This window comes from Lysinibacillus piscis (assembly GCF_026012395.1).
Classification (GTDB): Bacteria; Bacillota; Bacilli; order Bacillales_A; family Planococcaceae; genus Lysinibacillus; species Lysinibacillus piscis.
On sequence record NZ_BRZA01000001.1, the window covers coordinates 1 to 230,686 of the forward strand.

Annotated in this window: 238 protein-coding genes and 1 other RNA gene (1 of these 239 cut by a window edge); 58 read left to right on the plus strand and 181 right to left on the minus strand. The window is 38.8% G+C overall.

The window, feature by feature from the left end; genetic code table 11:
* The 7 genes from OPF91_RS00005 to OPF91_RS00035 all read right to left on the minus strand — a co-directional run.
* Positions 1-387, minus strand: a 387-nt coding sequence (locus tag OPF91_RS00005; RefSeq protein WP_264986610.1) for an Rpn family recombination-promoting nuclease/putative transposase, incomplete at its 3' end; no start/stop codon positions are given.
* 163 nt (positions 388-550) lie between these two features.
* Positions 551-1,456 carry an EamA family transporter RarD gene (rarD, locus tag OPF91_RS00010; protein ID WP_264986611.1) on the minus strand — a complete coding sequence of 302 codons (906 nt, stop codon included), beginning with the start codon at positions 1,454-1,456 and terminating at the stop codon, positions 551-553.
* A 107-nt stretch (positions 1,457-1,563) separates the two neighbouring features.
* Positions 1,564-2,652, minus strand: coding sequence for a toxic anion resistance protein (locus OPF91_RS00015; protein ID WP_264987839.1), 1,089 nt, complete (start codon positions 2,650-2,652; stop codon positions 1,564-1,566).
* Between the two features lie 592 nt (positions 2,653-3,244).
* Positions 3,245-4,486, minus strand: coding sequence for an ABC transporter permease (locus OPF91_RS00020; protein ID WP_264986612.1), 1,242 nt, complete (start codon positions 4,484-4,486; stop codon positions 3,245-3,247).
* A complete protein-coding gene (locus tag OPF91_RS00025; protein WP_264986613.1) occupies positions 4,473-5,378 on the minus strand; it encodes an ABC transporter ATP-binding protein in 906 nt (301 codons plus the stop codon). The genes OPF91_RS00020 and OPF91_RS00025 overlap by 14 nt, the downstream gene beginning before the upstream one ends.
* A gap of 9 nt (positions 5,379-5,387) precedes the next feature.
* Entirely contained in the window at positions 5,388-5,900 is a 513-nt protein-coding gene (locus OPF91_RS00030; RefSeq protein ID WP_264986615.1) for a DUF2812 domain-containing protein, read from the minus strand.
* Complete coding sequence (locus OPF91_RS00035; RefSeq protein ID WP_264986616.1) at positions 5,897-6,214, minus strand: PadR family transcriptional regulator; 318 nt, start codon at positions 6,212-6,214, stop codon at positions 5,897-5,899. The genes OPF91_RS00030 and OPF91_RS00035 overlap by 4 nt, the downstream gene beginning before the upstream one ends.
* A 444-nt stretch (positions 6,215-6,658) precedes the next feature.
* Between OPF91_RS00035 and OPF91_RS00040 the strand changes: the two genes are divergently transcribed.
* Positions 6,659-6,964, plus strand: a complete 306-nt coding sequence (locus OPF91_RS00040; RefSeq protein WP_264986617.1) for an NIPSNAP family protein — start codon at positions 6,659-6,661, stop codon at positions 6,962-6,964.
* Between the two features lie 173 nt (positions 6,965-7,137).
* Here the strand turns inward: OPF91_RS00040 and brnQ are convergent, their stop codons facing one another.
* Positions 7,138-8,475 (minus strand): branched-chain amino acid transport system II carrier protein, encoded by a 1,338-nt coding sequence (gene brnQ, locus OPF91_RS00045; protein ID WP_264986618.1) that lies wholly within the window; start codon positions 8,473-8,475, stop codon positions 7,138-7,140.
* 426 nt (positions 8,476-8,901) lie between these two features.
* The gene (locus OPF91_RS00050; protein WP_264986619.1) at positions 8,902-9,699 is read right to left on the minus strand and encodes a DUF1835 domain-containing protein; all 798 of its coding nucleotides are present in this window, start codon (positions 9,697-9,699) and stop codon (positions 8,902-8,904) included.
* Between the two features lie 497 nt (positions 9,700-10,196).
* Between OPF91_RS00050 and proB the strand changes: the two genes are divergently transcribed.
* From proB to OPF91_RS00065, 3 genes are read left to right on the plus strand one after another with little or no spacing between them, the layout of a single operon-like run.
* The gene (gene proB / locus OPF91_RS00055) at positions 10,197-11,291 is read left to right on the plus strand and encodes a glutamate 5-kinase (RefSeq protein ID WP_264986620.1); all 1,095 of its coding nucleotides are present in this window, start codon (positions 10,197-10,199) and stop codon (positions 11,289-11,291) included.
* 12 nt (positions 11,292-11,303) lie between these two features.
* On the plus strand, positions 11,304-12,554 hold the full coding sequence (locus OPF91_RS00060; RefSeq protein WP_264986621.1) for a glutamate-5-semialdehyde dehydrogenase: 1,251 nt from the start codon (positions 11,304-11,306) through the stop codon (positions 12,552-12,554).
* 10 nt (positions 12,555-12,564) lie between these two features.
* A complete protein-coding gene (locus tag OPF91_RS00065; RefSeq protein ID WP_264986622.1) occupies positions 12,565-13,443 on the plus strand; it encodes a DMT family transporter in 879 nt (292 codons plus the stop codon).
* A 155-nt stretch (positions 13,444-13,598) separates the two neighbouring features.
* Here the strand turns inward: OPF91_RS00065 and OPF91_RS00070 are convergent, their stop codons facing one another.
* The 7 genes from OPF91_RS00070 to OPF91_RS00100 form a co-directional block, all read right to left on the minus strand.
* Positions 13,599-14,723, minus strand: a complete 1,125-nt coding sequence (locus OPF91_RS00070) for a conserved virulence factor C family protein (protein WP_264986623.1) — start codon at positions 14,721-14,723, stop codon at positions 13,599-13,601.
* Positions 14,724-14,738: 15 nt separating this feature from the next.
* Positions 14,739-16,625 carry an ABC-F family ATP-binding cassette domain-containing protein gene (locus tag OPF91_RS00075; RefSeq protein WP_264986624.1) on the minus strand — a complete coding sequence of 629 codons (1,887 nt, stop codon included), beginning with the start codon at positions 16,623-16,625 and terminating at the stop codon, positions 14,739-14,741.
* 170 nt (positions 16,626-16,795) lie between these two features.
* Positions 16,796-17,470 carry a hypothetical protein gene (locus OPF91_RS00080; RefSeq protein WP_264986625.1) on the minus strand — a complete coding sequence of 225 codons (675 nt, stop codon included), beginning with the start codon at positions 17,468-17,470 and terminating at the stop codon, positions 16,796-16,798.
* Positions 17,471-17,749: 279 nt separating this feature from the next.
* Positions 17,750-18,352 (minus strand): HD domain-containing protein, encoded by a 603-nt coding sequence (locus tag OPF91_RS00085; protein ID WP_373877026.1) that lies wholly within the window; start codon positions 18,350-18,352, stop codon positions 17,750-17,752.
* 812 nt (positions 18,353-19,164) lie between these two features.
* Positions 19,165-20,844, minus strand: a complete 1,680-nt coding sequence (locus OPF91_RS00090) for a formate--tetrahydrofolate ligase (protein ID WP_264986626.1) — start codon at positions 20,842-20,844, stop codon at positions 19,165-19,167.
* 250 nt (positions 20,845-21,094) lie between these two features.
* A complete protein-coding gene (locus OPF91_RS00095; RefSeq protein ID WP_264986627.1) occupies positions 21,095-21,478 on the minus strand; it encodes a 3D domain-containing protein in 384 nt (127 codons plus the stop codon).
* Positions 21,479-21,538: 60 nt separating this feature from the next.
* Positions 21,539-21,733, minus strand: coding sequence for a hypothetical protein (locus tag OPF91_RS00100; RefSeq protein WP_264986628.1), 195 nt, complete (start codon positions 21,731-21,733; stop codon positions 21,539-21,541).
* Positions 21,734-21,950: 217 nt separating this feature from the next.
* On the opposite strand from OPF91_RS00100, the gene OPF91_RS00105 reads away from it, so the two are divergent.
* On the plus strand, positions 21,951-22,712 hold the full coding sequence (locus OPF91_RS00105) for a LamG-like jellyroll fold domain-containing protein (RefSeq protein WP_264986629.1): 762 nt from the start codon (positions 21,951-21,953) through the stop codon (positions 22,710-22,712).
* A 237-nt stretch (positions 22,713-22,949) separates the two neighbouring features.
* Complete coding sequence (locus OPF91_RS00110; protein WP_264986630.1) at positions 22,950-23,150, plus strand: cold-shock protein; 201 nt, start codon at positions 22,950-22,952, stop codon at positions 23,148-23,150.
* A gap of 50 nt (positions 23,151-23,200) precedes the next feature.
* Here OPF91_RS00110 and OPF91_RS00115 read toward each other — a convergent pair whose 3' ends face one another.
* Positions 23,201-24,004, minus strand: a complete 804-nt coding sequence (locus OPF91_RS00115) for a VOC family protein (RefSeq protein WP_264986631.1) — start codon at positions 24,002-24,004, stop codon at positions 23,201-23,203.
* A 103-nt stretch (positions 24,005-24,107) separates the two neighbouring features.
* Here OPF91_RS00115 and OPF91_RS00120 point away from each other — a divergent pair, with 103 nt between their 5' ends.
* On the plus strand, positions 24,108-24,596 hold the full coding sequence (locus OPF91_RS00120; protein WP_264986632.1) for a flavin reductase family protein: 489 nt from the start codon (positions 24,108-24,110) through the stop codon (positions 24,594-24,596).
* 30 nt (positions 24,597-24,626) lie between these two features.
* On the opposite strand, the gene OPF91_RS00125 is transcribed toward OPF91_RS00120, so the two are convergent.
* On the minus strand, positions 24,627-24,794 hold the full coding sequence (locus OPF91_RS00125) for a YezD family protein (protein WP_264986633.1): 168 nt from the start codon (positions 24,792-24,794) through the stop codon (positions 24,627-24,629).
* Positions 24,795-25,193: 399 nt separating this feature from the next.
* Between OPF91_RS00125 and OPF91_RS00130 the strand changes: the two genes are divergently transcribed.
* Positions 25,194-25,751 carry a cysteine hydrolase family protein gene (locus OPF91_RS00130; protein WP_264986634.1) on the plus strand — a complete coding sequence of 186 codons (558 nt, stop codon included), beginning with the start codon at positions 25,194-25,196 and terminating at the stop codon, positions 25,749-25,751.
* 128 nt (positions 25,752-25,879) lie between these two features.
* On the opposite strand, the gene OPF91_RS00135 is transcribed toward OPF91_RS00130, so the two are convergent.
* Positions 25,880-26,554, minus strand: a complete 675-nt coding sequence (locus tag OPF91_RS00135) for a phosphopantothenoylcysteine decarboxylase domain-containing protein (RefSeq protein ID WP_264986635.1) — start codon at positions 26,552-26,554, stop codon at positions 25,880-25,882.
* 63 nt (positions 26,555-26,617) lie between these two features.
* A complete protein-coding gene (locus tag OPF91_RS00140) occupies positions 26,618-27,490 on the minus strand; it encodes a LysR family transcriptional regulator (RefSeq protein ID WP_264986636.1) in 873 nt (290 codons plus the stop codon).
* Between the two features lie 103 nt (positions 27,491-27,593).
* Here OPF91_RS00140 and OPF91_RS00145 point away from each other — a divergent pair, with 103 nt between their 5' ends.
* A complete protein-coding gene (locus OPF91_RS00145; protein ID WP_264986637.1) occupies positions 27,594-28,499 on the plus strand; it encodes a DMT family transporter in 906 nt (301 codons plus the stop codon).
* A gap of 72 nt (positions 28,500-28,571) precedes the next feature.
* On the opposite strand, the gene OPF91_RS00150 is transcribed toward OPF91_RS00145, so the two are convergent.
* Positions 28,572-29,003 carry a DUF1801 domain-containing protein gene (locus OPF91_RS00150; protein WP_264986638.1) on the minus strand — a complete coding sequence of 144 codons (432 nt, stop codon included), beginning with the start codon at positions 29,001-29,003 and terminating at the stop codon, positions 28,572-28,574.
* Positions 29,004-29,029: 26 nt separating this feature from the next.
* On the minus strand, positions 29,030-30,223 hold the full coding sequence (locus OPF91_RS00155; protein ID WP_264986639.1) for a winged helix-turn-helix domain-containing protein: 1,194 nt from the start codon (positions 30,221-30,223) through the stop codon (positions 29,030-29,032).
* Positions 30,224-30,549: 326 nt separating this feature from the next.
* Here OPF91_RS00155 and OPF91_RS00160 point away from each other — a divergent pair, with 326 nt between their 5' ends.
* From OPF91_RS00160 to OPF91_RS00170, 3 genes are all read left to right on the plus strand, one after another.
* On the plus strand, positions 30,550-31,593 hold the full coding sequence (locus OPF91_RS00160) for a Fic family protein (RefSeq protein ID WP_264986640.1): 1,044 nt from the start codon (positions 30,550-30,552) through the stop codon (positions 31,591-31,593).
* Positions 31,594-31,672: 79 nt separating this feature from the next.
* Complete coding sequence (gene pepF / locus OPF91_RS00165) at positions 31,673-33,481, plus strand: oligoendopeptidase F (RefSeq protein WP_264986641.1); 1,809 nt, start codon at positions 31,673-31,675, stop codon at positions 33,479-33,481.
* Between the two features lie 215 nt (positions 33,482-33,696).
* A complete protein-coding gene (locus OPF91_RS00170) occupies positions 33,697-34,680 on the plus strand; it encodes an SEC-C domain-containing protein (protein WP_264986642.1) in 984 nt (327 codons plus the stop codon).
* Positions 34,681-34,961: 281 nt separating this feature from the next.
* Here the strand turns inward: OPF91_RS00170 and OPF91_RS00175 are convergent, their stop codons facing one another.
* Complete coding sequence (locus OPF91_RS00175) at positions 34,962-35,153, minus strand: zinc-finger domain-containing protein (protein ID WP_264986643.1); 192 nt, start codon at positions 35,151-35,153, stop codon at positions 34,962-34,964.
* A gap of 407 nt (positions 35,154-35,560) precedes the next feature.
* On the opposite strand from OPF91_RS00175, the gene OPF91_RS00180 reads away from it, so the two are divergent.
* Positions 35,561-36,538, plus strand: a complete 978-nt coding sequence (locus tag OPF91_RS00180) for a dimethylarginine dimethylaminohydrolase family protein (protein WP_264986644.1) — start codon at positions 35,561-35,563, stop codon at positions 36,536-36,538.
* Between the two features lie 72 nt (positions 36,539-36,610).
* On the opposite strand, the gene OPF91_RS00185 is transcribed toward OPF91_RS00180, so the two are convergent.
* Entirely contained in the window at positions 36,611-37,429 is an 819-nt protein-coding gene (locus OPF91_RS00185; protein WP_264986645.1) for a purine-nucleoside phosphorylase, read from the minus strand.
* A 150-nt stretch (positions 37,430-37,579) separates the two neighbouring features.
* On the opposite strand from OPF91_RS00185, the gene OPF91_RS00190 reads away from it, so the two are divergent.
* On the plus strand, positions 37,580-37,969 hold the full coding sequence (locus tag OPF91_RS00190) for a ribonuclease HI family protein (protein ID WP_264986646.1): 390 nt from the start codon (positions 37,580-37,582) through the stop codon (positions 37,967-37,969).
* Positions 37,970-38,006: 37 nt separating this feature from the next.
* Here OPF91_RS00190 and OPF91_RS00195 read toward each other — a convergent pair whose 3' ends face one another.
* The 5 genes from OPF91_RS00195 to coaW all read right to left on the minus strand — a co-directional run bounded on the left by OPF91_RS00195 (position 38,007) and on the right by coaW (position 41,448).
* Positions 38,007-39,200 carry an MFS transporter gene (locus OPF91_RS00195; protein WP_264986647.1) on the minus strand — a complete coding sequence of 398 codons (1,194 nt, stop codon included), beginning with the start codon at positions 39,198-39,200 and terminating at the stop codon, positions 38,007-38,009.
* A 5-nt stretch (positions 39,201-39,205) separates the two neighbouring features.
* The gene (locus OPF91_RS00200) at positions 39,206-39,604 is read right to left on the minus strand and encodes a MarR family winged helix-turn-helix transcriptional regulator (protein WP_264986648.1); all 399 of its coding nucleotides are present in this window, start codon (positions 39,602-39,604) and stop codon (positions 39,206-39,208) included.
* A 129-nt stretch (positions 39,605-39,733) separates the two neighbouring features.
* Positions 39,734-40,186 (minus strand): VOC family protein, encoded by a 453-nt coding sequence (locus tag OPF91_RS00205; protein WP_264986649.1) that lies wholly within the window; start codon positions 40,184-40,186, stop codon positions 39,734-39,736.
* A 116-nt stretch (positions 40,187-40,302) separates the two neighbouring features.
* Positions 40,303-40,518, minus strand: coding sequence for a hypothetical protein (locus OPF91_RS00210; RefSeq protein ID WP_264986650.1), 216 nt, complete (start codon positions 40,516-40,518; stop codon positions 40,303-40,305).
* Positions 40,519-40,611: 93 nt separating this feature from the next.
* A complete protein-coding gene (gene coaW / locus OPF91_RS00215; protein WP_264986651.1) occupies positions 40,612-41,448 on the minus strand; it encodes a type II pantothenate kinase in 837 nt (278 codons plus the stop codon).
* Between the two features lie 231 nt (positions 41,449-41,679).
* Between coaW and OPF91_RS00220 the strand changes: the two genes are divergently transcribed.
* The gene (locus OPF91_RS00220) at positions 41,680-42,468 is read left to right on the plus strand and encodes a squalene/phytoene synthase family protein (RefSeq protein WP_373877027.1); all 789 of its coding nucleotides are present in this window, start codon (positions 41,680-41,682) and stop codon (positions 42,466-42,468) included.
* Between the two features lie 60 nt (positions 42,469-42,528).
* Here the strand turns inward: OPF91_RS00220 and OPF91_RS00225 are convergent, their stop codons facing one another.
* The 12 genes from OPF91_RS00225 to OPF91_RS00280 all read right to left on the minus strand — a co-directional run bounded on the left by OPF91_RS00225 (position 42,529) and on the right by OPF91_RS00280 (position 53,243).
* Positions 42,529-43,017 (minus strand): metal-dependent hydrolase, encoded by a 489-nt coding sequence (locus tag OPF91_RS00225; protein ID WP_264986653.1) that lies wholly within the window; start codon positions 43,015-43,017, stop codon positions 42,529-42,531.
* Between the two features lie 165 nt (positions 43,018-43,182).
* Entirely contained in the window at positions 43,183-45,240 is a 2,058-nt protein-coding gene (locus OPF91_RS00230) for a methyl-accepting chemotaxis protein (protein ID WP_264986654.1), read from the minus strand.
* A gap of 229 nt (positions 45,241-45,469) precedes the next feature.
* Positions 45,470-45,694, minus strand: a complete 225-nt coding sequence (locus OPF91_RS00235) for a YdbC family protein (RefSeq protein ID WP_264986655.1) — start codon at positions 45,692-45,694, stop codon at positions 45,470-45,472.
* 188 nt (positions 45,695-45,882) lie between these two features.
* Positions 45,883-46,602, minus strand: coding sequence for a KDGP aldolase (locus OPF91_RS00240; protein ID WP_264986656.1), 720 nt, complete (start codon positions 46,600-46,602; stop codon positions 45,883-45,885).
* A 5-nt stretch (positions 46,603-46,607) separates the two neighbouring features.
* On the minus strand, positions 46,608-47,711 hold the full coding sequence (locus tag OPF91_RS00245) for a DgaE family pyridoxal phosphate-dependent ammonia lyase (protein ID WP_264986657.1): 1,104 nt from the start codon (positions 47,709-47,711) through the stop codon (positions 46,608-46,610).
* 10 nt (positions 47,712-47,721) lie between these two features.
* Positions 47,722-48,396 carry a DUF4310 family protein gene (locus OPF91_RS00250; protein WP_264986658.1) on the minus strand — a complete coding sequence of 225 codons (675 nt, stop codon included), beginning with the start codon at positions 48,394-48,396 and terminating at the stop codon, positions 47,722-47,724.
* 3 nt (positions 48,397-48,399) lie between these two features.
* A complete protein-coding gene (locus tag OPF91_RS00255) occupies positions 48,400-49,185 on the minus strand; it encodes a DUF4311 domain-containing protein (protein ID WP_264986659.1) in 786 nt (261 codons plus the stop codon).
* A 12-nt stretch (positions 49,186-49,197) separates the two neighbouring features.
* Entirely contained in the window at positions 49,198-49,545 is a 348-nt protein-coding gene (locus OPF91_RS00260) for a DUF4312 family protein (RefSeq protein ID WP_264986660.1), read from the minus strand.
* A gap of 7 nt (positions 49,546-49,552) precedes the next feature.
* Positions 49,553-49,912: a glycine-rich SFCGS family protein gene (locus OPF91_RS00265; RefSeq protein ID WP_264986661.1), complete on the minus strand. Its 360-nt coding sequence runs from the start codon at positions 49,910-49,912 to the stop codon at positions 49,553-49,555.
* 21 nt (positions 49,913-49,933) lie between these two features.
* Positions 49,934-50,269: a PRD domain-containing protein gene (locus tag OPF91_RS00270; protein ID WP_264986662.1), complete on the minus strand. Its 336-nt coding sequence runs from the start codon at positions 50,267-50,269 to the stop codon at positions 49,934-49,936.
* Entirely contained in the window at positions 50,266-51,390 is a 1,125-nt protein-coding gene (locus OPF91_RS00275) for an amidohydrolase/deacetylase family metallohydrolase (protein ID WP_264986663.1), read from the minus strand. Before OPF91_RS00275 ends, OPF91_RS00270 begins: the two co-directional genes overlap by 4 nt.
* Positions 51,391-51,404: 14 nt before the next feature.
* A complete protein-coding gene (locus tag OPF91_RS00280; protein WP_264986664.1) occupies positions 51,405-53,243 on the minus strand; it encodes a BglG family transcription antiterminator in 1,839 nt (612 codons plus the stop codon).
* A 471-nt stretch (positions 53,244-53,714) separates the two neighbouring features.
* Between OPF91_RS00280 and OPF91_RS00285 the strand changes: the two genes are divergently transcribed.
* Entirely contained in the window at positions 53,715-54,200 is a 486-nt protein-coding gene (locus OPF91_RS00285; protein ID WP_264986665.1) for a hypothetical protein, read from the plus strand.
* A gap of 108 nt (positions 54,201-54,308) precedes the next feature.
* Positions 54,309-55,463: a pyridoxal-phosphate-dependent aminotransferase family protein gene (locus tag OPF91_RS00290; protein ID WP_264986666.1), complete on the plus strand. Its 1,155-nt coding sequence runs from the start codon at positions 54,309-54,311 to the stop codon at positions 55,461-55,463.
* A gap of 48 nt (positions 55,464-55,511) precedes the next feature.
* On the opposite strand, the gene dsdA is transcribed toward OPF91_RS00290, so the two are convergent.
* Together dsdA and OPF91_RS00300 are read right to left on the minus strand one after the other, a co-directional pair.
* Positions 55,512-56,822, minus strand: a complete 1,311-nt coding sequence (gene dsdA / locus OPF91_RS00295; protein ID WP_264986667.1) for a D-serine ammonia-lyase — start codon at positions 56,820-56,822, stop codon at positions 55,512-55,514.
* Positions 56,812-57,285: a YaiI/YqxD family protein gene (locus tag OPF91_RS00300; protein ID WP_264986668.1), complete on the minus strand. Its 474-nt coding sequence runs from the start codon at positions 57,283-57,285 to the stop codon at positions 56,812-56,814. Before OPF91_RS00300 ends, dsdA begins: the two co-directional genes overlap by 11 nt.
* A gap of 187 nt (positions 57,286-57,472) precedes the next feature.
* Between OPF91_RS00300 and gdhA the strand changes: the two genes are divergently transcribed.
* Positions 57,473-58,846: an NADP-specific glutamate dehydrogenase gene (gdhA, locus tag OPF91_RS00305; protein WP_264986669.1), complete on the plus strand. Its 1,374-nt coding sequence runs from the start codon at positions 57,473-57,475 to the stop codon at positions 58,844-58,846.
* Positions 58,847-59,066: 220 nt separating this feature from the next.
* Positions 59,067-59,753, plus strand: a complete 687-nt coding sequence (locus OPF91_RS00310) for a phosphoribosylaminoimidazolesuccinocarboxamide synthase (RefSeq protein ID WP_264986670.1) — start codon at positions 59,067-59,069, stop codon at positions 59,751-59,753.
* Between the two features lie 42 nt (positions 59,754-59,795).
* Here OPF91_RS00310 and OPF91_RS00315 read toward each other — a convergent pair whose 3' ends face one another.
* The gene (locus OPF91_RS00315; protein ID WP_264986671.1) at positions 59,796-60,230 is read right to left on the minus strand and encodes a hypothetical protein; all 435 of its coding nucleotides are present in this window, start codon (positions 60,228-60,230) and stop codon (positions 59,796-59,798) included.
* Positions 60,231-60,357: 127 nt separating this feature from the next.
* On the opposite strand from OPF91_RS00315, the gene OPF91_RS00320 reads away from it, so the two are divergent.
* Positions 60,358-61,017, plus strand: a complete 660-nt coding sequence (locus OPF91_RS00320) for a Yip1 family protein (protein WP_264986672.1) — start codon at positions 60,358-60,360, stop codon at positions 61,015-61,017.
* A gap of 40 nt (positions 61,018-61,057) precedes the next feature.
* On the opposite strand, the gene OPF91_RS00325 is transcribed toward OPF91_RS00320, so the two are convergent.
* Positions 61,058-62,266 carry an NAD(P)-dependent malic enzyme gene (locus tag OPF91_RS00325; protein ID WP_264986673.1) on the minus strand — a complete coding sequence of 403 codons (1,209 nt, stop codon included), beginning with the start codon at positions 62,264-62,266 and terminating at the stop codon, positions 61,058-61,060.
* 391 nt (positions 62,267-62,657) lie between these two features.
* The gene (locus tag OPF91_RS00330) at positions 62,658-62,861 is read right to left on the minus strand and encodes a hypothetical protein (RefSeq protein ID WP_264986674.1); all 204 of its coding nucleotides are present in this window, start codon (positions 62,859-62,861) and stop codon (positions 62,658-62,660) included.
* A 209-nt stretch (positions 62,862-63,070) separates the two neighbouring features.
* On the opposite strand from OPF91_RS00330, the gene OPF91_RS00335 reads away from it, so the two are divergent.
* Complete coding sequence (locus OPF91_RS00335) at positions 63,071-63,604, plus strand: GNAT family N-acetyltransferase (protein ID WP_264986675.1); 534 nt, start codon at positions 63,071-63,073, stop codon at positions 63,602-63,604.
* A 36-nt stretch (positions 63,605-63,640) separates the two neighbouring features.
* Here the strand turns inward: OPF91_RS00335 and OPF91_RS00340 are convergent, their stop codons facing one another.
* The 6 genes from OPF91_RS00340 to OPF91_RS00365 form a co-directional block, all read right to left on the minus strand.
* Complete coding sequence (locus OPF91_RS00340; protein WP_264986676.1) at positions 63,641-64,453, minus strand: MBL fold metallo-hydrolase; 813 nt, start codon at positions 64,451-64,453, stop codon at positions 63,641-63,643.
* 52 nt (positions 64,454-64,505) lie between these two features.
* Positions 64,506-65,057 (minus strand): hypothetical protein, encoded by a 552-nt coding sequence (locus OPF91_RS00345; RefSeq protein WP_264986677.1) that lies wholly within the window; start codon positions 65,055-65,057, stop codon positions 64,506-64,508.
* Positions 65,050-66,117 carry a hypothetical protein gene (locus tag OPF91_RS00350; RefSeq protein WP_264986678.1) on the minus strand — a complete coding sequence of 356 codons (1,068 nt, stop codon included), beginning with the start codon at positions 66,115-66,117 and terminating at the stop codon, positions 65,050-65,052. Before OPF91_RS00350 ends, OPF91_RS00345 begins: the two co-directional genes overlap by 8 nt.
* Positions 66,114-66,626, minus strand: coding sequence for an RNA polymerase sigma factor (locus tag OPF91_RS00355; RefSeq protein ID WP_264986679.1), 513 nt, complete (start codon positions 66,624-66,626; stop codon positions 66,114-66,116). Before OPF91_RS00355 ends, OPF91_RS00350 begins: the two co-directional genes overlap by 4 nt.
* 124 nt (positions 66,627-66,750) lie before the next feature.
* The gene (locus OPF91_RS00360; RefSeq protein ID WP_264986680.1) at positions 66,751-67,560 is read right to left on the minus strand and encodes a sulfurtransferase; all 810 of its coding nucleotides are present in this window, start codon (positions 67,558-67,560) and stop codon (positions 66,751-66,753) included.
* Positions 67,561-67,570: 10 nt separating this feature from the next.
* Positions 67,571-71,182 carry a dynamin family protein gene (locus OPF91_RS00365; RefSeq protein ID WP_264987841.1) on the minus strand — a complete coding sequence of 1,204 codons (3,612 nt, stop codon included), beginning with the start codon at positions 71,180-71,182 and terminating at the stop codon, positions 67,571-67,573.
* A 172-nt stretch (positions 71,183-71,354) separates the two neighbouring features.
* On the opposite strand from OPF91_RS00365, the gene OPF91_RS00370 reads away from it, so the two are divergent.
* Positions 71,355-71,765 carry a DUF4183 domain-containing protein gene (locus OPF91_RS00370; protein ID WP_264986681.1) on the plus strand — a complete coding sequence of 137 codons (411 nt, stop codon included), beginning with the start codon at positions 71,355-71,357 and terminating at the stop codon, positions 71,763-71,765.
* 14 nt (positions 71,766-71,779) lie between these two features.
* Positions 71,780-72,100 carry a DUF4183 domain-containing protein gene (locus OPF91_RS00375; RefSeq protein ID WP_264986682.1) on the plus strand — a complete coding sequence of 107 codons (321 nt, stop codon included), beginning with the start codon at positions 71,780-71,782 and terminating at the stop codon, positions 72,098-72,100.
* A gap of 103 nt (positions 72,101-72,203) precedes the next feature.
* On the opposite strand, the gene OPF91_RS00380 is transcribed toward OPF91_RS00375, so the two are convergent.
* The 4 genes from OPF91_RS00380 to OPF91_RS00395 are packed head-to-tail and all read right to left on the minus strand — an operon-like array spanning position 72,204 to position 75,070.
* Positions 72,204-72,917: a 5-oxoprolinase subunit PxpA gene (locus OPF91_RS00380; RefSeq protein WP_264986683.1), complete on the minus strand. Its 714-nt coding sequence runs from the start codon at positions 72,915-72,917 to the stop codon at positions 72,204-72,206.
* Between the two features lie 2 nt (positions 72,918-72,919).
* Positions 72,920-73,783, minus strand: a complete 864-nt coding sequence (locus OPF91_RS00385; RefSeq protein WP_264986684.1) for a 5-oxoprolinase subunit C family protein — start codon at positions 73,781-73,783, stop codon at positions 72,920-72,922.
* Positions 73,780-74,472, minus strand: a complete 693-nt coding sequence (gene pxpB / locus OPF91_RS00390; protein WP_264986685.1) for a 5-oxoprolinase subunit PxpB — start codon at positions 74,470-74,472, stop codon at positions 73,780-73,782. The genes OPF91_RS00385 and pxpB overlap by 4 nt, the downstream gene beginning before the upstream one ends.
* Positions 74,456-75,070, minus strand: coding sequence for a pyroglutamyl-peptidase I (locus OPF91_RS00395; RefSeq protein WP_264986686.1), 615 nt, complete (start codon positions 75,068-75,070; stop codon positions 74,456-74,458). The genes pxpB and OPF91_RS00395 overlap by 17 nt, the downstream gene beginning before the upstream one ends.
* A 406-nt stretch (positions 75,071-75,476) precedes the next feature.
* Between OPF91_RS00395 and OPF91_RS00400 the strand changes: the two genes are divergently transcribed.
* From OPF91_RS00400 to OPF91_RS00415, 4 genes are all read left to right on the plus strand, one after another.
* Complete coding sequence (locus tag OPF91_RS00400) at positions 75,477-75,938, plus strand: chemotaxis protein CheX (RefSeq protein WP_264986687.1); 462 nt, start codon at positions 75,477-75,479, stop codon at positions 75,936-75,938.
* 180 nt (positions 75,939-76,118) lie between these two features.
* Positions 76,119-76,241: a hypothetical protein gene (locus OPF91_RS00405; protein WP_264986688.1), complete on the plus strand. Its 123-nt coding sequence runs from the start codon at positions 76,119-76,121 to the stop codon at positions 76,239-76,241.
* A 24-nt stretch (positions 76,242-76,265) separates the two neighbouring features.
* On the plus strand, positions 76,266-76,760 hold the full coding sequence (locus OPF91_RS00410; RefSeq protein WP_264986689.1) for a cupredoxin domain-containing protein: 495 nt from the start codon (positions 76,266-76,268) through the stop codon (positions 76,758-76,760).
* Complete coding sequence (locus OPF91_RS00415) at positions 76,744-78,405, plus strand: b(o/a)3-type cytochrome-c oxidase subunit 1 (RefSeq protein WP_264986690.1); 1,662 nt, start codon at positions 76,744-76,746, stop codon at positions 78,403-78,405. The genes OPF91_RS00410 and OPF91_RS00415 overlap by 17 nt, the downstream gene beginning before the upstream one ends.
* Before the next feature lie 49 nt (positions 78,406-78,454).
* Here the strand turns inward: OPF91_RS00415 and OPF91_RS00420 are convergent, their stop codons facing one another.
* The 25 genes from OPF91_RS00420 to OPF91_RS00540 all read right to left on the minus strand — a co-directional run bounded on the left by OPF91_RS00420 (position 78,455) and on the right by OPF91_RS00540 (position 104,185).
* Positions 78,455-79,951 (minus strand): carboxypeptidase M32, encoded by a 1,497-nt coding sequence (locus OPF91_RS00420; protein ID WP_264986692.1) that lies wholly within the window; start codon positions 79,949-79,951, stop codon positions 78,455-78,457.
* Positions 79,952-80,031: 80 nt separating this feature from the next.
* Positions 80,032-80,976 (minus strand): malate dehydrogenase, encoded by a 945-nt coding sequence (gene mdh / locus OPF91_RS00425; protein WP_264986693.1) that lies wholly within the window; start codon positions 80,974-80,976, stop codon positions 80,032-80,034.
* Positions 80,976-81,344 carry a BMC domain-containing protein gene (locus OPF91_RS00430; RefSeq protein WP_264986695.1) on the minus strand — a complete coding sequence of 123 codons (369 nt, stop codon included), beginning with the start codon at positions 81,342-81,344 and terminating at the stop codon, positions 80,976-80,978. Before OPF91_RS00430 ends, mdh begins: the two co-directional genes overlap by 1 nt.
* Entirely contained in the window at positions 81,337-81,621 is a 285-nt protein-coding gene (locus OPF91_RS00435) for a EutN/CcmL family microcompartment protein (protein ID WP_264986696.1), read from the minus strand. Before OPF91_RS00435 ends, OPF91_RS00430 begins: the two co-directional genes overlap by 8 nt.
* 40 nt (positions 81,622-81,661) lie before the next feature.
* The gene (locus OPF91_RS00440) at positions 81,662-82,531 is read right to left on the minus strand and encodes a phosphate propanoyltransferase (RefSeq protein ID WP_264986697.1); all 870 of its coding nucleotides are present in this window, start codon (positions 82,529-82,531) and stop codon (positions 81,662-81,664) included.
* A gap of 15 nt (positions 82,532-82,546) precedes the next feature.
* Positions 82,547-83,131 carry a phosphate propanoyltransferase gene (locus tag OPF91_RS00445; RefSeq protein WP_264986698.1) on the minus strand — a complete coding sequence of 195 codons (585 nt, stop codon included), beginning with the start codon at positions 83,129-83,131 and terminating at the stop codon, positions 82,547-82,549.
* A gap of 70 nt (positions 83,132-83,201) precedes the next feature.
* Entirely contained in the window at positions 83,202-83,480 is a 279-nt protein-coding gene (locus OPF91_RS00450; protein WP_264986699.1) for a BMC domain-containing protein, read from the minus strand.
* A gap of 16 nt (positions 83,481-83,496) precedes the next feature.
* Positions 83,497-84,987 carry an aldehyde dehydrogenase family protein gene (locus OPF91_RS00455; RefSeq protein ID WP_264986700.1) on the minus strand — a complete coding sequence of 497 codons (1,491 nt, stop codon included), beginning with the start codon at positions 84,985-84,987 and terminating at the stop codon, positions 83,497-83,499.
* Between the two features lie 16 nt (positions 84,988-85,003).
* Positions 85,004-85,654, minus strand: a complete 651-nt coding sequence (eutL, locus tag OPF91_RS00460; RefSeq protein WP_264986701.1) for an ethanolamine utilization microcompartment protein EutL — start codon at positions 85,652-85,654, stop codon at positions 85,004-85,006.
* An 11-nt stretch (positions 85,655-85,665) separates the two neighbouring features.
* Positions 85,666-86,640 (minus strand): ethanolamine ammonia-lyase subunit EutC, encoded by a 975-nt coding sequence (gene eutC, locus OPF91_RS00465; protein WP_264986702.1) that lies wholly within the window; start codon positions 86,638-86,640, stop codon positions 85,666-85,668.
* Between the two features lie 9 nt (positions 86,641-86,649).
* The gene (locus OPF91_RS00470; RefSeq protein ID WP_264986703.1) at positions 86,650-88,020 is read right to left on the minus strand and encodes an ethanolamine ammonia-lyase subunit EutB; all 1,371 of its coding nucleotides are present in this window, start codon (positions 88,018-88,020) and stop codon (positions 86,650-86,652) included.
* A gap of 5 nt (positions 88,021-88,025) precedes the next feature.
* On the minus strand, positions 88,026-89,450 hold the full coding sequence (locus OPF91_RS00475; protein ID WP_264986704.1) for an ethanolamine ammonia-lyase reactivating factor EutA: 1,425 nt from the start codon (positions 89,448-89,450) through the stop codon (positions 88,026-88,028).
* Positions 89,451-89,463: 13 nt separating this feature from the next.
* A complete protein-coding gene (locus OPF91_RS00480) occupies positions 89,464-89,967 on the minus strand; it encodes a EutP/PduV family microcompartment system protein (RefSeq protein WP_264986705.1) in 504 nt (167 codons plus the stop codon).
* 11 nt (positions 89,968-89,978) lie between these two features.
* The gene (eutS, locus tag OPF91_RS00485) at positions 89,979-90,320 is read right to left on the minus strand and encodes an ethanolamine utilization microcompartment protein EutS (RefSeq protein WP_264986706.1); all 342 of its coding nucleotides are present in this window, start codon (positions 90,318-90,320) and stop codon (positions 89,979-89,981) included.
* Between the two features lie 121 nt (positions 90,321-90,441).
* Positions 90,442-91,671, minus strand: a complete 1,230-nt coding sequence (eutH, locus tag OPF91_RS00490; RefSeq protein WP_264986707.1) for an ethanolamine utilization protein EutH — start codon at positions 91,669-91,671, stop codon at positions 90,442-90,444.
* A gap of 78 nt (positions 91,672-91,749) precedes the next feature.
* Positions 91,750-92,328, minus strand: coding sequence for an ANTAR domain-containing response regulator (locus OPF91_RS00495; protein ID WP_264986708.1), 579 nt, complete (start codon positions 92,326-92,328; stop codon positions 91,750-91,752).
* Positions 92,321-93,748, minus strand: a complete 1,428-nt coding sequence (locus OPF91_RS00500; RefSeq protein WP_264987842.1) for a histidine kinase N-terminal domain-containing protein — start codon at positions 93,746-93,748, stop codon at positions 92,321-92,323. Before OPF91_RS00500 ends, OPF91_RS00495 begins: the two co-directional genes overlap by 8 nt.
* Before the next feature lie 447 nt (positions 93,749-94,195).
* Entirely contained in the window at positions 94,196-96,103 is a 1,908-nt protein-coding gene (locus OPF91_RS00505) for an ATP-dependent DNA helicase (RefSeq protein WP_264986709.1), read from the minus strand.
* Positions 96,104-96,258: 155 nt separating this feature from the next.
* Positions 96,259-97,395 carry a THUMP domain-containing class I SAM-dependent RNA methyltransferase gene (locus OPF91_RS00510; RefSeq protein WP_264986710.1) on the minus strand — a complete coding sequence of 379 codons (1,137 nt, stop codon included), beginning with the start codon at positions 97,393-97,395 and terminating at the stop codon, positions 96,259-96,261.
* 3 nt (positions 97,396-97,398) lie between these two features.
* Positions 97,399-99,144 carry a GGDEF domain-containing phosphodiesterase gene (locus OPF91_RS00515; protein ID WP_264986711.1) on the minus strand — a complete coding sequence of 582 codons (1,746 nt, stop codon included), beginning with the start codon at positions 99,142-99,144 and terminating at the stop codon, positions 97,399-97,401.
* A 252-nt stretch (positions 99,145-99,396) separates the two neighbouring features.
* Positions 99,397-99,779, minus strand: an RNA gene (gene rnpB, locus OPF91_RS00520) — RNase P RNA component class B.
* A 60-nt stretch (positions 99,780-99,839) separates the two neighbouring features.
* Positions 99,840-100,139 (minus strand): cell division regulator GpsB, encoded by a 300-nt coding sequence (gpsB, locus tag OPF91_RS00525; protein WP_264986712.1) that lies wholly within the window; start codon positions 100,137-100,139, stop codon positions 99,840-99,842.
* Positions 100,140-100,282: 143 nt separating this feature from the next.
* Positions 100,283-101,545 (minus strand): ribonuclease H-like domain-containing protein, encoded by a 1,263-nt coding sequence (locus tag OPF91_RS00530; protein ID WP_264986713.1) that lies wholly within the window; start codon positions 101,543-101,545, stop codon positions 100,283-100,285.
* A gap of 217 nt (positions 101,546-101,762) precedes the next feature.
* The gene (locus OPF91_RS00535; protein ID WP_264986714.1) at positions 101,763-103,196 is read right to left on the minus strand and encodes a copper amine oxidase N-terminal domain-containing protein; all 1,434 of its coding nucleotides are present in this window, start codon (positions 103,194-103,196) and stop codon (positions 101,763-101,765) included.
* A gap of 380 nt (positions 103,197-103,576) precedes the next feature.
* Positions 103,577-104,185: a TetR/AcrR family transcriptional regulator gene (locus OPF91_RS00540; protein ID WP_264986715.1), complete on the minus strand. Its 609-nt coding sequence runs from the start codon at positions 104,183-104,185 to the stop codon at positions 103,577-103,579.
* Between the two features lie 206 nt (positions 104,186-104,391).
* On the opposite strand from OPF91_RS00540, the gene OPF91_RS00545 reads away from it, so the two are divergent.
* The gene (locus tag OPF91_RS00545; RefSeq protein WP_264986716.1) at positions 104,392-105,144 is read left to right on the plus strand and encodes an SDR family NAD(P)-dependent oxidoreductase; all 753 of its coding nucleotides are present in this window, start codon (positions 104,392-104,394) and stop codon (positions 105,142-105,144) included.
* Between the two features lie 230 nt (positions 105,145-105,374).
* Complete coding sequence (locus tag OPF91_RS00550; protein WP_264986718.1) at positions 105,375-107,354, plus strand: cation:proton antiporter; 1,980 nt, start codon at positions 105,375-105,377, stop codon at positions 107,352-107,354.
* A 126-nt stretch (positions 107,355-107,480) separates the two neighbouring features.
* Here OPF91_RS00550 and OPF91_RS00555 read toward each other — a convergent pair whose 3' ends face one another.
* Positions 107,481-108,056 carry a TetR/AcrR family transcriptional regulator gene (locus OPF91_RS00555; RefSeq protein WP_264986719.1) on the minus strand — a complete coding sequence of 192 codons (576 nt, stop codon included), beginning with the start codon at positions 108,054-108,056 and terminating at the stop codon, positions 107,481-107,483.
* A 147-nt stretch (positions 108,057-108,203) separates the two neighbouring features.
* On the opposite strand from OPF91_RS00555, the gene OPF91_RS00560 reads away from it, so the two are divergent.
* Positions 108,204-109,133, plus strand: a complete 930-nt coding sequence (locus OPF91_RS00560) for a DsbA family protein (RefSeq protein ID WP_264986720.1) — start codon at positions 108,204-108,206, stop codon at positions 109,131-109,133.
* A 17-nt stretch (positions 109,134-109,150) separates the two neighbouring features.
* Positions 109,151-109,459, plus strand: a complete 309-nt coding sequence (locus OPF91_RS00565; protein WP_264986721.1) for a monooxygenase — start codon at positions 109,151-109,153, stop codon at positions 109,457-109,459.
* A gap of 650 nt (positions 109,460-110,109) precedes the next feature.
* Here OPF91_RS00565 and OPF91_RS00570 read toward each other — a convergent pair.
* On the minus strand, positions 110,110-110,667 hold the full coding sequence (locus OPF91_RS00570) for a GNAT family N-acetyltransferase (protein WP_264986722.1): 558 nt from the start codon (positions 110,665-110,667) through the stop codon (positions 110,110-110,112).
* Between the two features lie 260 nt (positions 110,668-110,927).
* Here OPF91_RS00570 and OPF91_RS00575 point away from each other — a divergent pair, with 260 nt between their 5' ends.
* Positions 110,928-112,106, plus strand: a complete 1,179-nt coding sequence (locus tag OPF91_RS00575) for a GTP-binding protein (protein WP_264986723.1) — start codon at positions 110,928-110,930, stop codon at positions 112,104-112,106.
* Between the two features lie 145 nt (positions 112,107-112,251).
* Here OPF91_RS00575 and OPF91_RS00580 read toward each other — a convergent pair whose 3' ends face one another.
* The 9 genes from OPF91_RS00580 to OPF91_RS00620 form a co-directional block, all read right to left on the minus strand.
* Positions 112,252-114,300 carry a catalase gene (locus tag OPF91_RS00580; RefSeq protein ID WP_264987843.1) on the minus strand — a complete coding sequence of 683 codons (2,049 nt, stop codon included), beginning with the start codon at positions 114,298-114,300 and terminating at the stop codon, positions 112,252-112,254.
* 597 nt (positions 114,301-114,897) lie between these two features.
* Complete coding sequence (locus tag OPF91_RS00585) at positions 114,898-115,434, minus strand: phage tail protein (protein WP_264986724.1); 537 nt, start codon at positions 115,432-115,434, stop codon at positions 114,898-114,900.
* A gap of 19 nt (positions 115,435-115,453) precedes the next feature.
* Positions 115,454-115,948, minus strand: a complete 495-nt coding sequence (locus OPF91_RS00590) for a phage tail protein (protein WP_264986725.1) — start codon at positions 115,946-115,948, stop codon at positions 115,454-115,456.
* A 27-nt stretch (positions 115,949-115,975) separates the two neighbouring features.
* Positions 115,976-116,500 carry a phage tail protein gene (locus tag OPF91_RS00595; protein WP_264986726.1) on the minus strand — a complete coding sequence of 175 codons (525 nt, stop codon included), beginning with the start codon at positions 116,498-116,500 and terminating at the stop codon, positions 115,976-115,978.
* Between the two features lie 42 nt (positions 116,501-116,542).
* On the minus strand, positions 116,543-117,013 hold the full coding sequence (locus tag OPF91_RS00600) for a GNAT family N-acetyltransferase (RefSeq protein WP_264986727.1): 471 nt from the start codon (positions 117,011-117,013) through the stop codon (positions 116,543-116,545).
* An 11-nt stretch (positions 117,014-117,024) separates the two neighbouring features.
* Positions 117,025-117,231, minus strand: coding sequence for a hypothetical protein (locus OPF91_RS00605; protein WP_264986728.1), 207 nt, complete (start codon positions 117,229-117,231; stop codon positions 117,025-117,027).
* Between the two features lie 507 nt (positions 117,232-117,738).
* The gene (locus OPF91_RS00610) at positions 117,739-120,015 is read right to left on the minus strand and encodes a DEAD/DEAH box helicase (protein ID WP_264986729.1); all 2,277 of its coding nucleotides are present in this window, start codon (positions 120,013-120,015) and stop codon (positions 117,739-117,741) included.
* On the minus strand, positions 119,990-120,373 hold the full coding sequence (locus OPF91_RS00615) for a YppE family protein (RefSeq protein WP_264986730.1): 384 nt from the start codon (positions 120,371-120,373) through the stop codon (positions 119,990-119,992). Before OPF91_RS00615 ends, OPF91_RS00610 begins: the two co-directional genes overlap by 26 nt.
* A 16-nt stretch (positions 120,374-120,389) precedes the next feature.
* Positions 120,390-120,626 carry an endonuclease gene (locus OPF91_RS00620; RefSeq protein ID WP_264986731.1) on the minus strand — a complete coding sequence of 79 codons (237 nt, stop codon included), beginning with the start codon at positions 120,624-120,626 and terminating at the stop codon, positions 120,390-120,392.
* A 304-nt stretch (positions 120,627-120,930) separates the two neighbouring features.
* On the opposite strand from OPF91_RS00620, the gene recU reads away from it, so the two are divergent.
* Both recU and OPF91_RS00630 read left to right on the plus strand, forming a co-directional pair.
* Positions 120,931-121,581: a Holliday junction resolvase RecU gene (gene recU / locus OPF91_RS00625; protein WP_264986732.1), complete on the plus strand. Its 651-nt coding sequence runs from the start codon at positions 120,931-120,933 to the stop codon at positions 121,579-121,581.
* Positions 121,578-124,208 (plus strand): transglycosylase domain-containing protein, encoded by a 2,631-nt coding sequence (locus OPF91_RS00630; protein WP_264986733.1) that lies wholly within the window; start codon positions 121,578-121,580, stop codon positions 124,206-124,208. The genes recU and OPF91_RS00630 overlap by 4 nt, the downstream gene beginning before the upstream one ends.
* Positions 124,209-124,257: 49 nt before the next feature.
* Here OPF91_RS00630 and OPF91_RS00635 read toward each other — a convergent pair whose 3' ends face one another.
* The 7 genes from OPF91_RS00635 to OPF91_RS00665 form a co-directional block, all read right to left on the minus strand.
* Positions 124,258-124,569 carry a YpoC family protein gene (locus tag OPF91_RS00635; RefSeq protein ID WP_264986734.1) on the minus strand — a complete coding sequence of 104 codons (312 nt, stop codon included), beginning with the start codon at positions 124,567-124,569 and terminating at the stop codon, positions 124,258-124,260.
* Positions 124,566-125,228: an endonuclease III gene (gene nth, locus OPF91_RS00640; protein WP_264986735.1), complete on the minus strand. Its 663-nt coding sequence runs from the start codon at positions 125,226-125,228 to the stop codon at positions 124,566-124,568. The genes OPF91_RS00635 and nth overlap by 4 nt, the downstream gene beginning before the upstream one ends.
* Positions 125,229-125,238: 10 nt before the next feature.
* A complete protein-coding gene (locus OPF91_RS00645; protein ID WP_264986736.1) occupies positions 125,239-125,955 on the minus strand; it encodes a DnaD domain-containing protein in 717 nt (238 codons plus the stop codon).
* Positions 125,956-126,059: 104 nt separating this feature from the next.
* On the minus strand, positions 126,060-127,355 hold the full coding sequence (gene asnS, locus OPF91_RS00650) for an asparagine--tRNA ligase (protein ID WP_264986737.1): 1,296 nt from the start codon (positions 127,353-127,355) through the stop codon (positions 126,060-126,062).
* Between the two features lie 35 nt (positions 127,356-127,390).
* Positions 127,391-128,584, minus strand: coding sequence for a pyridoxal phosphate-dependent aminotransferase (locus OPF91_RS00655; RefSeq protein ID WP_264986738.1), 1,194 nt, complete (start codon positions 128,582-128,584; stop codon positions 127,391-127,393).
* A 17-nt stretch (positions 128,585-128,601) separates the two neighbouring features.
* Positions 128,602-129,084 carry a cell wall elongation regulator TseB-like domain-containing protein gene (locus OPF91_RS00660; protein ID WP_264986739.1) on the minus strand — a complete coding sequence of 161 codons (483 nt, stop codon included), beginning with the start codon at positions 129,082-129,084 and terminating at the stop codon, positions 128,602-128,604.
* Between the two features lie 151 nt (positions 129,085-129,235).
* The gene (locus tag OPF91_RS00665) at positions 129,236-130,666 is read right to left on the minus strand and encodes a tetratricopeptide repeat-containing diguanylate cyclase (RefSeq protein ID WP_264987844.1); all 1,431 of its coding nucleotides are present in this window, start codon (positions 130,664-130,666) and stop codon (positions 129,236-129,238) included.
* Between the two features lie 187 nt (positions 130,667-130,853).
* On the opposite strand from OPF91_RS00665, the gene OPF91_RS00670 reads away from it, so the two are divergent.
* Complete coding sequence (locus tag OPF91_RS00670) at positions 130,854-132,614, plus strand: multicopper oxidase family protein (RefSeq protein WP_264986740.1); 1,761 nt, start codon at positions 130,854-130,856, stop codon at positions 132,612-132,614.
* A gap of 58 nt (positions 132,615-132,672) precedes the next feature.
* On the opposite strand, the gene OPF91_RS00675 is transcribed toward OPF91_RS00670, so the two are convergent.
* Positions 132,673-133,599, minus strand: coding sequence for a substrate-binding domain-containing protein (locus tag OPF91_RS00675; RefSeq protein ID WP_264986741.1), 927 nt, complete (start codon positions 133,597-133,599; stop codon positions 132,673-132,675).
* 150 nt (positions 133,600-133,749) lie between these two features.
* Here OPF91_RS00675 and modA point away from each other — a divergent pair, with 150 nt between their 5' ends.
* The 4 genes from modA (at position 133,750) to OPF91_RS00695 (ending at position 136,324) form a co-directional block, all read left to right on the plus strand.
* Positions 133,750-134,538, plus strand: coding sequence for a molybdate ABC transporter substrate-binding protein (gene modA / locus OPF91_RS00680; protein ID WP_264986742.1), 789 nt, complete (start codon positions 133,750-133,752; stop codon positions 134,536-134,538).
* Between the two features lie 3 nt (positions 134,539-134,541).
* On the plus strand, positions 134,542-135,201 hold the full coding sequence (gene modB, locus OPF91_RS00685; protein WP_264986743.1) for a molybdate ABC transporter permease subunit: 660 nt from the start codon (positions 134,542-134,544) through the stop codon (positions 135,199-135,201).
* Positions 135,202-135,342: 141 nt separating this feature from the next.
* Positions 135,343-135,852: a hypothetical protein gene (locus OPF91_RS00690; RefSeq protein ID WP_264986744.1), complete on the plus strand. Its 510-nt coding sequence runs from the start codon at positions 135,343-135,345 to the stop codon at positions 135,850-135,852.
* 133 nt (positions 135,853-135,985) lie between these two features.
* Entirely contained in the window at positions 135,986-136,324 is a 339-nt protein-coding gene (locus tag OPF91_RS00695; protein WP_264986745.1) for a hypothetical protein, read from the plus strand.
* Positions 136,325-136,535: 211 nt separating this feature from the next.
* Here the strand turns inward: OPF91_RS00695 and moaD are convergent, their stop codons facing one another.
* From moaD to OPF91_RS00720, 5 genes are read right to left on the minus strand one after another with little or no spacing between them, the layout of a single operon-like run.
* Entirely contained in the window at positions 136,536-136,766 is a 231-nt protein-coding gene (moaD, locus tag OPF91_RS00700) for a molybdopterin converting factor subunit 1 (RefSeq protein WP_264986746.1), read from the minus strand.
* Positions 136,767-136,771: 5 nt separating this feature from the next.
* On the minus strand, positions 136,772-137,242 hold the full coding sequence (locus OPF91_RS00705) for a molybdenum cofactor biosynthesis protein MoaE (protein WP_264986747.1): 471 nt from the start codon (positions 137,240-137,242) through the stop codon (positions 136,772-136,774).
* Positions 137,239-137,763: a molybdopterin-guanine dinucleotide biosynthesis protein B gene (mobB, locus tag OPF91_RS00710; protein WP_264986748.1), complete on the minus strand. Its 525-nt coding sequence runs from the start codon at positions 137,761-137,763 to the stop codon at positions 137,239-137,241. Before mobB ends, OPF91_RS00705 begins: the two co-directional genes overlap by 4 nt.
* Positions 137,724-139,016, minus strand: coding sequence for a molybdopterin molybdotransferase MoeA (locus OPF91_RS00715; protein ID WP_264986749.1), 1,293 nt, complete (start codon positions 139,014-139,016; stop codon positions 137,724-137,726). The genes mobB and OPF91_RS00715 overlap by 40 nt, the downstream gene beginning before the upstream one ends.
* A 12-nt stretch (positions 139,017-139,028) precedes the next feature.
* Positions 139,029-140,045 (minus strand): MoeB/ThiF family adenylyltransferase, encoded by a 1,017-nt coding sequence (locus tag OPF91_RS00720; RefSeq protein WP_264986750.1) that lies wholly within the window; start codon positions 140,043-140,045, stop codon positions 139,029-139,031.
* 57 nt (positions 140,046-140,102) lie between these two features.
* Between OPF91_RS00720 and OPF91_RS00725 the strand changes: the two genes are divergently transcribed.
* The 3 genes from OPF91_RS00725 to moaC are packed head-to-tail and all read left to right on the plus strand — an operon-like array spanning position 140,103 to position 141,662.
* Positions 140,103-140,600 (plus strand): MogA/MoaB family molybdenum cofactor biosynthesis protein, encoded by a 498-nt coding sequence (locus OPF91_RS00725; protein WP_264986752.1) that lies wholly within the window; start codon positions 140,103-140,105, stop codon positions 140,598-140,600.
* Entirely contained in the window at positions 140,597-141,187 is a 591-nt protein-coding gene (mobA, locus tag OPF91_RS00730) for a molybdenum cofactor guanylyltransferase (protein ID WP_264986753.1), read from the plus strand. Before OPF91_RS00725 ends, mobA begins: the two co-directional genes overlap by 4 nt.
* Positions 141,180-141,662, plus strand: a complete 483-nt coding sequence (gene moaC / locus OPF91_RS00735; RefSeq protein ID WP_264986754.1) for a cyclic pyranopterin monophosphate synthase MoaC — start codon at positions 141,180-141,182, stop codon at positions 141,660-141,662. The genes mobA and moaC overlap by 8 nt, the downstream gene beginning before the upstream one ends.
* Before the next feature lie 36 nt (positions 141,663-141,698).
* Here the strand turns inward: moaC and moaA are convergent, their stop codons facing one another.
* Genes moaA through OPF91_RS00750 form a run of 3 tightly spaced genes read right to left on the minus strand, consistent with a single transcriptional unit; the run spans position 141,699 to position 143,886 of the window.
* Entirely contained in the window at positions 141,699-142,733 is a 1,035-nt protein-coding gene (gene moaA / locus OPF91_RS00740; RefSeq protein WP_373877015.1) for a GTP 3',8-cyclase MoaA, read from the minus strand.
* Positions 142,708-143,526 (minus strand): formate dehydrogenase accessory sulfurtransferase FdhD, encoded by an 819-nt coding sequence (gene fdhD, locus OPF91_RS00745; RefSeq protein ID WP_264986756.1) that lies wholly within the window; start codon positions 143,524-143,526, stop codon positions 142,708-142,710. The genes moaA and fdhD overlap by 26 nt, the downstream gene beginning before the upstream one ends.
* Positions 143,527-143,538: 12 nt before the next feature.
* Positions 143,539-143,886 carry a Na-translocating system protein MpsC family protein gene (locus tag OPF91_RS00750; RefSeq protein ID WP_264986757.1) on the minus strand — a complete coding sequence of 116 codons (348 nt, stop codon included), beginning with the start codon at positions 143,884-143,886 and terminating at the stop codon, positions 143,539-143,541.
* A gap of 486 nt (positions 143,887-144,372) precedes the next feature.
* Here OPF91_RS00750 and fdhF point away from each other — a divergent pair, with 486 nt between their 5' ends.
* Together fdhF and OPF91_RS00760 are read left to right on the plus strand one after the other, a co-directional pair.
* The gene (gene fdhF, locus OPF91_RS00755; RefSeq protein ID WP_264986758.1) at positions 144,373-147,309 is read left to right on the plus strand and encodes a formate dehydrogenase subunit alpha; all 2,937 of its coding nucleotides are present in this window, start codon (positions 144,373-144,375) and stop codon (positions 147,307-147,309) included.
* Positions 147,310-147,313: 4 nt separating this feature from the next.
* Positions 147,314-147,796, plus strand: a complete 483-nt coding sequence (locus OPF91_RS00760; protein ID WP_264986759.1) for a helical membrane plugin domain-containing protein — start codon at positions 147,314-147,316, stop codon at positions 147,794-147,796.
* Between the two features lie 36 nt (positions 147,797-147,832).
* Here the strand turns inward: OPF91_RS00760 and OPF91_RS00765 are convergent, their stop codons facing one another.
* Together OPF91_RS00765 and OPF91_RS00770 are read right to left on the minus strand one after the other, a co-directional pair.
* Complete coding sequence (locus OPF91_RS00765; RefSeq protein WP_264986760.1) at positions 147,833-148,123, minus strand: hypothetical protein; 291 nt, start codon at positions 148,121-148,123, stop codon at positions 147,833-147,835.
* A gap of 18 nt (positions 148,124-148,141) precedes the next feature.
* A complete protein-coding gene (locus OPF91_RS00770) occupies positions 148,142-148,729 on the minus strand; it encodes an NAD(P)H-dependent oxidoreductase (protein WP_264986761.1) in 588 nt (195 codons plus the stop codon).
* 122 nt (positions 148,730-148,851) lie between these two features.
* Between OPF91_RS00770 and OPF91_RS00775 the strand changes: the two genes are divergently transcribed.
* Entirely contained in the window at positions 148,852-149,292 is a 441-nt protein-coding gene (locus tag OPF91_RS00775; protein WP_264986762.1) for a MarR family winged helix-turn-helix transcriptional regulator, read from the plus strand.
* Between the two features lie 89 nt (positions 149,293-149,381).
* Complete coding sequence (trhO, locus tag OPF91_RS00780; RefSeq protein WP_264986763.1) at positions 149,382-150,326, plus strand: oxygen-dependent tRNA uridine(34) hydroxylase TrhO; 945 nt, start codon at positions 149,382-149,384, stop codon at positions 150,324-150,326.
* 103 nt (positions 150,327-150,429) lie between these two features.
* Here the strand turns inward: trhO and OPF91_RS00785 are convergent, their stop codons facing one another.
* The 8 genes from OPF91_RS00785 to OPF91_RS00820 form a co-directional block, all read right to left on the minus strand.
* Positions 150,430-150,939 (minus strand): QueT transporter family protein, encoded by a 510-nt coding sequence (locus tag OPF91_RS00785; protein ID WP_264986765.1) that lies wholly within the window; start codon positions 150,937-150,939, stop codon positions 150,430-150,432.
* A 151-nt stretch (positions 150,940-151,090) separates the two neighbouring features.
* Positions 151,091-151,846, minus strand: coding sequence for a 3-oxoacyl-ACP reductase (locus OPF91_RS00790; RefSeq protein ID WP_264986766.1), 756 nt, complete (start codon positions 151,844-151,846; stop codon positions 151,091-151,093).
* A gap of 54 nt (positions 151,847-151,900) precedes the next feature.
* A complete protein-coding gene (locus OPF91_RS00795; protein ID WP_264986767.1) occupies positions 151,901-152,122 on the minus strand; it encodes a DUF2829 domain-containing protein in 222 nt (73 codons plus the stop codon).
* Positions 152,123-152,138: 16 nt separating this feature from the next.
* Positions 152,139-153,446, minus strand: coding sequence for an ATP-binding protein (locus OPF91_RS00800; protein ID WP_264986768.1), 1,308 nt, complete (start codon positions 153,444-153,446; stop codon positions 152,139-152,141).
* 203 nt (positions 153,447-153,649) lie between these two features.
* Positions 153,650-154,519 (minus strand): aminoglycoside 6-adenylyltransferase, encoded by an 870-nt coding sequence (locus OPF91_RS00805; RefSeq protein WP_264986769.1) that lies wholly within the window; start codon positions 154,517-154,519, stop codon positions 153,650-153,652.
* Positions 154,520-154,537: 18 nt separating this feature from the next.
* Positions 154,538-155,302 carry a peptidoglycan editing factor PgeF gene (gene pgeF / locus OPF91_RS00810; RefSeq protein WP_264986770.1) on the minus strand — a complete coding sequence of 255 codons (765 nt, stop codon included), beginning with the start codon at positions 155,300-155,302 and terminating at the stop codon, positions 154,538-154,540.
* Positions 155,303-155,335: 33 nt separating this feature from the next.
* On the minus strand, positions 155,336-157,021 hold the full coding sequence (locus OPF91_RS00815; RefSeq protein WP_264986771.1) for a methyl-accepting chemotaxis protein: 1,686 nt from the start codon (positions 157,019-157,021) through the stop codon (positions 155,336-155,338).
* 223 nt (positions 157,022-157,244) lie between these two features.
* Positions 157,245-157,742, minus strand: coding sequence for a methylated-DNA--[protein]-cysteine S-methyltransferase (locus tag OPF91_RS00820; protein ID WP_264986772.1), 498 nt, complete (start codon positions 157,740-157,742; stop codon positions 157,245-157,247).
* Between the two features lie 204 nt (positions 157,743-157,946).
* Between OPF91_RS00820 and OPF91_RS00825 the strand changes: the two genes are divergently transcribed.
* On the plus strand, positions 157,947-159,740 hold the full coding sequence (locus OPF91_RS00825) for a sensor domain-containing diguanylate cyclase (protein ID WP_264986773.1): 1,794 nt from the start codon (positions 157,947-157,949) through the stop codon (positions 159,738-159,740).
* 56 nt (positions 159,741-159,796) lie between these two features.
* Here the strand turns inward: OPF91_RS00825 and dinG are convergent, their stop codons facing one another.
* The 4 genes from dinG to panB all read right to left on the minus strand — a co-directional run bounded on the left by dinG (position 159,797) and on the right by panB (position 164,759).
* Positions 159,797-162,565, minus strand: coding sequence for an ATP-dependent DNA helicase DinG (gene dinG, locus OPF91_RS00830; protein ID WP_264986774.1), 2,769 nt, complete (start codon positions 162,563-162,565; stop codon positions 159,797-159,799).
* Positions 162,566-162,683: 118 nt separating this feature from the next.
* Positions 162,684-163,067: an aspartate 1-decarboxylase gene (panD, locus tag OPF91_RS00835; protein WP_264986775.1), complete on the minus strand. Its 384-nt coding sequence runs from the start codon at positions 163,065-163,067 to the stop codon at positions 162,684-162,686.
* The gene (gene panC, locus OPF91_RS00840) at positions 163,060-163,923 is read right to left on the minus strand and encodes a pantoate--beta-alanine ligase (protein WP_264986776.1); all 864 of its coding nucleotides are present in this window, start codon (positions 163,921-163,923) and stop codon (positions 163,060-163,062) included. The genes panD and panC overlap by 8 nt, the downstream gene beginning before the upstream one ends.
* On the minus strand, positions 163,920-164,759 hold the full coding sequence (panB, locus tag OPF91_RS00845) for a 3-methyl-2-oxobutanoate hydroxymethyltransferase (RefSeq protein WP_264986778.1): 840 nt from the start codon (positions 164,757-164,759) through the stop codon (positions 163,920-163,922). The genes panC and panB overlap by 4 nt, the downstream gene beginning before the upstream one ends.
* A gap of 343 nt (positions 164,760-165,102) precedes the next feature.
* Here panB and OPF91_RS00850 point away from each other — a divergent pair, with 343 nt between their 5' ends.
* Genes OPF91_RS00850 through OPF91_RS00860 form a run of 3 tightly spaced genes read left to right on the plus strand, consistent with a single transcriptional unit; the run spans position 165,103 to position 166,966 of the window.
* Entirely contained in the window at positions 165,103-165,423 is a 321-nt protein-coding gene (locus tag OPF91_RS00850) for a PadR family transcriptional regulator (protein WP_264986779.1), read from the plus strand.
* Complete coding sequence (locus tag OPF91_RS00855) at positions 165,416-166,015, plus strand: DUF1700 domain-containing protein (protein ID WP_264986780.1); 600 nt, start codon at positions 165,416-165,418, stop codon at positions 166,013-166,015. Before OPF91_RS00850 ends, OPF91_RS00855 begins: the two co-directional genes overlap by 8 nt.
* Positions 166,016-166,966, plus strand: coding sequence for a DUF4097 family beta strand repeat-containing protein (locus tag OPF91_RS00860; protein ID WP_264986781.1), 951 nt, complete (start codon positions 166,016-166,018; stop codon positions 166,964-166,966).
* Between the two features lie 48 nt (positions 166,967-167,014).
* Here OPF91_RS00860 and OPF91_RS00865 read toward each other — a convergent pair whose 3' ends face one another.
* From OPF91_RS00865 to OPF91_RS00890, 6 genes are read right to left on the minus strand one after another with little or no spacing between them, the layout of a single operon-like run.
* Positions 167,015-168,001 (minus strand): biotin--[acetyl-CoA-carboxylase] ligase, encoded by a 987-nt coding sequence (locus tag OPF91_RS00865; protein WP_264986783.1) that lies wholly within the window; start codon positions 167,999-168,001, stop codon positions 167,015-167,017.
* 15 nt (positions 168,002-168,016) lie between these two features.
* Entirely contained in the window at positions 168,017-169,195 is a 1,179-nt protein-coding gene (locus OPF91_RS00870) for a CCA tRNA nucleotidyltransferase (protein ID WP_264986784.1), read from the minus strand.
* Complete coding sequence (gene bshA, locus OPF91_RS00875) at positions 169,182-170,327, minus strand: N-acetyl-alpha-D-glucosaminyl L-malate synthase BshA (protein WP_264986785.1); 1,146 nt, start codon at positions 170,325-170,327, stop codon at positions 169,182-169,184. The genes OPF91_RS00870 and bshA overlap by 14 nt, the downstream gene beginning before the upstream one ends.
* A gap of 29 nt (positions 170,328-170,356) precedes the next feature.
* Positions 170,357-170,764, minus strand: a complete 408-nt coding sequence (mgsA, locus tag OPF91_RS00880) for a methylglyoxal synthase (protein ID WP_264986786.1) — start codon at positions 170,762-170,764, stop codon at positions 170,357-170,359.
* A gap of 19 nt (positions 170,765-170,783) precedes the next feature.
* Positions 170,784-171,581, minus strand: coding sequence for a 4-hydroxy-tetrahydrodipicolinate reductase (gene dapB / locus OPF91_RS00885; RefSeq protein ID WP_264986787.1), 798 nt, complete (start codon positions 171,579-171,581; stop codon positions 170,784-170,786).
* Positions 171,581-171,916, minus strand: a complete 336-nt coding sequence (locus OPF91_RS00890; RefSeq protein WP_264986788.1) for a nucleotide pyrophosphohydrolase — start codon at positions 171,914-171,916, stop codon at positions 171,581-171,583. The genes dapB and OPF91_RS00890 overlap by 1 nt, the downstream gene beginning before the upstream one ends.
* Before the next feature lie 115 nt (positions 171,917-172,031).
* Here OPF91_RS00890 and OPF91_RS00895 point away from each other — a divergent pair, with 115 nt between their 5' ends.
* On the plus strand, positions 172,032-172,901 hold the full coding sequence (locus OPF91_RS00895) for a YitT family protein (RefSeq protein WP_264986789.1): 870 nt from the start codon (positions 172,032-172,034) through the stop codon (positions 172,899-172,901).
* 43 nt (positions 172,902-172,944) lie between these two features.
* On the opposite strand, the gene OPF91_RS00900 is transcribed toward OPF91_RS00895, so the two are convergent.
* The 35 genes from OPF91_RS00900 to prsW form a co-directional block, all read right to left on the minus strand.
* A complete protein-coding gene (locus OPF91_RS00900; RefSeq protein WP_264987845.1) occupies positions 172,945-173,619 on the minus strand; it encodes a zinc metallopeptidase in 675 nt (224 codons plus the stop codon).
* A gap of 60 nt (positions 173,620-173,679) precedes the next feature.
* Positions 173,680-174,276 (minus strand): lipoprotein heptaprenylglyceryl N-acetyltransferase LhaT, encoded by a 597-nt coding sequence (gene lhaT / locus OPF91_RS00905; RefSeq protein ID WP_264986790.1) that lies wholly within the window; start codon positions 174,274-174,276, stop codon positions 173,680-173,682.
* Between the two features lie 116 nt (positions 174,277-174,392).
* Complete coding sequence (locus OPF91_RS00910) at positions 174,393-175,193, minus strand: menaquinol-cytochrome c reductase cytochrome b/c subunit (protein WP_264986791.1); 801 nt, start codon at positions 175,191-175,193, stop codon at positions 174,393-174,395.
* Between the two features lie 43 nt (positions 175,194-175,236).
* Positions 175,237-175,911: a menaquinol-cytochrome c reductase cytochrome b subunit gene (qcrB, locus tag OPF91_RS00915; RefSeq protein ID WP_264986792.1), complete on the minus strand. Its 675-nt coding sequence runs from the start codon at positions 175,909-175,911 to the stop codon at positions 175,237-175,239.
* A gap of 14 nt (positions 175,912-175,925) precedes the next feature.
* Positions 175,926-176,435: a Rieske (2Fe-2S) protein gene (locus OPF91_RS00920; protein ID WP_264986793.1), complete on the minus strand. Its 510-nt coding sequence runs from the start codon at positions 176,433-176,435 to the stop codon at positions 175,926-175,928.
* Positions 176,436-176,589: 154 nt separating this feature from the next.
* Positions 176,590-177,039, minus strand: a complete 450-nt coding sequence (locus OPF91_RS00925) for a DUF2487 family protein (RefSeq protein ID WP_264986794.1) — start codon at positions 177,037-177,039, stop codon at positions 176,590-176,592.
* A gap of 127 nt (positions 177,040-177,166) precedes the next feature.
* On the minus strand, positions 177,167-177,727 hold the full coding sequence (locus tag OPF91_RS00930; RefSeq protein WP_264986795.1) for a ReoY family proteolytic degradation factor: 561 nt from the start codon (positions 177,725-177,727) through the stop codon (positions 177,167-177,169).
* Positions 177,728-177,741: 14 nt separating this feature from the next.
* Positions 177,742-178,992 (minus strand): tetratricopeptide repeat protein, encoded by a 1,251-nt coding sequence (locus OPF91_RS00935; protein ID WP_264987846.1) that lies wholly within the window; start codon positions 178,990-178,992, stop codon positions 177,742-177,744.
* Positions 178,993-179,247: 255 nt separating this feature from the next.
* The gene (gene aroA, locus OPF91_RS00940; RefSeq protein WP_264986796.1) at positions 179,248-180,537 is read right to left on the minus strand and encodes a 3-phosphoshikimate 1-carboxyvinyltransferase; all 1,290 of its coding nucleotides are present in this window, start codon (positions 180,535-180,537) and stop codon (positions 179,248-179,250) included.
* 55 nt (positions 180,538-180,592) lie between these two features.
* Positions 180,593-181,690 (minus strand): prephenate dehydrogenase, encoded by a 1,098-nt coding sequence (locus tag OPF91_RS00945; RefSeq protein ID WP_264986797.1) that lies wholly within the window; start codon positions 181,688-181,690, stop codon positions 180,593-180,595.
* Positions 181,687-182,787 (minus strand): histidinol-phosphate transaminase, encoded by a 1,101-nt coding sequence (gene hisC / locus OPF91_RS00950; protein WP_264986798.1) that lies wholly within the window; start codon positions 182,785-182,787, stop codon positions 181,687-181,689. The genes OPF91_RS00945 and hisC overlap by 4 nt, the downstream gene beginning before the upstream one ends.
* 16 nt (positions 182,788-182,803) lie before the next feature.
* Positions 182,804-183,172 (minus strand): chorismate mutase, encoded by a 369-nt coding sequence (aroH, locus tag OPF91_RS00955; RefSeq protein WP_264986799.1) that lies wholly within the window; start codon positions 183,170-183,172, stop codon positions 182,804-182,806.
* Complete coding sequence (gene aroB, locus OPF91_RS00960; RefSeq protein WP_264986800.1) at positions 183,169-184,260, minus strand: 3-dehydroquinate synthase; 1,092 nt, start codon at positions 184,258-184,260, stop codon at positions 183,169-183,171. The genes aroH and aroB overlap by 4 nt, the downstream gene beginning before the upstream one ends.
* Before the next feature lie 3 nt (positions 184,261-184,263).
* The gene (gene aroC, locus OPF91_RS00965) at positions 184,264-185,445 is read right to left on the minus strand and encodes a chorismate synthase (protein WP_264986801.1); all 1,182 of its coding nucleotides are present in this window, start codon (positions 185,443-185,445) and stop codon (positions 184,264-184,266) included.
* 193 nt (positions 185,446-185,638) lie between these two features.
* Positions 185,639-186,412 carry a CheR family methyltransferase gene (locus OPF91_RS00970; RefSeq protein WP_264986802.1) on the minus strand — a complete coding sequence of 258 codons (774 nt, stop codon included), beginning with the start codon at positions 186,410-186,412 and terminating at the stop codon, positions 185,639-185,641.
* Between the two features lie 89 nt (positions 186,413-186,501).
* Positions 186,502-186,735 (minus strand): hypothetical protein, encoded by a 234-nt coding sequence (locus OPF91_RS00975; RefSeq protein WP_264986803.1) that lies wholly within the window; start codon positions 186,733-186,735, stop codon positions 186,502-186,504.
* Between the two features lie 136 nt (positions 186,736-186,871).
* Positions 186,872-187,288: a nucleoside-diphosphate kinase gene (gene ndk, locus OPF91_RS00980; protein WP_264986804.1), complete on the minus strand. Its 417-nt coding sequence runs from the start codon at positions 187,286-187,288 to the stop codon at positions 186,872-186,874.
* An 86-nt stretch (positions 187,289-187,374) separates the two neighbouring features.
* Positions 187,375-188,349 carry a heptaprenyl diphosphate synthase component II gene (hepT, locus tag OPF91_RS00985; protein WP_264986805.1) on the minus strand — a complete coding sequence of 325 codons (975 nt, stop codon included), beginning with the start codon at positions 188,347-188,349 and terminating at the stop codon, positions 187,375-187,377.
* 153 nt (positions 188,350-188,502) lie between these two features.
* Positions 188,503-189,207: a demethylmenaquinone methyltransferase gene (locus OPF91_RS00990; protein ID WP_264986806.1), complete on the minus strand. Its 705-nt coding sequence runs from the start codon at positions 189,205-189,207 to the stop codon at positions 188,503-188,505.
* A gap of 16 nt (positions 189,208-189,223) precedes the next feature.
* A complete protein-coding gene (locus OPF91_RS00995) occupies positions 189,224-189,991 on the minus strand; it encodes a heptaprenyl diphosphate synthase component 1 (protein WP_264986807.1) in 768 nt (255 codons plus the stop codon).
* A 159-nt stretch (positions 189,992-190,150) separates the two neighbouring features.
* Complete coding sequence (gene mtrB, locus OPF91_RS01000) at positions 190,151-190,372, minus strand: trp RNA-binding attenuation protein MtrB (RefSeq protein ID WP_264986808.1); 222 nt, start codon at positions 190,370-190,372, stop codon at positions 190,151-190,153.
* A 63-nt stretch (positions 190,373-190,435) separates the two neighbouring features.
* On the minus strand, positions 190,436-191,005 hold the full coding sequence (folE, locus tag OPF91_RS01005; protein WP_264986809.1) for a GTP cyclohydrolase I FolE: 570 nt from the start codon (positions 191,003-191,005) through the stop codon (positions 190,436-190,438).
* A 149-nt stretch (positions 191,006-191,154) separates the two neighbouring features.
* Positions 191,155-191,427 carry a non-specific DNA-binding protein Hbs gene (hbs, locus tag OPF91_RS01010; protein WP_004232618.1) on the minus strand — a complete coding sequence of 91 codons (273 nt, stop codon included), beginning with the start codon at positions 191,425-191,427 and terminating at the stop codon, positions 191,155-191,157.
* Between the two features lie 206 nt (positions 191,428-191,633).
* Complete coding sequence (spoIVA, locus tag OPF91_RS01015) at positions 191,634-193,112, minus strand: stage IV sporulation protein A (protein ID WP_264986812.1); 1,479 nt, start codon at positions 193,110-193,112, stop codon at positions 191,634-191,636.
* A gap of 95 nt (positions 193,113-193,207) precedes the next feature.
* The gene (locus tag OPF91_RS01020) at positions 193,208-193,963 is read right to left on the minus strand and encodes a YphF family lipoprotein (protein ID WP_264986813.1); all 756 of its coding nucleotides are present in this window, start codon (positions 193,961-193,963) and stop codon (positions 193,208-193,210) included.
* Between the two features lie 19 nt (positions 193,964-193,982).
* A complete protein-coding gene (locus OPF91_RS01025) occupies positions 193,983-194,195 on the minus strand; it encodes a DUF2768 domain-containing protein (protein WP_264986814.1) in 213 nt (70 codons plus the stop codon).
* Positions 194,196-194,368: 173 nt separating this feature from the next.
* Positions 194,369-195,382, minus strand: a complete 1,014-nt coding sequence (locus OPF91_RS01030) for an NAD(P)H-dependent glycerol-3-phosphate dehydrogenase (RefSeq protein WP_264986815.1) — start codon at positions 195,380-195,382, stop codon at positions 194,369-194,371.
* Between the two features lie 102 nt (positions 195,383-195,484).
* Complete coding sequence (gene der, locus OPF91_RS01035) at positions 195,485-196,795, minus strand: ribosome biogenesis GTPase Der (protein WP_264986816.1); 1,311 nt, start codon at positions 196,793-196,795, stop codon at positions 195,485-195,487.
* 96 nt (positions 196,796-196,891) lie between these two features.
* Positions 196,892-197,431, minus strand: coding sequence for a DJ-1/PfpI family protein (locus OPF91_RS01040; protein WP_264986817.1), 540 nt, complete (start codon positions 197,429-197,431; stop codon positions 196,892-196,894).
* A 63-nt stretch (positions 197,432-197,494) separates the two neighbouring features.
* Positions 197,495-198,637, minus strand: coding sequence for a 30S ribosomal protein S1 (rpsA, locus tag OPF91_RS01045; RefSeq protein ID WP_264986818.1), 1,143 nt, complete (start codon positions 198,635-198,637; stop codon positions 197,495-197,497).
* 102 nt (positions 198,638-198,739) lie between these two features.
* A complete protein-coding gene (gene cmk / locus OPF91_RS01050; protein ID WP_264986819.1) occupies positions 198,740-199,414 on the minus strand; it encodes a (d)CMP kinase in 675 nt (224 codons plus the stop codon).
* Positions 199,415-199,639: 225 nt separating this feature from the next.
* The gene (locus tag OPF91_RS01055) at positions 199,640-200,293 is read right to left on the minus strand and encodes a flagellar brake protein (RefSeq protein WP_264986820.1); all 654 of its coding nucleotides are present in this window, start codon (positions 200,291-200,293) and stop codon (positions 199,640-199,642) included.
* An 84-nt stretch (positions 200,294-200,377) separates the two neighbouring features.
* Positions 200,378-201,661 carry a PepSY1/2 domain-containing protein gene (locus OPF91_RS01060; RefSeq protein ID WP_264986821.1) on the minus strand — a complete coding sequence of 428 codons (1,284 nt, stop codon included), beginning with the start codon at positions 201,659-201,661 and terminating at the stop codon, positions 200,378-200,380.
* Positions 201,662-201,675: 14 nt separating this feature from the next.
* Positions 201,676-202,467: a spore cortex-lytic enzyme gene (sleB, locus tag OPF91_RS01065; protein ID WP_264987847.1), complete on the minus strand. Its 792-nt coding sequence runs from the start codon at positions 202,465-202,467 to the stop codon at positions 201,676-201,678.
* 117 nt (positions 202,468-202,584) lie between these two features.
* On the minus strand, positions 202,585-203,259 hold the full coding sequence (prsW, locus tag OPF91_RS01070; RefSeq protein ID WP_264986822.1) for a glutamic-type intramembrane protease PrsW: 675 nt from the start codon (positions 203,257-203,259) through the stop codon (positions 202,585-202,587).
* A 175-nt stretch (positions 203,260-203,434) separates the two neighbouring features.
* Here prsW and OPF91_RS01075 point away from each other — a divergent pair, with 175 nt between their 5' ends.
* A complete protein-coding gene (locus OPF91_RS01075) occupies positions 203,435-204,403 on the plus strand; it encodes an asparaginase (RefSeq protein ID WP_264986823.1) in 969 nt (322 codons plus the stop codon).
* 385 nt (positions 204,404-204,788) lie between these two features.
* Here OPF91_RS01075 and ppdK read toward each other — a convergent pair whose 3' ends face one another.
* The 9 genes from ppdK to OPF91_RS01120 form a co-directional block, all read right to left on the minus strand.
* Entirely contained in the window at positions 204,789-207,434 is a 2,646-nt protein-coding gene (gene ppdK / locus OPF91_RS01080; RefSeq protein ID WP_264986824.1) for a pyruvate, phosphate dikinase, read from the minus strand.
* A complete protein-coding gene (locus tag OPF91_RS01085; protein WP_264987848.1) occupies positions 207,427-208,251 on the minus strand; it encodes a pyruvate, water dikinase regulatory protein in 825 nt (274 codons plus the stop codon). The genes ppdK and OPF91_RS01085 overlap by 8 nt, the downstream gene beginning before the upstream one ends.
* 823 nt (positions 208,252-209,074) lie before the next feature.
* Positions 209,075-210,619, minus strand: a complete 1,545-nt coding sequence (locus OPF91_RS01090; protein WP_264986825.1) for a GNAT family N-acetyltransferase — start codon at positions 210,617-210,619, stop codon at positions 209,075-209,077.
* 4 nt (positions 210,620-210,623) lie between these two features.
* Positions 210,624-211,184, minus strand: coding sequence for a glycerol-3-phosphate acyltransferase (locus OPF91_RS01095; RefSeq protein ID WP_264986826.1), 561 nt, complete (start codon positions 211,182-211,184; stop codon positions 210,624-210,626).
* 93 nt (positions 211,185-211,277) lie between these two features.
* A complete protein-coding gene (locus OPF91_RS01100) occupies positions 211,278-212,249 on the minus strand; it encodes a YpdA family putative bacillithiol disulfide reductase (protein WP_264986827.1) in 972 nt (323 codons plus the stop codon).
* A 15-nt stretch (positions 212,250-212,264) separates the two neighbouring features.
* Positions 212,265-213,020, minus strand: a complete 756-nt coding sequence (locus OPF91_RS01105) for a metallophosphoesterase (protein ID WP_264986828.1) — start codon at positions 213,018-213,020, stop codon at positions 212,265-212,267.
* A 158-nt stretch (positions 213,021-213,178) separates the two neighbouring features.
* Positions 213,179-213,856 carry a LysM peptidoglycan-binding domain-containing protein gene (locus tag OPF91_RS01110; RefSeq protein WP_264986829.1) on the minus strand — a complete coding sequence of 226 codons (678 nt, stop codon included), beginning with the start codon at positions 213,854-213,856 and terminating at the stop codon, positions 213,179-213,181.
* 83 nt (positions 213,857-213,939) lie between these two features.
* A complete protein-coding gene (locus OPF91_RS01115) occupies positions 213,940-215,391 on the minus strand; it encodes a RecQ family ATP-dependent DNA helicase (RefSeq protein ID WP_264986830.1) in 1,452 nt (483 codons plus the stop codon).
* Positions 215,392-216,411 carry a YpbB family protein gene (locus OPF91_RS01120; protein WP_264986831.1) on the minus strand — a complete coding sequence of 340 codons (1,020 nt, stop codon included), beginning with the start codon at positions 216,409-216,411 and terminating at the stop codon, positions 215,392-215,394. It lies immediately after the preceding gene.
* 108 nt (positions 216,412-216,519) lie between these two features.
* Between OPF91_RS01120 and OPF91_RS01125 the strand changes: the two genes are divergently transcribed.
* Positions 216,520-216,768 (plus strand): ferredoxin, encoded by a 249-nt coding sequence (locus OPF91_RS01125; RefSeq protein ID WP_264986832.1) that lies wholly within the window; start codon positions 216,520-216,522, stop codon positions 216,766-216,768.
* Positions 216,769-216,818: 50 nt separating this feature from the next.
* On the opposite strand, the gene OPF91_RS01130 is transcribed toward OPF91_RS01125, so the two are convergent.
* Positions 216,819-217,493 (minus strand): peptidylprolyl isomerase, encoded by a 675-nt coding sequence (locus OPF91_RS01130; protein WP_264986833.1) that lies wholly within the window; start codon positions 217,491-217,493, stop codon positions 216,819-216,821.
* 359 nt (positions 217,494-217,852) lie between these two features.
* Here OPF91_RS01130 and fabI point away from each other — a divergent pair, with 359 nt between their 5' ends.
* The 4 genes from fabI to OPF91_RS01150 all read left to right on the plus strand — a co-directional run bounded on the left by fabI (position 217,853) and on the right by OPF91_RS01150 (position 222,023).
* Positions 217,853-218,635: an enoyl-ACP reductase FabI gene (gene fabI, locus OPF91_RS01135; protein WP_264986834.1), complete on the plus strand. Its 783-nt coding sequence runs from the start codon at positions 217,853-217,855 to the stop codon at positions 218,633-218,635.
* 206 nt (positions 218,636-218,841) lie between these two features.
* A complete protein-coding gene (locus OPF91_RS01140) occupies positions 218,842-220,527 on the plus strand; it encodes a methyl-accepting chemotaxis protein (RefSeq protein ID WP_264986835.1) in 1,686 nt (561 codons plus the stop codon).
* Positions 220,528-220,638: 111 nt separating this feature from the next.
* The gene (locus OPF91_RS19090) at positions 220,639-221,463 is read left to right on the plus strand and encodes a methyl-accepting chemotaxis protein (RefSeq protein ID WP_309297393.1); all 825 of its coding nucleotides are present in this window, start codon (positions 220,639-220,641) and stop codon (positions 221,461-221,463) included.
* A gap of 14 nt (positions 221,464-221,477) precedes the next feature.
* Positions 221,478-222,023, plus strand: a complete 546-nt coding sequence (locus OPF91_RS01150) for a GNAT family N-acetyltransferase (protein WP_264986836.1) — start codon at positions 221,478-221,480, stop codon at positions 222,021-222,023.
* Between the two features lie 64 nt (positions 222,024-222,087).
* Here the strand turns inward: OPF91_RS01150 and floT are convergent, their stop codons facing one another.
* Together floT and OPF91_RS01160 are read right to left on the minus strand one after the other, a co-directional pair.
* Positions 222,088-223,611 (minus strand): flotillin lipid rafts scaffold protein FloT, encoded by a 1,524-nt coding sequence (gene floT / locus OPF91_RS01155; protein WP_264986837.1) that lies wholly within the window; start codon positions 223,609-223,611, stop codon positions 222,088-222,090.
* A 15-nt stretch (positions 223,612-223,626) separates the two neighbouring features.
* The gene (locus OPF91_RS01160; RefSeq protein WP_264986838.1) at positions 223,627-224,157 is read right to left on the minus strand and encodes an NfeD family membrane protein; all 531 of its coding nucleotides are present in this window, start codon (positions 224,155-224,157) and stop codon (positions 223,627-223,629) included.
* A 174-nt stretch (positions 224,158-224,331) separates the two neighbouring features.
* On the opposite strand from OPF91_RS01160, the gene OPF91_RS01165 reads away from it, so the two are divergent.
* Positions 224,332-224,712, plus strand: a complete 381-nt coding sequence (locus OPF91_RS01165) for a hypothetical protein (RefSeq protein WP_264986839.1) — start codon at positions 224,332-224,334, stop codon at positions 224,710-224,712.
* Between the two features lie 31 nt (positions 224,713-224,743).
* On the opposite strand, the gene OPF91_RS01170 is transcribed toward OPF91_RS01165, so the two are convergent.
* The 6 genes from OPF91_RS01170 to OPF91_RS01195 form a co-directional block, all read right to left on the minus strand.
* Positions 224,744-225,448, minus strand: coding sequence for a hypothetical protein (locus OPF91_RS01170; RefSeq protein ID WP_264986840.1), 705 nt, complete (start codon positions 225,446-225,448; stop codon positions 224,744-224,746).
* A gap of 93 nt (positions 225,449-225,541) precedes the next feature.
* On the minus strand, positions 225,542-227,338 hold the full coding sequence (abc-f, locus tag OPF91_RS01175; RefSeq protein ID WP_264986841.1) for a ribosomal protection-like ABC-F family protein: 1,797 nt from the start codon (positions 227,336-227,338) through the stop codon (positions 225,542-225,544).
* A 103-nt stretch (positions 227,339-227,441) separates the two neighbouring features.
* Positions 227,442-227,582, minus strand: coding sequence for an RAxF-45 family protein (locus OPF91_RS01180; RefSeq protein ID WP_264986842.1), 141 nt, complete (start codon positions 227,580-227,582; stop codon positions 227,442-227,444).
* Between the two features lie 309 nt (positions 227,583-227,891).
* Complete coding sequence (locus tag OPF91_RS01185) at positions 227,892-229,580, minus strand: DUF6138 family protein (RefSeq protein WP_264986843.1); 1,689 nt, start codon at positions 229,578-229,580, stop codon at positions 227,892-227,894.
* A 69-nt stretch (positions 229,581-229,649) separates the two neighbouring features.
* Positions 229,650-230,000 carry a hypothetical protein gene (locus OPF91_RS01190; RefSeq protein WP_264986844.1) on the minus strand — a complete coding sequence of 117 codons (351 nt, stop codon included), beginning with the start codon at positions 229,998-230,000 and terminating at the stop codon, positions 229,650-229,652.
* Positions 230,001-230,054: 54 nt separating this feature from the next.
* A protein-coding gene (locus OPF91_RS01195) for a YwqG family protein (protein ID WP_264986845.1) crosses the window boundary here: on the minus strand, positions 230,055-230,686 show its 3' portion. The gene runs 220 nt beyond the window's last position; only the last 632 of its 852 coding nucleotides appear in the window; its start codon lies off the right edge, out of view — the gene reads right to left on this strand; its stop codon occupies positions 230,055-230,057.

Consider the following 230,686-nt stretch of genomic DNA (forward strand, 5'->3'; position numbering starts at 1 on the left):
AATGGCAATCACAGGTGCTAACCGCTTGTAAGCCATCCTTTTTTCCATTGGTTCACTGTATAATTTAGCCCAATAATAGATGGAGCGTTTGACCATATCATATTGGTTTGTGAATTGAATTTCAACACTGATCCATTCGTTCTTTTTTGTTTTGACCAACAAATCTAAGCGTGATTGCTTGTCCTCTTCATATTCTCCACCAATTTCCACATTATGAAAGGTAATATCCTCCACTACATCTCGTCCTGTCCGCTTTAACACCGCATTTAAAAAGACAACTGTAATGTCCTTATTTTTTTCATTGCCAAACAATTGCTTAAACGCATAATCAATCTTCAAATCCATCAGCTTCGTCAACGGCATTTTCAAAAGTGCTCGTTTATTCATTGTTTGTCCCCTTTTTTATCCATTATACCACAGCTGTGTCGCCAATTTTACTTCTCAAGTATTAACAAAAAGCTGTGAGGATATCACAGCTTTTTGCTATACAGATATTTTTAAGCACCCCATCTATGTGATCTTAGTTATTGCCTTACTATACGCAATACATCTACACTGAACGATGCACTGCTCTCCGAATTTCCACGATTTTTGAACCTGAAAATAGCAATAAGGCAGCCCAAATAAATGAAAATGCCATTAATTCAATATGGCTAAATGGCTCTTTATACAAAAGAACACCTAAAATTAGCACTGTTGTTGGCGTAATATATTGGATAAAACCAATTAAATAAAGCGGAATATTTTGTGCACCTTTCGCAAACAAAATTAATGGAACGGCCGTAACCACTCCGCCACCAATCAATAACCAGTCTGTTGTTCGATTGATATGTAAAAATGAAATTTCACTCGTCATCGCTAAATACATATAGTAGCCCAATGCAAATGGCAACATAAATAATGTTTCAATTACTAAGCCTCTTGTTGCATCCAGTACAACTTTCTTTTTCAGCACACTGTACGTAGCAAAAGAAAGGGCAATTAACAGCGCCATCCAAGGCACAGTTCCATAATTAATCGTTAAAATAAGTACCCCAACAAAAGCGACTCCTGCCGCAATCCACTGCGTACGACTAAGTGTTTCTTTAAAGAAAAATACGCCAAATACCACAGTAATTAATGGATTAATATAGTAGCCAAGGCTTGTCTCAATCAAATGGTCATGTGTTACTGCCCAAATGTATAAAAACCAGTTCAATGAAATAACAAATGAAGCACCTACAAGCTGCCAAAATTGACGTGGATGTGTCCATAAATGTTTTAAATCTGCTAGTAATGCTTTTCGTAATCCTAATACAATGACAAGCAATGCCGTTAATAGAAAAGACCAAATAACACGTGATAATAAAATTTCAATGCTCGCTACATGTGCTAGTAATTTCCAATACAACGGAAATGCCCCCCAAATCGCATACGCTGAAAAAGCTGAAAGTATCCCTTTTTTCTCATTTGACACTGTCTACACCTCCCTATTTCTAAAAGAATAGAGTTAATTATAGGACTTTACTAGAGTGATGTAAACGCAAACGACTTCCTGCATCATTTATACAGGAAGTCGTTCAATTATACTTTCTTTAATTTTTCATATTCAAGCTGTAGACGTTCAATACGTTTACGTCCTTCTTCACGATTGCGTGCTGTTTCAGCTTGGATCTGCTTGGTCTCTTGAATACCCGCCATAATCGTTTGCCATGTTGTTTCAATGGTTTCGATTTTAATGCTTGGGCTTCCTGCTGTGCGAGCAATATTAACACTATTCTTACTAATATTCTCCGCATTGCGCACCAGCATTTCATTTGTACGACGGTCCAGCTCACTCATCGAATTGGCAATTAAGCTTTGACGCTTTAATGTCACCGCATGGATTAAGCCTTGTTTAAAAATCGGAATCGTCGTCACAAATGCTGAGTTAATTTTTGCAATTAAATGGTTGTTGCCTTGTTGCATTAAACGAATTTGTGGAGCTGATTGGAAGGATACTTGCTGTGCCATTTCTAAATCATAGCGGCGTTGCTCCAGCAATTCCACTGCACGCACCATCGTTTCATGCTCCATCGCCGCCATTTGGTCGCCTGTTTGTGCTTTTTGCTCTAGTGCAGGCAATGTGGCACGTACTTCTTCTGCCTTCACTTCAATCGCTGCGACAAATTTACTTAATGTTTGGAAATAATTTAAGTTTTGGTCATATAAATTTTCCAAATCAATCGTATTCCGCTTCATTTCCACTTCATATTTTTGAATTTCACGATAAATAATATCGACTTCTTTATTCATACTATCGTATTTGGATAAAAAGCGCTCTAATTGCTCCTTACCTTTACTAAATAGCTTCGTAATAAAGCCACCTTTTTTTTCCTCAGAAAAATCTTTCGGATCAAATTTATCCATAATTTTATTCAAATTATTTAAGAGCACACTCGATTCTTCAAGCTTACTTGCTCTCATTGTGGCAAGCATTTTATCAGAAAAGACCGAAATGCCACTTGCCGTTTCCTTGCCAAGCTCTAACATCGCAATTTGATCTTTCACATCAATACGCTGTGCCAATGAACGCACTTCAGGATCTTGCTTCAACGCAAGCTGGTGCTGCGCAATTTGCGATAGCTCCTGCTCTGACACAAGTGTAGGTGGCTGTTGTGGAGTTGCCTGCATCAGCGGATTTACTTGTGGCTGCTGGAACAATGGATTGTCCTGTGGCTGCTGATAGGCTGGCTCTGGTTGTTGAAACAGCGGATTTGCTTGTGGTTGTTGTTGGAATAAAGGATTTTCTGAAGCAAATGGGTCCTTTGATTGATATTCGTTATTAGACATACATATACCCCCTATGAATTCGGCTACTATGTAGAGGTTCAAGCCTCTCTGGTTATTTACCCTCTTGTACTATACGAATCTTATGTCAAAAAAGTTTCATCTTACACGGACAAAATAAGAGTCATGCAAAGTATACGAATCGACATTTTCTTGATAAATCAAACAATAGCAAGCTGAATCTATATGATCAGCATATATTTGAACATATTGTCGATTTTGGAGCATCTTAGTAAGCTGAGGACTGCTGGGCAATTGCGCTAAATAATGAAAAACACGCACAAACTCCTCTTCCGTTGCAGGTCGTTGTGATTCAGAATTTTGCGCTAATATAGCTTCACCTCTTATCTCAAGTATAACTTGTTCAAAACGGAAATTCGACTATATTTGCAAATAATCAAAAAAGTAGCCACATGACATGGCTACTTCCCATACATTACGTTGTTACTTTTAACACCGTTTTAATTTTTTGAATGACACCACCTGTGCTATATGTCAGCACACTGCGTTTATAGAAGGATAGGCTAAATACATAGCAAACCACAATTGTTGCGACTAAAACACCTAGAGATAATAATGGCTCGATTACACCTATATCTGTTGCCCCAATACGCATTGGCATCACCATCCCAGAAGTAAACGGAATATAAGAGAATACTTTAATCAATAATGTATCAGGATTACCAAGCCCCGTTAGCATTACATAGAAGCCGATAATCGTAATAATCATAGCTGGCATTAATACTTGCCCTCCCTCCTCTACTTTTGAAACTAGAGAGCCAAATAATGCACCAACAATTAAATACAATAGAATTGTTAAGAATAAAAAGAGGACAGCATAAATCACATAGCCAATGGATAATTCCTGTACAATCTCTCCTGCCGCTTTCCACACAGCCCCGTCTTTAATAAAGCGTGCATAGACTAAAAAGACAGCCGCAATAATACCCATCTGTGTAAGAGCTAGTAATAAAACACCTGCAATTTTCGCTTTAAAATGAGTGCCTGGTTTCACGCTTACTAACAATAGCTCCATAGCGCGTGACCCTTTTTCTGAAGCAATTTCTGTCGTAATCATGGATAAAAACGTCGAAATAAAGAAGTAGATTAAAATACCTACTACATAAGACAACATCAAGCCTGACTGCTTTTCTTCCTCACTTTTACCGTCAGTAGCCGCCTCATTTAAATTTTTCGTTGAAATTATTGTTTGGGCTGTCATAATTTGTGCCGCTTGCTCAGGTGTTAAGGACAATTGCTGAACAGCATAGTGCTGACCCGCATATTGTAGCACTGAAGATAGTGCTGTTTGATCATTTAATTTTAATGGTGTATATGTAGCAATTTCTGCATGTAATTGACCTTGTTGATCACTAATCGTCACAATCGCCGTCAGTTCTTCATCCTTTAGCTGTTTCTCTAATACCTTGACATCTGTTTCGTCCTGTACAAATTCCATATTGCCACTTGCAACAAAGAGGCTGCTTAAATCAGCTGTTGTATCATTGATAATGGCAATTTGCTGCACCTTATCGTCACCCATCAAAAGCTCTTTAATATCTGACCAAAACACAGCAACAGATAACACTAAAATATATAAGGCTGTCATTAGAACAAAGGATTTTGATTTTATCTTAGATTTATATAATTGCTTCATTAACAAACTAAACTTCGACATGCTGACCACCAACCTTATCTTTAAAGATTTCATCTAACGATAAATAATCTAAGCTGAATTTTTCAATATAGCGCCCATTAGAAAGTTGCTCGAAAATGGTCTGTGCAAAACGTTCATCCTCTAAAAGTAGTACTGTTTGCTCTTTTTCTACCCGCACATCCTTCACACCATCTAATGCGAGCAATTGTGTTGTAGACCATTCTGTTCGTACCGCTAGTCGTGTTTTGCCGTATTGCTTCTTTAAATCTAATAGGCTTCCTGAAAATAAAGAGACACCACGCTTTAATAAGCAAAGATGGTCACATAGCTCCTCAACATTGTCCATTTGATGGCTGGAAAATAAAATCGTTGTGCCTTGCTCTTTCAATAATAAGATGGCATCCTTTAACAAATCTTTATTAACAGGATCTAAGCCACTAAACGGTTCATCCAATATTAAAAATTTTGGCTTATGAATAAAGCTGGCAATGAGCTGTACTTTTTGCTGATTCCCCTTCGATAATGTTTCCGCCTTATCCTTGCGTTTTTCCTCCAGCTCAAAGCGTTGAATCCAGAAATCAATCTCTTTTTTCAACTCCGCCTTCTTCATGCCGCGTAATTCACCAAAGAAGTAGAGCTGATCCTCCACCTTCATCGTTGGAAAAATCCCACGCTCCTCTGGCAAATAACCAAGTACATCTCGGTTAATAGCGTTGACTGGCTGACCATCCCATGTAATCGTACCTGCTGTCGTTTCCTGCAAATCTAAAATCATACGGAAGGTCGTTGTTTTGCCTGCCCCATTTTGCCCAATAAGCCCGAAAATTTCTCCCCTGTCAATCGTAAAATTCAAATCATCCACCGCAGTAAAATCCTTGTACTTCTTTGTGACATGCTGTAGCTGTAATGTCATCGTCTCTCCCTACCTTTCAAATAATTGTGCTTCTTTTTGTAACCTTTTTTTACGTTTATTTACTCTTATCATAAGTATGCTAAGCGGCCATAAAAGTAGAGCGTCTAATAGTCCAACCCCTTTATTAAGGTAATGATCCTGTACAATATTGATACAAACCACAAAAATGTCAATTAACGCCATCAATAACATCACATTTCTGATCCATGTTAAATATTTCACTTTTGAATGATGATCTGATAATAATTCAAACGGACCATCTGCTGTTTTTTTACGATAATAAGCCCATGCGCCATGTTTCGTTACATAGTCAATATTCATCGATTGCAAAAAATCAAAATAATCCTTAGATTTTCCTATAACTAATTCATTACGGTAAATATATTCCCCTGGCTGCCCTTGTTCAAAAATAAAATAGAACAATATTGCTTTTTCTAAATGCCAGCCTTGTGCCGCCATCTCATTAACCCATGCTTCCTCTTTTTCGTAATCCACAAAAAATCGGTATATTTTTTTCTTCATTTCGCCTCCCCCTTTGTTATACGGACACCATTATCAAAAAGTTCCTTTAATCGCAAAATTTCGTAGTTCACTACTTTTTTGCCACTTGCTGTAATGACATATTCCTTTTTACGCCCATCTCCATCAAGTGCCTCAATCCAGCCACGCTCCACCATGGTTTTTATGGCTCCATAAATTGTGCCTGCCCCAAGCTGTACACGTCCATTACTGATTTCCTCCACTAACTGCATCATGCCATAGCCATGCCTCGGCTCATACAGTGCCAATAACATATAATAGACACCCTCCGTTAATGGCGGATATTCCTGTGTCATATCAACACCTCCATATATCGGCTGACAATATATCGTCCTTCGATATAAATATATCAGCGACCGATATAGTTGTCAATTCTATTTTTAGAAATTTTTGTACTATACACTAAAAATACATAATGATAAAAGAACGACAAGATAGGAGTGATTTTGATGCCATTAACAAAAAGTGAAAGACAAAACGTATTCCATTCGCCCTGGATATAGATGCGACTAATAATGGTAAACTCTCCACTTTCACAAAAATTTGCGCAAGCAATAGGAAAATGGCGAAGTATTAGCTAGCTATTTGAAATAAGCGATTGTTGAAAAATATGTAAAATACTAATATTATTATCATTTAGAATGAAGGGGAGAAATCTGATTGCTGTTGGGGAAAAATATACTCTATCGCCACTTGGCATTAGATGTTATACTAATTTAAAATATTTTAGGAGGAATATAATGGTTACTTGTTATTTGAAATATATTATTGATCCCTATAAAGTAAATGAATTTGAAAAATACGGCAAGATGTGGATTCCACTTGTCAATAAATTAGGTGGTACACATCATGGTTATTTCCTTCCACATGAAGGTGCTAATAATATTGCCTATGCTTTATTTACTTTTCCAAGTTTAGCTGCGTATGAAGAGTATCGAATAAAAATGGCAGTAGATACAGAGTGTCAAGCAGCGTTTAAATTTGCTGAAGATACTAAATGTATTTTAAGTTATGAAAGAAGTTTTATGCGCCCTCTATTTGAGTAAATAACTACATTAGTAAAAATGACTTCTTTTTCGTTTACGTAACGAAAAAAGAAGTCATTTTTATTCAGGTTTTCAAACTATTAATATGCATGCATTATAGTATAAGAGCACAAAAAACATACAACTTACATTCACTATCACTATGCCCAATCATCAAACCAAGTCGGCAGTAGCTAGAGTTTTCTCCTCAATAGCAACTTTTCTATTACACTACCCAGCACCGCTCCGATAAACGCTGGTACTAGCCACCCTAAGCCTATTCCATAAAACGGTAGCACCTCTGCATAGAATGTAGCCGTGTTTTCTAAAAAGCCTATTTGTACAGCAGGTATATTGGCTACTAATGCTGTATAACCATCAATAATACTCACGAAAAATGTCAATAGTATCGTTGTGACATAGACAGCTCGTTTATTCGTCACAAAGGTTAGTAAAATCAAGACAATCGCTAATGGATAAATAAACATCAACACAGGTACAGCAAATTGAATAATTTTGCTGAGACCGAAGTTGGCTATACCGAATGACACAAGACATAAAATTAATACAAAACGTTGATAACTTACTTTAGGGTATAATTCATTGAAAAATTCGCTACAGGATGTAATTAAGCCAATACTCGTTTTTAAACAAGCAAGCACAATAATCGCAGCCAGTAAAATAGCTCCAAATGCGCCAAAATAATGCTCCGCTACAGCAGCAAAAATAAGACCGCCATTCTCCAATGTCCCAACAATGGCTAAGCTCGATGCGCCCATATAAGCAATTAATCCATACAATAGTGTCATTAAAGCCATTGCAAAGATACCAGCCTTCCATGTCACCTTTGCAATTTCTTTACGATCAGAAATACCTGTCCGTTTAATGGCGGCAATCACCACAATACCGAATGCTAAAGACGCCAGCGCATCCATCGTATTGTAGCCTTCTTTAAATCCTGTCATAAAGGCTTGTGTTACATAGTCTCCTGCTGGTTCACCAAATGCGCCCATCGGTTTGATAATACTGATTACAATCAATACAAACAGCATGATTAAAAAAGCTGGCGTTAAATATTTACCGACATAATCCATGATTTTGGCTGGATTCAAAGATAAATAATAGACGATTGCAAAAAATACTAAACTGAACAGCGCTAACCATAATGTCGTATGTTCCACTCCTATATATGGCTCAAAGCCCACGACAAACGGTACTGTCGCTGTACGAGGGATGGCAAAAAACGGTCCAATCGTTAAATAAAGCGCGATAGAAAAAATAACGCCAAACAGTGGATGTACACGATTCGCTAAATCTAATAAGCCATTACTGCCTGATAGACCAATCGCTAAAATACCTAAAAATGGTAAACCGATTGCTGTGACTAAAAAGCCTCCAAGCGCTAACCAAAAATGAGTGCCCGCTAATTGCCCCAGTTGAATCGGGAAAATTAAATTCCCCGCTCCGAAATACAACCCAAATAACATCGTGCCAATCACGACATAGGTTGAAAATGATACTTTTTGCTGCATAAACAATACTCCTTATTTCCATATAATTTTATCCTGTATTTTTCAGCAAATTTGTTACTCAAACTGCATGCACTAAATCAAGATAAAAGCCCCTTCAAAATAGATTTTTGGCACTCAAAAAAAATTCCGATACCATTCTGCTAAGGGACAATTGATTATACTAGCAAAAATAGTATAGTAAAACAATGCCTTTTACCAATTTAATTAAATTGAGCGCAAAATCATGACAAGTTGCTTATCCAGCGAATGAACATCATCTGTAGAATCATCACGATACCATTGAATAATTAACCAATAATCACCAAACTATTGCCGTTGATGGTGGTTAGACAGCCTACTAAGTAGACAAAAAGCCTGAACAATTCTAAAACACACAATACGTGTTTTACAGAATCATTCAGACTTTTCATTGGCAAAACGGCCACTTTATTTTTCTATATATTTTAACTGATAGGTCATGCTATCTGTCACATCCCCATCGATTTCAAAATGACCTTGTTCAGCGAGGAATAATAAACGATTTTCCAAATATTCCTCACTCAAATAATCTTCTATTTCACTATAGACATTGCCCATAATACGTGTTGGAGATAGCCACTCTTCCTGAGACTGTTCATGCGTACTTTTTGCACAGGCAAGGATAGTCGCATCAAAGGCATTCTCCTCTACATGTGTAATGCCCTGTTGCCATAAACGCAATGTATTTGGTGTTTGGATGAGTGTTGCCCATTCATTTGCTAATTGCTGACATTCTTGGACAGAAAAACGTCTTGCTTCTTGGCGTAGCTTCATCAACATAGCTGATGATAGCTCACCTGTATGGCGAATGCTCATCTTTGACTGTAATCGCTCAAGCCCTTCTGTCGCATCTACGCCATATATTCTACTACACTTATGAATAAATTCGCTCATTACATAGCGTAATGCTATTTCTTCATACGCATTTTGACTGTACCAAACCCAAACATCGACATTACATGGTACATTTGCGATTGCTTTTTTCCACACTTGATAGACATCTTCATATAAATCCTGATCCTCTTGGCTTCTAAATATGTGTTTCTCCAACCAGCTTTTACGCTCTTCCAACGTAGTAAGCGGTCCAATCGAAAACATATCATGAATACAAATAACCGATTCTGTTCGTTGTAATTGATGTTGACGTATTGCATGCTTAATCGAGCCTTGCGTTGATAAATTAAATGTAATATGTAAAATAGCCATCCCCACTCCCCCTTATCACGTATTTTACTATATTGAACTTAGTATAATCATGCTCTCACGAAAAATACAATATCTAACTTGTGAATAAAAGAAATTTTATTCTGTATTAATGGACAGGGTGACGCTGATTATTCATCATAAACAGCAATGATATATACCGAATTTTCTTTTAATTCTGTTATTTCTATTGACAAATACAAAATAATCAGGCATGCTAGTAAGCACTTCAATATAGATAACAAGCAGAGGAAGACCAGTATGTAGACACTAATTATCGTAGAGAGCAATATCCGTGGGCTGAAAGGTATTGTATAAAAAAGACTACAGAACCTACTTCATCACATGTCCTATTCAGTAGGCGCAGACTCAAGCGTTATGAGGAAAGTGGAATGTCAACACGACGTTCAATGTAGGTGGTACCACGGAAAGCAAACCTTTTCGTCCTAATTTTTATAGGATGAAAAGGTTTTTTATCGTATTTAATTGGAGGGATACTTATGCGAAGAAAACGAATTGTTGTCAAAATTGGGAGTAGCTCTTTAACCAATGCAAAAGGTGAAATCGATCAAGTGCGTTTACTCGAACATGTACAAGCCATTGCTACATTAAAACAGCAAGGACATGACGTGTTACTTGTATCATCGGGTGCAGTAGCAGCAGGATTTAAAAAGCTTGGCTACCCTGCCCGTCCTGTTACCATTAAAGGCAAGCAAGCAGCAGCGGCTGTTGGGCAAAGTTTATTGATTCAAAGCTATCATGCCTTATTTGGTATTTATGATATTATACCAGCACAAATTTTGCTAACACGCACGGATTTTTCCACAAAGGAGCGTTATCAAAATGCCTATGCAACCTTTGAGGAATTGCTAGAGCGTGCCATTGTGCCAATTATTAATGAAAACGATACAGTATCTGTCCGTGAATTAACATTTGGAGATAATGATATGCTATCAGCACTTGTTAGTGGGCTTGTTCATGCAGACCAACTCATTATTTTAACAGACATTAATGGCTTGTATACCGCTAATCCAGCCAAAAATTCACAGGCACAGCGCATTGACCGTTTGACTGATATTACAGACGAAATGCTAAGCTTTGCTGATGGAACGGGCTCTAAAGTTGGTACAGGTGGCATGACATCCAAATTACTAGCAGCACGTGCGGCTTTACAGGCAGGTGTCAAAGTCTTTATTGGCACAGGATATGGAGCTGATAAGCTAAGCAAAATTGTCGAAGGTCAGGGCGATGGTACATATGTAGAGCATGAAGCACTCGCTACCTTGACAAATGCTAAGCAATGGATTGCACTTACGGAAGTGTCTGGTAAAATATTCATAGATGCAGGTGCACAGCAAGCATTATTAGAAAATGGAAAAAGCTTATTACCTGCTGGTATCTATCATCTTGAAGGTGATTTTGGGCAAGGTGATGTTGTAGAAGTTTATCATGAAAAGGAATTGCTTGGTCGTGGTGAGATTGGCTATTCCTCTACAGAATTATTACAGGCAATGGGCAAACGAACAGATGCCTTAACTAATCATCCTATTGAGGTCATTCATCGAGATAAATGGCTAAAAATACAAACAAATTGAGGGGGACATACAATGCCAAGTGAAGTTCAAGAAAAAGGTCGACTAGCCAAAGCCACAAGCTATATTCTTAATATTAAAACAACTGCTGAAAAAAATCAGGCACTGACAAAAATTGCAGAACAATTACTGGTGGATCAAGCTGCCATTATTAGCGCAAATGACAAGGATTTAACGATTGGAAAAGAGCAAGGCATGTCTACGGCTGTTTTAGATCGCATTATGCTCAACAAAGAACGAATCGAAGCGATGGCCCAAGCCGTTCAGCAGCTCATCGCATTACCTGATCCAATTGGTCATTTATTAGAGCGCATTGAAAAAGAAAATGGGTTAATCATCGAAAAACGCGCTGTACCACTTGGTGTCATTGCCATGATTTATGAAGCACGTCCAAATGTCACAGTAGATGCTGCTACTCTAGCATTAAAAACAGGCAATGCCGTGATTTTGCGTGGCAGCTCATCTGCCAAGCATTCCAATATCGCACTTGTAACGAGTATTCAACGTGCTCTTGAAAAAACGGCTATCCCTATAGAAGCTGTTCAACTAATTGAGGACACAAGTCGAGAAACAGCCAAGGAACTTTTCCATTTAAAAGAATATTTAGATGTCTTAATTCCTCGAGGTGGCAAAGCACTCATTGATTTGGTTGTCAAAGAAGCGACTGTTCCTGTACTCGAAACAGGTGCAGGTAATTGCCATATCTATATTGACGAAACAGCCGATTACAGCCAGACGGAAAAAATTTGTGTGAATGCCAAAACACAGCGTCCATCTGTTTGTAATGCTATCGAAAATCTACTGATTCATCCGATTTGGTTTCAGCAGTATGGCACACAATTATTACAGACCTTACAGCAAGCAAATGTCACGATTATTGGAGATGAAAAGGTATGCCAAACATGGACAGCCGCTCAGCCAGCAAATGAGGAGGACTATGCAACAGAATATTTAGATTTAAAGATTTGTGTGAAAATCGTAGAAAATTTATATGAAGCGATTGAGCATATTAACCGCTATGGCACGCATCATTCAGAAGCGATTATGACCGAAGATTCTTTAGCTGCCACTACTTTTTTAAAGAGTGTTGATGCTGCTGCTGTTTATCATAATGCCTCTACCCGCTTTACAGATGGCTTTGAATTTGGCTATGGTGCAGAAATTGGCATTAGCACACAAAAACTACATGCACGCGGGCCAATGGGCTTACCTGCCTTAACCTCTACTAAATACATGATTTATGGCGATGGTCAGATTCGAGAATAGAGGTAGTAGTATGAATATATCCGCTATCATCAAACTCACAGTGTCAATGGCACTCTTCGGCTCCATTGGCTTTTTCACAGTCCATACAGGCATTCCAGCGATTGAACTCGTCTTTGTTCGTTGTATTTGTGCTACCCTTTTCCTTGGCGGTATGTGGCTTGCGACAGGTAGCCATCGAACAGAAGTATGGCAACGACAAGAGCTTATCAGAACATTGCTATGTGGCATTTTTATTGTATTAAATTGGGTATTTTTGTTTAAAGCCTTTGAGGAAATGTCGATTTCAATTGCTATTTCGATTTATAATCTAGCACCAATTTTTGTCTTGTTATTGGGGGCAATTGTCTTAAAGGAAAAAATGACAATACAGGCTTTAGTGGCAACGATTACTTGCTTTATCGGTAGCCTTTTCGTTATTGGGCTACAAAACTTCATCTCGCTGTCAGAATTTATGCAATCAGGCTTTGTATGGGCTTTGCTATCAGCCATTTTTTATGCACTGACAATGCTGACGAGCAAAACCATTACAAAGCTAAGCTCTTATGCCTTAACGTATATTCAAACAACAGTTGGAATTGTGATGTTGCTACCTTTTGTGGATTTTTCCGTATTTGAAGGATTAACGACCACGAACTGGCTCTTTATTTTGGGTACAGGCTTTATACATACCGGCTTTGTTTATTATTTATTTTTTGATAGTATTCGTAGTCTTTCCACAATACTTGTTTCGGTCTTAGTATTTGTTGACCCTGTTGTAGCGATATTGCTGGATATGTTATTGTTGGACTTCATGCCAAGCCTTATGCAAACAATAGGCATCGTCCTTATTTTCGGCGGTATTTTCTATACCATTTATATACCGAAGCGGAAAAAAACATTACTTGAATGATCAAGGAGAATGGCATGAAACGAAAACATCACATGGTTTAACAGCTATCATCATTAAAGGTGTCAACTTAAATCCCGTTCAATTTATGACATCCAAGAAATAATCATAGCTAATCTAAAAGGGCTGTTGAGAAAAATTTTTCTCAACAGCCCTTTTTAGCCTTGACGAGACTCTGTCATCTGCTTCCACACAGAGCCCTTTGCCTCTTCTCCTTGCTCAATACGAGCAATCGCCATTTTGATTTGTAGCTTCACTTCAAACTCTTTGTCATCCTCCGCTGCTTTTAATGCTGCTAAAGAATCCTCTGAGCCCACTTCATATAAATACATCGCTGCACGCCAACGCACTAGCTTGTTTTTATCTTGGAGTGCCTGTTGCATAGCCTTTTCAAACTCTTCTAAGCCCAAGTCACTCATACAATCGCCAGCTGTTCGACGCACCGCTGCACTTTTGTCTTGCAATGCCTGTTCTAAATAAGGCACGACCGCTACATCCTCAATCATCCCTAAATACACCGTAGCCAATCGACGAATAGACATTTGCTCATCTTGTAAGGCAAGAGCCAATAATGGTAAATCTTCTACTGTTGGATCAGCCATTTGATCAAGTAATTGGAATCGTTTTTCCCAATCGGCCTGCTGGAATTCCTCCACTGTCACAGCTCGCTTCGTTTGATTATCCAGTATTTTTCCACCTTTATTATTGGCTGCAATAATTTCGGCTAAACGCTCTGCGGAATATGTGACATCAATTTCCTTTTTCACCGCTTCTGCAATCTCTTCTAATTCACCATAACGCACACCGTAATCAATCCATTTACGCTGGAAAATATAGTTTTCATCAGTAGCATTCACTGTGAGTGTATTGAATGCCTCTGTAAAACGTTCACCACAGCCAAGACGGTACTCACGGTTGTTATCAAAAGCCTTTACTTGCAATGGCACATTTTTATAAAATTGTACATGCACATACACTTCACCATAAAATTCATTCGCTATTTGCTGTGTTGTTTCAGGCTGTCCTTCTTCTCCTAACACTTGACGAATACTGGCTAGAATGCCTTCCCATGCATATTTTGCATTGCGCTCCACCGCAAAGAAATCCGCTACATGGTATACACCCTTGACACCTTCAATGGCTAAAATCGCTGCTGCCTCGCCTGTAGCCTCTGCTTGATTATCCTTTGTAAAATTATAGCTTTTGCCAAAGGGTAGCTCTGTATCGACAACAATCTTCATAGAATTTGGACTTGGTGTCGGTTCAATCGTTATAATTTTCATCGTGCTCGCTCCTATCTATCCATTTACAATTTCATCTAAGTATGACCAACGCTCAATCAGATGCTCATAATGGGCATTTAATTCATCCAGCTTAGCCGTTAATTCTTGTAGCTTAGTAAAATCTGCTCCTGCCGTTGCAATGCCCTCTTCGGTTTCCACTATCATAGCTTCTGCTTTTTCAATATCTGTGGCAATGGTTTCCCATTCCTTTTGCTCTTTAAACGACAGCTTCTTTTTCTCTGATTTTGGCTTCTCAGCTTTTGGTTTTTCTACTTTTGGCGCTTCTACCTTTACAGTCTCAGCCTGCTCACGTTTCTGTAAATATTCACTGTAAATATCCAATGTTTCCTCTACATGACCTTGTCCATCTAAAATCCATAGCTTCTTCGCTATTCGATCTAGGAAGAAACGGTCATGGGAAATGGTCATAACGACACCTGGAAAATGCTCGATAAAGTCCTCTAAAACCCCTAATGTCTCGATATCTAAGTCATTTGTCGGCTCATCTAGTAACAGCACATTCGGTTGCTCCATCAATAAGCGCAATAAATGCAGCCGCTTGCGCTCCCCACCCGATAATTTGCCAATCGGTGTGCCGTGTGCATACAGTGGGAATAAGAAACGCTCCAACATTTGGGCTGCAGAATAACGTACCCCCTCTGCATCTGTAATATCATTCGATGCCTCTCGTATGTATTCAATCATACGTTCATGCTCATTCATTTTCGGTAAGGTTTGTTTAAAATGGGCTAGCTTCACCGTTGAACCCATCTGAATTTCTCCTATATCTGGTTTCAATTCACCTGCGAGTAAATTCAACAAGGTTGATTTCCCAGCGCCATTCGCACCGATAATACCGATACGGTCACCTTGCTGTAATAAAAAGGAGAAATCGTCCAAAATCTTTTGTTCCCCAAAGGATTTCATAATGTGTTCAGCCTCTAACACCTTACGACCAAGACGAGTTGTGGCTAATCCCATTTCTAGTGAAACATCCTCCGTTTTACGTTCCAAGTTTCCTTCTAATTGCTCAAAGCGTTGAATACGTGCCTTTTGCTTTGTTGTACGTGCCTTGGCTCCACGGCGAATCCATTGCAATTCAGAGCGGTAGCGATTGCGATTTTTTTGGGCAGATGCTGCTTCCATTTCCTCACGAATGGCTCTTGCCTCTAGGTAATCACCGTAATTTCCTGTATGTCGATACAATGTTTGGTTTGCTAACTCATAAATATGTGTCGATAGCTCATCTAAAAAATAGCGATCATGGGTAATAAAAATAACCGCTCCTTTTAAACGGAGTACCATTTCTTGTAGCCATTCGGTTGATTGGACATCTAAATGGTTGGTCGGCTCATCCAGTAAATATAAATCGGCTGGCTCAATCAGCACTTTAGCCAATGCTACACGCTTTTGCTGTCCACCTGATAATGTCACGGCCTCTTTGTCAAACATATCAATGCCAAGCTTTGTCAGTGCCGTTTTTGCAAGTGCATTGACATCCCATGCTTGCTCCTCATCCATTCGGTGCTGTAAGCCAAATAGTGCGTTTTGTAGGTTCTCCGAAGTTGGATCAGCTGCTAGTGCCGCAACCGTTTCCTCGTATTGACGATTCAATTGTAAAATAGGTGAATCGCCTGCAAAGACAGCCTGTAATACCGTATCACCACTAGTAAAAGTAGGCTCCTGTGGCAAATAAGCAATACGATATTTATTTGGATGGTCTTTATTAATGGAATCCGCCTCTACCTCTCCAGCCAAAATGGACAGCAACGTCGATTTCCCTGTGCCATTAATGCCGATTAATCCTGCCCGTTCTCCCTCATAAATGGTAAATTCAATATTTTGAAAAAGTGTTTTATCGCCCACTGTTTTCGTTAAATTTTGTATAATTAAATGACTCATGTTATTTGTCCATCTCTTTCACTATATTCTCCTTTTTATCATAACACCAAATAGCTAGTGAAACAAAGGACAAGTCACTTCAATTAAGCAATAGCAAAAGCCCTCAAATTCACATTGAACTGAGGACTTTCATATCAGCTATAAAAATATTTTTGAGTTATTGCATAGATTTAAAACTTGAAAAATGATTTATCTACTCCTAGTTCAGCTAATTCCGCTTGCGCTTCATCTATAAGAGTCTGTACTTTCTCTTTTGTTGCTTCATCTAGATTAGCAAATGGTTCTGCATGTTTGCTGAACTCTCCTTTTGATGGAAATTCAACGCCTAACTCTGCTAATTTTGCTTGCGCTTCATCTGCTGTAAGCGCCCCTGCTTTTTCTTGTTCCATGATGGCTTTTACTTTTTCTTTTGTTGCTTCATCTAGATTAGTAAATGGATTTGCATGTTTGCCGAACTCTCCTTTTTGAGGCATTTCAACACCCAGCTCTGCTAATTTTGCTTGCACTTCTTCCGCTGTAATTGTTCCTGCTTTTTCTTGCTCCATGATGGCTTTTACTTTTTCTTTTGTTGCTTCATCTAATTGGGCAAACCCTTCACGTTGCTTACCAAACTCTCTTTTCAATGGTAATTTCACGCCCAAGTCAGCTAAATTTGTTTCTAATTGTTTCATAATAACTTGCGCCTTTTGTTTCGTTGCTTCATCTAATGAAGCTTTTGCATTTATAGCTTGTTGAGCAGTTGTGGTATCTGCTTCTGCAAAGGCTGGAATGTCAAATCCCCCAAGTAGTCCTAATGTTAAAGCACCCGTCACTGCATACCCTAAAAACTTGCTTTTCTTTTTCATTTTGAATCACTCCTTGAATAGTTAATTGACTTAAGTTGATTGCCTCTATGATGTGTATTTATCTAAGAGGTATTTTTAATTTAACAACTCAATGTGTCAGCCATATGTCAAGGAACATTTTTTAATTTTACACTTCTCAACTATTAAATGAGCATAACAAAAAAGGTATATGTGCATCAAAATGAGCACACATACCAAAAAAATTATATCAATAGAGAAAAGCTATAAAAAGAGGGTTTCTTTCTTCTCTTACCTGTTGATTGATAGAATTTTCTTTTCTTACCCTCCAATTTCCTGCTGTAATTGCTGCAAAAAATCAACCATAAATTGATGACGCTGCTCCGCCAACTGTTTACCTTTAGTTGTGACCATCAAATCTTTCAATAACAATAATTTTTCATAAAAATGTGTGACAGAAGCTGTATTTTTTTTGCGATACTCTTCCTCAGTCATTGTTATACGTGCCGTTTCTTTCTTATCATATAGCTTTCTACCCTTTGCACCACCATAGGCAAACGTACGGGCAATTCCTATGGCACCAATCGCATCTAAACGGTCTGCATCACGAACAATTTTTGCCTCTAAAGACGTTGCCTCTAGCTCATTGCCGCCATTATAGGACACTTGTGCGATGCAATCACGAATATGCTGCTTTTTTTCCTCACTGATGGATAATGCCTCAATTAGTTTGTTTTCTTGTGCCTTGCTATCTGTATACTTTTTATCACTTACATCATGCAGTAATACAGCTATTTTTACCACCTCAGCATCGGCTGTTGGTTCTGTTTGCAAAATCATTTCTGCATTATGATACACGCGCTCAATATGTTGAAAATCATGACTCGCATCAAATTGCTCATAAATATGACGTACTTTTTCCATTATTTCATTTATCAACGTATCCTCATTCCCTTCTTCTAAAATTATACTAAATTTATTATAAAAAAATCTATTTTTTAATTGACAGACTTTTCTGAATACTATATGATAAATGTACAGAACAACTTAATGTGTTCTGTAACTACCATTTTCGTACATGTACAAACATTGCGTTCATTTAAGTATCCTTCAGCGGATTTACAACTGAATAATTAATGCGTACGATTTCACAATCGACACATCCATTTGCATGTGTCAGCTATTTGAAACATGAAGCAATGATAAATGTACATGACAAAAATCGGTGAATAAACAACTACTACACTTATTTTACAATGAAATAGACTTTCGTCATCTGTCGTAAGCGTGTGATTCATTTTTTCATTAAAGCATGTGACCTTCTGTATCCCTGAACGTGACATCCTATTTAATGAAATTATTACACACCAAATTTACGAGCATTTCGCGAATGTTCTAAGCAATGCTTTATTGCAAATAGCCATAGACAGACGTTGAGCTGTATTGATTGGATAGTGACCATATCCAACCAGAAAAGCTAGTTCAGAACAAATTAAAAGTCATGACACGCGAGTTAAGTAATTGAAAAATCATTTTTTCCTATTAGACGTCAGCCATAGACGAAGTCATTTGAAGAAAAGAAAGTTGGAATCACTTTGACAATATGCAGTACCATTCCGCTGAAGACACAATAAAAGCTACCCATCTCATTTCACATAAGATGCTGGTAGCTTTTATTTTGCGATTTTTCCAAAGGGAAGCAATATAGTTTGCTCCCCTCCCGTCATAGTGTTGATTTAGAACAGCCCTACTGCATGCCCTTCTTGGTCAACATCCATACGTAATGCAGCTGGTGCTTTCGGTAAGCCAGGCATTGTCATAATATCGCCTGTTAAGCATACTAAAAATCCTGCCCCTAACTTTGGAATGACCTCGCGCACTGTCACTGTAAAACCTTCTGGACGGCCTAATAAATGGGCTTGATCTGATAAAGAATATTGCGTTTTTGCCATACAAATCGGCAAAACACCCCAGCCGAATTTTTCAATTTGCGCAATCTGCTTTTTAGCTTGCTCTGTAAAGTGAACGTCTTTCCCACCATACACTTTTTGTACAATCGTACGCACTTTTTCTTCAATGGGTTCTGCCACATCATATAAAGGCGCAAACTGATTTGTCTCCTCCAGCACCGCAAGTACTTGCTCCGCTAATGCCTGTCCACCTTTACCGCCCTCTTCCCATACATTTGTATAGGCGATGCGTACATTCTTTTGCTGACACCAGTGGATAACAGTAGCAAGCTCTGCCTCTGTATCTGTTACAAAGCGATTTAATGCCACAACAGGCTCTACCCCAAATGTGCGAACGGTTTCAACATGCTTCGCTAAATTTTCAATTCCACGTAAAAGAGCTTCTACATTTTCCTCAACAAGTGCTGTTTTGGCTACTCCTCCATGCATTTTTAATGCGCGGATGGTCGCTACAAGCACAACGGCACTTGGTTGAAAGCCTGCTTTACGAGCTTTAATGTTCATAAATTTCTCTGCGCCTAAATCAGAGCCAAAGCCTGCCTCTGTGACAACAATATCTGCTAATTTACGAGCTGTTTGTGTCGCCATAATAGAATTACAACCATGGGCAATATTGGCAAATGGCCCACCATGTATAAGTGCTGGTGTACCTTCTAATGTTTGGACTAAATTCGGCTTAAACGCATCCTTCAGTAATAAGGTTAATGCACCTTCTACACCAAGGTCACGTACAAATATCGGCTCACGGTCAAATGTATAGCCGATAACAATGCTCGCCAAACGCTCACGTAAATCCTCTATGCTCGTTGCTAAGCAAAATACAGCCATAATTTCTGAGGCTACTGTAATATCAAAGCCATCTTCACGTGGCATCCCCTGTACAGGTCCACCTAAACCAATAACAACTTTGCGCAGTGCACGGTCATTAATGTCCATGACACGCTTCCAAATAATACGTCGTGGGTCAATGTTTAACACATTCCCTTGATGGATATGATTGTCAATGAACGCAGCCAGTGCATTATTCGCTGTTGTAATGGCATGTAAATCACCTGTAAAATGCAAATTAATATCTTCCATTGGCACGACTTGTGCATAACCACCACCTGTTGCCCCGCCTTTTACACCCATAACAGGACCTAATGATGGCTCACGTAAAGCGACCATGACTTTTTTATTTAATCGATGTAGGGCGTCTGCAAGCCCAACCGTTACAGTAGATTTTCCTTCTCCAGCAGGTGTTGGACTAATCGCTGTGATTAATACTACTTTGGCATCCTCACCACTCGCTGTAATTTTCAGTGGATCAATCTTTGCTTTATAGCGACCATACTGCTCAAGTGCATCCTCTGGAATCCCCGCCGCTTTCGCAATCTCTGTAATGGGTTTCATTTGAGCTTGATTTGCAATTTCTAAATCTGTCAGTGGCTGATTTTTTGTTGTCATTCTACACCCTACTTTCATCATTATTCCTTTCCATTATAATCGTTGTATAGTGAACAATTCCATGAATTATTACTTATTTTTTATAATTTCTAAAGATTTTCGCTCCAACAATATCCCCTTATTATTCTGCTAAAATATCTCTAGCCATACAGACATCATAAATCCAAATTACTATCAACAAAATACTAAATGAGCCTGTTACAATACAAAGTTCATCCGAAATACTGTTTATATCATCATGCTGTGTTTTTTATTTTCCATTTTTCAGAACCGTTACCTTTACATCACGATACACACCCAATTGATAGGCTTCTTTCTCGCTGGAGACTAGTAAATCAATACGATTTCCTTTAATTTCCCCCCCAGTATCCAAAGCAATTCCTTTAAATATGCCATTAGGTGTTTCCATTTCTACAATAGACCATAAAGGGATAACTTGAGGGTCTGTTGCAATAACTCTCAATCCCTCATAGTATGTACTATATCTTAAATCTACTCCTGAAGCAGAAATACCACTACAACGATAACACTGTGCAGAATAATGTGTTACTTTCATATAATAGGAATTTAATTCAATCTCTATCGTATCCATACTACTAGTCATAGACTGCTTTTTTCGTTCGATTGCTTCCATGGATTCTGCTAACTGCTTTTCTTTTTGAATTTTAGCTAACCGTTCTTGTTCTACTATAGTTTAGTTGTCCTTTTCCTTCAACATTGCATATTCTTTGTAAAATAACGCAGCTTGACCGAGAAATGAACTTGTTTTAATGTCTCTTCTCATTTGTTCAGTATAAAAATATTGATGTTTATCATGCTCAATATTTCCCCAACCTACTATGCAAATAATAACTGCTGGCACTGTGAGTAATTTAATCAATTTATTCATTTATTTGCTTATTCTCTACAAAATCTCTCCTATTAGAAGCTTTAGCATGTAGCTCTTTTGTAGAAATAAACATCCCTTCTTCCTTTTATGTACTTTGTTATTTAATATGTATTAATGTTAAGAATCTATTTCTTCACTTGAATAGTAATAGATATATTCTCGTACATGTTCTCTAAATACAGTCATTGTATAATGTACCGTTCTAGGGCTAACACCAATGATTGAAGCAACTTCATATGTCGTTGTGTCTTGGGATGGTTTGATAGGAGTTAATAACGTTAAATTATATGTCGATGATATGACCACACCCATTTCTACACAAAATGCCATTGCATTAGAAACTAATCTACCATCGTTTAACCTAGCAATAGGAAGAGGTGCAATCTCTAATATAAACTTTTTCAATGATCAACTAGACCAAATCGAAATCTACGATAGAGTAATCTCCCCTATCCCAGACAAATACCTAATCCAACACAAATACCACAACGGCACATCATGGCAAACCACGACACCAACCGAGGAAAACTTCATTCAATATGGTATGAACAACTTAGACCATATTACAGAAGCCCAATGGCAAGAACTAGCAGGTGAGAAATCAATCGTGATGTGGTCTGATTTTGAAGACAAACAATATGCAGCTGTTGTACTCAACAAAGAACCTTTTACAGCAAAAGATTTACTAGGTGAGTCACCTCAAGTTCTTTATTACACAGAGTCAAACCCTTCTCAAATTGTTGTAGAGACAGGTGTTGATTCCTATAGTGTTTATGACTACATTAGCGATCTCCCTACTGTACTAGCCTACACAGAATCCACAGAGGATATTATCGTTTCAACAACGACAGAACCATTAGATGGCTACCGTTTACAAAGCGGTAAATACAATTCCCAACAAGATGCTGAAAGCGCTAGTAAAAAAATGCTTCAGGATCAAGTGATTGGTTATGCATCTATTATCGGTTTTCTAAAATAGCTATTTTCTCCATATTATTGGATAATATATTGCTCTTTGGTTACTATATTATACAAATACATTTTCTAAATAGCTTGAATGACCATTGCTAAAAATGGTGATTCTCCCCTACTTTCATCATTAGCTTTTTTCTATAACTATTCACACACAATATTTCGACAATTAATTGACAACCGTCCACAATTCATGTATGTTCAAAAAGAAAACGGAATTCAAGCGCATTGGAGGCGAAGACTTATGCAGCAAGGAATCGTAAAATGGTTCAATAATGAAAAAGGCTATGGGTTTATTGAATGTGATGATGGCGAGGATGTATTCGTACACTTCACAGGCATTCAAGGAGAAGGCTTCCGTACACTTGAAGAAGGTCAAAAAGTAACATTTGATGTGGTGGAAGGCAATCGTGGTCCACAGGCATCTAATGTCATCAAATTATAAATAATGAAGGAGCCGCTTCTTTTATCTGGAACGGCTCCTTTTTTCTATTTTTATTTAGCATTCTTAGTTGGTGTATTGACACGACAAACAGCACCTGGAAGTATTAACGTTTCCTTTACACGTTTCATATCCTGCAATAAGACACCAAAAGGCCCTTCTGCTAATGGAGCAAATGCCCATGATTGCGCTTCAGCCTTCTCATAAAAATCGAAGCGGATGTTAGGCAAATGAAGCGAGCTATGTGTCGGATGTTGCTCAGCTTGTGGTAACTGCAACAACTTTTGCCATTGTGTCACCGTCGCTTGCACATCCTTCACAAAAAATTGTACCGCTTCCATTGTTATCTGTTGCTTACTATCAATAGCACCGCTCTGCTGTAATTGTGCCAACCGCTGTTCATCCCCATCAGCCCATTCAATCAAAAAAGGAAAATCCATTGTTTGCCCTTTGATGCCGAAATGTAATAACTTCCACTGAATAACTGTGCCATCTGGACGTGTGCGACTGTACATATCAGGCCCATACACATCAAAGCCAAGTGCTCGCAGCCTCTCTCCTTCTTGCTCAATGCGATTCGTCCTTAATGCCACACGTGAAAAGCCAAAACGGTGATTCTGTTGTTGGAATGTCGCATGTAATGAATAAGGTAAGGTAGCGGCTTGTTCAAATAATGTTTCATCATAAACCGCAATATGCTCTATATAGCTTAAACCAAAATAGCTTAATGTATTATAAGTTCCCCACATTGTATGTGTACCACCATCTACCGTATGGATGCTACGTTTATTAAAAAAGACTTTCGCATTTTCTGGTGATTGGACTTGATGTACGAGGTGGTCAAAATGTAAAGCCATCGTGTTCCTCCTTTTTCAGCTCTTAGTATATACTTTACCCGCTGGATTTGTTCGTTTAGAATAAATATAAGAAATTTTTTTAATAACGAAAGAGGTGATTTTTATGTTAGATAAAACGGCTGCCTTTAAACGGGCATTAGGCAATTATCCAACAGGTGTAACCGTCGTCACAGCCTGTACCGATACAAATGAACCGATTGGCTTAACAGTCAATTCCTTTGCCTCTGTATCGTTAGATCCACTACTCATTTTATGGTCACTCGATAAAAAATCACAGCTACATCCGTATTTTACAACAACACAAAAATTTGCTGTCAATATTTTAGCCAGCAATCAAGAACAATTATGTACACTTTTCGCTAGTAAAATTCCAGATCGTTTCGCTCAAGTAAAATGGGCCTATTCGCCACACAATTTACCTATTTTACACAATGTAGCAGCTGTTTTGCAATGCCAAACTGTTCGGCAAGTCGATGCAGGCGACCATACGATTATAATTGGGCAAGTTCTAGATATTGATGATACCCAACAAGAACCATTATTATATCATCGTCGACATATTGGGCAAATTCCCGCAAGTTTTTATGAATAATGCATCTAAAAGGACCACAAATAAACGTTTCTATTTGTGGTCCTTTTTTTGTTGTGAAAATCTTTGCTTTTCGAGCTTATTGACTTGCACAATCGCACCATCCTGAATCGTAATTTGCACCTCACCAAACGCTATTTGCTGAATGGCCTGTGCAACGGCTTCCAATTGCTGTTCACTTACATGTTCTTGTTGCTCCATCGTCTATGCCACCTTTTCCCTCTCCATTACACTTTAGCTACTATATAAACCAAAGTGAAAATTGCGTTTCTTGCAAGTAATTCTATAATCGCTTGAGGTCCTTGTCAATATAAATATTAGAAAACAAAGTAGAATACTATACTTTAACCACATATTTAATGAAAAATCCTTCCAAACTTTGAACAAAGTACGAGATGATTCCACAAATCACCATCATATCATTCTAAGTGCAATTGTGCTAAAATTTAATTACCTAAAAATTTAAATAATTAATTTTATAGGCAGTATGTATCGAGGAGGTTGATATTATGACGAATAAAAATAGTGGCGTAATAAGCATTCAGGGGGATACGTCTAATTAAATATAGCGTTTCCTCAACTTTGAAAGGGGAAAATTATTTGAAACAAATATTGTTAATCATTGACGCGCAACAAGAATTACTTGATGGAAATCAACAAGAAAGTGCTGTTTTCAGGAAAGAACAACTGATTAGGAATATTAATGCAGTGATTAAAAAAGCGAGTGAATCTAGTATTCCTGTTGTCTTTGTTAGAGATTTAGATGTTGCTGAAGGTAAAGGTAGCGGATTTCAAGTTCATGTAGATATTCAAATGCCTACGAATGCCAAGATTTTTGATAAAACTGCCACGAATTCCTTCCACAAAACAGGACTTTTAGATTATCTCAAATCGCAAGGAACTGAGCATGTTGTGATTATGGGCTGCTCAACCCAGCACTGTATAGATAGTGCTGTCAGAACGGCGACTATTAGTGGTTTAGATGTCACATTAGTAGGTGATGGACATTCTACAAAAGATAGTGGTTCTTTAAGTGCCGAACAAATTATAAAGCATCATAATGAAACCCTTCATGGTCATTATAATGTTGACCATTTTTCGGTTGTAAGAAATGCAGAAGAAGATTTATTCTGTCCAACACATGATTCATATAGATAGTATCTATTACTAGAAAAATCCCGATTTCTTAGTCTAATCATAAGAAATCGGGATTTTTAGTGACCATTACTATCCATAATATTTATTCCTAAAAGCTGTGGCTCTACCTCAGCTACACAACTTTCATTTTACAATTCACTCAATAACGCCATCAATGCTTCAGCTGTTGCTTTCTTGCCCATTACCTTTAATGGCTCCCCTACTTTTGGAACAAGCCAATGAGGTTCCTCACTACCATATAGAGACTGTGAGCTATTTGCCACCATATAGTCTGCTTGAGCTGCTTCCATGCGTAACCGTGCTCTTGCCAATAAATAAGCCTCGTCCTCTGTTGCCTCCAGCTTAAAACCTACCAATGTCATGTTCGGCTGCCAAGCTTTAATTTGCCCCAATACTTTTGGCGCTTTTTTGAAATGAATAATGGGTGGCTCATCGGATGGCATTTTTCCTGTCTCCTCCATCAAATGACCTGCTTGATTGTACACTTTATCAATCACCCAATCAGAGCCTGCCGCTGCCATAATGACGATATCGACCTGCCCCTCCTGTACAGTCTGTCGTACCTTATTTCCTAAATCCTCGATTCCCTCAAATGGCACAAGGCGCATATGTGCTTTGTTTTCAGGTAACTGTGCAAAATAACCATGTAAATAAATCACTTGTGCACCAGCAGCAAAAGCAGCCTCCGCTAAATAACACCCCATTGTTCCCTTTGATAAATTTGTATGTCCACGCACACGGTCCCATTTTTCAAGTGTCCCCCCACTAGTAATGAGTACCGTTTTGCCTGTTAATTCCCCCATAAACTCACCTTTTCTTAAATATAATACATTGATTGTAGCGCATTGACACGCAACGCTCAATGCTCACCTTGTCTGTTCTTTCACCCACATACTTAAAATTTCAGCAAATTTCTTCGTGATTGGTGAGGCTTGATGCTTCATTGCAATACCGATTGTTCGATAGCCGCCTTGCTTTAGCGGTATTGCTCTTAATGTCGGCGGTAAGTTTTGCATAACCAATTTCGGTAAAATGGTAATGCCTAAATGATGCGAAATCATCGAAATAATACCGACTTCCTCTGACAATTCAAAGCGAATATTTGGTTTGACATGATATTGGTCCAAAATAACTTTCACATCATTCGTCCCCTTATACGAAATCATAATAAATGGCATATTATTAAGCTCTGTCACATCAATTTCTTTTTGATCGTATAACGGACTTTCATTGGACACAATACAGAGTAACGGATCTTGTTGCAATTCCGTATATTGAAATTGCTTAGAATGCTGGCTATTTAAAAAGCCAACATCGACTTCACCATTTAGCAACCATTGTTCAATTTCATAATAATCCCCTTCACGCAGCTCTACCTGTATATCAGGAAATTGCTTGTCCATAATGCGAATAATTTCAGGCATCCAATTAGAGGAGATACTTGAAATAACACCAATACGTACTTTCCCTTTTGTCATACCAAGAATATGGGCTGCTTCTTGCTGCAACAATTCCTGTGTCTCTAACACTTGACGCATCACTAACAGCATCATATCGCCTTCAATGGTTAATGTAATTCCTGTACGGCTGCGATGAATCAAGGAGAAACCGAATTCCTTTTCTAAGCTAGAAATCGCATGACTCACAGCTGATTGTGTCAACCCTAATGCATCCGCTGCTTTCGTGAAACTCGCCTCTTCGGCTACTTTATTGAAAATCTCATATTTTACTAAGCTCATTATTAATCCTCTATACATGAATTTTTTTAATATTAACCATTATAAACATTCGTTTTACTAATCGCAACATCCACTATATAGTAAATTCTAGGATTAAGAGATTGTGGGTGTATATATGGGAACACAAGGGAAAGCAAATTTATTAATGGTCATTGTGACAATGTTTTGGGGATTATCTTATACATTTATGGTCATGGGATTAGACACATTACCCATTTATAATATTGTGGCTTTACGCTGTATAATTGCATTTTTAGTCGCAGGTGTGATTTTTTATAAACGTATGGTAAATGTGACAAAGAAAACATTCATATATGCTGCAATTCAAGGATTTTTACTATTCGTTGTGTTCTCATTAAGCTTGATTGGTTTAGAGACAACATCTGTATCAAATGCAGGCTTTATTTTAAGTTTAACGGTTGTATTAGTACCCATTTTCAGCAGTTTCATCGAGAAAAAATTACCATCTAGAGCTGTGAGCTTTGCTGTTATGTGTACGATGATTGGGATTGCTGTTTTAACATTGCAAGGCTCCTTCACGTTCCAAAAAGGTGATATTATCATGGCGATTACGGCGCTATGCTACTCATTTTATTTATTATTAAATAGTTCGTTTACTAAGACTGTTGAATCTGTTTCTTACGGCATTTATCAGCTCGGCTTTGCAGGGCTATATGCACTAATTTTCACATTTATCTTTGAAACACCAACCTATCCAAAGACCGTTCTTTCTTGGGTTGCCATTTTAGGGCTTGGCATTATTTGCAGTGCTTTTTGCTTTATTGGACAAACTGTAGCACAGCAATACACATCTGCTACACATACAGGGCTGATTTTCTCATTAGAACCTGTTTTCGCAGCCATGTTTGCTATGATTTTTATCGGAGAAGGCTTAACAATGAAATTAATCATTGGAGGCAGCTTTATTTTAATAGGCAATCTTGTTGCACAATTAGAGCAGTTACATTTACTACGCTTTATGCGCAAGCATGAGGAAAAAACGACTTAACGCTATTTGTTGCACAGATAAATGTTGAGGAAGGTTTGGAGCAACTAGCTTCCAAACCTTTTTCTGTACCATCTATTCATTATTCAACCACTGACTATAGGCTATATCAATAATGTGCATGACTGTGTCAACGTTTAAATCCTCTATCTTTTTAAAGCTTACACTGCTACTACCTATTTTCACTTTTCCTAGCTCATCCTTATATTTTTTTGCTACATATTGCTTGTCTTCCACTGCATTAATATAGAGGCTATAGTAATGCTTTTGAATGGCTACACCTATCATAAACCACTGTACTTGCTGTTTATTAGCGCGTTGTGTTAGATAATCACCATAACCAATAATCACCTGCTCCGTTCCACCCCAAAATACACCTTCCCAAATAGAGCGCTGAGTTGATGGGAATTTTTCTAAAATTAAACGATCTATTTGTTCCATTACTTGTTTATCTTTCTCGTCTAATGAATCTACATACACTCGAAAATCTTTCATTGTTTTTTGCATAGTACACCTCTAACCTTTGAATAGTATCACGTCAAATATTCCTTCAAAATGGTGTTACAGTCATTGAATAGTGCAAATTTTTGGAAACAAGCATCCAAGGCTATTTGCAGTGGTTCGGTTAATGTTACATCATTCTCGTACCAAATATTTTTAATAACCAGTGTACTTATCTTGCGTTCCACAATTACTTCGACACGACCAACAAAACGTTCTCCATATAATAATGGTAGCACATAATAGCCGAATTTTCGTTTACTTGCAGGTGTATAAATCTCCCACGTATAATCGAAGCCAAACAATGCCTGAATCAGTTTTCGATCCCATATCAAGTTATCTAATGGAGCAATGAATTCACAGCGTACTTTCGGCTTTGGATTTTTTCGAGCCGCTTCAATCAGTGGCAAGTCCTCTACAAGGCAGTACAGTGTATCCTTGATTTGTTCTACTGAAATAGGCACGATACCGTCTTCATCCAATAGCTGACGGAAAACCTCATTACGCTCCACTGCTTTCAATCCCCATATGTTCAACCACGCATCTGACGCACGATTCCACAAAAGACCAACAGCACCAATTCGCCGTAGAACTCGCCACTTATAATGTTCAAGCTCGTTCGCTAATGGCTCTGGTGCGTTTAACAAATCTGACTGTATATGCTTTTTCGCCAAATCATAATATTTACGTGTGCCTTTTTTATGATGGACAATCAACTCACCTGTTGAATACATTTGTTCTAACACCGAGCGAGATGGATTGTTTCCGCCACTCCAATGAATAGCCGACTGCCATGAAAAATCGCCATCCAACTTTATATCATCCAAACTTATTGCACCTTGGTTTTGGATAGTAGCGCGCACTTGCTCTGTCAATGCTTCCATTTCAGGATAGCGTGCTGCATGTTGGCGGGCAGCTTGCCTGTATCGCTCAAAATAGGGCCAATGTTCAACAGAAATAATCGCAAGGTTCTTGTCAGGATAATCAACCAAACTTCTATCCTCATACAGTAATTCAGCAAGTAGTCCTTTCGTAAACCCCTTAACGCGAGACTGTAACACTAGCTCTGCGTTTTTTCCACACACATCAATCGGGTCGTATTGAATACAGCCTACCTGCTGAATAAAATCTAACACACCCTGTTTCCCTATAAATTGATAATCACCCAAAAGTCCATGTTTCAACAATAAAAATTGCCGTGCTTGGTGATTCGTTAATTGTATCATCTTTGTACCTACCCCTTTATGTTCTGAAAATGGCTTTTCTTTCTCACACTATTTATAGAGCAAATGAACTCCATTATGCATTTGTTCTATGAGGATTCCAACAGAGAACATTTGTTTCATTTTAGCATATAGAACAACTGATCGTCACCCACTTCAAACATCAACATCCTGAACAACGTCACTAAAAACTAGCCAAATCTGTTTAAACATACTCATTACATGACAAAATGAGTATGTTTATCTTATGATGATTATATTCAAAAACACATAAACATAGTCATTTTATAATCAAATGACTATGTTTATATAATTAAGTGAGGTTATTTATGCGAAGTTATCATTACAAACAGCTAAAACAACTAATGCTGCCAATGGAAACAGTGAATTTAATTGCTAAAATGAATGAATATAAAGGGAAACAAGAGCTCTATAAACAACAAGCACCTCAAATTTTAAAAGCGTTAAAAGATGTTGCCACTATTCAATCAACAAAGGCATCCAATGCGATTGAGGGCATTATTATTACAGACCAGCGTTTAAAAAGTATTATGGCGAATGAGAGCGATCTTCAAAATCGTTCTGAAGGAGAAATTGCTGGGTATCGTGATGTATTACAATTAATTCATTCGTCATTTGACGCTATTCCTATCAAGGAAAATGTCATTTTACAGTTACACAAAGAACTGTATTGCTATGTTGCCATTGAAGGAGGACAATGGAAAAACGTAGATAATGTCATTAGTGAAACATTTTCTGATGGCACAAAGTGTATTCGATTTGAACCCGTATCTGCATTTGAAACACCTACAGCCATGCGTCAACTATGTGAAGCGCTGAGAGAAAGAATAGCAAAATGTGATATAGAACCACTTATTTTAATTAGCATCTTTATTTTAGATTTTTTATCTATCCATCCATTTAATGATGGTAATGAGCGTATGGCACGTTTGCTCACATTATTATTGTTATATCAATGTGGTTTTGAGGTCGGTCGTTACATCAGTCTTGAAAAAATTATAGAAGATTCCAAAGAAGATTATTATGAAACATTAAGAAAATCCTCTATTGGCTGGCACGACAACAAAAATGATATTTTGCCATGGGTCCATTATTTATTAGGCACGTTTATCGCAGCCTATAAAGATTTAGAACATCGAGTTGGTATTATCGAAACACAGAAAGGCAGTAAACAGCAACGCATTCACGCATTTATCGAAAAAAAATTAGGCTATTTCACGAAAGCAGATATCCGCAATGCTTGCCCAGATGTAAGTGAAGCGACTATTAATCGTGTATTAAATGAATTAAAAGAGCAACATATCATTGCCCCTGAAGGCTTAGGACGCAATGCAAAGTGGAAAAAAATCTAACCTCGCTATAAATTTATTTCACTTTCCGAAATAAATTCGTTATAATGAAATCACTTACACAATAAGGGGTGTTTATGGAATGGATGTTTTACCGTTACGCAAGGATGTTGCCATTGATGCAACATGGGATTTAAGTGATTTATTAGCAAATGAAGCCGATTTTGAACCTGCTTTAGCACAGGTTGTAGAGGATGCAATTCGCTTTGAACGCACATACAAAGGCACAATTACAGATGCCCAAAAGGTTGTAGATGTGTTAACAGCTTATGAAGCATTACAAGAAAGCATTGTGCCTGTTGCGACATATGCTAGCCTTGATTTAGAAGTTGACCATACCAACGATGTAGCACAAATGCGTGCAGCAAAGCTTGGCTCAGCCTATGGTAAAATCAGTAGTGCATTATCATTTGTTGAAAGTGAATTATTGGCATTGGACGAGGCCATTTTAGAAGAAGCCATAACATTAAGCCCACTTTACACACATTTCTTGCAAAAATTATTGAAGAAAAAGCCATATCAGCTTCATCCAGAGGTTGAAAAAGCATTAGCTGCACTTAGCTCAACGTTTCATGCACCTTATGAAACATACAATACAACAAAGCTTGTTGATATGAATTTTGGGCAATTCGAAGCAAATGGTAAAAAACATCCACTGAGCTTTGTACTTTACGAAAATGATTGGGAATTCGAAGCAGATACTACGATTCGTCGTGCTGCCTTTGCTGCCTTTTCAAATAAGCTACGTGACTATCAGCACACAACAGCAAAAGTATATAACACACATATCCAACAAGAAAAAACAGTAGCTGACTTACGCGGACATGATTCTGTTATTGATTATTTATTATTTGAACAAGATGTGGATCGCTCCTTATACAATCGTCAAATTGACTTAATTACAAAAGAGCTTGCCCCACATATGCGTCGCTATGCCAAATTGATTCAAAAAGCAAATGGTATCGATCAAATGACCTTCGCAGATTTAAAAATCGCTCTTGATGCCGATTACGATCCAAAAGTAACAATGGTTGAAGCGAGAGAATATGTCGATAAGTCATTAGCAATTATGGGCGAAGATTATGCAGCGATGATGAAGCAATCATTTGATGAGCGCTGGATTGATTATGCACCAAATACAGGAAAAGCAACAGGTGCGTTCTGTGCGAGCCCTTATGGTAGCCATCCTTACATTTTAATGTCATGGAATGAGCGAATGAATGAAGTATTTACATTGGTACATGAATTAGGTCATGCAGGTCATTTTGCCAATACACATGCCCATCAATCCTATTTTAACAGTGAACCATCTTTATATTTCATTGAAGCACCTTCCACAATGAATGAAATGCTGTTAGCGAATTATTTATTGACACATAATGATGACCCTCGCTTTAAACGCTGGGTAATTTCTAATATTGTATCGAAAACATATTATCATAACTTTGTGACACATTTATTAGAAGCAGCCTACCAACGCAAGGTTTATGAACTAGTGGATGCAGGTGAAGCAGTCAATGCGACTGTATTAAGTCAATTAAAACGTGGCGTTCTGGAAGATTTCTGGGGCGATACAGTAGACTTAGTAGAAGGCGCTGAACTGACATGGATGCGTCAACCACACTACTATATGGGCTTATATCCATACACATATAGTGCTGGTTTAACGATTGCGACACAAGTATCACAACGTATTTTAAAAGAAGGTAGCACTGCTGTGGAAGAATGGCTGACTGTGCTACAAGCAGGCGGTACAAAATCTCCTGTGGAACTTGCACAAATGGCAGGTGTTGATGTTTCAACAGACCAACCATTAAAAGATACAATTGCCTATATCGGACATTTAATTGATGAATTAGAACGTTTAACAGCCGAAATCGAGGGCGCTTAATAAGATGACCACCTATGCTAAAAAAGTGTAGGTGGTTTTTAGTTCTAACACTCCAACATAGCGCATATATTAACTTTAGGACGTCCCACTTCTTTTTTTGATATTTCAAAATAAACAATCATTTTTCTTCGTTTAAAACTACCGTTATTATTAAATGTGCACAATTCATAGAGTCCATTTCAACTATCAATTTTTAAAAGGAAGTGTTTTGAACAATGGTAAAACGTAATGATCCATGCCTATGTGGTAGCGGTAAAAAATATAAAAAGTGCTGTGAAGGAAAACAACAAGTGACTGTAGAGACAGTTGCGACTGATGAATTAGAGCGTGTACTACAAACATTTTATGCAGAATACCCTGAACGCAAGGATATTCACGCATATTTTGAACATGTAGGAACATGGAAACCTAAATTAGAACAGGCGTTGCAAAAGGAGCTAGTTGAGGCAATTGCACTAGATGACTTTTTCTTCCATCAAGAGCCTACCATTTGGAAAGGCTACTTAAAACGTACAAAGAAAAAAATGGTGCGTCCATCTACAGTGAATATCTTAGAAAGTTGGTCACAGCCTACCCTATTCATCGGCTCTGTGACAGCTGTGGAAGAAAAATATTTTAAAGCGACGCATGCATTAACAAACGAAGATATTTATATTCGTCGTGAAAACGATAAACCGATTCCAGAAGGCATGTATGTCTTTGCCTTTACATTACCTGACGGGACAAATCAAACAGCGCATTCTTTAGCGGTGTCAACATTAATTTTCTTCCCGCCAAACTATGCCTCTATTTTTGAAGATATGAAGGTTCGCTTTGAAGCTTCATCGAAAAAATTGGCAAGCTTCTTAAAAGAGCAACACTTATTCTTCTGGGAATCGCTTGTACAAGCAGGCTATCAAGGAGAAGAATTTACGAATTTTGAAAGCAATGTGTTAGCACAAGTGAAAGATTTCTTAGAGCAAAATGAACGTGAAACAGCTCCAATCCTTGAATTATTAGAGGATTATTTAATTGAAGGGCAACCTGCAGCCCGCAAAGAAGCGGCGATTGCGGCAGGTGCAATTCGCTATGGTCAAGAAAAGGGCTTATTTGAATCATTGTCCTTGACAGCAAAAGAAATTGCTGCAACATTTGATATTTCAGCATCCTCTTTAACAAAGTATTATCAAGATTTAAGTCAATACGCTGCAACTAAATAAGCAGTCAATGCCGCAAACCATTTCGTTGTTTGCGGCATTTTATTTTGCTGAAAATTTGCAGAGCGGGGTTGATTTCCGCTCCGCCAACAGCAGTAAAGTAAATAATTTAGGCAGTATTCTCACCTAAAACCCCATTAATCATTTTGTTATGTAAAATAGAAAAAAGCTACTATCGTTATCCGCTTAGCAGATAACAAAGTAACTTTTTCTATGGTAACCAACCATCTATAGTATGTCCGAACCTATTATTATTTATGCAGGCTATCCCCTAAATATGATGGTTATTTACTATATATTTTAAGTAGCTCCTGGCCTAAAAATTGTAATTTGTCCCCTACTGTGCAGGCTTCAATGCAAAAACGGTGTGCACCAGGTTTACCACGTTCTTTTCGCAATTGTTGAATGACTAAGCAGTCTGCACAATACGTGTCGTGTAATTCATCAATATCCTTCATGACAGTTATTTTATCCACACTACACGCTCCTTTGCTCTTCAATTATGTGTCTTTTTATTATGAAGCGAACCTCCTATTTTGTCCATTCATTACACATAAAATGAATAGCCAATTTTTAACTTCCAATATATATTTTTATACTATCGTTAAATTTAATTGTGACACCACACTTATATTCATCCACTAAATATTATTTTCCTTTAAATAGTGAAGTGAGCACCATTTATAAAAATAAATTATCATCATCAGCTTACCCAATTAATTGGCAGTATCCTTTATCAGTAGTTTAAATAATACCGCTCCTTTCTTCTTTATAAAAGAACAGATGCCTATTTGGTTACATTATTTTACGAAATATCCTTGACTATATTGTAACTATATACCTTAGTATAGCTACCAACAGCAATAGAAGGAGGAAGTAGATAATGAGTTCTATTTTTGTAAAAAGTGAGTTTGCCCCATTAAAAAGGGTCGTGATGGCTCAATCTGAATTTGCCTTTTCTCAACATAATGATGGTTCAGATGATAGTTTTTTAACTGAGGAAAGCCTTGAACTATATAAAAGTGTTGATGTAGATGGGAAAAATTTCAGGGATGTGTTTCCTGAAAGACAGCAAGCTTGGGAAATGGAAAGAGCAAACTTAAAAAAGCTTTTAGAAAAATATCATGTTGAAGTTATGATGCCACGTATGTTGACGGATTATGAAAAAGAGCTAGGTAAAGAAGATGGTTATAGTAATTTCTTTGTCAGAGACCCCTTTTTTACAATTGGACACTTATTAATAGAAGGTTCACTTAGATTCCCGCATAGAAGAAATGAAATCTTACCCGTACGTAATCTATTAGCAACCGAAGCCAATCAACAGCAGTGCTTCTATGTCTCTATTCCAAAGCCTGATATTTCAAACGGACCTGATGCAGAAGAAGGTCCATTTTTAGAAGGCGGCGACGTATTAGTATTAGATAAAACAATCTATGTAGGGAACTCTGGTCTTGCCTCTAATAGCAATGGTGTTCAATGGCTAACAAATTTAGTACGCAACTTTGACTATCAAGTAATCGAAGTACCGCTTCACCATACAATATTACATCTCGATTGTGCACTCAGCATTGTGCGAGATGGACTCATCATCGTTTGTGAAGATGCCTTTTTAAACGGTCTACCTGAGCAATTTAAGAATTGGGAGAAAATCAATGTAACACTTGAGCAAGCTGCTCGCCTTGCCACAAACGGTTTGCCAATCAATGACAACGTTTATATTACCGATTATGAATTTGATTTTATCGGTACTGAGTTAGAAAAAAGAGGGATAACAGTCGAATATATCGATTTTAAAATATCTAGAAGTTTTGGTGGCTCCTTCAGATGTAGCACCCAACCACTTTTACGTAGAGAAGATTAATACCTTTTATCGTATACAAAACGGTAGTAAGCTTAACTATTTTAGCTTACTACCGTTTTGACATGCTTTATGTTATATTGCCGCAACCGTTGCTTTAACAAGACGAATAAATTTTTCTCTCACAAGTGCTGCTACTTCAATGACTTCATCATGGCTTAATGGTTGATCTAAAATACCACAGGCCATATTTGTTAAACATGAAATACCAAGCACCCTCATATGACCATGAACAGCTACTAATGCCTCTGGAACCGTAGACATCCCAACTGCATCTGCTCCAAGTGTACGAATCATGCGAATTTCCGCAGGTGTTTCATAAGTAGGCCCACTCCACCAAGCATATACACCCTGCTGTAATGTTATATCTTGTGTCGCCGCTACATCCAACGCAATATTGCGCAACTCGCGATTATATACCTGTGATACATCTGGGAAGCGTGTGCCAAGCTCATCATTATTTGGTCCAATCAGTGGATTTGTCCCAACTAAATTAATATGATCTGTAATCAACATTAAATCACCTGGTTGAAAGTCCGTGTTAATCGCACCACAAGCATTTGTCAGTACTAAATTTTCAACACCTAACGCTTTCATTACACGCACAGGAAATGTTATATCATCCAGCGTAAAGCCCTCATAATAATGGAATCGTCCCTTCATTGCAGCAACTGTTCTTCCCTCTAATTGTCCAATCACTAATTCATTGGCATGCCCTACAGCACTAGACTTAGCAAAAAAGGGAATTTCACTATAAGGAATCGTCACTGCGTTTTCAATTTCATCCGCAAGTGGACCTAAACCTGATCCTAAAATCAATCCGATTGTTGGCAGATTTTCTATTCTATCCGCAATAAACTGCTTTGCTACTAGTATTTCCTCTGTTTTATGCATAAGTATGCCTCCTATCTATAGGTTTCATTCTATACTCCTACGTTGTAAAATACTACAATTTTATCTTTCATTCATACCTATTAGCATCCATGACTTTCCTCTTCTGCTATGCTATGATAAACATAAATTATGATTAAAGTAGGGATTTTGATGTTAGAAGTGTATATAGATGCTGCAACCGCTGGCAATCCTGGTCCAAGTGGAATCGGCATTTTTATTAAAGGAGAAGGACATCAGCTACAAATTAGTGAATTTATTGGGCAAACAAATAATCATCTTGCTGAATTTACAGCATTAGTACGTGGCTTAGAGGAAGCCCAAAAGTTAGGTTCCTCTCTAATTTCCGTACGCTCAGATTCTAAAATTGTTGTTTCCTCTATAGAAAAAGAATATGTGAAAAATGAGGAATTTAAGCCCTATCTTGAGCAGGCATTAGCTTTGGCACACAGCTTCGAGTTATTTTTTATTAAATGGATTCCTGATAATCAAAATAAAGCGGCAGATGCGCTTGCACGCCAAGCACTACAACAAGCGAAATAATGGGAGCTCACAACATAATGTGGCTCCCTTTTCTAGATTAATGTGCAGTAGCTATTTTTTTTGCCTTCAATTTGACAATTCGTAACATATAAAGCACAAAAACGACGACTAATGCAGCTGTACCTGTTAAATAAACGGATTCATAGCCCGCTTGTACAGCAATAATTCCTAAAACATAGGAGCCTACTGCAACTCCAATATCAAATAGCGTAAAATACGTGGCTGTTGCATAGCTACTGCGATTCAGTGCGGTAGATTGCACGGCCGTTGTTTGCAAACTGGTAGAAACAGCACCATAGCCAATGCCAATAAAGAAAGCTGCACAGAAAAATAACACCGGACCTGACACAAATGCTAATTGTATTAAGCCAATAGCAAACAACACAATTCCTGGCAAAATAACAAATGGTGCACCTTTTGTATCATATATTTTCCCCACATATGGACGTGTTATAAGCATGGCTGCTGCAAATACGAGATAAAAGAAGCTAGCGATGGCCATTAAGCCTTTTTCCTGTGCATAGACAGATAAAAAGGACAATACACTAGCATAAGCAAATGCGACTAAACTAGCAATCGCCGCCGTTGGAAGTGCTTGTCGTTCCAATAAGTCTGCCCACTTAAAGCTGAATTTCGTTGGACGCACTGCTTTTGGTAAATCGTTCGTTTGAATAGTCGTTGCTAAAATTCCCCCTACTAATGCACAAATACTTAGCACAATAAAGAGTGTTTGAAAGCTGCTATATTGAATGACCAATAAACCAACAAATGGTCCTAATACAACCGCTAAATTCATTGACATTGTAAAATAGCCAAGACCTGCTCCTTTACGATTGGCTGGCACAATATCAGCCGCCAATGCAGCAGCTGCTGTCGTAATGACACTGAAGAAAATTCCTTGTATAAAGCGTAAGCCAAGCAATACTGGAAAAGCATGTAGCACGATGTATAATACCGTACAAACAAAATAGCCTACAATTGCTATAATCAATAATTTTTTCTTACCAAAAACATCTAATGTCTTCCCAAGAAACGGACGAATAATAATAGCAGATAATAAAAAAATAGATAATAGTAAGCCTGCTTCTTTATCTGTTTGTTGTAATTCACCTACTGCATATAATGGCAATGTTGTGACTAAGCCATAAAAAACGAAGAATACGGACAAATTTGTCAAAAAGAGACTGACAAAGCGTTTTGTCCAGATTTTTGTTGTTAATTCTTGCTGCATGATACTCATCCTTTCATTTTATTCAACAGTGTAACTAATTGCTGCTGCTCCTCAAGTGTTAATGTTCCAATCATGTCTTCCTCAAATGCAACAATCGTCTTAATAATCGCAGGCAACTGTTCCTCTGCATAGGCAGATAATGTGATAATTTTTTCTCGTTTATCTTCCCCATCCACACGTTCAATCCAGCCTAATGCTTCTAAACGTGTGACGGTTCTTGTAACACTTGGAGCTTCAATGTTTAAGTACTTCCATATTTGTGTTAATGTCATAGGTCCACGTTGATATAAGCAATAAACAATCGTCCATTGGGCACTGAATAACTGATGCTGCTTTAAGACATCATTTAAACATTTCGTCACATAGCGACTTCGTTGAAATAAAGCGTGAAATAGCGGTTTCATCGCAAACCTCCTTTTTATTTACCTAGCTAAATAAATACTATACGCTTCATCCATTGTCTTGTAAAGTAAGTTTTTGAGATAGCAAAAGCCGCTCCCAAAATAGATTTTAGAGCGACTAACCAGTAACCTTTATATTAAGTTCTCCCACTCTTCAAAGGACAATTTTTCTGTTATATGCTTTAAATGGTGTGGTACTTCAACAAAACACATCAATTCCAAGCTATTACCATCTGGATCATTGAAATAAACGGAGGCATTACCTTGATGTGGTCTAATGAATGGTTCAACTGATTTTCTACCACCAAATGGCACTGCCTCCATTTGAATAGCCTTTAACCATGTTAAAGATTTTTTTAAATCTTCATAGGAAACGTGAAAAGCAATATGTCGTAAAGCAGGATGATAGGGTGTTTGATATTCATCACCTTCCCATAATCCCAACCAACTTTTACCTTCTTCAATCCAAAAGAAAGCAGTGACTTCATCACGCCAAGCCAATTTCAAACCTAATTTTTTATAAAATGCTAAAGAAATCTCTAAATTGTTCACAGGCAAATGTGCTTCATATAAGCCTTTAATCATCCTAACACCCCTTTTTCACTATCGTAGCAATCCTGTACAACTTCTACCTCATGCAAAGGTCTAATAATACAAAAAAATCATCTCAAAATGATGCAAGAGATGATTTTTGTCATAGGCTATTTTCGTTTATTTGATTGCTGGTTTTTATCATGATTCGTTTTATTATTTTTATTTTTAGCTTTTGCATCAAACTCTGCCCCAAATTCCTCATTCAAATTGTCATTTGGGTTATTATTGTTGCTATTGCTTTTATCCAAATCTTTGCTTTGGTACACATCAAAAGGGTTATGTGTTCGTTTATTCATTGTTTTTGCATTATTTTTTTCACTCATGCTTAAGCACCTCCTACAAGGTACTATGTGCATTCCATTCAAAAAAATACACATCATCGTTCTAACAGATGATGTGTAGCGTAAATTATGCTCTTATACAGTTGTGTGCTCCACAATATTCAATAATGCACCAATTGCGCCTGAAAAACCGTGATCATTGACAAGTACAGGCGTATGGTTTTTTCTACGTGTATAATTTGCAATGACAGTAGCCAAATGCTCATTATTGCTTAACGTTGAACCAATATAGACGATATGCTCTACATTTTTTTCCTCTGCATATTGAATGCTAAGTGTTGTAATAACTTCTCCCACAAGCCCTTGCACCGTTGCAATAATATCTTCAGCAGGATGCTCTACTGACTTAGTAATACCCACCTTACCAAAATTACTGGCTGTCAATTGACCATCAATTGGTGTATTCATCCCTTGATAAATATCCTTCACCAATAAGTCAATCATGCTTCTGTTGCCATTTCGCGCCATTTCTCGTATATCATGATAATCGGTCACACCTGTTGTAAGCGCTGACAACCCGATAAGTGTCCCTCCACCAATACCTGTTCCACCTACACGACTATGTGTATTTCCTTCCATGTAATGAATAGATGTACCTGTCCCAATATTTGTGACAATGCTTCGTCCAAAAGCATATCCTTCTTTATCCAATAAAAAATGCACACCTTTCAATGTCGCTTCAAACTCCACAATATAATGAACAGACTTCATCGCTTGAATGACTTCAAGTAATTGCTCTGTACGTCCTCCTGTCACACCAATATCTTGAATGTTTGGTTGATTGGTAATCCAATTTTTCACAGATAGTAAATCACTTGATTGGAAAGTTTCTAATACAAGCTCATTTTGCTCATTAAAATAAGCTACTTTCGTCAATGTGCCACCTGCATCAATTCCTATAGCCTTTGGCATACTTTTCTCCTTTAACGACATCCCTCACATGAGGAATCATTTTCACATTTACCCTCCCTAAACTTTAACCCTGTTGAAATGATTGTGCAATAACTTCAATCCATTTTACCGCAAATTTTTTATACAGACAGGGTAACTTTTATGTCGGTATGGCAAAAATACGCTATAATAGAGACATGATGGAACGGAGGTATACATGTGAAAGATTCAAAAACACTTTATAAAGAAGCGATGCACGTTTTAAAAGAAACGAGCCGTACTTTTTATATACCTATTACTTTTTTACAAAAAGATTTAAAACAATCTGTAGCAGCTGCTTATTTAGCCATGCGTGCCATTGATGAAATAGAGGACCATGAAGCACTTACTACAACGACTAAATTCGATTTATTAACAGCGACAAGTGAATTATTAAAAGGCCCATTTGATGCAAATGCATATGAAGCACTTCTTGCACCATATGCAACACAGCTTCCTGAAGTCACACTACGTTTAGCAGATTGGCTTACTTTTTGTCCAGAGGGTGCCCGAGCGATTGTACAAGCATCCACAAGTGAGATGGCTTTTGGTATGGCAAAATGGGCAAAGGCGGATTGGCAAATACATACACGTGAAGACTTAGATGATTACACGTATTATGTAGCTGGTCTTGTAGGTACTATGCTATCAGAGCTTTGGCTATGGGGGGCAGATATTCAAACAGACCGTGAATTAGCAATTGGCTATGGACGTGGTTTACAAGCTGTAAACATTTTACGCAATCAACATGAGGATTTGGATGAGCGTGGTGTCAGCTTTGTGCCTGATGGTTGGACACGCGATGATTTATTTGCCTATGCAAAGGAAAATTTAGCTAAGGCTGATTTGTATATGAAGGCTATTAATAAGCGGACTGTCTTGTTATTCTGTCGTTTACCACTTGCTTTAGCACATAAAACATTAAAAGCGATGCAAGATGGTCGTGAAAAAATGACACGTGCTGAAGTAGAGCAAACCGTAGAAGAAATTCAAGTAGATTAAACAGAAAGACAGTGGACATCCTGCTCCACTGTCTTTTTTCTTTACAATAATCAAGATCAATTAAAATGTTCCCATGATTTTCAGTAATAACTCATAGCTCAAATAAAGGGAAAGTAAGATGAATAATACCGCTAATATTTTTTCCACCTTACTTCCTGTTTTCGTCGTTAACGGTAATCGTACAGACATCGACCATGGAAAAAAGAGTTTAACGCCCTTTTTTGTCCCCATATCCAGCAAAATATGACTGGCAATACCAATTAAAATCCCTTCAGAAATCGCTTTATACGGATTAATAGCCTGTAATAACATCGCCACTAATAGTACAAAAAGAATACTATGTGTAAACGAACGATGGCCGAATAACGTATTGACTAATTTCGACGTGAGCGGGAAAGCTTTACCTATTTTACTACCACCATGACAAATATCAGGCAGTAATGCACCAACCATACCTGCTCCAACTAATAACAATGGGTTATCTTGAGAAACTTGTGCAAAGGCTAAACTTGCTGCAATTCCTCCAATAATATGTGTGTTCCCTTGCATACAAAATCCCCCTCATACTACTTTTCTACTACTATAGCATGTTTTCAGCAAAAAGGGAACAAACATTCCGAACGCATGGTCTTTTTTATTCACACTACTTTTCCTTGCTAAATTGAAAAAATTCGTCATCCATGACACAGAGGCATCATGGATGACGAATTCCTTTTACACATGAAATTTACTTGTTTCTTCTTGTAATTTAAGTGCAAGCTGTGCCAATTGTTCTGAGGCTGATGCCATTTCATTCATAGTAGATGCTTGTTGTTCTGTAATCGCTGACACGTTTAATGTGTGATCACTCGTGATGAGTGCCTGTTGACTAATATCCTGTACTTTCAGCGTCACATCAGTTAATTTCGTATAGGCATTCGCTGTATTTGTAGACATTTGATCGATCAATTGCTTTAATTGCTCAATTGCCTTTGCAATCGTAGCAAATGTCGTTTCCGTTTGTTGAACGGTCGTGATACCATTATATGCAATTTGTCGGCTACGTTCCATCATATGGACTGTTTCATTCATTTGATATTGGATAGCGCCTACCATTTCCGCAATGCTTTGGGACGTTTGGCTCGTTTGCTCTGCCAACATTTTCACTTCCCCAGCAACGACCGCAAAACCTTTTCCTGCTTCACCAGCACGAGCGGCCTCAATCGCTGCGTTCAATGCTAATAAATTCGTTTGATTAGTAATCGATGAAATAAATTGGCTCATTTGCTCAATTTGAGAAGATTGTTCTTTTAACACATGAACAAGCTGTACACTTTCTTCCGTTTGTTTATGCAACTGTACGATGTCACTTGCAAAGATATGGATACTTTGTGCTCCTTCTGTTGCCAATGTAGATGTAGTAAAAGATTGCTTTGTTGCTATTTCTAGCACTTGCACCACTTCCGTCATATCTTTAGACAACAAGTCTGCTACTGTCGTTAATTGCTCTGTTACTTGTTGCTGCTTCATCGTATTCTCTGCCACTGTTTGCATCGAAATTGCTACTTCTGTAACCGACTGATTCACCTCGTATACACTGGCAGTTAACTGCTCAGCCGTTGAAGCAACCGTTTCCGTTTCACTCAATATCTGCTTTGTTGTTTGATGAAGTGTTTGAACAGAGTCGTTATAGAATTGTGCCATCTCACCGAATTCATCTTTCGTATGCACAGTAATCCTTTGTGTTAAATCTCCTGTCGCCAATTGACCAAAATAGTTATTCATTGTATATACTTCTTTGCGGATATAGTGTGCAAGCATAAAAACAATCAATGCAATCACAACGATTAATAAAATACTACCTATAATTTGCTGGTATAGCATAGCTTGTACCTCATGATACAGTTCACCCTTTGGAACGAATAACACCACTTTCCATGGCATCCCCTGCATTTCTTTATATTGTACTATATAATCAGTGCCATCCATTTGCACACTCATTAACTTTTGGTCCGCAGTAAATTTTTCGAGAGGGACTTGTAACAACTCTTGAATCGTATCGTTATTTACCTTTTCTACATTCGGATGTGTTAAAAATCGCCCATTGTCATCAATCAACACGGCATAGCCACTTTCTCGAATTTTAATATTTGATACAATGGATTGAATGGAGCCTAACACATAATCACCTGTAATCACCCCAAGCACCTCGCCCTGCTTTTTCACTTGAATACCAAATGAAATGAACAACTCACCTAGTGCCTCATCAAAATAAGGTGCTGTATGTACGACATCGCTAGCTTCTACACTTTTGGTATACCATTCTTGCTGATGAAAAGCATAGTTTGGCTCTTCATATGTGTTGGTATAAACCACTTTGTCACCATCTTTATAGACATAAGGGCCAAAAATTTCGCCATCCGCTACATCTTTTTCAAGCCATAAACCCATGCCATATGTTTCTTTGTTTAAAGCTAGGAGCGGCTCCACAAATTGCGTAAATTGCTCTCTTGACATTAGGCTATTAGCTGATTCAACTACTGATTTCGTACTATAAATAAGCTGTTTATGTAATGATACTTTATGGTCCACTGAATTAGCTACATCATCTACTAAAGTAGAAAGCTCATGCTCAATAGCCCCCTGTAATTCTTGCGAGGTCTTCCAATAGTTAAAAAAGGACATACCACCTAAAGCAATTGCAACAATAGGAATCAAAATACCTATTTTGACAATCAATTTTACATTGCCTAATAACTTTTTCATCGTCATACTCACCTCATTATCATTCATCGTGCCTCCCTTCAGTATAACGTGTAACGACTTCCAATAATATGTATCTTCAGTTAATTTTCATACACATTGTTAAGAAAATTTACATAGTAGACAACAAGGCATAATCTCCTTATTATAAGGAAATTTATGCCTTGTCATTTATCCGATATTAACAGGCTGTAAGACCCCCAATAAGGAATGGAAAATGGGCAATCCATAGCTTGTAAAACCCGATTGAAGGTTCACTTTATTCAACAACTATTTTTACTAACGTCTCTTTCAATAACTGTAACTCTGATGGTGTTAATGTTACACCTTTTCCCATCTTCGTATGATCCTCTGACCATTCACGAATATCATATTTTGGCTCTCGTCCATTCCAACTAATTAAATTCAGCTCTTTCTTCCAGCCTTTACTCCCCTCTGATAGGATGGCCAGCGTTTCAACAATCTCATATTTAATGTCTGCCATAATCATTCCTCCTTATGTATCTGTATGTAACACTATAGCTTGGAAGCAAGTGATTAGCAATTGCTAATCATCCCCCCATCTTCTATCCATCACACTTTTGCTGAACTAAAAGAAGAGAAAGATGAAATCAAGCACACGCCATTTCATCTTTCCCACTTTTTCAAACTATGTCCCAGTCTTATCCTCTTTTAATCCCAATTCATTTCAAGCAATTGCTGGATTTTTGTCACTTCCGTTTTACCTGTTTCCTTATCAATCAATGATGTATAAAGATGTGGAATCACGGTTTCTGCACCATTATCTAAGCATATTTTCACAATAGTATAAACATTCGCTACACTAATACCTCCTGTTGGTTCGAAAATTTTCAAACCAGCCTTCACAGCCGCCTGTACCATCACTGCAACCTCATCTAGTCTTTTTTCTCCCTCAATTGGATAGAACTTTACTGAATGTACACCGATTTCCGCCAGCATATTTGCTGCCATCTCACATGACACTGCTTCGCGATTTGCTGAACTAATAGGACCTGTTGAAATATACACCTTACCTGGTGTACCAGTCGGTTCAATAACAGCATTTACAACAGGTTGCTTAGTCATTTGCTCCATACGACCAAGTGTATAGCCCGCTGCTGGGAAAATTTGATTAACATGATCAGGCTTTGTAATAGCAGCTACATTGGCAACTTTTTTCCACATCGCTGGGTCTGCTGCACCTAGCCCAACAGAGACCAAAACCCCTTGCTCTTGAAACGATTGCACTTGCTGGATTGCCGCTTCTTCAGTAGGAAAATCTTTGACCATAACGCCCACTAATACACGTTCCCCCGCTACGGCTGTTAGCTCTTTTGCATTCTCTGCATCTTTTGCTAGTACGTTAAAAATGACTTTATGCTGTAAATTCAATTTGTTCAACCTCCCGATAAAATTCGAATCATCTCTCTAGCAATAATATCCTCCTGCCCCTCTAATAATGGACGAGGGTCAACAGATAAAATGCCTACATTGACATAATGATGACGTAAATAAATAGCTGGATTTCCTGCTTCAAGCAAGTGTAATACCTTTTCTGCTGAAAAACCTGTCTTTTGTTCATCTACATGAATTTGGGCACGGTAAATTGCCCTACCAGCTTCATCTTGTTTAACAGAACAAGTGAGTCCTTCAATGCTTTCTAGCTTATTACATAAATTGGTCATACGTGCAATTTGTTGCTCAGCATTATGTGTTTTCAATGGATACTGTCTTAATGCCGTAACTAAACCTACCATTGCCTCTTTCCCAACCTTCATTGCCCGACCAACACCTTTGTATTGCTTGCGACATGCTTCCATCAGTTCTTTTTTACCACAAATCAAACCTGATGTCGGTCCTTCGAGCGCCTTACCACCACTATAAATAACGATATCTGCCCCCATAGTGATATATTGTTGAAAATCCTCTTCAGCCGCTGCATCAATAATAAATGGTAGCCCATGGCGTTGTGCTACTTCCATCATCACTTCAATCGTCTGCATCCCTTTTTGCACAGCGTGGTGAGACTTAATATACATGAGTGCTGCTGTTTTATCTGTAATCGCCTGCTCAATATGATCTTTTTCAACTTTATTGGCTTGCCCAACTTCAACAACTTTTCCACCGCCAATTTGGATCATTTGTCCGATGCTTGCACCAAAGTGTACAAGCTGACCTTTTTGGACAATGATTTCGTTACGGAGTCCTGCTGTATTTGGAATACGTTCAATAAGTGACAAATTTTCACCTGCAATTACAGCAGCAGTAGAAATGGCAATACCTGCAGCCGCGCCACATGTTGGGCAACCACTCTCAGCCCCTGTGCTTTCAGCAATTACCTTACCTGTGAATTCCATCAACTCATCAATATCCACATAGTCTTGTGCAGCATCCTTTAAGGCTTGTGCAATGTCATCTGTTACAGCTGATGCACCAAGCGCCGTCATTTTACCACTTGCATTAATAATTTCACGTAAACCTAGCTCTTTAAAAATTCCCATAGTCCCCACCTCAATCAAGTGAAATTGGGAAGAATGCACCCAATAGCATCGCCCCAAGAATAGCACCACCTGCGACAGGCTTCTTCCATGCGTAGAAAATTGCTGCACCGATAATTGATCCAACACCAATTGGAATGGAAGCACTTGCCGCTGAAATTACGATAAGGGGCCCTAAAAAACGGCCTGAAGCATTACCAGCACCCATCATAATATCTGCGCCAAAGGTTGAATTCGATTGTCCCACTGTAAATTTACGAATGCCGATAATAACATAGCCAATAATAATACCAAGAAGACCGCCAGTTATTAATGATAATGCAAAGGATTCAACCGGTGCTGTAATCCCTGCGCCTAATAATAATGCAGGCACGCCAATACCAATTCCTGTTTGAAGAGAGCCACCAATATCTAAAATACCGACAAGTGAGCCTTCTAAAATACGAGCAAATAAGAAACTTGCGCCAAACGCCGCTGCTGCCCCATAACCTGCCCCTTGAATGCCTGCCTCTAGCATAGCGACAATGGCCACATCATTAAAAGCACCAATATGATATTGAAAGTACATATGTGTTCCAGCAAATATACCTGCTGATAGAAGTGCTACAAAGATAGGAAACGACCAATCTGCATACCAGAAGTTTTTATTATACAACTCTTCATTCATTGTCTCTTGTTGATTCGTCATATGCTACTTCACCTCAAATCCAATCATTTTGTGTAAATCAATTAACCAACTTGGTGCCTCCAAGTTAAAACCTCTCATCATATTAATATCAAAGCCTCGGAAGAATGCACTTAATACAAATAATAAAATAACTGTAATTAATAGGGTTTTCGTCACCTTAGACCAACCACTATCATCTACACCTTTACCAATTAAAATTCCTAATACAATCCCAGGCACAGCATTCCCCATTATTAAATGAGCTGCGCCACCAAAAATTGTGCCCCATAAACCTGCACGTTTGCCTGCATCTAAAGCAGCTAACCAAAAAATCACTGGCATAATCGGGTTAATTAATAAGTTTGCCGCTGGTACAAGCACTTTAATCGCAATAGCTTGCAATGATTCTGGAATAGCGGATGCTGTTGAATTCAAAAACGTAACAACCAATACCCCAATAATCGCACCTGCAATAGCCATTTTCTTTGGGTTATGCAACGTATCTTCAGGACGTTTGCCCTTTCTCATTAAGACAGCTGCTGCCCAGTTTGGGATAATACGATGATCGACATCTTGTGTAAATGCACCTGCTCCTACAGCAGATGCCCAAGCATTGAAGAAGAAGCCAAGACCGAATGAAAAGTGAGAGGCTGCATCCCCTGCACAGGCATTTAGTTCACCCAATGTACGAAAAGCACCCATTCCTTGTACTTTTGGAGCATGAAACATTCTCGCAGCCCCTGCCCCCACACCAAAGCCAACAAGTGCGCCAATAATAATCGATTTGATGACAATTTCAATAAATTCCATATACCTACCTCCTTATTTGTTGATCTGATTGCCTAGCAACATATTGCGCATATTATCAGGCATATCTGTTTTTTCAAACACTATTTCCTCCACATCCAACAGGAAAACATTGACCTCTACCTCTAGCACAACTTTATATTGATTGCGTTTTCTCGGAAAAAATAATAGGAAGAAGCGTTCTGTATAAGTTGTCTCTCTTGCCTCTATAACTGTCACATCGATTGGCTCAATTCTAAGAATTAAGCCCTTGTAGTTTGACATGATCTTTTTTTGGATACTCCCTAACGCAGTATTAATCGCTAATTCCTTTGACTGCCCAATCCCCTCAATCTGCACTGTGGCTTGAAACGTTTTTTTCATGCTCATATCACCCTTTAATTTTGATATATTCTTCGGTAATGCGCTTCCCTAACTCCTCCACATCCATAAACCCAAACCCTAACACACGCTTCCCTTCACGCAGAGCTGTGATCCCTTCATCAATTGAACGCATCCCATAATGACATGGATAACCATACTTTGTTTGTGCTGTAATTGCTCCTGCCCCACCACTACCACAGAAGGAAATCCCAATATCCGCATGTTCAGCGTGCATAACATCTCCTAATTTCATATCTGCACCCATGCCTGGAATAACGATTGCTGTTCCTCCAGCTGCCTCTACACCTTTCGCTACATTTTGCCCTTTTCCTAAACGATCTCCAATAACAACAACGATTTGACTCATATTCTATTCCTCCTCAATAAGTTATAAATTATTCATTTTTGCTGTTTCAAAGTGAATTGACAATAAATATTTTTCATCCTCATGTAAATTTGGTAGTAATCCACAAATAGTGGTCGCTAACTCCATAGATTCTATTGATATCTCATCAAACATAGTCCTATCTAATGGCTGAATAGGTTCTTTATTGATAGAGCGGTACACCATAGCAGACAAATGAGATGTTAATGACAGCGATTGTGTTTCATCCATCACAATTTTCGCCTGTGTTAAAATATCCTGTGTCTCTTTTAACAATTGACGACACCGCTCGACATCACCACTGTTTTCAATTATTTTATCTTTATCTAATGCGGTCATTGGCGAAATACCACCTTTCCATTCCTTATCGTCATTTGTGGCTGTAAAACTCGATTTGTGGTTAACACAACACCCTCTGAATCTACAAGATTTGTTGGTTTATCATGAAAGGTAAAAATGGTTATATCTGCACGTGTGCCAATTTTTAACGTTCCTTGCTCCGTCAAGCCAATTGCCTCTGCTGCTTGAATAGTCACAGCACGCACAACCTCTTCAAGTGTAAAACCCAGCGCCAGAAGCTTGGACATTGTTAACATTAAGCTACCAACTGGATTGTCATAATTATTGATATAAATATCTGTACTGATTGAAAATGGTTGTGTATAGCTGGTTTTAAACTTTCGTAATGTTTCATAGCTAAAGCTAGATGTGCCATGCCCTACATCAAATAGCACGCCACGCTGTAAAGCTTTGATTGCCTCCTCAATAAGATAGCCTTGCTCATTTAAAATCCCATGCTTTTTCCCATGAAAAGCATGGGTTATAATATCACCCTTTGTCAATAATGGGAATATTTCATTTAAATAAGGCGGAGGATTCCCAATATGCACCATAATAGGCTTATGCAGTGCATCTGCTACTAAACGAGTATGCTTCAATGGAGCAATTCCTTGTTCTTTCACAACAGAGCCACTCATTCTTGCCTTCAACCCCACAATTTGTGGTTCATGTGCAAAAATCTCTTTCGCTTCTTCTAATGTCATTAATTGTGTTGGATCTGCTAACTCAGATAGTCCCGCCCCCAATCCTTGCCGTGCAATATTTAGAAAGGCTAGGACCTCTGTTTGGCTTTGCTGTATAACAGTGTCTTTTAATAACTGATAATTGTCATAGCCTGCACTCCCTGCATCGACAATCGTTGTCACACCTTGCTCTATGCCAACAAGATCTGCTTCAATACCTAATGTCGTAGCATCTTTAAAGACGTGAACATGCAAATCAATAAAACCTGGTGCGATATAAGCTCCATCTACATTGATATAGTGAATGTTTATACCTTGTGCAAGTACATCTTTGACATCGGCTAATTGACCATCTATGATGCCAATATCTCTTCGTTCAATGCCACCTTTCTCAGGATCAATAACAAGACCGTTTTGCAAAATAGTATAGTAGCTCACACATTCACTTCCTTTCATTTTAAATATTGTAAGAGAGCCATTAGCTCAGATTGTTGAACAGGTACATGTAGCCGTGTAAGAATATCTTTCAATGTTTGTAGATCACGTCTATGCTTTTCTGATATTGGTTGATTTGTATAGAGAAAATCATCGTACTGTTTATCAAAATAACTACGATGCACCATTAAAAAAATATGAAGCTGTAAGGCTTGCTTCCGTTCTTCCTGAATATCCTGTGGAAATACTGTAATAATTTCATGAAAGATTTCAAAACCCTTTAAAATGATTTCTAGATTAATCTGTTCATTATCTTCAATCAACAAACATTGATTTTCATATGGCAAATTATACTGATAAGAATAACTCTCTTGTGATAGCGCTTTCACATGTTCCCGAATAGTTTCAACATCTCGCTTTGTTGGAATGGCTTCTACAACAATGACAGGTATTTGTGACTGAATGGGAAATACACTAATAATCAAATCCACTTTTTCCCTTTGACATAATTCTTCTACTTCCATAATGGAACAATAGGCAACAATTTCAATATCATGAATATCTTTTTCTACCCTATTTTTGATAAGTCGTGCAACACCTCCACCAGTGGCGCAAACATATAATCCCCTGACTTTTCTTTTTGTAGAAAAGGTATTTTCAAATGATGATAAAAAATGTAACGCAATTAATGAGATAAATGCATCATGATTAATAATAGAAGGTAAGCCAAGATATACTCGACAAGCCTCTGTGATATTTTGGAATAACTCAGGATAATTGGTCTTAATTTCATCTGCGAAGGGGTTAATTTCGGATACATTGAATACACCTTTGTTTAAACGTAACGATAAATGGGCAAAGAGACTATTAAATAATTTAGGATCTTTGCCATATTCAATTCCTTCCTTTGCGCTAACGTATTGAACTAATTGATTTGTAACAACCGTTAAATCAATGCCACGTGTACCTTTCGCAATATCACCAGATAAATACAAAAATTCGTTTTGCAGCAACGGCAGCTCCAATTCAGTCAAGACATTTTCCATCCATGACAAGATAAATAAAGAGGTATCATCTGTGTAAAGTTTTTTATTCACTAGACGATAGCCCTTCATCGTTTGCCCCTTATCCAATCTAACAACAGAAATAGTGATGCGAATCAATAGCAAAATTAAATCAGATTGATGAAATAACTTAGCAGTAGCTGATGTATATAAGTTTTTCAAATGCCGTTCTGCTATTTTGAACATAGAAAGAAGTGTGGCATCCATCAAAAATTGCTGCTCATGCTCTTCTTCATCAGCCGTAATACGCGTCATAATTTGGTAGATTTCATAGTTCGTCAAATTTGTATAAATAAGATGTTCCAGAAATAACCTCAAAGTCAGCTCTTCACCAATCAACTTATAGCCTTTACGCTTTGTCCTTTCTAGTTGAATCATCCAAGGTGCTATATACTCACTAACGCAATTCATATCATTTAAAATGGTATTACGACTGACTTGAAGGTTTTCAGCTAAGGTATTCGCTATAATATAGTCATTACTCAAAAGCAAGGTCACTAAAATTCTTTGTAACCTTACATTTTGATCTGGGCTTTGCCTCCACCTTTCATCACCAAGCAATTGCTGTAATGCTTCATCACGTGATATGTCATTGCATGTTACCCATAGTCCTTTATTCGGCTGTGAATACACATCTATTTGCTGATGTTGGAACCATTCTTTTACATGCTCTAGGTCATACTTAATGGTTCTTGTACTAACTGCAAAGTCCTGCGATAAATCTTTTATTTTCATGGGTAGTTTGGCCTCAAGAAGTTTAATCGCAATTTTAAGCTCTCTTTCATTTAACATCATCTCACCCCCTCTATGGATAGTTGCACTAGAAATCGTTTACATTTTTCATTATAGTCAGTCTATTCAGAACATTAAAGACCAAATGCTTGCCCTTCAATTAGTGAAATATTTTTCATCACACCTCTTGAACAGTAGCAGTATGTTTTTAGAATGGATACCTTTTTATAAAAATACACAGCATTTATTAAAAAGATTTTTTAGATGACCTACATAATATGATTTTAACTTTGTTTTAAAAGAATATAGCCTATCCTGTAGCAGTAAAATGACAGTAAATAGGGTACTGCTGCCTTATTTTAGAACAATCGTATGAAAATGATAGCTGAATTTGAGTTAACCCGTGTCCATTATGAATTCCAGAGGGTACTACTGACTAAATAATAATCTTTAGCCATTATTGACTATAGATTTCACATTTGAGAGTTGTTATGATAAAAGGGAGTATCATTTTAGAAAGGGGGTTTTTGGATGGATTACAATGCTTACACGTATACAGAGGATGCACTTGTAGGAGGATTTTTCCTGCTATTTATCGCCATTGCACTTATCATTGCGCTAATCGGTTATGTTGTTAATGCTTTCATTTATTACACAGCATCAAAAACAAATGGCTTTGAGGATGTTGCCTATATCGCTTGGATTCCACTTGCCAATATGTATTGTCTTTTCTTACTCACAGCAGAGGGTAAAACTCGTAGTGAGCAAAATGCAATCGCTAAAAGAAACATATTGATTTATGTCGGTTTATTCATCGCTACTTGGATTCCATTAATCGGTATTATTGCTTCTTTAGGGCTAGCTGGTTTTACACTGTACTATATCTATCGCTTATTCTATCGTTGGTCAGGATCATCAGGAAAGTCGATATTATACGTGGTATTAACATTTATCACTAGTGGTTTATTCTATGCTATTTACGGCTTAATGCGTATGAAACGACCATTTATTGCTTAATGACTCTACACCTCTATCATTCATTTGATGGAGGTGTTTTTCTTTCACTTACAGTCATCCTTGCTAAATATGCTATAGTATAGATACCATCTAAAAGGAGTGATGTATATGTATGAAAATATTTTAAGACATCCAGGACCAACACCGATTCCGAAAAAGGTGCAGCTTGCTATGAGTCAAGATATTTTTAGCCATCGTAGCAATGAATTTGTTACCCTTTATCGTGAAACAATGGCGTTAGTGAAGCCTATTTTTGGTACAAAGCAAGATATTTTACTGTTACCATCAGGCGGTACAGCGGCATTAGAGGCGGCTGCCGTCAATACGATTTCTGCTGGTGAGGAAGTTGTCGTTGTCACAGTTGGTGCTTTTGGTGATTACTTCGTTTCCATTTGCGAACGCTATGGCTTCCATGTACATAAACTCGTCAAAGACTGGGGAGAAGCTTGTACAGCAGAGGAATTACGTCCATTTTTACAAGCACATCCACAAATAAAAGCTGTTTTTATTACTTATAACGAAACATCCACAGGCATTTTAAATCCAATTGCCGACTTAGCAAAAGTTGTCCATGAGGAAACAGAGGCTCTTGTCATTGTTGACGGTGTGAGCTGCCTTGGTGGTGCACCTGCTGAAATGGATGCGTGGGGCATTGATATTTTCGTTACAGGCTCGCAAAAAGCATTGATGTTACCACCAGGTCTTGCCCTCGTTGCTGTTAGTGACAAAGCGTGGCAAGTCATTGAAAAAAATCAAACACCCTCCTATTACTTAAATTTAATCAACTATCGTAGCTGGGCTGAAAAAGGGATGACACCAAATACACCTGCCATTACGCTAATTTATGGTCTACATGAAGTATGTAAGCTAATTGAAGCGGAAGGTGGCTTTGCCCAAACAGTGGCTCGCCATGAGCTGATGAAGCAAATGGTTCGTAGTGCGATGAAAGCACTGCATATCGAGCTATTAACAGAGGATGCATATGCTTCTCCAACGATTACAGCCATTTTAGCACCAAAGGATATTGATTTAGCAGCATTTTTAGCTCATTTAAAAAATCGCTACCATCTCGATTTTGCAGGTGGTCTTGGTCATTTACAGGGCAAGATATTCCGCTTCGGTCATATGGGCTATTGCTTCCCAAGCGATATTTTACAAGCCGTGTCATTACTAGAGGCAGCATTGCAAGATTTCAACTATACATTTGAAGCTGGTGCAGGTGTTCTAGCTGCGCAACAAGTCTTTTTAGCTGCACAGCGCTAAAGATAAACCGCCAAATCCCCTATTTAGTGGATTTAGCGGTTTATTTTATTAGCTATTCGCTTTTTGTAAATACGCCTCACGCATCTCTTGTGGAACCATACTACCACCTGTTGCCCATACAAGATGTGTAGCATTTGCCATTTTATCTATTAAATCATGTCGCTGTAAATAATGCTGCCCATACTGCTGTAAACGAATCGCCCCTAGCATTCCCGCATGTGCAGAGGGCTCTAAAAATAACATTTCCGCCTCCATCGCCAGCTTCAAGGATGTCAATAGCTCCTCATCTGTCACTGTATAACAGCCACTAATATATGTTTCCATCACTTTCCCAACAAACTTAGAGGCACGTCCAACAGCCAGACCGTCCGCCTCTGTCCGATTATCCAAGCCAATATCTTCTACACTAATTTCATCATGCAAGCCTGTTAATAAACCAATTGTCATACATGGTGATGCGACAGGTTCTGCAAAGAAAATATGGACATGCTCGCCAAGATACTCCCGCAAGCCGTATGCCACACCTCCTGGTCCACCACCGACTCCACATGGTAAATAAACAAATAATGGATGATTTGCATCGACCATAATGGCTACCTGCTGCAATTGTGCCTGCAAACGCTTGGCCGCTACCGCATAGCCTGCGAATAAATCTTTGGAATTTTCATCATCAATAAAATGGCATAATGGATTTTGTTCTGCTTCTTTACGTCCCTGCTCCACTGCCACACTATAATCTGCCTCATATTCGATAACAGTCGCTCCTTTTTCTCGCAGTAAAGCCTTTTTCCATTCCTTTGCATCGCTTGACATATGTACAACAACGTCAAAGCCTAATTTTTTCCCCATAATACCAATACTCAAACCTAGATTACCTGTAGAACCTACTGCAATGGTGTATTGGGCAAAGAATTGCCGCATTTCCTCTGTAGCTAGCACCGCATAATCATCTGCCTTGGTTAGCTTGCCATGTGCGATGGCTAGACGTTCTGCATGACGTAGTACCTCGAAAATTCCACCACGTGCCTTAATCGAACCTGAAATAGGTAAAGCATGATCACACTTGACAATCATTTGCCCAGTAATTTTCATATCAAATGTCTTTTCAAGTGCCTCTTGCATTTGCGGGATAGTTTGTAGAGCAGATTCTATGAAACCATTACTTGCCCTTAGTTCAGGAAAAGCTTCTTTTAAATAGGAAGAAAAGCGTTGTAATGTTTCTTCAGCTTCTATGACCTCTGTTATCGAAAAAAGTGTTGTCTGTGCCTTTTTCGCCCAATTTGTATTTTCCCATAGTACAGTATCTTGATTTGCCATTGTTTGAAGTAGTGGAAATTGCTGAAATAATTTATTTTTCATCATTCAAACCCTCCATTTTTTGTGCAAAAATTGCGTGTTCACAAATTTGTCGAAATTTCATTTGGAATGAAATATTGTTTTCCTTGGTCCGTTTTTTCGGTCCCCTCGTTCTTCCACCAGCACGTCGAATCTTTTGTCCAACATGACGTATTTCTAATAAGTTTTCTATATTATCTGCTGACATTTCCCTCCCATTTTGGTCAATTGCATATCCTCCTCTTGCCAGAACCATGGCAGCTAATCCATAATCTTGTGTAATGACCACATCATGTTTCGAAAGCGCATTCACCAGTGTGAAATCAACTGAATCAGGACCTTTCGGCACCATAATTGTTATTACATTATCACGTTCTATGCGATGAGACGTATCGCAAAATAAGATTGTTTCTATCTCGTATTCAGATGATATAGCTAGCGCTAAATCCACTACAGGACAGGCATCAGCATCAATTAAAACCTTCACAATAAGGCATCATTCCTTTCTCACAATTAGATAAGTATTCGAAACAAAAATTTTCTTAATATAATATTTTCACATCCCCTCTTGCTCATAAATTCACAAACTTTTGCCCTTCGAAAAAATAATTTTATTGAATAGTCTGAAAAAAAAATATACGATACGGTTATCAAATTACTTGGGGGTTTTTACTATGACAATGACAACTGTAAGCAATGAACAATTAGCAAAAGAGTATGTGGATGGTGTATTTGAACAATTAAAACAGCAAAATGGTCATCAAGCAGAGTTTTTACAAGCTGCTGAAGAAATTTTCCTTTCATTAGTACCTGTCTTTACACAACACCCTGAATACATTAAAGCAAACATCTTATCTCGTATCGTAGAACCAGATCGTATCATTTCTTTCCGTGTTGCTTGGCAAGATGACAATAACCAAGTGCAAGTAAACCGTGGCTATCGTGTACAATACAGCAACGTAATGGGTCCTTACAAAGGCGGACTTCGCTTCCACCCATCTGTAAATGAATCCATCATTAAGTTTTTAGGCTTTGAGCAAATTTTCAAAAATGCATTAACAGGCCAACCAATCGGTGGTGGTAAAGGTGGCTCTAACTTCGACCCTAAAGGGAAATCAGATTCAGAAATTATGCGCTTCTGTCAAGCATTTATGACTGAATTATACCGCCATATTGGTCCTGATGTCGATGTTCCTGCTGGTGATATTGGTGTTGGCGGTCGTGAAATTGGTTATTTATGGGGACAATATAAGCGCATTACAAAAGCAAATGAATCAGGCGTGTTAACAGGGAAAAATCCTGTGTATGGCGGTTCATTAGCACGTAAAGAAGCAACAGGCTACGGTACAGTTTACTTTGTGAACGAAATGTTAAAAGATGCAAATGAATCATTTGCAGGCAAAACAGTCGTTGTTTCTGGTTCTGGAAATGTTTCTATTTATGCGATTGAAAAAGCACAGGAATTCGGTGCAAAGGTAGTTGCTTGCTCTGATTCTTCAGGCTATGTTTATGATGCAGATGGCTTAGACTTAGATGCGATTAAAGAAATTAAAGAAGTAAAAGGTGATCGTATTTCAACATATGTCAACTATCGCCCAAATGCTACCTTTACAGAAGGCTGCACAGGTATTTGGTCAATTCCATGTGATATTGCCTTACCATGTGCAACACAAAACGAAATTAATGGTGAGTCTGCTCGTACATTAATCGCAAATGGTGTAAAAGCAATTGGAGAAGGTGCAAACATGCCATCAGACCTTGAAGCAATCAATGAATTCCTAGAAGCTGGCGTATTATTTGGTCCTGCCAAAGCTGCTAATGCTGGTGGTGTTGCTGTATCTGCACTTGAAATGGCACAAGATTCAAGCCGTGTATTCTGGTCATTTGAAGAAGTAGATGCAAAATTACACCAAATCATGGAAAATATTTATGCAGAGAGTAAAGCTGCTGCTGAAAAATACGGCTACCCTGGTAACCTTGTTGTCGGTGCAAATATCGCTGGCTTCGTCAAAGTAGCAGATGGTTTATTAATGGAAGGTGTTTACTAATAAAAAAGCAAAACAGATGATAACACGCCCCTGTTATCATCTGTTTTATTTTTCAACAATTTATCTACACAATTTTATTGCTGACACTTCACTTTCGCACAATAAACATCCGTCTCCAGTGTAATGGATTGAATATTATTTTCACGAACATTTTGGGTATTAACCATTTAAAATATTCGTGTTATAATCATGGTACTTTATAAATATTGGAGGTTTTTTTGTGGAATTATTGTATACAGGTAAAACAAAAAATGTATTCAAGTTAGAAGACGGACATTATTTATTGAAATTTAAGGACGATGTAACGGGTGAAAACGGCGTATTCGATCCAGGCGCAAACACAGTTGGTTTGACGATTGATGGTGCTGGCTTAGCTGGGCTACGTTTAACATCTTATTTTTATGCAAAATTAAATGAGCAAGGCGTTCCAACGCATTATGTGGACGCTAATTTTGAGGATGCAACGATGACGGTTAAGCCTGCTACTGTATTCGGTAAAGGTTTAGAGGTGATTTGTCGTTTTAAAGCTGTTGGTTCATTCCTACGCCGTTATGGTGCTTATGTACAGGAAGGTCAAGATTTAGATGCGTTTGTGGAAGTAACGATTAAGGATGATGAGCGCCAAGACCCGCCTATTTCTGAGGACGCACTGGCAATGTTAAACCTATTAACACATGAGGAATACGCTGTATTAAAGCAACGCACAGTGGATATTGCTAAATTCGTAGGCACTGAGCTTGCTACAAAAGGCTTAACATTATATGATATTAAGCTAGAATTTGGTCGTGATGCACAAACAAATGAGATTTTATTAATCGATGAAATTTCAGGTGGTAATATGCGTGCTTATAAAGGTGAACAATATATTGAGCCATTAGAGCTTGAAAAGATTATGTTAGCTGATTAACCAAAATAGCCATCTGCTGAAGTTTATTATTTAAGCAGATGGCTATTTTACATCAATATTCACTATATAAGAAGCACTTCCTTTATGCCATCTACCAGAAATCATATAGATATAGCTTCCTTTCTCTTGTGATGCCAAAAAAATATTTCCTTCGACTGACACGACTTTATTTGCATTGGAATTGCTCCATTCTTCTACTACAATTTCTTCAATAGGTTGTTTTTGAAACTCCACCTTTATTGCACTTTGAGGTGAAACAACAGTTGGTACAATTTGATGATGCGCTAGTAGCTCAGGTGGCGAAATTTTATCCACACAGGTAGCATTCACTAGTTTGTTCCAACAATAAGAACCTTGTACAACCTCCATTTTTTTACTATCTACAGACACAGTAGGCATAGGTGGCTCCATATTGAGCACAAGTATAATGACTAAAAACACACCTAATCCTAGCAATGTAAGAACGAATTTTTTCATGACATCCCCTCCCCTATCATTTTTTATATAATAACGTAAACACTCATCTAAAATACAGATTTCTTATGAAACTTTTTAGCAATTCATTCGTATCTTATACTAGTAGATAATAATTGGAGGTAATTTGATGACAATGTATGATGATAAACCACAGGAAAGGCGAGCGTTGAATCCATTTTTATCCGTTTGGCTTCATCCAAAGCAAACTGCTCGTTATATCATAGATGAAAAATCGATGGGCTATGCGATTTTCATACTATCCATTGGTTTTATCGGCTCTTCATTATCGGGGCTTATTGATAGTGACATACTAATGGATATGCCATTGTGGCTACTTATCGTGTTACTACTTGTGTTAGGTCCTATTATAGGTCTTATTAGTATTAGCATTTCAGCACTAGCCATATGGTTGTTTGGTAAACTACTTAAAGGAACAGCTACATATACGCAATTATTTAAAGCACTTAGTTTAACAGCGATTCCATTTATTTTGTTAATTCCTTTTTACGGCTTGTGGCTTGTCACAGCACCCGATTCTTTAATGAATATCAGTTTTACAGGTGAGATTCCATGGATTTTTTGGCCGACAATACTGGTAACCGTTGTGTCAAGTATTTGGTCTTTCGTCATATCAGTAGGTATTGTCGCTGAAGCACATCAGTTTTCCAATTGGAAAGGCTTCTTCACTCTTTTAATCCCTTCCATTGTGTTAGGCATTTTATTCTTTGTTCTTGTAGTGATTATTATGATTATTATGCTCATCGTTGTTAGTGGGATGATGCTATAACAAAGACGCCCTCTCCCATCTAGGAGAAGGGCTTTTGTTATTACATCACTTTGGATAAAACGGCTTGCTGTTGAAACAGCTCTGATACGCCTGATTCTACCGCTGCCCCACTGACTGCACGTGATACTACTTCTACAACACGTTCATCAAATGATTTTGGCACGATATATTCCTCCTGTAGCTCCTCATCACTTACTAATGATGCAATTGCCTCCACAGCCGCTAATTTCATCGCCTCATTAATATCGGTTGCTCGCACATCAAGCGCCCCGCGGAAAATACCTGGGAAAGCAAGTACATTATTAATTTGATTTGGATAATCAGAACGCCCTGTCCCGATAATACGCACACCCCATGCCTTTGCATTATCATATGTGATTTCAGGATTTGGATTGGCTAATGCAAAGACAATTGGATCATCATTCATGGATTGAATATGCGCCTCTGTTAATAAATTGGCTACGGATACGCCAATAAAGACATCTGCGCCACGAAGTGCATCCTCTAATGTACCATGAATCTTCTCTGGATTTGTTAAATGTGCCACGGCTTCCTTAATTGGATTCATCCCTTCTGCACGTCCCTCATAAATTAAGCCCTTTGTATCGCACATATAAATATTTTTATAGCCCATTTGCACAAGAATACGCAAAATCGCAATTCCCGCTGCACCTGCCCCATTAATCACAATCTTCATTGTTTCAACATCTTTTTTGACAATACGATTGGCATTAATCATCCCTGCTCCGACAACAATCGCTGTGCCATGCTGGTCATCGTGGAAAACAGGAATATTACACTCTCGACGTAAACGGTCTTCAATTTCAAAGCAACGTGGTGCAGAAATATCCTCTAAGTTAACAGCACCAAATGTTGGAGCAAGCGCCTTCACAATGCTGACAATCTCATCTGAATTTTTTGTATCTAAACATATTGGAAACGCATCAACATTGGCAAAACGCTTGAGTAAAATCGCCTTCCCCTCCATCACAGGTAGCGCCGCTTCAGGTCCAATATCCCCCAACCCTAAAACAGCCGTACCGTCCGACACAACAGCTACCATATTGCCCTTCATCGTATAGTCATAGACAAGCGATCGATTTTTTTCAATTTCTAAGCATGGTGCAGCAACGCCTGGTGAGTAGGCAAGACTTAAATCATATGAATCTTGTACAGGCACTTTTGATTGTACCTCTAGCTTACCACCATATTGTCCATGCATCTCTAACGCTTTTTTCATAATATCCATTGAACCCCATCCTTTACTTTGTGAAATTTGATTATATTTCAGTATGTTAGTGGTTTGTGAAAGGATAGTCAATTAATTTTCAGAAAATTCTTTTTAATGTTTGATATATCAACATTTTTAAACCATTTCTTTATCGTTCATCATTTCACAATCAATTATTTCACAATAAAATACTAGATGTTCAATCATTGGCATTGACTACGTATAACACCATTTAACCTGCTCATTTTTTCACATAGTATTTTTGTGCTACAAATGAGAATCTTTTCACAAATCAGTTGTAAGCGGATACATACACGTTCACATTTTGTTCACAAATATGTTATAATCAATTACGCCCCAGCGTAATTGCGTCTGGATTTTTTTCGAGTTCACTCGAAAAAGCTCCTCTTCAAAATCCATGACATCCGCTGGGGCTTTTATCTTGATTCAGTGAATATCTTTTTATTTGCCGCTGACGTTTCACTTTCGCGCAGAAAACATTTGTATCGAAAGCGCAGTGCAACGTAGCGACAATCTTTTTTGTGCGAAAGCGTAGCGGCAGCAACAGATACAGGCGTTTGGACACCCACTGAATCAAGATAAAAGCTGGCATTCTCCCCCTCCCTATTGAGGTAGAGGTCTTCTGTATCTGCCACTTCGCTTTCGATACAAAAAGCATTTGCTGAATCAAGATAAAAGAACTATGTTTGAAAGGATTGATGAGTATGAAACAGCAGCAACAACGAACTGTGATTGAAAAGTAGTTCGTTACACTCTTTTCAATCCAACTATGAAACACTTACTATTGAAAAGAGGTCACATATGTATACAGATAAAGAGTTAACGATTCGTCCAATCATAGCGCAGGATTTACAACGCTTATGGACACTTATTTACAAAGAAGAGCAGCCTGAATGGAAAAAGTGGGATGCCCCTTATTACCCTCATCAAGCATTGTCCTATGAGGAATTTTTGCCAAAGGGTGAAAAATGGATTGGACAAGATGATTTTTGGGTAATTGAGGTTGACGGCATTGTCTGTGGTATCGTTTCCTACTATTGGGAGCATCAGCCGTCACAATGGCTTGAAATGGGCATTGTCTTTCATGAAGCACCTTCTTGGGGCAAAGGCTTAGGGACAAGAGCCTTAAAGCTATGGATTGACCATTTATTCACAACAATGCCTTTAGTTCGTGTTGGTTTTACGACATGGTCAGGTAATGCACGTATGATGCGAGTTGGTGAAAAGCTCGGTATGCAGATGGAGGCTAGAATCCGTAAAGTGCGTTACTACAATGGTGTGTATTACGATTCGATACGCATGGGGTTATTGCGAGAGGAATGGACTGCTATGTAAAGACAAAAAAGTAGGTAAACAAGTTTACCTACTTTTTTATATCCATTGCCCAATAAAAGCCGTAATTAAATGTTTAGAAGACCATTGCCCATTAGAGGCCTGTGTAATCGGATAATCTTGTGGCACAATAATTTTCGTGATTTCATCCACCATATAGCCTTGCGCGAATAACTGCTTAATTTTCCCTTCCGTCTCCTCTAAATAGGCGATTTTATCTTGAATTCGTTGGCGTCCATCTGCTAAAAAGCCTGCGTGACAGCAATAAATGGCTTCAAAATCATAGGCTAATAATTTTTTTAATGATGCCAATGTATGGACGATATTTTCTTCATCCAATAGGACCTTTGTTTTTGTTTGGATATACAAATCCCCCGTAAACATCGCTCCTGTTTGGCGATTGTAAAAGGCGACATGGTCTGTTGTGTGCCCAGGTGTGGCAATGACATCCCAAGTTGCGTTTGCTGTAGACAAAGTATTTGCTAATGGCTGTGCTTGAAATGCTGGTCGCTCCCCCCATAAAGCCTGTCGATAAAATGGATAATCACCATCCTTCGCACAAACATCGACCATTTCATTTGTCACATAAACAGGAATATGATATTGCTGCTGAAGCCATGCCGCATTGCCTGCGTGATCTTCATGGACATGTGTTAAAGCTACCTGCTCGATTGACAAGCCTTGAAAGAATGAGTGAAATTCCTTTGCCAATGAATAGGAGCCTGTATCGATTAATAGTCCGTCTGTATAAAAGCTATAAACGCTCATACCTATTCCTCGTACGGCTACTTTGCCATGTCCACACTGTACCCCATCATGCTGTTCTACTACTATACTTGTTTGACGCTTCAACCTGCTCCCCCCTTTGCTCTTGTACAAAGTGTAGCACAAAATGAATGACGAGTCATTTTTTCGGAAAGGTAACAGTTTGCATGCTGAAGCGAATATGTTTTTTGAGACGATGTGTATGAATGAGTAAGCGTATTTGCACGACAAATAAGACAAGCACACCAACAAAAAGTAGAAATGTCCATGTTGAAACAGAGACATTCATCTTAAATGTCCAGCCTGCTAGCAATAAGAGTACTCCCCATTGATAGCTTATGAATAGCTCAGACATCTTACCCTTAGTGCGATATTGTTGTTCTATACGAATAATTTGCTGACCAAGCATGATAATAATCAGTAAATCAATTCCCCCTATCAGCACAAAATGCCAAACAGCAAGAAAAGGTGAATCAATAAAAAAGCCAGAAATAAGCAATAACAAGCCTGCTCCTATATAAAAATTTACTCGCTTTAACTCCTTTACATAGGTTACACATTTGAATAAAGCAATATAGGCTAAAAATGACCGTAACCACATCATCTCTGGTATGATGTCTAATAGCATAAACTTACAAAATAGCGCAATGATGAACCATTGTAAAAATTTGATTTGTTGCTGCTTAGTCATGCCCAGCCCCCTCCTTTAGCACATCTTCTAATGAAGCATCTTGTAAAATACCTAACCACAATGTCTGATTCGGGCCTTGTAATCTGATTGTTGTACGCATATTAATAGGTGCTTGCTTAATATAAAAACGCAACTGTATTTGTTGCCCCTTTTTCACTGTAATGGGGAAATCCTGTTCATGATAGCTTGTCGTATTATCTATTGTTATATCTTGCAATTGCACATATGGCTTCAAGCTAGAGGGAATCACTAATCGCTCAAATACAATATCCTCCTGCATTTCAAATATCTCTGTTCGATCACCATGACTAGAGCCAGATACACTAATTGGTCGAGCAAAGGCAATCCTTTTTTCATGGATGGCTATATCTGCTGTAACAGGTAGCTTTTGACCATCCTCTAACACGATAAATAGCTGGCGACTATTAACCAATGCCTGTATATCCTCTTTCGTCACGATAAAGTGAACCCTGCGTAGCCATTGATGCGCATTTTCATCTATAACATCGGCTGGATAATCGCTTGCTGTGACATGAAAAGGCATTGCCAAGAATGTTCGATTATCTGCCTGTAAATAACTCACTACACGGTTATCACTTTTATTTACAACATAATGCAAGGCAAAATTTTCGACTTCATTTTGCTCATCAAAATCATAAACCAATGGCACAACAATCGGTTGAGGTAATTGATGCTGCCAATAATATGCACTATTCCCTACCAGCAATAGCCCAATGCAGCCAAAGCTAATGGTCAACGCTTTATCCATTGCTTTTTTTAAGGCAACTAGCATGGCGAGCACTAGCCCAACAAACCATATAAGCCAATAAAATAATGAGGATGTAACCTGCATTATATGGCTAGTTTGTGGTGATGTCTGTACTGGCTCTCCTAATAACAGTGCTACCATCATACAGGCAGCCAACGTTGCCACAGCCGTTAGTATTTTCGGTAACCAGCGTTTGTGTTCCTTTTGTGCTTGCTGAATGCCCTGTACACTCCTTTGATGTAAGACAGCTGGAATTTCTATTTGCTCCATTTGCTTTTTTAAATCGTTCATACATCGTCCTCCTGTTCCAGTGCTTGTTTTAACTTTTTTAAGGCTCGATATAAAATGGTTTTAGCTGTCCCCAGTTTTAGCTGTAAAATTTGAGCTGTTTGAGCAATGGTGTAATCCTGATAAAAGCGCAGTAGCACAATATCCTTTTCTGCCTTTGACAAAATGGTCATCACGTCCTCTAGCCGCCATTTTTCTAATAGCCCCTCTTCATATTCTTCACTTATCTCCATATGTATTGTTGCTGTTGGTAAGCCTTTCTTTTTAAGTACATCATTTGCACAATTAATCGTAATGCGAATCAACCATGTTTTCACATAAATCGTCTGTTGCAGTGAATGAATAGATTTGAAGCTACGATACGCCACCTCCTGTACAACATCGAGGGCATCTGCTTCATTGCCCACATAAATGTAAGCCATTTTGTAAAGTTCGACTTCATAATGTGCAAATAATTGAGCAAATGCTTCGGCATCTCCTTTTTTGGCTCGCTGAACAAGTATATCCGTCACGAAATCCCCCCTTTACCTATTAGACTTTCATTCCTATCATTTGGCTTTCTTTTTTCTAAAAAAATACATGAAATAACTATAATCGAGAAAAAACGCCCACTAATGTGAGCGCTTTGTCCTTTAGTTATTCATTTGTACCTGTTTCAATCGCATATTGTGTAATCCAATCACTATAGCTACCAACATAAAGTTGAATATGCTCATAACCCTCATCCGCTAGTACGGCATACAACGGGGAGGCTGTGACACCACTGCCACAGTACACTACGACATGCTCGTCCTGTGCTACTTTTTGGCGCAACGCTTCATTTGCCTGTAGTGTGCCATCCCCCTTTAATTGCTCCCAATCAAAGTTTTTGGCTGTTGGAATATGACCTGCTATCTTATCAAGAGGTTCTACTTCACCACGATAACGAGCAGCCGCCCTTGCATCCAACAAAGTGGCTTGCACCTCGCCGTCCACAATCGCTTTCACTGCTTCACGTGGCGCATAAAGCTCATCACGCCACACAAAATCAATAGCAGTCGGTGCATAGTTCACCACATCCGCTGTAAAATCAACCTTTGTTGCTAAAGCTGCTGCCCCACCGTTCACAATGACTACATGCGGAAAGCCTGCATATGTTAGCATCCACCATGCACGTGTCGCAAATGGTGCTGCTCCTTGGTCATAGACAACAATCGTATCCTCATACCGTAAGCCTACTGATTGAAAAAGATCGGCTAGCTTTGCTTTACTTGGCATCGGATGACGACCATTTTCAGATGTCATATCCGATAAATCTTGCTCCAAGTCCAAATAAATAGCACCTGGTGCATGACTTTCCTCAAAGGCTCTTTTCCCTGCTTCGTTATCCTGTAAATCAAAGCGTGCATCAATAAAGCGCACATTATCTAATTGTATTTCTTCTACTGATTTAAATACCTTCCCCAAACGAATCACCTCATACGTGTTGTAATTGTGCGTAAATCGTTTTCCATGAAGCAAGACGGCTCTCTTCTTGAAGTGCCAGTCGCTCTGTATTAATTTGTTCTAATGCTTGCTGTACAATATGCTGACGAAGCTTTTCTGCTTCCTCTGCCATAAAGACAAGTGCCCATTGTATAAATGACGCTTTTTGCTTATCTAAATAGTGCTGTGCATCTGGTTTTGTTAATGCCTCTAGCGCTTCACTTAGCTTCATCTTTTCATTTTTCTCAAAAAAGGCTTTTTGATTACGGAAATACGATTTTACACTTGTATACTTCGTGAAATCTGCAAAAGGTCCTTCAAATTCGAGTAAATTCGGTGCAGAGCCTTCAAACGCTAAAAACGAGAAGCTACGGTTTAATGCTTTTAACTCACGCACTTCATCCTTAAAGCGCTGCTGCATTTTTTTCGTAATAAATTGGGACAGACGGAAATTCGTGACACGCATTTCCTGTGTAAAATCAAAGCGTAAACTTTGCAATACTTCCTTCAAAGCATGCTCTAATGCTTGCTGTGCTGGCATCGCCGCAAATGTCGATGGATTATAGCCTTCCTTAAAGAATTCAGGATAACGATAATACACACGCTGTAGCACATAATACAATAGCTCATCTAACTCCTGCTTCATTTCACTTTCCAGCATCGTTGTTGGCAATGTTGCAAACTGCGCTGTCACATGCTGCGAAAGTGTTGTAAGCTCTGCTAAACGCTCATCCTTACGCTTTAAGTTATCCTCTGTTTGAGCAATTAAATCCCCTAAACGTTGCTCTGTTTTCTCGACTTCCTCTGCCAATGCTTGCACCGCTAACGCACTGAGCTCGTCATGTAAAAATGTATGGAACGCTTCCTCAAATGGTGGCATACCCGATGTGAAATCTACGCCTTCCGTTTTTTCCTTCAAGGCTAATAAACTCGATACACCATATAAGCGAGGGAAACGAATACCAAAGCGCTGTAACTCCGAGCGCACATAGCCCTTTACATCCTCCTGCTCCTCTTCTGTTGTTGCCAAGTCAATAGCATTGACAATAAAGAACATTTTATCTAGTTCAAAGGCATCCTTAACACGCCCTAGCTGAATTAAAAACTCACGGTCTGCCTTGGCAAACGCATGGTTATAGTACGTAATAAATAAAATGGCATCTGCATTACGAATATATTCAAAGGCAACACCTGTATGACGAGCATTGATGGAATCCGCTCCTGGTGTGTCCACAAGCGTTACACCCATACGTGTCAATGGACTATCAAAATAAAAATCAATATTATCAACAAAGCACGATTTATTTTCCTGTGCCACAAATGCTTCAAACTCAGCACGTTCTACACGTAGCACTTTGCCGAGCTCTGTCTGGAATGCTGGATAACCTTCTTGATAAGCACGAATAAAGGATTTATGGACATTTAAACGCTCATCCGATAATTTAACGGCTAAGCCCTCATCTGCACGTTTGAATGCCTCCTCTAAAGAAGAAACGGATAAACCGATTGCCGCATAAGAGCCTTGAATATCCTCTAGCATTTGCTCTGCTGTTTTTAACTGCACATCTGCTGTCTCATGCGGATGCTCTGCTGTTACAGGGCGGATTTTATTAATCGCTGCTGTTGTTGGGTTTGGTGATACAGGCAGCACGGGTGCACCCATTAAAGCATTCGAGAAGGAAGATTTCCCCGCACTAAATGCGCCAAACAAAGCAATTGTAAAATCCTTTTGCTGTAGACGTGCTACTTTATTTTCTAAGTAGGCAGCGACCTCTGCAAAGCCCTGTACCTCTTTGACAGCATTTGCCGTATGCAACGCCCGCTTCACAACACCATCAATTGGTAAATTAGCAACGTTAACGGCTTGCTGTTGTTCTTCCTGCTGTGGAGCTTCCGTTTTTGGCTTCAGCATGGATTCATCGAACAAACGAATTTCAGCCTGTGCTCGCTTAAAGTCATTTGCCCAATTAGTTAGCTGTGTATTCGCTAGCTGACGGATTTCATTGCTCGCTTGGTGCATCACGCTGGCACTATATTGTTGATAGCCCTCAATTTCAAGCACAGCACGAATCGCATCGACCTTGGCCTGCATCCCTGCCATTTTTAGCTTAGACGGCGTTGCTGTTTCTGTTGCTACTGCTTGCAAGATATCCGCCTGTGCCTTTTTCCACTGGTCTGTTTCTTGGATAAAGTAACGCTTTGTTGCCTCTGCTACACGATTGGCGAAATTAAGTAGGGCATCTCCGGTTAATAACGCTCCTGCCTGCATTTGCTCCTCAACTAGTGAGAATGGTAACGCAAATACATATTGATCAATGGCTGTTGCGCGTTCCTCGTTCAATGCTCCTACATCTTTTAAGGCTTTTTTCATTAATCCCTTTAAATGCCCTGTAATTTGAGCATGAACAACGGTTTGATAAGTACTGTAAGCATCCTCTTTACGACGCTCACGTTCCTCAGCTGTCTTTTTCTTCGCTGTAAATAAACCGCCTACTTTAAAGCTTTCTTGCTGACTTTCTAAATAAAGACGCAATTTTTCACGTAAATCTGCTGGCATAATCGCCGCATTGGCTAATAACTCTTTACGCTGTTCCTCAAACGTTTCATTCCATGCCTCAATCGAAAATAGCTCCACTTGACGGTTTAGCTGATTGTATTGCTCTAAAATATCTTGATGATGTGCCCAATCATCTGCACTTAAAATATCTTCATCAATCGCTAAACGGTCCTGTCTTTCTTCCATTAAATAATGGTCATGCTCACTTTGCAACAAACGCAGTGTATTCGTGGCTGTTTGCACAAGCTGCTCCTGCCAATCATTCATACTATCCATGACAATTTTTTTCACCGTTGCAAAATCATTATGCGGATGCTCAGGCTCACGCAATGAAGTAAAGAACACGCCCTTTGGTACAACCCCCCATGCCGCAAAGGAATTATGCACTGTTGCTTTAAAGTCCTCAAAGCTTAGTTCATTATCCTTATGTTTGTCAATCATATTGACGATTAAATAAACATTTGGATTATATTTCATTAATTGCTTCGTAAATTGGAAATTCAATTCAGACTGCACATGATTGTAGTCCATTGTGTAAAATACGCTGTCTGCAATATGCAGTGCCGATTCGGTAGACATTCTGTGCGCATCATCCGTGGAATCAACCCCTGGTGTATCCATCACCGTTACACCTAGTGGCAATGTAGAGGCACTATGACCGATTTCAATTTGCGATACTAAATCCCCATTTTTACTTAGCTCTTTCACCGTTTTAAAATCGTAGCCTGCCTCAAATTTAACAGGCTTATCATCATGCATATAAACAATCGCAAAATCCTCTGCTGATTTATGCACCTTCACAATGTTAGCACTTGTTGGAATGGGACTGGATGCCAATAAATTTTCACCTGATAACGCATTAATCATACTTGATTTACCCGCAGAAAAATGCCCTGCAAAGCCAATGACATATTCCCTTTGCTGTAGCTTACGAGCAAAGAGCGCTGTTTTTTCCATACGCTCTGTATCACCATTATGCTGATAGATTATGTACTGTAATGAGGCCTGCTTTAATAGCCCCTCTAATTGTTGCTCAAAATCATTCATCAAAACAAGAAACTCCTTTACCTACTGAATTCATCTATGTAGTATTCTACCTTATTCGACAGGCAAAGTATAACACTAATTTATCTTGATTCTGTAAGCATATGGATACATAACTATAGCAATGTTCGCTACATGCATATTGTAGAGAAAAGGCATTGGAGGTAATTTGACAATGGTACATAAAAAAATCCGACGCATAATTGATTGTGAAAAACAATGCAAATGGCCACATCTTATTGCGAGTGATGCAGCTTGTATACAACCACCGCCCCCTGTCATTGTGCCAGAAGGCTCAATTATTCCTACTGTCTATCGTTATTTTTATATTGCTGCCACAGATATCTCCTTAGTCGGTGGCGCTACACTATCTGCTTCTCTTTTTTCTGATGATTTTGGTCAAGGCGTGACAACGATGACACTTTTCCAGCCAAATGGCTATGTCAATTTGTATATCAATGCAGTGATGCAGGAGGCTGGCATCTACACCATCACATCTGAAGCCTTAAGCTTTGCACCCTACCCAGCTACTATTTACAGAGGTACACCTATTATTATTGAATCCCTTGGTTTTCACCAAGCTTGAAAGGAGGTGACAATTTGGCACTTTCCATTATTAATATTCATGTCAATGTCACAGGTACATCCACACGCTTTTTCAATGTGTTAGCAGCTCCTTTAGTCATTGTAGATAACTCCACTGTGGCAGTAGGTTCATTTTTAGATGACAGCGGTACAGCAGCAACGGCTTTTCCAGTTGTAACAAATGGTTATTATAATTTGTATATCAATGGTGTTTTACAGGAGGGTGACACATATTCCGTTTCTGCAACAGAGCTAACTTTCCATACCGTAACAGGCACACTCGTTGCAGGTACACCACTAGTGTTGGAAGCGGTGGAGTTGGTTACAGTCATTTAATCGCTTTGTGCAACAGTTACCTATATAAATTGTACTAGATAATATAAAAATCGCTTGTACACATGAACTGTGTATCAAGCGATTTTCTATTTGGCAACAATGATTACTTTTTACGCAACGCAGCAATTTTCTCAGCATATACCAGCGCATGTGGACCATCGCCATGAATACATAATGTTTGGGCTGGTAGCTTTATTTTATCGCCTTGTACAGCGATGACCTCATTGGCTGTCAAAATCCCTTGTACATGAGCTAGCATTTCTTGTTCTGTATCAATCAATGCGTTGGCTTCACGTCTACTCACTAATGTCCCGTCCACATTGTAACGACGATCTGCAAATACTTCTTCATAGACTTGTAAGCCCTTATCCCTTGCCATCTCGACTATTTGACTACCAGCTAAGCTATATAGAATCGCTGTTGGCTGGACATCCTGTACAGCTTGCACAACCGCTTCTGCTAGTTCTCGATTATTGGCACTTTGATTATAGAGTGCACCATGTGGCTTGACATGATGGAGTGTGCCACCTGCCACTGTGATAAATGCCTGTAATGCACCGATTTGATACACGACCATATCATAAATTTCCTGTGCTTGAAAGTGCATATCTCGACGCCCAAAACCTTCTAAATCAGGATAACCTGGGTGAGCACCAATATGGACATTTTTCTGAATAGCTGCTCGTACTAGCTCATGCATCAATGTATGATTCCCCGCATGATAACCGCAAGCTATATTCATCGATGTCACATAATCTAAAATACGTTGATCTGTATGAACACTTTCTCCAAGATCACAATTAATATCCAAAGCCATTTCTACACCTCCATCAATGTAAATTTCACTGTATCCAACCGGCGCATTTGAGCGATTTGGTCTAAATCATCCTCATGCACAGTCGCAATAATCGGATAGCCTCCTACCGTTTGAGCATCTGCCATCAAGACAATTGGCTCACCGCTTTTCGGCACTTGAATCGTACCAAATTGTGTCGCCTCTGATAAAATATCCCTTGGCTGCTGTAGCTGTAATACCCCACCCTTTAAGTAATACCCCATTCGATTACCACTGACAAATTGAAAAGTCGTTTCTATAAATTGTTGCTGACTTTCGATTGAAAACAGATGGAAATGAGGTCCTTTAAATGCACGAACAACGCGATGTGATTCAAACTGTGGACGATATGGTGCGTAGAGCCCCCTTGTCTTAGTACTTGAAGCAACAGACTGCCCATACAGTATATGTCCTTTTTGCAATGACTCACCCATATGCCCTAAAGGAAAACAAGAGCGACTTCCTAATTGTTGCTCTGCTTGAAATCCCCCATATGGTGTGAGATAAAGAATAGCTCCCTTTACCACTCGTTGTATAGTCAATCGATCTCCCTTTTTTAGTTGGAAGGTTTTCCACATCTCGATTGGTAGCCCATTCACTAAACAGATGCTTTCTGCTCCTGTTAATACATAGGTCGCCTCTGCCAATGCCTCAAACTCAAAACCACCAATAAATAGCTCTAAAGATGTTTCATTATCTGTATGTCCTAAAATGAGATGGGAAGCTTGAAAAGAGCGCCGATCCATTGCACCTGCAGTAGGAACACCATATGCACGATAGCCGTAGCGCCCTTGATCTTGCAGACTACCATAAACACCTTGCTTTCTTACTAAAAGAAGTGGCCTCAATAACTATTCACCTCCATTTGTCGAAACTCTGCTTTCGTGATTTCATAAAATTGGATGCAATCACCCACATCTAGTAAAAAGGGTTGTGCTCTTTGCATTTGAAATAACTTTAGGGGCGTTTTGCCGATAATATTCCAACCACCTGGTGAATCGAGAGGATAAATACCTGTTTGTGCACCACCAATACCAACTGAGCTTGCCGCTACTCGCTGACGTGGCTTAGCTAAACGTGGCACAAATAATGCTTCCGCTAGTTCACCTAGATACGGAAAGCCAGGTAAAAAACCAATGACATATACACGATAGACCTTCGCTAAATGAAGCTGTTTAATCTGCTCGTAGGCTAAGCCTGTATAATCCATCACTCGTTGCATATCTAAAGCAAATTCCTCATCATAGCAAAGGGGAATTTGAATTGGTGTATGGGACACACTCACCTCTATGCTTGCTTGTTGTGCGTACCATTGTTCACGTAACGGCTGCAATGCTACCTTTCGTTTTACATAAGCAGTAACCGTTGCATAACTTGCTACCACTTCTAACAAATCCGCAGATAATGCCTGTTGTAGAAATGTACGAAATAATCGAACATTGCGACTATTTTCTGCTGATATTTCCTCTTGAAATGCAAAACGTATCGTATACTGACTTACCCAAAATGCCGTCGGAAATTCAATCATTCTTTGCATGAACAGCTTCCTCAAGACAAAGCTCAATACTAGCAATTAAATCCTGCAAATGCCAGCCAGGTATTTTTCCATGTTGAATCGCTAGCTCAAATGATGCAGGAATATGGATAAATCCTGCTAGCACTCCTTCATGCTGCCGTGCATAAACAAGCCCTTCATACATAATGTTATTGCATAAATATGTACCCGCTGTATTGGAGATTTCTGCTGGATATCCTTCTTGATGCAAACGATTCACCATATTGCGAATAGGTAAATTCGTTAAATAGGCATCTGCCCCGTCAGAATAAATACTTTCATCTACTGGTGTATAGCCATTATTATCTGGCTCCCCATCCTTGACATTAATCGCTATACGCTCTGGTGTTATTTTAAAACGCCCTCCTGCTAAGCCCATAGAAAGAATAATGGTCGGCTGGATTTCCTCAATATATTGCTTCAGTTGATGTGCTGCCTTTTGAAAATCTACAGATAGCACACGTCCTTCGATTATATAATTACCAATTGACGTTCCTGCTAATGCTTCGACAATTTGCATTGTTGGATTGATTTTATAAGCTAAAAATGGTTCAAAGCCTGTTAATAAAATTTTAGTCATCTGCTATTTATTCCCTTTTATTCAAATAAATCCCGCACCAACTAATTGTTCATGCGGGATATAGCCACTATTATTTTAAATGTGTTGTTGTTTTTTTCATTACATAGTTCCCTATACCTGTATAAACAATTACTGCTACACCAATCAGAACAAAGGTCATTTGATAGACACTCCTTTTTAGTCATTATGTCTTAGCTTTATAACACCTCGATTTGGTCAAGTAAACAGATGCACAATCGTGACGATAACAACATACCTTTTCGAAATCACTTACTTTTCGATTGAATTTGACAATCATTCTCATAAACATCATATAAATTTCATGTAAATTCGTCAAGACATGCCTTCATCTTATGCTTTCAACATGATAAGATAATAGGAAAGGATGGGAAAGGAAGAGATAATGATGAGTAGTTCGAAGCATTTTCAAACCATTTTAAATGGTACAATTCACGCGCTAAAAACAATACTACCTGTGGAAATTGAGGTACAAGCACCAAGTATTGTGGCAGAGCCCTTTCAACAACAACAAATGGGTGTATTAATTGGTTTAATCGGTGATTTAAAAGGTCGTGTCATTATTGATTCTTCTCCCGAAGTATTTAGTGGTATTGGCAGTGTGATGTTTGGTATGCCATTAGAAGGTGCCATGTTAGAATCCTTCACTGGTGAACTTGGCAATATGATCGCAGGCAATTTATGTACAGCTGTAGGGCAAGAAAACCTTGAAATCGATATTACGCCACCAACTGTCATGGTCGGAAATACGAAATTATATGGCTTTGAGCGGGCCTTTTCACTTCCTGTCAGCATCCCAACGATTGGACCGATGACCGTGTTATTAACAATTGAAGAAGACGAAGAATAATAGACTATTCTCCAAACCATCTCGAACAGTGAGTCGAGATGGTTTTTATTTTGATTAGCAGTTTTCACATATTCTTCACATAAACCAGCCAAAGGTGTGATTTTTTTCACATCTTAAGAAAGGGAATTCTTATATGATGGCAGTAAGGAAACACATAATCCATGCTTAGGAGGAGCGAAGATGACAAATAAGAAAAAACCAGATGATAATTTAAAAGGCACACTCTATGCTGTATTCGGTGTTGGAATCATTATTATTTTGCTTTGGGTGTACTGCTTTGATTTATTTATCGGACGTTTTTAATTTAAAAAGAAGGGACAGAAACATATGCACATACATAAGTATGAGAAGTATTGGCTTGTGTTCGGAATCGCCACATTAGTAGCATTTCTTGTGATTGTCGGCGTTGGCGCATTCCATCAAGGCTCACATCCAAATAACGGTAAAAAAACATTAGACTATGAAAAAGTAAGAGAGCATGAGATTTTTAGTAACCCTGGTGTGCACAAAGTAGAAGGCAAGGATTGGGATTATGAAGTCGTTGTCTTAGCATCAGCTTTCAACTACGAGCCTCCTGTCATCGAAGTACCTCTTGGCGCAAAGGTGAAGTTCATTGCGACAAGTGCAGACGTTATGCATGGCTTTGAAGTGGCAGGTACAAATATTAATATGATGCTAGAGCCTGGTTATATTTCAGAGTATGTCACAGAGGTCAATAAAGTAGGCGAGTTTTTAATCGTATGTAATGAATACTGTGGTACAGGACATACGATGATGCATTCTATGCTAAAGGTGGTGGATTCAAATGAGTCGCACAAATAATGGAACAAAGGTCGATCGTCGTGACGCTAAATTAGCAATGGCCCATATTTATGTAGCATTTATCGCATTATTATTAGGTGGTCTTGCAGGTTTATTACAAGTATTTGTTCGCTCTGGTCAATTCACATTACCAGCAGGCATCGGCTATTATCAAGTATTAACGGTACACGGTGTTTTACTCGGTCTTATTTTAACAACATTCTTTATCTACGGTTTCCAAATTGCCAGTGTTAGCCGTACATCTGGTACATTTACAGATGCACAGCGTCGTATAGGATGGATTGGTTTTTGGTTAATGACAATTGGTACGGCTGCGGCGGCAGTGATGGTGTTATTAAATAAAGCCACTGTTCTTTACACATTCTATGCCCCACTACAAGCACACTGGATTTTCTATTTAGGCTTAACGCTTGTTGTTGTAGGTTCTTGGGTTGGTGGTGTAGCACAAATTTTACGTTATACACAATGGCGTAAAGAAAATAAAGGTAGCGGTCAGTCTAGCCCATTATTATCTTACATGGTTGTTGTCAATAATTTAATGTGGTTTGCAGCAACATTAGGTGTAGCCATTTCTGTACTATTCCAATTGCTTCCTTGGTCATTAGGTTTAATCGAACGTGTCGATGTTGCCTTATCTCGTACATTGTTCTGGTATTTCGGTCATGCACTTGTATACTTCTGGTTATTACCAGCTTATATGGTATGGTATACAATTATTCCAAAGATTATCGGTGGCAAAATTTTCTCTGATTCCTTAGCAAGACTATCCTTTATGCTCTTCCTACTTTTCTCTGTACCTGTTGGCATTCATCACCAATTAACAGAGCCTGGTATTTCAGGAACATGGAAGTTCATTCAAGTTATTTTAACATTTGCTGTAATCATCCCTTCTTTAATGACAGCCTTTTCGATGTTTGCGATGTTTGAATTACGTGGACGTGAATTAGGTGGTAAAGGCTTATTCGGCTGGTTCAAAAAATTACCATGGAAAGATGTTCGTTTCTTCGTACCATTTATTGGGATGGTCGCATTTATCCCTGGTGGTGCTGGTGGGGTTGTCAATGCCTCTTATCAAATGAACCAATTAATCCATAATACCATTTGGGTAACAGGGCATTTTCATTTAACAATTGCTACAGCCGTTGTGTTAACTTACTTTGGTGCAGCCTTCTGGTTAATTCCACACCTAACAGGTCGCACATTAACAAAATCTTTAAACAGTCTTGGGAATTTTGCAGGCATTTTATGGGCAGTCGGTATGACGATTATGTCATCTTCTATGCACATTGCGGGCTTATTTGGTGCACCACGCCGTTCTGATTACTCTGAATATGGTGGCGCACAGCAAGCATATGATTGGATTCCTTATCAAATCGCACAAGCAGTTGGTGGTACGATTTTATTCATCGCCATTATCGTTATCCTTTATGTAGTGGCAAAATTAGCTTGGTTTGCGCCTAAAGGTGATGAAGAATTCCCTGTTGGTGAAGTTCATGCACATAGTGGTCCAACACCAGCGATGTTAGAAAACTTTAAATTATGGGTTGTGATTTTAGCAGCATTAATTTTATTCGCTTACACGATTCCCATTTTCGATATTATTTCAAATTCACCGCCAGGCTCAAAAGGCTTCAAGCTGTGGTAAACTAGAAAAAGGAGTTGCTACTTGATGAGCAACTCCTTTTTTATTTGTCCTACAATTGATAAAGCTTAGTATATTTCTCTTGTAGATAGTTTGCTAAATAGGTAGCGTTTAGTCCTTCTCCAGTACCCTCCTGCAATAGCTCAAATGGTTTTTTCAATGCACCATACTGATGTACTTTTTCCGTTAACCATTGACGAATCGGTAAAAGATTTCCTTTTGCCAGCAGCTCATCAAAGTTTGGAATATCCTTGTCCATCGCATGCTTCCATTGTGCCGCATACATTAATCCTAGTGCATAGGATGGGAAGTAGCCAAACATCCCACCTGACCAATGCATATCTTGTAGCACACCTTTTGCATCTGTTTCAGGGCGGATACCTAAATATTCTTCGTACTTATCATTCCATACTTGTGGTAAATCCTTTGGCTGTAAATCGCCATTGAATAAGTCACGCTCAATTTCATAACGAATCATAATATGCAATGCATACGTTAATTCATCTGCCTCAATACGAATGAAGGAAGGCTCTACCATATTAATAGCTCGTAAGAAATCGTCTAAGGCTACATCACCAAATTGTGCTGGTGAATACTGTTGTAGACGCTCATAATTATGCGCCCAAAACTTTTCATTACGTCCTACAAAATTTTCATAAAATAAAGATTGTGACTCATGAATGCCCATGGATGTCCCTGCTGCTAATGGCAAACCTGCTAGCTTCGCATCAATATTTTGTTCATACATCGCATGACCACATTCGTGAATTGTACCAAAAATGGCTGAACGGAAATCATGTTCATCATATTTGGTTGTAATGCGGGCATCCCCATGATTTAAGCCAACCATAAATGGATGTACACTTTCATCTAGGCGACCTGCCTCAAAATCATAGCCAAGTTGCGCTAAAATTTCTAATGATAGTGCACGCTGCGCCTCGCGTGGAAAGTGCTTCAATAGCATACTTGTATCTGGTTGCTTTGGAGAGGCTCCAATTTTTTGAACAAGTGTGACAATCGTTTCACGTAATTCACCAAAAACACGATCCAATACATCTGTCGTCATATCTGGCTCAAATAAATCGAGCAATGTATTATATGGTGAGCCATTTTTCATGCCCCAATAGCCAATAAATTTCTTTTGCCAGCTAATTAATTGCTCTAAATAAGGTAAAAACAACGCAAAATTATTTGTTGCCTTTGCTTCTTCCCATGCTGTTTCTGCCTTCGACTGTAAAATCACATATTCTTTGTAATCCTGTGCGGGAATTTTCTTATTTTGATCATATTGTTTACGAACTTCTTCCACTAATCGTGTTGTTACATAATCAAGGTCCGCTTTTTGCGTCTCTAACGATGTTAATAATTGCCCCAATTCATCACTTGTTTGCATGTCAAACAAGGAAGCAGATAATGTGCCTACTACCTCTGCTCGTTGCTCTAAGCCTTTTTTCGGTGCACCTGTACGCATATCCCAATATATAACGTTTAATGCCTCCGAATAATGTTGCATTTTCTTCACATAGTCTGTAAATTGTTGAACCGTCATGCTGTCATCCTCCTTTGTACTATCAATAGTTTACCATACTCACTAAAAATGCTCCCTACCATTTGGCAAGGAGCAGCTTTTTATATATTTTGACAAATGCCAATGACTTGTTCAACGGCCTCTGCTGATTTATTTAAGGCAGCTTTTTCTGCATCTGTTAAATGTAGCTCAATAACAGATTCGATACCATTACCACCTAAAATAGTTGGTACACCTAAAAATAGCTCTTGGTAGCCATATTCCCCTTCTAGCAATGCGATAGATGGGATAATTTTGCGCTGATCCTTCATGATGATTTCCACCATTTGCGCACAGGCTGCAGCAGGTGCATAATAGGCACTACCATTTCCTAATAGCCCTACAATTTCCCCGCCACCTTTACGTGTCCGTTCCACAATTTGCTCTAGTCGCTCTTGTGGAATCAGCTTTTCTAGTGGGATACCACCTGCATAGGAATACCGAATTAATGGCACCATTTCATCACCATGTCCACCAAGTACAAAGCCAGACACATCTTCAGGTGCAATATTTAATTCTTGTGCAACAAATGTGTTAAAACGTGCTGTGTCTAACACACCTGATTGCCCGATAACACGATTTTTCGGGAAGCCCGTTTCCTTATAACATACATATGTCATCGCATCTACAGGGTTACTTAACACAACGACAATACTGTTTGGTGCATGCTGTTTAATTTGGCGTGATACTTGCTGAATAATTTTCGCATTCGTCATGACTAAATCATCACGACTCATACCAGGCTTACGAGGAATACCCGCTGTGATAACGACAATATCAGCACCTGCAATATCCTCATAATTGCTTGTACCTTTCACAGATACATTGAATTTTTCAATCGGACCTGTTTGCAATAAATCAAGTGCTTTCCCTTTTGTTGGCTTCTCTGCCTCAGGAATATCTACTAGTACAACGTCACCCAACTCTTTTTGTGCTAAAAACAGACTTAATGTTGCGCCTGTATGACCAGCACCAATTACAGCAATTTTACTTTTACGAAAAGCCATTATGCTTCACCTCTGTCAGTAGTTGTTGTTTCTGCTGTTACTTCTGGTGTTTTTTTTGTGCGTGTTGCAGGTGTAGCCGTTTTTTTCTTTGGTGCTTCTGGCCCTTTCACCATCTGGAATACATGGTCATCAGGTCTTGGAATCACATGTGCACCTAGTAATTCACCTACACGTATTGCTGCTGCCTTTCCAGCCTCTACAGCTGCCTGTACAGAGCCAACATCACCTTGTACAACGACCGTTACGATACCACCATCGACAAATTCCTGTTTCACAATTGTGACGTCTGCTGCTTTAATCATTGCATCTGCTGCTTCATAAGAGCCAACTAGCCCTTTTGTTTCAATCATACCGATTGCACTACTCATTATTATCACCTCGCATTACTTCTGTAGAATCAATAATCCCAATGACAACCGCATCAATTGGCAGTGGGTTATCTTTCATAATATAACGGGATGAACCACCGCTTGTGATGAGGACATCATCACCAATACCAGCACCGATTCGATCTGCCGCTACCATTTCGGCACGAATAGGCTTTTGGTTGGAATCGATTGGTTGTACAATTAAAAGCTTTAAGCCGTTCAATCCATCTTCCTTACGTGTCGCCCATACATTGCCGATTACTCTACCCATCAGCATAACGGTCACCTTCTCTTTTCATCATTCATTGCACTATCTATTAATCAGCACGAACTGTTAATGTTTTACCCAGCTCACGTATTTTATCTTGTGCCAGTGCCGTCACAATCGTTTTCTTCGATACAACAATTTCTTGTGCATCAATGGCTAACACTTCTTGCTGTGACAGTAGCTTTTTATCGAAAAAATAGCTTGTCTGCTGTGTTGTTTGTTGCACAACAGGCGTAGATTCTTTCACCGTTACAGGCTTGCTCATCGTTTGAGCATTCACTATTTCACCAAAAGCGCCTTGTTTAATCAGACCTGCATTTGCTTCATCTGTATCAATATGCATTTCTAAACGAAAACGATCTGACACACGAATCAACACATCTGAGAAAATAATAGGACGAATCCCTTCGACTTTAATTTGTACAGACTGTCCGTCCACCACTTGAAGATGTTCGCTATCTGCTGGAGACATATGAATATGTGCCTGTGCTACGATTAATCCTTCCTGTAAGACAACGCTTCCCTTTGGACCAATTAATGTAATAGGGCTTGAGCCTTTAATATCACCTGAAATACGCAATGGTGGCTTTACACCTAATTTCATCGCATCCGTCCAGCTTACCTCTACTTGTGATAATGAACGAGCTGGTCCTAAAATACGCACACGTTCAATTGAACCCTTTGGTCCTGCAATGACGACTGTTTCTTCAGCCGCAAATTGTCCTGGCTGTGATAACTCAAATTTCGGTGTTAACTCATAGCCTTGCCCGAAAAGCTGTTCGACTTCTGTTTGTGCAAGATGAACATGTCGTGCCGATACACCAATAGGGATTTGTCCGTCATTTTGTAGAGCAGGCTGATTTTTTAATACTTGCTGCAATACTTCTTCGACAATTTTTTGTACTAAATGTTCCTGCATAAAATGCGCGCCTCCTTATGATGATTTGATGATTTTTCCTTTTGCTTGTTGTTGGATAAAGCCTGCATTCGCTTCGTCTGTATCAATATGCATTTCTAAGCTAAATTGCTCTGATACACGTACAACAATGCCTCGGAATGTCACAGGACGTTCACTTTCCACTTCAACAGACACCACTTCATTATTTTGCACACCGAATTCCTGTGCATCTGCCGGCGTCATATGGATATGTGCCTGTGCAATGATAACACCTTGTTCAATGGCTAGTTCACGCTCACCATTTTTAATCGTAATGCCAGCTGAATTGGCTACATCACCTGATTGTCGTAATGGTGGATTGACGCCCAATTTCAAGGCATCTGTTTTACTCACTTCTAATTGAGTTGCTGGTCTAACGGGTCCTAATACACGTACATTGTGAATGACTCCTTTAGGGCCTTCGATGGACACACGCTCTTTTGCGGCAAACTGTCCTGGCTGTGACAAATCAAAATCTTTTGTCAGTGTTGCCCCTGTGCCAAAAAGCGCTTCTACATCTGCTTCACTTAAATGTATATGACGAGCCGAAATCGCAACTGGAAATGTTTTTTCCGCCAACATTATCACTCCTATAGTTAACAAACATCTCCCCTGCTGAAAATAGAAGGAGAGATGTTTACCTTTTTATTTATTATGCTTCCGCTTTTGGCAAAATTAATTCTAATTCGTGGTGTGGACGTGGAATCACGTGTACAGATAAAAGTTCTCCTACACGACCTGCTGCTGCTGCACCTGCATCTGTAGCTGCTTTTACTGCGCCTACATCACCACGTACTAATACAGTTACGATACCGCCACCTACATGTACTTTTCCTACTAAATTAACGCTAGCAGCCTTTACCATTGCATCTGCTGCTTCGATTGCTCCTACAAGACCTTTTGTTTCTACCATTCCTAATGCTGTACTCATTTGTCATTCCTCCAAATTATTTATTTTGTGATGAGATTTGTTTTAATACTTGCTCTACAATTTGTTGAACCGTTGCTGCATCTACAGTCGGCTCCTGTGCCAATACGGCTTCTACGACAGATGTCGCTTCCACTAATGGCTCTGGCACATCGACATCTTTTGTGCCGTACGCCATACGCTTAATATTGATTAAATGTCTAGCTGTCACATTATCAGATGTAATGTTACCGCCAAACGTACCGCAACCTAATGTAAAGGATGGTGCTAAGCCTGTTGTTCCACCAACAGCACCAATAGAAGATAATGAATTGACGATAAAGCGTGATACAGGTAAATCAACAGCAAATTGCTCAGCGAGTGCCGCATTTTCTGTATGAATGGAGCATGTATGACCACGTCCACCAATATTCAGTAAATCAATCATAACCTGTTTTGCTTCTACACTATCCTCTACTATATATAATGCAAAAATTGGTGATAGTTTTTCAAGTGAAAACGGAATATTTTTACCGATCATCGTTTCTACCCCAATAATGACTTTCGTATTATCAGGTACAGTAATGCCCGCTACTTGTGCGATATGTGTAGCAGAGCGTCCAACAATTTTCGGATTGACTTTACCTGGTGTTGGTGAAATCAATTGTTCCATTTTCACTTTTTCCTCATCATTGACGATGTATGCATTATTTTTCTTTAGCTCAGCCATGACTTGCTGTGCTACTGCTTTATCAACAACAATCGCTTGTTCTGTTGCACAAATCGTTCCATTATCAAATGATTTACTTTGTACAAGCTGGCGAACAGCCTTTACCACATTCGCTGATTTTTCGATATAGGCTGGTACATTTCCAGGACCTACACCATAAGCAGGCTTGCCAGAGCTATAAGCTGCTTTGACAAGTGCACCGCCACCAGTAGCTAAAATTAAATGAATATCACGATGCTTCATTAATTGCTGTGTTGCTTCCATCGAGGACATTGTTAAACATTGTAGTAACCCTTCTGGCGCACCTGCTTTTTCTGCTGCGATGCGACAAACATCCAATGCTTCCTTTGTACATTTTACTGCATATGGATGTGGGCTTACGACTAAAGCATTGCGTGTTTTCAAAGAAATCATCGCTTTGAAAATTGCTGTTGATGTTGGATTGGTTGTTGGAATAATCCCCGCTACAACACCAAATGGGCTTGCAATTTCAGTTACCTTTTTCGCACGATCAAAGCCAACAACACCGACTGTTTTTAAATCTTTAATATCCTCATAAAGATCTCGTGAGGCTACTTCATTTTTTATTTTTTTATGATTCCAAACGCCCATGCCTGTTTCTTCAACAGCCATTTTCGCTAATCGCTCTGCCTCTTTAAAAGCGGCGTCCGCAACTGCTTTGACAATCGTATCCACTTGCTGCTGTGAATACTGCATATAAATCGCTTGCGCTGCATTTGCATTTTTGACTGCATCACGCATTTCTTGTAATGCAAGTAAATCTTTATCTAGTGTGGCCAATAAAGCCGCCCCCTTTCTAATTGACTGGATTTCTTGCGATATTTTCAATCGCTTCACGGAATGCCTCGGTTGCCGCCTGACAAGCAGACTGACTACCACTTAGTAAACCGCCCCCAAAGTTCGTTTCAGACGGAGGACCAAAGAATACTTTTAACTCGACCTCTGCTGCTTTTAATGCGGCATCTAAACCGACAACCGCCTCAAGTGGTGGGGCAATTAAATACGCAAGTGCTGTGCCGACCTCGACCTCTGCTAGTTCAGCTAAATAAGTCCCACAGCTCGCCACTGTATGGGCAAATAACGCATGACTATCATTATCTAAAATCGCTTCAAAGTACGTGTCAAACTGAATTTTTTGTTGAATCGCATCTAAGCCACTACGAATTTCATCAGGGGAACTACCTGCAATAATACCGATGACCTCACCTGATAATGGACCAGAAGCATGTGCTGCTCCTGCATAGAAACTTTTCGCATATACAACATCGACATCAGCCTTTTTCGTCGCTTCATCAAATGCGACATAGCCAACATCGTCAATTGTCAATGTCACAATACCCAAGCTTTTATGAGACGACTTTAAATTGAATTGTGCTGCCAACTCATCATTAACTCTTGGAATCACTTGCATGGCTAAAATATCCGCCATAATTTTTCGAGGATTCATTGCTTCGCCCCCTAGCTTTCTTTTGCTACAAGACCTACACCACTTGCCTTGTAATGCAATATTTTTTGTACAACTGTTCCTAAGTATGCGCCTGCCTCTAGTGGAGGAATTCCACCTTTATGGATATTGGAAATGACCATACGATCTGCCTCTACTGTACCGATTCGGGGCTGATAGCATAAATACGCACTCATGGATTCAGCGGACACAAGACCTGGACGCTCACCGATTAAGTATACGATGACCTCTGGCTGTAAAAGTTCGCCAATCTCATCCATTAAGGCTACACGCCCTTTATCAATGTAAAAGGTTGTACCGATATCAATATTCAAATTGCTTAAGCTTTGCTGTAATGCTAAGTAAACATCTTGGACATTTTCTTCAATCGCACTTGCACTTAAGCCATTAGAAATAATAATTTGTACAGTCGGATTCTTTTTGCATTTTTCTTGAATCAATGCTTTTCCTTCATCTGACAAACGGCGTCCCAAATCAGGTCGTGTAATGTACTCTTCTTTATCTGTCACCTTTGTGGCAACTTGGAAGACATTTAGCTTTTGCAATAATTCATCAGACACTTCACCATATACAGCATCGACTGCGGCTGCATGATCCAATCGGAAATTCAACCATGTTTTCGTTTTTGGTCGTGTACCTGCTCGTCCTACACCAATTCTAGCTGGTGTATGCTTTCTTGCTGCTTGTACACTATCCGATACATCACCTGCCTCAAACTGAAATTCTTTTGCAGGCTCCGTTGTCGTTTGAGCTATAGATGAAGCAACTCCCTGTGACACCGACTGTGCTACCCCATTATAAAGCTTAATCAAAGGCTCATTTGCTCCAACTGTCGTATTAGGTGCTTCTGCTGTTTCAACTAGCTTCAGCACGGACGGTTGAGAGGCTTCTATTGGCGTTGCTGCCGTATCCTGTCCCATCTTCTCCATCACAAGCTGTGTAATCATAGATACTAATTGTTCATTCAATGGACTCACCTACCTTTCAAATAAAGATAAATCACCAGCTCTTGCTGAAAGACGACCATTTTCATAAATGCCCATTTTTTCTAGCCATGCTAAAAATGCTGGTGCTGGCTTTTTGCCAAGTGTTTGTAGTAATGTCACTACATCATGGAAACTCATGGATTGATAGTTCAGCATGACATCATCGCCCATTGGTGCTGCGATAATAAAGTTCACCCCAGCCGCTGTGAGCAATACACCTAAATCCTCAATATCATTTTGGTCGGCTTTAATGTGATTTGTATAGCAAATATCTACGCCCATTGGTAGGCCATGCATTTTCCCCATAAAGTGGTCTTCTAGGCCTGCACGAATTACTTGCTTATTATTGTATAAATACTCAGGTCCAATGAAGCCAACAACAGTATTGACAATGTATGGATTGAAATGACGTGCAAAGCCATAGTTACGTGATTCTAATGTCAGTTGGTCAATGCCCATATGTGCCTCTGCTGATAGCTCTGAGCCCTGCCCTGTTTCAAAATAAAATAAGTTAGGGCCTGTACCTGTACTATATTTTTTCACTAGCTCATCCGCTTCTCGAATCAAATCCACCGAAATACCAAATGAACGGTTCGCCGCTTCTGTTCCCGCAATACTTTGGAAAATCATATCTGCTGGTGCACCTTGCTGAATCGCCTTCATTTGTGTTGTAATATGCGCTAACACACAATTTTGCGTTGGAATCGACCAATCTGTCATAAATTCCTTTGTCGCATGTAATACTTTTTTCACACTCTCCACAGAATCATCTACAGGATTAATGCCGATTACCGCATCTCCAATCCCATAAGACAAGCCTTCTTTTAGCGAAGCAATAATGCCATCAATATTATCTGTTGGGTGATTTGGCTGTAAACGTGAAGACAGTGTACCCTTTTGGCCGATTGTGATGTTACACGTCGATAAAATTTCCACTTTATTTGCCGCATGGACAAGGTCTAAATTGGACATGAGCTTTGTGACAGCCGCAATAATTTCGGAGTTCATCCCTTTACTTAAACGCTTTAATTCACGGTCACCTGTGTCATTCGATAAAATATACTCACGTAGCTGCTCAATGCTCCAGTTTTTAATTTCTCCATATACTTGCTCATTAATATCACCCTCGATGAGACGTGTTACTTCATCATTTTCTGCTGGTACTAATGGCGTTTCCCGTATATCTTTTACTAATAGCTCGCTTAAGACAGCTTTGGCTGCAATGCGCTGCTGTACCGATTCAGCCGCAATGCCTGCTAAACGGTCACCCGATTTTTCTTCGTTGGCTTTTGCCATTACATCTTTTAATGAAGAAAAATTATACTTTTCTCCACCAAATATCACCGATAAATTCACGGTCATCCTCCTTACTTTGAATGGAAGGCAAGTGTTTTTACAACGACAGGAACAACACCAGATGGTAGCACTTCCCCTATGTCGATATAATCACCTGTCTCCACTTTAATTTGATCAATACAAATAATAGGCACGGTATGATTAATGGCTTGAATCGTTTGGCCAATAATTTTCGCATAATCCGATTGAATCACAATAATAATCGGTAGCTCACTTGAACTTCTGTCCGCCAAATGATGCAAAATTGCCTCACATAGCGTATGGACATCTTGAAAACTTAAATACGGCAATTCATTGAAATAGAGCGCAAATGGGGACAAATGATCCTCTGTTGAAAATAAAGCATCTGCCTGTGCCACAGCTAGTTGGATGATATCATCAAAACTTCTATTGGCTACATCCATATAACAATTAAAAACAGGTACATTTTTAAGTGGTAGCACATCTGCATCGACTTGAATTGTTGCCCCACTAATATCCGTTGTTTGTGTACCAGCACCTGTCACTGTTGCTCGCGATGTTTCCTCTGGCTTTATCCATATAAAAGATTGCAGTTGCTCATGTGCCACAAGTCTTTTCGCCAATTTTTCCCCAATATCATCATACTGACGCATTGAACATTCATTATCATAAATACAAGCCGCTACACCACCTGAGAAAACAACGACATCTACTGGCTTGTGCCAATTTGGCAAATGACCTAGTAATAATGGATGCTGCTCGTCTGTCAATTGTCCGTTTAATACATCAACCAATGTGAGCACCATTTCGTCAATACATTGCGCTACTCGTACATCATCTGCGGCATCCCCAACAACAAGTGGATTTGGCCACTTCTCCATCAGCTTCACAATCGGTGGTGAGATGGAGAGAATTTTTCCTTGATGGAATTCAATCAATCGACCACCAATATGAAGTGTACATGTACCGATGACCTCACCAAACTGCATGACAGCCATGTTTGCTGTACCACCACCAATATCAATATTAGCAATAACTTTCGCCGTATTTTTCGATTGCTGCATTGTACCAGAGCCTTTTGCTGCAATAATGCCCTCTAAATCAGGTCCTGCTGTCGCCACTAAAAATTGACCAGCTGTATCGGAAATAGCATGTATAACTTCACGCGCATTTTCCTTCGTAGCTGACTCACCTGTAATAATAATCGCTCCTGTGGCAATGGCTGTTGGTGCGATTTGTGCTAGTTCATATTGTTGGAAAATAAATTGTTCAATTTTCTCCATATCCAACACTTCTTTGCTAATAAAAGGTGTTTTAATGATGGGACTTTGATGTAAGACACTTTTTTCAATAATTTCAATTTTTGGTACATGTGTAATACCTGCTACGTTTTTCAGTACAAAGCGACTCACAACCATTTTCGTTGTGCTTGTCCCAATATCAATACCTGCACTGTAAATTGTCTCTGTCTTCAAGTTATTCCCCCTTTCACTGCTGTGGGTAATACATGAGATATGGACTGTTACAATCCTTTACAAATTGGCGAATGTCTTGCTCTGTAGCTAGTTGAATCAATGGTGCAATGAATTCAATACCTTCTTTTTGCAGTGCCGATGTTTTCACAATCGACCCTTGTGTCATGACATTTTTTAACAATGTAATGGCTCGTTCCACATCAGCAAGGGGTGAATCCATTTTAGTAATCACCCCTATTTGAATTTTAGGAATGCCTAGACTAAATTGTGGTGGAAACACACTTCTTGCTGATGTCGCATCTTGCAAATAAATGACATGTGTCACTTCTAATGACGTCGCCATAATATTGCGGTAATACATAGGATTTTCAATATATTCACCAGGTGTATCCACAATCCACTCATCATAGACAAGCGCTTGTGTTTTATTCGCCTGACGCTCTTTCCCTAATAAAGCATTCATCAACGTGGACTTACCTGCTTGTACGCCGCCAATAATCATCACTCGATTTTTCATGCTGGCACATCCTAAGATTTCGTAATTTGTGATGGTGTATAACCTAGTTTTTCTGATAAGAAACGATTAATTTCAATCATGGCCATCTCTACTTCCGAGACACTTCCGACAATAACAAGGCTTCCTGTAAAACGGTCTAAAAACCCTAAGCGTACATTCGCTGCTTTTGTAGCTAAATCACCTGCAATAATAACCGTCTCACTCGGTGTACATGTCATAATGCCAAGCGCACCTGCCTCTTGAATACCTAACTTTTGAAACATATCTGGATCAGGGTTTGCAATTAGGTGACTTAATGTTAACTGTTTCCCTGGCACAAACTCCTGAATAAATCGTTTTTTCTCTTCACTCACCTATTATCACCTTTCCTTCCACTGTGAGCTTGTCCGCCTCTTATCCATTACACCGCAGTATAATGGATAAGAGAAGGTTTAACTCAAATAAGCTCATTTGAGTTAAAAACCTCACTGCTATTTATAAATATTCGCCTTCTTTAATAATTCCAGCTTTACGATCTTCTTCCTCTAATTTCAATGCTGTTGGCACTGATAATTTATAAGCGAAGATAATCGCAATAACACCCGCTAAGAACTTCCCTGCAATAACAGGTAAAATAATCGTTGGCTGGAAATTCGCTGTGAAGGATAAATGGTCACCAAGTAAGAAGGCTGAACATACGCCAAATGCAATATTGATAACTTTATCTTTCGGTGGCATATCACGAATCAATGTAAACATCGCTAAAATATTAGCAATCGTTGCTAGTAACCCCGCACTACCTACTGGTGATAACCCTAGTTTGCTACCTAGCATTTCTAAAGGCTTCGACGCATATTTACGGATTAAATACACCATTGGGAATGCCCCTGCTAACATAATACCGATATAACCAGCCGTCTCTAGTGCACGGAATTGGTCAATTTCATCCGCCATAATCGGATCAAAGCCCCAAGCGCCAAAAATCTTTGTGAAAAGACCTGTGAAAATTTCAACAATCGAGAATACTAATACTAATTTAATCCCTGCATCCATAATGCGTCCGAATAACATAAATCCTGTAATCATCGCATTTGGAACTAATTTTAGTCCCAAGGCAATTAAAATAACGAAAATAAACAACGGTAATAAGTTAATGAGTATTTGTACAACCGAAATCGCAAATGCATATGTAGGTGCTGATGTTGTATCAATAACTTCACGAACTTGCGTATTAAATAGTGTAATCATAATAGCAGAAATAAATGCACCTATTGGAATTGTTAAAACACCAGCCATAATCCCTAATGCCATATATTTATGGTCGCGTCTGTCTAACATCGCTAATCCCATTGGAATTGAGAACACGATTGTCGCCCCAGACATAAAGCCGACAACTAAAGCCATTACCCAACCCTCATACGATTCTTTTAGCGCATTGGCTAATTGATAACCACCCATATCTGATGCTAAAATCGCTGTCGCTGCAATTGCAGGATCTGCACCTATCATTTCAAATATTGGGCTAATAAATTTCTCGATAAACCATGTTAAATATGGAATCGCTGCCATAATCCCTGCTGCTGGTACAAAAATATGTCCAACTGTATGCAGACCATTCATAAATTCTTTCCCGACACCATACTCAGCGTCACGAATTGCCCCTATTGCACCAATTACGGCACACGTCATAATAATGTAAACGATAACTGTACCTATCATTTCCATATTGCCATCACCCCTATTAAAAATATTTATATAAAAAAAGACGCACTAAAGAGAAATTCTCTTTAAAGCGTCTTTGCTTCAACTATTCACTTGTAATGTATGGATAATACGTTTTGCAATTAGCACCATTTCTTGCTGTGTTTGCATACTTTCATTACGAATTTTTTTATACGCTTCTTCTTCGCTAAGATGCTCTGACTTCATGAGGAGCCCCTTTGCCCGCTCAATGATTTTGCGCTTGTCCAATTCGCTTTGTTTATGCTGTATTTCTCCGTTTAAACGGTTAAATTTATCAATTTGGTGAAATGCCACTTCCAACGCTGGTAGGACATTTTTTTCCGAAAACGGTTTCATGACATATCCTAACACATTATCTTGCTTCATGTATAGTAGTAATTCTTTTTCACTGTAGGCAGAAATAAAAAGTACAGGAATATCAAGCTGTTGCTCAATAATTTTGCTCGCTTTCAACCCATCTAACTTCGGCATTTTAATATCCATTAAAATAAGCTGTGGTTGATGGATAAATGCTAGCTCAATTGCTGATTCCCCATTATTCGCCTGCGCTACCACTTCATATCCATTATCCTCTAGCATATGCTTTAAATCAATTGCAATCAGTGACTCATCTTCAACAATCATAACTTTCCTAGTCATTTAGGATAAATACCTCCTCGCTTATAGGAAATTGAATCTGAGTATGTGTACCTTGTTCACTAGGAATGATTGAAAATGTGCCAGTCAAATCATATTCAACAAGCCGTGTAATAATCTCCATCCCGAATGATGCGGTTGCATCCTGCATGCCAACGCCATTGTCAGCAACATGTAGCACAACCATATCCATATCGTGACCAAATTGAATCGTAATACAGCCTTCTTCACGATCTACAAAAGCATATTTGATAGCATTTTGTAATAATTCACAAACAATCAGTGCAAGTGATACAGCTTTCTTTGCATGACAGAATAGCTGCATATCATCATGTTGTACAATCAGTTGAATGGTTGCAGCATGTGCGGTTTCCATCATTTTATGACCGATTTTCTTTGCCAACGCAATGACGTCTACCTTCTCCTCTGCATTGTCCTCATTTTCTAAAATAAGCTCATAGACAGAAGAAATGCTATAAATACGATTTAATGCCTCCTGAAAGGCACTAGCATTTGCAGCAGATAAATCATTGCGCATTTGTAAACGCAATAGACTGGTAACCGTCTGCAAATTATTTTTTACACGATGATGAATTTCCCTTATGGCAAATGTTTTCATCATCAGTTCATTGTCTTTTAACTTCAATTCTGTTAAATCTTGAATAATCAACAGTGTCATCTTATCATGCTGTCCACGAATGGTAATTTTTTTCACGATAAAGGACTGACGTTCTGTGGTAATTTCTAAGACAAAGACATCGTCGCCTTTATCATAAATCTCTTTTAAAAAAGGTAATACCTCATCTAATACAATATGATCAAATCGCTCTAATCCTGTAAGTTCTTTAATAAAACGAGAGCCTGCCGGATTGCTATAGACCACTTTTTTATCTTGATTTGTAAGAATAATCGATTCTACCAATAAGTCTGACACAATCGGAATCGGTTGCAAATTTGGTTCTACAACATGCTCAATTAAAGCAAAAGGCATTTGTTGCAAGTCCTCTTTTATAGATGTTGCTCGCTCCACAGGCTTCTCTTGAATTAACACAGCAATTGCTCGCTGCTCGTCATTCAAAATGGGTATGACGTGTTGTTCAACCGTTAGCCCTTCTTGTGTAATTGCTCGTGAAATAGAAGATTTTTCTTTCGTTTTAAACGCTAAAAAAACAGCTGGCTCAAAACTTTCAAAGACAAATTTTCCAATCACCGATTTCTCATATACACGATTTTCTTTTGCTGGAAATGCTTCTGCAACAACAATTGCATGTGGTAAATTTTCCATCAGACAATCGATAAACATATAACAGTCGGTCAATTCAGCATAGTACATTAATGATTTTTCAATTTCCAACAATTTTTCAATATCTGTGGATGATAAATTCGTATATGTACTACATAATGATTGAATGTTTGACAGGATTAACCCTCCCTATCATCCAAATAAGCAAAGCTTCATTTGATTACTCTTAAAATCCTTGTCATCATTATAAACCTTTTACAAAAATGTTTTCAATACTTAAAACAATTTATTTCACTAAATTTCTTCACAATTCCAACAACTATATCGTTTAAAAGAGCAATATTTGGCATTGATTTGAAAAATATAATGGTTTCAACTTCTCTATTTATTATTCCAATATAAATAATAGGATTCATTTCTTTCATGTAGTGAAAATTTGTTGTGCAACCTCACTTCATAAATAATTGGGCGAAACCAGCTATTTTACGGGCGAATTTGCTTGCTTTTCGGGCGAAATATTACTTTTAGCAGAGGTTTTGCACAAAATCATGCTAGTAAAAGGCGTACATACTAATCCAAAAAACCGAACTATTAAGAAACTAGTTCGGTTTTATCTATTTTTATATCCTATTGTATTTCAGGTGTCACCGCTAGTATGTGCTCAAATGTATCACGTTGCTGTTGTTCTTCCTCATTCAATAAAATATGAATATCTCCATGGTCATTGGATGTGCGAATTAAACGTCCCATCCCTTGTTGCAGGCGTAACTGCATAAATGGTAGCTCCACTTCCTCATATGGATTTTCCGCAAATGTACGCTTCGCATCAAATAATGGATCATGTGGTGGGAATGGTAAATCATAAATAATGACACGGGTTAATGCTTCCTCTGGTAAATCTAAACCTTCCCATAAATGATAAGAGCATAGCGTTTTCACCGTACCTTCTTGGAAATCACGCACGATGGCTGATAGCTCACGATCGCCTTCAAACGCCACATACATGCGCTCCATCAATGGCAAGTCATTTTTAAAATCGAGCATTGCCTGTTTCGATTTGAATAATATCAATGTTTTTTGATCATCTCGCAATAGCTGCTGAACACGTGCTGTCTTTTCTCGCTGCGTTAATGAATGCAAACCAATTTGCATGACTTCCTCATAATCAAATGGAGATGGCACCGAAAACGATTGATAATCTCGAATACCTAAGCTATAGGCAATATAAGAGAAATCTTTCTTCACAGATAGTGTGGCAGAGGAAAAAACAATTGGTAGTTTTTTAGAAAATAATTTTTCTGCTAGTACATCCGTAATAAGACGAGGCATAATGACAAGTGTCTCCTCACCATCTGTATCCTCTAGCCAATCTACGGCATCTCCTTGTGCTACAAAAATGCGCAAGGATGCTTGATACTGTTCTAAATATTCCTCTGCCATACTCAATTCATATTCAGGAATCATATACATTTCCGACTCAAAGACAAATTCCTCTAACAAAACGTCTACATCTGCAATGAGTTGCTGTCCATATTTCAACAAGGTTGCTGATTTATTAATACGCTTGCGCTCCTCCTCAGAGGCCACTAAATCATCACGTAGTTGGTCAAAAAAGAGCTCATGGTCATCCTGTAGCTTCTCCATTGCATATAATGTACGCTCACGCACACCATCTACCATTAAACGTTCTAATAATTGCACAATTGTTGTCGCCTGTACCTTATACGTCATCGCTTTTTGTGCAGCGTACTCCAATAAATGTCCTTCATCCAATACCATCATTGACACTTCAGGCAATAAAGCTAACTGCCCTTCTCGTTCACGTGACTCCTTCGTTGCCAAATGCTCCATCAAAAAGTCCTGTGAACAAATAATTAAATCTGTCGACTTGCGGTAATGTGCACGGTGCAATGTTTGCCCACAGCGATTGCGTTGATCACATACAGAGCATTGCATAATGGCATTATAATTCACTTTTTGCCAATCCTCATCACTGACCGATTCGTAATTACTGCGCTCACCATAAGGCTGAATCGCAATCATCGAGCCTTGTGCATAGACACCATCTGGAATTGAAAAAGCAATATCATCAATCCATTCATCTGTCTCTACTTTTTCAGCATCCTCAAAGCGCTTTAAACATAAATACTGGTCACGTGATTTCGCTAAACGTACGTCAATGTCCAAACCAAGTGTTTGCTGTAATTTATAAATATCGCCACCTTCTTTTACAAGTTGGTCGATTAGTGTTTCATCTGCGCAGGCAATCAAAGCAGGCTTCCCTGTATAGCGGGCATAGGAAATAGCGGGCAATAAATAAGCAATCGTTTTGCCTGTTCCTACGCCAGCCTCTGCAAACAATACATTTTTCTCCTTTAAAGCCTGCTCGATTTGATAGGCCATGAAAATTTGCTCATCACGGCATTCAAAGCCCTTTTCTGGTAATTCATCGTATAACACATCGCCCATCCAATCACCTAATGATTCAAAAAACGAGCGATCTTTCGATAATGCAAATGGTAAAGATTTACGCAATGCCTGTTCCCCCTCTAGCAATCTGTTCCTAGTATATGCAACCCATTAGCCCTCAACATAAAGGTATCTGAAATTTTTGAGCTTATGTAGTACATTCACTAAATCAAGATAAAACGGAAGATAAGAAAACCTTACCTCCCGTTGTACTGCTCTCGTTAGTCTCTTGGAGATTTTTGTCCCCAGAATTGATAATAATTTGTTTCGATAAAGCCATTGAACAATTTACGCTTCTTCGTCGTTTGACGCCCATATAATTCTTCAAAATTTTTCATCGAAGATAACATATAAACAGACCACGTTGGATAGTTTTTCATTACTTTTCCTAAATCACGAATAACTTGCTCTACAACCTCAACGTCTCCTATACGCTCACCATACGGTGGATTTCCAATCATCACACCATCTGTCAGTTGCGTTGTAAAATCACGTGCCTGCATTTGCTTGAATGTAATAATATCACCAAAGCCTGCTTCTAGTGCGTTTTCCTGTGCAATGCTGACCATACGGTGATCAATATCAGAGCCAATAATTTCTAATGGTTGATCGTAGTTCGCTAAGCTATCTGCCTCATCTCTGACCGCATCCCAAATAGCTGCTTTCATCCACGGCCAGCTTTCAGAAATAAACTCACGATTATAACCAGGTGCAATATTTTGACCGAACATCGCAGCCTCTAATGCAATTGTCCCTGAGCCACAAAATGGATCTACAAAAGGACGATTTGGATTCCATTTAGAAATTTGTACAAGTGCTGCTGCTAATGTTTCTTTTAATGGCGCTTCCCCTTGCACTTGACGATAGCCACGTTTATGTAAGCCTGCGCCAGATGTATCAATTGTTAATGTAGCCACATCTTTCAAAATGGATACCTCAATTTTATAGGTTGCACCCGATTCATCTAAAAAGCCTAAACGTTTATAGTGCTGCTTCATACGCTCGACAATGGCTTTTTTCGTAATTGCTTGGCAGTCAGGGACACTAAATAATTTTGATTTCACCGACTTCCCAGAAACAGGAAAAGCAGCATCGACTGGTAAATATTTTTCCCATGGTAGTGCTTTGACACTTTCAAACAATTGCTCAAATGATGTGGCTGGAAATTGACCTACTACAATTTTGACACGGTCTGCTACACGCAACCATAAATTTGCTTTTGCAATCGCTGTTTCATCGCCTTCAAAATATACTTTGCCGTTATCGACTGTTGTTTCATAGCCAAGTTCCTTTACTTCCTGCGCTACAATCGCTTCTAACCCCATTGCAGCCGTTGCTACTAATTGATAATTTGCCATATTCTACTTCCTTCCTTGGTGCTCCATTTCCCAATACTCCATAAATTCAATCACTTCCTGAAGCGGTAAGGGTTTACTATAATAAAAACCTTGGATAATATCACAGTTCATCTCACGTAACATTTCCACCTGCTGTACTTGCTCTACACCTTCTGCTACCACTTTCATCTTTAAACGACGTGCCATTTGAATAATCGCATCCACTACTGCCTGTTTTTCATCGAGTAAGCAAATATGTTGAACAAAACTGCGATCAATTTTTAAGCAATCCAGTGGGAAACGTATTAAATAGCTTAACGATGAATAGCCTGTCCCAAAATCATCAATCGCAATTTTAAAGCCCATCTGTTTCAGCTTTACCAACTTACGAACGGTTTCATTCGAACTATTCATCACTGTTCGCTCCGTCACTTCAATTTCAAAATGACTCGCTGGCATATTATAACGCTCTAAAATCGTTTGAATGGATTCTAGAAAGTTTTGTTGTTGGAAATGGATACTTGAAATATTAATCGCAATAGGTGATCCATAGCCATGCTTTTTCATCTCAATGACGGCCTCGCACGCTCTTTCAATAATAAGCTCACTCAATGGAATAATTAAACCTGTATCCTCCGCATATGGGATAAATTCATTTGGAGACACATAGCCTAATTTGTCATTCTGCCAACGTACCAGTGCTTCAAAGCCTTGAATTTGCTCCTCTTTCAACGCTATCTTTGGCTGAAAATAGAGCTCAATCTCACGTTTTTCAATCGCCTTTCGTAGCTCTGTATCCAACAATAAAACACGCTGCGTATCTGTTTGAAGTTCATCAAAATAAAAAGAATAGCCATGTGGACCATTTTTTTTAGAATACGTAACTGCCTTGTCCGCACAAAGAATGAGTTCATCTGTCGTTTGACCATCTGTTGGGTACATGCTCACACCGATACTTGTTGAAATAAAAATTTCTTGACCATCCACATAAATCGGCTGCTCAATGATTTGAATCACTTTTTCTGCAAATGCTGCGGCTGCTTTCACATTTTTCACATTCGCAAGCGTTATGATAAATTCATCTCCACTATAACGAGCAAGGATATCTTTATTTTTCACCAATGATTTCAGACGTTTTGCCACTTCTACTAATATACGATCTCCAAGTACATGTCCTAATGTATCGTTAATTTGTTTAAAGCGGTCTAAATCTAAAAAATAAACGGCATGTTGAACAGAGTGAGACATGGTAGAAGACGCCATTAACAAATTATTCATCCGTTCAATATACGAAAATTGATTAGACACATTCGTTAATGAATCCATCAATAAACGTTTCTCTAGTTCATGTTCCACATGTTTTTGTTCGGATAAATCATTGAAAATACCGCAATAATTTGTAATTTCTCCTTGTTCATTAGCAACACTAACAATCGTAAGCCATTCAGGATAAAGCTCACCCGTTTTACGGCGGTTCCATATTTCGCCCTGCCACATACCATTTTGTTCAATCATTTGCCACATTGTTAAATAAAAGGGCAGTTCATGAATACCTGATTGCAGAACAGCTGGCGTCTTTCCAACAACCTCATCATAGCCATAGCCTGTGACAAATTCAAAGGCTGGATTCACCATTGTGATTTTTTTATCTTTATCTGTAATCATAATACCCTCTGTTACATTTTCAAAAACCTTTGTAATTAATGTAACAGGTGATTTAGCAATAGCCTCTACGATTGTTTTGTTTTTTCCATTGTCTAGTCTATTCATCGTTTGCTCCATTCTAGCTTCATTCACAAATAGCTGCTTTGCCTATTCACCTATTTGTAAACGCTCCTCTTTATCGTTGTCATGTCATGAGAGGTTTTCATCAAATAGAGTATTCATTCTTACTTTTCTTCACTAAGTATCATTTTGTGTACATGTGTCTATCTCATGAGTCAAGATACTTCATGAGTTCAAAAGAAAAGCCCTCCACCGAATTGGAGAGCGCTTAGTATTTCCTACATAGGCATCAAAAAATCCCATAAGCCATGTTTTGTTCCCGAGTACTCAAACGGTTTGCACCTCGTACGATCGGGCAGTAATCATCTATCTACAGAGCCAAACTCTGTCCCTCTATCCGTTCAATTCCTTCTAGAGAGTGCCCCTACCATAATTTGGGTTTCTCACTCGTGGGGTTTACCTCGTTCCACCTTACATGTTTCCATATAAGCTTCGTCACTGTGGCACTTTCAGAAAGTGTCAACCATATCCAAATAGACTTAGGTCTTCCTTTCGCCGTCAGCCTTATCAACTGCCTTACCTTATTTTTTCAGTAAGCACGAACACTACGTTCATCGCAGAACCGTGTGAGCATGGACTTTCCTCTACAATATCTAGTATTGCAGCGATTACTCGAATTTTTTGATGATACGAGACATTATACTAGTATTCACGTATAAACACAATGCTTTTGTTCAAAATTATTCGTATAACTTACTACCAAATACATGCTTTTCTAAATTTGAAAGACGTTTTAAAATATCAAAATTCGTTGTACCTGCCGCAGCCGCTGATGCAACAGGCTGTCTCTTTGGCAAGTTATCCATATCTTCACGTAATTGTCTATTTTCTTCTCGAAGCTGGGCAACTACTTTTTCAAACGTTTCATAATCTTGAATAATTTCATCTAAAAAAGAGTCCACTTCTTCTACATTATAGCCTTTAAAATTTTTCTTAAATTCCTTTTCAAGGATCATTTTTGATGTTAACTTAATGTCCATTTACATCGTCCTTCCTCATACTGCATGAACAGATTATAGCATACTTCTCCACATTATATCGTCTAGAAACGACAATTGTTAGCCTAAATTTGTCGTTTTATGCGCTTGCCTGGGAAATTATTTTTACGCTTTATTGCACCTCGTTAGGATTTTGCTGTGTGCAAGCCTTTATTTTCTAAGCGATTTAAGCGTTTCAGCCAAGTCATTTCCCACTTTTCTTTTTGCACTGGCTGCCATTCCTTATAGTCGTTCAATAGTTGAATACCCTTTGTTGTATACGTACGTGCTTGTTCATAATCTTTCCATTGATGCTCATACATAATGGCGATTTGCTCCAATGCATGTAATTGCTTTCTCACATCGATAAAATGTAGGGACGCTATAAAAGCATCCAATGCCTCGTCAAAGCGTCTCGCTTTTTTATGTTGAATCGCTAAATAATACTGTGCCTGTCCAGCCTCTAACGCATCAAATTGTGCTGTGACTTTTTCCAATACGTGAACACTTTGGACACTTTCTTTTAAATCACCATACCATTTCCCAATATTCGTGTAGGTTTTCGCTGATTCATCCTGTACATCCTCAAATAGTAAATTCGTTGAATGGCTATATAGTGTAATCAATGATAGTAAATCCCACTCATTATGCCATAGTACTTTGATTAAGGCATCTGGCACGCCACTTTTCACTGCATCTAAATAAATAACAGGCGCTAAATGACCTGGAATATCTCCCTTACGCAAAAAACCAAGCTTTTCCTCTTCCACTGATTTTAATTTTAAGCGCTCCATATCATTTTTCCATAAACGCTTAGAACTATGCAGTAAATCAATATGTCGTTGCGCTTTTAATTTTGGAATATGATTTTGTTGAAGTGTCCAACGTGTTTCTAACTGTGGCCAGTCAAAGCTTTTGCCATTATAAGTAATGATTGTTGCTGATTTTTGCCATAGCTTTGATTCAAATAATAACGCCGCTTCATGGGCTGGATCTGCTAACACATGTTGTGTAAGTAAAAACCCATCCTCTACTTGCTCCAAAAAACCAAGTAAAAATATTTGTGTCCCCACACCCTTTAAGCCTGTTGTTTCCGTATCAAAAAATAACACATTTTCATCTGACATCAATGCGTACGGATGTTCGCTTGATGACATTATCCATTTCTTCACTGCTTCTAAAAAAGACTGTAGCTGGTAATGACCATGTTGATATGTAAATGGATAGTGTACTTGTCTTTGAAAAACGATACCAAAGTCATTTTCAATTACAGTCAACCCCGCTTGTACCCATTGCTCTGTATAGCTTGGTTGGGCAGGCTTACGAAAAGCAGGTTTTTCTTCTTTAGCAGGGGTTGCTTTTTTACCAAGCATTTTTTTCATTTGTAAAATTTTATTTTCGTAGGACATCATGCTCACTCATTTTCTTCATCGTGTTGGTGAATATTCCTCTACTCTACCATGTTAGGTTTGTCACTATCAATACTTGTGTTTCTATCTCATTAAAGACAGACAAAGAGAAAAGGCATGCTAACAATGACGTTAGCAGCCTCTTCTCGGTTCATATCGGTTGGTAGCCAAGATATGATTATGGATCTTACGGTTGGTAGTGTAAGATTTGTATTGGTTATTCCCCTGCACGTAAACTATAGATGAAATCTTGTGTTACATACGTTTTATTTTTCTCCAATAAAGCTGGTGCTTCTTCAAAAGATTTTACAACACCATTATGCGTATATTCTTTTTGCCCTCTTGTTAGTGTATAAGATTGGTCGCCCTTCGTTAAGGTAGCACCATTACCTGTTGATGACACTGTAAAGCCTAGCTCCTCTGCTAAAATGCGTAATGGCACCATTGTTACACCATTTACATCATGATGGTCATGTGCAATGATTGCTGGTAACACATCTAAAATTTGCACAACAGGCTCAACACCCACTGTTTTTTGTGCTAAAACAATTACTTGTGACGGTGTTGTTTGTGCGGGAATGCTCGCTGTTGCCACTGTATAAAAGACAAGTGCTTCATTCCCTACAATATCTTCTTTTGTTAATTTATCACCCGCAACATTGGTGATTTTCGTATTTTCTGCAATCGTTAATTTCAAAGTATTTTCCGTATTCACGAAATCTTGATTAAATGTACCTGCCTCTACTGTACCCGCTGCCTCTGTATGCACGATAACGACTTCAGGTGAATATTGTGGTGGATAAATTAAAATAGCTGGTTTATTGCCATCCACATAGATTGTAATTTCTGCACCCTTTTTCAGCTCTACTTTTTTCCCTGTGTTATCTAGCACAACTGTTGTTTTATCGATGGCTACAGCAAATGGATTATCTTTATCTTCAATCACAGCTAATTGTGAGCCATTTTCACGTGTTACCACATCACTTACTTTTCCTGTTAATTCAAGGAATGGCGCTACTACTTCCTCTGGCTGTGGTGCTGCTTCTTCCTCTAACACAAGCACTTTATAAGGACTTGTTTGTGCTGGAATACTAAATGTTGCTGGACCGTAGAAAACAAGTGATTCTTTACCAATCATATCCTCTGCTTTTAGCTTATTGCCTTGTAAATCCGTAATAGCTGTTTCTTTTGCTAGATTAAGTTTTAACGTATTTTGTTTGTTTACATAATTTTTATCGAATGTGCCAATTTCCGCTATACCGAAATCTGCTGCTTCTACAATAATTACTTCAGGTGTATAGCGCGGTGGATAAATCGCAAGCATTGGCTTGTTTTTGTTGACATAGGCTGTAAATGCTGCTCCTTCTTTTAATTCTGCTTTATTGCCTTTGCTATCTAATACAATTGTCTGTTCATCAATTGTTAATGAGAAAACATTTTCGCCTTGTTGAATGGTTGTCATTTGAGCACCACTCGCCAATTTTTCAATCTTCCCTAATTTCCCTGTTAATTGAATAAAGTTTGTCGCCACTTCCTCTGTCACTTCTTCCTTTGCAGCAGGTTTTTCTTTGTCCTGTGCAAATGCTAATGGTGCAGTGAATGCACTCATTGCTAATGTTGCTGTTAATGTCATTGTAATTGCTTTTTTCATAAAATAAATACGCTCCTTTATGCTCGTTTCATAGAAGTAGTCGAGCGAGCTTTCAAAAGGTTACATGAAAAATAAAAAAATTTCATTATGCTCTAAAATTGTTCCATTAGAATAGATTTTTTCATTTAATTGCGTCTGGATTTTTCCAAGTTCACTTGTATAAAGGAAGTTAGCCTAAAAGCATTACATCCTGTGACAACGGCTTGTTAACACTGACGTTTCACTTTCGCGTAGAAAAAGATTTGCTGTCGCTTCGCTTTCGATACAAAAAGCATTTGCTGAATCAAGATAAAAAGAAACCCACTGTCTGCAGGTTTCCAATTTACTCTTAGTAGTTCCTCTTTGGTATATCCATACAACACTCACTTCTAAACCATTCATTAAAGAAATGGATTTGCCATATAAGGTCCGTTCATTGTAATACGCATGAGCTGGGTTGCCATAAATTTAGGCGTATAGGGCATATCATTTTCCAACCACCAAACAACGACCTCAAGAAAGGCTGCTGCATAAAAACGTATCGCCATATCACGTGGCACTGTCAGCTTCTGATCATCAGGCGCCATCAAATAAATACCACTTGATACAAAATCCATAATAATCTTTTTCAATCCTTCTGAAAAATAAGGCAAATTTTTTTCTGTAAGGTAGACCTTGTAGAACGTGCTATTAACCGCTATTTTCTCAAATAACTGCACAAATGTCTCATGTGGCTGCTCGCCATTTTGTAATAATGCTACATTTGTTTGCTCTTCTGCTGTTGGACGAATGCTCGCCACTAGCTCTTGTAAAATTTCTTCTGAGCTTTGATAGAGTAGGTCAAGCTTATCACGATAATGCAAATAAAATGTAGCACGATTCAAGGTTGCCCGTTGTGTAATATCCTGTACAGTAATCTTTTCATAGCCATATTCGTTGATTAATTCCACCAGTGCATCTCTCAATAATTGCCGTGTTCGTTTCACACGAGGGTCTATTTTTTTCGACATTTTCAAACTCCTTGTATTAAATAGGATGATTTAAGCAACATACTATAGTAGAAATGTTGTCAAAACGGCATAATCGCTATAGCTGTTGATTGCGCTTTTTACACGAAAGGTTATAATAATTTTAACGACACTGTGTTGATAATACAACTAGTCGTTAAGATATTCGCAAATTATTCAATTAATAATAGTAGAAGGGAAGTTTTAACATGGGTCGTTTAAATGGAAAAGTAGCTATTATTACAGGCGCAGCAATGGGTATGGGCGCTTCTGAGGCAAAATTATTTGCACAAGAAGGAGCAAAAGTGATTGCAACTGATGTACAAATCGAGCCATTGACTAACTTAGTGAATGACATTAAAGAAAACGGCGGCGATATCATTGGTATTCAGCACGATGTGACATCTGAGGATGAATGGAAGGCCGTCATTGCAGAGGCTGTAAAAGCATACGGCAAAGTAGATATTCTTGTGAATAATGCAGGGGTTTCATCACCAAAGACGATTGCCAATATGGAAATGGCTGAATGGAATAAAGTGATGGATATTAACCTTAATGGTTGCGTTATCGGGATGAAATATGTGATTCCTGAAATGCAAAAGGCTGGTGGCGGCTCTATTATCAATATTTCTTCTATCGGTGGCATTGTTGGAATGGCTGGTACAAGTCCGTATACAGCAGCAAAAGGAGCACTTCGTGTACTATCTAAATCTGCCGCTATTGAGTATGGCAAGGATAAAATTCGTGTAAATTCGGTTCACCCAGGCATTATCGTGACACCGATGACAGCACCGACAATGAGCGAAGATGCTGCACTGCCTTACTACCGAGCATACACACAGCTACCATACTTCGGTGAACCAGAGGATGTAGCTTACGGCGTTGTCTTCCTAGCTTCTGATGAATCTCGCTTTATGACAGGTGCAGAGCTAGTCATTGACGGTGGTTGGACAGCAATTTAATACAAATAGACAACAGCTATCTAAGTATGCCTTAGATGGCTGTTTTTTATCTCGCTGTAAGACTTCAGTGAAAGTAAACTATTTTCACAAGTTGCATAGCGCATACTCTCTATTCGCCGCAACCATATAGATGAGGGAAAAACCACTCATCCTATCGAGCCATTAAGGAATTTTCGTTGCTACAAGAGTTATGTTCTTGCTATTATTTTCTTACAGAAAGGAGTATGTCCATGGAAATATTAATTGCTGTACTCATTTTACTTGTCTTATTATTACTAACAAATGTGTTGGCACATTATATCTCATTTATCCCCATTGCTCTTATTCAAATTGCGACTGGTATTATTGTGGCATTAATCGCACATGATTTTACCGTGGATATTGAGTCAGAGTGGTTTTTACTGCTATTTATCGCTCCATTACTGTATTACGATGGTGCGCATTTTCCACGTGAACAACTATGGAAAATGCAGCTACCGATACTCGGAAATGCCATTGTCCTAGTATTATTAACAACCATTATAGGTGGATTTTTTGTTCATTGGCTTATCCCTACGATTCCATTGGCTGGCGCGTTTGCCTTAATGGCTATTTTATCACCTACTGATCCAGTAGCCGTTAATGGTATTGCCAAACGTGTACATATTCCTGAGCGTATCATGAATTTGGTGCGTGGTGAATCATTAATTAATGATGCCTCAGGGTTAATCGCCTTTAAATATGCCGTGGCAGCCATTGTGACAGGCTATTTTTCACTGAAAGCAGCAACAATTGATTTTGTCTATATGTTTTTCATTGGCATCCTTGTAGGGCTAATTGGTGCACTTACTCTCTTCTTTATCCGTATGTATTTTCATCGCATCGGCATTACTGACCTCACATTTTATGTACTATTACAAATTTTAACACCTTTTATTTTATTTTTATTAGCTGAAGAGGTTTTCCATGCATCAGGCGTTATTGCGGTCGTAGTGGGCGGAATTATCGCAGCCATTATTAAAGAAAAAACCGAAAGTGTTATTGCACAGGAGCAAGTGGTCACAGGTCATGTTTGGTCGATGTTAACCTTCATCTTAAACGGTGTGATTTTCTTACTGCTCGGACTAATGCTACCATCTGCGACAAGAGCCATTTTAGCAAGCAAGGACATTCACAATAGCACCCTATTATTTTATGTACTTGTGATTGGTTTATCTATTTTAGCTATCCGCTTTGCATGGATTGCCTTTTTCCATCTATTGGACAAAAAATTCTTTAAAAATAATGATATTGTGACACTGAAAGACCACATTGTCTCTACACTTGTTGGTGTACGTGGTACGATTACAATGGTCGGGATTTTATCTTTACCGTTCATCACAGATCAAGGCGACTTATTTCCAAATCGCCAGCTCTTAATTTTCTTAGCAGCAGGTGTCATCTTATTTACATTACTTGTCGCTACTCTATTTTTACCTTTACTAAGTACACAGGCATCGACACAACATGTGGACTTAACAACAGAAAAGCAACAAATGATTCAGCAAGCCATTCACAGTATTCAACGAGAAATGGTAGAGGACAATACGAAGATTGCCTTTGGATTAATTAATCAGTATAAGCGTATGATGTTCACTGTAAACCGCAAGCAATCGGAAAAAATACTACAAGCACAAAGACAGCAAATTATGGAAGCAAGAAAATTAGGCATCGAACTCGAAATTTTCTATACAAAGCAATATTTAGCAGAGCATACGATAGATGAGGCTATTCAACAGGAAATCGAGTATTTATTAAAAGATCGGAAAGATATGTTGAATAATCGGTCCGCTACATTATTAAAGCGTCGTTTCCGTTATTTTTTACGTGGTCGAAAAATGAGCCGCTTACCTGCTGAAACCATCAAGCAAATAAATACGATGAAGCACGACATTGAAAATTATGTGGTCTCTTCTATTATTCAATATGTGCGACAAACAAATGATTTACCTATGGATATTGCTAATAAAATGGAATTATATTATTGCCAGTCACCACATATTGCCTCAAAATTAGATAGCACACAGCAGGAGGAGCAAAAAGAACACTTGGCTTTCATTGCTGTTGAAGCACAGCGCAGTCTTATTAACGAATGGTATCAGGCTGGGGATATCACACAAGGGGCAGCCAAAGAATTACGCCGCTTTGTCAATCATTTAGAAAGTGTCATTTTGCTGGAGGAGGAAGAGTAAACATCTCAATCCTCTTGCTACAATGCCACATCCTTATTGAACCAACAGGAATTTCAGAATCGTTATATGAGTTAGCAGAAGGCTCCCTGTCTTTATCGATAGGAGCCTTCTTTTGATTCCCTGTCATTACTCACCCTTAGCAAATCCAATATTGATTCCTGCAATAATATAAGGAATAGCCGATTTGATAAATTCCTCTGGTGGTACTTGCTGATTATTTTTACTCCACTCTACAGAAACGCCGTAAATCCCCCAGCTTAACATGACTGCCGTAACCTTTAGCGCTTGCTCATTTTCAGTTGGACATTGCTTTAACAACCTTTTATAAAAAATAATTTCAAGCTGCTCCCGAATAATACGGGCAATTGTATCTTCATATCCTCGGTGACAACGATTCGATAATGACTTTTGAAAATTGGTGATTGCTTGGAAAATGGCAACCAACATTGCTTCGTTTAGTTCATTATTTTCATAGACATCACAATTTAAATTCACTAATAATACCTCTGATAATACCTTATCTAATAAATCATAAATATCCTCAAAATGATAATAGAATGTGGCACGATTAATCATCGCCTCCGATGTAATATCCTTAACAGTAATATCTTTAAATTCCTTTTCTCCTGACAGCTCAATAAAGGAATCCATAATTAATTTGCGTGTCCGTAACACTCGGGGATCTGTTTTTGATTGCGTCATGTATTACCCCTCCTACTTTTTCAACAATTTCTTCAATCTGTTGTATATCCGACAAATCGATAGAACTATTGGTGTTGCTTGTATTTATTATGGCTTACAATTTATTTAGAAAGCAAACGATTCTTCTATAGAAATGAGGAAAGTACAATGAAAAATCCTACGAATATGATGTGTGATTTAGAAACAGGCGTATGTGGAGTAGCTGACAATGAAGAAATGGAGGTCATCGATTTTAATCAACCCGAAAAATTGATTCACCTTTATTATGTAACAGACCCTATTTGCTCTCACTGTTGGGCAATTGAACCTGTTTTCCGTCGTTTTCTAGCGCAGTACGGTGATTACTTTAACTTCCATACCGTGATGGGTGGCTTACTAGAAAAATGGCATGATGGACCTATCGACCCTGCAAACGGCATTTATAAACCAGCCGATGTTGCAGGTCATTGGAGAGAAGTTGGTGAACATTCAAGAATGCCGATTGATGGTCGTTTAATGATTGATAATCCTGTGCAATCCTCTTACTCACCTTCTCGTGTATTTAAGGTCATCCAAAAAAATCAGCATGATGCTCTTGCCACTGATTTTTTGCGTCGTGCACGAGAAGCACTTTTCGTCTTTAATCGAAATATTTCAGATACCTCTGTGCTGATTGATATTGTCAATAGCCTTGGTCTTGATGGGCAAGCCATTGTCAATGAAGCTGAACAGCCGAGTGGACAACAATTATTAAATGAAGATTTTGCTCTAGCTGCAAACTTAGGTGCTAGAGGTTTCCCTACTGTTCTCATGATTAATGAGGAAAATAAAGGTGTGAAAATTGTTGGTGGTCGCCCGTTTGAATACTATGTTGAAGGATTGAAAAAAGTGTTAAACGTAGAAGAGCTACAGCCAAAACCGTTACCATCTCTTTCTAGCCTGCTCGAAAAAGAAAAATTATTATTTTCTAAAGAAATCGAAGTCATGTATGCTATCGAGCAATCAGATGTTGCCTCTTTCATTGCCAAGGAGCTAGCACCCGAACAGTATCAAACACAGGAAATTTTAGGAGAATTTTATTTTACAACGACTAAATAAGCAGAGGAGCACTTACAATGGCATATATACTACAAGTAGATTTTCAAATGAATGGTCCATTCGGAGATGAAATGGCTGAGGCATTTACGGAGCTAGCTAAAAGCATCAATGAGGAAGAAGGCTTTATTTATAAAATTTGGACAGAAAGCCCCGAAACAAGTGAAGCTGGTGGCATCTACCTGTTTGAAACAAAGGAAACAGCACAAAACTATTTAACGATGCACACGAAAAGATTAGCTGGTTTTGGTATTACAGACATCAATGCTAAAATCTTTGCCATTAATACGAAATTGACCGAAATCACGAACGGGCCCCTCAGTAAATAATAACAGCGGGTGAGGCATCCTCTCACCCGCTTCATGTTGTTGCAAAAAGATGCTGACAATAGCAGAAAAAGTACGTTGAGCAAAGCGAGTGTTGATTTCCGTTCCGCCAGCGTGCTTTCCAGGGGGCGTCCGATGAGCCGCTTCACTCATAAGGAAGGAACAAAGGCTAAGAGCGTCACGTCCTGTGACAACGCCTTTATGACTAACATCGTGTTAGCCTCAGGGTCTCATCTGTGACGCGCATCCCCTAGGAGTCACGCTGGCTCCACTCCAATCAACCATTCTGCAAAAGCGTTCTATAGTTGGCAATAGTGAGTGACGTCACTTCTTCTTACTGCTACGTTGAAAGAAGAATAGAGAAGGTTCCTCCTATTTGAATGGTGAAGAAACCATTCTTTATGACAATCATAAAAGCATGAATAGTTACTACTTTTATTGTCACTAGTAACATAATAGCTACAAAAATCACACTTTCTGTTGCTTGAAAAAGAGGCAGTCCATAGCAAAAAGGCATCTTTCAATCATTTATCTACGAATCCTTTCTCCCTTTTCACAAAAATGTCATGGACCATTTTGTTTTTCAACACTATGCAGCGGGTGAGGAATCTCTCACCCGCTTTAACTACTTGTCTAACATAATACTTTTGCAATTATAGCTCTGCCAAAATCAATCTATTTAAAACCTCTTCCAATAAACGCCATGCTTCCTCACTATTTTTTACTGTGACATCTGGCTCAAACCCATAATTAAGGTACATATTAATCGCTTGATAGCTAGTCGTTTGGGATGTCAAATAGCCTTTTGTATGTTTTTCAGCTAAAATATTCATCGCTGCACTGAGCAATGGTTTGGATAATTTTCTTCCTTGATACGCAGGGATTACTCCTACCCAATGAATCCTACCTGCTATTTCACCATCTCCTCGTAAATCCCCATACCATGCTGTCGTTGTGGCAATTGGTAGTCCCTCTTCGTTTTCAATAAATAAACAGCGCTCTGTCATTTCATCGATATGTGAGCCGAACTCTTTCTGAAAACAGGCCAATGCCGCTTCTTCTGATGTAAATTCATCCACAGCCGTTTCAATTCTTGCCCAATGACGTTCATCGCCTTTTTCAAACCTTCTTATTGTAAATTCTTCAGGTAATGAAAACTGTGGAATATTAAGTAAATCTTTGCGTACCATTGCTACTGAAATTCTTTTCATCATATCGTCTCCTTTTCATTTAAAATATATTTTGCTCTATACATCTTTTCCGTTATCTATTTTCTAACATATCATTGATTCACTTTACTAGATAAATATATTTAAACTAGATTATAGCAATAAAGAGGATTTTTCAATCTCCCTAAACATTTTATATTATTCAGCTACTTAAATCGTAATTATTACTATTTATATTGACAACCCTATAGAAAATATTCTATCATAAAGCGTAATTATTACTATTTAAGAGGTGGATATGAATGAAAAAGATTCCTGTGACTGTGCTTAGTGGTTATTTAGGCGCTGGGAAAACAACATTATTAAATTATATTTTAGCTAACCGTGAAGGTCGCAAGCTGGCTGTTATTGTCAATGATATGAGTGAAATTAATGTGGATGCGCAGCTAATTGAGGATGGTGGATTTTCTCGTACAGAGGAGAGCTTTGTGGAATTAACAAATGGCTGTATTTGCTGTACGTTACGTGAGGACTTATTAATAGAAGTAGATCGATTGCTACAAAACCAAGAGCTAGATGGCATCATCATTGAATCAACAGGAATTTCAGAGCCTTTACCTGTAGCTCAAACCTTAACATTAGCGGATGATTCACTCCATATTACATTAAATGACAGATGCTATGTCGATACCATGATTACAGTGGTAGATGCCGCTCGCTTTATGGAGGATTACGAAAGTGGAGAAACATTAGTAGAAAGAGCTCAAACGGATGATGAGATGGATCAACGAGATGTCTCAGATTTACTGATTGACCAAATTGAATTTGCCAATATCCTCATTATTTCAAAAACAGATTTAGTAACACCCGAGTATATGGGTGCATTAAACGAGCTATTAACGAGGCTCAATCCAGATGCCGAAATCATCATCGCTACAAATGGACAAATACCATTGAATCAGATTGTAAACCGTCAGCTATTTGATTTTGAAAAAGCCAGTATGAGTGCTGGTTGGATTAAGGAATTAAATAATGAGCATATTCCTGAGACAGAGGAATACGGTATCTCCTCCTTTGTCTACCGCCGTCAACGTCCCTTCCATCCCGAGCGCTGGCATCATTGGTTAACACATTTCCCTAGTGAAATTGTACGCTCCAAAGGCTTTTTCTGGCTTGCTGGTCGTACACTAGCTGGCTTACTCTCTCAAGCAGGCGCATCCATGCAGTTTCAAGCTGCTGGACAGTGGTTAGTCGATTTGCCAAAGTCTATACAAGTATCTGCTTTTGAGCAGGATCCTGATTTAAAGCTGCGCTGGCATAAGCAATTCGGTGATAAGCAAAATGAAATTGTCTTTATTGGTATTAATTTAGATAGTTCTGCTATTACACAACAGCTAGATGCCTGTTTGCTAACGGAAGCGGAAATGTTGCAAGATTGGCATCAATTTGTCGACCCACTCCCTCCTTTTATTGCGAAATAGTGAAAGAGACAAAAGGGTTCGTAAGCAATCGACAGATGTTTATTGTGCAACATAACATCAGTAACAAAAATTATATAGATAAATTAAAAAGAGCTCCTATCTTTATCGACAGGAGCCCTTTCCATTATTTTTTGGAAAAGACACTTCATTTCAACGAATTACTTGCAGGATACAGATAGCTTGGGCGGTTCCAGAAACGTTGTTGAGCCATTGCCTGAATAAAATCTTCAGCAAAATTTACGCTAGAATCATTAATGATGCCATCATCAGACGTTAAATGTAATGGCTTTAGCACAGCTTCTCCATTTTGGAATGTACCGATTGGCTTAAAATGATTATAGATAGCAGTCGTATATTTTTGAGCTTCATACGTAAAATAAGGTGTTATATTGCCACTTCCTACAATCAAAACGCCATCATAAGTCAAGGCAGAGCCCGTTAAAAAGCTATCTGTCACTTCATATTTTACGTCTTCCGTACCCGTAACTGTACCTAATTTGTCATGTACAATGACAATTTGCAATTTTGCCGTTGATAATGTTGCTAATAATTGCTTCACACTTGGACCATCAAACCCCTCTGATAAGAAAACACCTACACGTAATGTATCAGCTACAAAAATGGTGTTAGTCAGACTGAGTGCAGGAGAGGATTTTGTCACAGTAGATTCCTGTACATCGGGAACAGTCGTGCCCAGTTCCTTTGAGACATTTTCTGCTAAATCACGGCTAATATGAGCGAGTACATCGACCATTTCCTGCCGTACAAAAGGTCGGCATTTACCAAGCTCAAAGCAAAACGCTCCTATAATCTGTTGCTTTTCCACATCGCTCATACTATTCCAAAACATTCTAGCCTGAGAATAATGGTCTTTAAAGGAAGCTGCTGTTTTTCTCACCTTACGCCCCTCTACTGTTGACGGATAGGTTACGAAACCACCTTGAGTACCTGGCACAGGATATGGTGTATTATTCGCCAGCCCATTACGATGATAAGAAACTTTCCCTCGATCAATAATCATTCTTGATGCACCATCACGTTGATTGTTGGCAAATGGGCAAACTGGTCTGTTGATAGGGAGTTGCTGATGGTTCGGACCAAGTCGAGCCTGCTGCGTATCTGTATAGGAAAATAATCGCCCTTGTAACAGTGGATCATTGGAGAAATCCATACCTCTTACAATATTACCTGGATGGAATGCACTTTGCTCCGTTTCAGCAAAGACATTATCAACATTGCGATTAACGGTCAATTTGCCTATTTTTCGTAGTGGTACATCTTCTTCAGGCCATAATTTTGTAGGGTCTAATATATCAAAATCAAAGGAAAATTCATCTTCTTCCTTAATAATTTGAATAGCTAGCTCATACTCAGGGTAATGACCGTTATGAATATTTGTCCATAAATCTCTACGATGATAGTCTGCATCAGAGCCAAGTTGCCTCGCTTCATCCCACAGTAATGTGTGCACACCTAACGTAGGCTTTAGATGAAATTTAACAAAGTGTGCTTTGCCATCCTTATTGATTAAACGGTACGTATGAACACCAAAGCCTTCCATTGTTCTGAAGCTTTTAGGAATCGCTCTACCCGTCATAATCCATAATGCCATATGTGCTGACTCTCTATTATTAGCCATAAAATCCCAAAAAGTATCATGTGCTGTTTGTCCTTGAGGAAATTCATTATCAGGCTCTGGTTTAACGGCATGGATTAAATCGGGAAACTTAATGGCATCTTGAATAAAAAATACGGGCATATTAATGGCTACTAAATCAAAATTTCCATCATCCGTATAAAATTTTACTGAAAACCCTCGCACATCACGATTCGTTTCATTACAGCCTCTCGATCCAACAACTTGTGAAAAACGTACAAAAAAGGGTGTCTTTTTATTAGGGTCCTGTAAAAAATCAGCCATTGTGATATCTGTTAAAGATTCATATAGCTGAAATTCTCCATATGCTCCATATCCTCTTGCATGTACAACACGTTCGGGAATACGTTCACGGTCAAAATGTGCTAATTTCTCACGCGCCAAAAAATCTTCAATAAGTGTTGGGCCACGGTCACCAGCGGTTAAACTATTTTCATCATCTGAAATCGTAATTCCTTCATTGGATGTCATCTTTTGCCCTTCTGACTCATGAATAAACGGTTCTAATTGATCATGCTTTTTATTGGAGGAATTCATATGCTCAGTCAATTTATTCACCTCATAGTATATGATTAATGATTCTTTGAAGAGTATGTGTTGAGATGCAAGGTTGTATACATCGCTCCTATGTATATATTGTCAGAAAGAAAACTATATTTCACCAACTTTTGTGTTAGTTCGGGATACTGTAGATGATACAGAATTTGGAGTACTCACATTGGCAATCGTGCTGTTTTCTAAGTTTAGAGGCGTCCAATCATTTGTTTTAAATTTCCATGCTATTTATATAAATGCACTATCCATTTGATTAAATGGTTTACTATCAATTAGTAAAGTACTCACTGGGGAAGCTTACTGTTATTATCTATTTTGGACTCTGAAGATGACATAATAGTAGCTCCATTGACATCTTTTAAAATGAAAGAAAGGATACTTAATTCTAATTTAAAGGGGATATCATACTAAAGACTTAAAAACAAGTCTTTAGTACGATATCCCCTCTCAATATTTCCTGTACTCCTGCTGTAAAATTAAGCGTATACAACTGTAAAACCATTACCTATGACAAACTTATCTGAAAAAAGTCGCAAAACCTATACATGCACTGTCATTAAACCCAAAAGCTCCACCCTTTTACCCTCTAGGTGGGAACTCGCCATCTAAACAGATAATATAATTCATCACCAAAAAGGGCTGCATATTATTATGTGGCTGACTTCCACCTGTCAAACCTAAAGCTTGCAGGTTCATTGGAACATTTACATTAGTATCATACAACGGTGGCTTTACAGGTGGTCTCCCAACTCCTGCACCCTCTGCCCAAAGACGCTCAGTCGGATTTCCTGATGTTCCAACGCCTTGTATAGCCATTGGTGCATGGGTATGTACAGGTATTTGGGTCGTCATAAGTGTCACAGATGACGCACCAACCACTTGACCAACCTGCCGCGCTGTTAATCCCACTCCTTGTCCTTGATTCATTGGGGCTGCCCCTATTAAATTCGGCAACGCAAACGTTGTCTTCCCATCACCACCATATTGGACACCTAATATCGAATAGAGAGCTGTATTTTGTTGAATACTCATCAATTGACCGTTACATAAAGCCCATCCCTTTGGCGCAAAGTTCCCTGCAAAAACTCTTATTTCACCGATATATGCATCTGCCATTTGTAACACATCCTTTTACTTAATTTCTTGATGGAAAGATACCCTGCGTCGCAATACAAAAACGTACAGCTAAATAAGGTTGCATATTATTATGAGCTTGTCCACTCCCAGCAGTAGATAATGCCGCTTGATTCATCGCTACAGTTGCACCAGCTGCATATAAGTTATCCTGCCCAGCCCATACATTTCCTTGAGGAGAAGGTGCACTTGCAGGGTTGGACGAGCCATTAATTTGATGCGTATGTTGAGGCATTTCATTTGTTGTTAATGTATGTGTCTCTTCACCTGCCTTTGTTCCTAATGGTAATGAAGAGCTAACATGAATTGGTACACGTCCTCGTAAATCTGGTAAAGCAAATGTAGTTATACCATCCCCTCCATAAACCGTCCCTAACAACGAGTATAACGCTTGATTCTGTCGAATAGGAAGTAATTGCCCTTCACAAGATAGCCAACCTCTTGGCACATAGCTTATCGGAAATATGCGAACTTCACCTAAAAATGGTTCTGCCATTTGAATCCTCCTTTATTCTTACATTTTTTATGGTTGGGAAGGAAATACCCCATATAACGAAATAATGAAAGAAACAGTTACGGATGGCATCATATTGTCATGTGGCTGATTACCCCCCACACTTGAGCTAGCATTTGCATTCATGACAACTGGCGTTAACGGATTGCCAGCACCATCTTTATCATTTGAATAGTTAGAATATCCACTTGTTGTTGCCCACAGCATATTATTTGGCGATGGCGTATCTCCACTCGCAGTAGTTGCTTGAACAACATGTGTATGCTTTGGCATTTGATTCGCCGTTAACGTAACTGTCTCTGTACCGCCTACAACACCTAATGAATATTGCGGACTAACATGAATTGGTACACGTCCCTGTAAATCTGGTAACTTGAACGTAGTTTGACCATCTCCTCCGTATGTTGTTCCTATTAAAGCAAAAAGTGCTTCATGTTCTGTAATATTAAGTAATCCACCATTACATAAAGCCCAACCTTGAGGAGCATAGTTTCCTGCAAACATACGGATTTCCCCTAAATACGACTCACTCATTAATTCTCACCTCCTTTCATTTCAACTAAAAATTTACTTTCTTCACTTAAATGGCTCAAACTTCATGGTAATATAAGGGGCCTGTTCTCCTGTAATGTAAAATCCACACCGTTCATATAGCTTCTGAGCTGGATTTCCTTGCACTACATGAAGCGTCACCGACAATTTTTGCTTCGCTGCATTTCTTTGCAATTGCTTTAATACCTTTGTTCCATAACCTTTTCCTCTAAAATCAGGTAATAATGAAATATCAATTAAATGAATATTCCCACTTTTTATTTCAGTCATCACCCTTCCAATTGGCAGTTCTCCATGATAAATCATTTCATGTTTTGCCTGTGGAAAATGCTGTTGATATGATCTCTTTTGTGCTTCGTATTGCATATGTAACAGCGCATGAAGCTGTTGTTCATCTAATGCCAATATTGAAAATTCATGTTTTCGCGTAGCAACATATAACTCAAAAAGAAACGCTTCATCTGTGGATACAACATCTCTAGTCTGCACTATCATACATCCCCATTTCATTTATAAAGTGAAACTACCCCTTGATGCTTTACAGACAACCCATATACCGTTATAGGTAGTTGCCCATTTTTCACATTGTCACCATTTCCTTTTGTTGCATTGCCATAAATAAACGTACTATCTGCTGTCGTTGCTATATCAATTGCACAGATTACACAGATATCTTGTGAAATTTCGACGCAGGCACTATGTACAGAAGCCACTTGTGACCGTTACCTCCACAGTGCCTGTAGCGATTTCTCCCTCACTACACAGCTGTCCGCTTATTGTCATCGTGATATGCAAGGAGACATTTTTTATATCAATAAGATGACAATAGCGAAAATAAAGAGCGGTTGTTTTATTTCGTTGTATGTAGGAATGCTCTTCTTTCTGTAATTTTTTTGTTACGTGGCATCATTGTATAAAGCAAAGGTTAAAATTGAGTTAAAAAATAAAAAGTTTTTGGAAAAGAATTGATTTTTTTAGCATTTTACAAAATCACTGTTGAAGGTTAGAAAGGAGAGCAATTCGCTACATGTTTCTCTTTTAAAGATTGAAATGCTTATTTTGCATGTATCCCCTCATTTATAAAAGAAGTGGAAGGCTTCTGTTCATTCAAGCTAAACTAAAAAAGCCGATTTACACCAAATCTTTTAGTGTAAATCGACTATACTAAATAGATAATTGCAAATAGGGGTGGGATTTTTCTCTTCTCAATATCTTCCCCCTCACTTCATCTCCGCTAACAATTTCTCCATCACCTGCACCACGCGCTTCTTGCCATCATTCAAACTATCTTGTGCACCGATACAAGATGGACAGCCCGCTTCACAAGGACAATTTGCGACATGCTGCTGTGTTTTAGCTAATAAATCCTCCCATAAATCATAAACCTTCTCACTTAAACCAATACCACCAGGATATTTATCGTAGACAAAAAAGGTTGGTAACTCATTATGTGTTGCCTTGACCTGTGGGACAACTGCTACATCACTACTATCACATTGAATAAATAGTGGGATAAACGCATTCATCGCATATGCCGCTCCTGTTATAGCATCGGTTAACTCCGCCTCTGACCATTCAATTGGTGCATCAAATGATAACCATGATGAATTCGTATGCATTTCATCTGGTGGCAAATGAATAGGACCTGAGCCAATATTATCGTGTGTACCAAAGCGGATTTTTTTAAAAATCGTCGCCTGTGCTACCAAACCGACATCACCGAAGCTAATATGACCACCACCATATGTGCGACTTCTGTCTTCCTCTAATACCTTCATCTCGACCGCTAAATTAGCGTCTGTATAATAATCAACATCCACCTCGCGTACATAGGCTTTCTTTTCCTCCCAATCCAGTTCCTCCACCTGAAACTGTGTGCCTTGATGCAAATAAATCGCCTCTTCATGCAATAAGGTCATAGCACTATGGCGATCCATTTCTCCAATCACCTTTGTTTGCGCTGGCACGGTCTGATCAATAATCACCACATTTTCCTGTGAGGCAGAGCGTAGGCTAATATCATGTGCAGGGAAGCGGTCGCTCATCCAATGCCATTTATCGCTTGTTTTAAACACCACTCCCTCCTCTGCTAAATAGTCGAGTAACTCTTGAATATCATATTCTCCATATGTATCGCTCGTTGAAAAAGGTAATTCGAATGCGGCACATTTTAAATGATCCATTAAAATCAGCATATTTTCAGGATAAATACGTGCTTCTTCAGGTGTACTGCCTAATAAAAACAATGGATGATTGACCACATATTGGTCGAGTGCTGTTGATTGGGCCACATAAATAATTAAGGCTTCACTTTGACGACGCCCCGCACGTCCTGCCTGTTGCCAAGCACTAGCAATATTGCCAGGGTAACCTGTCATAATACAAGCTTGCAATTGCCCTATATCCACACCCAACTCTAATGCATTGGTGCTCACAACGGTTTGAATCGTGCCATCTCGTAGCCCTTTTTCAATGACACGTCGCTCTGATGGCAAATACCCTCCTCGATAGCCTCGCACTGATTCATCAAGTAATTTATTGCGTGTTAATTCCTTTAAATACGTTACAATCATTTCTACACGTACACGACTTTTAGCAAAAATAATTGTTTGAATGCCTGCCATATAGAGACGCTTGGCTAAATCGCTGACCTCTAATGTGGCACTACGGCGGACACCAAATGTTCGATGAATAATGGGTGGATTGTAAAAAAGAAAGGTTTTTTTCCCAACAGGTGCACCCGATTTAGCAATTAATATGTGCTCTTCATTTGTTAATGTTTCTGCAAGTTCTTTCGGATTTTTAATCGTTGCAGAAGTACAAATAAACACAGGATTACTGCCATAGAATGCACAAATACGCTTTAATCGACGTAAGACATGTGCAACATGTGAGCCAAATACCCCTTTATAGGTGTGTAGCTCATCTATTACGATATAGTGTAAATTTTCAAAGAGCGATACCCATTTGGTATGGTGAGGTAGGATGCCTGAGTGCAGCATATCAGGGTTGGTCATCACAATATGTCCTGCCTTACGCACCTTTTGACGGATGCTTGGCGCTGTATCTCCATCATATGTGTAGCTTAAAATGGCTTCACCACTTTGTTCAATTAGGTCATTCAAATCATTTTTTTGATCCTGTGCTAACGCCTTTGTTGGAAATAAATAAATAGCTCTTGCCTGTTTATCCTCCATTATTTTTTGTAGTACAGGTAAATGATAGCAATAGGATTTACCTGATGCTGTAGGGGTAACAGCCGTAAATGATTGCCCAGCTGTGGCTAAATCAAAGGCCTCACGCTGATGTGTGTATAGCTGTTCAATCCCTCTTGCCTGCAATGCTCTAACTAAGGACGGATGTAAGTTGTCTGGAAAAGGTGCATAGGTGGCAGCTTGTCCCTCTAGCGTTTGCCAATGTAAAATACGCTCTTTCATCTCTTCATCATAGCGCCATTCTTCCAGTAGCTCGCTAATCGTTCGTTTTTTCGATAACATGCCCCTCACTCTCCTTTACTAAACGCTCAAAGCTTTTTAATGTATAGGAAACAGAATGAATGGCATCTAAAAAGCGTTTCTTACTCGTTTCCTTATAAAACGATTGCACAACAAATTGCTCCATCGACTCTACGACGGTTGCAATTTGTTGTGGATGCATATATTTTGGTTGATTCCTTGTAATCCATTGATTGGCTTCTTGTTGCCAATTTGTAAGTAACTGATGTATTTGGTCTGCATGTGGTTTCACTTCTGCGAAAAAATCAGGCGTGCGCTCCTCTTCACGCATTTGCCAAAAGCGAGCAACACAGTGATCACATTCATCGATTAATTGGGAAGTTTGCTGTATTACAAGCATGGTCATACCTCATCTCTTAAGTATTCAATTCATTGTGAGATAAGTGTACCAAAGTTATACCGTTTGTACTACCATTAAACGAACAAGCATTCTTTACTTGCCAGCTTTTTTCTGCTAAGCTTACTTTTTGGCTGATACATTGGAGCTGTACAAAAAACTGCATACTTTGCGCATTGCTTTCCAATGACATTCTCGTGAAAAGTAATTGATCCACTAGCTCTAACTGTGCAATTAAATGTTGTAACCTGTTCAATACAACGCCTCCTTTTTAACTGTCACTACCTAATTTCCGCACACGTAGAAAATCCCCTGCCTGTGTGACAAAATAAGCGCAAGTTAGCTGAAAGAAGAACAAATTCGCTAAACTGTTTGCCCCACCAAAAATCGGCTATACTGAAAACAGCCTTATTATCCACTCATGTACTCGCTGATTTTGACGATTTTCAGTCGATGAAGTCATGTACAAATTCGACGTCATTCTGCCAAAAGTTATAGGAGCAAGAGATGAAGCGATGCGTAAGATTGTGTATAATAACAGAAGATAGAAGGTGAAAACAATGACCATTCGTTATCCAAATGGCAAACCTTATTCTCCTAAACCAAGCGAGCCTAAAACGACACAGCAAAGAAAAAATAAAAATCTTTCTTTCAGTAATCGTGGAAAAACCTTAGAGGATGAAATTGATGAAGCGAATGATTATTATCTCAAAAAAAATTTGGCAATCATTCACAAGAAACCTGTTCCTGTACAAATCGTCAAAGTAGAGTATCCATCACGAAGCGCTGCGGTTATTCGGGAAGCCTATTTCCGCACACCTTCTACAACTGACTTTAATGGCATATGGAATGGGTATTATATTGACTTTGATGCGAAAGAAACCGCGTCAAAATCAAGTTTTCCGTTAAAAAATATCCATGAACACCAAATGACCCATATGCAGCAAGTGACGGAACAAAATGGTGTGGCCTTCATTATCGTTCGTTTCTCTAGTCTCGAGCGATACTTTCTTTTGCCATACGATATTTTACAAAAAGCCTGGCTGGCAATGAAGCACGGTGAGCGTAAATCGATTCCTTTTTCAACTTTTGAAGAAGAAGCCTTTGAAATACAAGCAGGCTATTACCCTCGTATCGATTACTTACCAGTTGTACAACAGCTCATTACAACCAAACGCCATGGCTGTGCAAATAAGGAGATGAAAGAATGACTGAACGTCGTCGAACACGCAGTGAGCACCAACAAGCTCGTGCACAAACAACTAAACCGAAAAAACCGAAATCTTCATTGAAAATATGGTTTAAACGCATTTTTCTAACACTATTAACAATTGGGATTGTCGGATTTCTCGGTGGTGTAGGATTGTTTGCTTATTATGCAAGCTCTGCACCCGAACTAGACGAAAATTTACTAAAAGACCCCGTTTCTTCGGAGTTTTATGATAAAAATGGCGAGCTTTTTGCTACAATCGGTGCCGAAAATCGTAAGTATATCAAATATGATGAAATTCCCGAAGATATGCGTAATGCGATTTTGGCAACGGAAGATGTACGCTTCTTCAAGCATCACGGAATTGATTTTTATCGTTTGGGTGGTGCGGTATTAGCTAACTTCCGTAGTGGTTTTGGCTCAGAAGGTGCATCAACATTAACACAGCAAGTGGTCAAAAACTCATTTTTACAAAATGAAAAAAAATTAAAGCGTAAAGCACAAGAGGCTTGGCTCGCTTTCCAATTAGAGCGCAAATATTCAAAAGAAGAAATTTTTGAAATGTACTTCAATAAAATGCTAATGTCAGGGCGCATTTATGGCTTTGGTACAGCAGCTCAATATTTTTATGGGAAAGAATTAAAGGATTTAACATTAGATGAAGAGGCATTATTAGCTGGCTTAGTACAACGACCAAATGCCTATAACCCTCTTAAAAATCCAGAGCTTGCAGAGTGGCGTCGCAATACTGTATTAAATTTAATGTATCAACATGGGAAAATTACGAAAGCTGAAAGAGACGAAGCGAAAAGTGTGGATGTGCAAGTAGGCTTAGCCGATGACACTACACGTCAATCATTCGCAGGCTCTAAGTATGATGCCTTCCTCGATATTGTCATTAATGAATTAGAGAACAATGATGATGGCAGTGCAATGGCAGAGGGGATTAAAGTATATACAACGCTTGATCCAAAAGCACAGCAAACGGTTGAAAACGTCATGAATGATGATAGCAATTTCCCAACAGATAAAATTCAATCTGGGGTTGCTGTTATTGATACAAAAACAGGAGAAATTCAAGCAGTTGGTGGTGGACGTCATTATGGAGCTGAACGTGGCTTTAATTATGCGGACGATTTAACTATTAATCATCCAGGTTCTACGATGAAGCCGTTAATCGACTACGGTCCAGCCATTGAGTATTTAAAATGGTCTACAGGCCAAACACTCGTTGATGAGCCGATAAAATATACAGGAACAAATCAAACGATTACCAACTGGGATGGCAAGTATATGGGCACAATGACTGCACGTAAAGCACTCTACGCTTCTCGTAACGTCCCTGCTGTGCAAACATTGAAAGAGGTAGGACCAGCGAAAGCACAAGAATTTATTAGCCGCTTAGGCATCAAAGCGAAAAACGTTTATGAAGCAGATGCTATTGGTGGTGGTGATATTACGATGTCGCCAATTCAAATGGCCGCAGCCTACGCCGCATTTGGTAGTGATGGTGTTTATCATGCACCACATGCGATTACGAAAATTTTATATCGTGATGGGAAAACAACGAAAAATTATACACCTGAGCCTATTGTAGCCATGAGCGATTCTACAGCGTATATGGTGACAGATATGCTACGTGATGTAGTTAGCACGAAGCCTGATGCATCTGGAACAGCAGCAAGTGTAGCTGGCTTAGATATCGCAGGGAAAACAGGTACGACAAACTACTCTTCAGATGAATTTACTAAATATAATTTACCAAGCACAAGTGTACCAGACTCATGGTTTGCGGGTTATACAACAAATTATTCAATTGCTATTTGGAGTGGTTATGAAAAACGTTCTGACCCGATTACAACGTGGGATGAACGTCGTTTACCACAACGTTTATTTAAAGATATTATGAGTGATATTTCTGCTAATGTAGAAACAGAGCGCTTTAAAAAACCAAGTACTGTTGTGGAAGCAACGATTGAAATAGGCTCCAAACCTTTAAAATTAGCAAGTGATTTCACACCAGCTGAATTACGTCAAACAGAATTATTTGTTCGTGGGACAGAGCCGACTGAAGTGTCTGAGACATTTGCAGCACCAGAATTAACAACACCATACAATGTATCAGCAAATTTCAATGTATTTGATCAAACATTGGATGTATCGTGGGAACATGATGCAACACTAAATCCTGAAACAAATGAACCGTTACCAACTACATTTGAAATATCCGCCACATTGGATGGTGGCGAAACGATGCTACTTGGTACATCCGATAGTAAATCGTTTAATATCCGAAGCGCATTAGTAGATGGCACGTATACCATTTCAGTTGTTGCAATTACAGATGGCACGAGAAGTGAGGCTGGAACAACATCATTGGAAATTACAAGTAACAGTGAAGAAACTTTAGAGCCGATTACACCAACTGAGCCTGATACTCAGCAACCAACTGAGCCTGATCAAGGAAATCAGCCTAACAATGGCAATACAAATAATAATAATAATACAGGTGGTAATGGTGGTGGAAATTCAAACAATCAAAATGGCAATCAACCACCGACCACACCACCCCAGCCAATTAATCCAACACCACCTGCTAATGAAGACTCCATGGATTCTGAGTCATAAAAAAGGCGACTTACACCAAAATGATTGGTGTAAGTCGCCTTTTCATTTTTCAACGATCCGCTTGCAGACGTAAACGGGCACTGCGTTTTTTCGTTTCCTTAAACAATTCATCTAATTGGCGATAACAAGCATATTGACTTGGCTTCGCTTGAATAAATGCCAGTCGTTCTGCTCCATTAATCGGCAGTAGCTCTTCACCAACCTCTATCAGTAAACGCTGAAATACGATTAATGCCTCTTGCATAAATACTGCCGCTTCCCCGCTTCTTGCTGTATGTGCCGCATGAATTTTCGCCTCTAGTATGAGCCATTCGTTAAACCATGCCTCTACATGCTCTTTTGCTAAAGCCTCTACATTCATGTCTCTTTCACCAATCCCTTTTTCAAACGCTTCTGTCCTTCACGGCAATCGTTGAATAGTGGGCAAGCAGGACAACCCGGATTTTGTGCCTTGCAATGATAACGACCAAAAAAGATTAGCTGATGATGGGCTTTCGACCATTGCTCCATTGGTGTTTTTTTCATAATCGTTTCTTCTACTTCTAGCACAGAATCTTTCCAACGGCATAGCCCAAGACGTTTCGCTATACGCTCTACGTGTGTGTCTACCGCTAAAGCAGGAATATCAAAGGCAACAGATAATACCACATTGGCTGTTTTTCTACCTACCCCTGGTAATGTCACCAATTCCTCTCGATTCGCTGGAATTTCTCCATGATACACATCTAATAACCGTTGACAAAGTGCCTGAATATTTTTCGCCTTATTACGATATAAACCGATGGAGCGAATATCTTGCTGCAATTCTTCCAATGGTACAGCTAAGTAATCTTCAGGTGTTTTATATTTTTGAAACAATGTTTTCGTTACTTTATTGACTAGTACATCGGTACATTGCGCAGATAATAATGTCGCAATTGTTAGTTCAAATGGATTGGCATGCACAAGCTCACAGTGTGCATCAGGAAACATATGGTCCATCTCTGCTAAGCAATGTGCCCATTGTTTTTTAGTTAACATCCTACTCCCCCTACTCTCTTTCTTCAAGCCAATTATAAAATGGTACTTTATTGCTTGACGTTTCTTGTGGTGTCACTTGTTTATTGAGTGTTTGTTTTTCTCGGAATTGCGCACTTTGCCTTTGTGCATTTTGAGGTGTCGTAATATTTTTCTTTTTCCATTCTAATAAAACTCGATCAATATAACGAATGCTCAACTTGCCTGCAAATACCGCTTCTTTCAAAGCCTCTTTAATCAGTGCTGGGCTATGCTTGTCTTCATCCAACCAATAGCTAATTTTTTCAAGTTCTAAAGGAGATAAAAGACGCCCCATTTCTTCCTCAAATAAACGAAAAACGGCTCCCTCTTCTTGGCGTAAAGCCTCTATTGTATGCTGCTGATCCTTTAAATCAAGCAATTGGATAATGCGCTCCCATAGCGGATAAAGAGAATATTTCTCATACAATGTACCATGCTCATCCACATTGCGTATAATTTCGAGGAAGCCCTTTTGCATTAGACGTTGCAAACTAGAGGCAATCGTATATTCTGTCATGAGTAGACGACTCTGCAAATCATCTGGTGTCGGAAAATCATTGCCTTCCGTGTGATACGCTAATAAATGCATGATAATGAGTGCTTCATCATCCTCAATTTTTAACTCCTTATAAAACTGAAAAAAGAGCTGTGGAATCATCGTCATTCCTTGCTCAGTCCATTTACGGAGTCCTTGATTGGCTGTTTTCATTTGTTCGACTCCTTTTCTATCATAAATAAAAAGCATGATAAGAGCCTGCCAAGAAAGTGTTGGCTTTCATGACAGGCCCTTTTATTTGTCCATTCCGTGATGTATTACGGATACAGACGGTTTAATAAACGTGGGAATGGAATTGTCTCACGAATATGCTCTGTACCTGAAATCCATGCTACTGTACGCTCTAAGCCTAAACCAAATCCTGAATGTGGAACAGAGCCCTGTTTACGAAGCTCTAAATACCAAGCATACGCATCTAATGATAGGTTATGCTCTTCTAGACGTGCTTTCAATAACTCGTAGTCATGAATACGCTCAGAACCACCGATAATTTCTCCATAGCCTTCTGGTGCAATTAAATCTGCACATAATACAACATCATCACGCTCTGGGTGTGGCTGCATATAGAATGGTTTAATACCTACTGGATAACATGTAATGAATACAGGTTTATCAAAGGAATTCGCAATCGCCGTTTCATGTGGTGCTCCAAAATCGTCACCCCATTCAATATCATCAAAGCCTTGCTCATGCAATAATTTAATTGCATCATCATATGAAATACGTGGGAATGGTGCTTTAATATTTTCTAGCGTTGACGTATCACGACCAAGACGCTCTAAATCTAATTTACAGTTCGCTAATACAGATTGCACGATATGCGCTACATATTGCTCTTGCACTTCAAGGTTTTCTTCAAATTCCACGAAAGCCATTTCAGGTTCAATCATCCAAAACTCAATTAAATGACGACGTGTTTTCGATTTTTCAGCACGGAATGTCGGACCGAAGGAGAACACTTTTCCTAAAGCCATCGCTGCTGCTTCCATATATAATTGACCCGATTGTGATAAATATGCATCTTCGTCAAAATATTTTGTATGGAAAAGCTCTGATGTTCCTTCAGGTGCAGAACCCGTTAAAATAGGTGGGTCCATTTTTGTAAAGCCATTTTGATTGAAAAACTCATATGTTGCACGAATAATTTCATTACGAATTTTCATTACAGCATGTTGTTTACGTGAACGCAACCATAAATGACGGTTATCCATTAAAAATTCAGGCCCGTGCTCTTTTGGTGTAATTGGGAAATCTGTCGCCGCATGTAACACTTCAATTCCTGTTACAACAAGCTCACAGCCAAAGCTTGAACGCTCGTCTGCTTTTACTTCCCCTGTAATGTACATCGATGTTTCTTGTGTTAAGCCTTTTGCTGTTGCAAAAACTTCTTCGCCTACTTCTTCTTTCACAACAACACCCTGTACAAAGCCAGAGCCATCACGTAATTGTAAGAAAGCAATTTTTCCGCTTGAACGCTTATTCGCTAACCAAGCACCAATTTTTACTGTTTCTCCGATATGCTTTGGCATATCTTGAATCATCACTTTTTTCATAATCAATAAATCCTCCAAAATCGTTGGTTCAAACATTAGTCTTGCCATTTAGATTTGACAAATGAATCCATACGGCGTACTGCTTCTTCTAACACGTCTAAAGATGTCGCATAAGATAAGCGTAACGTTGTTGGTGTCCCAAAGCCAGAGCCAGGAATAACAGCCACATTTGCCTCTGTTAATAAATCTTCTGCAAAGGCATCCACAGAATCATAACCAGTATGTGCCATTGCCTCTGCCACATCTGGTAGTAAATAAAATGCGCCTTGTGGCTTTAACACATGGAAGCCAGGAATCGCACATAATTGTGGATAAATTTTTTCTAGGCGTGACTCAAATGCTTGGCGCATTTCTTCTACCGCATCTTGAGGACCATTATAGGCTTCCACTGTTGCATATTGTGCTGTTGTCGTCGCATTGGATGTTGAATGTGAAGCAAGGTCTGTCATTGCATTAATAATAGCGACATCCCCTGCTGCATAACCAATACGCCAGCCTGTCATCGAATGCGACTTCGCTACACCATTCACAACAATTGTACGTGCTTTCACGCTATCTGACAGTTGTGCAATCGAATAATGCTCAATACCATTGTATACAAGCTTTTCATAAATTTCATCTGACACGATTAAAATATCTTTTTCTTCCGCTACAGCGGCTAGTTCAGCCAGCTCCTCACGAGAGTAAATCATACCAGATGGATTGCTTGGTGAGTTAATAATAACCGCTTTTGTTTTTTCTGTTACCGCTTCTCGCAATTGTGCGGCTGTAATTTTATAGTTTTGCTCACGTGTGCCTTCTACATACACAGGTACACCGCCAGCTAATTTTACTTGCTCAGGATAAGATACCCAGTATGGAATTGGGATGATGACTTCATCGCCCTCATTTAAAATCACTTGGAATAATGTGTAAAGGATATGCTTTGCCCCTACACCTACAATGATTTCATTTGCTTGATATGTTAGATGATTATCACGCTGTAATTTATCAATAATGGCTTTCTTTAATACAGGAAGCCCGCCAGCAGGTGTATATTTTGTGAACCCTTTTTCCATCGAGTCAATCGCTGCATTCAATATGTTTTGTGGTGTATTAAAGTCAGGTTCACCTGCACCTAGACCAACCACATCAATACCTTGCTCTTTTAATTCTTTTGCCTTTGCCGTAATGGCTAATGTTGAAGATGGTGTTAAAGTTTTTACACGGTTTGCTAATAATTTTTTCATACACGCTTCTGCTCCTCTTATAAATTCGTCATGCGCTTCCACCAGTCGCCATCTTCAAATAAAACATAGACATAGTTGAGCTTATCGTGGGCGTTGAGGTATGTAATTTCCCAAACAGCGCCTGGCTCCTCATAGCCTAATTTCATATGAAGCACTTTTTGCACATTGCCCTCTTGTTTAAAAACCGATAATGCTTGCTTTTCCGTAATACCATCTTTTAAAAACACTTCCTGTATTGAATCCTCTTCCAGATTCGTTGGGACAAAGACAGCTTTTTTATCACCATATTCGTCTACTCCGAATACAGTAACATACGAATGTTTACCATTATATGTGTAGGACTCCGTCACAATCGCCAACGTTTTCGCATCTAGCGCTAATTGTTCAGCCTGTTGTTCAATGGAACGGAACGGAGCCTCGGCTTTCCAAAGTACTAAAATACTAATAACAAGTGACAATGAAACGATAAAAACGGAAATGAAAATGAGCCAATTTTTCATCTGACCACCCTACAATATGGACAGTAATCTCTTTTCCTAGCTTTGTTCATTTTTGCCAACCTGCTTTCTTTCCTCATACTAGCATATTATACAACAAATTTACGTTGCCATGCTGTCTTAATTTCTTTGTTTTAAGACGCAAAATGAGTGATTAAAGTTCTAAAATAACATATCTTCCACGCCCATTATTTTTTGCCTGATAAAGACAGCCATCCGCCTGTTCAAATAATGCTCGATATTCATAATTACGTTGATCGTTAATACAGATGCCCATACTCACTTTCAACATATAGTGTGTTCCTTCTTGTGTAAATGCTAAAGTGAGCAAATACGCATGTAATTGATCAGCGAGTGATTTGATATAGTGTTTATCCTGATGACATAAGCAAACAATAAATTCATCTCCACCGTAGCGAATGATATGGACATCCTCTTCCTGTAGAAAATCTTGCAAACCCTTTGCAAAAATTTGCAATACCTGATCTCCTAATAAATGCCCATACTGATCGTTGAAGTTCTTAAATTTATCTAAATCAAGTACAGCTACAGCCACATATTGCTTGCTATCCTGCACTGTTTTTAACCATGCATCCATCTCCTGTTGAATAAAGTAACGATTCAATACACCTGTTAATGGATCATACAATGCTTTTTTCTCTAAATTTACCTTTTGCAAATTGAATTCCAAATTCATCACTTGCTGTAATAAGCTATTGGCATCCATTTGATCTGTCAACTCAATATAGGCACGCTGCACATCAAAAATCTCATCTCGCCAATTTAATTGATACAGAACATTCAATAACATACGCATCACTTTCTTTTGCGTGGTATCATCACCATAGGTTTGTGCCACTTGTATCGCTTTTTTATAGTAAGATACTGCTGCCTCTAATTTTTGTTGCTTTTCGTACAGCAACCCATAGCCAAATAATGCGATGCCTGCTTCTCGTTGATGGTGTTGAATAATGTCTGACTGTAATGTATCTTCTAACAATGCCTGTCCACTTGCATAATCTTCTTCTAATATATAGACATCTGCCAAATTATTATTAATTTGAATATGGTGCAATTTAGCGATTTGTGGTGATTGTTTATATAGCTCTTTATTATATTCTCTTGCTAGTAGACCTGCTTTACGTGCTTCTTCTAACGATCCATTCTCTACCTCTAAATAGCATAAATTGTTGTAGCAACGGACAAGCATCATGACATCATTTAACTCATAGGCATATTTAATGGATTGTGCCGTCATTTCGATTGTCTTTTCTTTAATACCAACTAAATCATAAATTAATGCCATAATTAAATAATAATGCATAAAATCTTTTGCTATACCGTATGTTCGACAATATTCGCCATATTCATGAATAATGCCCATAACATCTGCTATATCACCAAGTGCGTAATGAATTAATATATTATGATGGTATAAGTCCAATACATCTGTGTGGCTTTCCAGTTCATGTGCTACTAGTAATCCCTGCTTGGCAAGTCGTAATGCCTCTGTTAAACGCCCCTGTATTCTCATTTCTACAATTGTTTTCTGTAGCTCCGCCAATGTCTGTTCCAAATGTTTCACCACTTTTCATATATGTCCAAAAATAATTGATTTAGAAACACATTTTTTATTTATCGCTATCCAACACCATTCTTATATTTTCGACATTTTTTATATAGTAGCACATTTTTCGTTATTTTTGCCCCTATTCGTCTGTGTTTTTATTCATATATTACTATAGTGAATTATTTATAGAGGAAGTGATGATGTGAATACCAATGTCAATCCCTCAGAACCGGCTACTATCCCTAAGTTTGTAGACGAACTACCTAAGCCAGTCGTGGCAAAACCAAAATATAATCGCAGCTATCAACGCAACGAATATTATGAATTGCAAATGCTAGAGGCAGAGCATTGTTTCCATAAAGATTTTCCACCATCCACTATTTGGGGCTATAATGGTCTTTACCCTGGACCAACCATTGAAGCTACAAAGGATAAAACCATTTATGTTAAATATAAAAACCAATTGCCAAGCAAGCATTTTTTACCTGTTGATGTCACCTTGCATGCTGCCAATGATTCACAAGAGGTACGCACAGTTACGCATTTACATGGTGCCAAAGTTGATTGGGAAAGTGACGGTCATCCTGAAGCATGGTATACGAGAGATTATACCCATATAGGGCCAAAATTTAGTAGAGAGATACATGAATATACAAACCATCAGCCTGGAACAACAATGTGGTATCACGATCATGCAATGGCCTTAACTCGCTTAAATGTCTATGCGGGATTAGCAGGCTTTTATTTGCTGCGTGATACATTGGAAGAACGAGCGAATTTACCTTGTGGTGAATATGAATACCCACTGCTTATTCAAGATAAGTCATTCAATGAGGATGGCTCATTATTTTATCCAGCCGAACCACCATTCCCTGTTCCTGTATATCCTTCGATCACACCTGGGTTTGTTGGTAACACGATTGTTGTCAATGGTAAAGTTTGGCCTTATTTATGTGTCGAGCCTCGCAAATATCGCTTCCGCCTTCTGAACGGCTCCAATCGACGAGGCTATATCATTCGCCTATCTAATGATGCGCCAATGACTCAGCTTGGGACAGATGGTGGCTTGTTAACAGCGCCACAAAGTATCCTATCCGTGACATTATTACCAGCTGAGCGTACAGATATCATCATTGATTTTTCAATGTGGCAGGGACAAACGATTACTTTATGTAACGACGATACTGATTTCAGTGATGAGCATACAAAAGTCATTATGCAATTTAAAGTACAATTACCTTTGCAATGTGAGGATACGAGTGACATACCAGCACAACTTGCGATGTCAATGGATTTACACCCACACCATGCCCATATCGAACGTCAACTTTCGTTAACAGCCTCCACCGATACTTTTGGTAGACCAATGCTTTTATTAGACAATCGCATGTACCATGACCCCGCAACTGAAAAACCTGCCCTCGATAGTATCGAAATATGGAGCTTCATTAATACAACGCCCTTTATTCATCCAATTCATCTCCATTTAGTACAATTTAAAATTTTGGAGCGGCGTCCATTTGATGTGGAGCTTTATCAAAATGAAGGGACATTGGTTTATACAGGGCCACCAGAAGAGCCACATGACTATGAACGTGGTTGGAAGGATACTGTCAAAGCAGATGCAGAAAAAGTCACCAAAATTATTATGCATTGGAAAGATCATGTGGGGCATTATATGTGGCATTGTCATTTTTTAGAGCATGAAGACCATGATATGATGCGTCCTATCCTTGTTATTAAAGATGTTCATCCTATCCAACAGCCACACGCTAACATCGAGCAGGTCACAAAAGAGCACTCACATACAGCTACTGACCCTTCCGTAGACAATGTCAAAATTAACACAGCCACACAACCTAAAAGTGAGATTATCCAAAGAAATACAGTCAAAGCACCTCACTTTCCGGCCACAAAAAATAACCTAATGAATAGACAACCAAATAGAAGGTATCGAAAATAATCATAAAAGGCAGCAATGTTGTTATAGCGCAACATTGCTGCCTTTTATACTATATGAGTTAAAACAATGTTTCGTAAATTACTTGACCCGTTTCTGTTATATCGTATCCTCCAAGTGCGGCTATCTCTGCTTGGAAATCGGTTGAAGTTAAACTATCTTTCACTACACGGATTAAGTGCTCATTGTCAGATGTTTTCAAAAGGACAATATCATAGTACTCCTTCATCAAAGGAACAAAATCTACTTCTAATAGTTTCGCTACCTTTTCAATGCCTATCCCAACATCTGCATCACCTTTTGCCACAATAGATGCAACATCAATATGGCTCTTTTCTTCATTGTTATACCCTATAATCGTTGCTGGTGATAGCCCTTGTATGCGTAGTTGCTCATCTAGTAATGTACGAGCACCCGACCCTTTTTCACGGTTAATCAATTGAAGCTCCTTCGCATGAAAATCCGCAAATGAATGGATTTGCAATGGATTGCCCTTCTGCACATAAAAGCCTGCTTGGCGTGCTACTAAACGAATGACAATATATGCATGGCTTACAAAAATTCGTTTCAAATAAGGCACATTGTACTCCCTTGTGTCACCATCATACATATGCAAGCTCGCAATATCACATGACCCATTGTATAGTGCCATCACACCATTAAAACTACCTTCATGTGAGCGTAATACTTTATATGTTTGCTTTTTCTCAATATATTTCCCTAATATATCTAACACAATATCCTGTCCACTAATAATGATATTGCTTGTTGGCTGTACATGAGGTGCTATGGAGGTAGGCACAACTAGACTTGCCCCTGTTTTACGTTGCTGTATATATAATTGTAAATCGGCATAATCTACACGCATTTGTCGCCCTACACGAAAAACGGGTAAAGCTCCTTTTTTCACTAAATCGTAAATCGTCAGCTTCGATACCTTTAATAATTGTGCCACTTCTTCAATGGTATAAGACTGTTGTTGTGACATAAAGCTACCTCCCCTTATTTCTATTCAATCATCGTAACCTATTTGTCACATTTTTTAAATATACATATTTAGTTAACAAAAGAGTTATTTTCTTTTTAGATATAACTAATTATAATTGGTTATATCTTGTTATAAAAGGAGCCTTTGAATATGAAAAATATGTATCGTTTTATTGCCTTATTTATACTTGCCATTCTTATCGTAGGCTGTAGTAGTCCGAGCAGTGATTCGCCAGTAAAGGAAACGAAATCCGTTGAATTAACGATTTCCGCAGCCGCTAGCTTACAAGAGTCATTAGAAGCGTTAAAGGCAAGCTATGAAAAAGAACATGCAACTATCAAAATTACTTATAATTTCGGTGGTTCTGGTGCATTACAACAGCAAATTATTCAAGGCGCACCTGTCGATTTATTTTTTTCAGCCGCAGAAAATAAATTTAATGAGCTTGTGGATAAAGGTTTAATCGATGAAAAGCAGGGAACAAAGCTGTTGGCAAATGAATTAGTGTTAGTTGTACCAGCAGGCAACGAGCAAAACATTCAGTCCTTTAAGGATTTAAAGCAAGCCCAGCATATTGCACTGGGTACACCTGAAACAGTGCCTGCTGGTCAGTATGGGGTGGAATCTTTAAAAAATATGGGGCTATGGAATGACCTCGAAGCGAAAGTTGTTTATACAAAAGATGTTCGTCAAGTACTAACATATACAGAAACAGGAAACGTGGAGGCTGGTTTAGTCTATAAAACAGATGCTCTTATTTCAGACAAGGTAACTGTTATTGCGACTGCTCCAGCAGATACACATGCCCCGATTATTTATCCTGTGGGGATACTGAAAGATAGCAAGCATACAGCAGAGGCAGAAGCGTTCTATCAATATTTACAAAGTGAGGAAGCATTAAAAACATTCGAAAAGTATGGCTTCCAAGCTGTACAATAATGTATGAATAGTTATTTTTGGTCGCCTCTTATTCTATCCGTGGAAGTCGCCTTCGTAGCAGGCATGATGGCATTACTGACAGGAGTACTCTTAGGAAAATCGATGTCTCGCCACACATTTAGAGGCAAGTTATTGATTGAGACCCTCCTTTTATTGCCATTGGTCTTACCACCTACTGTCATCGGCTTTTTACTTATTATTATTTTTGGCAAAAACAGCGTATTTGGTCACTGGCTTACGGCACTATTCAATCAGCCAATCATGTTTACATGGTGGGCAGCCGTTATCGCCTCAACAGTCGTAGCTTTTCCTTTAATGTACCAATCTGCTAAACTTGGCTTTTCCTCTGTTGAGTCCGATATTGAACAGGCAGCACGTGTAGACGGGGCCAATGAGTGGCAAGTTTTTCGTTTCATCTCCATACCGCTTGCACTCAAGGCCATTATCGCAGGTGGCATTTTAAGCTTTGCCCGTGCATTAGGGGAATTCGGCGCAACTTTAATGTTTGCAGGCAATATTCCAGGGAAAACACAAACTGCGCCACTTGCCATTTATATGGCGATTGATGCAGGCAATATGTCGCTTGCTTGGGCATGGGTTATTTGTATGGTCGGTATTTCCTTTTTAATGCTGTTAGCTGTGCATTTTATTCAATCCTCCTAAAAAAGGAGACTAGGACAAAAGTATTCTAGCTAGTCAAAAGCCGAACGATTTAAGAAACTATTGTGAAGTGCTCCTAGATAGCTCGGTCTTCTCTATTTATTATAGAATATTTACACAAAATAAATCTAAAGGAGGTTCATGATGAGAAAATTTTCGTTTTTTTTAATATTATTTTTACTACTATATGGATGTGCAAATAACAATGTTAATAAAACAAGCAAAAATACTGACTTCGAAAAGAAAATAACAAATTTAGAAGAAGAAAATAATAATCTAAAAGAAGAAAACAATGCTTTGAAAGAAAAAATCAATAACATAGAAAACATAACAAATGACCAATTTAGAGAAGCAATAAATACTTCATTAAAATTCATAGATGCAATGAATAATCTAGACTATGAATACTTAGAAAAAAATATAAATCCGAAAATAAAAATTAATCGTGATAAACAAATATTCATAGATGAAAACAACTCTGAATCGGGATTTTTAAAAGCTGATTACAGTAAACTTGAATATAGAGGTTATCATTTAGACAATAACAAAATTCTTATATTTTTTGGTCAAGCTAACTTAGAAGCAAATGTTGAACTTGAAATAACAATTAAAGAGGAAAACAATAAATACACAATAGATGCATATAGAAATTAAAATACTAAAATAAACCTATTGATAAAAAGAGCAGCTTCATGGTGAACATATTTACATACCTACACATTTATTTTTTAAAATAGAGCAATACTTGTTAATATAAAGTAAACAAGTATCTAAGGAGGTTAATTCATTGCAGTCTACACGTAATTTAACCCAGAGTGAAATTGAAGCATTATTAGACGGTCCACAAAAATGCTTTCAAAGAATCAATGGTAGAAAGGTAAAGGTTACTGAAGAACATAAAGCTAATTTAAGAAAATCATTAGAAAAAACAATTGAGACGTTTAAGGCGAAAATAGACTTTAAAAACGCCAAACAACTTAGTGATTTATTACTCAATTTCGATAATGTAAATTTTTTTGTAGAATTTGCTGATAATGATTCTATTTTCTATTCTTTTGAATGCATCAAAGAATCTCAACATTACACTTTTACAGATAGTGGCTTTTTCACATTACCAAAAAAATAAAGAAGCTGGGACAAAACTAGCTCAGCATAAATAGAAAGGAGAATTTAAGTTCGCTCAAATTCTCCTTTCTCCACCATTACATTTTATATATTTTTGTTTGTTGACCATGTATTTTCGTAAATTTACGGTCATTAATGCGACCCCCATTTCGTTTTCAACCTTCAATATTGTCTACTTAAAGGGGATAATACCAGTACCAGCCTCATCTTTTTTATCCACCACTAATCGGCGGAATAAAAGCAATTGTATCTTCTTGCTCAATAACTGTCGCATCTGTTGCAAATTCCTCATTTACCGCCACCATCACCTGCTGAACAGCAACGTTTGGGTAATGGCTCGCCATCCATGCCTTTAATTCTCCAACTGTACATGCAGGCAAATCAACTGTTATTTTCGGCTGCCCAATTGCTTCTTGTAAATGTGCAAACAATAAAATCTCCATAACCCTTAGTCCTCCTCATTCATTGATGCTGCACCTGCTGGGTAAGGGACATTTTCTAATTGGTCCCCTATCCATTCTGTACCATCTTCCCAACATTCCTTTTTCCAAATCGGCACTATTTGTTTAATACGATCAATCACATATTCATTTGCCTCATACGCTATTTTTCGATGTGGAGAGGATACTGCAATAACCACCGCAATATCTGAAATGGTTAAATGACCGATTCGATGTGTAATCGCTACCTGTGCGTCTGACCAGCGCTCCTTTATTTCTTTGGCAATTTGCTCAAACATTTTAATCGCCATTGGGATGTAGGCTTGATATTCCAAATGCAATGTTTTTTTGCCATTCGTCATTTCTCGTACTGTGCCAATAAAAACGGTAATCGCCCCTGCGTTACGGCTAACCACTTTTTGTCGTACCTCTTCTACATCAATTGGTTTGTCTATAATTTCAAAGAATGCTGTATTCATGATTTTATCCTCATTTCTGTCATTAAAAAATCGAGATATTGCGCTTGTTCATGGATTGAAAAAGCTGGATAGGGTAGTGGCTGCTCTAATGGATATGTAGGCCAATAGAGCACACATAGAATATTGGATACTTGCTGTAATAAGACTTGGTCTGCTATTGTTCGTAATAGTACCACCTTCAGATAATGCTCTTGTTTATAGCCTTCTATTAACAATATATCTAAAGGAAAATCCTTGTAAATCGCTATGATATCTGCTAGCTCCCAATGCTCCTGCTGAATGCTTAGACGCAAAGTACCTGCTCCCTCTACCGCCGTTACACTAGCACCAGCCTGCTCATGGCGGGCACTATCTTTTGTGCTGTCTGTGGCTGGTATTCCTCCATGCCCATGATGCTTGATTGTTCCCACACGTAAGCCTTCTTGTGTGGCCTGCACAATAAGCTGCTCGACAAGCGTTGTTTTACCACTGTTTTGATAGCCTACAATTTGTAGGATTTTTCGATTTTGTCCCAAGGCCATTCACTTCCTTGCATATCCTCTACTAATAAAACTACGACTTGCCTACCTTTTTCATAGCCACGTGACCCTCCTGGTAACACAATCAGTGCATTGGCCCCACCTAATGAAGACACAGCACTTGATTTATCAAAGCCAGAAGGAACAGCGACTAATTGACCGTTTTCATAAAAAACAGTAGCACGCACAAAACGGGTAAATGGATTTGGCTTTTTAAAATCTGCTCCTAAAATTGCTTGCTCTCTCCGCAAATGAGGTTGTGGATGATGGCCAGCTGTTCGGATAATAGGACGTGTAAATAGCTCAAAGCCCACATAACAAGCAGATGGATTACCTGATAAACCAAATAACAATTGACCATTACGTGCCGCCACTGTTGTCACACTGCCTGGTCGCATTGCTACTTTATTGAACAACACTTCTGCCCCAATCGCTTCATAAATGGCTGGCAAATAATCATAATCTCCTACTGATACCCCGCCTGTTGTAATCAATATATCCACTTGCTGGAGTGCTTGTTTAACAGCTTGAATGCAAATATCCAAGTCATCACTCAATTTACCAAAGTATTTAGCTGTTGCGCCTGCACGCTCAATTTGTGCCATTATCATATAAGCATTGCTATTGCGAATTTTTCCAGGCTGCAAAGGTTCGTTAGGCTCTAACAATTCACTGCCCGTCGCAATCACACCAACAATGGGTTTGCGAACAACAGGCACTTGCTCATAGCCGAACGTAGCCAATAATGCCACAACACCAGGATTAATATATTGCCCTTTTTCAAGAAGAATAGCACCTTTTTGTACATCTTCTCCCTTATAGGAAATATTAGTTCCTGCTTCAAACGAGCGTTTTATCGACATATAGGCCTGATCATCTATTTCAAACATCTGTGTTAATTCTAACATAACGACTGCATCGCAACCTTGTGGAATCATGGCACCTGTCATAATACGTACCGCCTGTTGCTCCTCCACCATCTCATCGTACGTATAGCCTGCACCGATTTCGCCTACTACTTTAAATGTTACAGGCTGCTCGGCACTTGCTGTCGCACTATCTATAGAGCGAATCGCATAGCCATCATAGGGAGAGCGGTCAAAAGCAGGCACGTCCTGGTCGGCTGCAATATCCTCTGCTAAAAAACGTCCATACGCCTCCTGCAATGCTACCCTTTCTGTTTTAGCGCTAAAGGCATATGCCATCACGCGTTGCACCGCTTCTCCAACAGCAATTGGGTTTCTTTTCTCTAACATAGACAACACTCCTTATCCTAATAAACGATAATAAATTGTTTTCGCCTGCTGTACATCTTGAACACCATGAATGACTACTCGTCCATCTCGGAAAATAACTATGCGATAGTCCATTGCCTGACAAGAGAGCAAATATGGATTGTGCTGAATATCACCATAGGGGCGAAGTTGCTGTGCCAGTTGCTCCAAATCGTAGTCAATCGGCTGTGCAGGACGAAGCTGGATGGCATCACGCCCACATAATACATCGAGCTTTGTTTGATTTTCATAGGCTAAATAAGGATACGTCGGACTTGTACCACAGGATGGACATTGTGGGTTACGCATTTTCTCCACATTGATTTCATAATGCTGATTTTGCCATACATCGAATGTTAAATAACTTTTTCGTAAAGCTGCTTGATCTCCTACTAATAGCTTCAATACTTCAGCAACTTGATAAGCAGCTACAACTTGCACTACTGGGCTAATAATCCCTACCGTATCACAGGTCATGCCCGAATTTGGTATCGCTGTCAGCAAGCATTGTAAACAAGGTGTTGTCCCTGGTAGTATTGTATAGGTCGAGCCATAGCTACCCACACATGAGCCATAAATCCATGGAATTCGATGTTGCTGTGCTAAATCATTGATAAAAAAGCGAATATCGAAATTATCCGTCGCATCGATAATGACGTCTATTCCGACAAGCAATGAGGCAAATTGCTCTGTATAAGCATCCAAAATATGTACATCAATCTCTACCTCGGTATTAATACATTGTAATCGTTCTTTCGCCGCAATCACTTTCGGCACTTGCATTTTGGCATCTTGCTCTGTATATAATTGCTGTCTTTGCAAATTGCTCCATTCCACATAATCACGGTCTACGAGTGTTAATTTACCAACACCTGCTCGTACTAGCGCTTCTGCACTTGCACTACCTAATGCACCCACTCCAACAATCAATACATGTTTTTCTTGAAGTTGCTGCTGTCCTTGTTGACCAATTGAGCGAAATAATTGCTGTCTAGAATATCTATTTTCCATACTATTTTACCTTTCATGTTATAGTTTTAAATGAATGAAAATAAAGGAGGGCTTTTTATGACGCATCCCACACATCAACAATTACCCGTCCAAGCGGCTATTTTAACAGTGAGTGACACACGTACAAAAGCAGATGATAGCAGTGGCCAGCGTATTCAATCACTGCTGACGGACGCCTCATTTACATTAGCAGACTATCAAATTGTGCCCGACGAACCTGTTGCCATTTCACAAATCGTTCAAAATTGGTGTGATGATGCAACTGTCCAAGCCATTATTATCACAGGTGGCACTGGCTTTACACCAAGAGATCAAACATATGATACCATTGTCCCTCTTTTGGAGAAAGAAATGATGGGCTTTGGCGAACTGTTTCGTGCACTTAGTTATAAAGAAATCGGACCCAAAGCGATGTTTAGCCGTGCCACAGCAGGTAGTCGCCAGCAAACAGCCATTTATGTACTACCAGGCTCTACAAATGCTGTCCATCTTGCTATGACCAAGCTGATTCTACCTACTGTACAGCATTTTGTCGGTGAGCTACATCGTCTATGAACATTGCTGGTGTCGTATTAGCAGGCGGGCAATCCTCTCGGTATGGTCAGCCGAAAATGTTTGAACCATTTGCAGGTCAGCCTCTCTATAAGCACAGTCTCATAGCTTTACAAAAAAATCAACTACAGCCAATCATTATTGCGACAAATGCTAGTTTACAATCGCAATTTCTAGAAAATGACGTACAATGGATAATTGAAGAACAGCCGCATCAAGGGCCTCTCTTTGCTTTACATACGATTATGAACCATTTTCCTACTGTTGAATGGTTTTTTGTATTAGCGAGCGATATGCCACTCATACATGCACAATTTGTTCAAACAATGCTAGCATTTATTGATGAACGCTATGATGCCATTGTACCGCAACAAGCTGATAAATTGCAGCCTCTTGCCGCTTTGTATCGACGTAGTGCCTTGCCTATCGCTACACAACTAGTGCTACAAAATAGACGCAGTATGCAAGCTTTATTAGCACAGCTTCGTGTATGTTATATACCATTTGAAGAAAATAATAAGCTCTTTACCAATATTAATACACAGCAAGATTGGTCAGCAGCATATACAAAGGAGTCCTATCATGAATAATTTTACCCATTGGAACGAAGAAGGTCGTCCAAAAATGGTCGATATTTCTGCAAAAGATGTTACAAAACGTACAGCGATTGCCCATAGTACCGTTACGTTATCAGACGCAGTGTATGAAGCCATCCAACAAGGCGGCATTAAAAAAGGTGACCCCACACAAGTAGCACAAATTGCTGGCATTATGGGTGCTAAAAAAACAGCGGATATTATTCCGATGTGTCACCCAATTATGCTACAAGGCGTGGATTTCCAGTTCAACTATACCAAAGCAACAGTGGGCTATGAGCTACACATTGAAGCAACCGTTTCATGCGGTGGAAAAACAGGTGTTGAAATGGAAGCACTAACAGCCGTCTCTGTTGCAGCACTAACCTTTTACGATATGTGTAAAGCAATCGATAAATCCATGACCATTAAAGAAACCTATCTTGTACGAAAAACAGGTGGCAAAAGCGGTACATTCACACGTGAATAAACAAAAAAATTCGGCATTATTTTGCCGATTTTTTTGTTAACCACCGATATGTGACATTTCAATTTTAGCCTGTTGTCTTTTTGCCATTGTTTGTTCATTACGTTCATCTGAATAACGGTCTGTACGCTGCTGCCAAACAGCCGCAATACGCTTTGCTATCGTGGCATCATCTATGTCTGCACGCAACCAATCTCGTAAATTTGTGCCCTCTGTGGCAAATAAACAAGTATACAATTTCCCCTCTGCTGAAATACGTGCACGTGAACAAGTCGCACAAAAAGAATCTGTAACAGAGGAAATAATGCCAATTTCACCTTGTCCATCCGCATATTGATAGCGTGTTGCCACCTCTCCCGTATAATGTGGCACAGCAGGCACTAAGGGAGCAATTTGCTGTACTTGCTCAAGAATTTCCTTCTTCGATACAACATCATCTAGACGCCAGCCATTGGAATTACCAACATCCATATATTCGATATAGCGCAAAATATGCTGTTTTTCTTGAAAAAATCGAGCCATCTCCACAATGTCTTGCTCATTTTTTCCTTTTTGTACAACCATATTAATTTTTACGAGTAAGCCCGCCTCTGCAGCTTTTTCAATACCCTCTAGCACCGTTGCGACCTTTCCACGATGACCATTCATCACTGCAAAACGCTGTTCATCTAATGAATCAAGACTAACAGATACCCTTGATAAACCTGCCTTTGCTAAATCTTGTGCATATTTTTTTAATAAAGTGCCATTTGTTGTCAATGCAATATCCTCTACCCCCTCAATGTGATGAATACGCTCAACTAACACAGGTAAATCCCGACGTAGCAATGGTTCCCCACCTGTAATTCGAATTTTTTTAACACCTAAGGACACGAAAACTTTCACTAAGCGCTCAATTTCCTCGAAGCTCAAAATTTTATCAGAGGGCAAAAAGGCATAATCTGCTCCAAATAGCTCTGCTGGCATACAATATTGACAGCGAAAGTTACAGCGATCTGTGACAGATATTCTTAAATCTCGCAACGGTCTTTGTAGCTGATCTCGTAAATCATTCACCAAGAATCCCTCCCTCATTTTTGGGTAATTGAATACGTTCAGGATGTGTATAAATATTCAATGTATTGTGGCGAATAAAGCCCACTGTTGTAATACCTAGCTGCTCTGCTAATTGTAAAGCTAAGTCTGTTGGTGCTGATTTCGATAAAACAATCGCACAGCCAATTTTAGATACTTTTAATAATATTTCCGAGGAAATACGTCCACTAAATACAATGATTTTGTCCTGCATACGAATATTATTACGCAAACAATAGCCGTAAATTTTATCCAATGCATTATGACGTCCAATATCCATACGACTTACGACAACATCGTCTACCTGACATAATGTGGCATTATGCACACCACCTGTTTGTTTGAACATTACTGCAGCATCCTGCATTTCTTGTATAAGACGAAAACAATCATCCGTTGTTATTTGTACATGACTACCCTGCATAGTTTTAGCTGTTAGCGCATCATTAGCAAAGACAAAGCCTTGACGACTCATCCCACAACACGAAGTAATGTAGCGCTTATTTTGAATTTGTTGAGAATACGGATTTACATGCTTTGTAGTAATATGCACAAAACCCTCTTGCTCCTGATACCAAATATCTTCAATATCATCGAACCCTCGTATAATACGCTCTGATGTTAAATAGCCCACCACCATATCCTCCACATACTCTGGTGTACAAACCATCGTCACAAATTCTTGTCCATTAATCTTCACCGTCACTGCGTATTCTGTGACAATTGTATCCTCTATTTCAGTCATTTGATGATGCTCAACACGAAAAATTTTGCGTACGACTGCTTTTTCCATCAAGCTTCGCCTCTATTCACTAATAATGTCTTCAAAAATAAATACCGAAATCGCCACATCCTCTTCAATTTTAATATCCGAAAATAAATGCAGTAGCTTTGATCCGATTAATTCCTCCATACCTGCTGGTGGCTCTTTTGTATACAATTCCTGAATCATCCTTGTACGTGCAGCACGAACAATTTGTAAACCCTCTGGCGTGCTTGCGATAAATCTCTCTGTCGGCGTCATATTACCGTATAAAGTGGACACAGCCATATTTTCTACAAAAACCGTATGAATACGCTCTGGTCCTTTTCCAAATAATTCTTTGCGTAGTTTTCGTATAATGTCATTAAATTCATGCACTTTTTTAGACATAGTATCCATGCTCCCAACGTAATTAAACTGTCATTACCCTTATAGTTTGTTAATCATATAGCAACTTGAAAAAAATTTAAAGAGAAAAACATTTCACCATCTATCATGTTTCGACATCATTATACACAGTTGAACAACAAAATGGTTCATACGATTTTTGTTCATTTATCACTTTCACACAAAAAATATTTGTTGTACTTGATGCTACATTGCACTACACTTTTACATAAAAAAGATTCACTAAATGACAATAAAAGGATTGTCCATTTGTCATGAGGAGGCTATAATAAAAATAAATATAATGGCATTGGGATATTTATGAATTGGAATGTTCAAATGTTATTATGCAATTAAATGACAAGTAGATTGAATCTCTAGCAAGTCCTGCTAAAGATTTTATCCACCATGAATGACTAACATGCAAATAGCGTGTCGTTTCGTGGTGGATTTTTTGTATTCGTCATATTTTTTGGAGGGGGAATTCTTATGACTACAATTACTATTAACGGTGTATCGTATGGTGTAGCAGAGGGAGCTACGATTCTCGATACCATTAATCAAAACGGCATTGCCCACCCACAAATTTGTCATGTACCAGCGGTTGATCCGATTGAAACTTGTGATACATGCATTGTGGAAGTGAATGGTCAACTGGTGCGTTCTTGTTCAACAAAAGCGGTGGATGGTATGAATATCCAGCTTACCTCTGATCGAGCCAAAGCTGCTCAAACAGAGGCGATGGATCGTTTACTGGAGAACCATTTACTGTACTGTACAGTGTGTGACAATAACAATGGCAACTGTACATTGCATAATACAGCAGAGCTAATGGAAATTGAGCATCAAAAATATCCTTACAAGCCGAAAGTACCAGCGTGTGAGGTCGATATGTCCCACCCATTTTATCGCTATGACCCGAACCAGTGTATCGCTTGCGGTCAATGTGTAGAGGTTTGTCAAAGCCTACAAGTCAATGAAACATTATCGCTCGACTGGGAAGCAGACCGACCACGTGTTATTTGGGATACAGGTGTTGCCATTAACGATTCCTCTTGTGTTAGCTGTGGGCAATGTGTCACAGTGTGTCCATGTAATGCCTTAATGGAAAAATCCATGCTTGGAGAAGCTGGCTTTATGACAGGGCTAAAACAAGATATGCTAGATCCAATGATCCATTTAATTAAAGAGGTAGAGCCTGGCTATAGTGGTATTTTTGCTGTTTCTGAAGTTGAAGCAGCTATGCGTAGTAAGCGAACAAAGAAAACAAAAACGGTATGTACATTCTGTGGTGTCGGCTGTTCATTTGAAGTGTGGACAAAGGGACGTAAAATTTTGAAAGTACAACCTTCTGATGGCCCTGTTAATGCTATTTCGACTTGTGTAAAAGGAAAATTCGGCTGGGATTTTGTCAACTCAGAGGAACGTATTACAAAGCCATTGATTCGTAAAAATGATGAATTTGTTGAAGCATCATGGGAGGAAGCACTTGATTTAATCGCTACAAAACTTGGAGGTATTCATAAAGAATACGGTTCTGGCTCTGTTGGCTTTATTTCTTCTTCTAAAATTACGAATGAGGAAAATTATTTAATTCAAAAAATGGCACGTCAATTATTCCAAACAAATGATGTCGACAATTGTTCTCGTTATTGCCAATCTCCTGCGACGGATGGCTTGTTACGTACAGTAGGTCTTGGTGGTGATGCTGGTACGATTAAGGATATTGCCAAAGCAGGTCTTGTTATCATCGTTGGGGCAAACCCTGCGGAAGGGCATCCTGTCTTAGCAACGCGTGTCAAACGTGCACATAAATTACACGGGCAAAAATTAATCGTGGCAGATGTTCGAAAACATGAAATGGCAGAGCGCTCTGATATTTTCATGCGTCCAAAGCAAGGAACCGATCAAGTATGGTTAATGGCTGTGACCAAATATATCATTGACCAAGGCTGGCATGATGAAGCCTTTATTCAAGAAAATGTGAATTTCTTTGATGATTTCAAACATGTGCTTGAAAAATATACATTGGATTATGCAGAAGAGCAAACAGGCATTACGAAAGAAACATTAATACAAGTAGCTGAAATGATTCGTGATGCAGATGGTACATGTATCCTTTGGGGTATGGGTGTCACACAAAATACAGGTGGCTCTTATACATCTGCCGCCATTTCTAATCTATTGCTAGCGACTGGTAACTATCGCCGTTCAGGGGCTGGTGCTTACCCGCTTCGTGGTCACAACAATGTGCAAGGAGCTTGTGATATGGGGACATTACCAAACCTATTACCAGGCTATCAAAAAGTTACGAACGATGAAGAACGTGCAAAATTTGAGCAAGCATACGGTGTGACAATCCCTTCACAGCCAGGTCGCACAAATATGGCGATGTTGGATGCAATTATGGAAGGTAAAATGAAAGCTATGTATTTAGTCGGAGAAGATATGGCACTTGTCGATTGCAATGCCAATCATGTAGACCAAGTGCTATCACAATTAGATTTCTTTGTTGTGCAAGATTGCTTCTTATCCCGTACAGCACAATATGCAGATGTTATTTTACCAGCAGCTCCTTCTCTTGAAAAAGAAGGAACATTTACGAATACAGAGCGTCGTGTACAGCGTCTTTATCAAGCATTACCAACGCTTGGTGAATCAAAAGCCGATTGGGAAATATTACAGACAGTTGCTCAGCGTTTAGGAGCAGATTGGCATTATAGTCATCCAAGTGATATTTTTGCTGAAATGGCAAGTCTTTCACCTATTTTTGCACAGGCAAATTATGATGTACTAGAAGGCTGGGGTAGCTTCTGCTGGGGTAGCCTAGATGGTAAAGATACACCTTTACTATATGAAGATGGCTTTAATTTCCCAGATCAAAAGGCTCGTTTTGCTTTAGATGATTGGATTCCGCCTGTTGAATATGAGGCACAATATGACTGTCTTATTAATAACGGACGTATGCTAGAGCATTTTCATGAAGGCAATTTAACAAATAAATCAAAAGGTATTCAAGCCAAAGTTCCTGAAATTTTTGTAGAAGTATCACCTGAATTAGCAAAAGAACGTGGCATTGAGGATGGCACTCTACTTCGTTTAGTATCGCCATATGGTGCATTAAAATTGAATGCACTTGTCACAAGCCGTGTACAAGGCAATGAACTATTTTTACCAATGAATTCAGTTAACAAAGAGTCAGCCATTAACTTCCTAACAGGACCAGCTAAGGACATTAATACCTCTACACCTGCTTATAAGCAAACAAAGGTGCGTGTCGAAGTGTTAAAAGCAAAAGGGAAAAATCCACTTCCTAGAACAAATCCACGCTATAAACAACGCCATCCACAAAATGGTGTGGAAGTAGCGCGCAAATGGAACCGTCCTGGCTATGTTCACTTAACAACTACAAACGAAGGGAAGTGATTGTATGGCGAAGCCTATTACAACAATAAAAAAAGAAACATTCACGGAAGAACAGCTAAAAGAACAAAAGCTGGAAAATTTAAAACAGCTGCTTGCTGAAAATGAGGATACTGTCAATCAACTTTTTACGATAATGACGGAATTACATGATATTGGTGCTTTAGAAGCGGCAAATAAGTTATTAGAAGCGAAAGAAGAAGTAGCCCATATTGCATTAGGTCAAATGACACGTAAACCTGTAACAAATATTATTAATAATTTAATGGGCGTTGCAGGGGCTTTAACGGAATTGAATCCAGAGACAACAGCCAAACTCATCGATAGTGTGAATACAGGTTTAGTAGAAGCAAATAAAGCTGTTGATACAGCTGAAAAAATAAGTATATTTCGCTTAGCTAAGCTACTAAAAGACCCAGATGTTAACCGTGCTATGAATTTTGGCATTCACTTCTTAAAAGGTCTTGGCAAAGGCTTGAAAAATGACTAATTATCTAGAAATCCCTGTGTTTGCAGGGATTTCTCTTTATGAATAGCCCACTTTTTTTAAAATATCCATAAAATAAAAACGATACGTGTTTTGCACAAAGCTTTCTAATGGTAAGCCAACATTTACTTGATACTTCGTAAAAATAAAATAAAAGCGTTTATCCCATTTTAAACGTAAATATTCCCCTGCCTCCTCACCATATTTCTCCGTAAATTCCATGATTAAAGGCTCAATCATATCAGCGCAATGAGCTTTTAAATGAGCAAGTGCGTCGATATCCTTATCCCTTTGAAAACGTATGATCCACTCTGTTAATTGTTCATCCATTTATGCGAACCTTCCTTATTAATAAGCGATTTTTTGAAAATATCGATAAACATGTTCAAGCTTTTTCTGCTGCTTTCCTTTATTACTTTCCATCGAGCCGAATTCAAAAAACTTCACTCGCTTCATACCTACAAAACTGAATAAGGCTCTTTTCATTAATATTTTATGTGCATTGTGTAGCCATAGTAAAGGATAATGTGTTGGACCTTTCATCGTGGAAACACAAACAACGGATTTTCCTTTCAATAATCCTTCAGGCAGTAAGCCTTTTTTATCTCGATAAGCAAAATTGGCTGCAAATAGCTGGTCAATATAACCGAGTAACATCGCTGGCGGTCTCCCCCACCAAATCGGATACACGAAGACAATTTTATCTGCCCATATCAGTTGCTCACGATATTTTTCCATTTGAGGGTCACGATACATATCACGACGACGCTTCTGCTCATGAAACACTAATCTCGGGTCAAATTGCTCCTCATATAAATCAAGGACTTGAATATTATCAATAGCTGGGTTTTCTTGACATCCTTTAATAACTTGCTGTAAAAAAGCATAGTTTAAGCTTTGATGATTTGGATACGTATACACAATCAATGTATTCATACAAGCGCCTCCATTACTTATCATTTGATAACAAAATAATACAGCTCACTTACATAGTTGTCAAATGATAATTGTTTTTAGATAAGTTGTTTGGTATCTTGACAAGTAAGAGGTGAAATTATATGGACAAACATGATTTATTTCAGCAATTCGTAGCTTTTACTACGACTTTACATGAAATGACACATACGTTAACACAACATGTAAAGCTCGATCAAATTACCACACTACAATATAAAATTTTAGAATATATTCAAGTAAGTCAAGCTGTGACAGCAACGGAAATTAGTGATTGTCTGCATATGTCCCTTCCAAATACAAGTCGTGAATTACGGAAATTACAAGAGAAAAAGCTGATTGACAAAATAGGTGACCCAGAGGACCGACGCAAGCAAGTGATTCGCCTAACACCTACTGGACAAAAGCTGATGGATGAGGCATTTAGCTGTATTGAAGAGCAGTTTTTACAGTTCATACAACATGCATCTCCACAAGATGTAGCTGCTATCTCTCAAGCGTTAACCGTACTAGAGCAACATTTTTTCTCTGCCCGAAAGTATTGAGATTGGCTTAGACAAGCTTTTTTTGATATGCTTATACTTGGTTTCAAAAAAACGTGTCCTGCAAACACGAATAAGGTGGAATATGCGTGATGAATTACAGAGTTTTATTGTATTATTTTTACACAACAATCGAGGATCCAACAGCCTTTGCTGAACAGCATTTACAGCAGTGCAAGGAGCTTGAGCTGAAAGGACGTATTTTAGTTGCGACAGAAGGGATTAATGGTACTGTTTCAGGTACAATTGAAGCAACAGCCGCTTATATGGACCTACTGAAAAACGACCCACGATTTGATGGTATTGTTTTCAAAATGGATGAGGCAGAGGGTCACACATTTAAAAAAATGCATGTCCGACCACGCCCTGAATTAGTCAATTTAAGCTTAGAGGATGATATAAATCCCCATGAAATAACAGGTGAGTATTTATCACCGACTCAATTTTTAGAGCAAATGCAGCTTGACGATACAGTCGTATTAGATGTGCGTAATACGTATGAATATGATGTGGGGCATTTCCGTGGAGCGATTCGCCCAGATGTGAAGAATTTCCGTGATACACCACAATGGGTGCTTGAAAATCGCGAAATGTTTGAAGGAAAACGTGTCTTAACTTATTGTACAGGTGGCATACGATGTGAAAAATTTTCTGGTTGGTTAAAACGAGAAGGCTTTGACAATGTAGGGCAATTGCACGGTGGTGTTGCTAGTTATAGTAAAGACCCTGAAGCAAAAGGCCAGCTATGGGACGGGCAAATGTATGTATTCGATGAACGTTTAACTGTACCGATTAACCAAGTTGAGCATATCGTAGTAGGACAAGACCATTTCGATGGCACGCCTTGCGAACGCTATATTAACTGTGCCAACCCAGAATGTAACAAACAGATTTTAACCTCAGAAGAAAATGAAGCAAAACATTTAGGTGGCTGTACGATAGAATGCACAAAGCATGAACGCAATCGCTATATCGTTAGACACGGCTTAACAGATGAGCAAGTACAGCAAGCAATCGCTAAGCTAGAGCAAGCATAAAATTCTTAACGTGAAACGGGTGAATTCGAGCTGTTTTCGGGCGAACTTCCATACAAAAAACGCAAGCCTCTATTGCCAAAGAGACTTGCGTTTTTCTAATCTATTATTTCGTAAAATCAATTTTTTTCTTTACTAAATAAATCGTCACACCGCCAACTGTCATAGACAACAATTCGCCAACACCAACTGTAAACCAAGTTGCCCAAAACGGTAGATCATAAAGTAATGTTAATTGTCCTGCAACAGTAAACATAGAAAATGCAAAAATCAAAGCTGTAACAATCATTTTCGCTATATCGTTTTTCATATTTTTTGTTATACTGCGACAAAGTAATAGCACCAAAAATGTCGCGATACCGCCAATTGGCACATCTAATAGCCAAGTAGGGGACATAAAGTTTGCCAGTACAACGCCAGCTGTAACCGCTACTACATAACGCTTATGATATAAAGCGAGATAGTTGAACATTTCCGATAATCGTAGCTGTACTGCACCAAAGCTAATAACGGATAAGATGACTGTGACAGCTACATAAAGCGCAGCCACCAATGCCGTTTTCGCAAGCTCACTTGCTGAAATACGGGGTGATTCTTTTACAATCGATGTATTCACTTGTATTCTCCTTTGTAAAATAGCTTTCACACTATTTTAGTAATAACTACGACCAAAGGATGAGAGCAAATTGCCCTGTCTGAAGTGCCGTAGTGTAGACCTTCTATGCCTACCCAAGCATTATAGCAAAAAAGCTTCCTGCTATACAAGACTATTTTGCCAACCAACCGCCATCAATTGGCATCACAGTTCCATGTATATAATCAGCTGCTTGACTCGCTAAATAAAGTGTTAAATTAGCTACCTCTATTGGTTGTGCCCAGCGACCTGCGGGTGTTTCATCAGCCACCCATTTAGCCATTGCACCATCGCCTACAAAATCGGCTCGATTCATCGGTGTTTGAATAGCTCCTGGGGCAATCGCATTAGCACGAATACCTACCCGACAATAATCTAAATCTAACTGTTTCGTATAGCCAACAATGGCATGTTTGGAAGCTGTATAAGCTGCTCCACCTCCACCTGCAACAAGCCCTGCAATGGAAGCCATATTAATAATAACACCTGCCTGACGTGCCACCATGGAAGGCAAAATGGCATTCGTTACAAGAAAGGTTCCTTTGACATTCGTATCCATAATTTGATTCCATAATGCCTCATCTGTCTCCAGTGTTTTCGCAAAGCCATCTAAAATACCTGCTGTATTGAGTAAAATATCAATGTGCTGAAAGTTTGCCATCGCCTGCTGTACTGCTTGTTCGACATCCGCTAATGAAGCGACATTCCCTACATAATAAGCAAAACGCTGCGGGTATTGTTGCTGTAATGATTGTAAGCCTTGCTCTTCTCGGTCCATGCCAAATACTTGTGCACCATTTGCTAAAAAAGCGAGTGCTTGTGCCTGTCCTATACCAGAGGCTGCTCCTGTCACAAAAATGGTCTTGTTTTGATATTCTTCAAACTTCATCTATGTTCACCTCATCAAAAAAGTCTGTCCAATGGCTGAACAGACTTCATTGTCTTATTTTACAAGTACCCAATCTTCCGCTAATACATCGCAAACCGTTGGAGAGAACATTGTGTAGCCTTCCCCCTGTACATTAATTAAGAAATAAGGATTTAATGTTTCACCATCAAATGTACTTTGCCCAACCAATTTCACATATAACTCAGCGCCACCCCAACCTGCACGAATGACTTTTTCTCCTGCTTTGATATGCGGTAATATTTCTTCAAATGTCATATTTATAGATTCTCCTTTATTTGATTGGAATATGCACAATCGCCGTTGTAACAGATGATTTTGAGGAATGGATGTCAATGCGTCCATCATATTTATGTACAATCTCTTTCACAATGAATAAGCCTTGTCCTCGAACTTTCCCCTGCTCTGCTCTTTTAGTCGAAAAACCTTTTTTAAAGATCATATCGACATTGGCAATTGTTGGACCTGTATTCGTCACTTCAAATTCATAGTGGGTATCATGTGCGCAGCAACGAATCGTAATCTTTCGTTGTTCCTCTGGCAGCTCACTTGTCGCATCCATCGCATTGTCAATTAAATTAGATAGAACTTTAATTAAGTCCGTTGTTTTGATTTTGCTAAAATCATTTTGCATGATGGTAAATTCCATATCAATATGATGATTTTGCGCTGTTAATTTTTTGGTTTGCAATAAAATCGATAGTCCTGGATTATCAATATTCAATTTTAATGACTTAATCGCTTGCACTTCTTTGGACAATGAAAATAAATATTGTTGTGCCTGTTCAGGTCGATCTAATTGTAAAAATCCATTAATCACTTGGATATGATTAATAAAATCATGTCGTAAAGAGGTGATAGACGTAATTAAAGCTTTAATTTCCGTTTGATATGTATCCTCTGTCACTTCTACTTCCTTCGCCATTTCTTTTTGGTACCATCTTTGCAGTAAAAGAAACGAGGCAATCACAATGATAATAAAAACACCATTAAAAATAAAGATAAAGAAATTGTCTGCAATGACCTTGCCTTTAATGCCATTGAGCATATCAACACTAATGTCTACCCCAAGATAACCGATAATTTGCCCATCTTTATTTTTAATAGGTGCACCGACAGAAAGATAATCGCCATATTTCTCATCCTTCAATACCTCAGTAACAAATGTCTCACCTTCATAAGCCTGTTTCACTTGCTTAGCAGGTACAGTAGCTGTTTCACCAATATCAAAGCCCTTCGAAATACTGCGAGGCATTCCGATAATGAGTGCTTTCATGACCTCTGGATTTTCCACTTTTAATGTATATACATATAATGCGCCTATTTTAATTCTAGCATCATTTAAATATTCACGTATCCGCCAATATTCTTCATTTCTTTCAGGTTCTTGTAAAAATCGTTGATACGTATCCACATCAAATGTATCTGCAATGGATTTGGCTGCCTCTATCGTTTGATTCGCAATGGCCTCCTCTACAGTCTTTTTAATTTTCACATAGGAAGTAAAAATATTTAAACTTGTAAATAACACTGATAATAAAATAGATAGTAGTAATATTAGTCGTATTTTCCTATTTTTCATATAATTCGGTATTTCCTCATCTCTTCAATGGCAACGATTTCATGTATATTTTTTAATGTAGAAATGCTAAGAAGCCACTATTTATATTAAAAATCATCATTAATACTACTATCATACTACAATTTTGTTGATTTGTTATCGTTGTTTTCAATATATTTACTCACTAATGTGATGAATACCCATCCTATGACTTTTCTCACAGTTCAATTATTTTGTCTATACAGTTGTTCAATATAGGTCTTGACGTTTTCACCATATGCTGGTACAGAGGTATGAAGTATTGTTGCAACGGTGTTGGATGTAGCTATAAATAATGCCATCGCTTGCGTCAACGCATGCCATGTCGCCTCTACTGATGACAAATGATATGTTTTTACAAATGTTTCATGCTCCTGTGTCGTTAAAAACGCAGGCAGATATTTATAGCGTTTTCCCACACTTACACTAAACTGCGTCTCAAACCCTACTCGCCATGCTAACATCCGCAATAGCTCTTCTCGAACAATTTTCTCGAACAAATCATTTGCATACAACAGCTCCTGTCGACAAAGCCCTTTGACCACATTTGTAGCACTCAGCCAAAATTCATTGTAACAATCTTCAAAAAAGCGAACTGTGGGCTGTTTTATATGATAATGGCAATCTGTCGGCACTGCCATTGGAGGGCAACGACGATCCTTATCTAGCAAAATTTCTAGTAAGCCATCTCCCGCTAAATACAAGGATAGCTCCTCCAATGGAATTAACGTCAAATCAATTCTTGAATGATCTGTAAATAACATTAAATACGAAAACCAATTGCCTAGCTCTGGAGGGAATAGAGCCATATTTTCAGGCGTTTGCATCATGAGACGCTCACCTAAAAAATCAAGCCATTGGACATCCTGCAAAAAAGATGTCATATCTGTCACGACAAACGACACATCATAATCCTGAAAATGATCTGGTGGTACATTAGGATTTGTACGTGAACCTTCTAGCCCTACGATACGAACACGTTCATCGCTCATTGCAAAATCAAATAAATAATCAATTGGACGAATCGATTGTTGCATGATATTGTGCTTTTCCATTACTTATAGCCTTTCTCTTTATTTTTGTTGAAGCATGATAAAACTAATATGTCTTCCCGCTTGCTTATCTTGTCTATACGAAAAGCCCTCTGCACTTGTGTATGTGCAAGTAGTATCCATTTGAATTTGCTGTGCTGGAATCCCAGCCAGCTCACATTGACGTTTAACCGTTTGCTGATTATCAATATGATATTTATTCGTTTTTTCATTATATACGATAAAATCATCTGCATAGCCTAAACGATGAAATTGCTCATAGACATCCCCATCTACTTCAAAACATTGCTGACTCAATGCCATCCCTATATGCACATGAAAATCTTGTGGCTGACAATGCTCCTGCTCCATTAAATGCTGCAACAGCTTACTCGTAATTTCTCGCACTGTGCCTTGCCAACCAGAGTGCACAACACCCACTAACCCTTTGACTTCATTATAAAAAATGACAGGCACACAATCCGCTGTAAAGCCACATAAGAGCACGTTCGGCTCCAATGTGTACAACGCATCTGTATTCGCAATGGCTGTTTCCATCTGCATAGCCCCTCGCCCTGCATCTTCATGTGTTACACAGTGAAAATTAGCACTATGTGTTTGCTGCATACAAACAAATTGCTCTAGTGGTATTCCTAACATGGAAGCAAGTTGTTGACGATTTTCGATGATATGCGCTTGATTTGTACATATATGCAATGCCATATTATTATACTCTGGCGCATGCTCATCCTTTAATGTCGTACCTGCTATAATATGTGGTGGTCCTTCATAAAACGTTACCTTCACTCTATCACCCTTCCAGCATGGACTTTTATTCCTTTAAAGTAACTTAAATTGCTTCACATATTGATTAAGGTTTTCTGCCATTTTAGCCAATTGACCTGAGCTATTTGTAATTTCCTCCATTGTACTCGATGTTTGCTGAATTGTCGCAGATGTTTGTTGCACACCTGCAGCCGATTCTTCAGAAATAGCAGCAATTTCATCTACAGCTTTATTAATATAGGTGGAGTTTTCTACAATTTGCCCCAAATTGCCTGATACAGTAGCAATATTTTCGACCATCGCCGTAATAGCACCTTCAATATCCATAAAGGTAGTACTTGTTTCAGCGATTTGCATTGTGCCATTCTTCACTTCGCCATAACTTGATTGTAAAGCATTGGATACGTTAGAGGCTTCGCCCACAATTTGCTCAACAATTCTTGAAATATCCACAACTGACAACGAAACTTGCTCCGCTAGTTTACGTACTTCATCCGCTACGACAGCAAAGCCTTTGCCTTGCTCTCCTGCACGTGCCGCTTCAATAGCTGCATTTAAAGCTAATAAATTCGTTTGATCAGCAATGGAATGAATAACTGCTACTAATTTCGAAATTTCCTGCGTTTTATCATTCAGACCTTCTACACGAATAACTGCCTCATGTACAATCCCATCAATTTTTGTCATTTGCTGTGTCGATGTTTCCATTAATGTACGACCTGTATCTGTTAGCTGAAGCACATTATCTGAATTCTTGGCAACTTCTCCACCATTATGACTCGCCTCATGTACACGCAATACAAAATCGCCCATATGGCTTGCTAAATCACTTGCATGGCTCGCTTGCGATTCTGCACCTTCTGCAATTTCATGCATTGTCACCGCCACTTGCCCTGTACCTGTTTTCACTTCATTAGCAGATTGAGATAACTCCTCACTATGTGCTGCTACTTCATTTGAAATATCTTGAATTTGTTGTAGCATATCTTTTAATTTACTACTCATTGTATTTGTCGCTTCAGTTAATTGTCCAATCTCATCTCGTGATTGAATAGTCAGGTTTTCTTCACTTAAATCACCATCTGCAATTTGCTGTACGCGCTTGGAAATGCGTCGAATTGGACTTGAAATAGCTGTCGCACTATAGAAAGCCATGCTTAATGCAAGAATGATTAACAGAATCACTGTCCCAACAGTAATAATATTGTTATTACGCAAATCTTTCACTAAACTTTCCCCAGTTTTATTGACTGATTTTTCACGCTCAAGTGCCATTGTTTCAAAGTTTTCCTGAATTGCTCGTGCATCCCGATCCTTCGTCACCAAATAAATCATTGCTGTATTTTTATCGCCAGCTTCATACGTTGGTAATACTTTTTCTTCAATATATTGATTCCATTCATTGGATTTGGCAATATAGGTTGCTAATTCCTCTGATTTAGAAAGTTTTAACGCTTTTTCTTCTTCCTTAATCGCAACATCTTTATAAAGTTGGTATTTTTCCTTGTGTAATGGTTCGCCTGTTAAAATATAGCCACGTACAGCTGCCATTTTGACAGACATAGCATTCGCTAAATGTTGATTGATGCTAGAAATCGCTAATTCCTCATGCACCATCTCTTCCAATTCTTTTTTCATTTGATTACTCGTGTAAACCGTATAGCTACTTTGTATTATTATCCCTATTAATATGATGGAAAATATAAATAAAATTTTTCCTCGTATCGTTTTCAAACGCATACCCATTCCCCCTAAAATAAGATTGCTTCTTCAACATTTTGCTAAAGCGTAGCATGTTTTCTGTATCATGACGCATGTTATCTACTTTTATTAATTAATATAACAAAACAGCTAAAATTCGACAATATCCGACTTTCTCGTCATTTTAACGCTGTAAACAAATCAAAACCCGAACTTTCCACATAACACACATCGCATGTTTTGTGATGGTTCGGGCTTTTTCTTAATCAGATTGGACTGATGAAAATTTTTGCTCATGCTGTAGAAGCCATTCTTTACGCCAAATGCCTCCACCATAGCCTGTTAATGTACCATTTGCACCAATGACACGATGGCATGGCACAATAATTGTCAACTCATTTTTATTATTAGCCCCCCCTACCGCACGTACCGCTTTCTCATTATTAATAAGCTGTGCAATGTCCTTATAAGAAGCCGTTTGACCATAGGCGACAGTTGTTAATGCCTGCCAAACTTTTTGCTGAAAAGCCGTTCCAGCTCCTTCAAAGCAATAGGGTACAGTGAATACTTGACGTTCACCAAGAAAATATTCATGAATTTGCTGATAACAATCGAGTAAAACTTGTGGTGTATCCTCTTGGGCTACATACACAATGTGCTCTCGCTCAACAAAAATGAGTGCATAAATCTCTGTATCTGAAGAAACTAATTCTAAAATACCAAGAGGAGATTGATAATCGAGTCTATATTGTGCTGTCATAAAGTGACCTCCATATATAAAAAGTAGCATTGTCTTCGTTAAATGTCCGTTTATTATTATTGTAGCTTTATTTAGCCTACATTAACAGCCATTATTCCTCTCAGCCTTGTGCCGAATGTTAAATAAATTTAACATTCGATTGCTATATTAATTGTATATTTCGTATTAGAATGTATTAATAATAAAAAAATAGGAGCTATCTCTATGCATAGAAATCATCTGATAAAAAATAACTTACTTATCTGTCTTTTTATTTTATTATTATTCTGTCTCCTCATCATGCCAAGCTTTTCTGTACGAGCTACAGAACAATCTGATGCCATTGTACTTGGGAAACATTACGACATTTTACGCGATTCATCCAAAACCATTACAATCGAAGGCATAATTAACGGTACACATGCTGATGCATTTACCGCTAGCGAAGAAGACTATTTACTATTTTGGCATACAGATGATACGATTTGGCTCAGATTATCCACTGAAAATTTGCTACAAAAAGAGCAAAAATATTGGATTGAAGTGATTGATAAACTGGACAAAATTGAAATGTTTTTCGTCAAACAGGATGGCTCTTACCATGTAGAAAAGAGGGGTATTGCCAATCTTTCCACACAAAAAATCCAATTCCGCTCCAATTTATTTTCCATAACAGATCCATCAATCAAAGAAATATACATAAAGCTAGACGGTGGCTTACCACTTAGCATGATTTCTTATTTATATACAGAGGATGGCTTTATTAATAAAGTCATTAGCTATAAGTATTTTTCAGGTATTTTTTATGGATTTCTATTTGCACTGCTTATTTATAATTTATTTTTGTATTTCTCCTTAAAAGAAAGAGCCTACTTCTATTACGTTTTATATACTTTTAGTTTTATTTTGTACCAAGCAACGATGAACTCTTTAGATATTGAACTAGCAGGACAGCTATTCCCTAAATGGTTTTTCATGAAATCATTGGTGATCAGTGTTGATTTTTTATTGCTGTGTATGCTGTTATTTTCCATGGAATTTCTTGAATTAAAAAAATATTTACCTCGCTTTTATCAAGTAAGTAAATTATTAATAGGCGTTATTTTTGTATCCTTTATTGTCGCTTTATTTGTTTCGAGCGTTGAAGCCGTTAATGATTTTGCTACAGTGCTATCGATCTTTGTTCTCAGCTTTTTATGGCTATCGGGTCTACTTGTTTGGCTCAAAGGGCATAAAATGGCACGGTTTTATATGATTGGTTGGACTGTGTTACTTAGCTCTGTCATTATCCAAGCGTTAAGTTTTTTAAGTATCATTCCGTTCCATCCCAATATTTTCGAGCATATCCCTGCTATTGGTGCTATGTTTGAATCCATCTTATTATCACTAGCATTAGCAGATAAAATTAATTTAATTAAACAAGAGCACCATACCATGCAAAAAACATTAAACGATATGCTTGAATCAAAAGTACAAGCACGCACACAGCAACTGGAGCAGGCCAAAATGGAGCTTGAAAAGTTAGCTAATACAGACCGACTTACGCAAATTGCCAATCGAGTACGTTTAGATACAATTTTAGAACAGCAATTTGAATTAGCCATCCAGCATCATACACCCTTTTCAATCATTTTATTAGACATTGATAATTTTAAGGCTGTCAATGATGAATTTGGTCATCAAATTGGGGATACCGTGTTAATAGAGGTGGCCAAGCTTTTAACAAATGTGATTCGTACACAAGATACAGTTGGTAGATGGGGTGGCGAGGAATTTTTAGTGATTTGTCCACAAACCTCACTAGAAGAAGCGTTACAGCTTGCTGAGAAACTTCGTCAACAGCTAGGAAATCATGTGTTTCCTGTTGTCCAGCACAAAACAAGTAGCTTTGGTGTCACATGCTATCAGGAAAAGGATACACTGCATACGCTGTTATCAAGATGTGATGTAGCACTCTATCAAGCCAAAAAGAATGGCAGAAATCGAGTGGAGTTTAGACAAGAGCAGCAGTTATCTTAGCTCATATAAAAGACTAAGTACCCTAGATGTAGTGGATACTTAGTCTTTTTAACTATTTATTTTTTCCAAGCATTTAATTCTTTCAATAGCTCAGGTAACTGTACTTTTTTAATGTCAATTTGAGGTAAGGCTTTTAAAAATTCCTTACCGTAGGATTTCGTCGTAATGCGGCGATCTAAAATAATAAATGCACCTTTGTCTTGCGATGAACGAATTAATCGACCAAACCCTTGCTGGAAGCGCATAATCGCCTCTGGTAATGATAATTCACTAAAGGAATTGCGACCTTGTGCGGTTACATATTTAGCACGTGCTTTAAAAACGGGCTCTTCTGGAGAAGAAAATGGCAATCTTACAACAATAACAGCCGCTAGTGCATCCCCTGGTACATCTACACCTTCCCAAAAGCTATTTGTGCCAAATAACACGGCATGGCTAAATTTTTGAAACGATTTTAAAATACGCATACGACTTCCACCTGTTACGCCTTGTGCAAATAGCATATAATCATCCAGTAGCTCACTATCTTGAATAAGCTCTACTGTTTTCCGTAGCATATCCTGTGAAGTAAATAATACAAAGCAACGCCCCTCTGTCATACGCACGGTACGTGTAATGGCATAGGCGACCGCTTCAATGTATTCCTCCTGTGTCACCTGCTGAATTTCAGGCATATCTGTCACAATAAATGCCTTAGCTCCTGCATAGTAAGTAGCTGGTGCATGGAGCTTACTTACAGGCACTGTATCTGCAATACCTAACTGCCTTGTCATAAAATGTGCATTATTCGGTACGGTCAATGTACCAGATGTCCAGACAATACTCGCTTGCTCACGTAATGGTGCCACTACCTGGTCAATAATGGCTGTCACATTCACAGGCTTTTTAAAAACTTGTAAACTGCCTGGTAAACTACGCATATCAAATTCTAGCCATATGGAATGGTCTGTCGTGACAGATAAGAAAATATCCTCCCACTCCACAATTTTTAGTTGAAGCTCTCGAATCCAATAATACCAATTAGCTACAATATACTGCTCATGCAATGTTAGCTGTTCTACGCTGTTCTCAAAATCCTTTCCTATAGCAACTGCTGCATCCAACCATTGTTGTGCTCGTTTAGTGACAAGGAAAAAAGGGTCTTTGGCTAATGACAATTCCTCTAAAAATAAGCTATTTTTGCTTGTAGATGGCTTCTTTTTATAGCGCTGAACATGATTAATTATTTGCTGGATTGCCATATCAAACGCACGCTGTAGCCGTAGCCACTGGGCATCAAGCTGTTGAAAGCGCTGCATGGAAACACGCTGCTGTTTTTGTGCTACTTGACAAAACTGTTGACATAACGATGTTTCCTCTAATGTCCCCATCTGCCCAAAAATATATTTCCACTGTGTATAGGAAAAAATCATTTCATTTTGCTGCATGGCTGCCTGTACAAATTGATGGGCTTCATCAATAATCCAGCCAGCCACCTCAGTAAAAATAGGTGTTTGACGTACAGCGTCACTCAGTACCATTGCATGGTTCGTCACAATACAGTCAGCGTGAATACTTTTTTGTAATGCTTGCTGGTAAAAATCAAAGCTCTTGGCAGGTGTATCATTAGGCATTTTACGAATTCTTTCTAAAAAGAGTTGCCCGCCTCCTGATACATTTAATTCACTTAATACACCTGTTTCTGTTTTCGTTAACCATACTAAGATTTGAAGGATTGTTAATGTATCATCATAGGATTCATCCGCATAAGCCATGCATTGTTCAAAGCGGGCTACATCTATATAGTGTTGCATCCCTTTCAATACAGCGACCTGAATGTTGATACCAAGCATTTGTTCAACTTTTGGTAAATCTTCCTCCACAAGCTGTTCTTGTAAATGCGCTGTATATGTACTAATCGCCACTTTCTTCTGGAACTTGCGAGCATAGTAAATCGCTGGCAATAAATAGCCTACTGTTTTACCAATACCTGTTGAAGCCTCGATAACACATTCCTTTTTCTCCTGTAAGGCCTGCCATATAGTATCCATCATCGTAAATTGTGCTGGTCGCTCTTCAAAATGAGGCATTGCAGCAGACATCAATTTGGTTTTCTCTTCGGTTGTTTGTGGGTAAATCATCATATGCTCTTGCTGTACAGCTTGTTGTGGACACGTATGAATCGCCAAATTTTTATAATAGACTAGTTGCTCATTCTCAACGACTTGCTGCCTTCTCATTTGTAATGCTTCAAAAAACAACTGAGATAAGTTCGATTTTAATTGGAATGATCGTTTATGCATTTGCTCAAGTGTTAGTTGTGGCAAGTGAAGTAGCTCCTGCCAACAGCGTTTAAAAAGCTCTGCTGTTGCACGTGCATCATCATCCGCACGATGCGCATTTGCAAGTGCAATGTTTAAATCTGCTGCTAAATCCCCTAATTTAAAACTGAAAGCTGTTGGAAACACAATTTTAGCCAATTCTACTGTATCCATTTTTTTACCGTGCCATTTAGGTAAGCCTGCCCGCTTTAGCTCTGCTTGTAAAAAGGAGAGGTCAAAATCCGCATTATGCGCTACAAAGATACAATCCTCCAATAACTCATAAATAAGCTCAGCATAGGCTTCAAATGGTAAAGCATCTTTCACATCTTCATCTGTAATATGTGTTAAATCTTGAATAAAGGGAGGAATCTCTTTACCTGGATGAATAAATTTTGTAAAGGTACGCTCCACCTGCCAATCCTGCATAATAACAATAGCAATTTGAATCATTCGGTCACCATTTGCTGGTGCATGTCCTGTTGTCTCCAAATCTACAATGGCATATTTTTGACTTTCTAACATATAACTCAACTCACAGTTCACATTTGATAGAAGCATTTTATCATATATTTTAGCTCTTCGTCATGAAGCAACCATAAAAGAAAGAAGTATGCACATTTTGCACATACTTCTTTGTCTTTTACATCACGGTAGCTTCTGGCTCGTGGGTGATGATTTCTTTAATTACATTGCCCTCGCCCATAATTGCTACTGTCGGCTGATGGTCTTTCGCTTCTGCATTATCTACGTATACATACGATAAAATAATCACAATATCGCCACATTGTACAAGACGTGCGGCTGCACCATTGACACAGATAACGCCAGAACCACGCTCACCTGCAATAATATATGTTTCAAAGCGAGCACCATTATTATTATTGACGATATGCACCTTTTCATTTGGTAACATACCTACTGCATCTAACAAATCTTCATCAATCGTAATAGAGCCAACATAATTTAAATCCGCTTGTGTCACAGTGGCACGGTGGATTTTACTATTCATCATCATTCTAAGCATGGTCATTTCCTTCTTTCATTTCAATTAGACAATTATCAATTAAACGTGTTTTACCAATATAGACTGCTGCTGCTAACAACACTTGTTCAGTATTTGCTGTCACTGGCGTTAAATCTGGATACGTTAGTAATTCAATATAATCAATTTTCCCATTTGTTGCTGTTGTAATATGTGCACGTGCCTCTGCAAGTGCAGCCGCTACATCACCATGTGTTAAAAAGTGTGTGCGTGCCAGTTGTAAGGCTTTTTGAATAGCAGGCGCTTCTTGTCGCTCTGTCTCACTTAAATAAACATTGCGAGACGATTTTGCCAAGCCATCTTCCTCTCGTACAATTGGGACAGCACAAATTTCTAATGGGAAATTATAATCACGCACCATCGTTGAAATAATCGCAAGCTGTTGTGCATCTTTTTGACCAAAATAGGCGCGTATTGGTTGTGTTAAATGAAATAGCTTTGCCACTACTTGTAGCACCCCATCAAAATGACCTGGACGGCTCGCACCACATAGCACCTCTGCCTGTCTTCCTGCATGAATGCGAATTCCCCCATCCTGTGGGTACATTTCCTCTACAGTTGGTGCAAAAATAATATCTACACCAGCTGACTCCGCCATCGCTACATCACGAGGCAAGTCACGTGGATAGCTTTCAAAATCTTCATTTGGACCGAATTGTGTAGGGTTTACAAAAATACTCATCACCACTAAGTCATTTTCTTTACGTGCTTGCTCGGCTAATGTTAAATGCCCCTCATGCAAATAGCCCATCGTTGGCACAAGCCCAATTGTTTTTTTCTGATCTTTTTCCGCTTGAATTGCTGCGGTTAATGCTTGAATGGTTGTGATGACATTCATGATTTTGTGCCTCCATATAATTGCTCTAGCGTTTCTTCCTTCATCGTAAAGCTATGTTGTAATGCTGGGAAAGTTTGTGCCTTTACATCTGCTACATAGCGAGCAATACCTGATCTCGCTGCAGTGCCCATATCACCGAAACGCTCCACAAATTTCGGTACATGGTGTGAACCATAGCCAAGCATGTCATGGTAAACGAGCACTTGTCCATCTGCCTCAACACCTGCACCTATTCCAATTGTTGGAATCGTCAAGCGTGCGGATACCATTGCTGTTAATTGGTGAGGAATACATTCTAGTACAACTGCACAAGCCCCCGCTTCCTCACATTGCTTTGCTTCAGCTAGTAATCGCTCTGCCTGCTCTGCTGTTTTCCCTTGCACTTTATAGCCACCAAGCACACCCGCTGACTGTGGCAGTAAGCCTAAATGCGCTACAACAGGAATACCTGCCGCTACAAGTTTACGAATCATAGGTATAACCTCGCCTGCCCCCTCTAGCTTCAACGCATCTGCACCTGTTTCCTGCATCATCTGAACAGCCGTTTTTAATGTTTCATTGCTATCCCCATGATAAGAACCAAATGGCATATCTACGACAATAAATGTATCCTTTGCGCCACGTCTTACGGCTTTTGCATGGTGCACCATATCCGCTACAGTTACAGGCATTGTAGACGAATACCCTAGTACGACCATTCCTAATGAATCCCCTACTAAAATCATATCGACACCTGCATCCTCTGCGAATCGTGCCGCTGGGTAATCATAGGCAGTGAGCATAACAATTTTCTCACCTGCCGCCTTCATCTTTAAAAAATCTGCTGTTGTTTTCACTTTATTTCCTCCTTTGTTCAAGGAAAAAAACAAAAAACCTTCTGCACCATAAGTGGACAGAAAGGTAGTGTAGTCGCTCATATCTTACTTGAACGTCTTGTTTTCTTCCGTCCCTGTCTCTATCAGATCAAGGCAGATATTTGTGTAACATAGTGAATGAGTTTGAAGGTGCTGTTCACAAAAGGATACCGCCCTTCAGCACCTACTATAACAGATGTCACCAGCATTCTTCAATTAGAAATACTTAAATAAAATTTGACAAATGATATTATACAACGTATAGTATCAATATATTATATGACATATAATATACATGACCATATAATAAAATAGGAGGTGTACTATGACTTTTCAGCTTGGCTCTGCCTTACTCGATGCTTGTGTGCTTGCTATCGTGGAAAAAGAGGATGCATATGGCTATTCCTTAACACAGCAAGTACAAACGGTGATGGATATATCCGAATCAACCTTATATCCAGTCTTACGGCGATTACAAAAAGCAGATTATTTAACTACCTATGATCAACCATATCAAGGAAGAAACAGACGCTATTATAAAATTACAGGGCAAGGTCGCCTGCGATTATTAGAATTATCAACGGAATGGCAACAGTATAAAGCAAAAGTAGATCATGTACTTTTAGGAGGAGAACAAAATGGATAAAGCAAGTTATTTGAAAAAATTGCGTTGGAAGCTGCGACGATTACCCGTGCAGGAAATCGATGCAGCATTAGCTTATTATGAGGAATACTTTGAAGAAGCAGGTCAAGAAAATGAGCAACAGGTCATCAAGCAATTAGGCTCTCCTTCTGCTGTTGCTGCACAAATTATCGCTGATTTTGCCTTAAAGGATATTGACTCTACAGCAAGCTCAACGAAAAAAAATATGACCACACTATGGTTGGTGATTTTAGCTATTTTATCTGCACCATTATCATTGCCGTTACTTGCAACAGTATTCCTTCTTATTCTTACGGTTGGTATTGTCATTTTTAGTATTATTTTCTCGATTATCGCTGTCATTGTCAGTATTTTTTTAGGCGGTATTGCAGCATTCATTGCAGGATTCCTTGTACTGATGGAGCATTGGCCAACTGCACTACTCTTTATGGGGCTTGGTTTAATCGTTATTGGTATTAGTATTTTGCTTTATCCATTTGTTGCACGAGTGATCAAAAAAATAGGGCAGGTTAGTGTACAAATAGTAAGTCAATTGTTCCATAAAATCACAAAGAAACGTCAGGAGGAGTTTTAAATGTTCAAACGTTCAAGCTGGTTGGCTGGCTGCATTATCCTATTAGGAATACTATTAGCTGGCTTTGGCTATATATCTGGTGGAAAATGGTTTATTTTTAAAGATGATACGGGCTTCCATGTACCTGCCAAAACAACTCTTGAAAAAAATGTTTATGAAACAGAAAACTTCTCCAATATCCAAGTAATTAGTCATAATAGCGATGTCCAGATTAAAACAGGAGACCATTTTGCATTAGAAACCCACACCGTTAACAAGGATGATGTATCCTTTCATGTGAAAGACAATACATTAACTGTCACAACACCAGAGGCGAAAAAAAATACGTTTGAGTTTGGCATTGGTAATTTCCATTCATCGTCCATCACGATTTACGTACCTAAAGATACGAAGCTACATACAGTCGACATTGCCACATCTTTTGGTGATACAACATTACAACATATACTGTACCAGCAGTTATTACTAGATAGCGGTAGTGGGGATATTACACTTCAGCAAACAGATGGTGAAACAACTACGATTGAACAAGGTTTTGGTGATATAACAGCTCGAAATATAACAGGTAAGACATTACAAATTGAAAACCAAAATGGAGATATCACAATTGGTGGCACAATTATAGATTCTGCTACGATTACGTCCTCCTTTGGTGATATTACCTTACATCTACAAACAAGTCGTCAGCTTACTGTGCATAGTAACAATGGAGATATTGCGATTGACGGGCTATTAAATGGTTTAACAGCCATTACCTCTTCTTTTGGCGATATTAACCTACAGCTGCAAAACAAACAATCAGCACTAGGCTTTGACCTCCAAACACAATTTGGGGATATTACAGTTAATCAAAAATCCTATTCCAATCAAGCCTCACAAGTAGTTACATCAGACCAGAAATTAACAATTTCATCAGATAATGGAGATATCGAACTATCTTTTGTAAAATAAAAAGGAGCTGTGGAGAATGATTCTCTACAGCTCTTTCCAAATCTATCACTAAGATAATATGCGAATATCCCCTGCTAGAACGGTGCGGACTGTGCCATCACTTTGCGTTAATTGCAATATGCCCTCATCCGTTACACCGCTTGCTACCCCTTCAAAACGCTCGCGAAGCGTTGTGACCTCAATACGTTGACCAATCGTGCAAGACAACTGCTCCCACAATGTTTTGATTGTGGCAAAACCTTCTTTAACATAAATATCCGTAAATTGTTCTAAATAACGTAAAATCATCGCAACTAGCTTCGCACGATTAATTTCTTCCCCTTGCTCTATGCGTAAAGAGGTTGCGATTTTTGCAATTTCTGGTGAAAAATGAGCAGCTTCTTGATTAGCATTAATCCCAATACCGACCAATAAAGCTTGTACAGCCTCTGCCTCTGCCTGCATTTCTGTCAAAATACCTGTACACTTTTTCCCATGAATGAGTAAATCATTCGGCCATTTAATCGCTGGCTCTATCGTAGGGTATAATGTTTTCATAGCCATTGTCACCGCTACAGCTACAACAAGGGTGTAAGATGAGGCCTGCTGTGGTGTGACATCTGGACGTACAATAATCGTCATCCAAATACCTTTGCCATGTGAAGATTCCCAAGGACGAGCCATTCGACCACGCCCCGCTGTTTGCTCTTCGCCAATGACAATGGTTCCTTCTAGTGCGCCCTCCTGTGCCAGTTTATGAGCAATAATTTGTGTTGAATCCACTACATCAAAATGATGAATATGTCGACCAAAACGCTCTGTTTGTAAAAAAAGCTCAATTTGCGCTGGGCTTAAATTATTGGGCATCGTCGTTAAGCGATACCCCTTTTTTTTGACTGTTTCAAATGTATAGCCTTCTTCTTGTAATGTCTGCATATGCTTCCAGATAGCCGTTCTCGACACACCTAATGTATCCGCTAACTCCTGCCCTGAAACGGCTTCACCATTTGCTTCTACTAATCGTTTTAAAATCGCTTCTTTTATGGTCACGCCCATATTTTATCCAATCCTTTAATCATATTGAAAATCATACTGCACTAGCCATGCTTGAATCGCTTGTCGCTCATTTGCTACTTCTCCATTCACAACGGCTTCCATAATTGTCTGCAACACTTGCTTTAACCATGGACCTCTCTTCCGTCCCAACCATGTCATGACATCCACACCATTCACGACAAGCTCCTGCTTATGCTGAATCGGTAATTGAGCCTGTTTTTCGCAAATTTGTTTATACGATATCGCAACGACTCCTTGCTGTAATGTGGCAAAGTAAGCAGCAGCAGCAAGCTCCACTAAGCTATAAGTAAAATAGTCCATATTTGTCCAGCCCACTTGATAGACTTGAAAGGCTGCCAATACAGCTTTCACAAAAGCCATCTCTTTATTGGATAAACGATAGTCTCGCAGTATATCTTGCCAGCTGTCACCTTGCAATAAGGCAAAATAGGCCCAACCAACCTGTGCATCAGTCGTCTGAAAGTTTTGCCATGCCTCCGCTTCAAAGCTCCCTGTTAATTGGGTAGCCAAACCACTATTTTGCAAATTCAGCAGACCATTGTAAACATATTGACCAACCCATAATTTATCCAGCTCTGCTTTCATGCGCTCTTTGGCAATCCAAACAATATCGTCTGCTCTTTGCTGTATCGCTTGTAATGTTTTCGGGTCAATCGTAAAACCAAGCTGTGCTGAAAATCGCACTGCTCGTAGCATACGAAGAGCATCCTCTTGAAAGCGTATTTCAGCCTCTCCAACTGCACGAATCAAACATGCCTGAATATCCTGCTGTCCACCATAATAATCGACAAATGAGCCATCACGACGCATCGCAATCGCATTCATAGTGAAATCACGTCTCTGTAAATCTGCCCGAAGTGACCGCACAAACTGAACGTCGGCTGGTCTACGATGGTCCGTATAATCACCATCTGTTCGGTAGGTCGTCACCTCCACCGTTCCTTCTGGCACAACAACAAGCACTGTACCATGCTGAATGCCTATATCGACCGTTTGTTGAAAAACAGCCTTCACCTCATGTGGTAGAGCACTTGTTGCTACATCTACATCATGTACCCTACGCTCTAGCAACACATCTCTGACAGCACCACCAACAATGACAGCTTCAAAGCCAGCTTGCTCTAATTGTGCAATGACTGCATATGCTGCTTGCCACTCTTTAGTGTTTTGCATGGTGTATCGCAGCTACTTTCTCATATAATTGTTCATATTGCTCCACAATTTTAGCAGAATGGAATTTTTCGTTGACCGCTTGAATCGCTGCCACTCTAAACTGCTCATGTTGATCTGCATCTTGTAATAAATTCAGCGCATAATCCACAACAGCCTCTACATCCCCTAGCTCCACTAAATAGCCATCTACGCCATGTGTAATAACCTCTGGAATGCCACCAATTGCTGTGCCAATACATGGTACACCACAAGCCATTGCCTCTAGTAAAACAAGACCAAATGACTCTTTTTGTGATAATAATAATTTCAAATCACTAATAGCATATAGTTCAGCCAAATTGTCCTGTTTGCCTAAAAACAGAACGTCTTTGGCATAAATACAGCCTTTCACCTGCTCAATCACTCGATGTTTTTCAGGTCCGTCTCCTACTAACAATAATTTCGCTGGCATTTGCTGACGAATTTTCATAAAGGCTGATACAATATGCGGTAAATTTTTGATTTGACGGAAGTTTGATACATGAATGAGCACCTTTTCATCTGGTTGAATACCAAATTGCTGCTTTAACTCACTCGCATGACGTGGATAATATTCTCGCTCATCGACAAAATTATAAATCGTCTCAATCGGCTTAACTGTATCAATCAATTCATACGTTTGTTGCTTCAAGGAATCCGATACAGCCGTCACAATATCTGATTGATCAATCCCATATTTAATCGCTTGTGATAGTGTAGAATCTTGCCCTAGTACGGAAATATCTGTTCCATGCAGCGTTGTCACAATACCAACATCCTGCCCACTCATTTCTCTCGCTAAAACGGCGCAAACCGCATGTGGGATTGCATAATGCACATGTAGCACATCTAACTGCTCCTCTTTAATCACCTCAGCCATCTTACTAGCAAGGGCGATATCATACGGTGAATATTGAAAAACAGAATAATTATTAACCTCTACCTCATGGAAAAAAATAGTTGGATATATTTTATTCAACCGAAAAGGTACACTGGACGTAATAAAATGGATTTCATGTCCTTTTTCTGCAAGCAGTTTCCCTAATTCTGTGGCAATCACTCCTGAGCCACCTACAGTCGGATAACAAGTAATACCTATTTTCAGTTTTTTCATTCGTAATCATCCTTTCTCACATACGCTTTTTACGAATGTTGGTCATCTTGAATTAATCGCCAGTCAACAAAGCCCTGTTGCAAACCTTTTAACAGCACTTCAGCTGTCCCCATATTTGTCGCAAGTGGCACTTGATATACATCACAAAGGCGTATAAGTGCAGATACATCTGGCTCATGTGGCTGAGCTGTTAACGGATCACGGAAGAAAATCACCATATCCATCGCATTATCCGCAATCATCGCTCCAATTTGCTGGTCACCACCTAATGGACCTGAGCGAAAGCGTGTCACCGTTAACTCAGTAGCCTCCATAATACGTTGCCCTGTTGTGCCCGTTGCATAAAGGCTATGCTGTTTTAAAATGGCTTGATAGGCTAAAACAAATTGTACTAAAAGGTCTTTCTTTTGGTCATGTGCAATTAAGGCAATTTTCATCTCAATCCCATCCTATTCTTTAGATGATGTTTTCTAAACCATACACTAGTTGATCCATTTTCATGACTTCTTCGATACAAAAAGCAATACCTGACATAAAAGATTGGCGGTTCAATGAATCATGACGAATCGTCAATAATTGACCATCCCCACCAAACAATACTTGTTGGTGCGCCACTAAGCCAGGTAATCGCACTGAATGAACACGCATGCCATCAAAGTCTGCTCCCCTTGCACCTGCTAGTGTTTCTTTTTCTTCTGGATGTCCTTGTTGTTTTGTTGCACGTACTTCCTGAATCATTTGTGCTGTTTTCAAGCCTGTACCTGATGGTGCATCCAATTTTTGGTCGTGGTGCATTTCGATAATTTCAACATCTGGTAAATATTTCGCCGCTTCCTTTGCAAACTTCATCATTAGCACAGCACCAATTGCAAAATTTGGCGCAATGATACAGCCAAGCTCCTTTTCCTTTGCTAAGGCAGTAAGTTCAGCCAGCTGCTCATCTGTAAAGCCTGTTGTCCCTACAACAGGGCGTACATTTAATGCTAATGCTTCTTTTGTATGTTCGTATACGGCATGTGGATTCGTAAGGTCTACTAACACATCAGGTGCTGTTACCTCCACAAGCTCCTGCATATCTGTAAAAATCGGAGCAAGGTAGCTTGCAGGGAATATTTCTAAATCAGCTAATGTTTGCCCTACCTCTTTATAATCTAAGACAGCCACTAATTCCATATTTTTTTGTTTCATGACGGTATGGACAGCTTCTATTCCCATTTTTCCTCTCGCACCTGCAATAGCTACACGAATCGACATTACACCTCATCCTTTCTCGTCCAACGATCTTTATCTCTCGTTTCAAATTTATGTATGACACGTAAAAGTGCCTCATCCAATTGAATTCCTTGCGCATTGGCAAAGCATACTAATACAAAGAAAAAATCACCTAATTCTTCTTCAATACTATTTTTGCCTTCTGTGTTCTTTTTCTTTTTTTGCCCATAAACATCCTGCACCTCACGGGATAATTCGCCAAGCTCCTCCGTTAATCTTGCTAGTAATTCAAATGGTGGAAAATAACCTTCTTTAAATTGTCCGATATAAGCATCTACACGTTGCTGCAATGCCTTCATTGTTAACTGTTCTGTCATTTCAATCACACTCCTACTTACCATCGTATAAAATTTATACGGATGTTGTCAAAAACAATAAAATAACCGATAATAAAGTGCGGTACATTATTTGGTGAAAATTATAGGAGGATACATGTTAAATCAGATTAAAATTCGCAATATTATCGGCATTATTATAGGTGCAGCCATCTTCAGTTTCGGTTTTGTGCATTTCAATATGCAAAACCAACTTGGGGAAGGTGGATTAAGTGGGATTACGTTAATTCTTTATTTCACACTTGGCTGGGACCCTGCTTTAATGAACTTATTATTAAATATTCCAATGTTTATTATTGGCTATCGTTTACTTGGTGTAAAATCCTTTGTTTATACACTTGTCGGTACATTATCAGTTTCTGTATTTTTAAAAGTATTTCAAGTATACGAATTCACTGTCCATCTTGAGGACGACATGTTGCTTGTCGCACTATTTGCGGGCTTATTCGTAGGGCTGGGGCTTGGTATCGTGTTCCGCTTTGGTGGCACAACAGGCGGTGTTGATATTGTCGCACGTCTTGCCCATAAATATGTAGGCTGGAGCATGGGGAAAACGATGTTTATTTTCGATGCTATCGTTATCCTTTTATCATGGCTTACATTCTTAGATGCCCGTTCAATGATGTATACACTCGTTGCCGTTTTTGTTGGAGCACGCGTGATTGACTTTGTACAAGAAGGGGCTTACGCAGCGAAAGGAGCCCTTATTATTTCGGAGCATTCTAGTGCTATTGCTGACATCATTGCACAGCGTATGGAGCGTGGCATTACGATTTTAGAGGGGCATGGACATTTTACAAAGCAACAGAAGGAAGTCATCTATTGTGTGATTGGACGCAATGAGGTTGTACGTTTAAAATCCATCGTCCATGAAGTAGATCCACATGCCTTTGTATCCATTATTGAAGTACGAGATGTAGCAGGTGAAGGCTTCACGCTCGACGATCAAAAACAACCACTTCATTAAAAAAACTTGCTAGCATGAAAAAATCATGCTAGCAAGTTTTTGCTTAGTCATTACTGCGCATATTCGTAAAAATTAAAATTAAACGTAATAGCTCTAGTACAGCTACTGCTGCTGCGGCAACATATGTTAATGCTGCTGCACTTAATACTTTACGTGCAGGACGTTCCTCTTCATTTGTAATAATACCGAGTGAGTTCATTTGCACTAATGCACGCTTAGATGCATCAAATTCAACTGGTAATGTCACAAGTTGGAATAGGACACCTGCGCCAAGCAAGACAATCCCTAATAATAACATGTTGGCACTACTTGCAAAAATACCAATCATCACGAAAATCCAAGAAGCATTTGAAGAAATATTCGCAACAGGCACAAGTTTACTACGCAATGTGAGCATTGAATAGGCTTCTTTATGTTGAATCGCATGGCCTACTTCATGTGCGGCAACAGCTGCCCCAGCAATACTTGCCTCATAAAAATTACTTTCCGATAATGCAACCGTTTTTGTTGCAGGATTGTAATGATCTGACAATACACCTTGTGTTGGAACTACTCGCACATCATATAAGCCGTTCGCATCTAAAATCGCCCGCGCTACCTCAGCACCTGTTTGTCCCTTCATTGTACGTTCTTTTGCAAATTTCTTGTATGTACCCTTTACCTTCATCTGTGCATAAAGTGGCAACAATAACACGATTGCAAAATAAATAATATACATCGTTGTCGACAATTTTCTAACCCCTTTCTAGCTCTATATAGTTATTCTATAATCAATTGTCTAATTGGGCAAATATTTGCGCCATCGAATAGCGAAAACAGCTAAGAAAATACAAGCAATCGACAGCCAAAACGTAAAGTAGCCAATATAGCTTGTGTAATTTGCTAAATCACGATACATAGGCATTTGACCAAACACATAGTCAATGACATCATTATGCAATGTCCATACAGCAGCTACGGCAATATGCCAATAAGAGAATGTATATTTTCCTATATACAGAATACCCTGCACAGCCATAGCAAAATGGGAGCCCACAAGCATCCATCCTTGCCAACCAATCGAACCTGTTTCTATCAATGTCCAAATATTCATGACATCTGCCCATAGCCCATATTTCACCAATGTTACAAGTGCTAACACTTCCATCAATGGCCAACGCTTACCAATAATCCATGCAAATAGGACAAAGCAGAAAAATAAGCTGGCTGTCGGGCTGTCAGGTACAAAAATTAAAAAAATAGGTTTCGTAATTGCTAACTGCCAGCCATACCAATAATAACCGTATATTGTACCAAATACATTAATAATTAATAGTAATAGCAAAAACGATTTATGTGTAAGAACATACCAAATATTCGCACGTGTTATTTCCATCCTACCCACTCTTTCCACAAACTAAAAATTATGTATACTGAATAAGCAACTCTTTGCTTTGATAAACGTCATAATAGTAGAAAAAAGAGCCAGTTTCCTGACTCTTTCAATAAAAATTATTCTACAGGCTTTAAGCTCGCAATAAATTCAGCTAATTGCTTCGCTTCTTCATCTGTACCTTTAAATTGACCAGCTGGCATTCCACCACGTCCATTATGGATAATATCTTCTGCTTCTTCAGCAGTTAATTGATTTCCTAATAATGAAGGCGCAGCAGGACCACCACCTAAATCTCCACCATGACAGCTAATACAAGATTTTGTTTGCTCGCCATCGCCTACTTCACCATTCCAAATAGCAAAGCCTGGTAAAGATTCATCAATAGTAACTTCTACTTGTGATGGGATTTCACCCATTTTCTTTTGAGCTTCCCAGTCATGGTTAACAACTGATTCCCAAGTTAAATAGAACATAGCAGCCAAAGTTAATAGCATAAATGCTGTTGGTAATGGACGCTTAGATGGGCGACGCTCTGGACCTTTGTCTAAAAATGGCATTAATAATAGCGCTCCAAATGCAAGACCTGGAATGACAATTGCTCCAATAACATTATATGGACCAGAAGCAAATGAATATTTTAAAAGTTGGTACATAAATAAGAAGTACCAGTCTGGTAGTGGCGTATATGCTCTTGTTGGATCAGCCGGTCCTTCAAGTGGTGATGGATGTGCGACTGTTAGTAACAAGTAAGCAATTAAAAATACAGCACCTACCATCCATTCTTTTAGTAAGAAGTTTGGCCAGAAAGCCTCTGTCTTACCTGGATATTCGGAATAATCTTTTGGAAGATTCGGCATTCTGTGATTCACTTTAATACGGGAATCACCAACAAATTTCATTCCTTTTCCGCGATGCATTGTGTCCCCTCCTTTAAAAAATCATCGAACCGTCAAGAAAAAATCACAACGGTCCTGAAATTCCTTGACGACGAATCATGATAAAGTGCGCTGCAAGTAATGCAAACAATACTGCAGGTAAGAAGAATACATGAATCGCAAAGAATCGTGTTAGCGTTTGTGCACCTAGAATTGTCGTGTCACCCGCTAATAAGATTTTAATTAACCCACCGATAAATGGTACGGATGCAGCAATTTCGATACCTACTTTTGTAGCGAATAATGCTTTCATATCCCATGGTAATAAATAGCCTGTAAATCCAAGACCCATCATTACACCAAAAATACCTACACCAACCATCCAGTTTAATTCACGAGGCTTTTTGTAAGAACCTGTGAAGAATACACGAAGCGTATGTAAGAACATCATTACGATAACTAATGAAGCTCCCCAGTGGTGCATACCACGAACGATTTCACCAAATGCTACTTCGTTTTGTAAATAATAAACTGATTTCCAAGCATTCACTACGTCCGGTACATAATACATTGTTAAAAACATACCAGAAAGAATTTGAATTACTGTAATGAAGAATGTTAATCCACCGAAGCAGTAAACGAATGCTGAAAAATGGTGTGCAGGGTTAACGTGCTCTGGCACTTCGTGGTCGGCAATATCACGCCAAATAGGTGTAATATCTAAACGTTCATCGACCCAATCATAAATTTTATTTAGCACTGGTTTCTACCCCCCTACTTTTTAACTAGCGTATTTGCTTTTGTTGGACCAATCAGTAATAAGCCATCTTTTTCTTGCACATCATACTCATCCAACGGACCTAGAGGTGGTGTACCTGCAACATTGCCTCCGTCTTTTGTATAACGCCCTGCGTGACATGGGCAGAAGAATTGCTCTGGGTGACCAGAATCTGCATTCCAATCCACCATACAGCCTAAATGTTTACAAACCGGTGATAGCGCAATAATTTTATCGCCACTTTTATAAACCCACGCTACGTTTGTCACATCTGATTTGTACCATGCATCAAGTTGTTCAAATGTAAAGTCAACTTTAGTAGGCTCTTCCGTGATGTCAGCGACTTTCAGTGAGGTTTCGACAAAATCCCCACCACCATGATTTTGTAATACTGGGTCAATTGCAAAACGAACCATTGGCATCAACATACCTGCCGCCATGAATCCGCCTACACCTGTAAGGGTATAGCTAAGAAATTGACGACGTGAAACTCGATTGTTACTCATCCTTTTCCCCCCTCTAACTTAAAGGTCAGTCCAACGGACATACTTTTACAAATAGTAATACTAGGACATATCTATGATATATCAAGTCCATAGCTTGGTCAATATAGCATTCTGTGGATTGCTAGAGAATGTGAACATTTATTGAAACAAAATGTCAGATCATTGACCACTTTTCCGAAAATTTAGGAACAACTTGTCGCAATTGGTCTTCCAAAATAGAACTTTTTACGCTTTTATTCATACTTTCTAGTGGAATTGCTGGGAGCCAGATTACATTCACCTGTCCTTCAAGGGCTGTCCAAAAGTGGTCACATGTCAGGAAAAAAACATGCTTAAAGCCCGCTTCATGAAATTGCTTCTCTAATTCCTGTGGCATATTGGCATTTTTATACATCACGCTGTAGGAAAAAGGTGGCATCACAACAAGCCGTCCTTTAAATTGCTGTTCAATAAAACCTGTTAGCGAAAGTAAAAAATCAGCCTCTGCGCCACTTTGTTTTATTTTTTCTGCTGCTAAATCAATAGATACAAGCGGGACAATTGCTGTATCAATAAATTCTTTTTGTGTTAGAAATACTGTCATATCTGTTGCATTAAAATACATCCAATAAACCTCCCGAAAAAAATGCCTTTTCCCACTCTTCAATAAGATAACCAATAATAGGTGAAAACAATCATCACTTATTATAGTACCATATTGAATGCAGGAAAAGGCATGGAATTTTAAGTTACTATGAACGAGAATTTGCTGTTTCTTTTAAGGCCTGTAATAAATTAGATAACTCATAAAAACGTTCTTTATCGCCTTGATCAAGTGCTTCGTCAATTTGAGCCAGCAATTTTTCCTCTTGGAATACATACAAGCTATTTGATAGCATCTCTTCAGCTAACCGTCGATCTTTTTCACTAATGAGTAATGTTTCTGGCATATATGGATTTTCTTCTAATACCGCTAAATATTGTGCACTAGGTGGTATGTTTGGAAAGTTCAACTGAATGTACATATCCTCTTGCTCATGCAATCGTAAATCATGGAACGATTTCTCGGCATCTGCTGTCATTACATTGCCTTTGTAAAAACGAAATGGCACACCTGTCGAATCAACAGTAGACATGACCATCGCTCTTGGGCAATAATGTGCTTCTTCTACAAATCGTATACGCTTTAATAATTCATCATTACTTAACAAATAATTTAAAATCCATACACACTCACGTCGCTTTAATTGATAATTCTTCAAAAACCAACGAACGAATGTTTTTTTATCGACAACTGATACTGAAGCAGTCATCTCCACTCCCTCCTTTATGCAAATTCTAACGCATCCAATTGCTCTTGCCATGTAGGTTCGCCAGGTTGCAGTACAGTCAGTTGTTGCAGTACTTCTTTTGCCTCTGTACGTCGACCTTCCTCTAATAGGAAATACACATATTTTTCTAAAAATGCGACGTCGTCCTTAAAGTCAGTATATGCTAAACGGTAAAATCCGTATGCACGGTCGTACATTTCTAAATTTTCATATGCCTCCGCCACAAATGGATATAGCGCACTCCATTCAAAATCATTTTGCTGTAAGGTTTCAAACAGTTCTACCACATCCTCATAGCGCTCCTGCTGCGTCAGAACAGATGTCAGGACGAATACAGCTTCCATATACTCAGGATCAATGGCTATCGCTTCACGTAAATGCTGCTCTGCCTCTGTTGGCAAACTATTTTTAAGTGCCATTTTTCCTGCAAATAAAAATAATGTTTTATCATATTCATCACGTTTTAGCCCTTCCATAATAGCTGTATAGGCTTTTTGATTGTCTTCCATCATCGCATAGCTCTCCGCTAACAACAAATACGCAGAAAAATAGTCAGGGTCTAATTCTTTTAATTCTTCTAGTTGTTTAATCGCCATTTCATATTTTTGCGATTGGAATGCTGCATAAGCCGCACCAAATAACATATCAGGCTTCACTTCATCCTCCAAGGCTTCTACGTAATAATCAAGAGCTGTTTCATAAGCCGCACCTGCACGATACACCTCAGCCAAGCGTTCCACGAGACGAATGCCTGCAAATTCATTTTGTTGTGCATGTAGCTCCTCATATAGCCTTGCCGCTTCTAAAAAACGCCCTGTTTCAAATAAAAGCTCTGCCTTCGCAAATTGTAAAAGTGGTTCATCAGGTAAAAGCGATAATGCTTCATTAATACGCTTCTCTGCCACCTCAAATAAGCCTTGCATTTGATAATAATCAGCTAATACTAATAAAGCTTGTGGATACTCTGCGGAAGTCTCATCAATTGCTAGTAGTAGCTCCAATGCCTCATCCTCATCACCAAGCTCCATTAGTACATTGGCACGGTCAATCTTCAACTGTGCTTCTTCTGGGAATAAAAATTGTAAATGCTCTAACACATGATTTGCTTCTTTCATATAACCGTACTGCATAAAAAGCTCTGCTAGTGCGTAAATATCCTCTGGTAATTCCTTTGTTAAAAACGTTTCTAACAGTTGGTCAATTAATGCTAAATCTCCTTGCTCTAGTGCGTGCATCATCTCAGTCATTGCATTATTCACAGTTTGTCACCTATCTCTTTTCTTAATACTCCTATGCTACCGAACATTTTCTTACGAGACAAGAAAAAACTCTCCAAAAAAATAGGAGAGTTTGTTTAGGTTCGGCGGATGTCACAGATTTTGAGGGTCTGCATGATATAGGTCAGTTAACCGTTAGCACAGGACATTGTTAGACTAATTTCCTCTAAAAAGTAAACTTAAAAAAATCTGAAAGCAACTATGTCAAAGCATAATTGATTATTGTTATTTTTTCACTGCCTCAATATGCTCAAAGAAAGATGGATACGAAACAGCTACACATTCCGCATCGTCTAATGTCACAGCATCTGCCGTAATCAATGATGCGATAGCGCCCATCATGCCAATACGGTGGTCACCATATGTTCTTAAAGCTGCCCCATGTAATGGTGTAGGTCCTTCAATCACCATACCATCCTCTGTAGCTTCAATGTTCGCACCAAGCTTCTTCAATTCATCTACCACCGCTGTAATACGGTCTGTTTCTTTTACTTTCAGCTCTTCTGCATCTTTAATAATCGTTTGGCCCTGTGCTTGTGTCGCCAATAACGCAATAATCGGAATCTCATCAATTAAGCGTGGAATGATATCGCCACCAATTGTTGTCCCTTGCAATGTAGACGTTTCAATTGTCACAGTGGCTGTTGGCTCTGCTTGCTCGTTGTCACTTGGCGTCACAGTGATGGCTGCACCCATTTGCTGTAACACCTCAATGATGCCATCACGTGTTGGATTGATCCCCACATTTTCTAAGGTAATTCTACTATTTGCACAAATCGCTCCTGCTACTAAGAAAAAGGCTGCTGAGGAAATATCACCTGGCACGGCTACATGTGTACCTGTTAATGTTTGTCCACCTTGTAATGACACGACACCATTATCTACCTCTACCTGTACACCAAATTGTCGCAACATGCGTTCTGTATGGTCACGAGACACTTCTGATTCTCGCACAATCGTTGTCCCTTCCGCACGTAAACCTGCTAATAAAATAGCTGATTTCACCTGTGCACTCGCTACAGGCATTGTATAATCAATTGCTTGCAATGTTGTTCCTTGAATCGCTAATGGTGTGTATTGTCCATTGGCACGTCCTGTAATCTGTGCCCCCATTTGACGTAGTGGATCAATGACACGACGCATTGGACGCTTACCAATCGAAGCATCTCCTGTCATGACAGAATGAATGGATGAGCCTGCTAAAATACCTAGCATCAAGCGTGTTGTTGTACCAGAATTCCCCGTATATAATACTTCTGTTGGCTCTTGCCAATTTTCGATACCAGCGCTGTCAATCGTCACATTTGTACCATTCACTTCAATTGCCACGCCTAATTTACGAAAACAATCAATCGTGCTTAAGCAATCTTCGCCAAGCAAAAAACCCTCTACTGTCGTTCTGCCTGTCGCAATCGCACCAAACATCACGGAACGATGGGATACTGATTTATCACCTGGAATGGCCAATGTCCCTTGTAATGAAGGTTGATTGTATTGTAGTACTTTTTCACTCATCACTATTCTTCCTCCAATATGAAGATAGAAAGCGCCATCGATTGGACGCTTTCTTCTATGAAATATATGTTTCAAAATGGGCTCGTTTGGCAATACATTTCGCTGCACGTTCCCGATCATGTTCACTTTGCAAGCTAATCACAAGCACACCAAACACATCCTCACGTGATTCCACAATCCGCAAATTCGTAATGCTAATTGCTTCATCCGCCAATATACCTGTTACCTCTGAAATAACCCCTGGATAGTCAGGTACATCCACATACAAGTCAAATGATGTAAAGATGGCCCCTGCACTAATCGGCAATTCATCTCTTAAATCCTTTGCCACAGCAAAATAGGCTTCAATCTCATGTGCATCTCCTTGTAGCAATAATTGCTTCACACGCCCCATCTCTGCTTCCCAATCTTCTAGCTGTGTAATCAATTCTTCACGATTTTGTAGTGTAATATCTCGCCATAATACAGGATTAGATGAGGCGATACGTGTCACATCACGAAAGCCCCCTGCCGCAAGTGAGCGTGTCATTGGGTATTCGCCATTTTCTCCACCTAATTGATGGACTAAGGAAGCCGCAATAATATGTGGAAAATGACTGACAACTGCTGTCATATGATCGTGCTCACTCGCTGAGACGCTAACAACTTTCGCATGTGTATATTTCAACAAACTTTCAAGCTGGGCCATATGAATAATTTCCTCGCCAGCAAGTGGTGTCAGCATATAATACGCATTTTCAAATAAATGTGCCTTTGCTGCTAACACACCACTTTTATGAGAACCTGCCATTGGATGTCCACCAATAAAGGTGATGCCTAGCTCTCGCAGCTCTCCAGCCTTTTGCATAATAGACTTCTTCGTACTGCCCGTATCTGTGACAAGTACTTTCTTTTTCAGTGGCCATGATTTGAGTTGTTCCATCCAGTCCAATGTGGCATTGACAGGTGTACCAAAAATAATGACATCTACATCAGCAGCGGCTTGCATTGGATCTGTGACAATTTCATCCACAATATGCAGTGTTTTCGCATGCTCACGTGTTTGACTATCCATATCATAGCCGATAATTTTCGTTTCGGGCGCTTTTTGTAAGGCTAACGCAATAGAGCCGCCAATCAGCCCTAGCCCAATAACGAGCACTTTCCTTGTCATGCAAAAACTCCTTGTGCTGTTAATATTTCTTCTAAATGCGCTAATAATGCTGCATTTTGAGTCTCTGTACCAATTGTCACACGAATAAAGCCAGGTAAGCCTAATGCATTACCACTACGGATAATAAAGCCACGCTTCATCAACTCTTGGAAAATAACATCACTATCTGCTTGACTATCAAAGAAAATAAAATTTGTATCAGAAGGGTAGTAGGTTAAATTATGCTTCTCACAAAAATCTACATATTGTTTTTTCCCTTTTTCATTCGCTTCACGACAAGCACGAATATAGCCTTGGTCATCTAATGCAATCGCCGCAACAGCTTGACTTAATATTGTATTGTTAAACGGTGCACGTACAGGATCTAACTTAGCAATCACCTCTGGCTGTGCAATAGCATAACCTACACGGAAAGAGGCTAGACCATATGCTTTAGAGAATGTGCGCAGCAAGATTACATTTGGATATTCTTCAATTAAAGGCAATGTATCCTTATGCTCTGGATGTGTAACATACTCGATATATGCCTCATCTAGCACGACTAATACATCACTTGGTACTTTTGCTAGGAATGCACGTAATGCGCCATCAGGAATGACCACACCTGTTGGATTATTTGGACTGCATACCCAGACAACCGATGTTTGCTCATCAATTGCCACTAACATGGCATCTAAATCATGTGCGCCCTCAATACAAGGAATTTTCCGTACTTCTGCTCCCTCGATTTCAGCATTATGCCAGTATTGAGAGAAGGATGGATCGGCCATCACAGTATTGACACCAGGATATAAAAGAGCACGTGTAATAATCGCAATAATATCGTCTGAACCATTACCGAAAAGAAGTTGTGTCTCCTGAACCCCTACATGCTTAGCAACAGCGGTACGCAAATTTTGTGCATAGCCATCTGGATATAACGCATGATTCACCGCTTGATTTTGTAAATAGGCCGTTACTTTCGGTGAACAGCCAAATGGGTTTTCATTTGACGCTAATTTAATCACTTCCTGTAAGCCATATTCACGCTGTACTTCCTCGATTGGTTTACCTGGTTTATAAGCCTGCATACCATCCAATTGTTGCTTCCACTTCATCTTTCAACCACTCCTCTTATTTCGCTTGTGCTAAATCTGGGCGTAATTTTACTGCATCATTCAAATAAATATGTTTGACGTCCTTTTGTGCCAATTCGACATTAGCATGCACTAATACACGAATACATAAAGGCAATGCATTCGGCACATCCATTTCATGTGTACACATCACAGGCACATACTGCCAGCCTTCCATCAAACGAACTGCCCTTGCTGGAAAGGCAGATGTAATATCAGGCGTTGTTGATATCATAATGGATGCAATGTCCTCAATTGCTACATGATTCGCCTCTACTACTTCTCGTACTAATCTTGCTGTCTCATCCCATACTAGTTCTGGCTTGTCAGACTCAATTGTAATTGCTCCTCTAAGACCTCGAATCATACAAGCACCTCCGCTAATAACTGTCTAAACTCAGCGTCTACCTCTCGACACTCTGCTACATCAATGGCTTTGACAAATGGTCGTCCAATTTCCTGTAGCAAAACGAATTGTAACACGCCATATTCCGTCTTTTTATCTTTCATTAAATAACTAACTAATTCATCAAAAGAATAGTGCTGTACAGCATCAAATGGATAACCGTTTTTCGCCGCAAATTGCAAAAAGGCTGTCGTAAATGCTCGATTCATGTCACCATAGCGTTCACTTAATAATAAACAGTACACCAGTCCAATCATGACCGCCTCACCATGTGCTACTTTGCCATAGCCTGCTGCTGCTTCAATGGCATGTCCATAGGTGTGACCTAAATTCAAAAACTTGCGTACAGATTGCTCTGTTTCATCCTCCGCTACAATACGAGACTTCACTTCAATACCTTTTTGTAAATGCTGTGCTAATGCCTCTGTAGAGAAATGAATAACAGAGTCAGCTGTCATTAATTCAGTCAACCATGCAGCATCTGAAATCATCGCATGCTTAATCATTTCCGCTGTACCTGAACGCACTTCTCGCTCAGGCAGGCTTGCTAAAAAAGCAATATCATAAATAACGCCCTCTGGCTGATAAAAAGCGCCAATCATATTTTTGCCAAGTGGATGATTAATCGCTGTTTTCCCACCAACAGCCGAATCATGCGCTAAAATGGTTGTTGGGATTTGGATAAACGGTATTCCACGCATAAACGTTGCTGCAACAAAGCCTGTCACATCACCAACAGCACCACCACCAAATGCAAAAATAAATGATTTACGTGAGCATTCATGTTCAAGTAAAAATGTGTGAGCAGCATAGTATTGTTCAAATGTTTTTGCTTCTTCACCATTCGGCAACACAAATACGTCAAATGGATAAGGGAAATTTGCTTGGAAGTTCTCTCCCTGTGCCGCCCAAACATGCTCATCTGTAAAAACAATTAGCTTGTCTGCCTTTTGTAGCTTGTCTGCAAAGACTTGTAATGCCTCTGTTAAAAACTGATAGCCAAGCACAACTTCATATTGATGTGATTTTGTTGCTACTGGTACACGCATAGCTTAAAACTCCTTTGTATAACGACGTTGCTCATCAATTTGAGCCTTTAATTGTGGCAATTGGTCACTATGGAATTGCTCCATAATCGCATTAGCAATTTCCCAGGCAATAACATGTTCAGCTACAATAGAAGCTGCTGGAACAGCACAGCTATCTGAACGCTCAACACTTGCTTTAAATAGCTCTTTTGTTTCAATATCTACGCTTTGCAATGGTTTATATAGTGTAGGAATTGGCTTCATAACCCCTCGCACAACAATTGGCATACCCGTAGACATTCCACCTTCAATACCACCTAGTCGATTCGTTGTACGTGTATAGCCCTGCTCCTCATCCCATACAATTTCGTCATGTACTTGTGAGCCTGGTAAACGTGCCATTTCAAAGCCGATTCCGAATTCAACACCTTTAAAGGCATTAATCGATAGCATAGCTGCTGCTAATTTAGCATCTAGCTTGCGATCATAATGTACATATGAACCAACACCCGCTGGCATCCCTTCCACAATCACCTCTACAACACCACCGATAGAGTCACCTGCTTTTTTCGCTTCATCAATCGCCTCTACCATTTTCGCTGACGCTTCTGGGTCTACACAGTAGCATGGGTCCGCTTCTACAATGTCACGAATAGCTGCTGCTGATTGACCTGCTACTAATGATGTATTTGCTTTAATACCAACAATTTCTGTCACATGTGCCACAATCGAAATGCCTAATTCATTTAATAATGCTTTTGCCACAGAACCTGCTGCTACCCGCACCGTTGTTTCACGTGCAGAAGAACGCTCTAACACATTGCGCAAATCTCGATGACCATATTTCATACCGCCTACTAAATCCGCATGTCCTGGACGTGGGCGTGAAATTTGGCGTTTAATTTCTTCTGGATTCACATCAGCCGCTAATGGCTCTGCACCCATAATTTTTGTCCAATGCTTCCAATCATCATTCGTTACGACAAGTGCTACAGGAGAGCCTAATGTTTGCCCATGTCGTACACCTGCAACAATTTCTACTGTATCTGTTTCAATTTGCATACGGCGGCCACGACCATGTCCACCTTGACGACGCTTTAAATCATGATTAATTTTTTCTGCTGTAATTGGTAAGAGTGATGGTAATCCTTCAATAATTGTTGTTAACTGAGGTCCATGTGACTCTCCTGCTGTTAAATAACGCATAAAAACACTTTCTCCCTTCAACTCGCTAAATTATGTATTTTTCACTATAACATAGATTGCTACAAAAAGTAACACCTTATTAAATACGAATATTCTGAATGATTTTCTTGCAAAAATCGATTAATAAAAAGACGCCTTTGCCTATATTAAGCAAAAAGCGTACAACTGATTTACACCGAATACAAGCGACGTATTAGCTGTTCTTACGATAAAAGAATGTATCTTCGACCTCAAATTGATAACGGGATGGATTGAAAATTTGCTCTGTAGAACCAACAAATAGCACTCCATCTTTGCGTAAAGCTTTACTAAAATTCAAATAAATTTGATCCTTTGCTTCCTCTGTAAAGTAAATCATCACATTTCGACAAACGATTAAATCATAATTCGAATCATACTGGTCTTTTAATAAATTATGCTTTTTAAATGTCACACAACGCTTAATTTCGTCTTTCACACGATAGAAGGAACCTTCTTGTTCAAAATATTTATCCTTAATATCCTTTGGTACTTCTGCTAAAGAACGCTCTGGATACACACCATGCTTCGCCTTTTGAATCACATTTTCATCTAAATCTGTGGCAATAATTTGAATTTGTGATAATGGGACTAATTGTGCTAATACCATGACTAATGAATACGGCTCTTCTCCTGTGGAACATGCAGCACTCCATACTTTTAAACGTTTATTTGTTTGCAATAATTTAGGAAAGATTTTTTGTTGTAATACTTCCCAACGCTTCCCATTGCGATAAAATTCCGATACATTAATCGTCATGCGATCTAAAAATTCATTCATCAAATCACGATCTTGCTCTAACGCTTTCAAAAATTCTACAAAATTGCGGTAGCCTTTTTTTTCATAGAGAGATGTTAAACGTCGTTTCATCTGTGCTTCTTTATACAGTGCTAAATCAATTCCTGTCTTACGTTTAATGCCTTCGATAAATTGTTCATAATCAGACATACCGTCATCCCCCTCTTTCCTATGCGTAGTACCATTATAGCGGAAAAATACCATTCTCGAAATAGTATTTCCTGTGCAATCTTACTCACTTATGACTGTTTTGCTTTTTCTTCTAACAATAACACTTTAGAGTGCTCTAATTCTAAGCGCATTTTCTCTGTTTCTGCTGTATACGTTTCTAAGCGAAGTCGTTCCAGCTCTGCTTCTTTTTCAAGCATCTTGATTTTTAATTTTTGCTGTGTTGTATTAGCCGATGTTAAAATTGCTGTTAATGGTATCGATACGCCAGCCATAATAGCAACAATCGCTATAAACATACCCATGTTCTCCATCTCCTTATCCATTTGTTATGCTTAATCAAACATTCTATTGTTTATTATCTATCTTTAAGTGTCACCGATAGCGTACAAAAAAGCAACCCCAATGATACTTGAGGTTGCCTAGTTATCTATTCGTCAATTAAACTAAATCTTCACCGAAGAATAAGCTAATTTCACGCTCTGCAGATGCAAGAGAATCTGAACCGTGGATGATGTTGTGAGAAACAGTTGTTGCATAGTCACCACGGATTGTGCCTGGATTAGACTCTTCAGGCTTTGTTGCACCCATCATTGTGCGAGCTAATTTAATCACATTTTCGCCTTCCCATACCATAGCAAATACAGGACCAGATGTAATGAAGTCCACTAATTCACCAAAGAATGGACGCTCTGAATGCTCTGCATAATGTTTTTCTGCTAATTCTTTTGGAATTACCATTAATTTAGCGCCTTTCATTGTGAAACCGCGACGTTCAAAACGATCAACGATATCTCCTACTACTTGACGTTCAACGCCATCTGGTTTAACCATTAAAAAAGTTTTTTCGATTGCCATGCTTAAAACACTCCTTCAATTTGACTAACAGGTTTTACACCTACCGCTAAATAGTAACAAAAAACTTGCATGAGTACAACAAAAAGCTAGAATTTACGTTTGCCCATAAACAATGCTACATCACGTAATTTTTTCTTAATCGGATGCTTCGGCAATGCTTCGATTTCTTTTAAAGCTTTTTTTAAATAATGGTCACTCATACGGTTTGCTTGTTGAATAGCACTCGATTGTCGCACATACTCCAGCATTTGTTGACGCTCTGTTTCCAGCAATGTACCCGCAAAGACTTTTGCTAAGTAAGGCTGCATCATTGGGTCATCCTTTAACAACAAAATAGGCAGTGTAATATTCCCCTGTAGCAAATCGCTACCTGCTGGCTTTCCTAGCTCTTTATCTGTCGCCACAATATCTAATACATCATCAATGATTTGAAAGCTCATCCCAACAAAATAACCAAAACGCTTCAAATGACGTGTTGTTTTTTCATCAACACCTGCTGCCACTGCTCCTAACTCACAGCTAGAAGAAATCAATAAAGCCGTTTTGCGTTTAATGCGTCTAAAATAATCCTTCAATCCTTGCTCTAATCGGAATTTATCTTCAATTTGAATGACTTCACCATTACAAATTTCCACCATTGTCCGTGCTAAAATTTGATGGATGCGCAGGTCATCAAACTTTGTCATATATTCCAGTGCACGTGCAAAAATAAAATCACCCGTGTACATTGCTACTCGGTTATTCCATTGTGATTTGACTGTTGGACGTCCTCTACGCATATCAGAATCATCAATAACATCATCATGTACAAGTGATGCCATATGAATCAGCTCTACGGGCACAGCAACATCCTTCATCTTCTGAATATCGTAATCCCCAAACTTTGCACCAAGCAAGACAAAAATCGGGCGTATCCGTTTTCCACCTGCTTGCAATAGATGCAAAGAAGCGTCATTGATTAAATAAGAGGAAGAGTTTAATGCTTGCTCCAGCTCTCGCTCAATGATGTCAATATCTGATTTCAAATCGGAATAGAGTAGTTTTAGTCTCATCTTTTCCACATGTGAAAACCTGCCCTTACCCCGTATTAACAGCCTGTAAGCCCCCCACTAAAGCATCGGGCAAAACCAAAGTAGATTCACTTAGGAGGACTAACAAACTGTAAAAACCCGATTGGTTCAACTAACACTCATGTGAGTGAAGTTTCACTGTATCTAACGTACCTTTTTAAAACCTATATGCCTTGCCGCAGCACCACCACTATATGCTTTATACGTTACTTTTTCTAAACCTGCCTGCGCAAACATTGCCGCTAACTTTTTCATACCTGGGAAATCATTTGCCGATTCTTGTAGCCAAGAATATTCTTTATAGCTTTTCGCAAATATTTTACCAAATATCGGCATTATATATTTAAAATAAAAACGGAATAATTGTCGATACCCTGGAATTTCAGATTGGGATGTTTCTAAACAAACCACCATACCGCCTGGCTTCACGACACGATTCATTTCTTTTAACACTTGTAAATAGTCAGGTACATTACGCAGACCAAAACCAATCGTCACATAATCAAACGTATTATCAGGGAAAGGTAATTCCATCGCATTGCCATGAACAAGTTCAATTTGTGGATAAGGCTTCACTTTATCCTCGCCCACTTTCAGCATATTTTTACTGAAATCTAATCCTTTCACTTCACCTGTCTCGCCAACTGCCTTTGCTAATGCAATCGTCCAATCAGCCGTTCCACAGCATACATCCAATGCTTTTGATCCAGGCTTTACCGCCATATGTTTCATCGTATCATTACGCCAGCCAACATGTAATTGGAAGCTAATAACGCCATTCATTTTGTCATAGTTATCCGAAATACTTTCAAATACTTCATGAACATGTTGCTCTTTCGTTTTAGCCATTTTGAAAACCTCTCTCTTATCCGTTAGTAGAAGCGACGGACACCTCTACATGTGCATATAGAGCTTGCTTGATGTCATCCTGTAAAAAGGTTGCTTGATGAATCAGTTGTACGAGCTCTGCTTTCAACTGCACTATTTTTTCTTGTATCACGTGATTGTAAGTACCATTTGCTTGTTGAATACTGCCTTCTAATACTTGGCTCATTAAAGAGACCTGACCAAGCTGATAGGTCGACCATTCTCTTTCTAAACGTAGCAATAGCAGGCTTTTTTCAACAATTGGCATATAGTGTTCAAACGCATAAAGCTCAAAAAATTGGGCAATTAAGTGAGACTCGATACAACTTATAGAGCCAAACCATTGTGCCACAGATTGTGTTTCTGCTTCATACACTTTTATTTGATGTTCACAGCGTTTGGCAATGCCCTGTGACAAATTGCGAATTAATCCGATATTTCCCGACATTGCTAAAACCTCATAATAACGGCCACTATAAAAATCACCTGCTAACACCGTTAACTGTTGCTCTTTCGATGTAGCATCCTGTTCTTTAATATGGTCATGTGCTGCTAAGGCTGCATAAACGATACCAACCGTAATCGCTGCCTCTCTTTGCTCTTGTTGCCACTGTTCGCCATTCAAAAAAGGGACTAGTAAATAAAACAAATGATTTTCATCTAGCACAGGATCACCTGTATATTTTTGCAAAGTTCTATGACGAACATCCATGAAAATCTCTGTTTTGAACTGCGCAATTGAATTTTGAATGTATGTTGCATTCATAGACCTTTCTCCATTTCACTTTCAAATACTTGCGTTATCCTTGTCCTATTACGCTTGCTTACTGAGCTATTATAGCATATACACGAAGCGTCATAACAAAATTTTGTGCGAGTCTGTAAATCCTATCCGACTACCATTCACGACTCGCCCATCTTTTGATTATTTATTTTTCGTCTCACTTTGAATAACGCCGTGTGCTGTATGAATTTGGGCTTTCCCACGAATCTTCATAGCCGATGTATGCTCTGTAAATTGGGCAATCATCACTTCTCCTGCATCCAATTTTTCTGAATGGTGGAATTTTGTATCTGTTCCACGTGTTAAGCCAATGACATGTACGCCATCTTCCTCAGCTTGAATAACAATATAGTCTTGTGACATTTTTTGCACACTCCTTAAATCCGAAAAACTCTTTTTTCATCATACCACACTTGAACAGACAACTTAAGTCATTTGAATAAATGACAATACTTCTCGACGCTTCACTTCATCCGCCTCATAAACACCACGCGCCACTGATGTCACGGTTTTCGCTCCTGGCTTCTTCAGCCCACGCATCGTCATACACATATGCTCTGCTTCAATCACCACATATACGCCTTTTGGTGCAAGCATTTCCATAATCGTATCTGCAACAGAGGATGTAATGCGCTCCTGTAATTGTGGACGGCGTGCAATTGTTTCAACTGCACGTCCTAGCTTGCTAAGCCCCGCTACAACGCCGTCTTTTGGTATGTATGCTACATGTGCTTTCCCGTAAAATGGCACTAAATGATGTTCACACATCGAATAAAACGGAATATCTTTCACCAATACAAGCTCTTCATGATCTTCATGGAATACCGTTTTAAAATAATCTTTCGCATCCTCATGCAAACCACTGAACATTTCTGCATACATTTTGGCTACACGTTTCGGCGTGTCCAATAAACCTTCACGATTCACATCTTCGCCTACTGCCTCCAAAATCATTTTTACGGCTTCTTCTATTTTCAATAAATCAACATTCGACATAAATAAACCTCCTGCATTTCAAAACATTCTTTATGAATCGTAGCATATCCACATCATAAGCGCAAAATGAACCTTGTTTCATCACTAAAAAGGACAGCCTCCATGCTTATTTACATGAAGGCTGTCCTATGTAACTGCCTAGACGTGTATTATTTCACAGCGTCTTTAAGCGCTTTACCTGGTTTGAAAGCAGGTACCTTGCTAGCAGCGATTTCGATTTCTTTACCAGTTTGTGGGTTACGACCTTTACGAGCCGCACGTTCACGTACTTCAAAGTTACCAAAACCGATTAATTGTACTTTGTCACCCTTTGCAAGAGCATCTTGAATTGTATCAAATACAGCTTCAACTGCTTTAGAAGCGTCCTTTTTAGAAAGACCTGCAGCTTCAGCAACAGAGTTTACTAATTCTGTTTTATTCACACCATTCACCTCCTCTCAAAGGGTCATGAACTAATCTTTAACTTCCGTATTGAATCGGAAATACTGTAAAAAGAGTAACACATAGAAAACCGCTACGCAACTGTATTTCTTCATGATTATAACCAAAAAATATGATTTTCACGTAAAAAACAAAAATAACAGGACTTTTCGCATAGATACGATAAGCCCTGTACTATTTTTTTGTGCTATAAAATAAACGTAACGAGTCCTCGGTCACCTTCATTTACCATACGTTCAATTGTTTGACGCATTCGTTTTTTTGCTGTAATTGGAACAGCATCCATTTTATAACGTATACCCTCTTTTAACACTTCATGTAACGGTGTACCAAATAATTGTGTATTCCATAGCGCATCACGGTCATGTAAATAAGCATGGTTCAAATCTTTCAACAATTGTTGACTATGGAATTCCGAGCCAATTAATGGCGAAAATTCCGATTCCATATCCACTCGAATAATATGATAAGATGGTGCTTTTGCCTTCATACGCACACCGAAAAAGTTATTTTGCTTAATGAGCTCTGGCGCTGTCGGTTCAAACTCCTGCATCATCGGCAATGTCACACCATAGCCTGTCGTATCGGCATCTTGAATCGCACTTTTAAAGCGTTTTTGTGCTTCTTTCGCTTCTGCTGCCTCTTTAATGAACAATAGCCAATCCCGCTTCGTCTCAATCGGCTCTTCTAACCATTCATTGCAAACAGCTTTATAAAGCTCACCCTGTAAGGATACACGGATAACCGCCGTTCCCACACCTGCATCAACATGGACAACCTCACTTTGATCGATAAAATCAATCGCTTTAAATGCATCTGACGCTTGCTGTACATCTCGAATTTTCATGACAGAAGATAATACTTCCTCCATCGAATCAATCAATGCCACGTTTAATGGATGTGAGGCATCTAATACATCCAACCAATCAGGCTTCTCCACCTCAATTGTTCGAATAGGAAATTCAAATAATGCCTCTTGTAAAATATATTGAATATCAGATGCACGCATTTGATCAATGGACATCGCAATCACTGGCACATTATAGCGTTCAAATAATTCATTGCGAAGCTGCACGGTTTCTTCTCGTGCTGGCATTTGGCAATTGAGGACAACGACAAATGGTTTACCAATCTCCGTCAATTGTCTAACAATTTCACTTTCTGCCTTTTCCGCTGCATGTCGACTAATACCATTAACCGTGCCATCTGTTGTCACGACAATGCCGATATTCGCATGATCTCGAATAACTTTATCTGTACCAATTTTAGCTGCTTCTTGGAATGGAATCGGATCTGTGTGCCAAGGTGTATGCACATATTTCGGCCCATTTTCATCTTCGTAGCCTTTCGTGCCTTCAATGACATAGCCCACACAGTCTGCTAAACGAATCTGAAATGTCATATCATCCTCACCGACGGCAATTCGTGTTGCTTGTGCAGGCACAAACTTCGGCTCAGCAGTCATAATAACCGATCCTGGTGAACTTTGTGGCAATTCATCTTGTGCACGCATTCTTTCTGCTTCATCCACAATATTTGGTAACACAACCGATTCCATTACTTTTTTTACGAATGTTGATTTCCCAACACGTACTGGCCCTACAACCCCAATATAAACATCGCCATTTGTGCGCTCTGCAATTTCTTTAAATACTGCTTCACTCAAGGTTTCTGCCTCCTTTATCTACGCTTTTTCACTATATGCGAATCACTCCACAAATATGAAAAGCCCCTTACACATTACGTGTAAGAGACTACGCTTTACTCTTTTTTAGCTTCAGCCTTCTTTTTTTCCATATCTTTTAAGTACGCATCCATGAAATAGGTTGGTTCCCCTTTTTCATCGACTGTATATGGAATAGAATAAGCAGGTACAACAGGATACTTATCTACTAATAATTGACGAATATCGGTATCCGCCTCAATCGTTGGTTTATCTGTTTCTAATAATTGCCCTAAATCGATGGAATAATCCACATGCATCTCCCCATCACCTGTCATAAAAATCGGCAATTCTACACCTGAATAAGGACTTTTTACGGTTACAGCTGTTTTATAACCTAATTTTTCGAAATCAATTTGGTAAACATTATCAGCAATTGCTCCTTTGATTGGCAAATATTGCGTAGACATTTTCCGAATCATAATTTCTCTCATACGTTCTGCCGCATTTAAGTCCACTAGCTTCACTTTTGCCTCATTTTCAGGGTCCCAAATGATATATTGATAGATGCCACCTTTTTCATAGGCATTACTAGGAATTTGCGTTAAATACTTTGGCATTAATTTCTCAAAATCAATTAAATATTTAATATAAATATCTGTATCTAATTCACTGTTTTTAATTGGTACTAATCCACCTGTTGCTGCACGGTACTCATCTACAGCACGTTGAACCGCCGCTAATTGATCCACATCAGGTGTGACCTTCATGCGCTTTTCATCCTCTGGATACGCACAGCCAACTAATACCATTGTCATTACGATTACCATTACACAAGCAATTAATTTTTTCATTTACTACACCTCATTATTTCTATGCTGGCCATGTGGCAACAATTAACACCATTAAAAATGTTCCCAGCCCAAACAATATGTATGCACATAAATTAATTATCGTACGCAAAAACGTATTTTTTATTTTATGACGAGCTAAAAAAATTAAACTAGCCGAGATAATCATTGAGCCAATGCAATAAAAAGATACCCACATTACATCCAGTGCAGGCATATGCGCTAACGGACCCATCCTTCACAACCACCTTTCTTTCAAATCGCAAGACAATCAACCTCTATTATACTATGTGCTTTTGCGAAAAAGAAATAGCTCCCCTATAACTATCACGAAATCGACACGCTTTACCTTTCTCTCGTGACATAAAAGAAGGTATTTCAGCATTTGTACCGAAACACCTTCCATATTTATCTCATATCGTCAATCTCTCGCTTTTTCATGCGCATCATTAACGCATCTACCGCTACTTTTGGCTCTACATCATCGAATAAGACACTGTACAATTCAGTAGAGATTGGCATCGCCACATTATACTTCTGTGCTAACTGATACGCCGCCTTTGTTGTACGAACACCCTCTACAACCATACCCATTTGATCAAGCACCTGCTGTAATTTCATGCCTTGCCCTAATAGATGCCCCGCTCGCCAATTACGAGAATGAACACTTGTGCATGTCACGATTAAATCGCCCATTCCAGTCAATCCTGCGAAAGTAAAAGGGTTACCTCCCATTTTCACACCCAAACGAGTAATTTCTGCTAAGCCGCGTGTAATTAATGCTGCTTTTGCATTATCACCATATGTTAGGCCATCCGTAATACCTGCTGCTAAAGCAATGACATTTTTCAATGCGCCACCAATTTCTACGCCAATCACATCTTCATTTGTATAAACCCGGAAAAATTGATTCATAAATAAATCTTGCACCTTTTCCGCGGCATCAATATTGGCACAGGCTGCTGTGACAGTCGTTGGATGATGCAGCACAACTTCTTCTGCATGGCTCGGTCCAGATAACACAACAATGTCCTCTACATACTCAACTGGTACACTCTCAGCCAAAATTTCTGAGATACGTTTTAATGAGTCAGGCTCAATCCCTTTTGACACATGTACAAATAACATTTTTTGCTGAAGATGTGGCACAAGTTTCGCACAAACCTCTCGAATTGCCTTCGTTGGCACAGCCACAATGATTGTTGTTGCATGTATTGCTGCTTGTGTAATATCACTAGTTGCACTTAAATTTGTTGGCAATACTGTTTCGGGTAAATATTTTTTATTCGTATGCAGTGTACGGATTTCCTCCGCTTGTTCTTCACGATGCGTCCATAAAAGTGTATCATGTCCATTTTCAGCCAGCACCATTGCAAGGGCTGTCCCCCATGAACCAGCACCTAATACACAAACCTTCTCCATTCTAAATCCTCCTTTGTTTAACTCAGCACGATACTGATTAAGCAAATTTGTCAAAATACGCCATCCAACAGCACTAGTTGGATTGGCGTATAGATGAGTACATTAAGCACGCGCACGCGCAATTAAGCGAATTGGCGTTCCTTCAAAATCAAATGTTTCACGAATTCGATTTTCTAAGAAACGTTCATATGAAAAGTGCATTAGTTCTGGCTCATTCACAAACACCACAAATGTTGGCGGTTGGATGGCAACTTGTGTCGTGTAGTATAAACGCAAACGTCGACCTTTATCCGCAGGTGCTGGATTACGTGCCACTGCATCTTCAATGACTTCATTTAAAATAGAAGATTGAATACGCATCGCATGGTTTTCGCTCACACGTTGGATAATCGGTAAAATTTGATGTACACGTTGCTTTGTATTAGCAGACACAAAAATAATTGGTGCATAATCTAAAAATAAGAAGTGCTCACGAATTTGCTGTGTAAAGACATTCATCGTTTTATCATTTTTCTCAATCGCATCCCATTTGTTGACAACAATGATAACGCCTTTTCCTGCTTCATGTGCATAGCCAGCAATTTTTTTATCCTGCTCTTGAATGCCTTCCTCAGCATTAAGCACAACTAATACAACGTCAGAGCGTTCAATGGCACGCAATGCACGTAATACAGAATATTTCTCTGTCGTTTCATAGACTTTTCCTTTTTTTCGCATACCTGCCGTATCAATAATGACATACTCCTGCTCGTCATATGTATACGGTGTATCAATAGCATCACGTGTTGTCCCAGCCACATCACTCACAATAACACGATCTTGTCCTAAAAAGGCATTGACTAATGATGATTTCCCTACATTGGGGCGACCAATTAAAGAAAATTTAATAACGTCCTCACCATAGGCCTCTTCATCATCTTTCGGGAAATGTTTCGCACATTCATCTAGTACATCCCCTAAGCCTAAACCATGTGATCCTGAAATCGGCCAAGGCTCACCAAAACCTAAAGCATAAAAATCATAAATCATCTCTCGCATATCTGGATTATCAATTTTGTTGACAGCTAACACGATTGGTTTTTTCGTTTTGTATAAAATTTTTGCTACTTGCTCATCCGCAGCTATCACACCTTCACGACCATTTGTCATAAAAATAATGACATCTGCCTCATCAATCGCAATTTCTGCTTGTTGGCGAATTTGCTCTAAAAACGGCTCATCCCCAATTTCGATGCCGCCTGTATCAATAATATTAAAATCGTGTGTTAACCATTCTGCCGAACTATAAATACGGTCACGTGTAACACCTGGAATATCTTCCACAATCGATACACGTTCTCCCACAATACGATTAAATATCGTGGATTTCCCTACGTTCGGACGACCTACGATGGCGATTACTGGTTTTGTCATCTATATTTTCATCCTTCCACTTACTATCTCTCTCGCTATTATACACGAATTTTTTCATTATATCATATAATGTGTTGCCTATAACATCTTTCTCACTTAGGCTTGATACCATTTATCGTTAAAAGAGAGTCGCAATGCTTGTCCCATTACTATACCAAATTGGATAAATCCGCTTCCTCTTGCAGTAATAATATTGCCATCTTGGACTACTAGGTCATTCATATAATGACTACCTTCAAAAACCCCCAACACCTCACGTTGCTCTTGTGTCAAGCCAACCGTATATTTTTTATCTTTTAGCAAACCTGCTTTTGCTAAAAGATAAGGAGAGCTTGAAATACTAGCAATCAACGCTTGTTGCTCGGCTATACGTTGAATCCATGTCAAGACATGTTGCTCATGCTGTAAAACACCAATATCCATACACCCTGGCAACAATAAACTATCAATTTCTTCATCCTTCAGTTGATGGATTGTCGTATCCGCTAAACAAGTCAGACCTGATTCTCCTCGGATAAGTGTATCAGACAAGCCAACCGTCACAATCGGCTTCGCTCCTTGCATTAAAATCGATAAGGCAACAGATAATTCATATTCACTAAACTGCGGATATAATAGTACGGCTGTTTTCTTCATTTTATTCACCTCTCCTTGCCAAAAAGGGAGCTGTCGAAAATTTAGACAGCTCCCACATCCTGCTTATTTTTTTGTAAAGTTTTTCAATTGATCACCAATCACATCGCCGAATGAGAAGCCTGTGTTTTCTTCTGGCAATTCATAATCCACTACTTCTTCCGCTTGTGGATTTTCAAGTAAATCTTTAATGCTTAATGCTAAACGACCTTCTTCGGCATTTATATCAAGCACCTTCACTTGCACTTCTTGCCCTTCTTTTAATGCTTCATGTGGCGTATTAATATGTTTATGGGCGATTTGTGAAATATGCACTAGCCCTTCCACACCCGGGAATACTTCCACAAATGCTCCAAATGATGTCAAACGTTTGACAGTGCCATCTAATACCGTGCCTTTTGCTGCACGCTCTTCGATATTCGACCAAGGACCAGGGATTGTTTCTTTAATGGACAATGAAATACGTTCATTGTCTAAATCAACAGAAAGCACCTTTACCTTCACGACTTGTCCTTCAGCTAACACCTCGCTGACATCACTAACATGCTCATGTGATACTTGTGAAATATGCACAAGACCATCAATACCACCAAGATCTACAAACGCACCAAATGCTGCAAGACGTTGCACTTTTCCTTCCAATACATCGCCAGCATGAATATCATTAATGACTTGTTGCTTTTGTGAAATTTTTTCCGCTTCGACTACAGCACGGTGTGATAAAATAACACGATTTTTTTCTTTATCAAGTTCTACAATTTTAAATGTTAATGTTTTACCTTTATAATCCTCAAAATCATCTACAAAGTAATCTTCCACAAGTGATGCTGGCACAAAGCCACGCACGCCTAGGTCTACAACAAGACCACCCTTCACAACATCCTTTACTTCGGCTTCAAAAATTTCACCTGCTGTAAATTGTTGCTCCAGTTTATCCCACGCTTTTAAAGCATCCACTTTGCGTTTTGATAATACATAGTTTTCTTCTTCCACTTTTGTAATCATCAATTCTAATTCATCGCCAATCGAGATGATATCAGACGCTTTTTCAATGTGTAAGCTAGATAACTCACTGATTGGTACAACACCATCAAATGGTGCACCTGAAATTGATACCGTAACAGCCTTTTCATCCACTTGCTCTGCAACACCTTTGACGATATCACCTTCGTTAAATGTTTGTTCTGTATAGCTCAGTTCTTCAGACATATGTAACCCTCCTTCGCATCTTCCCTTACTATTTTAGTCGATATTGAAGCCAAAGACAAAAAATAATCCTTAAAATTCAAAAAAATGTCTAAGCTCACGTTTTTACAGCATTTTTTCCTGTGCTAACCTTAAAATTGCTTGTGCCGCCTCATCAATTGATAATGTCGTTGTGTCTAAAAAGATAGCGTCCTCTGCTTGAATTAACGGTGAGGCCTCTCGTTCACTATCCATTTTATCACGCAAGGCAATTTCTTCTTGTAGCTTGTCTATCGATGAAACAATCCCTCTTTTTTGATTGTCTAAAAAGCGACGTCTTGCTCGCTCTTCCACTGTAGCTGACATAAACACTTTCAATTCAGCATCTGTTAATACGTGTGTAGCAATGTCACGACCATCCATTACAACACCGCCATTTGCCGCTAGTTTTTGCTGCTGTGCTACCAATTGTTCTCGCACCTTAGCATGTGCAGCCACCTGTGATACAGATGCTGTTACCTCATTCGAACGAATGGCATCTGATACATTCTCACCATCTAAAAAGACAAGCTGCCCCTGTGCAGAAGGCTTTAAATCAATCGTACTTACAGCTAGCATGTTAGCAAGTTTTGTCTCATCATCTAAATATATGTCCTGCTGCATCGCTTTATACGTCACTGCACGATACATTGCTCCTGTATCGATATATGTAAAGCCAAGTGCCTCTGCTACAATTTTCGCAATAGTACTTTTACCAGCACCCGCAGGCCCATCAATAGCAATTTGAATATTTTTTTTCATCATTCATCGGCGAAAAAATCGTAACAAAATTATCGCCTTCTCTCCCTTCCATTCACAAGGCATACACTGTTACACTTTTATAAGAATAACGGCTATATATCCTCTTTAATCCCGTTCTATTGTAGCACAAAAACGAACAGATGCGCTAAATCAAAACAGCCCTTTACGTATTATGTAAGGGCTGTTTTATAAAAGCAGTATACACATAAAAGAATTTGTATCGTCTTAAGATAAATCTGTTTCTTTTCGACGATTCATTAATTGTCGTTCAAAACAAAAACGGACAATGTATTGCTGATCGATATCATCTGTACTTGTCAATTGAATCGTGGCAATTTTTTTATGATCCTTTTCAAAAACACGAGCAATTCTCGCATCCGTTACTACATATTTTACATCGCCATTTGCAAATGGTAAAACAATCGTGAGTTTCACCTCATCATTGTCCTTAAAATCTACAGCACCTCTTAAAGTCAAGGCCAAGCCACCAGCACTAATATCCTGTGCGACCAGCTGATATTTAGCCTCTTTAAATTGAACAGCAACATCAACAGGTGTTTCTACTCGTACATATTCCCTACGTTGAATTTTGATAAATTCCTCAGGCTTTGGACAATGCAGCATAATCATTGGAATATTACTTGCCATACGACCGATTACTTCTGTATTAAAGACATATGAATGACTTTCCTCTGCAAGAAAGGTAGCTCTAAACTCCGCACCATCCATTAGAAAAGCCGTTTTTTTAGTCATCATATTGACAGGATAATCAATATAAATAATGTTGTCTTTTTGTTCAACTACTTTACAAGAAAATTTTTCAATTCTATCTGTATAAGTAGGTTCTAATTGTAATTGTGTGCCAATTTTTATATCCATGAGCATCCCCTCAAACAAAATATATGTTTATTATCGCATGAGATCCCCATTTTGGCTATACGAATTCATCATCGTTCTTACAAGCTACGTTAAATATTCCACTTTTAAAACATTGTGGTGTTCTGCATCAATTACAACACGGAATGTCTCTGGTCGATCACCATCTCGAAACGCAATGACTTCATAGCAAAGACGCTGCTCAAACTGTCCATTGTCTGTATAAATTTCTTTCACTTCTTCTACACGTACATCTTGATCAAAAAATGTTGGCCAATCAATTGGCTTCGCTACTTGTGGCTTAATCGTTTCTTCTTGAACATATTCCATAGCATTGACACCGAGTAACTCACCTGTATCTTTTGCAAGCTTAAGTTGCACACCATCTGCGTAAATCAACGCATTGTCCTTTGGATGCTTACGTGCGAAGGTCACGTGCCATGCTTGATGATTTTCCCGTGATTCCACAAAAGCAACATCCTTCATATCTAATTTCTTTAAATGCTCCTGTGCCATTGCTAAAATCTCGTCTTGCGATAGTTTTGCCTCATCAACAGGGCGTTCCACTAAGTATGATAAAATATGTCCACCCTTTTCTGTTATATCTACATATCCTAAACGAATCCCTTGATGGAATTGAATATGATAAAAAGGATAAGGTGCGGTATCACTGCTTTTTGCCACCGTAAATGTTGCATCTTGAATGACTGGGAATAAGGTTTTTACTCTTTCTAATGCTTCTTTTTCCGTGATGACAGCATCTTGTAATGCTTTTAGTTCAATTTTTTTCTGCCAATCCGATTCACTTAAAGTCAGTGGAAAATCTTTCTCTCCATAGCCTTTTAATGTTTTTTGTACATTCGTAAATGTTGTGTTGGATTTCGTATCATCAGCCTGCTGTAACCAAACATCCATATTACCATTATGCTTATAAAAATCTACCGTTGCTGCTGTCCATTCATCTGATAAGGATTGCAAATTATTCGAGACTTGTGGCATTTTTTCGCGCCATGCTTGATAATCTCCAGACTTTGCTGTATTTTTCGCCTCATCACCAAGTCGTCCTAAATAGTTCAGCCACTCACTCGACATCTCTTGTCCAATCGGAATGTTGGAAAGAGAAGAACGTACCTCAGAACTTAAACGCCATACCGAATCTAATTCATTATGAATTGCCTGCTCATCACGAAATAATAATGATTTGGATACAGATTGTTGCAAGTGTGACAGTTTTTCTGACGCATCTGTTAATTTATCCGTATATTGCGCAAGTACAGCACGCTGTAAATTTTGATTATCTTTGTGTACATTAATACCATACGCTCCCAAGCCAATTACACCTAATGTTAATATAACTAATAATGTTCTCACACGATTCCTCCTTCCTATGAACAGAAAATATGCTCACCAATTTGTTTAATTTGTGGTCGTGACCAAATCCATTTACTTGTCGCTGTTTTTGGATTGAAATAATATAATGCATTTTCCGATGGATCCCAACCATTCATCGCATCGATAACGGCTTCCTTTGCACGCTGATTTGGTTCAAGCCAAATTTGACCATCTGCTACAGCTGTAAACGCCAATGGTTGAAAAATAATACCTGAAATCGTATTTGGAAAATCAGGGCTTTCTAAACGATTGAGAATAACGGCTGCTACAGCTACTTGTCCTTCGTATGGCTCACCCCTTGACTCACCATAGACGGCATTCGCAATAAGCTGTAAATCCCGCTCGCTATATTTAGGTGGTAATTGTGTTTTTGTACCATTTTGATTACTGCTACCACTATCTTTCTTCGCTTGCTTGTTATTCGATGCTGTATTTTTTTTCACCTGTTGCTCCAAAGGAACACCACCAAAATACGTAAATTGATGACCTGCCTTCAATTGAGCCTTTACCCATGCTTCATCATAATCCGAATAGCCTGCTAATGCTTTTTTTGTCTTTGCTCCTGCGACACCATCAATAGGTAATCCATATTTCTCTTGAAAATTACGGACAGCCCAGTAGGTGTTATAGCCAAATTGCCCATCAATTTTACTTTTATAAAAGCCTAAATATTGGAGCCTTGCTTGCAATTCAATCACATCATCTCCATAAGCTCCTCGTGTAATTTGCTGTTCACTAAATGCTGCAACATCATTTTGTGGTAATATGCACAAAGTAAGCGCCATCAACAAAACAAGATTTTTACTAAATAAGCGCACTTTCATCACTCCTTTTTCATAGCTTGAAACAATTGTTTAAATTTATACATAAAAAAGCATAGAAATCTTTGACGATTTCTACGCTTATAATTTTTTTTGCATATGCAAATGTTGTACGAGATGGTGATGTGCTAATTTTACTTTTCTCAAGCCAAACCACCATAAGAACAGCATGAATGGCACCATTAAATAAATCCAATAACCTTTAAATGACAAGATAGCATTGTACAGCATATGTAAAACAATGGGTGCAAATAATGCCAAAGCAATCATTTCCTTTGTCCTTGCTTTTTGAGAAAATTTCGCTCGCCCATAATAATAGCCCATCACAACCCCAAACAAAGCATGACTTGAGACAGGTAATAATGCGCGCATAAAGGCTGTATCTAAGCCAAAGGATAATAAATATAAAATATTTTCAACTGTCGCAAATCCCAATGATACACTTGCCCCATACAATATACCATCATATGGATCATCAAATTCAATGTGATTATAAATAGCAATCAGCAAAACAAACCATTTAAAAAATTCTTCCACAACACTTGTAAATACAACATCTTGGAAATAAACCGAATAAAAAATACCTTCTTCTTTTAAAACATATTGTAAAAATAAAATTGGGAAAGTTAAAAGTGCACCATATAAAAATGTTTGAAATAACGTTTTTCTTGGCTCTGTTGCCATCTGATTGCGCAAATAAAAATAGCTAAACAGCGCTAAACCAGGAGCAATAGCAGCAGACAATAAAATAATCATGATGCCCGCTCCTTTCAATCATTGATTTACTCAAACAAAACCGATTTTGCTAAGTATTTTGGTCAACATGATATGTAGGTTTCCTTCAATTTAAAAAACAGCCACTATAGAAAAAGAAACTGTTATTATTATACCATGCAATAAGCAAAAACTTTTCAAAGGGGCTATTATTTTTATGAAAAAAAGAATTTTACTCATTCATACAGGTGGTACAATCTCAATGGCAATGAGTGCGGAAGGCGCTGTCATGCCAAATAAAGAAAACCCATTAATGAAAGAAAGCAATAAGCTCGACACATTGGCAACGATTATTGAGATGGAAGCCTTCAATTTACCTTCTCCTCATATTACGCCAAAAGAAATGCTACAATTACGCAACATCATTATGGAAAAAGTAGCAGTAGAGCAAGTGGATGGCGTTGTCATTACACATGGCACAGATACATTAGAAGAAACCGCTTATTTTTTAGAGCTAACAACGAATCTAGCTATTCCAATCGTTTTAACAGGTGCAATGCGTTCCTCTAATGAGCTTGGTGCAGATGGTATTTACAATTTAATGGAGGCTGTACGTGTAGCTGTTGATGATGAGGCTCGTGATAAAGGCGTGCTTGTCGTGATGAATGATGAAGTCCATCTCGCTATTAACACAACAAAAACGAGTACAAGCTCTGTTAATACATTCCAATCACCACAATATGGGCCACTTGGCTTGATTACCAAATCACGCATTCTATTCCATCATGCCCCTATCCGTCGTCAATATGTAGACGTGCATCATCTAACAAAACGTGTGGCAATGCTTAAAGTATATGCAGGTATGGAAGTAGATTTACTCGATGTTGTCCTTGCTTGTCAATATGATGGTGTTGTGCTGGAAGGTCTTGGACAGGGGAATGTGCCACCCGCTGTTGTGAAGGGAATTGAAAGCCTTATCGAGCGTGGTATTCCAGTCGTTCTTGTTTCTCGTTGCTTTAACGGTATTGCAGAGGGTGTATATGGGTATGTTGGTGGTGGTAAAATGCTCGAAGATTTAGGTGCTATTTTTGCTACAGGCATTAATGGTCAAAAGGCACGTTTAAAATTATTAATTGGTTTAAATAAAGCTGGCACACCTCTTGATTTAAAGGAATTTTTCTTATAACCAACAGCTAAAAGTCGCCTCTCTCTTTCAACATTGCAAAATAAAACAATCACTGAAAAAGTCGATTTACACCAATTTTGCTGGTATAAATCGACTTTTTCTTTATTAGAAATAGATAAATAATAAACATTTATATTATTTTACGGATTTTTTTAGTGCTACACCTATATATTGTGGATAGCATAGTGGAACCCATTTTCAATGCCTTATTAGAGACACCATATGCTGGAGACGTACTCTTTATCATTCCAAAATGTTATTGTTCGCTATCAATTCCAGCTTCACATCAAATCACAGGGATGAAAAACCAAGGTGTATATAGATAATTGGCAAAGTTTCATATAGAAACTGCTGAAAGACCGTATACTTAGAGCACATGTACAAGCTATTTTTGCTCACTTTTAATGCTAGCTTGAGCGGCTGCAAGACGTGCAAGCGGTATGCGGTATGGTGAGCAACTTACGTAATCTAACCCTACATTATGGCAAAAATGGATTGAGCTTTTTTCTCCTCCGTGCTCTCCACAAATTCCTGCTTTTAACGCTGGCTTCGTTTGTCTTCCAAGATTTACCCCCATCTCTACAAGTTTACCTACACCTTCTTGGTCAAGCGTAGCAAATGGATTTTCTGGCAAAACCTTATTTTGGATGTAACTTTGAAGGAATTTACCTTCTGCATCATCACGACTATATCCAAAAGTTGTTTGAGTTAAATCATTCGTTCCAAAAGAGAAGAAGTCTGCCTCTTGTGCAATTTGATCAGCTGTTAAAGCTGCTCGTGGAATTTCAATCATCGTCCCAATGGAGTAATCATATTGCTGTCCAGTTTCCTCTGTCACTTGCAAACCAGCTTGCATCACCAATTCACGCATTTCTTTTAATTCATTTACATGACCAACCAACGGAATCATAATCTCGGGTTTGACATCTACGCCTCTTTCTTTCACATTTGCTGTAGCATAAAAGATAGCTTTTGCCTGCATCATATAAATTTCAGGGTGCACCATTCCTAGTCGACAGCCCCTATGGCCTAACATTGGATTAAATTCGTGCAATTGACGAACTTTTCTTAAAAGTTGTTCCTTCTCTTGCAGTTCATCTGGATTTGAACCTGATAGCTGAAGCTTTGTTACTTCAACAAGCAGCTCCTCCTTATTCGGTAAAAACTCATGCAGAGGAGGATCTAGTAAACGAATTGTCACAGGATTCCCTTGCATCGCTTCAAAAATTCCTTCAAAATCCTCCTGTTGCATTGGCAATAGCTTCTTAAGTGCTTCTTCTCGCTCTTCATATGTTTCTGCAAGAATCATCTCTTGTACAATAGGAATGCGAGTTGCATCCATAAACATATGCTCTGTACGACATAATCCAATCCCAGCAGCCCCAAATTCCAATGCCTTTTTAGCATCTTCAGGATTATCTGCATTTGCTCTTACATCCAGTTTCCTCTCATCATCAGCCCAAGTCAGTAACATTTGAAACTCCTCTGAAAGCTGCGGCTCAATCATTGGAATTTCACCTAGCATAATTTCACCCGTTGAACCGTCAATCGTAATTCTATCACCTTGACGTATAATCGTGTCTCCTACTTTAAACTGTTTTAATTTCAAATCAATATCTAATGTTTCACAGCCACATATGCAGGCTTTTCCCATCCCTCTTGCCACAACAGCAGCATGACTTGTCATACCTCCACGACTTGTCACAGTTGCCTGAGCAGCAACAATACCGTGAATATCATCAGGTGTCGTTTCGGGGCGTACAAGAATCACCTCCTTTCCGTCTTTCGCCATTGCTTCCGCTTCATCCGCATCAAACACAACTTGTCCCGTTGCAGCTCCCGGAGAGGCTGGTAATCCCTTCGTCAATGGGCTACGTTTATAGGTATCATCAATTCGACGATGGAGTAGCTGATTTAACTGATCTGGATCGACACGTAGAATGGCATCCTTCTTACTAATTTTTTGTTCTTCTACTAATTCAACTGCAATCCGAATAGCAGCCTGTGCTGTTCTCTTACCAGTTCGTGTTTGCAGGATAAATAATTTTCCACGCTCTACAGTGAACTCGATGTCTTGCATATCTCGATAGTGTCTTTCAAGCAGTTGACAAATCTCCACAAACTGCTTGTACACCTCTGACATTTCATCTTGAAGGGTAGAAATTGGTTGTGGGGTACGGATGCCTGCTACAACATCCTCTCCCTGTGCATTGATTAAATATTCACCATACAAATTCCTCTCTCCTGAAGAAGGATTACGTGTAAAGGCGACGCCAGTGCCAGAATCATTTCCCATATTCCCAAAGACCATGCTTTGAATATTCACCGCTGTACCAAGATGACTAGGAATTTTTTGCAGACGGCGGTATACAATCGCACGTTGATTATTCCACGAATCAAAAACAGCATTGATGGAAAGGAATAATTGCTCTCTTGGATTGTTTGGAAAATCCTTTCTTGTATGTTTTTTCACAATCGCTTTGTATGCTTGAATCACTTCCTGCCAGTCTGCAGCAGTCATTTCCGGATCTGAAGCATATCTCTTTTGTTCCCTGATTTCCTCTAAAATTTGTTCGAAATAGAAACTATCTACACCAAGGACAACATCACTAAACATTTGAATAAATCTACGGTAAGAATCATAGGCAAACCGTGGATTGCTTGTAAGTTCAGCCATCCCTTTCACTGTTTCATCGTTCATTCCAAGATTTAACACTGTGTCCATCATACCAGGCATTGAAAAGACTGCACCAGATCGTACAGAAACAAGCAATGGATTCATTGGATCTCCAAGTCTTTTTCCTGTTTTTTCTTCCAATCTCTGAAGAGCATCTAAAATTTGAGATTGAATCTCTGCTGGAAGAGATTTCTCTGCATCATAATAGGAATTACAAGCTTCTGTCGAAATCGTAAAACCATAAGGAACGGGTAAACCAATTCGAATCATTTCTGCTAAATTCGCTCCTTTGCCTCCTAAAAGCTCCTTCATTTCACTGTTTCCTTCGTCAAACATATATACAAACTTACTCATATACTCCAATTCCCCTCTTTTTTAAGATTGCTAATATGAAATCCGCAGCCTCTTCCACTGCTTTATTAGAAACATCAATAATCGGACAACCTAAGCGTTTGATAATCTTTTCAGCATAGTCTAGTTCCTCAAGAATTCGCTCCAGATTGGCATAATTTGCTTGAGCTGTTAATCCTAAATTTTTCAAACGCTCTCTGCGTATTTCATTCAGTTTATCTGGTGTAATCACTAAACCGATACAGACATTTCTTCGAAGCTCAAACAGTTCATCAGGAGGTGCTACCTCTGGTACTAAAGGTACATTCGCCACATTCAGTCCTTTATGGGCTAAGTAAATAGAAAGAGGTGTCTTTGATGTTCGGGAAATTCCAATTAATACAATGTCTGCATACTTTAGCCCTTGAGGATTCCGTCCATCATCATTTTTCACCGCAAATTCAATAGCCTTCACCCTTCGAAAATAGTTAGCATCTAATTGTCTCATTAAACCAGGTTCACACTTGGGGGTCATTTGAAATGTATGAGCAAATGCTTCCATTAGTGGATTGATTAAATCAATGGCAATAATCCCCTCTTCTCTTCCTCTTTGGTCAAGATATTCTTTTAAAAAGGGAATTACTATCGTATAGGCAATGATGGCATTACTTCGCTTGGCGACAACAATAATTTCATCAATATCTTCAGCTTTCTGTACATAGGACCTATGTTGAATCTCCACATCATCTTCATTAAATTGGGCTGCAACTGCTTTAACGGTTAGCTCAGCTGTTTCACCAACTGAGTCGGAAACTACATAAACAATTTTTTTCTCATTCACATCTAGCCCACCTCTCCCTTGTTGATTGGTCATTTCATATGCAGCTACTACAGTCATGACATCATTCATACAACCATTATCTCACCATGATTTAGATTCATAATTAAAAGCCACAATCAGAACTCCCAGCATCACATGTACAATTGAATTCCCATCAAATGCAACAATCATTATTCATCCACCAGCTCAAAAGCTCTAAAAAGAGGTAGCATCAGAGAAATCTGGTTATCCATCTTATAAAAATCAGCAATATCTAAAGTATTCTAAACTCAGTAAATAGCCGATTTATAGTAATCAACTATATGATGGTGTTTGGCTATTAAGAAATGAAATTGTCTATTTTCATGATTGTTCATCTGCCTCCTAGTTAAATTGATTTGAAGCGACCACATTCTACTAATTAATAAGCACACACAGTAATCATTTTTACATTTGTTCTATAATGTTACTTATGTAAATATTGTAGTGCATTCAATTATTTCATGTCAACGTAATTTTCTGAATTTTTAAACTTCACAATAGAGCCATCAGCACAAAAAAGAGAAATCGAATTTCATCGATTTCTCTTCATGTCTAACTTATATGGATAAAAATAATAAGGATTTTTTACTCATAACACTTCACACTCATACTCAATTACTCATATTTTTTAGGTTTGAGGACCACTGATTTTACATTGGTTTTACAAAAAAACATTTGTAAAAAATACTACAACTAAGTATTCTATCAATTCAATCACTTCTACATAAATAAACGCAATCACCATTCATTTTAGTAAATGGCTACCATGCGAAAGTGAAACATCACACAAATTATCCTTTCATTACTCTACAGCCATAACTTGCTCATAATAGTCTAAAATCTCTCCTAAGCGAAGAACAGCTACATCAAAGTCAGGCTGAATAACAGCAAACTGGATAAAATGATGCGCACGTAAATACGTACTATCACCATGTGCAAACAGACCGTTTAATGATAAATCTAACTGCAAATTAGCGAGTATTGGTGGATACTGTAACGTGATTAGCATTGGATAGGTAGTAGCCGATACTTGCTGGTTCATAAATGGCAATTGTGATAACGTAGCAAATCGTTGCTGTAATTGCGCATACCTTGCTGGATATGCTTGAAGTGCCTCCACCATACTACCAACTAAAGTAGCGGGCAATGTAAATGGAATCCCTCCCTCTTGATAATTGGCTAAATCTAGATAATTAGGCACAATTGCTGAGGGTTGTGCACGATATTGTGAGAATACCACTGCTAAGCCACTCAGTGCACCAATTGCCTTGCCACTTACAGCCGTTGCTAAATAACAATCCTTCAGTGAAAATGGCATGGCTCCAAAAGAACTGATGCAATCCACACAGAGTTTTATGTCATATTTCTTTGTTAATTGGACAAGGTCATCTAGCGAATTGCACATGCTAGTGGAAGTTTCACCATGTACCCCTAGCACCCAAGTATACTGACTTGTTTGTAACGATTGCTCGATAATATTCAAATCGAACGGCTGCCCCCATGCCTTTTCTATCACATCAAAATCCAAAGACCACCGTGCTGCCTGACGTTGCAAACGCTCACCAAACTCACCATTTGTTAAAATAAGCCCGCGTCCTAATTGTTGTGTATGCAACTGCCCTAGCATCATCTCATTCGCTAATGTTCCTGTCCCAACGACAATTGCTATATGATTGGCTTCAGATAGCTCAAGCAATTTTTGAGACATTTGCTTATAAAGGGCTTGAAAGGCTAACGTACGATGTGATAGCTCTGAATAATCCCCGCTTGCCTGCTGTTTTACGGGTCCAGGATAAAATGTGTAACAATCCTTCGCAAGGCGCTGCTGCAATGATTGCTCAAATTGCTTTCTCGTTAACACCATCGGCAAAAACTGTGCTTCCTGTGTGCCTACAGCAGGAGCAAATTGTGTAAAGCCCATTTGTTCATATAATTTTTGTTCTCGTGTGGTCCCTGAGATAACGGCAGCCGTATAGCCTTTTTCATAAGCATAGGTCGTTAAAGCCTGCATTAACTTCATAAATACACGCCCTGTACGATAGCCTTTCTTCACAGCCAACAGACGAATTTCACATAATTTTTCACAGTTTATTGATGCTAAAAATGGCTCTACCTCACCAATTTTTTCATCCAGTGAAAAAGGACGTTGGTCTCGAAACGCTAGCATACCAACCAATTCTGTCTTTTTATAAACGACTACATATGTATTTTCTTGATGAAAGCGATCCACCTTTCGCCTCTCATGATTTGGTTCATGCTGCGGAATTTCCTCCACAAATGTTTCATAATTTAACCGTGCAATCGCTTCAAATTCTTGCTCACTTTGCGCAATTTTACACCAATACATCTTCTTACCTCCATTTCTTCAATGATTCTTTAATATTAGACATATGTTTAATAATCATGCATCCTATCACAATAAAAATAGGGCTATAGAGCTGTAGATTTCCTGTATAAACAATCGCACCTATATAGAGTACAAAGCCACCTAGCATACTTAATGTTAAACTTCTTGTAATGATAAGTGTAAGCACTGTTCCCACAATCATCATACAAAATAGGCTTGGTGAAAGAGCAAGACCTACACCAATGAACGTAGCGACACCTTTTCCCCCTTGAAACTTTAACCATATAGGATATAAATGCCCGATAATGACGAGGGCGGCTCCTCCAATAACTACCCATTCATCTAATTGTAGATAACGTCCCACAAACACCACTATTACACCCTTCAAGGCATCTCCTAAAAACGTCCATAAAAAAGCCCATTTCCCAAGAACACTGCCTGCATTACGCGCTCCTAAATTTTTACTGCGCTCCATCTGTAAATTAACACCATACACTCTTCCAACGAAAAAGGCTGTCATAATGTTCCCAATTAGATAACTAGCTAACCAATAAAAACCAATCACATAACTCCCCCTATGATTTTTCCATCTATCTCCACTTTCTATATCATAAAACAGGAGCATATGTCTTAGCAATGCTCCTGTTTGTCATTCGTTTTATTCACTTTTTGTCTTGGCTCTAATAGCTTGTGCAATGGCATCTCCATGGAAACGCCCATTCTCGATGAAAATTTCATTGGCATTATTGCCCGCTGCTAATACACCCGCAATAAACAACCCTTCCACATTCGTTTCCATCGTCTCTGGATGATAAAATGGACGACCTGTTTCCTCATCAATCGTTACACCCATCGCCCGTATAAAGGTATGGTCAGGATGATAGCCTGTCATGGCAAAAACAAAGTCATTGACGATGGTTAGCTCCTGTCCATGACGATTCAACACAACCTCATGCTCCCGAATTTCCACAACATTTGTCTCAAAATACATTTCCACTTCACCTGCACGCACAACACCGTCAAACTCTGGAAGTACCCAAGGCTTCACACTTGCCGAGTATTCGCTCCCCCGATAAACAACTGTTACACGAGCACCTGCTTTATTCAATTCCAATGCGGCATCAACTGCTGAATTTTTCCCACCAATAACAAGGACATCTGTATCAAAAAATTCATGCCCCTCTTTAAAATAATGATAAACCTTTGGCAATTGTTCACCTGCAATATTCAAATAGTTAGGGTGATCATAATAGCCTGTCGCAATCACCACGTATGGTGCTTCATAAACCGCTTTATCGGTCGTTACTGTAAACATTTCTCCCTGCTTGACAACTTGCTGAACCATTTCAAATCGATGGACTTGAATGTCTTTCAAACGTACCACTTCTCGGTAGTAAACAAGCGCTTGATTGCGTTTTGGCTTACGTCCTTCAATGATAAACGGTACATCCCCAATCGCTAATCGTTCACTTGTACTGAAAAATGTTTGATGTGTAGGGTAATTGTAAATTGCATTCACGATATTGCCCTTTTCAATGACAATTGGCTGTAAACCAATGTTTTGTAAAGCAATTGCCGCAGCTAAACCGCATGGACCACCACCAACAATAACTGCATCTACTTGCTGCATAACTGACACCTCATTTTATTCTTTAGAAATTTCAATCTCGATTACATGACATTGTGGTTTTGCCCCTAAACGCAATGGTAATAATGTTGTGCCATAGCCATTGCTCACTAATGTCATCACACCGTCTCGCTCTCGATAAGAGCCGTTCGGATGGACACCATATGGACCAAGGCGAATTTGCCCGCCATGCAAATGACCACCCATCATTAAATCGGCACGGAATTTAGCACGGACTCTTGCAAAGACACCTGGGTTATGAGAGATAAAGACGACTAAATCATCTGCGCCTACCTTTTGAAAAGCCTCATCAAAGCTATATCTTCTCGTTGATGTATCTTCAATTGCACTGAGCCAAAAACGGTTTTTCATTGGTAATAACACCGCATCATTTGCAATAATTCGCACCCCATATTCTTGGAAAATCGTACACAAACGTTCTTCTCCTACTTCACGATCATTATTTCCCCATACAAAATAAGTAGGCCCTAATGCTGTCAATAGCTTCAAATTTTCATGAATACGGGTGATCGGTGTACGATGATCCGCAAAATCTCCACCGATAATGACCGCATCGAATGGTGTTACCAATTGTTTGATCATGGCAGGATTTATTTTACGTAAATGTGTATCGGAAATAAAAAACAATCGTACCGCTTCCTCTTGACCCTGCAATTGTAGTGAATGCTGTAAAATATTATTTTCATGTGCTATTTTCCACATATACAGTAAAAAGGCAATGATGCCGATAAAAACAATCCCTACATATATCATGACCACTTGCTCCTTCCATATTACAGCAAAAAGACGATTCCCAATGTTGACGAATCGTCTTTTCTAACATAAGACGCACGTTTTCATTTCATCGATGTGAACGTTTGTCTTTCATTGTATATGAGATCAACACGATTGCCAAAGAATGACACCTATTATTAAGGGAGCTTAATGACTTGCCCTACATAAATATCATTAGAAGCCATGCCGTTTGCTGCACGAATTTTGGCTAATGTTGTTTCACTGCCATCACCATAATGATTTAAGGCAATGCGATAAAGGTTTTCATTCGTTTTCACTGTATGTGTGCTTGCTTTTGCAGCCTGTTTTGCCTCTTCTGCTTTGCGTGCTTCTTCGGCTTTTTTAGCGGCCTCTGCTTCAGCTTGTTTTTGCTGAGCAATACGTGCCTCTTCTGCCTTTTTTGCTTCTTCCGCTGCTTTTTGTTGAGCCGCTAATTTCTCAGCGTCTTTTTTTGCTTGCTCTACTGCCGCTTGATTATCTTTTTCGTCCTGTTCATTTTGTTTTTCTTCTGCTGGTGTTGCTTTTTCATCGACTTTGCCTACTTCAATCACAGCATCTGATTGCTTTTCTACCTCTTCAATTGGCTTACCTGGCTCATAAAATTTCACAAAATACAGTAACACAGACGCTGGACATAAAATAAAAATAATAAAAAGTACTGTCATTAAAGGGAATCTACGCTTTTTATTTGTCGGTTTCTTTTTATGATCACCATTTTTATCCATACGAGAAACTCTCGATAATGTTTCTTGCTCTTCACCTTCAAAGGATTGACGATGTTCTTCCATTTTATCACGATAATCTTCTTTACTCATTGATTTACCTCCAACCTTACTACGCTTTCTATGATTCTATTATGACGAATATTGCGAAAAAAGTAAATGACCGCAATCGACAGCTATGTTCCTAGTAACAATTGCTGTAAACGTTGTTGCCACGACATCATAGCGATATCCTTTACTTGCTTCCGCCTCTCTTGTTGGACATCCTCATACTGAATTCCACAAATTTCGCAACACTGTACAGGTTGCTTCTTCAAGTGTTGCCCAAAATAATGCAGTAACTGTGTACGGATACAGGCTTTCGTTGTGATAATTTTTTGCATTTCATCAACGGCGCGATATTTTTCCACTACTAACTCATTTAAGCGTTGGACTACTTGTTCGACACTTTCCTGCTGTAGCCAATAATCCAATACACGAAAAGCTGTCTCTCCAATCTCCCCATTTTTCAACATTTGTGAAGGTAAGAGCTGCTGCTGTTGCAGTTGCTGATAACGTTCGACATGGTGCGCTGTGGGCAAATCGTTGGTAGCGACAAATTTCGCAAGCTCCTCGTCTCCATCCGCATACAATAAAATCGCAAGTGCTGGCTGACCATCTCGCCCTGCCCTACCAATTTCTTGCATATAGTTCGCTACATTTGCAGGCATTGTCTCATGAATGACCTGTCGTATATCAGGTTTATTAATACCCATTCCAAAGGCATTTGTAGCTACAATCCAATCGAGCTCTCCGTCTAAAAACTGCTGTTGTATAAATTGACGATCCTCAGCACCATACCCTGCATGATATGCTGCTGTATGTACACCTGCCTGTAGTAAGGCTTGACTATACTGTTCTGCCCGTTTACGTGAGGCTACATATAAAATACCTGGACCTGTCGAGGTTGTCATATGTTGCAGTGCCCATTGTGCTTTCTCTGCTTTCTCTGCTTTCTCACTAAACATCATGCGTCCTAATCGAATATTCGGTCTATCCACACTGTAAATAAATTCAAATGGCCTATTGAGTGACAGTGTTTGACATATATCATGCATGACCTTCTCTGTTGCCGTTGCAGATAAGGCTAGGACAGGTGGACGCTTTTCCATTGACAACCATTGCCCAATACGCAAATAGTCTGGGCGAAAATCAAAGCCCCACTGTGAAATACAATGTGCTTCATCTACAACAATCAGACCTAGCTCCATTTGTGCTAATTTATCCTGTACCTGCTGCTGTAGCAACATCTCAGGTGATGTAAAAATAAAGCGATATTGCTCTAAAAAATGCAGTGTATAACGCTTTTCATGTGCTGTTAAAAATGAATTCAGTGCGACCACTCTTTTTTCGCCAAAACGTTTTAACTCTTCCACCTGATCCTGCATTAAGGCAAGAAGGGGTGAAATTACTAATACAGGCTTTTGCAGCACATATCCCGTCAGTTGGTAGCACAAAGATTTCCCCATACCTGTTGGCAATAAAGCAAGCACGTCTTGCCCTTCCAAAATGGCTTCTATAATCTCCCGTTGCCCTGGTCGAAAAGATGTGTAGCCAAAATGCTTTACAAGCAATTGCTCAAGTTCCACCTAAACCTCCCCCTTTGCAAGTACTAATTTTAACTGAAAATAGCTCATATCTCCTATTACCTCATACAATATTTTCAATTTTTTCGTTTGGTATTGTTTCGATGCTTGCCATACTTTTGCTGCCTCCCCGTATGTGACGAATGAGCCGATAGAAAAGTTCGGTTCATACATCGCCATTTCGACAATATGATCCTCAATCGTACTTTGCTTGAGCTTTCTAATTTGTGCGATTTGGTCGATGGAATAGCCTTGTTCATATAGAAAAGCCGTTTGTTGTGCAGAATCTGTTAGCAATGCCTGCACTCTCACACCTTCTGCTATTTGCTGTAGCAATGGATATCCATGGATACTATTTAGCCATACATGTAATAATTCAATAAAGGCTAACTGGCAATCAAGCACCGTTTCCTTACGCTCCATCGCCAATTGTTGCCATGTCCAACCAGGCAGTTGATGGCCACTCAATCGATACACCATCAATTGCTTATTTTCCTCACATACAGGTAATTCCTTCAATGCCTGCTCACATTCCGCCCATAGTTGCTTTTGTAAATGCCCCTGTTGATAATGATGCTCTAGCAAAAATTGTCTTACCCATGCTTGAATATGTATATCCTTACTAATCGGTGTAAAGGAGCGAGTATTTGTCTGATGATAGGATAAACTTTGAATAATTAATGACAATCTGCCAAAAAATAAATGTTCATTGCCACGATAATACCAGCCAGCCAATAAAAATTCAGGTGTTTGTGCCGCACGCTGTAAACCTACTTTTGTACAGCTATAATGACCTGACGCTTGCACTTCTAACCAGCTATATTGTTGAAACAAGGCAACCGTCTCATCAAATACCTCCCTCGGTAGCTTTGGCAATAGCCCGAAATAAGGATGCAATTGAAAGAGACCAATATCTTGAATAGTCTGCCCCGAGCGCTTGCCTCTCAGTATATGATAAGCGGCTGAAATCGTGCGTTCATGATTCAATTTCTGAAAAATTTGCAAAAGAATTTGATGGAACATAGGTGCAAATTCCTCCATTTTCGTTGTATTTGTGTTGAAATGTCAGATAAATATCTTTAGAATGAGTATGGAGCTTTATAGGAACATAGTAAAAGGAGAGAATAGATAATGGCTAAATACACAATCGTTGATAAAGATACATGCATCGCTTGTGGCGCATGCGGAGCCGCAGCACCAGACATTTATGATTATGATGATGAAGGGATTGCCTTCGTTATTTTAGATGATAACATGGGGACAATTGAAGTGCCAGAGGATCTACTAGAGGATATGCAAGATGCTTTTGAGGGCTGTCCAACAGATTCTATCAAAGTAGCGGATGAATCCTTTGATGGTGACGCATTAAAATATGAATAATGACAAAAGAGCTGTTAGAGAAATATTTCTCAAGCAGCTCTTTCTTTATTTTATTTAATAACTGTTGGCGCTGGATAGTCAAAACCTTTCGTATCCACTTCTACTTTTTTGATTTGCTGGTCTTCTAACGGTTTTTCTGTCGCATCTCGTTCCACTGCTACAATTTTATCCGCAACATCCATTCCTTCAATAACTTTCCCAAATGCCGCATAATCTCCATCCAAATGTGGGGCATCTGCTACCATAATGAAAAATTGTGAGCCTGCAGAATTAGGATTACCTGAACGAGCCATCGAAATGACACCACGTTCATGCTTCAAATTATTTTCGACACCATTAGTTGAAAATTCACCTTTAATGGCATAATCAGGACCTCCTGTACCATTCCCTAAAGGATCGCCACCTTGAATCATGAAATCAGGAATGACACGATGGAAAATTAGTCCATCATAAAAACCTTTCTTCACTAAATCAATAAAATTGGCTACAGTATTCGGCGCAACAGCAGGATCAAGCTCAATGACGATTTTCTCATCGTTACTCATTGTCATTGTAACAATTGGCTTTTCCTTAACCTCTTTCGCATAATCTACTTGCGCCTCTGTTTCTTGAGCTGTTTCATTCTTTGGCTGCTCCTGCTCTTTCGCTGTCCCGCAACCTGCCAATAACAACGTAAATAGCAGCAAAACTCCCATCATTAGTAACCCTTTATTGCGTGTAAACATATAAATCCTCCTTTATTTATTTCATTACATCAAGCCTATCCATATATGCAAGACAAAAGGAATAACAGGCCATAAAAACAGACAAAATACATACTTGACTACACTTTTCTCTTTTCTTATCAACGCTATCACACTGATACATATAGACAAAAAGTAGCAGATTGTGCCAGCTACTAAAAAAGTTAGAGAGGGTATAGCATTTATCAATAATACCACACCTATACAGCCCCCTGTCATTCTATCACTCCAACTCCAACATTCTCAACCATGTTTTGATTGCAACATCAATCATTATGTGTTACTATTTTTAGTAGTTGGTACTAATAACAGATATCACTTTATAAAGGGGTTTTAATCGTATGATGGATAATCTATTACAATTAAAAGATAAAAATATTGTCGTAATGGGTGTAGCCAATGACCGCAGTATTGCTTGGGGCATTGCAAAACGTTTATTTGATGTAGGTGCAAATGTCATCTTCACTTATCGCCAAGAACGATCACTTAAAAAGCTACAAAAACAATTAGAAAACATTGGACATAGTGATGCCTTTGTTGTGCAATGTGATGTCAACAGCGACGACAGCACGAAAGCGGCATTTGATGAAATTGGTGCAAAAGTTGGCGTTATTCATGGTATTGTCCATTCAGTCGCTTTCGCTAATGCAGAAGATTTACACAATCGCTTTTTAGAAACAACACGTGATGGCTATGCTTTTGCACAAGATACAAGTGCTTATTCACTTATTTCAACAGCGAAAGCAGCACATCCTTATATGACAGAGGGCGGCTCTATTGTCACAATGAGTTACTTAGGCGCTGAACGTGTGTTAGATGGCTATAATGTAATGGGTGTAGCCAAGGCAGCATTAGAAGCTTCCATGCGCTATCTAGCAGCAGATATTGGTAAGGATAATATTCGTGTAAATGCTATTTCTGCTGGCGCAATCCGCACACTAGCAGCGAAAGGTGTTCCTTCCTTCAACCAGATTTTACACAAAATCGAAGAAACAGCACCATTAAAGCGCAATGTGCAGCAAGATGAAGTAGCTGATATGACGATTGTTATGCTATCCCATCTATCACGCGGTGTCACAGGCGAAACCATTTATATTGACGCTGGCTACAATATTATGGGTTAAATTGAAAGAATGTAAGCACCTCACAAAGCTTACATTCTTTCTTTAGTTATACAAGAAATTTCTACTATTTTTAATGTATCTATTATAAAATTCAGAACCTATAGATTCTATATAAAAATCATGGTACAGTCATACAAAGCATCACAGTTCTTTCTTTCAAACGCTTGCTAAGAAAACCTAATACATATACAAAAGGATGTGGGTTTATGAAACTCAAAGGAAAGTTATTATTATCCTTCTTTATCATTATCGGTATATTTCTATCACTAAGTCTTTATGCGCTTTACGGTTTATATACGAACCAAAGTAAAACAGTAGCTATTTATGAGGACGGCCTTGTTCCGACGACTGATTTAGTCAAATTAAGCCAGCTTACTGAAAATACACGTGTTAATATGCTATCTGCTATTTTAAATGAAAGCACAGAGCCAACGACAAAAGCATTACAAAATTTAGACGATATTAATACCATTATTGAACGTTATGCTAGCTATAACATGAAGTCCAATGTGCAACAACAATTTGAAATTTTCAAAGAAAAATGGGGACTTTTTGAAAAGCGTGTACGCCTCAATACAGAATTAATACAAAAAAATGATTATGTCGCTGCCTATGAAGGTGTTAAAATCGGTGGACCCCTTTTCCAAGAAGCGACAAAAGCTCAAATGGAGTTAGCTACATTAAATGAAGCTATGGCAAATGATTTAATTAAAGAAAATCGGAAAAGCTATACAACGAATGTGAATCTGTTCATCATTGGTGGCATTATAGACATTATTATCACCATTTTAATTGCCATCTTCTTTAGCCGCTATTTGTCCAAGCATATTCAAATTGTTGTGGATGATTTGAATTTAGTGGCACAAGGCGATTTAAGTAACAAAACAATCACCATCAAAACAAAAGATGAAATTGCCATGCTTGTGCGTGGACTTACTGATATGAAAACAAGTTTAACAAAGCTTGTCCATTCTACAACAGATGCAAGTCAACAAGTAGCCGCATCCTCAGAGCAATTAACAGCTAGCTCACAACAAAGCGCTTTAGTCGTACAGCAAATGGCACAAGTCGCCCTCCAAACAGCTGAAGGAGCTGAACAACAGTTTGATCAAATGACACAAATTACAACATTTATCGAGCAAATGAATGACAGTGCTAACCAAATTGCAACGAACAGCCATCAGATGCTGAAATTATCCAAACAATCTGAAGAACGAGCAGCTATTGGTGAAAAATCAGTGAATACTGTCACAAAGCAAATGGAAGAAATCGTCCAAACAAATAACGATACTGCGGCGTCTGTCCAAAAGCTAGCAGAGCAATCGAAAAAAATTGAAGAAATTATTCAAATGATTACATCCATCGCTGACCAAACCAATTTACTCGCATTGAATGCAGCCATTGAGGCGGCTCGTGCAGGTGAACATGGCAAAGGCTTTGCCGTTGTAGCAGATGAGGTACGCAAGCTAGCGGAGCAATCAAGTCAATCAGGACAACAAATTGTTCAAACCGTTCAAGAAATTCAAGATGAAGTAGAACGTGCTGTTGCCTATATAGATGAAGGTACAACAAAAGTAAATACTGGTTTAAAAACAGCTTATGAATTAGGTACTTCTTTCCATGAAATTAGCCAGTCCATTACATCAGAGGGCGATAAAATTACACAAGTGACAGATGCAATCGAAGCAATGCAACAGCTTAGCACACAAATTACAATGGCTCTATCATCCATCAATCAAATTACTGCTGAAACAGTAGAAGCAACACAAGAAACCTCTGCCGCTTCTGAGCAACAAGCAGCGATGATGGAAGAAATTGCATCTACATCTGACACATTAGCAAATTTAGCCGAACAACTACAACAGTCCATCGAAACCTTTAAAATTTCATAAAAAATAAGACTCTACAGAAGAAAACTGTGGGGTCTTATTTTTGTAAAGCCATAGCTTAATAGACGTAGAATATGCTACAGTAAATTATATCGTAAAATTGGAGGAATTTTCATGAGTATTATTGAAGCTTTATCAGCATCCGCTCCTTATTTCCACTTGGCACTGAAAGAAGAAGCGATTGTTGCTGTTGTAGATAAGGAACGCAAAGTCGTTGTGAAATATTTGGCGGGAAAACGAGTCGACTCAGGCTATACAGACGGCGATCCAATTAATCCAAATGATCAAAATGTTTTTATTGCCTTTAATGGACAAAACGCAGATGTGATTATTCCAGAAGATGTATATGGAGTAGCCATCAATGCCTTTTCTTTCCCTATTCGTGAAAATGGTAAAGTAGTAGGCGCTCTAGCTTTCGGCTTACCCATTGACAATATGCTAAAATTGGAAAGTTATATGCATCAGATGGACGGTATTTTATTTGGCTTACAAGACCGCGTACATACAATTGCTTCACATTCAGAAGAATTAGCTGCGACAAGTGAGGAAATTAATAAACAGGCACAGCACGCTCTAGAGGACTCTCAAAAAACAAACGGTATTACAGATTTAATTAAAAGCATTTCACGTCAAACGAACTTACTTGGTTTAAATGCCTCTATTGAAGCGGCTCGTGCAGGTCAGCATGGTGCTGGCTTTAATATTGTCGCACAGGAAGTTCGCAAATTATCCTTTGAAACGTCGAATGCCACTGAAAATATTGAAACATCACTTCATAACATTAATCGTAACTTAGAGCACCTTAAGCAAAATATTGGCCAAATTAACGATGCAACAAGTGAACAGTCTCAACTTGTGCAAGATTTTAGTAGCATTATTGAAGACTTAAATGTTTTAAGTAGTGAAATGAAAATATTTATGGAAAGCACATTAAAATAAAGGTGTGATAAACTATGCAAATAACGATCGATGATACTTTATCCTTGCGTGCCATCTCCTTGGAAGATGCAGAGGCTGTTTTTACTTTAACAGATGCCTCTCGCCCTTATTTACGCCAATGGTTACCTTGGCTTGATATGACCCAAAAAACCGAAGATACCATTACTTATATTCAAGGTTGCTTACAAGGTCACACAGCTAAAAGTAGTTTATCGCTCGTCATTCTTTCTCATCAGCAAATTGTCGGTATTGCAGGCTTTAATAGCATTAACTATCACAATAAAATTGCGACAATCGGCTATTGGTTAAGTGAAGATGCACAAGGGCGAGGTATTATGACCAAGACAGTACAAGCCTTACTACACTACGCCTTCAAAGATTTACAATTACACAAAGTCGAAATTCGTGCGGCAACAGGCAATGCACCAAGCCGTGCAATCCCAGAGCGACTTGGCTTTACACAGGAAGGAACCATCCGAGCAGCTGAATGGTTGTATGACCATTATGTAGATCATGTGGTGTATGGTCTATTGGAAGAAGAATGGACAACATTGGAATAATAGCCAAATGCTATCAATCACCAAAAAACGGGCTTTCCAATTAGGAAATAGCCCGTTTTATTGATTATTCAGCAGGCGTTTGTGGCTTTTCTAAGTGTGCGGCAATTTGCTCTAGCTCCGGGCGCAATGTATGCTTCCCTGCATAGCTTTCAATCAATGCCTTGACATCAATACCTGATGTTTCCTTTAAAGATTCCTGCAATGTAGACATTAAATTCGTTGCATAGGCTGTTACTTTATTTGCCCCACTGCCACCTTCTCCGCCACCAGTATCCACCACTGTAATTTTATCGATATTACCAAGTGGGCTTGCTAGCTCTTTCGCATATTCTGGCATCATACGTACAACCATATCCAGTACGGCTGCTTGCCCATAATATTCGAAGGCTTCGGCAATTTTACGTTTCGCTTCGGCTTCGGCAAGACCACGTAAGCGAATAATTTCAGCTTCTGTCTCCCCTTTAGCACGCTCTGCATCTGCCTTCGCTAAACCATCCAAACGAATTTTTTCGGCTTCTGCCTTCGCTAATGCCTCGATACGATATTTCTCCGCATCCGCCTGTGCCAATTCACGCATTTTTTCTGCCGCTGCATTTTGCTCCATCGCATAACGGTCTGCGTCTGCCTTTTTCTTTACCTCTGAATCATATTGCTTTTCACGACGTAAAATTTCTTTTTCCTCTAACTCAATTTGCTTTTGGCGCTCGATAATGCGAATTTGCATTTCCTGCTCTGTTACATCTTGCTTCGCTCGCGCTGCCTCTAGCTCATAGGCTTGGTCTGCTCGTGCTTTTGCAATATCTTGTTCACGGCGGAATTCTGCCACTTTTAATTGATTTTCTTTTTCTGCCTCTGCAATTTCTGTCGCTCGCTCTAACTCTGCCTTTTGTGCATCTTTTGTTGCTTCAGCACGCTTAATACGTGTTTCTTTTTCTGCATCGGCTGTCGCAATATCCGCATCACGCTTCACTTGCGCAATACGTGGTTTCCCAAGAGACTCTAAATAACCATTTTTATCACGAACATCTTTAATTGTAAACGATACGATGGTTAACCCCATCTTCGCTAAATCTTGAGAAGCGACACGTTGTACTTCTTGTGAGAATTTATCACGATTTTTATAAATTTCTTCTACTGTCATGGAGCCTAAAATCGAGCGTAGATGCCCTTCTAATACTTCACGTGCTTCGTTTTCACGCTCTTCTTTTTGCTTACCTAAAAATTGTTCTGCGGCTGTCGCAATTTCAGAAATAGAACCACCAATTTTAATAATGGCTGTACCATCTGCCATAACAGGAACACCTTGCTCTGTATAGACTTCTGGTGTTGTCACATCTAATTTACTAGATAGCAAGCTTAGTGGACGTGCTTGCTGGAAAATTGGGTAGATGAACGCACCACCACCACGAATAATTTTAATGCGATTTCCTGATTCATCTTTATGTACATTTTTAGAACCTAAATAGCTACCTGTTACAATTAAAGCCTCATCAGGACCCGCTGTGCGATACTTCGTCACATATAATGCTACAAGTGCCAATAAAACAAATGCCACAATACCAATGACAATCAAAATTTCAATACTCATCCATTACTCTCCCCTTTAAATAAATTTTTTATCATACGATTTCACAAAGAGTGTACCTTCTTTCACTTCCACAATGAGTACCGTTACATCATAATCAATCGCCTCATTATCAAAGCCTGTTGCTCGTTTGGCAATCATGCCACTTGCTGTTTCAATAACAACCTCACCAAAGCCGTCCTGTGGAATAGGTACAATGACTTTTCCAAGTTGCCCACCAAGGGACTCCTCTGTATAGGCTAGCGATACATCGGCTGAACGCAATGGTACAAGAACAAATAAGTAAAACAATGCACTTAATATAGCCCCAATCATCGCAGCCACTGCAATATTCCAGCCACTAGAGAACAGTGAAAGTTTTTCTAAAATAAAACCTGCTGCTGACATCAGTGTGATAAAGGATAAAATCACGCTGGGATTGAAGATAGGTAATCCTTCACCAATCCCTTCTACTACATCACCAAAAAACATCAATAGAATGGTTGCAAGACCTGCGATAATTAATGTTACTAAAAATAATTGCTCTAGCGTATAGCCAAAAAACGTCACATTGTTCACCCCTTTTCATCGTATTACCTTATATACGGTGGAATTAACAAAAAGTTTCATAAATTTTCGCATTTGGAAAAGTTACTATTCTATGAAAGTACAATCCTTCGTTCTTTCTAAGGAAAACCATGTTACAATAGAATGGAGACCTATTGATGATTAGAGGAGATTTTTATGAAACGCTCACACATTTTAAATTTTTGTATTTTAACATTGTTCACCTTACTGTTTGTCAATGATTTCTTTCCACATACAGCAATCGCTGAAATACTTTCACAAAAAATAATTTTGCTGTTATTAGTCGTACTTGTTATTTTACAAATTGCGCTGGATCATACGGTGTATCAAAATTTTTCGACTAAATCCTATCTTGCCTTATCGATATATACAGTAGGCTTATGGATTGGACTAACACTATTTGGTGGTCGCTCACAAATCGGCTTATCATTTACTAGCCCTCTATTTTACTTAATTGTACTCCTTCTAGCAGTAGATATTTTGCGTGTGCATCGCAAAACAAAGCAACAAAACACGAAAGAAAATACGGCAAAGTAAAAAGCATGTCTTGTCACAGACATGCTTTTCTTTACGATTCCAATGCGTCTAAAATAACATCCAATTCATTTCTTGCATGGTTTAGCCGTTCTCTTGCCTCAATATTTTGTTGTTTACGCTCATTAAATTCCATTAAATTATTTTCATGCTTTGATTTTAAAACCGATAGTCGTTCAACACGTACCTCCACCTTCTCAATGGCTTGCTTACACACAGTCGCCCACAGCTGTTCGACATGCTGCATTTCCGTTGTGGAAGGGTTATGTTGACGTATGATTTGCGTATACACGACCTCAATCTGCTCCATTAGCTCTGCATAAAAACGACGTTCTACCCTTGTTGTTTGGATCGTCGAATGTTCTAGCTCTTTTGTATACGGTGCAATTTGATGAAGTAGCTTCGCTGCATTTTCTGCAAAATTATGCGATAAATTTAATACATTTAACAGTTGTAATAACAAACAAATTTCTTCAAGATTGGCCAATTGAACATCGACACCCTCTTTTAATTTTAAGGATGTGACATAGCGTTGATTAAAGTGTTCAATTTCACCATTATGTTGCTCCATTAAATGCTCATCTGCATTCTCTTTCAAACTTTTAATATAGCGCACTGCATGTCTCTTTAATTCTTCTTTTGAGAGTGAATTATTTCGTTGAACATAGGCAAAAGCATTTGCTTGTTTCATAGCCGTATCTTCTTCTGAAATATAATAACGTATATAAATTCCTTGCATGTCCTGCCCCCCAATTTCATTTCACACGTTTCTTTTAAGACAATAAATCGAATATGCTATTTTTTCAAGTAAAAATCATTTATTTAATAGATTTTAATTACTTTCGTCTACAGCAAGCCACTTTTCATATAGACTCTCTAACTGCTGCTCTAATGTATATCGTTGTTCTTTTGCAAGGGTTGATTCCTGTAATTTCAGCTCCATTTTGGCAATCTGTTCTTCAAGTGATAATTCTTTTTTTGCTGTAGCACTTTTTTTCACCTTTTCTTTGACTGTTGTGATATGACTAGAGACTAGGCGTTTATTCCGTGCCCATTCATAATCCCCTTCAAAAACATGAAGATGTTGCTGTTCAATCCATGCCACTTTCGTAAAAATTTTCTGTAGGAAATAGCGGTCATGTGATACACCAATAATTGTACCTTCAAATGATTCAAGTGTCTCCTCTAGCACTTCTCTTGCCTCAATATCTAAATGGTTTGTCGGCTCATCTAAAATGAGTAAATTAATATCTTCATACATAAGCTGTGCTAGACGTAAGCGCATTTGCTCACCCCCGCTTAAATCCTTCACCTTTTTAAACACATCATAGCCGTAAAATAAAAATTGTGCTAAAATATGGCGTGCCTCCGCCTCTGATACAGCAACCGTTTCTCGGAACGCATCAATTAAGCGCATCGCTGGATTTTGATGTTCAAATTGCTGTGATAAATAGCCAATTTTCACATTACTACCAACTCGACAAACACCTTCATTTGGTTGCACTTCGCCTAATACCATCTTTAACAGCGTGGATTTACCACTACCATTATCACCTACAACAGCTAAACGCTCTCCAAAGTAAACAGCTAAATCACTATTTTTCAATAATGGTTTCTCAAAGGCATGACTAACATCCATCATTTGCACAACCTCCTTACCACTACGCTCCGCCATCGTTAATGCCAAATTCATTTTCTTTTTATGAAGCGGCTTTTTCACACGCTCAATACGTGCCAGTGCCTTTTCCATACTTTTTGCTCGTCTGTGTAAACCTGCATTCGGTGGATTGGATTCATTCGCCCACTGCTTTAAGCGTTTAATCGTTTCCTGCATTTTCTTAATTTTCTTTTGTTGCTCCTCATATTGGGCAAACTGCTGCTCAATTTTAGCCTCTTTTTGTGCCACAAAGGCATCATAATGACCATGATATGTGCACGCTTCTCCATCCTCAATTTCGATGATTTTATGCGCTGTTTGATTCATAAATTGTCGATCATGTGATACAACAATCACAATACCTGTAAATTGGCGCACATATTGCTCTAGCCATTCGATTGCTTGCATATCTAAATGGTTCGTCGGTTCATCTAATAATAAAATAGAAGGATTTTTCAGCAATATTTGCCCCAGCATGACTTTTGTTTTTTCTCCACCACTCAGACAATCAAAGCGTTGCTCCAATAAACTAGTAATGCCTAAGCCATTGGCAATCATCATTAATTGTGCCTCTACTTCATAGCCACCTTGCTGCATAAATTGCTCTTGCACATGACCATATTGCTGTAACACTGTTTCTGTCACATCAACCTGCATTTGCTCTTCCAACTTGGACATCTTTGCCTTTAAAGCATAGATAGCTGCAAACGCCTCCTCCAACACAGCTTTTACTGTATGATTCGGATATTGCGGAATTTGATGTAAGTAACCGATTGTAGCATCCTTACTTTTAATAATACGTCCCTGATCTGGCGTATCCATACCTGCTAATAAGCGAAGCAATGTTGTTTTCCCACTACCATTGACGCCAACAATCGCCACATGTTCCCCTGCATTGACCTCCATATACAATCCTTCAAATAATAAATGACCACCAATCATTTTTTGTACTTGTTCTGCTTTTATTTGCATCGTTTTTTCCTCCAATGAAACGTGCGAAAACATTTTAGACACAAAAAAGACTGCTCGATTAACAAGCAGTCTTTTTCTTACATTTTTTTGTGAAAAAGAATGGTTAATTCGCTACGTTTTGTATTTGATTTTGCTTAAAAATGGACAGACCTCTCCCGTTGTTCGCAAAATCGAAAGTAATAACACGTGCAAAATACATTGCTTTATCTGCTTTTACACCTGTTTTCGTAGCGTTTTGATTCATTCCTTTTCACCTCCGTTCATCATAGTTATCACTATCATACTATATATATTGCAGATTGCCAAGAAAATTTCAGCCAATTTGCTGCCTGAAGTGTGCGTAATATAAATGCAAATATGACTGTATGAAAGCAAAAAAACATCACGAATGATAGCTTACCTATGAAACTATACGAGAAAAATAGACTAACAACCAATACAGCACTTAAGTATAGAAAACTCCAAATACTTTGCCCCTACTATCCACAAAGAAATAACATATTTACTAGCATCATCATAGCTGTGTTGCCTATTGCTCTTTGTAAAAAGGCTTTTAGTAACTCCATTCTGCCATCCAACCTAGCAATTTCTCCAACATTTCTTTCATCGGCTCTACTTCTTGTTCAATGCGTTGTGTCAGTTCCTCTACACTACCAAAAATTTGATATAGCACATATTCACGTTGATAATCCTCTTTACTTTCCAAATGATGTATCAACTCAGCAAGCAATACAGGTTCATCAAGTGAAATACCTTTTAATGGTTCAAGCTCCCCTTCATTTGCACTGAGTAAAATATCAATCAGTACAGGCAATACTTCCACTGATAAGCCATGTCGATCCAGAAATGCTTCTGCATAGTAATTTTGGACAAGCTGATGCTCTGAATCAACAAGTGACATATAGGTTTGGACAAGTGGAAAATAGGCATCACTATAAAGCCCTAAGCCAAAAATAGCGTATGTTCCTGGCATCACAGATTGTTCGCTAGGTTCCACATCCTCATACCACGCATACGCCTCCATTGCGAGCTGTGCATAATCCGCAAGTAATGGGAAAAGATTCGGATACGTAAGACAGTTCGCAAAAAATTGATGTAATTCCGATTGAGCAAGCTCTTTCACAGATAAATAGTTTTCCTCTTGACTCTTTAGTTGTAAATGATACCCTTTGACAAAGCCCGTTTGTAACAGGTCGATGATATATTGCAGTGCCTCACGATATGCCTCTTCTTCCTCAACATTAATTTGGATGGCAATGCTTTTTAAAATATCATTAGCCTTTCCTTGAAAACGAACACTTTTCCTTGTAGGCTCACAACGACCACTACCATTTTGTAAATAATGAATCGCCTCTTGTGAGCCTAGTTGTTGTGCAAATGCAAGATATTGTTGACGTGTGTCAGGCTCTTTATCTCCCATTTGTAACGCAATATAGACGAAGAATTCTAACTCCTCTTGATTGGGTCTAGCCTCTGAATTTAGTATCCATTTCGTTGTATATTCGCCTGTTCGTTCAAAATAAACTGCTAAAATATGCTCCTCGGCCCAATCCTTAAATGCCAACGTATAATCATACATCCACTGATTGAAGCGCTCCTCATTGCCTCTATACTTCTCTAATAACCGTTGTATCAATGGCTCAATTTCTGTTACTCGCTGCTGAAAAAAATGCGGATTGACTAAGTAACGAGCAAAGAAAAAACCATCTTTCTCAGCAGGACGTACAGGCAAATCAGCCATCACCTTTGTTTCAATAAAAGTAGCTAACGTTTGCTTTGCTAATGCCAATTTATTGTGATTTAATAGCTCTTTTTGATAGTAAAGTTCACGCCCTTCATGCTCAAATTCTAATATAACTTGAAGGCGATAATCAAAAAGCTTCGTATGATAGTCGGCAGATTGAAACACCCTATCCATTTTGGTACATAAAGCGGAAAACAACGCTTCTATATGCTGATGCTCTGTTATGTCCTGCATGTAGTCTCCTGCCGCTACTTTATACGCATCGTCATGCCAGCTAAATGGCTCATACGTATAAATCGAAATCGTTCCATAATGAGGCGTTCCCCATTGTAATTTATCCAATTTTTTTGATGTCCATTTTACCTTCACATAATGATTCACGCCTATATGAAGCTGACTCCAGTCGTTCAACGTGCTCATTCTGTCATTTTCCTGTAGATAAAAATGCTCTAGCTGTTGCCAAACATCGGCTAAAAATCGCTCTATATATTGCGACAACTTTAATTCACCCCCACTAACTTGCAAGTTTTATCCTAAATTAGTTCCTTCAAAGCTTAAGCAACTGAGTTAATAGGATGGCATTTTCCAGCCCTTTTCTTCATCCCAAACAGCATCCACATCATCTAAATGCACATGCCATTCACCGTTATCAATTACATTCCGAATCGCTGTTAAACACTCCAACCAATAAAACAATGACTGTATAGTTACTTCATAATCATCTGTTAGTGGTAGCTTTGTGGAACCTTCAAAAATAATAGGGGGATCATTGTGCTGATCATAAACATAAAATGTTTCAGCGATAGCCTGCCATTGAAAATTCGTATTATATTCGTCAACAATAGCTGCAATTTTTTTATTTTCTACGCTACTCAATGCTTCATTGCGTTCACATGTATAGTAAATAGATACACTCATAATGTCCTCCAAAATTTCGTCTGACTTTCTCAACGGTAAAACACTCTATTATCCTCAATAACATTGCAAAATAGCCCATACTTTATCAAAAACTTTACTTCTACAGTCCTGCTCACGAATCCAGAAATAGAGCTTGCCACTGTCGCCCCACATATAACCGAGGTCATCTTCAGAATCAAGCTGTAACAGCAATTGCCAATCTTTTGCATGTGGCTCTAGCTCCTTGCGTAAAGGATGCTCGTAGCCCGTTGAATCTCCACAATATAAACCATTTGTTACCAATTGGCATTGTAAATACATATCCCCTTGAATCGTATCAGGATGTCCACCAATACGATGTGTCGTATGTTCAACTTCCTCCCTCTCACGCCATAAGAAATCATCATAGGCATCCCTCTGTTCTTCTGTTAAAAGGTTTGCTAATTTTTGACCATCAGGCGATTCCCATGCTGGCAGCGTCCAATCATTTTTGAAATGCAATGTTGCACTGGCAATATGCTCCTTTAAAATTTTGGGTTGCTCTGTTCGTTGAAGTTGATGCTGTGTGAAATGATAAACATGAAAACCATCACCATCATTCGGATCATAGCCCCAAGGTTGTTCCATAGCATCATAGAAAAAGGATAATAGTCCATCAGCAGGTAACAAATCTGTTGCATCATAGAGCTTTACTTCCGCTAAATTAA

Bases quoted from the DNA above. Each gene is read 5' to 3' on its own strand.
- OPF91_RS00550 (WP_264986718.1), top strand. From the start codon at position 105,375: ATGGAAATATTAATTGCTGTACTCATTTTACTTGTCTTATTATTACTA.
- OPF91_RS00480 (WP_264986705.1), bottom strand. From the start codon at position 89,967: ATGAAAAATCGAGTGATGATTATTGGCGGCGTACAAGCAGGTAAGTCC.
- eutH (WP_264986707.1), bottom strand. From the start codon at position 91,671: ATGGAAATGATAGGTACAGTTATCGTTTACATTATTATGACGTGTGCC.
- OPF91_RS00770 (WP_264986761.1), bottom strand. From the start codon at position 148,729: ATGAATACATTGATTGTGTATACGTATCCAAATCATCAAAGCTTAAAC.
- prsW (WP_264986822.1), bottom strand. From the start codon at position 203,259: ATGATTATTTTATTGTCTGCTGCTATTGCTCCTGGTTTAGCGCTGTTT.
- OPF91_RS00750 (WP_264986757.1), bottom strand. From the start codon at position 143,886: ATGTCTAAAAAAGTGCATGAATTTAATGACATTATACGAAAACTACGC.
- OPF91_RS01055 (WP_264986820.1), bottom strand. From the start codon at position 200,293: ATGGATATAAAAATTGGCACACAATTACAATTAGAACCTACTTATACA.
- fdhF (WP_264986758.1), top strand. From the start codon at position 144,373: ATGACTACAATTACTATTAACGGTGTATCGTATGGTGTAGCAGAGGGA.
- OPF91_RS00400 (WP_264986687.1), top strand. From the start codon at position 75,477: ATGAGTAGTTCGAAGCATTTTCAAACCATTTTAAATGGTACAATTCAC.
- OPF91_RS00265 (WP_264986661.1), bottom strand. From the start codon at position 49,912: ATGAGTCAAATCGTTGTTGTTATTGGAGATCGTTTAGGAAAAGGGCAA.
- OPF91_RS00530 (WP_264986713.1), bottom strand. From the start codon at position 101,545: ATGTCCTACGAAAATAAAATTTTACAAATGAAAAAAATGCTTGGTAAA.
- OPF91_RS00345 (WP_264986677.1), bottom strand. From the start codon at position 65,057: ATGACTAAGCAGCAACAAATCAAATTTTTACAATGGTTCATCATTGCG.
- OPF91_RS00115 (WP_264986631.1), bottom strand. From the start codon at position 24,004: ATGGCTTTACATTTTGACCACCTCGTACATCAAGTCCAATCACCAGAA.
- OPF91_RS00080 (WP_264986625.1), bottom strand. From the start codon at position 17,470: ATGAAAAAGAAAAGCAAGTTTTTAGGGTATGCAGTGACGGGTGCTTTA.
- OPF91_RS00315 (WP_264986671.1), bottom strand. From the start codon at position 60,230: ATGAAAAAATTCGTTCTTACATTGCTAGGATTAGGTGTGTTTTTAGTC.
- modB (WP_264986743.1), top strand. From the start codon at position 134,542: ATGAATAGTTATTTTTGGTCGCCTCTTATTCTATCCGTGGAAGTCGCC.
- OPF91_RS00440 (WP_264986697.1), bottom strand. From the start codon at position 82,531: ATGCAGGAACATTTAGTACAAAAAATTGTCGAAGAAGTATTGCAGCAA.
- cmk (WP_264986819.1), bottom strand. From the start codon at position 199,414: ATGAAAAAAAATATTCAAATTGCTATTGATGGGCCTGCGGGTGCTGGT.
- OPF91_RS00850 (WP_264986779.1), top strand. From the start codon at position 165,103: ATGACTTTTCAGCTTGGCTCTGCCTTACTCGATGCTTGTGTGCTTGCT.
- OPF91_RS00020 (WP_264986612.1), bottom strand. From the start codon at position 4,486: ATGTCGAAGTTTAGTTTGTTAATGAAGCAATTATATAAATCTAAGATA.
- brnQ (WP_264986618.1), bottom strand. From the start codon at position 8,475: ATGCAGCAAAAAGTATCATTTTCAACCTATGTCGTGATTGGCACGATG.
- OPF91_RS00970 (WP_264986802.1), bottom strand. From the start codon at position 186,412: ATGTCTGATTATGAACAATTTATCGAAGGCATTAAACGTAAGACAGGA.
- OPF91_RS00185 (WP_264986645.1), bottom strand. From the start codon at position 37,429: ATGCATAAAACAGAGGAAATACTAGTAGCAAAGCAGTTTATTGCGGAT.
- OPF91_RS01040 (WP_264986817.1), bottom strand. From the start codon at position 197,431: ATGAAGAAAACAGCCGTACTATTATATCCGCAGTTTAGTGAATATGAA.
- OPF91_RS00690 (WP_264986744.1), top strand. From the start codon at position 135,343: ATGAGAAAATTTTCGTTTTTTTTAATATTATTTTTACTACTATATGGA.
- OPF91_RS00280 (WP_264986664.1), bottom strand. From the start codon at position 53,243: ATGTTAAATGAAAGAGAGCTTAAAATTGCGATTAAACTTCTTGAGGCC.
- OPF91_RS00415 (WP_264986690.1), top strand. From the start codon at position 76,744: ATGAGTCGCACAAATAATGGAACAAAGGTCGATCGTCGTGACGCTAAA.
- OPF91_RS00100 (WP_264986628.1), bottom strand. From the start codon at position 21,733: ATGAATAAATTGATTAAATTACTCACAGTGCCAGCAGTTATTATTTGC.
- OPF91_RS00560 (WP_264986720.1), top strand. From the start codon at position 108,204: ATGAAAAATCCTACGAATATGATGTGTGATTTAGAAACAGGCGTATGT.
- OPF91_RS00790 (WP_264986766.1), bottom strand. From the start codon at position 151,846: ATGAAGTTTGAAGAATATCAAAACAAGACCATTTTTGTGACAGGAGCA.
- OPF91_RS00420 (WP_264986692.1), bottom strand. From the start codon at position 79,951: ATGACGGTTCAACAATTTACAGACTATGTGAAGAAAATGCAACATTAT.
- OPF91_RS00555 (WP_264986719.1), bottom strand. From the start codon at position 108,056: ATGACGCAATCAAAAACAGATCCCCGAGTGTTACGGACACGCAAATTA.
- OPF91_RS00610 (WP_264986729.1), bottom strand. From the start codon at position 120,015: ATGTTATCGAAAAAACGAACGATTAGCGAGCTACTGGAAGAATGGCGC.
- OPF91_RS00535 (WP_264986714.1), bottom strand. From the start codon at position 103,196: ATGAAAAAAGCAATTACAATGACATTAACAGCAACATTAGCAATGAGT.
- aroB (WP_264986800.1), bottom strand. From the start codon at position 184,260: ATGCGTGTACCAGTAGCAACAAAATCACATCAATATGAAGTTGTGCTT.
- OPF91_RS19090 (WP_309297393.1), top strand. From the start codon at position 220,639: ATGAGTATTATTGAAGCTTTATCAGCATCCGCTCCTTATTTCCACTTG.
- OPF91_RS00060 (WP_264986621.1), top strand. From the start codon at position 11,304: ATGCCAAGTGAAGTTCAAGAAAAAGGTCGACTAGCCAAAGCCACAAGC.
- OPF91_RS00135 (WP_264986635.1), bottom strand. From the start codon at position 26,554: ATGGGGGAATTAACAGGCAAAACGGTACTCATTACTAGTGGGGGGACA.
- ndk (WP_264986804.1), bottom strand. From the start codon at position 187,288: ATGGCAATCGAAAAAACTTTTTTAATGGTTAAACCAGATGGCGTTGAA.
- mtrB (WP_264986808.1), bottom strand. From the start codon at position 190,372: ATGTCACAAGACTATATTGTTATTCAAGCTGAGGAAGATGGCGTACAT.
- eutL (WP_264986701.1), bottom strand. From the start codon at position 85,654: ATGAATCCTCGAAAAATTATGGCGGATATTTTAGCCATGCAAGTGATT.
- OPF91_RS00920 (WP_264986793.1), bottom strand. From the start codon at position 176,435: ATGAGTAACAATCGAGTTTCACGTCGTCAATTTCTTAGCTATACCCTT.
- OPF91_RS00910 (WP_264986791.1), bottom strand. From the start codon at position 175,193: ATGCATCGCGGAAAAGGAATGAAATTTGTTGGTGATTCCCGTATTAAA.
- OPF91_RS01165 (WP_264986839.1), top strand. From the start codon at position 224,332: ATGAAACGCTCACACATTTTAAATTTTTGTATTTTAACATTGTTCACC.
- OPF91_RS00155 (WP_264986639.1), bottom strand. From the start codon at position 30,223: ATGATACAATTAACGAATCACCAAGCACGGCAATTTTTATTGTTGAAA.
- OPF91_RS00635 (WP_264986734.1), bottom strand. From the start codon at position 124,569: ATGAATGTAGAGGCTTTAGCAAAAGAGCATGTAGAGGCATGGTTTAAC.
- mgsA (WP_264986786.1), bottom strand. From the start codon at position 170,764: ATGAAAATTGCCTTAATTGCACATGACCAAAAGAAAGACCTTTTAGTA.
- OPF91_RS00015 (WP_264987839.1), bottom strand. From the start codon at position 2,652: ATGCAGGCAACTCCACAACAGCCACCTACACTTGTGTCAGAGCAGGAG.
- OPF91_RS00325 (WP_264986673.1), bottom strand. From the start codon at position 62,266: ATGGATATTATGAAAAAAGCGTTAGAGATGCATGGACAATATGGTGGT.
- OPF91_RS00395 (WP_264986686.1), bottom strand. From the start codon at position 75,070: ATGACTAAAATTTTATTAACAGGCTTTGAACCATTTTTAGCTTATAAA.
- OPF91_RS01020 (WP_264986813.1), bottom strand. From the start codon at position 193,963: ATGAAAAAATTAATTGCTTGTGTAATGGTAATCGTAATGACAATGGTA.
- OPF91_RS01140 (WP_264986835.1), top strand. From the start codon at position 218,842: ATGAAACTCAAAGGAAAGTTATTATTATCCTTCTTTATCATTATCGGT.
- OPF91_RS01105 (WP_264986828.1), bottom strand. From the start codon at position 213,020: ATGATATATGTAGGGATTGTTTTTATCGGCATCATTGCCTTTTTACTG.
- OPF91_RS00795 (WP_264986767.1), bottom strand. From the start codon at position 152,122: ATGACATTTGAAGAAATATTACCGCATATCAAAGCAGGAGAAAAAGTC.
- OPF91_RS01180 (WP_264986842.1), bottom strand. From the start codon at position 227,582: ATGAATCAAAACGCTACGAAAACAGGTGTAAAAGCAGATAAAGCAATG.
- OPF91_RS00170 (WP_264986642.1), top strand. From the start codon at position 33,697: ATGGTAAAACGTAATGATCCATGCCTATGTGGTAGCGGTAAAAAATAT.
- OPF91_RS01130 (WP_264986833.1), bottom strand. From the start codon at position 217,493: ATGTTTACACGCAATAAAGGGTTACTAATGATGGGAGTTTTGCTGCTA.
- moaC (WP_264986754.1), top strand. From the start codon at position 141,180: ATGAATAATTTTACCCATTGGAACGAAGAAGGTCGTCCAAAAATGGTC.
- OPF91_RS00430 (WP_264986695.1), bottom strand. From the start codon at position 81,344: ATGAGTAGTGCAATCGGTATGATTGAAACAAAAGGGCTAGTTGGCTCT.
- aroA (WP_264986796.1), bottom strand. From the start codon at position 180,537: ATGAGTGAAAAAGTACTACAATACAATCAACCTTCATTACAAGGGACA.
- OPF91_RS00105 (WP_264986629.1), top strand. From the start codon at position 21,951: ATGATTGAAGCAACTTCATATGTCGTTGTGTCTTGGGATGGTTTGATA.
- OPF91_RS00245 (WP_264986657.1), bottom strand. From the start codon at position 47,711: ATGGGAATTTTTAAAGAGCTAGGTTTACGTGAAATTATTAATGCAAGT.
- coaW (WP_264986651.1), bottom strand. From the start codon at position 41,448: ATGCCAAAGGCTATAGGAATTGATGCAGGTGGCACATTGACGAAAGTA.
- OPF91_RS00585 (WP_264986724.1), bottom strand. From the start codon at position 115,434: ATGGCAGATGCATATATCGGTGAAATAAGAGTTTTTGCAGGGAACTTT.
- OPF91_RS00320 (WP_264986672.1), top strand. From the start codon at position 60,358: ATGACAATGTATGATGATAAACCACAGGAAAGGCGAGCGTTGAATCCA.
- panC (WP_264986776.1), bottom strand. From the start codon at position 163,923: ATGAATGTCATCACAACCATTCAAGCATTAACCGCAGCAATTCAAGCG.
- ppdK (WP_264986824.1), bottom strand. From the start codon at position 207,434: ATGAGTAAGTTTGTATATATGTTTGACGAAGGAAACAGTGAAATGAAG.
- OPF91_RS00180 (WP_264986644.1), top strand. From the start codon at position 35,561: ATGAGTTCTATTTTTGTAAAAAGTGAGTTTGCCCCATTAAAAAGGGTC.
- dinG (WP_264986774.1), bottom strand. From the start codon at position 162,565: ATGTTAGAAAGTCAAAAATATGCCATTGTAGATTTGGAGACAACAGGA.
- OPF91_RS00990 (WP_264986806.1), bottom strand. From the start codon at position 189,207: ATGGCTAAAACGAAAGAGCAACATGTTCATGAAGTATTTGAAAGTATT.
- OPF91_RS00110 (WP_264986630.1), top strand. From the start codon at position 22,950: ATGCAGCAAGGAATCGTAAAATGGTTCAATAATGAAAAAGGCTATGGG.
- OPF91_RS00255 (WP_264986659.1), bottom strand. From the start codon at position 49,185: ATGGAATTTATTGAAATTGTCATCAAATCGATTATTATTGGCGCACTT.
- OPF91_RS00040 (WP_264986617.1), top strand. From the start codon at position 6,659: ATGGTTACTTGTTATTTGAAATATATTATTGATCCCTATAAAGTAAAT.
- moaA (WP_373877015.1), bottom strand. From the start codon at position 142,733: ATGAGGGAGGGATTCTTGGTGAATGATTTACGAGATCAGCTACAAAGA.
- OPF91_RS01090 (WP_264986825.1), bottom strand. From the start codon at position 210,619: ATGTATTGGTGTAAAATTGCGCAAAGTGAGCAAGAATTTGAAGCGATT.
- OPF91_RS00190 (WP_264986646.1), top strand. From the start codon at position 37,580: ATGTTAGAAGTGTATATAGATGCTGCAACCGCTGGCAATCCTGGTCCA.
- dsdA (WP_264986667.1), bottom strand. From the start codon at position 56,822: ATGAAAAATAAATTATTTCAGCAATTTCCACTACTTCAAACAATGGCA.
- OPF91_RS00995 (WP_264986807.1), bottom strand. From the start codon at position 189,991: ATGAATGCAACATACATTCAAAATTCAATTGCGCAGTTCAAAACAGAG.
- trhO (WP_264986763.1), top strand. From the start codon at position 149,382: ATGAATTACAGAGTTTTATTGTATTATTTTTACACAACAATCGAGGAT.
- OPF91_RS00775 (WP_264986762.1), top strand. From the start codon at position 148,852: ATGGACAAACATGATTTATTTCAGCAATTCGTAGCTTTTACTACGACT.
- OPF91_RS00405 (WP_264986688.1), top strand. From the start codon at position 76,119: ATGACAAATAAGAAAAAACCAGATGATAATTTAAAAGGCACACTCTAT.
- proB (WP_264986620.1), top strand. From the start codon at position 10,197: ATGCGAAGAAAACGAATTGTTGTCAAAATTGGGAGTAGCTCTTTAACC.
- OPF91_RS00410 (WP_264986689.1), top strand. From the start codon at position 76,266: ATGCACATACATAAGTATGAGAAGTATTGGCTTGTGTTCGGAATCGCC.
- OPF91_RS00705 (WP_264986747.1), bottom strand. From the start codon at position 137,242: ATGAATACAGCATTCTTTGAAATTATAGACAAACCAATTGATGTAGAA.
- OPF91_RS00900 (WP_264987845.1), bottom strand. From the start codon at position 173,619: ATGTATATTATTTATTTTGCAATCGTGTTATTGTTGCCACTTTATGCA.
- OPF91_RS00210 (WP_264986650.1), bottom strand. From the start codon at position 40,518: ATGAGTGAAAAAAATAATGCAAAAACAATGAATAAACGAACACATAAC.
- OPF91_RS00630 (WP_264986733.1), top strand. From the start codon at position 121,578: ATGACTGAACGTCGTCGAACACGCAGTGAGCACCAACAAGCTCGTGCA.
- OPF91_RS00070 (WP_264986623.1), bottom strand. From the start codon at position 14,723: ATGAAAATTATAACGATTGAACCGACACCAAGTCCAAATTCTATGAAG.
- OPF91_RS01110 (WP_264986829.1), bottom strand. From the start codon at position 213,856: ATGAGTAAAGAAGATTATCGTGATAAAATGGAAGAACATCGTCAATCC.
- OPF91_RS00815 (WP_264986771.1), bottom strand. From the start codon at position 157,021: ATGCGTTTGAAAACGATACGAGGAAAAATTTTATTTATATTTTCCATC.
- mobB (WP_264986748.1), bottom strand. From the start codon at position 137,763: ATGGCCTTGGGACAAAATCGAAAAATCCTACAAATTGTAGGCTATCAA.
- OPF91_RS01025 (WP_264986814.1), bottom strand. From the start codon at position 194,195: ATGGGTCCGTTAGCGCATATGCCTGCACTGGATGTAATGTGGGTATCT.
- OPF91_RS00120 (WP_264986632.1), top strand. From the start codon at position 24,108: ATGTTAGATAAAACGGCTGCCTTTAAACGGGCATTAGGCAATTATCCA.
- OPF91_RS00975 (WP_264986803.1), bottom strand. From the start codon at position 186,735: ATGGGTATGTTTATAGCGATTGTTGCTATTATGGCTGGCGTATCGATA.
- OPF91_RS00230 (WP_264986654.1), bottom strand. From the start codon at position 45,240: ATGAATGATAATGAGGTGAGTATGACGATGAAAAAGTTATTAGGCAAT.
- OPF91_RS00935 (WP_264987846.1), bottom strand. From the start codon at position 178,992: ATGACTGAGATGATGCACGCACTAGAGCAAGGAGATTTAGCATTAATT.
- OPF91_RS00675 (WP_264986741.1), bottom strand. From the start codon at position 133,599: ATGTCACAACAACAGTCTTATACCATTGAAGAAGTGGCACAATTATTA.
- OPF91_RS00865 (WP_264986783.1), bottom strand. From the start codon at position 168,001: ATGGGCGTGACCATAAAAGAAGCGATTTTAAAACGATTAGTAGAAGCA.
- pepF (WP_264986641.1), top strand. From the start codon at position 31,673: ATGGATGTTTTACCGTTACGCAAGGATGTTGCCATTGATGCAACATGG.
- OPF91_RS00860 (WP_264986781.1), top strand. From the start codon at position 166,016: ATGTTCAAACGTTCAAGCTGGTTGGCTGGCTGCATTATCCTATTAGGA.
- OPF91_RS00615 (WP_264986730.1), bottom strand. From the start codon at position 120,373: ATGCTTGTAATACAGCAAACTTCCCAATTAATCGATGAATGTGATCAC.
- OPF91_RS00655 (WP_264986738.1), bottom strand. From the start codon at position 128,584: ATGAAAAAATTATTAGCAAACCGTGTAAAAACTTTAACACCATCTTCA.
- OPF91_RS00125 (WP_264986633.1), bottom strand. From the start codon at position 24,794: ATGGAGCAACAAGAACATGTAAGTGAACAGCAATTGGAAGCCGTTGCA.
- OPF91_RS00150 (WP_264986638.1), bottom strand. From the start codon at position 29,003: ATGCAAAAAACAATGAAAGATTTTCGAGTGTATGTAGATTCATTAGAC.
- abc-f (WP_264986841.1), bottom strand. From the start codon at position 227,338: ATGCAAATAAAAGCAGAACAAGTACAAAAAATGATTGGTGGTCATTTA.
- panD (WP_264986775.1), bottom strand. From the start codon at position 163,067: ATGCTTAGAATGATGATGAATAGTAAAATCCACCGTGCCACTGTGACA.
- moaD (WP_264986746.1), bottom strand. From the start codon at position 136,766: ATGGAGATTTTATTGTTTGCACATTTACAAGAAGCAATTGGGCAGCCG.
- bshA (WP_264986785.1), bottom strand. From the start codon at position 170,327: ATGAAAAAACTGAAAATAGGTATTACTTGTTATCCGACTGTAGGTGGC.
- OPF91_RS00510 (WP_264986710.1), bottom strand. From the start codon at position 97,395: ATGGCAAATTATCAATTAGTAGCAACGGCTGCAATGGGGTTAGAAGCG.
- OPF91_RS01120 (WP_264986831.1), bottom strand. From the start codon at position 216,411: ATGTTCCATCAAATTCTTTTGCAAATTTTTCAGAAATTGAATCATGAA.
- OPF91_RS00030 (WP_264986615.1), bottom strand. From the start codon at position 5,900: ATGAAGAAAAAAATATACCGATTTTTTGTGGATTACGAAAAAGAGGAA.
- OPF91_RS00140 (WP_264986636.1), bottom strand. From the start codon at position 27,490: ATGAGCTTAGTAAAATATGAGATTTTCAATAAAGTAGCCGAAGAGGCG.
- OPF91_RS00450 (WP_264986699.1), bottom strand. From the start codon at position 83,480: ATGAGTACAGCATTAGGAATGGTAGAAACAAAAGGTCTTGTAGGAGCA.
- OPF91_RS00890 (WP_264986788.1), bottom strand. From the start codon at position 171,916: ATGACAGAACAGTTAACAATGAAGGCATTGCAGCAACGTGTAGATGCT.
- OPF91_RS00945 (WP_264986797.1), bottom strand. From the start codon at position 181,690: ATGACAAGGAAAGTGCTCGTTATTGGGCTAGGGCTGATTGGCGGCTCT.
- OPF91_RS00715 (WP_264986749.1), bottom strand. From the start codon at position 139,016: ATGTTAGAGAAAAGAAACCCAATTGCTGTTGGAGAAGCGGTGCAACGC.
- OPF91_RS00580 (WP_264987843.1), bottom strand. From the start codon at position 114,300: ATGAATTCCTCCAATAAAAAGCATGATCAATTAGAACCGTTTATTCAT.
- mobA (WP_264986753.1), top strand. From the start codon at position 140,597: ATGAACATTGCTGGTGTCGTATTAGCAGGCGGGCAATCCTCTCGGTAT.
- floT (WP_264986837.1), bottom strand. From the start codon at position 223,611: ATGAGTATTGAAATTTTGATTGTCATTGGTATTGTGGCATTTGTTTTA.
- OPF91_RS01190 (WP_264986844.1), bottom strand. From the start codon at position 230,000: ATGAGTGTATCTATTTACTATACATGTGAACGCAATGAAGCATTGAGT.
- OPF91_RS00225 (WP_264986653.1), bottom strand. From the start codon at position 43,017: ATGCAAGGGAACACACATATTATTGGAGGAATTGCAGCAAGTTTAGCC.
- OPF91_RS00270 (WP_264986662.1), bottom strand. From the start codon at position 50,269: ATGACCGCATTAGATAAAGATAAAATAATTGAAAACAGTGGTGATGTC.
- nth (WP_264986735.1), bottom strand. From the start codon at position 125,228: ATGTTAACTAAAAAACAATGGGCACATTGCTTAGCAGAGATGGACCAT.
- OPF91_RS00575 (WP_264986723.1), top strand. From the start codon at position 110,928: ATGAAAAAGATTCCTGTGACTGTGCTTAGTGGTTATTTAGGCGCTGGG.
- pxpB (WP_264986685.1), bottom strand. From the start codon at position 74,472: ATGCAAAGAATGATTGAATTTCCGACGGCATTTTGGGTAAGTCAGTAT.
- OPF91_RS00470 (WP_264986703.1), bottom strand. From the start codon at position 88,020: ATGACCGTGAATTTATCGGTGATATTTGGTGGAGAAAAGTATAATTTT.
- OPF91_RS00370 (WP_264986681.1), top strand. From the start codon at position 71,355: ATGGTACATAAAAAAATCCGACGCATAATTGATTGTGAAAAACAATGC.
- OPF91_RS01150 (WP_264986836.1), top strand. From the start codon at position 221,478: ATGCAAATAACGATCGATGATACTTTATCCTTGCGTGCCATCTCCTTG.
- fabI (WP_264986834.1), top strand. From the start codon at position 217,853: ATGATGGATAATCTATTACAATTAAAAGATAAAAATATTGTCGTAATG.
- hisC (WP_264986798.1), bottom strand. From the start codon at position 182,787: ATGAAGTGGAAGCAACAATTGGATGGTATGCAGGCTTATAAACCAGGT.
- OPF91_RS00195 (WP_264986647.1), bottom strand. From the start codon at position 39,200: ATGCAGCAAGAATTAACAACAAAAATCTGGACAAAACGCTTTGTCAGT.
- OPF91_RS00515 (WP_264986711.1), bottom strand. From the start codon at position 99,144: ATGAATAGACTAGACAATGGAAAAAACAAAACAATCGTAGAGGCTATT.
- aroC (WP_264986801.1), bottom strand. From the start codon at position 185,445: ATGCGTTATTTAACAGCAGGAGAGTCACATGGACCTCAGTTAACAACA.
- OPF91_RS00545 (WP_264986716.1), top strand. From the start codon at position 104,392: ATGGGTCGTTTAAATGGAAAAGTAGCTATTATTACAGGCGCAGCAATG.
- dapB (WP_264986787.1), bottom strand. From the start codon at position 171,581: ATGTCGATTCGTGTAGCTATTGCAGGTGCGAGAGGAAAAATGGGAATA.
- OPF91_RS00090 (WP_264986626.1), bottom strand. From the start codon at position 20,844: ATGACAACAAAAAATCAGCCACTGACAGATTTAGAAATTGCAAATCAA.
- OPF91_RS00930 (WP_264986795.1), bottom strand. From the start codon at position 177,727: ATGACTGCTTCAGTATCAGTTGTCGATAAAAAAACATTCGTTCGTTGG.
- OPF91_RS00855 (WP_264986780.1), top strand. From the start codon at position 165,416: ATGGATAAAGCAAGTTATTTGAAAAAATTGCGTTGGAAGCTGCGACGA.
- OPF91_RS00435 (WP_264986696.1), bottom strand. From the start codon at position 81,621: ATGCTGATGGGTAGAGTAATCGGCAATGTATGGGCGACACGTAAGGAA.
- OPF91_RS00800 (WP_264986768.1), bottom strand. From the start codon at position 153,446: ATGAAAAATAGGAAAATACGACTAATATTACTACTATCTATTTTATTA.
- gdhA (WP_264986669.1), top strand. From the start codon at position 57,473: ATGACAATGACAACTGTAAGCAATGAACAATTAGCAAAAGAGTATGTG.
- fdhD (WP_264986756.1), bottom strand. From the start codon at position 143,526: ATGGAAAAAGCAGTCGTACGCAAAATTTTTCGTGTTGAGCATCATCAA.
- OPF91_RS00820 (WP_264986772.1), bottom strand. From the start codon at position 157,742: ATGACAGCACAATATAGACTCGATTATCAATCTCCTCTTGGTATTTTA.
- OPF91_RS00200 (WP_264986648.1), bottom strand. From the start codon at position 39,604: ATGAAACCGCTATTTCACGCTTTATTTCAACGAAGTCGCTATGTGACG.
- recU (WP_264986732.1), top strand. From the start codon at position 120,931: ATGACCATTCGTTATCCAAATGGCAAACCTTATTCTCCTAAACCAAGC.
- rpsA (WP_264986818.1), bottom strand. From the start codon at position 198,637: ATGTCTGAAGAACTGAGCTATACAGAACAAACATTTAACGAAGGTGAT.
- OPF91_RS00250 (WP_264986658.1), bottom strand. From the start codon at position 48,396: ATGACGAATCAACAAGAGACAATGAATGAAGAGTTGTATAATAAAAAC.
- OPF91_RS00095 (WP_264986627.1), bottom strand. From the start codon at position 21,478: ATGGAAGCAATCGAACGAAAAAAGCAGTCTATGACTAGTAGTATGGAT.
- OPF91_RS00445 (WP_264986698.1), bottom strand. From the start codon at position 83,131: ATGTTGGCGGAAAAAACATTTCCAGTTGCGATTTCGGCTCGTCATATA.
- OPF91_RS00725 (WP_264986752.1), top strand. From the start codon at position 140,103: ATGACGCATCCCACACATCAACAATTACCCGTCCAAGCGGCTATTTTA.
- OPF91_RS01075 (WP_264986823.1), top strand. From the start codon at position 203,435: ATGAAAAAAAGAATTTTACTCATTCATACAGGTGGTACAATCTCAATG.
- asnS (WP_264986737.1), bottom strand. From the start codon at position 127,355: ATGAAAAAAGTGATGATTCAAGATATGCCAAAGCATATCGGAGAAACA.
- OPF91_RS00760 (WP_264986759.1), top strand. From the start codon at position 147,314: ATGGCGAAGCCTATTACAACAATAAAAAAAGAAACATTCACGGAAGAA.
- OPF91_RS00660 (WP_264986739.1), bottom strand. From the start codon at position 129,084: ATGAAAAATTGGCTCATTTTCATTTCCGTTTTTATCGTTTCATTGTCA.
- OPF91_RS00335 (WP_264986675.1), top strand. From the start codon at position 63,071: ATGTATACAGATAAAGAGTTAACGATTCGTCCAATCATAGCGCAGGAT.
- OPF91_RS01030 (WP_264986815.1), bottom strand. From the start codon at position 195,382: ATGGAGAAGGTTTGTGTATTAGGTGCTGGTTCATGGGGGACAGCCCTT.
- OPF91_RS00220 (WP_373877027.1), top strand. From the start codon at position 41,680: ATGCACGTTTTAAAAGAAACGAGCCGTACTTTTTATATACCTATTACT.
- OPF91_RS00205 (WP_264986649.1), bottom strand. From the start codon at position 40,186: ATGATTAAAGGCTTATATGAAGCACATTTGCCTGTGAACAATTTAGAG.
- OPF91_RS00330 (WP_264986674.1), bottom strand. From the start codon at position 62,861: ATGCCAGCTTTTATCTTGATTCAGTGGGTGTCCAAACGCCTGTATCTG.
- OPF91_RS01125 (WP_264986832.1), top strand. From the start codon at position 216,520: ATGGCTAAATACACAATCGTTGATAAAGATACATGCATCGCTTGTGGC.
- OPF91_RS00870 (WP_264986784.1), bottom strand. From the start codon at position 169,195: ATGCAAAACACTAAAGAGTGGCAAGCAGCATATGCAGTCATTGCACAA.
- OPF91_RS00570 (WP_264986722.1), bottom strand. From the start codon at position 110,667: ATGAAAAGAATTTCAGTAGCAATGGTACGCAAAGATTTACTTAATATT.
- OPF91_RS00075 (WP_264986624.1), bottom strand. From the start codon at position 16,625: ATGAGTCATTTAATTATACAAAATTTAACGAAAACAGTGGGCGATAAA.
- OPF91_RS00260 (WP_264986660.1), bottom strand. From the start codon at position 49,545: ATGAAAAAAACGTTTCAAGCCACAGTGCAGATTGAGGGGATTGGGCAG.
- modA (WP_264986742.1), top strand. From the start codon at position 133,750: ATGAAAAATATGTATCGTTTTATTGCCTTATTTATACTTGCCATTCTT.
- OPF91_RS00720 (WP_264986750.1), bottom strand. From the start codon at position 140,045: ATGGAAAATAGATATTCTAGACAGCAATTATTTCGCTCAATTGGTCAA.
- sleB (WP_264987847.1), bottom strand. From the start codon at position 202,467: ATGGCGCTTACTTTGTGCATATTACCACAAAATGATGTTGCAGCATTT.
- lhaT (WP_264986790.1), bottom strand. From the start codon at position 174,276: ATGGAAATAACACGTGCGAATATTTGGTATGTTCTTACACATAAATCG.
- OPF91_RS00895 (WP_264986789.1), top strand. From the start codon at position 172,032: ATGTTAAATCAGATTAAAATTCGCAATATTATCGGCATTATTATAGGT.
- OPF91_RS01170 (WP_264986840.1), bottom strand. From the start codon at position 225,448: ATGCAAGGAATTTATATACGTTATTATATTTCAGAAGAAGATACGGCT.
- der (WP_264986816.1), bottom strand. From the start codon at position 196,795: ATGACAAAACCAGTAATCGCCATCGTAGGTCGTCCGAACGTAGGGAAA.
- OPF91_RS00025 (WP_264986613.1), bottom strand. From the start codon at position 5,378: ATGACATTACAGCTACAGCATGTCACAAAGAAGTACAAGGATTTTACT.
- OPF91_RS00290 (WP_264986666.1), top strand. From the start codon at position 54,309: ATGTATGAAAATATTTTAAGACATCCAGGACCAACACCGATTCCGAAA.
- gpsB (WP_264986712.1), bottom strand. From the start codon at position 100,139: ATGGACATTAAGTTAACATCAAAAATGATCCTTGAAAAGGAATTTAAG.
- folE (WP_264986809.1), bottom strand. From the start codon at position 191,005: ATGTCGAATGTTGATTTATTGAAAATAGAAGAAGCCGTAAAAATGATT.
- OPF91_RS00235 (WP_264986655.1), bottom strand. From the start codon at position 45,694: ATGGCAGACATTAAATATGAGATTGTTGAAACGCTGGCCATCCTATCA.
- OPF91_RS00600 (WP_264986727.1), bottom strand. From the start codon at position 117,013: ATGATAGTGCAGACTAGAGATGTTGTATCCACAGATGAAGCGTTTCTT.
- OPF91_RS00540 (WP_264986715.1), bottom strand. From the start codon at position 104,185: ATGTCGAAAAAAATAGACCCTCGTGTGAAACGAACACGGCAATTATTG.
- OPF91_RS00365 (WP_264987841.1), bottom strand. From the start codon at position 71,182: ATGAATGATTTTGAGCAACAATTAGAGGGGCTATTAAAGCAGGCCTCA.
- OPF91_RS00765 (WP_264986760.1), bottom strand. From the start codon at position 148,123: ATGGATGAACAATTAACAGAGTGGATCATACGTTTTCAAAGGGATAAG.
- OPF91_RS00925 (WP_264986794.1), bottom strand. From the start codon at position 177,039: ATGTATTTTAATGCAACAGATATGACAGTATTTCTAACACAAAAAGAA.
- OPF91_RS00085 (WP_373877026.1), bottom strand. From the start codon at position 18,352: ATGGAAAAAGTACGTCATATTTATGAGCAATTTGATGCGAGTCATGAT.
- OPF91_RS00380 (WP_264986683.1), bottom strand. From the start codon at position 72,917: ATGGCTTTGGATATTAATTGTGATCTTGGAGAAAGTGTTCATACAGAT.
- OPF91_RS00035 (WP_264986616.1), bottom strand. From the start codon at position 6,214: ATGACACAGGAATATCCGCCATTAACGGAGGGTGTCTATTATATGTTA.
- OPF91_RS00595 (WP_264986726.1), bottom strand. From the start codon at position 116,500: ATGAGTGAGTCGTATTTAGGGGAAATCCGTATGTTTGCAGGAAACTAT.
- OPF91_RS00565 (WP_264986721.1), top strand. From the start codon at position 109,151: ATGGCATATATACTACAAGTAGATTTTCAAATGAATGGTCCATTCGGA.
- OPF91_RS01100 (WP_264986827.1), bottom strand. From the start codon at position 212,249: ATGCAGCAAGTAGATGCAGTTATTGTTGGTGGTGGTCCATGCGGTTTA.
- OPF91_RS00825 (WP_264986773.1), top strand. From the start codon at position 157,947: ATGCATAGAAATCATCTGATAAAAAATAACTTACTTATCTGTCTTTTT.
- aroH (WP_264986799.1), bottom strand. From the start codon at position 183,172: ATGATTCGAGGTCTTAGAGGAGCAATTACAATTGAGTCTGACAAGCCA.
- mdh (WP_264986693.1), bottom strand. From the start codon at position 80,976: ATGGCTTTTCGTAAAAGTAAAATTGCTGTAATTGGTGCTGGTCATACA.
- OPF91_RS00495 (WP_264986708.1), bottom strand. From the start codon at position 92,328: ATGACTAGGAAAGTTATGATTGTTGAAGATGAGTCACTGATTGCAATT.
- OPF91_RS00590 (WP_264986725.1), bottom strand. From the start codon at position 115,948: ATGGCAGAACCATTTTTAGGTGAAGTTCGCATATTTCCGATAAGCTAT.
- OPF91_RS00350 (WP_264986678.1), bottom strand. From the start codon at position 66,117: ATGAACGATTTAAAAAAGCAAATGGAGCAAATAGAAATTCCAGCTGTC.
- OPF91_RS00065 (WP_264986622.1), top strand. From the start codon at position 12,565: ATGAATATATCCGCTATCATCAAACTCACAGTGTCAATGGCACTCTTC.
- OPF91_RS00645 (WP_264986736.1), bottom strand. From the start codon at position 125,955: ATGAAAACAGCCAATCAAGGACTCCGTAAATGGACTGAGCAAGGAATG.
- OPF91_RS00285 (WP_264986665.1), top strand. From the start codon at position 53,715: ATGGATTACAATGCTTACACGTATACAGAGGATGCACTTGTAGGAGGA.
- OPF91_RS00805 (WP_264986769.1), bottom strand. From the start codon at position 154,519: ATGGAAAAGCACAATATCATGCAACAATCGATTCGTCCAATTGATTAT.
- OPF91_RS00050 (WP_264986619.1), bottom strand. From the start codon at position 9,699: ATGGCTATTTTACATATTACATTTAATTTATCAACGCAAGGCTCGATT.
- OPF91_RS00160 (WP_264986640.1), top strand. From the start codon at position 30,550: ATGCGAAGTTATCATTACAAACAGCTAAAACAACTAATGCTGCCAATG.